The organism is Streptomyces sp. NPDC048461, from assembly GCF_055587105.1.
This window is the reverse complement of the sequence record NZ_JBVJGW010000012.1, coordinates 54,338-265,742: the sequence shown is the minus strand read 5'-3', so window position 1 is coordinate 265,742 and position 211,405 is coordinate 54,338. Positions and strand designations below refer to the sequence as shown.

The 211,405-nt window shown below is 72.5% G+C and carries 224 protein-coding genes, 6 tRNA genes and 2 pseudogenes (1 of these 232 only partly in view); 98 read left to right on the top strand and 134 right to left on the bottom strand.

Annotation, left to right across the window (positions count from 1 at the left end):
- Positions 1–151: 151 nt before the first annotated feature.
- Together ACZ6S8_RS22585 and ACZ6S8_RS22580 are read right to left on the bottom strand one after the other, a co-directional pair.
- Positions 152–1,324 carry a glycosyltransferase gene (locus ACZ6S8_RS22585; RefSeq protein ID WP_469458375.1) on the bottom strand — a complete coding sequence of 391 codons (1,173 nt, stop codon included), beginning with the start codon at positions 1,322–1,324 and terminating at the stop codon, positions 152–154.
- Entirely contained in the window at positions 1,321–4,197 is a 2,877-nt protein-coding gene (locus tag ACZ6S8_RS22580; RefSeq protein ID WP_469458373.1) for a bifunctional glycosyltransferase/CDP-glycerol:glycerophosphate glycerophosphotransferase, read from the bottom strand. Before ACZ6S8_RS22580 ends, ACZ6S8_RS22585 begins: the two co-directional genes overlap by 4 nt.
- A 171-nt stretch (positions 4,198–4,368) precedes the next feature.
- Here ACZ6S8_RS22580 and ACZ6S8_RS22575 point away from each other — a divergent pair, with 171 nt between their 5' ends.
- The 7 genes from ACZ6S8_RS22575 (at position 4,369) to ACZ6S8_RS22545 (ending at position 10,815) form a co-directional block, all read left to right on the top strand.
- Complete coding sequence (locus tag ACZ6S8_RS22575; RefSeq protein ID WP_469458371.1) at positions 4,369–5,394, top strand: glycosyltransferase family 2 protein; 1,026 nt, start codon at positions 4,369–4,371, stop codon at positions 5,392–5,394.
- A complete protein-coding gene (locus ACZ6S8_RS22570) occupies positions 5,391–5,897 on the top strand; it encodes a GtrA family protein (protein ID WP_469458369.1) in 507 nt (168 codons plus the stop codon). Before ACZ6S8_RS22575 ends, ACZ6S8_RS22570 begins: the two co-directional genes overlap by 4 nt.
- Before the next feature lie 75 nt (positions 5,898–5,972).
- Complete coding sequence (proB, locus tag ACZ6S8_RS22565; protein ID WP_469458367.1) at positions 5,973–7,100, top strand: glutamate 5-kinase; 1,128 nt, start codon at positions 5,973–5,975, stop codon at positions 7,098–7,100.
- An 88-nt stretch (positions 7,101–7,188) separates the two neighbouring features.
- Positions 7,189–7,602, top strand: a complete 414-nt coding sequence (locus ACZ6S8_RS22560; protein ID WP_469458365.1) for a hypothetical protein — start codon at positions 7,189–7,191, stop codon at positions 7,600–7,602.
- Between the two features lie 86 nt (positions 7,603–7,688).
- The gene (locus ACZ6S8_RS22555) at positions 7,689–8,972 is read left to right on the top strand and encodes a glutamate-5-semialdehyde dehydrogenase (RefSeq protein WP_469458363.1); all 1,284 of its coding nucleotides are present in this window, start codon (positions 7,689–7,691) and stop codon (positions 8,970–8,972) included.
- 76 nt (positions 8,973–9,048) lie between these two features.
- Complete coding sequence (locus tag ACZ6S8_RS22550) at positions 9,049–9,597, top strand: SCO2584 family spore wall biosynthesis protein (protein WP_469458360.1); 549 nt, start codon at positions 9,049–9,051, stop codon at positions 9,595–9,597.
- 69 nt (positions 9,598–9,666) lie between these two features.
- Entirely contained in the window at positions 9,667–10,815 is a 1,149-nt protein-coding gene (locus tag ACZ6S8_RS22545) for an SCO2583 family membrane protein (protein WP_469458358.1), read from the top strand.
- Here ACZ6S8_RS22545 and ACZ6S8_RS22540 read toward each other — a convergent pair.
- Positions 10,799–11,890: a M48 family metallopeptidase gene (locus ACZ6S8_RS22540; RefSeq protein WP_469458356.1), complete on the bottom strand. Its 1,092-nt coding sequence runs from the start codon at positions 11,888–11,890 to the stop codon at positions 10,799–10,801. The two genes, ACZ6S8_RS22545 and ACZ6S8_RS22540, sit on opposite strands and share 17 nt — an antisense overlap.
- A gap of 141 nt (positions 11,891–12,031) precedes the next feature.
- Here ACZ6S8_RS22540 and ACZ6S8_RS22535 point away from each other — a divergent pair, with 141 nt between their 5' ends.
- The 14 genes and pseudogenes from ACZ6S8_RS22535 to ACZ6S8_RS22470 all read left to right on the top strand — a co-directional run bounded on the left by ACZ6S8_RS22535 (position 12,032) and on the right by ACZ6S8_RS22470 (position 26,511).
- The gene (locus ACZ6S8_RS22535; protein ID WP_469458354.1) at positions 12,032–12,196 is read left to right on the top strand and encodes a hypothetical protein; all 165 of its coding nucleotides are present in this window, start codon (positions 12,032–12,034) and stop codon (positions 12,194–12,196) included.
- Between the two features lie 84 nt (positions 12,197–12,280).
- Positions 12,281–12,898, top strand: a complete 618-nt coding sequence (nadD, locus tag ACZ6S8_RS22530) for a nicotinate-nucleotide adenylyltransferase (protein ID WP_469458353.1) — start codon at positions 12,281–12,283, stop codon at positions 12,896–12,898.
- A gap of 24 nt (positions 12,899–12,922) precedes the next feature.
- Positions 12,923–14,722: a LytR C-terminal domain-containing protein gene (locus ACZ6S8_RS22525; RefSeq protein WP_469458351.1), complete on the top strand. Its 1,800-nt coding sequence runs from the start codon at positions 12,923–12,925 to the stop codon at positions 14,720–14,722.
- 120 nt (positions 14,723–14,842) lie between these two features.
- On the top strand, positions 14,843–15,289 hold the full coding sequence (gene rsfS, locus ACZ6S8_RS22520; protein ID WP_267718558.1) for a ribosome silencing factor: 447 nt from the start codon (positions 14,843–14,845) through the stop codon (positions 15,287–15,289).
- Positions 15,286–15,942, top strand: coding sequence for a histidine phosphatase family protein (locus tag ACZ6S8_RS22515; protein WP_469458394.1), 657 nt, complete (start codon positions 15,286–15,288; stop codon positions 15,940–15,942). The genes rsfS and ACZ6S8_RS22515 overlap by 4 nt, the downstream gene beginning before the upstream one ends.
- Before the next feature lie 124 nt (positions 15,943–16,066).
- Positions 16,067–16,139 (top strand) — tRNA-Ala (locus tag ACZ6S8_RS22510).
- Positions 16,140–16,284: 145 nt separating this feature from the next.
- Positions 16,285–16,518 carry a hypothetical protein gene (locus ACZ6S8_RS22505; protein WP_267718557.1) on the top strand — a complete coding sequence of 78 codons (234 nt, stop codon included), beginning with the start codon at positions 16,285–16,287 and terminating at the stop codon, positions 16,516–16,518.
- 131 nt (positions 16,519–16,649) lie between these two features.
- Positions 16,650–16,722, top strand: a tRNA-Ala gene (locus ACZ6S8_RS22500).
- Positions 16,723–17,042: 320 nt separating this feature from the next.
- On the top strand, positions 17,043–19,916 hold the full coding sequence (leuS, locus tag ACZ6S8_RS22495) for a leucine--tRNA ligase (protein ID WP_469458348.1): 2,874 nt from the start codon (positions 17,043–17,045) through the stop codon (positions 19,914–19,916).
- A 143-nt stretch (positions 19,917–20,059) separates the two neighbouring features.
- Positions 20,060–20,824 (top strand): hypothetical protein, encoded by a 765-nt coding sequence (locus tag ACZ6S8_RS22490; protein WP_469458346.1) that lies wholly within the window; start codon positions 20,060–20,062, stop codon positions 20,822–20,824.
- A gap of 199 nt (positions 20,825–21,023) precedes the next feature.
- On the top strand, positions 21,024–21,869 hold the full coding sequence (locus ACZ6S8_RS22485; RefSeq protein ID WP_469458344.1) for a DegV family protein: 846 nt from the start codon (positions 21,024–21,026) through the stop codon (positions 21,867–21,869).
- 589 nt (positions 21,870–22,458) lie between these two features.
- Positions 22,459–23,127, top strand: a complete 669-nt coding sequence (locus tag ACZ6S8_RS22480; protein ID WP_469458342.1) for a ComEA family DNA-binding protein — start codon at positions 22,459–22,461, stop codon at positions 23,125–23,127.
- Positions 23,124–25,493: pseudogene (locus tag ACZ6S8_RS22475) on the top strand (ComEC/Rec2 family competence protein); the annotation flags it as partial. The gene ACZ6S8_RS22480 and the pseudogene ACZ6S8_RS22475, both read left to right, overlap by 4 nt.
- 136 nt (positions 25,494–25,629) lie before the next feature.
- Complete coding sequence (locus ACZ6S8_RS22470; protein ID WP_469458341.1) at positions 25,630–26,511, top strand: YceI family protein; 882 nt, start codon at positions 25,630–25,632, stop codon at positions 26,509–26,511.
- A gap of 5 nt (positions 26,512–26,516) precedes the next feature.
- On the opposite strand, the gene ACZ6S8_RS22465 is transcribed toward ACZ6S8_RS22470, so the two are convergent.
- Positions 26,517–26,759, bottom strand: coding sequence for a hypothetical protein (locus ACZ6S8_RS22465; protein ID WP_469458339.1), 243 nt, complete (start codon positions 26,757–26,759; stop codon positions 26,517–26,519).
- A gap of 61 nt (positions 26,760–26,820) precedes the next feature.
- On the opposite strand from ACZ6S8_RS22465, the gene holA reads away from it, so the two are divergent.
- Positions 26,821–27,813, top strand: a complete 993-nt coding sequence (gene holA, locus ACZ6S8_RS22460; RefSeq protein WP_469458337.1) for a DNA polymerase III subunit delta — start codon at positions 26,821–26,823, stop codon at positions 27,811–27,813.
- 327 nt (positions 27,814–28,140) lie between these two features.
- On the opposite strand, the gene rpsT is transcribed toward holA, so the two are convergent.
- Positions 28,141–28,407 carry a 30S ribosomal protein S20 gene (gene rpsT, locus ACZ6S8_RS22455; RefSeq protein WP_383915266.1) on the bottom strand — a complete coding sequence of 89 codons (267 nt, stop codon included), beginning with the start codon at positions 28,405–28,407 and terminating at the stop codon, positions 28,141–28,143.
- Positions 28,408–28,663: 256 nt separating this feature from the next.
- Between rpsT and lepA the strand changes: the two genes are divergently transcribed.
- From lepA to hemW, 3 genes are all read left to right on the top strand, one after another.
- Complete coding sequence (lepA, locus tag ACZ6S8_RS22450) at positions 28,664–30,529, top strand: translation elongation factor 4 (RefSeq protein WP_386523933.1); 1,866 nt, start codon at positions 28,664–28,666, stop codon at positions 30,527–30,529.
- Between the two features lie 225 nt (positions 30,530–30,754).
- Positions 30,755–32,647 (top strand): AMP-dependent synthetase/ligase, encoded by a 1,893-nt coding sequence (locus tag ACZ6S8_RS22445; RefSeq protein WP_469458335.1) that lies wholly within the window; start codon positions 30,755–30,757, stop codon positions 32,645–32,647.
- A 122-nt stretch (positions 32,648–32,769) separates the two neighbouring features.
- Positions 32,770–34,002, top strand: coding sequence for a radical SAM family heme chaperone HemW (gene hemW, locus ACZ6S8_RS22440; RefSeq protein ID WP_469458333.1), 1,233 nt, complete (start codon positions 32,770–32,772; stop codon positions 34,000–34,002).
- Positions 34,003–34,088: 86 nt separating this feature from the next.
- On the opposite strand, the gene ACZ6S8_RS22435 is transcribed toward hemW, so the two are convergent.
- Positions 34,089–34,889, bottom strand: coding sequence for a DUF3097 domain-containing protein (locus tag ACZ6S8_RS22435; RefSeq protein WP_469458331.1), 801 nt, complete (start codon positions 34,887–34,889; stop codon positions 34,089–34,091).
- Positions 34,890–34,917: 28 nt separating this feature from the next.
- Entirely contained in the window at positions 34,918–35,643 is a 726-nt protein-coding gene (locus ACZ6S8_RS22430) for an MBL fold metallo-hydrolase (protein WP_469458329.1), read from the bottom strand.
- A 159-nt stretch (positions 35,644–35,802) separates the two neighbouring features.
- On the opposite strand from ACZ6S8_RS22430, the gene hrcA reads away from it, so the two are divergent.
- From hrcA to ACZ6S8_RS22400, 6 genes are all read left to right on the top strand, one after another.
- On the top strand, positions 35,803–36,819 hold the full coding sequence (gene hrcA / locus ACZ6S8_RS22425; RefSeq protein WP_469458327.1) for a heat-inducible transcriptional repressor HrcA: 1,017 nt from the start codon (positions 35,803–35,805) through the stop codon (positions 36,817–36,819).
- Entirely contained in the window at positions 36,820–37,959 is a 1,140-nt protein-coding gene (gene dnaJ, locus ACZ6S8_RS22420; protein ID WP_386523949.1) for a molecular chaperone DnaJ, read from the top strand.
- Positions 37,960–38,105: 146 nt separating this feature from the next.
- On the top strand, positions 38,106–39,197 hold the full coding sequence (locus ACZ6S8_RS22415) for a nitronate monooxygenase (RefSeq protein ID WP_469458325.1): 1,092 nt from the start codon (positions 38,106–38,108) through the stop codon (positions 39,195–39,197).
- Positions 39,194–39,937 (top strand): 16S rRNA (uracil(1498)-N(3))-methyltransferase, encoded by a 744-nt coding sequence (locus ACZ6S8_RS22410; protein WP_469458323.1) that lies wholly within the window; start codon positions 39,194–39,196, stop codon positions 39,935–39,937. Before ACZ6S8_RS22415 ends, ACZ6S8_RS22410 begins: the two co-directional genes overlap by 4 nt.
- 120 nt (positions 39,938–40,057) lie before the next feature.
- The gene (locus ACZ6S8_RS22405) at positions 40,058–40,417 is read left to right on the top strand and encodes a histidine triad nucleotide-binding protein (protein ID WP_469458321.1); all 360 of its coding nucleotides are present in this window, start codon (positions 40,058–40,060) and stop codon (positions 40,415–40,417) included.
- 3 nt (positions 40,418–40,420) lie between these two features.
- A complete protein-coding gene (locus tag ACZ6S8_RS22400; RefSeq protein WP_469458319.1) occupies positions 40,421–41,329 on the top strand; it encodes a ribonuclease Z in 909 nt (302 codons plus the stop codon).
- A gap of 239 nt (positions 41,330–41,568) precedes the next feature.
- Here ACZ6S8_RS22400 and ACZ6S8_RS22395 read toward each other — a convergent pair whose 3' ends face one another.
- The gene (locus ACZ6S8_RS22395) at positions 41,569–42,927 is read right to left on the bottom strand and encodes an MFS transporter (protein WP_469458317.1); all 1,359 of its coding nucleotides are present in this window, start codon (positions 42,925–42,927) and stop codon (positions 41,569–41,571) included.
- A gap of 224 nt (positions 42,928–43,151) precedes the next feature.
- On the opposite strand from ACZ6S8_RS22395, the gene ACZ6S8_RS22390 reads away from it, so the two are divergent.
- From ACZ6S8_RS22390 to ACZ6S8_RS22365, 6 genes are all read left to right on the top strand, one after another.
- Positions 43,152–44,249, top strand: a complete 1,098-nt coding sequence (locus ACZ6S8_RS22390) for a carbohydrate kinase family protein (RefSeq protein ID WP_469458316.1) — start codon at positions 43,152–43,154, stop codon at positions 44,247–44,249.
- A 245-nt stretch (positions 44,250–44,494) separates the two neighbouring features.
- The gene (locus tag ACZ6S8_RS22385; protein ID WP_469458314.1) at positions 44,495–45,532 is read left to right on the top strand and encodes a PhoH family protein; all 1,038 of its coding nucleotides are present in this window, start codon (positions 44,495–44,497) and stop codon (positions 45,530–45,532) included.
- Between the two features lie 13 nt (positions 45,533–45,545).
- Entirely contained in the window at positions 45,546–46,043 is a 498-nt protein-coding gene (ybeY, locus tag ACZ6S8_RS22380; protein WP_267718535.1) for an rRNA maturation RNase YbeY, read from the top strand.
- Positions 46,040–47,344, top strand: coding sequence for a hemolysin family protein (locus ACZ6S8_RS22375; protein WP_267718534.1), 1,305 nt, complete (start codon positions 46,040–46,042; stop codon positions 47,342–47,344). Before ybeY ends, ACZ6S8_RS22375 begins: the two co-directional genes overlap by 4 nt.
- Positions 47,341–47,703, top strand: coding sequence for an MmcQ/YjbR family DNA-binding protein (locus ACZ6S8_RS22370; protein ID WP_469458312.1), 363 nt, complete (start codon positions 47,341–47,343; stop codon positions 47,701–47,703). The genes ACZ6S8_RS22375 and ACZ6S8_RS22370 overlap by 4 nt, the downstream gene beginning before the upstream one ends.
- A gap of 82 nt (positions 47,704–47,785) precedes the next feature.
- Positions 47,786–48,139, top strand: a complete 354-nt coding sequence (locus tag ACZ6S8_RS22365; protein ID WP_383915282.1) for a cytidine deaminase — start codon at positions 47,786–47,788, stop codon at positions 48,137–48,139.
- Positions 48,140–48,191: 52 nt separating this feature from the next.
- On the opposite strand, the gene ACZ6S8_RS22360 is transcribed toward ACZ6S8_RS22365, so the two are convergent.
- Positions 48,192–49,502 carry an MFS transporter gene (locus ACZ6S8_RS22360; RefSeq protein WP_469458310.1) on the bottom strand — a complete coding sequence of 437 codons (1,311 nt, stop codon included), beginning with the start codon at positions 49,500–49,502 and terminating at the stop codon, positions 48,192–48,194.
- A 71-nt stretch (positions 49,503–49,573) separates the two neighbouring features.
- On the opposite strand from ACZ6S8_RS22360, the gene ACZ6S8_RS22355 reads away from it, so the two are divergent.
- The 3 genes from ACZ6S8_RS22355 (at position 49,574) to era (ending at position 54,134) form a co-directional block, all read left to right on the top strand.
- Positions 49,574–50,716 carry a GlxA family transcriptional regulator gene (locus tag ACZ6S8_RS22355; RefSeq protein ID WP_469458308.1) on the top strand — a complete coding sequence of 381 codons (1,143 nt, stop codon included), beginning with the start codon at positions 49,574–49,576 and terminating at the stop codon, positions 50,714–50,716.
- Between the two features lie 152 nt (positions 50,717–50,868).
- Entirely contained in the window at positions 50,869–52,164 is a 1,296-nt protein-coding gene (locus ACZ6S8_RS22350; RefSeq protein ID WP_469458306.1) for a WxL domain-containing protein, read from the top strand.
- Positions 52,165–53,183: 1,019 nt separating this feature from the next.
- Positions 53,184–54,134 (top strand): GTPase Era, encoded by a 951-nt coding sequence (gene era, locus ACZ6S8_RS22345; protein WP_469458392.1) that lies wholly within the window; start codon positions 53,184–53,186, stop codon positions 54,132–54,134.
- A 129-nt stretch (positions 54,135–54,263) separates the two neighbouring features.
- On the opposite strand, the gene ACZ6S8_RS22340 is transcribed toward era, so the two are convergent.
- The 4 genes from ACZ6S8_RS22340 to ACZ6S8_RS22325 form a co-directional block, all read right to left on the bottom strand.
- Complete coding sequence (locus ACZ6S8_RS22340; RefSeq protein ID WP_469458304.1) at positions 54,264–54,980, bottom strand: SAM-dependent methyltransferase; 717 nt, start codon at positions 54,978–54,980, stop codon at positions 54,264–54,266.
- A gap of 91 nt (positions 54,981–55,071) precedes the next feature.
- Entirely contained in the window at positions 55,072–55,896 is an 825-nt protein-coding gene (locus ACZ6S8_RS22335) for a GNAT family N-acetyltransferase (protein ID WP_469458302.1), read from the bottom strand.
- Between the two features lie 27 nt (positions 55,897–55,923).
- Positions 55,924–56,202, bottom strand: coding sequence for a protealysin inhibitor emfourin (locus ACZ6S8_RS22330; protein WP_469458300.1), 279 nt, complete (start codon positions 56,200–56,202; stop codon positions 55,924–55,926).
- Between the two features lie 9 nt (positions 56,203–56,211).
- On the bottom strand, positions 56,212–57,282 hold the full coding sequence (locus ACZ6S8_RS22325) for a M4 family metallopeptidase (protein ID WP_469458298.1): 1,071 nt from the start codon (positions 57,280–57,282) through the stop codon (positions 56,212–56,214).
- A gap of 367 nt (positions 57,283–57,649) precedes the next feature.
- On the opposite strand from ACZ6S8_RS22325, the gene leuA reads away from it, so the two are divergent.
- The 6 genes from leuA to ACZ6S8_RS22295 all read left to right on the top strand — a co-directional run bounded on the left by leuA (position 57,650) and on the right by ACZ6S8_RS22295 (position 64,813).
- Positions 57,650–59,413: a 2-isopropylmalate synthase gene (leuA, locus tag ACZ6S8_RS22320; protein WP_469458296.1), complete on the top strand. Its 1,764-nt coding sequence runs from the start codon at positions 57,650–57,652 to the stop codon at positions 59,411–59,413.
- 225 nt (positions 59,414–59,638) lie between these two features.
- Positions 59,639–60,334 carry a TerB family tellurite resistance protein gene (locus tag ACZ6S8_RS22315; RefSeq protein ID WP_469458294.1) on the top strand — a complete coding sequence of 232 codons (696 nt, stop codon included), beginning with the start codon at positions 59,639–59,641 and terminating at the stop codon, positions 60,332–60,334.
- Between the two features lie 647 nt (positions 60,335–60,981).
- Positions 60,982–62,547: a nucleobase:cation symporter-2 family protein gene (locus ACZ6S8_RS22310; RefSeq protein ID WP_469458292.1), complete on the top strand. Its 1,566-nt coding sequence runs from the start codon at positions 60,982–60,984 to the stop codon at positions 62,545–62,547.
- Positions 62,548–62,676: 129 nt separating this feature from the next.
- Complete coding sequence (gene recO / locus ACZ6S8_RS22305) at positions 62,677–63,423, top strand: DNA repair protein RecO (protein ID WP_469458290.1); 747 nt, start codon at positions 62,677–62,679, stop codon at positions 63,421–63,423.
- 11 nt (positions 63,424–63,434) lie between these two features.
- Positions 63,435–64,256, top strand: coding sequence for an isoprenyl transferase (locus ACZ6S8_RS22300; protein ID WP_469458288.1), 822 nt, complete (start codon positions 63,435–63,437; stop codon positions 64,254–64,256).
- 32 nt (positions 64,257–64,288) lie between these two features.
- Positions 64,289–64,813 (top strand): YcxB family protein, encoded by a 525-nt coding sequence (locus tag ACZ6S8_RS22295; protein WP_469458286.1) that lies wholly within the window; start codon positions 64,289–64,291, stop codon positions 64,811–64,813.
- Positions 64,814–64,830: 17 nt separating this feature from the next.
- Here ACZ6S8_RS22295 and ACZ6S8_RS22290 read toward each other — a convergent pair whose 3' ends face one another.
- From ACZ6S8_RS22290 to ACZ6S8_RS22275, 4 genes are all read right to left on the bottom strand, one after another.
- Positions 64,831–65,259 carry a Fur family transcriptional regulator gene (locus tag ACZ6S8_RS22290; RefSeq protein ID WP_078626133.1) on the bottom strand — a complete coding sequence of 143 codons (429 nt, stop codon included), beginning with the start codon at positions 65,257–65,259 and terminating at the stop codon, positions 64,831–64,833.
- Between the two features lie 65 nt (positions 65,260–65,324).
- Positions 65,325–66,188 (bottom strand): metal ABC transporter permease, encoded by an 864-nt coding sequence (locus tag ACZ6S8_RS22285; RefSeq protein ID WP_469458284.1) that lies wholly within the window; start codon positions 66,186–66,188, stop codon positions 65,325–65,327.
- A complete protein-coding gene (locus tag ACZ6S8_RS22280; RefSeq protein WP_469458390.1) occupies positions 66,188–66,979 on the bottom strand; it encodes a metal ABC transporter ATP-binding protein in 792 nt (263 codons plus the stop codon). Before ACZ6S8_RS22280 ends, ACZ6S8_RS22285 begins: the two co-directional genes overlap by 1 nt.
- A 29-nt stretch (positions 66,980–67,008) precedes the next feature.
- Entirely contained in the window at positions 67,009–67,992 is a 984-nt protein-coding gene (locus ACZ6S8_RS22275) for a metal ABC transporter substrate-binding protein (protein WP_469458282.1), read from the bottom strand.
- Between the two features lie 155 nt (positions 67,993–68,147).
- Here ACZ6S8_RS22275 and ACZ6S8_RS22270 point away from each other — a divergent pair, with 155 nt between their 5' ends.
- Positions 68,148–69,524: a glycine--tRNA ligase gene (locus ACZ6S8_RS22270; RefSeq protein ID WP_469458280.1), complete on the top strand. Its 1,377-nt coding sequence runs from the start codon at positions 68,148–68,150 to the stop codon at positions 69,522–69,524.
- Here ACZ6S8_RS22270 and ACZ6S8_RS22265 read toward each other — a convergent pair.
- From ACZ6S8_RS22265 to ACZ6S8_RS22250, 4 genes are all read right to left on the bottom strand, one after another.
- Complete coding sequence (locus ACZ6S8_RS22265; protein WP_469458278.1) at positions 69,521–69,733, bottom strand: hypothetical protein; 213 nt, start codon at positions 69,731–69,733, stop codon at positions 69,521–69,523. The genes ACZ6S8_RS22270 and ACZ6S8_RS22265 overlap by 4 nt on opposite strands.
- 115 nt (positions 69,734–69,848) lie before the next feature.
- Positions 69,849–70,442, bottom strand: coding sequence for a TetR/AcrR family transcriptional regulator (locus ACZ6S8_RS22260; RefSeq protein WP_469458276.1), 594 nt, complete (start codon positions 70,440–70,442; stop codon positions 69,849–69,851).
- Positions 70,443–70,463: 21 nt separating this feature from the next.
- On the bottom strand, positions 70,464–71,519 hold the full coding sequence (locus ACZ6S8_RS22255) for an aldo/keto reductase (RefSeq protein WP_469458274.1): 1,056 nt from the start codon (positions 71,517–71,519) through the stop codon (positions 70,464–70,466).
- A 63-nt stretch (positions 71,520–71,582) separates the two neighbouring features.
- Positions 71,583–71,939 carry a DoxX family protein gene (locus ACZ6S8_RS22250; protein WP_469458272.1) on the bottom strand — a complete coding sequence of 119 codons (357 nt, stop codon included), beginning with the start codon at positions 71,937–71,939 and terminating at the stop codon, positions 71,583–71,585.
- 79 nt (positions 71,940–72,018) lie between these two features.
- Between ACZ6S8_RS22250 and ACZ6S8_RS22245 the strand changes: the two genes are divergently transcribed.
- Positions 72,019–72,474, top strand: coding sequence for a MarR family winged helix-turn-helix transcriptional regulator (locus tag ACZ6S8_RS22245; RefSeq protein WP_469458270.1), 456 nt, complete (start codon positions 72,019–72,021; stop codon positions 72,472–72,474).
- Between the two features lie 96 nt (positions 72,475–72,570).
- Here the strand turns inward: ACZ6S8_RS22245 and ACZ6S8_RS22240 are convergent, their stop codons facing one another.
- Positions 72,571–74,007, bottom strand: a complete 1,437-nt coding sequence (locus tag ACZ6S8_RS22240; RefSeq protein WP_469458268.1) for an MFS transporter — start codon at positions 74,005–74,007, stop codon at positions 72,571–72,573.
- A 34-nt stretch (positions 74,008–74,041) separates the two neighbouring features.
- Between ACZ6S8_RS22240 and dusB the strand changes: the two genes are divergently transcribed.
- The 3 genes from dusB to ACZ6S8_RS22225 all read left to right on the top strand — a co-directional run bounded on the left by dusB (position 74,042) and on the right by ACZ6S8_RS22225 (position 79,683).
- A complete protein-coding gene (gene dusB, locus ACZ6S8_RS22235) occupies positions 74,042–75,202 on the top strand; it encodes a tRNA dihydrouridine synthase DusB (protein WP_469458388.1) in 1,161 nt (386 codons plus the stop codon).
- Positions 75,203–75,577: 375 nt separating this feature from the next.
- Positions 75,578–78,286: a pyruvate, phosphate dikinase gene (ppdK, locus tag ACZ6S8_RS22230; protein WP_469458266.1), complete on the top strand. Its 2,709-nt coding sequence runs from the start codon at positions 75,578–75,580 to the stop codon at positions 78,284–78,286.
- Between the two features lie 386 nt (positions 78,287–78,672).
- Positions 78,673–79,683 carry an ArsR/SmtB family transcription factor gene (locus tag ACZ6S8_RS22225; protein ID WP_469458265.1) on the top strand — a complete coding sequence of 337 codons (1,011 nt, stop codon included), beginning with the start codon at positions 78,673–78,675 and terminating at the stop codon, positions 79,681–79,683.
- Positions 79,684–79,774: 91 nt separating this feature from the next.
- On the opposite strand, the gene ACZ6S8_RS22220 is transcribed toward ACZ6S8_RS22225, so the two are convergent.
- Positions 79,775–80,935, bottom strand: coding sequence for an alkaline phosphatase PhoX (locus tag ACZ6S8_RS22220; protein WP_469458263.1), 1,161 nt, complete (start codon positions 80,933–80,935; stop codon positions 79,775–79,777).
- Positions 80,936–81,375: 440 nt separating this feature from the next.
- On the opposite strand from ACZ6S8_RS22220, the gene ACZ6S8_RS22215 reads away from it, so the two are divergent.
- Positions 81,376–81,855 (top strand): group III truncated hemoglobin, encoded by a 480-nt coding sequence (locus ACZ6S8_RS22215; RefSeq protein ID WP_469458261.1) that lies wholly within the window; start codon positions 81,376–81,378, stop codon positions 81,853–81,855.
- A gap of 240 nt (positions 81,856–82,095) precedes the next feature.
- Positions 82,096–82,503 carry a VOC family protein gene (locus ACZ6S8_RS22210; protein ID WP_469458260.1) on the top strand — a complete coding sequence of 136 codons (408 nt, stop codon included), beginning with the start codon at positions 82,096–82,098 and terminating at the stop codon, positions 82,501–82,503.
- 9 nt (positions 82,504–82,512) lie between these two features.
- On the opposite strand, the gene nirD is transcribed toward ACZ6S8_RS22210, so the two are convergent.
- From nirD to ACZ6S8_RS22195, 3 genes are read right to left on the bottom strand one after another with little or no spacing between them, the layout of a single operon-like run.
- Positions 82,513–82,845 (bottom strand): nitrite reductase small subunit NirD, encoded by a 333-nt coding sequence (nirD, locus tag ACZ6S8_RS22205; protein ID WP_383915308.1) that lies wholly within the window; start codon positions 82,843–82,845, stop codon positions 82,513–82,515.
- Positions 82,842–85,373, bottom strand: coding sequence for a nitrite reductase large subunit NirB (nirB, locus tag ACZ6S8_RS22200; RefSeq protein WP_469458257.1), 2,532 nt, complete (start codon positions 85,371–85,373; stop codon positions 82,842–82,844). The genes nirD and nirB overlap by 4 nt, the downstream gene beginning before the upstream one ends.
- Position 85,374: 1 nt before the next feature.
- The gene (locus ACZ6S8_RS22195) at positions 85,375–86,748 is read right to left on the bottom strand and encodes an NAD(P)/FAD-dependent oxidoreductase (protein ID WP_469458255.1); all 1,374 of its coding nucleotides are present in this window, start codon (positions 86,746–86,748) and stop codon (positions 85,375–85,377) included.
- 157 nt (positions 86,749–86,905) lie between these two features.
- Here ACZ6S8_RS22195 and ACZ6S8_RS22190 point away from each other — a divergent pair, with 157 nt between their 5' ends.
- From ACZ6S8_RS22190 to ACZ6S8_RS22180, 3 genes are all read left to right on the top strand, one after another.
- Entirely contained in the window at positions 86,906–88,201 is a 1,296-nt protein-coding gene (locus ACZ6S8_RS22190) for a ferredoxin reductase family protein (protein ID WP_469458253.1), read from the top strand.
- A gap of 65 nt (positions 88,202–88,266) precedes the next feature.
- A complete protein-coding gene (locus ACZ6S8_RS22185; protein WP_469458251.1) occupies positions 88,267–88,626 on the top strand; it encodes a hypothetical protein in 360 nt (119 codons plus the stop codon).
- 36 nt (positions 88,627–88,662) lie between these two features.
- Entirely contained in the window at positions 88,663–89,439 is a 777-nt protein-coding gene (locus ACZ6S8_RS22180; protein ID WP_469458249.1) for a sulfite exporter TauE/SafE family protein, read from the top strand.
- Between the two features lie 34 nt (positions 89,440–89,473).
- Here ACZ6S8_RS22180 and ACZ6S8_RS22175 read toward each other — a convergent pair whose 3' ends face one another.
- The 4 genes from ACZ6S8_RS22175 to ACZ6S8_RS22160 all read right to left on the bottom strand — a co-directional run bounded on the left by ACZ6S8_RS22175 (position 89,474) and on the right by ACZ6S8_RS22160 (position 93,206).
- Positions 89,474–90,229: a class F sortase gene (locus ACZ6S8_RS22175; RefSeq protein ID WP_469458246.1), complete on the bottom strand. Its 756-nt coding sequence runs from the start codon at positions 90,227–90,229 to the stop codon at positions 89,474–89,476.
- Positions 90,230–90,359: 130 nt separating this feature from the next.
- Positions 90,360–90,902 carry a hypothetical protein gene (locus tag ACZ6S8_RS22170; RefSeq protein WP_469458244.1) on the bottom strand — a complete coding sequence of 181 codons (543 nt, stop codon included), beginning with the start codon at positions 90,900–90,902 and terminating at the stop codon, positions 90,360–90,362.
- A gap of 286 nt (positions 90,903–91,188) precedes the next feature.
- A complete protein-coding gene (locus ACZ6S8_RS22165) occupies positions 91,189–92,508 on the bottom strand; it encodes an ATP-binding protein (RefSeq protein WP_469458242.1) in 1,320 nt (439 codons plus the stop codon).
- Positions 92,505–93,206, bottom strand: a complete 702-nt coding sequence (locus ACZ6S8_RS22160) for a hypothetical protein (protein ID WP_469458240.1) — start codon at positions 93,204–93,206, stop codon at positions 92,505–92,507. The genes ACZ6S8_RS22165 and ACZ6S8_RS22160 overlap by 4 nt, the downstream gene beginning before the upstream one ends.
- Positions 93,207–93,375: 169 nt before the next feature.
- Here ACZ6S8_RS22160 and ACZ6S8_RS22155 point away from each other — a divergent pair, with 169 nt between their 5' ends.
- Complete coding sequence (locus tag ACZ6S8_RS22155; RefSeq protein ID WP_469458239.1) at positions 93,376–93,819, top strand: gamma-glutamylcyclotransferase family protein; 444 nt, start codon at positions 93,376–93,378, stop codon at positions 93,817–93,819.
- Between the two features lie 106 nt (positions 93,820–93,925).
- Here ACZ6S8_RS22155 and dnaG read toward each other — a convergent pair whose 3' ends face one another.
- The 4 genes from dnaG to ACZ6S8_RS22135 form a co-directional block, all read right to left on the bottom strand.
- A complete protein-coding gene (gene dnaG, locus ACZ6S8_RS22150; protein ID WP_469458237.1) occupies positions 93,926–95,839 on the bottom strand; it encodes a DNA primase in 1,914 nt (637 codons plus the stop codon).
- A gap of 34 nt (positions 95,840–95,873) precedes the next feature.
- Positions 95,874–97,148, bottom strand: a complete 1,275-nt coding sequence (locus ACZ6S8_RS22145) for an NAD(P)/FAD-dependent oxidoreductase (RefSeq protein WP_469458235.1) — start codon at positions 97,146–97,148, stop codon at positions 95,874–95,876.
- A 93-nt stretch (positions 97,149–97,241) separates the two neighbouring features.
- Complete coding sequence (locus ACZ6S8_RS22140; protein ID WP_469458233.1) at positions 97,242–98,570, bottom strand: deoxyguanosinetriphosphate triphosphohydrolase; 1,329 nt, start codon at positions 98,568–98,570, stop codon at positions 97,242–97,244.
- 77 nt (positions 98,571–98,647) lie between these two features.
- Positions 98,648–99,451, bottom strand: a complete 804-nt coding sequence (locus ACZ6S8_RS22135) for a sirohydrochlorin chelatase (protein ID WP_469458231.1) — start codon at positions 99,449–99,451, stop codon at positions 98,648–98,650.
- A gap of 313 nt (positions 99,452–99,764) precedes the next feature.
- Here ACZ6S8_RS22135 and ACZ6S8_RS22130 point away from each other — a divergent pair, with 313 nt between their 5' ends.
- From ACZ6S8_RS22130 to ACZ6S8_RS22110, 5 genes are all read left to right on the top strand, one after another.
- Positions 99,765–100,523 carry a SanA/YdcF family protein gene (locus tag ACZ6S8_RS22130; RefSeq protein WP_469458229.1) on the top strand — a complete coding sequence of 253 codons (759 nt, stop codon included), beginning with the start codon at positions 99,765–99,767 and terminating at the stop codon, positions 100,521–100,523.
- Between the two features lie 65 nt (positions 100,524–100,588).
- Positions 100,589–101,359 carry a glucose 1-dehydrogenase gene (locus ACZ6S8_RS22125; protein ID WP_469458227.1) on the top strand — a complete coding sequence of 257 codons (771 nt, stop codon included), beginning with the start codon at positions 100,589–100,591 and terminating at the stop codon, positions 101,357–101,359.
- 134 nt (positions 101,360–101,493) lie between these two features.
- Positions 101,494–101,856 (top strand): hypothetical protein, encoded by a 363-nt coding sequence (locus ACZ6S8_RS22120; protein ID WP_469458226.1) that lies wholly within the window; start codon positions 101,494–101,496, stop codon positions 101,854–101,856.
- A 46-nt stretch (positions 101,857–101,902) separates the two neighbouring features.
- A complete protein-coding gene (locus tag ACZ6S8_RS22115) occupies positions 101,903–103,981 on the top strand; it encodes a molybdopterin oxidoreductase family protein (protein ID WP_469458224.1) in 2,079 nt (692 codons plus the stop codon).
- 278 nt (positions 103,982–104,259) lie between these two features.
- Positions 104,260–105,459, top strand: a complete 1,200-nt coding sequence (locus ACZ6S8_RS22110; protein WP_469458222.1) for an RNA polymerase sigma factor — start codon at positions 104,260–104,262, stop codon at positions 105,457–105,459.
- A 140-nt stretch (positions 105,460–105,599) separates the two neighbouring features.
- Here ACZ6S8_RS22110 and ACZ6S8_RS22105 read toward each other — a convergent pair whose 3' ends face one another.
- The 4 genes from ACZ6S8_RS22105 to ACZ6S8_RS22090 form a co-directional block, all read right to left on the bottom strand.
- On the bottom strand, positions 105,600–107,522 hold the full coding sequence (locus tag ACZ6S8_RS22105) for an ABC transporter ATP-binding protein (protein ID WP_469458220.1): 1,923 nt from the start codon (positions 107,520–107,522) through the stop codon (positions 105,600–105,602).
- Positions 107,519–109,252, bottom strand: a complete 1,734-nt coding sequence (locus tag ACZ6S8_RS22100; RefSeq protein ID WP_469458218.1) for an ABC transporter ATP-binding protein — start codon at positions 109,250–109,252, stop codon at positions 107,519–107,521. The genes ACZ6S8_RS22105 and ACZ6S8_RS22100 overlap by 4 nt, the downstream gene beginning before the upstream one ends.
- A gap of 180 nt (positions 109,253–109,432) precedes the next feature.
- Positions 109,433–110,884 (bottom strand): FGGY family carbohydrate kinase, encoded by a 1,452-nt coding sequence (locus ACZ6S8_RS22095; protein ID WP_469458216.1) that lies wholly within the window; start codon positions 110,882–110,884, stop codon positions 109,433–109,435.
- Between the two features lie 99 nt (positions 110,885–110,983).
- Positions 110,984–111,286, bottom strand: coding sequence for a YtxH domain-containing protein (locus ACZ6S8_RS22090; protein ID WP_469458214.1), 303 nt, complete (start codon positions 111,284–111,286; stop codon positions 110,984–110,986).
- Between the two features lie 145 nt (positions 111,287–111,431).
- Between ACZ6S8_RS22090 and ACZ6S8_RS22085 the strand changes: the two genes are divergently transcribed.
- From ACZ6S8_RS22085 to ACZ6S8_RS22075, 3 genes are all read left to right on the top strand, one after another.
- Positions 111,432–111,504 (top strand) — tRNA-Asn (locus tag ACZ6S8_RS22085).
- Positions 111,505–111,509: 5 nt separating this feature from the next.
- Positions 111,510–111,582 (top strand) — tRNA-Asn (locus tag ACZ6S8_RS22080).
- A 184-nt stretch (positions 111,583–111,766) separates the two neighbouring features.
- Positions 111,767–111,840 (top strand) — tRNA-Ile (locus ACZ6S8_RS22075).
- An 83-nt stretch (positions 111,841–111,923) separates the two neighbouring features.
- On the opposite strand, the gene ACZ6S8_RS22070 is transcribed toward ACZ6S8_RS22075, so the two are convergent.
- Together ACZ6S8_RS22070 and ACZ6S8_RS22065 are read right to left on the bottom strand one after the other, a co-directional pair.
- The gene (locus ACZ6S8_RS22070) at positions 111,924–113,540 is read right to left on the bottom strand and encodes an MFS transporter (protein WP_469458212.1); all 1,617 of its coding nucleotides are present in this window, start codon (positions 113,538–113,540) and stop codon (positions 111,924–111,926) included.
- 216 nt (positions 113,541–113,756) lie between these two features.
- Complete coding sequence (locus ACZ6S8_RS22065) at positions 113,757–114,956, bottom strand: carboxylate-amine ligase (protein ID WP_469458210.1); 1,200 nt, start codon at positions 114,954–114,956, stop codon at positions 113,757–113,759.
- 214 nt (positions 114,957–115,170) lie between these two features.
- Here ACZ6S8_RS22065 and ACZ6S8_RS22060 point away from each other — a divergent pair, with 214 nt between their 5' ends.
- On the top strand, positions 115,171–116,433 hold the full coding sequence (locus ACZ6S8_RS22060; protein ID WP_469458208.1) for an MFS transporter: 1,263 nt from the start codon (positions 115,171–115,173) through the stop codon (positions 116,431–116,433).
- 24 nt (positions 116,434–116,457) lie between these two features.
- Here the strand turns inward: ACZ6S8_RS22060 and ACZ6S8_RS22055 are convergent, their stop codons facing one another.
- The gene (locus ACZ6S8_RS22055; RefSeq protein ID WP_469458206.1) at positions 116,458–116,823 is read right to left on the bottom strand and encodes a cupin domain-containing protein; all 366 of its coding nucleotides are present in this window, start codon (positions 116,821–116,823) and stop codon (positions 116,458–116,460) included.
- A 48-nt stretch (positions 116,824–116,871) separates the two neighbouring features.
- On the opposite strand from ACZ6S8_RS22055, the gene ACZ6S8_RS22050 reads away from it, so the two are divergent.
- Complete coding sequence (locus tag ACZ6S8_RS22050; protein ID WP_469458203.1) at positions 116,872–117,747, top strand: helix-turn-helix transcriptional regulator; 876 nt, start codon at positions 116,872–116,874, stop codon at positions 117,745–117,747.
- A 118-nt stretch (positions 117,748–117,865) separates the two neighbouring features.
- A complete protein-coding gene (locus ACZ6S8_RS22045; RefSeq protein ID WP_469458201.1) occupies positions 117,866–118,933 on the top strand; it encodes an esterase-like activity of phytase family protein in 1,068 nt (355 codons plus the stop codon).
- Between the two features lie 57 nt (positions 118,934–118,990).
- Here the strand turns inward: ACZ6S8_RS22045 and ACZ6S8_RS22040 are convergent, their stop codons facing one another.
- The 3 genes from ACZ6S8_RS22040 to ACZ6S8_RS22030 all read right to left on the bottom strand — a co-directional run bounded on the left by ACZ6S8_RS22040 (position 118,991) and on the right by ACZ6S8_RS22030 (position 123,042).
- Positions 118,991–120,349: a carboxyl transferase domain-containing protein gene (locus ACZ6S8_RS22040; RefSeq protein ID WP_469458199.1), complete on the bottom strand. Its 1,359-nt coding sequence runs from the start codon at positions 120,347–120,349 to the stop codon at positions 118,991–118,993.
- A gap of 87 nt (positions 120,350–120,436) precedes the next feature.
- Positions 120,437–122,008 (bottom strand): sensor histidine kinase, encoded by a 1,572-nt coding sequence (locus ACZ6S8_RS22035; RefSeq protein ID WP_469458198.1) that lies wholly within the window; start codon positions 122,006–122,008, stop codon positions 120,437–120,439.
- A complete protein-coding gene (locus tag ACZ6S8_RS22030) occupies positions 122,005–123,042 on the bottom strand; it encodes a rod shape-determining protein (protein WP_351272023.1) in 1,038 nt (345 codons plus the stop codon). Before ACZ6S8_RS22030 ends, ACZ6S8_RS22035 begins: the two co-directional genes overlap by 4 nt.
- Before the next feature lie 211 nt (positions 123,043–123,253).
- Between ACZ6S8_RS22030 and ACZ6S8_RS22025 the strand changes: the two genes are divergently transcribed.
- On the top strand, positions 123,254–123,967 hold the full coding sequence (locus ACZ6S8_RS22025) for an esterase/lipase family protein (protein WP_469458386.1): 714 nt from the start codon (positions 123,254–123,256) through the stop codon (positions 123,965–123,967).
- Between the two features lie 7 nt (positions 123,968–123,974).
- On the opposite strand, the gene ACZ6S8_RS22020 is transcribed toward ACZ6S8_RS22025, so the two are convergent.
- A complete protein-coding gene (locus ACZ6S8_RS22020) occupies positions 123,975–124,562 on the bottom strand; it encodes an RNA-binding protein (protein ID WP_469458195.1) in 588 nt (195 codons plus the stop codon).
- Between the two features lie 78 nt (positions 124,563–124,640).
- Here ACZ6S8_RS22020 and ACZ6S8_RS22015 point away from each other — a divergent pair, with 78 nt between their 5' ends.
- The gene (locus ACZ6S8_RS22015; RefSeq protein WP_469458193.1) at positions 124,641–125,441 is read left to right on the top strand and encodes an SCO2400 family protein; all 801 of its coding nucleotides are present in this window, start codon (positions 124,641–124,643) and stop codon (positions 125,439–125,441) included.
- On the opposite strand, the gene ACZ6S8_RS22010 is transcribed toward ACZ6S8_RS22015, so the two are convergent.
- Entirely contained in the window at positions 125,438–125,860 is a 423-nt protein-coding gene (locus ACZ6S8_RS22010) for a MarR family winged helix-turn-helix transcriptional regulator (protein ID WP_351272035.1), read from the bottom strand. The two genes, ACZ6S8_RS22015 and ACZ6S8_RS22010, sit on opposite strands and share 4 nt — an antisense overlap.
- 94 nt (positions 125,861–125,954) lie before the next feature.
- On the opposite strand from ACZ6S8_RS22010, the gene ACZ6S8_RS22005 reads away from it, so the two are divergent.
- The 3 genes from ACZ6S8_RS22005 to ACZ6S8_RS21995 all read left to right on the top strand — a co-directional run bounded on the left by ACZ6S8_RS22005 (position 125,955) and on the right by ACZ6S8_RS21995 (position 128,391).
- A complete protein-coding gene (locus tag ACZ6S8_RS22005; RefSeq protein WP_469458191.1) occupies positions 125,955–126,977 on the top strand; it encodes an NADP-dependent oxidoreductase in 1,023 nt (340 codons plus the stop codon).
- A 65-nt stretch (positions 126,978–127,042) separates the two neighbouring features.
- Complete coding sequence (locus ACZ6S8_RS22000; protein WP_272257570.1) at positions 127,043–127,465, top strand: organic hydroperoxide resistance protein; 423 nt, start codon at positions 127,043–127,045, stop codon at positions 127,463–127,465.
- Positions 127,466–127,563: 98 nt separating this feature from the next.
- Positions 127,564–128,391 (top strand): EI24 domain-containing protein, encoded by an 828-nt coding sequence (locus ACZ6S8_RS21995; protein WP_469458188.1) that lies wholly within the window; start codon positions 127,564–127,566, stop codon positions 128,389–128,391.
- Here ACZ6S8_RS21995 and ACZ6S8_RS21990 read toward each other — a convergent pair.
- A complete protein-coding gene (locus ACZ6S8_RS21990; RefSeq protein WP_469458186.1) occupies positions 128,388–129,293 on the bottom strand; it encodes an imine reductase family protein in 906 nt (301 codons plus the stop codon). The genes ACZ6S8_RS21995 and ACZ6S8_RS21990 overlap by 4 nt on opposite strands.
- Before the next feature lie 96 nt (positions 129,294–129,389).
- On the opposite strand from ACZ6S8_RS21990, the gene ACZ6S8_RS21985 reads away from it, so the two are divergent.
- Positions 129,390–129,725, top strand: a complete 336-nt coding sequence (locus ACZ6S8_RS21985; RefSeq protein ID WP_469458184.1) for a winged helix-turn-helix transcriptional regulator — start codon at positions 129,390–129,392, stop codon at positions 129,723–129,725.
- A 90-nt stretch (positions 129,726–129,815) separates the two neighbouring features.
- On the opposite strand, the gene ACZ6S8_RS21980 is transcribed toward ACZ6S8_RS21985, so the two are convergent.
- Positions 129,816–130,406: a TetR/AcrR family transcriptional regulator gene (locus tag ACZ6S8_RS21980; protein ID WP_469458384.1), complete on the bottom strand. Its 591-nt coding sequence runs from the start codon at positions 130,404–130,406 to the stop codon at positions 129,816–129,818.
- Between the two features lie 104 nt (positions 130,407–130,510).
- Here ACZ6S8_RS21980 and ACZ6S8_RS21975 point away from each other — a divergent pair, with 104 nt between their 5' ends.
- Positions 130,511–133,054: a glycoside hydrolase family 3 protein gene (locus ACZ6S8_RS21975; RefSeq protein WP_469458182.1), complete on the top strand. Its 2,544-nt coding sequence runs from the start codon at positions 130,511–130,513 to the stop codon at positions 133,052–133,054.
- 108 nt (positions 133,055–133,162) lie between these two features.
- Here the strand turns inward: ACZ6S8_RS21975 and ACZ6S8_RS21970 are convergent, their stop codons facing one another.
- Entirely contained in the window at positions 133,163–134,059 is an 897-nt protein-coding gene (locus tag ACZ6S8_RS21970) for an SGNH/GDSL hydrolase family protein (RefSeq protein ID WP_469458180.1), read from the bottom strand.
- Between the two features lie 250 nt (positions 134,060–134,309).
- Here ACZ6S8_RS21970 and ACZ6S8_RS21965 point away from each other — a divergent pair, with 250 nt between their 5' ends.
- Entirely contained in the window at positions 134,310–134,804 is a 495-nt protein-coding gene (locus ACZ6S8_RS21965) for a DUF3145 domain-containing protein (protein WP_469458178.1), read from the top strand.
- A gap of 71 nt (positions 134,805–134,875) precedes the next feature.
- On the opposite strand, the gene ACZ6S8_RS21960 is transcribed toward ACZ6S8_RS21965, so the two are convergent.
- From ACZ6S8_RS21960 to ACZ6S8_RS21940, 5 genes are all read right to left on the bottom strand, one after another.
- A complete protein-coding gene (locus ACZ6S8_RS21960) occupies positions 134,876–136,165 on the bottom strand; it encodes a beta-ketoacyl-[acyl-carrier-protein] synthase family protein (protein WP_469458176.1) in 1,290 nt (429 codons plus the stop codon).
- A gap of 79 nt (positions 136,166–136,244) precedes the next feature.
- Positions 136,245–136,493, bottom strand: a complete 249-nt coding sequence (locus tag ACZ6S8_RS21955; RefSeq protein ID WP_030009997.1) for an acyl carrier protein — start codon at positions 136,491–136,493, stop codon at positions 136,245–136,247.
- Between the two features lie 55 nt (positions 136,494–136,548).
- A complete protein-coding gene (locus ACZ6S8_RS21950; RefSeq protein WP_383915360.1) occupies positions 136,549–137,553 on the bottom strand; it encodes a ketoacyl-ACP synthase III in 1,005 nt (334 codons plus the stop codon).
- Between the two features lie 19 nt (positions 137,554–137,572).
- The gene (locus tag ACZ6S8_RS21945) at positions 137,573–138,490 is read right to left on the bottom strand and encodes an ACP S-malonyltransferase (RefSeq protein WP_469458174.1); all 918 of its coding nucleotides are present in this window, start codon (positions 138,488–138,490) and stop codon (positions 137,573–137,575) included.
- An 89-nt stretch (positions 138,491–138,579) separates the two neighbouring features.
- Positions 138,580–139,746 (bottom strand): PucR family transcriptional regulator, encoded by a 1,167-nt coding sequence (locus ACZ6S8_RS21940; protein ID WP_469458171.1) that lies wholly within the window; start codon positions 139,744–139,746, stop codon positions 138,580–138,582.
- A 132-nt stretch (positions 139,747–139,878) separates the two neighbouring features.
- Here ACZ6S8_RS21940 and ACZ6S8_RS21935 point away from each other — a divergent pair, with 132 nt between their 5' ends.
- Positions 139,879–140,532: a pirin family protein gene (locus ACZ6S8_RS21935; protein ID WP_469458169.1), complete on the top strand. Its 654-nt coding sequence runs from the start codon at positions 139,879–139,881 to the stop codon at positions 140,530–140,532.
- 34 nt (positions 140,533–140,566) lie between these two features.
- Here ACZ6S8_RS21935 and ACZ6S8_RS21930 read toward each other — a convergent pair whose 3' ends face one another.
- A complete protein-coding gene (locus ACZ6S8_RS21930) occupies positions 140,567–141,391 on the bottom strand; it encodes a serine hydrolase domain-containing protein (protein ID WP_469458383.1) in 825 nt (274 codons plus the stop codon).
- A 78-nt stretch (positions 141,392–141,469) separates the two neighbouring features.
- On the opposite strand from ACZ6S8_RS21930, the gene ACZ6S8_RS21925 reads away from it, so the two are divergent.
- The gene (locus tag ACZ6S8_RS21925) at positions 141,470–141,928 is read left to right on the top strand and encodes a MerR family transcriptional regulator (RefSeq protein WP_469458167.1); all 459 of its coding nucleotides are present in this window, start codon (positions 141,470–141,472) and stop codon (positions 141,926–141,928) included.
- Positions 141,925–142,947 (top strand): aldo/keto reductase, encoded by a 1,023-nt coding sequence (locus tag ACZ6S8_RS21920; RefSeq protein ID WP_469458165.1) that lies wholly within the window; start codon positions 141,925–141,927, stop codon positions 142,945–142,947. Before ACZ6S8_RS21925 ends, ACZ6S8_RS21920 begins: the two co-directional genes overlap by 4 nt.
- An 80-nt stretch (positions 142,948–143,027) precedes the next feature.
- Here the strand turns inward: ACZ6S8_RS21920 and ACZ6S8_RS21915 are convergent, their stop codons facing one another.
- The 3 genes from ACZ6S8_RS21915 to ACZ6S8_RS21905 all read right to left on the bottom strand — a co-directional run bounded on the left by ACZ6S8_RS21915 (position 143,028) and on the right by ACZ6S8_RS21905 (position 145,960).
- Positions 143,028–143,879 carry a DUF4429 domain-containing protein gene (locus ACZ6S8_RS21915; protein ID WP_469458163.1) on the bottom strand — a complete coding sequence of 284 codons (852 nt, stop codon included), beginning with the start codon at positions 143,877–143,879 and terminating at the stop codon, positions 143,028–143,030.
- A gap of 66 nt (positions 143,880–143,945) precedes the next feature.
- A complete protein-coding gene (locus tag ACZ6S8_RS21910) occupies positions 143,946–145,175 on the bottom strand; it encodes an alpha/beta hydrolase (protein ID WP_469458381.1) in 1,230 nt (409 codons plus the stop codon).
- Positions 145,176–145,282: 107 nt separating this feature from the next.
- On the bottom strand, positions 145,283–145,960 hold the full coding sequence (locus tag ACZ6S8_RS21905) for a TetR/AcrR family transcriptional regulator (RefSeq protein ID WP_469458161.1): 678 nt from the start codon (positions 145,958–145,960) through the stop codon (positions 145,283–145,285).
- 139 nt (positions 145,961–146,099) lie between these two features.
- On the opposite strand from ACZ6S8_RS21905, the gene ACZ6S8_RS21900 reads away from it, so the two are divergent.
- Together ACZ6S8_RS21900 and ACZ6S8_RS21895 are read left to right on the top strand one after the other, a co-directional pair.
- Complete coding sequence (locus tag ACZ6S8_RS21900; protein WP_469458159.1) at positions 146,100–147,707, top strand: MFS transporter; 1,608 nt, start codon at positions 146,100–146,102, stop codon at positions 147,705–147,707.
- A 198-nt stretch (positions 147,708–147,905) separates the two neighbouring features.
- Positions 147,906–148,370, top strand: a complete 465-nt coding sequence (locus tag ACZ6S8_RS21895) for a peptidase inhibitor family I36 protein (RefSeq protein ID WP_469458157.1) — start codon at positions 147,906–147,908, stop codon at positions 148,368–148,370.
- Here the strand turns inward: ACZ6S8_RS21895 and ACZ6S8_RS21890 are convergent.
- Positions 148,351–149,205: a potassium channel family protein gene (locus tag ACZ6S8_RS21890; RefSeq protein WP_469458156.1), complete on the bottom strand. Its 855-nt coding sequence runs from the start codon at positions 149,203–149,205 to the stop codon at positions 148,351–148,353. The two genes, ACZ6S8_RS21895 and ACZ6S8_RS21890, sit on opposite strands and share 20 nt — an antisense overlap.
- A 96-nt stretch (positions 149,206–149,301) precedes the next feature.
- Complete coding sequence (gene aceE / locus ACZ6S8_RS21885; RefSeq protein WP_469458154.1) at positions 149,302–152,034, bottom strand: pyruvate dehydrogenase (acetyl-transferring), homodimeric type; 2,733 nt, start codon at positions 152,032–152,034, stop codon at positions 149,302–149,304.
- Positions 152,035–152,493: 459 nt separating this feature from the next.
- On the opposite strand from aceE, the gene ACZ6S8_RS21880 reads away from it, so the two are divergent.
- From ACZ6S8_RS21880 to ACZ6S8_RS21855, 6 genes are all read left to right on the top strand, one after another.
- Positions 152,494–152,922, top strand: coding sequence for a DUF3052 domain-containing protein (locus ACZ6S8_RS21880; protein WP_469458153.1), 429 nt, complete (start codon positions 152,494–152,496; stop codon positions 152,920–152,922).
- A 159-nt stretch (positions 152,923–153,081) separates the two neighbouring features.
- On the top strand, positions 153,082–153,540 hold the full coding sequence (locus ACZ6S8_RS21875) for a peroxiredoxin (protein ID WP_383915417.1): 459 nt from the start codon (positions 153,082–153,084) through the stop codon (positions 153,538–153,540).
- Between the two features lie 127 nt (positions 153,541–153,667).
- Positions 153,668–154,243: a TerD family protein gene (locus tag ACZ6S8_RS21870; protein ID WP_267718442.1), complete on the top strand. Its 576-nt coding sequence runs from the start codon at positions 153,668–153,670 to the stop codon at positions 154,241–154,243.
- A 199-nt stretch (positions 154,244–154,442) separates the two neighbouring features.
- A complete protein-coding gene (locus ACZ6S8_RS21865; RefSeq protein ID WP_469458151.1) occupies positions 154,443–155,018 on the top strand; it encodes a TerD family protein in 576 nt (191 codons plus the stop codon).
- A 25-nt stretch (positions 155,019–155,043) separates the two neighbouring features.
- Complete coding sequence (locus tag ACZ6S8_RS21860; protein ID WP_469458149.1) at positions 155,044–156,168, top strand: DUF475 domain-containing protein; 1,125 nt, start codon at positions 155,044–155,046, stop codon at positions 156,166–156,168.
- 136 nt (positions 156,169–156,304) lie between these two features.
- Entirely contained in the window at positions 156,305–157,045 is a 741-nt protein-coding gene (locus ACZ6S8_RS21855) for a TerD family protein (protein WP_383915374.1), read from the top strand.
- Between the two features lie 141 nt (positions 157,046–157,186).
- On the opposite strand, the gene ACZ6S8_RS21850 is transcribed toward ACZ6S8_RS21855, so the two are convergent.
- Complete coding sequence (locus ACZ6S8_RS21850; RefSeq protein WP_469458147.1) at positions 157,187–157,939, bottom strand: TerD family protein; 753 nt, start codon at positions 157,937–157,939, stop codon at positions 157,187–157,189.
- A 195-nt stretch (positions 157,940–158,134) separates the two neighbouring features.
- Between ACZ6S8_RS21850 and ACZ6S8_RS21845 the strand changes: the two genes are divergently transcribed.
- The 4 genes from ACZ6S8_RS21845 to ACZ6S8_RS21830 are packed head-to-tail and all read left to right on the top strand — an operon-like array spanning position 158,135 to position 163,360.
- Positions 158,135–159,331 (top strand): HpcH/HpaI aldolase/citrate lyase family protein, encoded by a 1,197-nt coding sequence (locus ACZ6S8_RS21845; protein WP_469458145.1) that lies wholly within the window; start codon positions 158,135–158,137, stop codon positions 159,329–159,331.
- Positions 159,332–159,339: 8 nt separating this feature from the next.
- The gene (locus ACZ6S8_RS21840; protein ID WP_469458143.1) at positions 159,340–161,877 is read left to right on the top strand and encodes a phosphoribosyltransferase; all 2,538 of its coding nucleotides are present in this window, start codon (positions 159,340–159,342) and stop codon (positions 161,875–161,877) included.
- On the top strand, positions 161,874–162,704 hold the full coding sequence (locus ACZ6S8_RS21835) for an HAD family hydrolase (protein WP_469458141.1): 831 nt from the start codon (positions 161,874–161,876) through the stop codon (positions 162,702–162,704). Before ACZ6S8_RS21840 ends, ACZ6S8_RS21835 begins: the two co-directional genes overlap by 4 nt.
- Positions 162,701–163,360: an O-methyltransferase gene (locus tag ACZ6S8_RS21830; RefSeq protein ID WP_469458138.1), complete on the top strand. Its 660-nt coding sequence runs from the start codon at positions 162,701–162,703 to the stop codon at positions 163,358–163,360. Before ACZ6S8_RS21835 ends, ACZ6S8_RS21830 begins: the two co-directional genes overlap by 4 nt.
- Positions 163,361–163,468: 108 nt before the next feature.
- Here the strand turns inward: ACZ6S8_RS21830 and ACZ6S8_RS21825 are convergent, their stop codons facing one another.
- From ACZ6S8_RS21825 to ACZ6S8_RS21815, 3 genes are all read right to left on the bottom strand, one after another.
- On the bottom strand, positions 163,469–163,693 hold the full coding sequence (locus ACZ6S8_RS21825) for an FmdB family zinc ribbon protein (protein ID WP_469458136.1): 225 nt from the start codon (positions 163,691–163,693) through the stop codon (positions 163,469–163,471).
- A 9-nt stretch (positions 163,694–163,702) separates the two neighbouring features.
- A complete protein-coding gene (locus ACZ6S8_RS21820; RefSeq protein ID WP_469458134.1) occupies positions 163,703–164,308 on the bottom strand; it encodes a DUF4383 domain-containing protein in 606 nt (201 codons plus the stop codon).
- A gap of 171 nt (positions 164,309–164,479) precedes the next feature.
- Positions 164,480–165,808, bottom strand: a complete 1,329-nt coding sequence (locus tag ACZ6S8_RS21815) for a hypothetical protein (protein WP_469458132.1) — start codon at positions 165,806–165,808, stop codon at positions 164,480–164,482.
- A 21-nt stretch (positions 165,809–165,829) separates the two neighbouring features.
- On the opposite strand from ACZ6S8_RS21815, the gene ACZ6S8_RS21810 reads away from it, so the two are divergent.
- Positions 165,830–165,904: transfer RNA gene (locus tag ACZ6S8_RS21810), tRNA-Val, on the top strand.
- A 261-nt stretch (positions 165,905–166,165) separates the two neighbouring features.
- Here ACZ6S8_RS21810 and ACZ6S8_RS21805 read toward each other — a convergent pair.
- Together ACZ6S8_RS21805 and ACZ6S8_RS21800 are read right to left on the bottom strand one after the other, a co-directional pair.
- Positions 166,166–167,047, bottom strand: coding sequence for a nuclease-related domain-containing protein (locus ACZ6S8_RS21805; protein ID WP_469458130.1), 882 nt, complete (start codon positions 167,045–167,047; stop codon positions 166,166–166,168).
- A gap of 124 nt (positions 167,048–167,171) precedes the next feature.
- Complete coding sequence (locus ACZ6S8_RS21800) at positions 167,172–167,246, bottom strand: 50S ribosomal protein bL37 (RefSeq protein WP_100661309.1); 75 nt, start codon at positions 167,244–167,246, stop codon at positions 167,172–167,174.
- Between the two features lie 148 nt (positions 167,247–167,394).
- On the opposite strand from ACZ6S8_RS21800, the gene ACZ6S8_RS21795 reads away from it, so the two are divergent.
- Positions 167,395–168,045: a TRADD-N-associated membrane domain-containing protein gene (locus ACZ6S8_RS21795; protein ID WP_469458128.1), complete on the top strand. Its 651-nt coding sequence runs from the start codon at positions 167,395–167,397 to the stop codon at positions 168,043–168,045.
- Between the two features lie 15 nt (positions 168,046–168,060).
- Positions 168,061–168,288, top strand: a complete 228-nt coding sequence (locus ACZ6S8_RS21790; protein WP_469458126.1) for a DUF2277 domain-containing protein — start codon at positions 168,061–168,063, stop codon at positions 168,286–168,288.
- A 100-nt stretch (positions 168,289–168,388) separates the two neighbouring features.
- Here the strand turns inward: ACZ6S8_RS21790 and ACZ6S8_RS21785 are convergent, their stop codons facing one another.
- The 4 genes and pseudogenes from ACZ6S8_RS21785 to ACZ6S8_RS21770 form a co-directional block, all read right to left on the bottom strand.
- Positions 168,389–168,943 carry a hypothetical protein gene (locus ACZ6S8_RS21785; RefSeq protein WP_469458123.1) on the bottom strand — a complete coding sequence of 185 codons (555 nt, stop codon included), beginning with the start codon at positions 168,941–168,943 and terminating at the stop codon, positions 168,389–168,391.
- 186 nt (positions 168,944–169,129) lie between these two features.
- Positions 169,130–169,768 (bottom strand): DedA family protein, encoded by a 639-nt coding sequence (locus ACZ6S8_RS21780; RefSeq protein WP_383915387.1) that lies wholly within the window; start codon positions 169,766–169,768, stop codon positions 169,130–169,132.
- Positions 169,769–170,098: 330 nt separating this feature from the next.
- Positions 170,099–170,467, bottom strand: a pseudogene (locus ACZ6S8_RS21775) (alkaline phosphatase D family protein); the annotation flags it as partial.
- A gap of 30 nt (positions 170,468–170,497) precedes the next feature.
- Complete coding sequence (locus tag ACZ6S8_RS21770) at positions 170,498–170,704, bottom strand: hypothetical protein (protein ID WP_469458121.1); 207 nt, start codon at positions 170,702–170,704, stop codon at positions 170,498–170,500.
- A gap of 164 nt (positions 170,705–170,868) precedes the next feature.
- On the opposite strand from ACZ6S8_RS21770, the gene ACZ6S8_RS21765 reads away from it, so the two are divergent.
- A complete protein-coding gene (locus ACZ6S8_RS21765) occupies positions 170,869–171,105 on the top strand; it encodes a helix-turn-helix transcriptional regulator (protein ID WP_469458119.1) in 237 nt (78 codons plus the stop codon).
- 299 nt (positions 171,106–171,404) lie between these two features.
- On the opposite strand, the gene ACZ6S8_RS21760 is transcribed toward ACZ6S8_RS21765, so the two are convergent.
- Entirely contained in the window at positions 171,405–171,659 is a 255-nt protein-coding gene (locus ACZ6S8_RS21760) for a hypothetical protein (protein ID WP_469458117.1), read from the bottom strand.
- Between the two features lie 104 nt (positions 171,660–171,763).
- Between ACZ6S8_RS21760 and ACZ6S8_RS21755 the strand changes: the two genes are divergently transcribed.
- On the top strand, positions 171,764–172,807 hold the full coding sequence (locus ACZ6S8_RS21755; protein ID WP_469458115.1) for a helix-turn-helix domain-containing protein: 1,044 nt from the start codon (positions 171,764–171,766) through the stop codon (positions 172,805–172,807).
- On the opposite strand, the gene ACZ6S8_RS21750 is transcribed toward ACZ6S8_RS21755, so the two are convergent.
- Positions 172,794–173,042, bottom strand: a complete 249-nt coding sequence (locus ACZ6S8_RS21750; protein WP_469458113.1) for a hypothetical protein — start codon at positions 173,040–173,042, stop codon at positions 172,794–172,796. The two genes, ACZ6S8_RS21755 and ACZ6S8_RS21750, sit on opposite strands and share 14 nt — an antisense overlap.
- Before the next feature lie 165 nt (positions 173,043–173,207).
- On the opposite strand from ACZ6S8_RS21750, the gene ACZ6S8_RS21745 reads away from it, so the two are divergent.
- Positions 173,208–173,825: a hypothetical protein gene (locus tag ACZ6S8_RS21745; RefSeq protein ID WP_469458111.1), complete on the top strand. Its 618-nt coding sequence runs from the start codon at positions 173,208–173,210 to the stop codon at positions 173,823–173,825.
- 1 nt (position 173,826) lies between these two features.
- Here the strand turns inward: ACZ6S8_RS21745 and ACZ6S8_RS21740 are convergent, their stop codons facing one another.
- The 45 genes from ACZ6S8_RS21740 to ACZ6S8_RS21520 form a co-directional block, all read right to left on the bottom strand.
- On the bottom strand, positions 173,827–175,677 hold the full coding sequence (locus tag ACZ6S8_RS21740) for an SGNH/GDSL hydrolase family protein (RefSeq protein WP_469458109.1): 1,851 nt from the start codon (positions 175,675–175,677) through the stop codon (positions 173,827–173,829).
- 1 nt (position 175,678) lies between these two features.
- Entirely contained in the window at positions 175,679–175,999 is a 321-nt protein-coding gene (locus ACZ6S8_RS21735) for a hypothetical protein (protein WP_469458107.1), read from the bottom strand.
- A 10-nt stretch (positions 176,000–176,009) separates the two neighbouring features.
- Positions 176,010–176,342: a putative phage holin gene (locus ACZ6S8_RS21730; RefSeq protein WP_469458104.1), complete on the bottom strand. Its 333-nt coding sequence runs from the start codon at positions 176,340–176,342 to the stop codon at positions 176,010–176,012.
- Entirely contained in the window at positions 176,339–176,551 is a 213-nt protein-coding gene (locus ACZ6S8_RS21725) for a DUF7620 family protein (protein WP_469458102.1), read from the bottom strand. The genes ACZ6S8_RS21730 and ACZ6S8_RS21725 overlap by 4 nt, the downstream gene beginning before the upstream one ends.
- A complete protein-coding gene (locus ACZ6S8_RS21720) occupies positions 176,514–176,819 on the bottom strand; it encodes a hypothetical protein (RefSeq protein ID WP_469458100.1) in 306 nt (101 codons plus the stop codon). Before ACZ6S8_RS21720 ends, ACZ6S8_RS21725 begins: the two co-directional genes overlap by 38 nt.
- A 29-nt stretch (positions 176,820–176,848) precedes the next feature.
- Positions 176,849–177,232: a hypothetical protein gene (locus tag ACZ6S8_RS21715; protein WP_469458098.1), complete on the bottom strand. Its 384-nt coding sequence runs from the start codon at positions 177,230–177,232 to the stop codon at positions 176,849–176,851.
- Between the two features lie 13 nt (positions 177,233–177,245).
- Positions 177,246–177,464: a hypothetical protein gene (locus ACZ6S8_RS21710; RefSeq protein WP_469458097.1), complete on the bottom strand. Its 219-nt coding sequence runs from the start codon at positions 177,462–177,464 to the stop codon at positions 177,246–177,248.
- A gap of 2 nt (positions 177,465–177,466) precedes the next feature.
- The gene (locus ACZ6S8_RS21705) at positions 177,467–178,210 is read right to left on the bottom strand and encodes a hypothetical protein (protein WP_469458095.1); all 744 of its coding nucleotides are present in this window, start codon (positions 178,208–178,210) and stop codon (positions 177,467–177,469) included.
- Positions 178,207–178,440, bottom strand: coding sequence for a hypothetical protein (locus tag ACZ6S8_RS21700; protein ID WP_469458093.1), 234 nt, complete (start codon positions 178,438–178,440; stop codon positions 178,207–178,209). The genes ACZ6S8_RS21705 and ACZ6S8_RS21700 overlap by 4 nt, the downstream gene beginning before the upstream one ends.
- A 56-nt stretch (positions 178,441–178,496) precedes the next feature.
- Positions 178,497–179,153 (bottom strand): hypothetical protein, encoded by a 657-nt coding sequence (locus ACZ6S8_RS21695; protein WP_469458091.1) that lies wholly within the window; start codon positions 179,151–179,153, stop codon positions 178,497–178,499.
- Positions 179,154–179,162: 9 nt separating this feature from the next.
- A complete protein-coding gene (locus tag ACZ6S8_RS21690) occupies positions 179,163–179,765 on the bottom strand; it encodes a hypothetical protein (RefSeq protein WP_469458090.1) in 603 nt (200 codons plus the stop codon).
- Positions 179,762–180,853 carry a DUF5047 domain-containing protein gene (locus tag ACZ6S8_RS21685; protein WP_469458089.1) on the bottom strand — a complete coding sequence of 364 codons (1,092 nt, stop codon included), beginning with the start codon at positions 180,851–180,853 and terminating at the stop codon, positions 179,762–179,764. Before ACZ6S8_RS21685 ends, ACZ6S8_RS21690 begins: the two co-directional genes overlap by 4 nt.
- A 12-nt stretch (positions 180,854–180,865) precedes the next feature.
- Positions 180,866–183,073 carry a hypothetical protein gene (locus tag ACZ6S8_RS21680; RefSeq protein ID WP_469458087.1) on the bottom strand — a complete coding sequence of 736 codons (2,208 nt, stop codon included), beginning with the start codon at positions 183,071–183,073 and terminating at the stop codon, positions 180,866–180,868.
- A 33-nt stretch (positions 183,074–183,106) separates the two neighbouring features.
- Entirely contained in the window at positions 183,107–186,538 is a 3,432-nt protein-coding gene (locus tag ACZ6S8_RS21675) for a phage tail tape measure protein (RefSeq protein WP_469458085.1), read from the bottom strand.
- A 39-nt stretch (positions 186,539–186,577) separates the two neighbouring features.
- Complete coding sequence (locus tag ACZ6S8_RS21670) at positions 186,578–186,838, bottom strand: hypothetical protein (RefSeq protein ID WP_469458084.1); 261 nt, start codon at positions 186,836–186,838, stop codon at positions 186,578–186,580.
- A 131-nt stretch (positions 186,839–186,969) separates the two neighbouring features.
- Positions 186,970–187,320 carry a hypothetical protein gene (locus ACZ6S8_RS21665; protein WP_469458083.1) on the bottom strand — a complete coding sequence of 117 codons (351 nt, stop codon included), beginning with the start codon at positions 187,318–187,320 and terminating at the stop codon, positions 186,970–186,972.
- A gap of 107 nt (positions 187,321–187,427) precedes the next feature.
- Entirely contained in the window at positions 187,428–187,979 is a 552-nt protein-coding gene (locus tag ACZ6S8_RS21660; protein WP_469458082.1) for a phage tail tube protein, read from the bottom strand.
- Entirely contained in the window at positions 187,979–188,236 is a 258-nt protein-coding gene (locus tag ACZ6S8_RS21655; protein ID WP_469458080.1) for a hypothetical protein, read from the bottom strand. Before ACZ6S8_RS21655 ends, ACZ6S8_RS21660 begins: the two co-directional genes overlap by 1 nt.
- Positions 188,233–188,466: a hypothetical protein gene (locus tag ACZ6S8_RS21650; RefSeq protein ID WP_469458079.1), complete on the bottom strand. Its 234-nt coding sequence runs from the start codon at positions 188,464–188,466 to the stop codon at positions 188,233–188,235. The genes ACZ6S8_RS21655 and ACZ6S8_RS21650 overlap by 4 nt, the downstream gene beginning before the upstream one ends.
- Positions 188,463–188,759 carry a hypothetical protein gene (locus ACZ6S8_RS21645; protein WP_469458078.1) on the bottom strand — a complete coding sequence of 99 codons (297 nt, stop codon included), beginning with the start codon at positions 188,757–188,759 and terminating at the stop codon, positions 188,463–188,465. Before ACZ6S8_RS21645 ends, ACZ6S8_RS21650 begins: the two co-directional genes overlap by 4 nt.
- A 101-nt stretch (positions 188,760–188,860) precedes the next feature.
- Positions 188,861–189,127 (bottom strand): hypothetical protein, encoded by a 267-nt coding sequence (locus tag ACZ6S8_RS21640; protein WP_469458077.1) that lies wholly within the window; start codon positions 189,125–189,127, stop codon positions 188,861–188,863.
- Between the two features lie 5 nt (positions 189,128–189,132).
- Positions 189,133–189,492 (bottom strand): head-tail adaptor protein, encoded by a 360-nt coding sequence (locus ACZ6S8_RS21635; RefSeq protein WP_469458075.1) that lies wholly within the window; start codon positions 189,490–189,492, stop codon positions 189,133–189,135.
- Positions 189,483–189,899 carry a hypothetical protein gene (locus ACZ6S8_RS21630; RefSeq protein ID WP_469458073.1) on the bottom strand — a complete coding sequence of 139 codons (417 nt, stop codon included), beginning with the start codon at positions 189,897–189,899 and terminating at the stop codon, positions 189,483–189,485. Before ACZ6S8_RS21630 ends, ACZ6S8_RS21635 begins: the two co-directional genes overlap by 10 nt.
- 3 nt (positions 189,900–189,902) lie before the next feature.
- The gene (locus ACZ6S8_RS21625; protein WP_469458072.1) at positions 189,903–190,211 is read right to left on the bottom strand and encodes a hypothetical protein; all 309 of its coding nucleotides are present in this window, start codon (positions 190,209–190,211) and stop codon (positions 189,903–189,905) included.
- Positions 190,208–191,254 (bottom strand): major capsid protein, encoded by a 1,047-nt coding sequence (locus ACZ6S8_RS21620; protein ID WP_469458070.1) that lies wholly within the window; start codon positions 191,252–191,254, stop codon positions 190,208–190,210. The genes ACZ6S8_RS21625 and ACZ6S8_RS21620 overlap by 4 nt, the downstream gene beginning before the upstream one ends.
- Positions 191,255–191,269: 15 nt before the next feature.
- Positions 191,270–191,665, bottom strand: a complete 396-nt coding sequence (locus ACZ6S8_RS21615; protein WP_469458069.1) for a head decoration protein — start codon at positions 191,663–191,665, stop codon at positions 191,270–191,272.
- Between the two features lie 22 nt (positions 191,666–191,687).
- The gene (locus ACZ6S8_RS21610; RefSeq protein ID WP_469458067.1) at positions 191,688–192,434 is read right to left on the bottom strand and encodes a hypothetical protein; all 747 of its coding nucleotides are present in this window, start codon (positions 192,432–192,434) and stop codon (positions 191,688–191,690) included.
- A 57-nt stretch (positions 192,435–192,491) separates the two neighbouring features.
- Positions 192,492–193,298 (bottom strand): hypothetical protein, encoded by an 807-nt coding sequence (locus ACZ6S8_RS21605; protein WP_469458066.1) that lies wholly within the window; start codon positions 193,296–193,298, stop codon positions 192,492–192,494.
- Positions 193,291–194,733 carry a phage portal protein gene (locus tag ACZ6S8_RS21600; protein WP_469458064.1) on the bottom strand — a complete coding sequence of 481 codons (1,443 nt, stop codon included), beginning with the start codon at positions 194,731–194,733 and terminating at the stop codon, positions 193,291–193,293. Before ACZ6S8_RS21600 ends, ACZ6S8_RS21605 begins: the two co-directional genes overlap by 8 nt.
- 25 nt (positions 194,734–194,758) lie before the next feature.
- The gene (locus ACZ6S8_RS21595; protein WP_469458063.1) at positions 194,759–196,411 is read right to left on the bottom strand and encodes a terminase; all 1,653 of its coding nucleotides are present in this window, start codon (positions 196,409–196,411) and stop codon (positions 194,759–194,761) included.
- A gap of 14 nt (positions 196,412–196,425) precedes the next feature.
- Entirely contained in the window at positions 196,426–196,914 is a 489-nt protein-coding gene (locus tag ACZ6S8_RS21590) for a phage terminase small subunit (RefSeq protein ID WP_469458061.1), read from the bottom strand.
- Positions 196,914–197,234: a hypothetical protein gene (locus ACZ6S8_RS21585; protein ID WP_469458060.1), complete on the bottom strand. Its 321-nt coding sequence runs from the start codon at positions 197,232–197,234 to the stop codon at positions 196,914–196,916. The genes ACZ6S8_RS21590 and ACZ6S8_RS21585 overlap by 1 nt, the downstream gene beginning before the upstream one ends.
- Positions 197,234–197,470 carry a hypothetical protein gene (locus ACZ6S8_RS21580; RefSeq protein WP_469458058.1) on the bottom strand — a complete coding sequence of 79 codons (237 nt, stop codon included), beginning with the start codon at positions 197,468–197,470 and terminating at the stop codon, positions 197,234–197,236. The genes ACZ6S8_RS21585 and ACZ6S8_RS21580 overlap by 1 nt, the downstream gene beginning before the upstream one ends.
- Positions 197,471–197,580: 110 nt before the next feature.
- Positions 197,581–198,162 carry a DNA primase gene (locus tag ACZ6S8_RS21575; RefSeq protein ID WP_469458057.1) on the bottom strand — a complete coding sequence of 194 codons (582 nt, stop codon included), beginning with the start codon at positions 198,160–198,162 and terminating at the stop codon, positions 197,581–197,583.
- Between the two features lie 272 nt (positions 198,163–198,434).
- Entirely contained in the window at positions 198,435–198,758 is a 324-nt protein-coding gene (locus tag ACZ6S8_RS21570) for an HNH endonuclease (RefSeq protein WP_469458055.1), read from the bottom strand.
- Positions 198,755–199,015: a hypothetical protein gene (locus ACZ6S8_RS21565; RefSeq protein WP_469458053.1), complete on the bottom strand. Its 261-nt coding sequence runs from the start codon at positions 199,013–199,015 to the stop codon at positions 198,755–198,757. Before ACZ6S8_RS21565 ends, ACZ6S8_RS21570 begins: the two co-directional genes overlap by 4 nt.
- Positions 199,016–199,039: 24 nt before the next feature.
- A complete protein-coding gene (locus ACZ6S8_RS21560) occupies positions 199,040–199,282 on the bottom strand; it encodes a hypothetical protein (RefSeq protein WP_469458051.1) in 243 nt (80 codons plus the stop codon).
- A 335-nt stretch (positions 199,283–199,617) separates the two neighbouring features.
- Positions 199,618–199,836, bottom strand: a complete 219-nt coding sequence (locus tag ACZ6S8_RS21555) for a hypothetical protein (protein ID WP_469458049.1) — start codon at positions 199,834–199,836, stop codon at positions 199,618–199,620.
- Positions 199,837–200,030: 194 nt separating this feature from the next.
- The gene (locus ACZ6S8_RS21550) at positions 200,031–200,189 is read right to left on the bottom strand and encodes a hypothetical protein (protein ID WP_469458048.1); all 159 of its coding nucleotides are present in this window, start codon (positions 200,187–200,189) and stop codon (positions 200,031–200,033) included.
- A 12-nt stretch (positions 200,190–200,201) separates the two neighbouring features.
- Positions 200,202–200,969 carry a hypothetical protein gene (locus tag ACZ6S8_RS21545; RefSeq protein ID WP_469458047.1) on the bottom strand — a complete coding sequence of 256 codons (768 nt, stop codon included), beginning with the start codon at positions 200,967–200,969 and terminating at the stop codon, positions 200,202–200,204.
- Complete coding sequence (locus tag ACZ6S8_RS21540) at positions 200,966–201,547, bottom strand: hypothetical protein (RefSeq protein ID WP_469458045.1); 582 nt, start codon at positions 201,545–201,547, stop codon at positions 200,966–200,968. Before ACZ6S8_RS21540 ends, ACZ6S8_RS21545 begins: the two co-directional genes overlap by 4 nt.
- Positions 201,544–202,110 (bottom strand): hypothetical protein, encoded by a 567-nt coding sequence (locus ACZ6S8_RS21535; RefSeq protein WP_469458043.1) that lies wholly within the window; start codon positions 202,108–202,110, stop codon positions 201,544–201,546. Before ACZ6S8_RS21535 ends, ACZ6S8_RS21540 begins: the two co-directional genes overlap by 4 nt.
- Positions 202,110–203,084 (bottom strand): hypothetical protein, encoded by a 975-nt coding sequence (locus ACZ6S8_RS21530; protein ID WP_469458041.1) that lies wholly within the window; start codon positions 203,082–203,084, stop codon positions 202,110–202,112. Before ACZ6S8_RS21530 ends, ACZ6S8_RS21535 begins: the two co-directional genes overlap by 1 nt.
- A 149-nt stretch (positions 203,085–203,233) precedes the next feature.
- Entirely contained in the window at positions 203,234–203,425 is a 192-nt protein-coding gene (locus ACZ6S8_RS21525) for a hypothetical protein (protein WP_469458040.1), read from the bottom strand.
- Positions 203,425–203,748 carry a hypothetical protein gene (locus tag ACZ6S8_RS21520; protein ID WP_469458038.1) on the bottom strand — a complete coding sequence of 108 codons (324 nt, stop codon included), beginning with the start codon at positions 203,746–203,748 and terminating at the stop codon, positions 203,425–203,427. The genes ACZ6S8_RS21525 and ACZ6S8_RS21520 overlap by 1 nt, the downstream gene beginning before the upstream one ends.
- 231 nt (positions 203,749–203,979) lie before the next feature.
- Here ACZ6S8_RS21520 and ACZ6S8_RS21515 point away from each other — a divergent pair, with 231 nt between their 5' ends.
- Positions 203,980–204,249, top strand: coding sequence for a hypothetical protein (locus tag ACZ6S8_RS21515; RefSeq protein ID WP_469458036.1), 270 nt, complete (start codon positions 203,980–203,982; stop codon positions 204,247–204,249).
- Between the two features lie 52 nt (positions 204,250–204,301).
- Here ACZ6S8_RS21515 and ACZ6S8_RS21510 read toward each other — a convergent pair whose 3' ends face one another.
- From ACZ6S8_RS21510 to ACZ6S8_RS21430, 17 genes are all read right to left on the bottom strand, one after another.
- Entirely contained in the window at positions 204,302–205,141 is an 840-nt protein-coding gene (locus tag ACZ6S8_RS21510) for a hypothetical protein (protein ID WP_469458034.1), read from the bottom strand.
- A gap of 203 nt (positions 205,142–205,344) precedes the next feature.
- On the bottom strand, positions 205,345–205,755 hold the full coding sequence (locus ACZ6S8_RS21505; RefSeq protein ID WP_469458032.1) for a hypothetical protein: 411 nt from the start codon (positions 205,753–205,755) through the stop codon (positions 205,345–205,347).
- On the bottom strand, positions 205,752–205,949 hold the full coding sequence (locus ACZ6S8_RS21500) for a hypothetical protein (RefSeq protein WP_469458031.1): 198 nt from the start codon (positions 205,947–205,949) through the stop codon (positions 205,752–205,754). The genes ACZ6S8_RS21505 and ACZ6S8_RS21500 overlap by 4 nt, the downstream gene beginning before the upstream one ends.
- Complete coding sequence (locus ACZ6S8_RS21495) at positions 205,946–206,374, bottom strand: hypothetical protein (RefSeq protein ID WP_469458030.1); 429 nt, start codon at positions 206,372–206,374, stop codon at positions 205,946–205,948. The genes ACZ6S8_RS21500 and ACZ6S8_RS21495 overlap by 4 nt, the downstream gene beginning before the upstream one ends.
- Before the next feature lie 2 nt (positions 206,375–206,376).
- Positions 206,377–206,748: a hypothetical protein gene (locus ACZ6S8_RS21490; protein WP_469458028.1), complete on the bottom strand. Its 372-nt coding sequence runs from the start codon at positions 206,746–206,748 to the stop codon at positions 206,377–206,379.
- On the bottom strand, positions 206,745–206,990 hold the full coding sequence (locus ACZ6S8_RS21485; RefSeq protein WP_469458026.1) for a hypothetical protein: 246 nt from the start codon (positions 206,988–206,990) through the stop codon (positions 206,745–206,747). The genes ACZ6S8_RS21490 and ACZ6S8_RS21485 overlap by 4 nt, the downstream gene beginning before the upstream one ends.
- On the bottom strand, positions 206,987–207,367 hold the full coding sequence (locus tag ACZ6S8_RS21480) for an SLOG family protein (RefSeq protein ID WP_469458024.1): 381 nt from the start codon (positions 207,365–207,367) through the stop codon (positions 206,987–206,989). Before ACZ6S8_RS21480 ends, ACZ6S8_RS21485 begins: the two co-directional genes overlap by 4 nt.
- Entirely contained in the window at positions 207,364–207,678 is a 315-nt protein-coding gene (locus ACZ6S8_RS21475) for a hypothetical protein (protein ID WP_469458022.1), read from the bottom strand. The genes ACZ6S8_RS21480 and ACZ6S8_RS21475 overlap by 4 nt, the downstream gene beginning before the upstream one ends.
- 77 nt (positions 207,679–207,755) lie before the next feature.
- Complete coding sequence (locus ACZ6S8_RS21470) at positions 207,756–208,169, bottom strand: hypothetical protein (protein WP_469458020.1); 414 nt, start codon at positions 208,167–208,169, stop codon at positions 207,756–207,758.
- Positions 208,170–208,198: 29 nt separating this feature from the next.
- Positions 208,199–208,477, bottom strand: coding sequence for a hypothetical protein (locus ACZ6S8_RS21465; RefSeq protein WP_469458018.1), 279 nt, complete (start codon positions 208,475–208,477; stop codon positions 208,199–208,201).
- Between the two features lie 36 nt (positions 208,478–208,513).
- Positions 208,514–208,720 (bottom strand): hypothetical protein, encoded by a 207-nt coding sequence (locus ACZ6S8_RS21460; RefSeq protein ID WP_469458016.1) that lies wholly within the window; start codon positions 208,718–208,720, stop codon positions 208,514–208,516.
- Positions 208,720–209,025: a response regulator transcription factor gene (locus ACZ6S8_RS21455; protein WP_469458014.1), complete on the bottom strand. Its 306-nt coding sequence runs from the start codon at positions 209,023–209,025 to the stop codon at positions 208,720–208,722. The genes ACZ6S8_RS21460 and ACZ6S8_RS21455 overlap by 1 nt, the downstream gene beginning before the upstream one ends.
- Positions 209,026–209,070: 45 nt before the next feature.
- Positions 209,071–209,520 (bottom strand): DUF4326 domain-containing protein, encoded by a 450-nt coding sequence (locus ACZ6S8_RS21450; RefSeq protein ID WP_469458012.1) that lies wholly within the window; start codon positions 209,518–209,520, stop codon positions 209,071–209,073.
- Positions 209,521–209,531: 11 nt separating this feature from the next.
- Positions 209,532–210,065 (bottom strand): WhiB family transcriptional regulator, encoded by a 534-nt coding sequence (locus ACZ6S8_RS21445; protein WP_469458010.1) that lies wholly within the window; start codon positions 210,063–210,065, stop codon positions 209,532–209,534.
- Entirely contained in the window at positions 210,062–210,499 is a 438-nt protein-coding gene (locus tag ACZ6S8_RS21440) for a hypothetical protein (protein ID WP_469458008.1), read from the bottom strand. Before ACZ6S8_RS21440 ends, ACZ6S8_RS21445 begins: the two co-directional genes overlap by 4 nt.
- A complete protein-coding gene (locus ACZ6S8_RS21435) occupies positions 210,496–210,822 on the bottom strand; it encodes a hypothetical protein (RefSeq protein WP_469458006.1) in 327 nt (108 codons plus the stop codon). The genes ACZ6S8_RS21440 and ACZ6S8_RS21435 overlap by 4 nt, the downstream gene beginning before the upstream one ends.
- A 420-nt stretch (positions 210,823–211,242) precedes the next feature.
- Positions 211,243–211,405, bottom strand: partial view of a bifunctional DNA primase/polymerase gene (locus ACZ6S8_RS21430; protein ID WP_469458004.1) — the 3' end only. 2,582 nt of this gene lie beyond the right edge of the window; 163 of the gene's 2,745 nt are visible here — the last part of the coding sequence; its start codon lies off the right edge, out of view — the gene reads right to left on this strand; its stop codon occupies positions 211,243–211,245.

Genomic DNA, 211,405 nt, shown 5'->3' with positions numbered 1-211,405 from the left:
CCCGCCGCCCGCTAGTGCTCCCCCCGCGGGGGGGCGGGGGGGCCCCCCCCCCGCCCCCCCCCCCCCCCGGCCGGGCCGCCCCCCCCCCCCCGGGGGGGGGGGGGGGCGGGCGGCTCCGTCGTGTCCGGGGCGGGTCGGCGCTCCGGCGAGGTCAGCGCTCCAGGAAGGAGAACAGTTCTTCCCACCGGTCGGTGATCCCGGCGCTGGAGTAGCGCTGCACCGAGCGGAAGGCCGACTCGCCGAGCCGGTCGCACAGTTCGCGGTCCGCCATCAGGGCGTGCAGGTGGCCGGCCAGCTCCATGGTGTTGCCCAGCCGGGCCAGCAGGCCGTCCTCGCCGTGCGTGACGATCTCCCGTACGCCCGGCGCGCAGTCGAAGGCCGCGGCCGGGACGCCCGCCGCCATCGCCTCCAGCAGGGTGATCGGGAAGCCCTCGGCCCGCGAGGCCTGCGCGAAGACCGAGGCCCCGCGCAGCGCGCCCAGCACGTCGTCCGTACTGCCCATCCACTCCACGGAGTCGTCCAGCCCCAGTGAGGAGCAGTGCGCCCGCAGCGTCGGCTCCTCGATGCCCGCGCCGTAGATCCGCAGGACCCAGTCGGGGTGGTGCGGGGCGGCGTCCGCCCACGCGTCGAGCAGCAGGTCGACGCCCTTCTCGAACGCGAGGCGGCCGACGCTGGCGACGACCTTCTCCGTGCGCGGAGCGGGCTGCTCCGGCATGAAGGGCAGCGGGTTCGGCATGCTGCCGACGTTCTCCATGCCCGCCCGGATCCACAGGTCCGCGTCCTCGGCGGTCAGCACCAGCAGCCGGTCCGCCTCGCGGTAGTGGCGGCGGACGCGGTCGCCGCGGCTGGACTTCTGGCTGGCCTCGAACGACTCGTGGCTCATGCCGATGACGCTGAGCCCCTTGGTGTCGGCGAGCGCCACCCACTCCATCGCCCAGACCTGGGTGACGATGACCACGGCGCCCGGTGCGGCCGCCCGGAACAGTTCGCTCAGCTGCTCCGCCTTGGCCCGCATCAGGGAGCGCCGGGCCGACTGGCGGCGCCGTTCGGGTGCGTTCAGCCGGCCCTTGAGCCCCTGCAGCCGGCGCGCGGGCGGAGGCTGGGACGCGTACAGGGTCGTCGTCGCGTACGGCAGGTCCGCGGGGAACTTCTGCCGGATCTCCTCGGCGACCGGGGCGATGCCGACGATGTGCACCCGGTGGCCGCGGTCGGTGAACAGCCGGGCCATCTGGTGCGACCAGGTGGTCACGCCGCCGAGCTCGTCGACGTTGTTGGAGACGAGGAAGATGTCACGGCCGCCCGGGGTGGCGGTCTGCTGGCTCACTTGCCGCTCCTGGTGAAGAACTTCTCGACGATCTGGCGCGCGGCGTCCCCGCGGTCGTACTCGCCGAACTCGGTGAGGAAGCGCTGGCGGGCCTCGGCGTACTTGGCGTCCGCCTCCTCGAAGGCGGAGAGCGCCTGCAGCAGCTCGTCCGCCGTGGCCACCACCGGGCCCGGGGCCTTCTCCTTCAGGTCGAAGTACGTGCCGCGGATGTCGGTGGCGTACTTCTCGTAGTCGTACGCGAAGAACAGCATCGGCCGGTCCAGGACCGCGTAGTCGAACATCACGGACGAGTAGTCGGTGATGAGACCGTCGGCGAGGGCCAGCAGCGGGGTGATGTCGTGGTGCCGCGACACGTCGACGACCCGGCCCGCGACGGACGGCGGGAGGGAGACGCTGTTGAGGTAGTGGGTCCGCACCAGCAGGGTGAAACGGTCCCCGAGCCGGTCCGCGAACTCCTCCACGTCGAAGGGGAACTCGAAGCCCTCGACCGCGCCGTCCGCGTTCGCCCGGAACGTCGGCGCGTACAGCAGCACCTTCTTCTCCGGGTCGATGCCCAGCTCCGCCGCGAGCGGGCCGCGCACCCGCTCGCCGCTCTGCGCCTCGGACCGGTGCGCCTCGACGAGGGCGTCGTTGCGCGGGTACCCGGTGCGCAGCAGCACCTCGTCGCGCAGCCGGAAGCCCTTGGCGAGGGTGCGGGTGTCGTGCTCCGAGCGGATCAGGAAGTGGTCGAAGCGGTCGACGGCCGCCTGGAACCGGTCCTGGCCGGCCCGTCCCTGCGCCTTGGTGCGGGGCTCGTGGAAGCCCATCCGCTTGAGCGCGGAACCGTGCCAGGTCTGGATGTAGGTGGTGCCCGGGCGCTTGGCGAGGGCCAGCGGGAAGCCCTGGTTGTCCACCCAGAACTCGGCCTGGGCCAGCGCCCGCAGGTAGGGCCAGCTCCAGCGCCGGACCAGAGTGGCCTCCTTGGGGAAGCCGGTGGGCTTGCCCGCGTACGACCAGATCGCCTCGAAGGGGACGCCCTGGCGGACCATCTCCTCGTAGATCGCCTTGGGGCTGTCGCTGTACTGCTTGCCCATGTGGCTCTCGAAGACGACCGTGCCCTTCTTGACGGGCAGCTTCGAGAAGACCTCGTGGTAGAGCTTCACCTTCTGCTCGCCCGAGCCCATGTTCCGGCGGGTCCGCAGGGCCTTGCGCAGGCCCCGCTTGACCACTCCGGCGGCCTTGCCGTGTATGGCGTTGTTGATCAGCGTCTGGGTGCGGACGGCCGCGGCGCCCTCGGCGGTCAGGACGTAGGAGAGGTTGCCCTTCTTGGTGACCTCCGGCTCGAAGCGGTCGGAGACCAGCCGGGTCAGCCGCGGGCGCACGCGCAGCCGGGACGCCGACTCCAGGTCGACCCCGCCGACCGACACGCGGGTCGTGATGCGGTCGCGCCCGGCGTTCAGCCGGAGCCGGACGTCCCACACGGCGTCGATGATGCCGAGCGGGCGGACGGTGCCGCCGATGTCGGCGCTGCCGCTCCACTCGATCGTGTCACCGGCGTGGCGCACGGTTGCCACCGGGAAACTGAACGAGCGGACGCCGATCTGCCGGCGGGCCCGGAATTCGAGCGAGGCGGTCAGCTCCGTGTCGGGCCGGATGCGGCCCAGCGGGTTCACGACGGCGCCGGACAGCGTGACGGTGCCGCGGCCGTCGTCCGCGTAGGAGGTGAGGCGGTTGCCCAGCTGGAGCGAGGAGAGCGGGGTGGTGTGGAAGCCGTCCCCGGTGACGTCCAGTATCCGCCGGGCCTCGGTGTCGGCCGGGTCGTCGATGTGCTGCGCGCACCAGTAGATGCGGCCGTCGCGCTCGGCGAGGGGGGAGGAGAGCCGGCCCTTGTTCGTCATGGCGTCGGCGGCCGGGAGCAGGTTGTCCCAGTCCTCCTTGCCGAGCAGGTAGGCGCAGATCGCCTGGAGGTGCGTGACGTTGTCGTACGCGGCCGGGTCGATCCCGGCGAGGTAGCCGTTGGCCAGGCGGGCGAACTCCTGGCGGTACGCGTCGCCCAGCAGGGGCAGGTCGCGCAGGTGCAGCACCAGGTCGTGCTTGAGGAACTTGGCGTCCTTCGCGGACTTGATGTCGGTGTGGCCCTTGGAGGCCAGCAGCTCGTCCACCCGGCGGTGGATCTCCATCCGGTGGACGAAGTTCGCGATCTCGTGGCGCCGGTTGCTGATCGACTTGGCGGAGGCCTTCTCGATCACGTTCCAGAAGTAGACGTGGTTCGGGATCAGCGTGATGCGACGGGCCGCCACGTACGCCTGCGCCGAGAACAGCAGGTCCTCGTAGTGGATGCCGACCGGGAACTGCAGGCCCTGCTCCAGCAGGAACGAGCGCCGGTAGCACTTGTTCGTGGAGAGGGTGTCGTAGACCAGCAGGTCGGGGAACTCGGTGATCGACTCCAGCGTGCGCGTGCGCGAGTAGATCCACGGGTACCACTCGGTGGTCTTGCCCCACCGGTTTTCGAGGTGCACGCGCACGCACATGCCCGAGACCAGGTCGGAGCCGGTCCGCTCGGCGGCGTCGAGCATGTTCCGGCAGGCGTTGCGCTCCAGCACGTCGTCGCTGTCCAGGAACATGACGTAGGTGCCGGTGGCCTGCGCGATGCCGTGGTTGCGCGGGGCGCCGCAGCCCCCACTGTTCTCCGGAAGTTGGAACGCGCGCACTTTCCCCGGGTGCGCGGCTTCCAGTTCCTGGGCGACGGTGAAGGACCTGTCCTTGCTGCAGTCGTCGACGATCACGACCTCGACCCCGTGCAGGGTCTGGTCCAAAACCGACTGGACTGCTGTCGACAGACGCTCTGCGTCGTTGTAGACGATGACGACCACGGAGACGTCGGGCACGTGCACCTCGATCCCTTCGATTCGTTTCGCTCAGCTGATTCCGCTTATCCAGTCAAAGCTACCGCGTACCGCACTCGACTCAGGCAGGCCGACCCTCGGCATGCGGGTTCTGGGGAAGAGGTGAGTGGCAGGTCCGGTCGTCGGCAATCACCCGTTCGGACCCAGCAGGATGTGTTCATGACCAAGCTGTCCGTAGTTGTCCCTTGCTTCAACGAAGAAGCCGTCATCGACAGCTTCGACGTGGAGATCCGCAGGGTCCTGGACGCCCTCCCCGTCGACTACGAGGTCTGCTACGTCGACGACGGAAGCTGCGACGGCACGCTGCGCAAACTGCGGAAGATCGCGGCCGAGCACGGCGAGCGGACCCGCTTCGTCTCGTTCAGCCGCAACTTCGGCAAGGAGGCCGGCATGCTCGCCGGTCTGCGCGTTTCCACCGGCGACGCCGTCGTGATCATGGACGCCGACCTCCAGCACCCGCCGGAGCTCATCGCCACGATGCTGGAGCACCACCGGCAGGGGCACGACCAGATCATCGCCCGCCGTTCGCGCGAGGGGGACAAGAAGGTCCGCTCCGTACTCAGCCGGCTGTACTACCGCGGGGTCAACCGCTGGGTGGACGTGGAACTGGCCGACGGGGTCGGCGACTTCCGCATGCTCTCGCGTCCGGCGGTGGACGCGCTGCTGTCGCTGCCGGAGTACAACCGCTTCTCCAAGGGCCTGTTCTCCTGGATCGGCTTCGACACGGTCCACTTCGACTACCGCAACGCGCAGCGCGAGGCCGGCGAGACGAAGTGGAAGTTCGGCGCCCTGCTGAACTACGGCATGGACGGCCTGATCTCCTTCAACAACCGGCCGCTGCGGGCGGCCATCTGGCTCGGCGTGTCGCTGATGGCCCTGACCGGGCTCTACGCGCTGTGGATCACGGTCGCGGCGATGACCAACGGCGTCGAGTCACCCGGGTACGTCACCCTCGTGGCGATCATCGTGGGGCTCGGCGGCGTCCACATGATCATGCTCGGTCTGATCGGCGAGTACATCGGCCGCATCTACTATGAGACCAAGCGGCGGCCGCACTTCCTGGTGAAGGAAGCCCACGGCTCCGACCCCGTCCCGCGCGTGGCGCTGACCGCGGAACCGGGGAGGTCCGGCCCGGTCGCCGAGGCGACGGCCGTCGAGCACAGCGCGGAGCGCAGCACCACATGAGCAGAAGGCAACAGCTCGGCCAGCTCCTGCGCTTCGGCCTCGTGGGAGCCGTCAACACCGGCACCTTCTACCTGCTGTACCTGCTCCTGCACCCCTGGATGCCGTACTTCGCCGCCTACACCCTCGCCTTCCTGCTCTCGATGGTCGGCTCGTTCTTCATGAACACCTACTTCACCTACCGCACCCGCCCCACCTGGAAGAAGTTCCTCCTCTTCCCCCTGACGAACGTCACCAACTACGTCGTCCAGTCGGTGGGGCTGTACGCCCTGGTGACCTGGGCCGGCCTCGACACGCGGATCGCCCCGCTGGTCGCGGCGGTCGTGGCCATCCCCTTCACCTACCTGCTCTCCCGCAGGATCCTCGTCCCGGGCGCCGCCCGGGAGGGGGAGGCGGAACCGGAACCCGTGCGGGCGGACGGGGGCGGTCCGGGCGGGCACGCCGGTCAGGGCGGGCGCACCGGCCCGGGCGGGCAGGCCGGTCCGGGTGGTTCGTCCAGGGTCTGAAACCCCCGCGCAGCCCCTCCCGGCCACCCCGTAGATTGAGGTCACAGGCATTCGGCAAGGGGCAAGGGGACAGACGTGTCAGCGGCTAGGCAAGGTGTCGTGGACGCCCGCAGGATCGTGGTCAAGGTCGGCTCCTCCTCCCTGACCACGGCGGCGGGCGGCCTCGACGCCGACCGGGTGGACGCCCTGGTGGACGTCCTGGCCAAGGCGCGCGGCGGCGGCGAGAAGGAGATCGTCCTCGTCTCCAGCGGAGCCATCGCCGCCGGCCTCTCCCCGCTCGGCCTGCGCCGCCGCCCCAAGGACCTGGCCCGGCAGCAGGCCGCCGCCAGCGTCGGGCAGGGCCTGCTCGTCGCCCGCTACACCGCCTCCTTCGCCCGCTACGGCATCCGCGTCGGACAGGTCCTGCTCACCACCGACGACACCAGCCGGCGGGCGCACTACCGCAACGCCTACCGGACCCTGGACCAGCTGCTCGCCATGGGTGCGCTGCCCGTCGTCAACGAGAACGACACGGTCGCCACGGACGAGATCCGCTTCGGCGACAACGACCGCCTGGCCGCCCTCGTCGCCCACCTCGTACGGGCCGACCTCCTGGTGCTGCTGTCCGACGTGGACGGCCTCTACGACGGCGACCCCTCCCTGCCCGGCACCACCCGCATCGAGGAGGTCCGCGGCCCTGCGGACATCGCCCACGTCTCCATCGGCAGCGCGGGCAAGGCCGGCGTCGGCACCGGCGGCATGGTCACCAAGGTCGAGGCGGCCCGGATCGCGGCGGCCGCCGGCATCCCCGTGGTGCTGACCTCCGCCAGCCAGGCCGCCGACGCCCTGGCCGGGCGCGCCACCGGCACCCACTTCCACGCGACGGGCCGCCGCTCCGGCGACCGGCTGCTCTGGCTCCAGCACGCCTCCACCCCCCAGGGGCACCTCGTCCTGGACGAGGGCGCGGTCCGCGCCGTCACCGAGCGGGGGAGTTCCCTGCTGCCCGCGGGCATCGCCGCCGTCGAGGGGGACTTCATCGCGGGGGACCCGGTGGAGCTGCGCGACACCTCGGGCCGGGCGGTCGCGCGCGGCCTGGTCAACTTCGATTCCAAAGAGCTTCCGCAGCTCCTCGGCCGCTCCACCCGCGAGCTCGCTCGGGAACTCGGACCCGCGTACGAGCGGGAGGTCGTCCACCGCGACGATCTCGTCCTGCTGCAGGGCTGAGGTTCGGCAAAACCGCCGCGCGGGGGCCCGGGGACTGGTCAACTGTGAGGGGCGGGTGGACACGCGTAGCGGAGACAGGAGGCGGCTGGTGAGACGAGCGCTGACCAGCGTCGGTCCGGGGGACGGTGAGGGCCGCGGGCACGAGCAGGAGCCGGACCACGACTCCCGTCTGTGGCACGTCACCCTGAGCGTCTCCGGCAAGCCGGCGCCGCTGTCCGAGGTCCGGCGCGGACTGGAACAGCTGGCCCACGACCACCCCTTCCTGCTGACGAGCCGCTACGCCGACGACCACGCCGAGATCCGCTACTGGGAAGAGGCCCGCGACCTCCACGACGCGGCGGCCGTCGCCCTGCGGCTGTGGGGCGAGCACCGCTCGTCGGCGCAGCTGCCGCCCTGGGAGATCGTCGGGCTGGAGGTCATCGACCGCGCCACCTACCACCAGCGGGTGGCGGAGGGGTACGGACCGCCCCCGGCCCACCCGGTGGGCGTACACCCGTACTGAGAGCCCCGCGGGGTCCTGGGCCGAGCCGGTGTCTCGGGGGGTGGAACCCCTCCGGTCGCGGGGCGGCCGGGGACTACCCTGGCCGCATGACCTCGCTCGACGACGCCACCGCCACCTCGCCCGTCCTCGCCACGGCGCGTGCCGCCCGCACGGCCGCCGCCGTCCTCGCCCCACTCCCGCGGTCCGCCAAGGACGCGGCCCTGCTGGCGGTCGCGGACGCGCTGGAGGCCCGTACGGCCGAGATCGTCGAGGCGAACGCCGTCGACACCGCCAAGGCGCGGGCCGCCGGCACCAGCGAGACCGTCATCGACCGCCTCACCCTCACCCCGGAGCGCGTCGCCGCCATCGCCTCCGACGTGCGGGACGTCGCCGCCCTCCCCGACCCCGTCGGCGAGGTCGTCCGCGGCAACACGCTGCCCAACGGCATCGACCTCCGCCAGGTCCGCGTGCCGCTCGGCGTCGTCGGCATCATCTACGAGGCCCGCCCCAACGTCACCGTCGACGCGGCCGCCCTCTGCCTCAAGTCCGGCAACGCGGTCCTCCTGCGCGGCAGCTCCTCCGCCTACGCCTCCAACTCCGCCCTCGTCGCCGTCCTCCGCGACGCCGTCGCGGGCGCCGGACTGCCCGCCGACGCCGTCCAGCTGGTCCCGGGGGAGTCCCGCGACTCCGTCCGCGAGCTGATGCGCGCCCGCGGCCTCGTCGACGTGCTCATCCCGCGCGGCGGAGCCTCCCTCATCAAGACGGTGGTCGAGGAGTCGACGGTGCCGGTCATCGAGACCGGCACCGGCAACTGCCACGTCTACGTCGACGCCCAGGCCGACCTGGACATGGCCGTGGACATCCTCGTCAACTCCAAGGCGCAGCGGCCCTCCGTCTGCAACTCCGCGGAGACCCTCCTGGTCCACCGCGACATCGCCGACGCCTTCCTGCCGCGCGCCCTCGACGCCCTCGCCGACGCCGGAGTGACCGTGCACGGTGACGACCGCGTCCTGGCGGCCGCCCGGGACAGCAAGGTCACCGCCCTGCCCGCGACCGACGAGGACTGGGCCGCCGAGTACCTGTCCTACGACATCGCGGCCGGCGTCGTGGACTCCCTGGACGACGCGGTCGCCCACATCCGCCGCTGGACCTCCGGCCACACCGAGGCGATCGTCACCACCTCCCAGGCCGCCGCCCGCCGCTTCACCCAGCTGGTCGACTCGACCACGGTCGCCGTGAACGCCTCCACCCGGTTCACGGACGGTGGCCAGTTCGGCTTCGGCGCCGAGATCGGAATCTCCACCCAGAAGCTGCACGCCCGGGGCCCCATGGGCCTTCCGGAGCTCACCTCCACCAAGTACATCGTCACCGGCGACGGTCACGTTCGGTAGTCGAACCTCGCACACCGGGTGGCGGGATTCGCCGTACACCCTGCCCAAAGGTGCCCCCCAGGTCTACGCTGGTCCTGTGCCGGACGACGTGGGGGGCAAGCCGTTCCCGGACGACGGGGAGCCCGACGACGACCGCGGAGGCGCGGATCACGACTTCGCCTCCGTGGTGTTCGACGAGGCCTTCGTCCGGAACGCCGAGATCCATGAACCGAGTGCCGCCGAGCGCCAGCGGGCGGCCGACCGGGCGCGCGCCGAGGCCGAAGCGGCCCGGGCCGCCGTCGCGGGCGGATGGACGGCCGACGACGACACCTACGGGTACGCCCACCCCGACGGGTACGAAGACCAGGGCTGGGAGCACGACCACGACCGCCAGGGCCACTACGACGGCCCGTACGGGGCCTTCGGCGGCAGCCTGCGCCCCTACCGCGGACGTTCGCCGTGGCTGCGCCCCGTCGCCTGGGTCCTCGCCTTCGTGCTGGGGCTCGGCATGGTCGCGCTCGCCTTCAGCGCCGTCTACCGCAGCGCCTCGGGCCAGGCGGACCCCGCTCCGGCCCCCGCCAGTACGCCATTGGGGGAAGTCAGCGGGGCCGGCGCGTTTATGGACCCCGTCGGCCGCCAACCCTGAAGGTACGACCCCACTCGCATTTCGCCGGAGCTGGGGGCTTCTCTGAAGCGGGGACAGCGGGGAGAAGCGATGGCCGTTCCAGGAGATCCACCCAACGGCGCCCCCGACGGCACCGGCGGCGACGACGACGAGTTCCGGGCGGACGAGTACCGGTCCGTGGTGTTCGACGAGGACTTCGTACGGGCTGCCCGGATCCAGGAGTACTCCGCGCAGGAGCGCATGGGCGAGCACGCCCGCGCCGTGCGCAGCCGCTCCATCTGGTCCGGCGGAGGCGGTACGGGCTCCGCCGGCGGAACTCCCGGCCGGGGCGCCCGGCAGGGCCGGCTGCTCGTGCTCTTCATCGCCCTGGCCTTCGCCACCGCGGTCTACATGGGGCTGCGCAACCCGTACGTCCCCCCGCCCGACGGGGTGGCCGAGCCCCTCACCAGCACCGTCGTACCGCTGGCGCCCGGCACGCCCGTACCCGGCGGGCAGCCCGCCGACCTGTTCGCGCAGAGTCCCGCGGCGGACTACCGCATCGGAGCGGTCGGGATCACCATGCCCGCCGTGCGCCGCACCCCGCACTTCACCGACGGCCAGGTGGCGATCGCCCTGTCCATCGCCAAGGACTACCTGGTGCAGTCCTCCCTGGACCCCGACGTCCTGGCCGGCACCGCCTCCCGCCCGGTCCGGGTGCTCGTCGACCCCGACCAGCTGGCGCAGTTCGACCGGAGCATGGCCTCGCCCTCCGGCGACGGCCGGCACGCGGCGACGGGCTGGCTGGTCCGCTTCGACCCGGGAACCGCGGTCGTCGCGGACCCCCGGGTCCGGGTCAGCGGCACCCTCGCCTTCGAGGAGGTGGCCCCCGAGGTGCTGGAGGTGACCACCGACCACACCTTCGTCTACGCCGTCCGCCCGGCCACCGGGCCTCCGGCCGCCGCCGACGGCGCCTCGCTCTTCACGGTGCGGCGCGAGCTGCGGCTGCGCTTCGACCGGGACGACCTGGGCGCACGCCGCGCGGAACTGGCCTCGGCCTACGTCATGGCCGGACCGCAGGACTGCTCCGCCGACCCGGCGGCGGGCTTCCGCCCGCTGCCGGCCGGAGCCGCCCCGACCACGGTGGGCCCGGCCGCGAGCGACCCGTACGCCAGCGGCCGACCGCGGCGCGCGGCCGGGCTGTGCGGCGTACTGGCGGCGCCCGCGACCCCGGGGGCCGCGCCCGTCAGCCCTGGTCCGTAGCCCCGCCCTTGCCCTCGGAGCCGCCGGTCGCACCGGAACCCGCACCCGCACCGGCTCCGGTGAACCGGTCGCGCAGCTTCCCGCCCAGGTCGGCCGTACCGCCGGCGATGTCGCCGACCAGCTTCATCAGCGGGTCCTTGCTGGTGCGCACCGCGTCGGCGTAGTGCGTGGCCGACTGCCGGAACGAGTCGCTCACCGAGGCGTCCTTGTCCTCGTCCCGCCGCGGGTAGTGGCCGTCCATGATCCGCTGGTAGTCGCGGCTCTCCGCCCACTTCTTCAGCTCGGCCGCGCGCACCGTGGTGAACGGGTGCGTCCGGGGCAGCACGTTGAGGATCTTCAGCACGGAGTCGCGCAGATCGCCGCTCGACTCGTACTCCTCGGCCTGGGCGAGGAAGGCGTCCACGTTCATCTCGTGGAGGTGGTTGCCTCCCGCGATCTTCATCAGCCCGCGCATCGAGGCCCGCAGATCCTGGCCCACCAGGAGTCCGGCCCGGTCCGCGGAGAGCTCCGACTTGCGGAACCACTCCCGCAGGGCCGTCACGAGCGCCATGATCGCCACGTTGCCCAGGGGGATCCAGGCCACCTTCAGCGCCAGACCCGTCAGGAACAGCAGGATCGTGCGGTACACCGCGTGCCCGGAGAGGGCGTGGCCCACCTCGTGGCCCACCACCGCCCGCATCTCCTCCTCGTCGAGCAGCTCGACGAGGCCCGTCGTCACCACGATGATCGGCTCGTCGAGGCCGATGCACATGGCGTTCGGCTTCGGGTCCTGCTGCACGTACATCTGGGGGACCTTCTCCAGGTCCAGGATGTAACAGGCGTCGCGGAGCATCGTGTGGAGGTGGGGGAACTGCGCATCGCTCACCCGGACCGACTCCGACAGGAACAGCAGCCGCAGGCTGCGCTCCGGGAGGAGGCCGCTCAGGGCCTTGAACACCGTGTCGAAGCCGGTCAGCTTCCGCAGCGCCACCAGCGCCGAACGGTCCGCGGGGTGCTCGTACGCCCGCGAGGAAATACCGGGGAACCTCCTGCGGTCCCGCGCCGGTGCCTTCTCGAAACCCGTCTTCTCCGTCATTGCGCCCTCCCCTGGATCGGCCTGCCTGGCCGTGCGTCCATCCTCTCCAACGCCTGAGTCGGCGTGAGCGTGCCCCAGGCCCCCGCATACGATGTGAGCGAAGTCTCCGCCCGCTCCCCCGACTCGATAGGTACCTGCCTGATGAGCCTCTCCTCCACCACCCACAACCTGGTCGTCCTCGCCTCGGAGGGGGCCGAGCACGGCGGCAACCACAGCAGCCTGAACCCGTACCTGACCGGTGGCGCCGCGCTCGGCATCCTGCTCCTGATGCTCTGGATCACCACCCGCCTGAACCGCGACCGCTAGACCGCGGACGGTTTCGCACCGGTGTCCCGTACGGGCTCGCAAGCGGGTCCGGGCCGCTCCACCGGGCCAGTAGGCTCTGCGCTCATGGGAGAGCAGGAAATGCCTACCGGCCCGGTCAAGCGCCGGCTCGGCGTCATGGGCGGGACATTCGACCCGATCCACCACGGACACCTGGTGGCGGCCAGCGAAGTGGCCGCGCTGTTCCACCTCGACGAGGTGGTGTTCGTACCGACCGGTGAGCCGTGGCAGAAGTCGCAGGGCGCCGTGTCCGCCGCCGAGGACCGCTACCTGATGACGGTCATCGCCACGGCCTCGAACCCCCAGTTCTCGGTGAGCCGCATCGACATCGACCGCGGCGGGCCGACGTACACGATCGACACCCTGCGGGACCTGAAGGCGGTGAACGACGACGCCGACCTGTTCTTCATCACTGGTGCCGACGCGCTCGCACAGATCCTGACCTGGCGGAACGCCGACGAGCTCTTCTCCCTCGCGCATTTCATCGGGGTCACCCGGCCGGGCCACGTGCTCACCGACGACGGCCTGCCCGAGGGCGGCGTCTCCCTGGTGGAGGTGCCCGCGCTGGCCATCTCGTCCACCGACTGCCGGGCGCGGGTCGCCAAGGCGGACCCGGTCTGGTATCTGGTGCCGGACGGTGTCGTGCGTTACATCGACAAGCGTGAGCTGTACCGGGGAGCCTGAGCTTCCGGAGAGAGGGGCCCCGCGGTGAACGACCGACAGGACGCGTACGACCCGTACGCAGCCCAGGAGCAGCAGCTCATCGGCTACGACCCGTACGGGCGGCCGGTGTACGGCCCGGTGCCCGCGCAGCCCGACCGGCCCGCTCCCCCCGCGCCCCCGTACGAACAGCAGCAGTACGAGCAGCGGCAGTACGAGCAGCAGTACGACCAGCAGCACTACGACCAGCAGCAGTACGGGCAGCCGTACGACGACCGGTCCTACGGCTACGACCAGCAGGGTCACGGCCGGCAGCAGGACTACGGCCGCCAGGAGCCGCAGCAGCAGTCGCAGCAGCAGGACTACTACGCCCCGCAGCCGCCCGCCCAGGAGTACGCGCAGCAGGAGTACCCCCAGGCACCCGCCTACGGGTACGACACGCAGCAGACCCAGCAGTGGATCCCGCAGCAGGCCGCCCCCCAGGCACCCCCGGAGCCGGCGCCCCGCCCCGCGCCCGCCCCCGAGCCGCCCGCGGCCCAGGTCCCCGAGCCCCGCCGCGCCGACGCGGACGCGGACGCAGCCCCCGACTACCGGACCGAGCAGTTCTCCTTCATCGAAGAGCCGGACGAGGACTCCGAGGACGTCATCGACTGGCTCAAGTTCACCGAGAGCCGGACCGAGCGCCGCGAGGAGATCCGCCGCCGCGGCCGCAACCGGGTGGTGGCGCTGATCGTCGTCCTCGCCCTGTTCGTCGTCGCGGGCCTCGGCTACCTCTGGTACCAGGGCAAGCTGCCGTTCCTCGACGGCCCGGGCAAGGACAAGGCCGCCGCGACCGCGGGCGCCGGCGCGCAGAAGCGGGACATGATCGTCGTCCACCTGCACAACACGAAGAAGGGCGGCACCTCCTCGGCGCTGCTCGTCGACAACGTCACCGCCAAGCAGGGGGCCACGGTCCTGCTGCCGAACGCCCTCGGCGTGCCCGCGGCCGACGGCACCGCCACCACCCTCGGCAAATCGGTCGAGGACGGCGGCCTCGGCACCCGCGAGTCCCTGGACTCGGTGCTCGGCACGAGCATCGGCGGCACCTGGCGGCTGGACACCCCCTTCCTGGAGAACCTGGTCGAGCTCGTCGGCGGCATCGAGGCCGACACCGACGCCGCGGTCCCGGCCGACGACGCCGCGAAGACCCCCGCCGTCGGGCAGGGCGAGAAGCAGAGCCTGAGCGGCCCGATGGCCGTCGCGTACGCCACGTACCGCGCCCAGGGCGAGCCGGAGGCCAAGCAGCAGGAACGCATGGGCCGGGTGCTCCAGGGAGTCCTGCGCAAGGTGCCGGGCGACCCGAAGGCGGCGGCGGTGACGGTCGAGAGCATCGGCCAGATCCTCGACCCGGCACTGGACGCGCAGACCCTCGGCGCCCTGCTGTCCCGGCTGGGAGAGCACGCCAAGACGGGCGCGTACCGCACGGACGTCCTCGCGGTGAAGCCGGACGGCACCCTCACGGACGAGACGAACAAGAAGGTCGTCAAGGAGGTCCTCGGCGGCTCGGCCTCGGCCGCGCAGCCCGGCGCCACCCCCCGGGTGGGCCTGAAGGACGCCACCGGCGACGACAGGACGCAGGCGGCGGCGAGGGCCGCGCTGCTCAACGGCGGTTACGCCTTCGTGGACGGCGGCAAGGCCGACAAGTCGGCGGCCGCGTCGCAGATCACGTACCAGGACGACGCCCAGCGGGACCGGGCCGTCGAGGTCGCCAAGACGCTAGGCCTGCCCGAGGCGGTCGTGAAGAAGGCCGAGAACGCGGTGAACGCGGACGTCGTGGTGATCCTCGGAAAGGACTACAAACCGTCCTGACCGGGGCCCCGAACGGGTTCGGAGACGGGGTCGCGCCCGCGCGGGACGTTCCGCGCGGGCGGTGTCGGCGGTACATGAGACCCTTGTAAGGATCTGCCCGCCAACCCGAAAGCATGGCCAGTGACCGCCACGGACCGCTCCATCGAGCTCATCACCGCCGCCGCCCAGGCCGCGGCCGACCGGCTCGCGCACGACATCATCGCGTACGACGTCAGCGACGTGCTGTCGATCACCGATGCCTTCCTGCTCGCATCGGCGCCCAACGACCGCCAGGTCAAGTCGATCGTCGACGAGATCGAGGAGCGCCTCCTCAAGGAGCTCGGCGCCAAGCCGGTCCGCCGTGAGGGCGACCGCGACGCCCGCTGGATCCTGCTCGACTACGTCGACATCGTCGTCCACGTCCAGCACAGCGAGGAGCGCGTCTTCTACGCGCTGGAGCGCCTGTGGAAGGACTGCCCCGAGATCGAGCTTCCCGAGGACGCCAAGCTCACGCTCGGCAAGGCCGAGGAGCACGCCAAGCTGCGCGAGGCGGCGGGCGACGACGAACTGGACGGTGATCTGTTCTGAGCGGGACCACCTCGGGCAGGACCACCCGGAAGATCGTCCTCTGGCGGCACGGCCAGACCGCGTGGAACCTGGAGCGACGCTTCCAGGGCTCCACGGACATCGAGCTGACCGATGCGGGTGTGGCGCAGGCGCGCCGCGCCGCCCGGCTCCTCGCCTCGCTGAAGCCGGACGCCATCGTGGCCTCCGACCTCAGCCGGGCCTCGGCCACGGCTGCCGAACTGGCGGCCGTCACCGGCCTGACGGTCGAGCACACCCCGGCGCTGCGCGAGACGTACGCGGGGGAGTGGCAGGGCCTCACGCACGACGAGATCATCGAGAAGTACGGCGAGCAGTACGCGGCGTGGAAGCGCGGCGAACCCGTCCGCAGGGGCGGTGGCGAACTGGAGACCGAGGTCGCCGACCGCGCCGCGCCCGTGGTGCTGGAGCAGGCCGGCCGGCTGCCGGAGGGCGGCACGCTCGTCGTCGTCAGCCACGGCGGCACGATCCGTACGACCATCGGCCGTCTGCTGGGCCTGGACTCGTACTACTGGGAGGGCCTCGGCGGGCTCTCCAACTGCTGCTGGTCCGTCCTCGGCGAGGGCGCGCGCGGCTGGCGCCTGATGGAGCACAACGCCGGAACGCTGCCCGAACCGGTGCTCGGCGACGACGACTGAGCAGCTCCCCGCGGCCCTCCTGCCGGGGCAGCCACCCGGATTTCACTTTCCGGCTGGTCGCAGGCTAGAGTTCTTCTTGTTCGCAGCGCGGAACACCGGAGACGGGGGGAGCGCGGCGGAGAGCGGGGCTATAGCTCAGTTGGTAGAGCGCCTGCATGGCATGCAGGAGGTCTGGAGTTCAATTCTCCATAGCTCCACAAAATCAGAATCCCGTCCCCAACTGGGGGCGGGATTCTTGCTTTTGCCCCCTTTGTGCTTGCTGGCCGGGCCTGTACCGGCATGGCAGAATCGGAGCGCCGGAGGGGGACACGACGGCCCGACGCGGGAGGGAGTCGCTGACGGATGGGTGCACACCGGCGGCGGTGCGACTGGTGCAACAACGGCACGCCGATCGTGCGGGACATGGACCCGGTCAACTCCGACTACCAGTACTGGTGCGAGGAATGCGCGCGGGCGCTGATCATAAAAGGCGATCCGATCGAGACGTACCGTGAGCTGGAAGGGGAGCCGATCTACGGCCGGCTGCTCGACGAGCACTGCACGCTCAAGCGGTTCTACCAGTTCGCCCGCGCGTGACGAAAGCAGGTCGAAGCGGACATGGCCCGTGGTCGGTGGAAACCGATTTTTGGACCAGGGCCATGACCGTGTAATGTTTGAGACGTCGCCGAGGGGAACCGGCAAGGGACACCGAGCGACGAGCAGTACGAGGGGCTATAGCTCAGTTGGTAGAGCGCCTGCATGGCATGCAGGAGGTCTGGAGTTCAATTCTCCATAGCTCCACAGTGAAGAAGCGGGCCGCCCGGATCGGGTGGCCCGCTTCTCGTTGTCCCGCTCCGGCTTCCGCTTCCGCTCCTGGTTCCGATCCTGCGTCCGGCTCCGTCTCCGTCTCCGCTTCCACGACGCGGACGGTCCGAGCGGGCGCCGGGGGCGCTGCGGTACCCTGGCGCCATGCGTGCCGTACGCCTTCTGCTTACCGAGCCGCGCTGATCAGTGCCGACCCTCCAGTGGTCGGCATCGGCGCGGCGTCCCCTCCTGTGCGAGGGGTTTTTTCGTTTGGGCAGGCAGAGACGGCAGAGACGATCGATGGAGCTTCAGAAATCATGAGCGAGACGAACACCCCGGCCCCCGAGGCGGCCGAGGCGCACCGCTACACGGCTGCCATGGCCGCCGACATCGAGGCACGCTGGCAGGACGCCTGGGACGAGCAGGGCACCTACGAGGCGCCGAACCCGACCGGTGACCTGGCCGGGGACCCCGCGGTCGTCGCCAAGCCCAAGAAGTTCATCATGGACATGTTCCCGTACCCGTCCGGTGCGGGGCTGCACGTCGGCCACCCGCTCGGGTACATCGCCACCGACGTCTTCGCCCGCCACCAGCGGATGACCGGCCACAACGTCCTGCACACCCTGGGCTTCGACGCCTTCGGCCTGCCGGCCGAGCAGTACGCCGTCCAGACCGGAACCCACCCGCGGGTGTCGACCGAGGCGAACATCGAGAACATGAAGGTCCAGCTGCGCCGGCTGGGCCTGGGCCACGACAAGCGCCGCTCGTTCGCGACGATCGACCCGGACTACTACAAGTGGACCCAGTGGATCTTCCTGCAGATCTACAACTCCTGGTACGACGCGGACGCCGGCACGGCCCGGCCGATCGCCGAGCTGGTCGCCGCCTTCGAGGACGGCTCCCGTGAGGTTCCGGGCGGCCGTGCGTGGGCGGAGCTGACCGCCGGCGAGCGGGCCGACGTACTGAACGGCTTCCGGCTGGCCTACGCCTCGGACGCGCCCGTGAACTGGTGCCCGGGGCTGGGCACCGTACTGGCCAACGAGGAGGTCACCGCGGACGGCCGTTCCGAGCGCGGCAACTTCCCGGTCTTCAAGGCCAAGCTGAGCCAGTGGAACATGCGCATCACCGCGTACGCCGACCGGCTGCTGGACGACCTGGACGCGCTGGACTGGCCCGAGGCCATCAAGCTGCAGCAGCGCAACTGGATCGGCCGCAGCGAGGGCGCGCGCGTGGACTTCGCCGTCGACGGCGCCGGCGCGATCACCGTCTTCACCACCCGCCAGGACACGCTGTTCGGCGCCACCTACATGGTGCTGGCGCCCGAGCACGAGCTGATCTCCACCATCGTCCCGGCCGCCTGGCCCGAGGGCACGCACCCCGTGTGGACCGGCGGCCACGCCACGCCGGCCGAGGCCGTGAACGCGTACCGCAAGCAGGCCGCGTCGAAGTCGGACGTCGAGCGGCAGGCGGACGCGAAGGAGAAGACGGGCGTCTTCACCGGTGCGTACGCCACCAACCCGGTCAGCGGCGATCAGGTCCCGGTCTTCATCGCCGACTACGTGCTGATGGGCTACGGCACGGGCGCGATCATGGCCGTCCCGGCGCACGACAGCCGCGACTTCGCCTTCGCGCGCGCCTTCGAGCTGCCGATGCGCTGCGTCGTGCAGCCGTCCGACGGCCGCGGCACCGACCCGGCCGAGTGGGACGACGCGTTCGCCTCGTACGACGCGAAGCTGGTCAACTCCGCGGGCTCCGGCCTGTCGCTGGACGGGCTGGGCGTGGTCGAGGCGAAGGCCCTGATCACCGACTGGCTGGCCGAGCGCGGCATCGGCGAGGGCACCGTCAACTTCCGCCTGCGCGACTGGCTGTTCAGCCGCCAGCGGTACTGGGGCGAGCCCTTCCCGATCGTCTACGACGAGGACGGCGTCGCGCACCCGCTGCCCGAGTCGATGCTGCCGCTGGAGCTGCCGGAGGTCGAGGACTACTCGCCGCGCACCTTCGAGCCGGACGACGCGCTGTCGCAGCCCGAGACCCCGCTGTCGCGCAAGGCCGACTGGGTCGAGGTCGAGCTGGACCTGGGCCGCGGCGAGGGCATCCGGCGCTACCGGCGCGAGACCAACACCATGCCGAACTGGGCCGGCTCCTGCTGGTACGAGCTGCGCTACCTGGACCCGCACAACGCGTCGGCGCTGGTGGACCCGGAGATCGAGCAGTACTGGATGGGCCCGCGCGAGGGACAGCCGCACGGCGGCGTCGACCTGTACGTGGGCGGCGCCGAGCACGCGGTGCTGCACCTGCTGTACGCGCGCTTCTGGTCGAAGGTGCTGTTCGACCTGGGTCACGTCTCCTCGGTGGAGCCGTTCCACAAGCTGTACAACCAGGGCATGATCCAGGCGTTCGTCTACCGCGACGAGCGCGGCTTCCCGGTCTCGGCCACCGACGTCGAGGAGCGGGACGGCAGGTTCTACTTCGAGGGCGAGCCCGTCAAGCGCGAGCTGGGCAAGATGGGCAAGTCCCTGAAGAACGCCGTCACGCCGGACGAGATCTGCGAGGAGTACGGCGCGGACACCCTGCGCCTGTACGAGATGGCGATGGGCCCGCTGGACGTCTCGCGTCCGTGGGACACCCGCGCCGTCGTCGGCCAGTACCGCCTGCTGCAGCGCCTGTGGCGCAACATCGTGGACGAGGAGACGGGCGCGGTGACGGTCGTCGACGCCGAGCCCGCCGAGGACACCCTGCGCGTGCTGCACAAGGCGATCGACGGGGCCGGCGCCGACCTGGCCGCGCTGCGCTTCAACACCGCCATCGCCAAGATCACCGAGCTGAACAACGCGCTGACGAAGGCGGGCCGCCCGCTGGAGCGCACGGTCGCCGAGCAGCTGGTGCTGCTGGTCGCCCCGCTGGCCCCGCACATCGCGGAGGAGCTGTGGCACCGGCTGGGCCACAGTGACTCGGTGGTCCACCAGGACTTCCCGGTCGCGGACCCGGCGTACGTCGTCGACGAGACCGTGACCTGCGTGGTGCAGGTCAAGGGCAAGGTCAAGGCGCGTCTGGAGGTCCCGCCGGCGATCTCGGACGCGGACCTGGAGCAGCTGGCCGTCACCGACGCCGGTGTGGTCGCGGCGCTGGGCGGTGCGGAGATCCGCAAGGTGATCGTGCGCGCGCCGAAGCTGGTGAACATCGTCATCTGACACGGCGGGCCGTGCGGCGCGTTCGCGGTCCAGCGGTCTAGGGGTATTCCCGTACGGGCAGGTTGGGGGTTCGATTGGAACCCCTGGCCTGCCCGTGGCGTTTACCTTTGGAGGAGACGGACTAGGCAGGGGAGAGGAACCTCATGGAGGCCGCGTTGATCATTTTCTTCGCGCTGCTGGTGCTTTTCGCCTTCCTGGGCCTGGGCGCGTACGCGACGGTCAAGGTGGTGGGGGCCGCCAAGCGCGGTGTGGACCGCACGATCACGCAGGCGCGGCGGACGGTCGAGGACACGACGCTGCGGGCGAAGAGCCTCGGGCAGGTCGGGGTGAGCGGTTCGCTGGCGCAGCTGCGCCTCGACCTGAGGACGTCGATGCGGACCACGCAGCAGGCGCTGTACCAGGGCGTCCAGACGGACGCCTCGCTGCGGGAGTCGATCGGCCTGTTCGAGCGGCTCAGCGCGCACGGCTACGAGCTGGACGACGAGCTGAAGCGGCTGGAGCAGGAGCCGGACCGCAAGCGGATCGCCGATCTCCTGCCCGACCTGCGGGAACGCACGTCCAAGGTCACACAGGCGGCGGATTCGCTGCGGTGGGCGGCGCGTGACCGGGCCCGCCGGTTCGCCGAGGACGACCTGAGCGTGCTGTCGGCCCAGATCGAGATGGAGTCGGGGGCGCTGCGCGACTGGTCGCCCGAGTCGGTGGACGAGCTCGCTGCGGCGGCAGCGGCGTGGGACGCGACGCAGGGACCGGCTGCTCAGGCGCCGGCTGCTCAGGCTCAGGCTCCGGCTGCGGGCGGCCGGGGTACGGCGGGCCGGGGTAAGGGAGCCGATCGGGCCGCCCTGAACGAGGCGCCGCCGGCGGCGCCCTACCCGTGGCAGAAGACGCGGCGGCCGGAGAGCACGACCTGAGGGATGCCCGGGTGCCCGTCGGCGGATGCCTGTCGGCGGGTGCCCGGGACGTGGGTCGGGGGCGGTCGGTCCCCGGGCGGTCCGGGGTCCATGCCGGGGTCGCGCCGGGGGGCGTGCGGCGTCGCGCCGGGGGTCGGTGAGGACACCGAGTGGGGTCCCAGGCTGCCGTGCGACCCCTACGGGCGGTAACCTCCGGCTCATGTCCCGCCATGTCGCCATCATCACCGATTCCACGGCCTACCTGCCCCAACCGGCCATGGCGCGGCACGGAATCACCTCCGTTCCGCTGACCGTGGTGCTCGGCGACGAGGCGCTGGAGGAGGGCACCGAGATCTCGGCGCGCAGCCTCGCCCTGGCCCTCCAGAAGCGCCGCTCCGTCACCACCTCGCGCCCCGGCCCCGAGGAGTTCGTCCGGGCCTACCGGGCCGCCGCGGACGCCGGTGCGACCGGCATCGTGAGCCTGCACCTGTCCTCCGAGTTCTCCGGCACCTACGACTCCGCGGTGGTCGCCTCCAGGACCGCCCCCGTGCCCGTCCGCGTCGTGGACACCGGCATGGTCGCGATGGCCCTCGGATTCTGCGCCCTGGCCGCCGCCGAGGTCGCCGAGGCGGACGGCTCGCTGGACGAGGCGGTGGCCGCCGCGGAGAAGCGGGCGGCGGACATGTCCGCGTACTTCTACGTCGACACCCTCGACTACCTCCGGCGCGGCGGCCGGATCGGGGCCGCGCAGGCCCTCCTCGGCTCGGCCCTGGCGGTGAAGCCGCTGCTGACGCTGGACGGGGGGCGGATCGAGATGCTGGAGAAGGTGCGTACGGCCTCGAAGGCGATCGCCCGGCTGGAGGAGCTGGCCGTCGAGCGCGCCGGTTCGGCCAGCGTGGACGTGGCGGTGCACCACCTGGCGGCGCCGGAGCGGGCGGAGAAGCTCGCGCAGCGGCTGCGCGAGCGGATCCCCGGCCTGGTGGAGCTGCACGTCAGCGAGGTGGGTGCGGTGATCGGCGCGCACACCGGACCGGGGCTGCTGGCGGCCGTCGTCTCGCCGCGCTGAGCGGTCCGCCGAGGAGCGGCGGTCGGGGGCGATCACCGGAACGGGTGACGCGGTTGTCCACAACGGGCCTGTCATCCACCGGAATTGAGGGTTCCGAACGGGGTTCGGGATCGGCTCGTACGGTCGTGTCATGACTCTGCGAACGCGCATGCGTACTCCGAATCCGCCCCGTGCCATCAGCGGCCCGGGCCGTTCCCGCTCCCGCGACGGCCGCGCACGGCTCCGCGGCGCCGGGCCGCGCCAGGCGCCCGCCGAGCCGGGTGCGGTGCGGCGGCGGGCCGAAGCCCTGCTCGGCGGCAGCAGCCCGCCCGAGGGGCCCTCCGGGGGCCTGCCGGGGGAGTCCTCGGGGGAGGCGTCCGGGGCGCCCCCGAGCGCGGCTGGGGGCCTGCCCGAGGTGCTTCCGGGCGCCCGCACCGGGGAGTCGCCGGGAGCGCGGAGGGGCGCGCCGTCCGCGGCACCCGCGGGGGCGCCTGGGGGGGTGCCGCCGGAGGGGGAGGCGCCGCGGTCGCCGGAAGGGGCGGCGGCGGGGGAGGCGGAGGGGCTTTCGGCCGGGGAGGCGCGCAGGCTGGCCGTGCGGGAGCGGTTACCGGTGTGGCTCCAGGTCCGCTGCGGGGTGGAGCCGCGCACGGTGGGGGCCGTCGCGGTCGTGCTCGTCGTCGCGGTCGGATGCGCCGCGCAGCAGTTCTGGTCGGCCCGGCCGCAGCCGGTGACGGCCCCCGCGGTGATCACCCCGGCTCCGGCTCCCGTGCCGGTTGCGGCGGCCGCGGCGGCGCCGGCGGCCGGGTCCGCCGGGGGGCCGGCCCCACCGGGCGGCGGGCGGATCGTGGTCGACGTCGGCGGCAAGGTGCGGGAGCCGGGGGTGCGGCGGCTGCCCGCCGGTTCGCGGGTGGAGGACGCGCTGGCCGCTGCCGGGGGAGTGCGGCCGGGCACGGACACCACCGGGCTCAACCGGGCCCGGGTACTGATCGACGGCGAGCAGGTGCTGGTCGGCGTACCGGCGCCGACCCCGGCACTGCCGCAGCCGCACCCGCTGTCGCCGGCGGGCGGGGGCGCCGGTCCGGGCGGCGGCCCGCTCAGCCTCGGCACGGCCACGGTCGAGCAGCTGGACGGGCTGCCCGGGGTCGGACCGGTGCTGGCGCAGCACATCGTCGACTTCCGCACGGCCCGCGGCGGCTTCCGCTCGGTGGAGGAGCTCCGCCAGGTGAACGGCATCGGCGAGCGGCGCTTCGCCGACCTGCGCCGCCTGGTGCGGCCGTGAACCGCCCCGAGGCTCCTGGTCCGGCGGATCTGCGCCTGGTCCCCCCGGCCCTGGCCGCCTGGGTGGCCGCCGCCCTCGCCCTGGGCGCGCCCGGCGCGTGGACGGCCGCCGGGGTCGGGCTGGGCGGCGCCGGTGCCGGGCTGCTGGTGCTGGCCGGCCGCCGGCGTCCGGGGGCGCGGTGGCGGATCGCCGCCGCCGCGGGCGCCGCCCTGCTGTGCGCGGCGGCCGGGGCCGGGGTAGCGGGGCTGGAGCGGGCCGGGGCGCGGGCCGGGCCGGTGGCGGGGCTGGCCCGGGAGAACGCCCGGGTCCTCGCCGAGCTCACCGTCGGCTCCGACCCCCGGGTGCCGCGCGGGGGGAACGGGCCGCCGGTGGTCGTCCTGGACGCGGTGGTGACCCGCGTGACCGGGCCCGACGGGGCGCGCACCCGGGTCGAGACCCCGGTGCGCGTGCTCGCCGGGCACCCGGGGTGGGCCCGGCTGCTGCCCTCCACGCGGGTGGAGGTGGTCGCCCGCCTCGCCCCGGCCCGGGACGGGGAGCGGGCGGTGGCGCTGCTGCGGCCGGGCGGGGACACCCCGCCCGAGGTGACCGGCGGCCCGAGCGCCGCCCAGCGGGTGGCGGGGCGGCTGCGGGCCGGGCTGCGCGAGGCCACCGAAGGGCTCGCGCCGGACGCGAGGGCGCTGCTGCCGGGCCTGGTGGTCGGCGACACCTCCCGGGTGCCGCCCGACCTGGACGAGGCCTTCCGGGCCACCGACCTGCTGCACCTCCTGGCCGTGTCGGGGTCCAACCTGACCGTGGTGCTGTTCCTGCTCATCGGGCCGCCCGCCCGTGCGCAGCGGGCCGAGCGGCGCGGGCTGGCTCCCCTCCTCGGGCTCTCGCTGCGGGCGACGGCCCTGTGCGGCGGCGCCCTGACCCTGGCGTTCGTCGTGGTCTGCCGGCCGGAGCCGAGCGTGCTGCGGGCCGCGGCCTGCGGAGCGGTCACGCTGGCCGCCCTCGCCACCGGGCGGCGGCGCTCCCTGATCCCGGCCCTGGCCGCCGCCGTGCTGCTGCTCGTGCTGTACGAGCCGTGGCTGGCCCGAAGCCCCGGCTTCCTCCTCTCCGTCCTGGCCACCGGGGCCCTGCTGACCCTCGCCCCGCGGTGGAGCGGGGCCCTGAGGAGGCGCGGGATGCGGCCCCGGCTCGCCGAGGCGGTGGGGGCCGCGGCCGCCGCCCAGGCGGTGTGCGCCCCCGTGGTCGCGGTGCTCGCGGCCCGGGTCAGCCTGGTGGCGGTGCCGTGCAACCTGCTGGCCGAGCTCGCGGCGGGCCCGGCGACCGTGCTCGGCTTCGCCGCGCTCGCCGCGGCCCCGCTGTCGATGTCCGCCGCGGAGGTGCTCGCCCGGTGCGCCGGCGTGCCGGCGGGGTGGATCGCCGCCGTGGCCCGGGGCGGGGCCCGGCTGCCGGGGGCCGAGCTGCCCTGGCCGGGCGGGCTCGGCGGGGGCCTGCTGCTGGCCGCCGCGACGCTTGCCTTCGTGGCCCTCTGCGCCCGGTTCGGCCGGCGGCGGTGGGTCTGCGCCGCCCTGGCCGTGCTGCTGCTCCTCGCCGTCCTGCGGCCGCCCCAGCTGGTCCGTACGCTCGCGCACTGGCCCCCGCCCGGCTGGAGGCACGTCCAGTGCGCCGTGGGCCAGGGGGACGCGGCCGTCCTCGCCCTCGGCCCCGGCACGGCCATGGTCGTCGACGCCGGCCCGGAGCCCGGCCCGGTGGACGCGTGCCTGCGGACCCTGGGCGTGCGCCGGGTGCCGCTGCTCGTGCTGACGCACTTTCACGCGGACCACGTGGGAGGCCTGCACGGGGTGTTGCGGGGGCGGTCGGTGGGTGTGATTCAGGCCACCACTTTGGAAGAGCCGCCGGGACAGGCCCGGTTCGTCCGCCGTGCCGCGGCCGCCGCCGGAGTGCCCGTCGTACCGGCGGCGGCGGGGGAGCGGCGCCGGGCCGGACCGCTGGAGTGGGAGGTGCTCTGGCCGCCCGCCGGAACTCCGCCCGACGGACCCAACGACGCGAGCATCGCCCTGCTCGTACGCGGTGCGGGGCTCACCCTGCTCCTGCTGGGAGACCTCGAACCACCAGCTCAGCAAGCCCTCTTGAGCCACCATCCGGAACTGGGACCGGTGGACGTCCTCAAGGTCGCCCACCACGGCTCGGCGCACCAGGACCGCGAACTGCTCGCCCGGGTCCGGCCGCGGTTCGCGATCGTCCCGGTCGGTGCGGGGAACCGCTACGGGCACCCCGCACCAGGTACGCTCACGCACCTGCGGGCGATGGGGACGACCGTGCTGCGCACCGATACCGACGGCTCGATCGCCGTGGTCGGGGCCGGACCGGGGATACGGGCGTTTCCGGCCAGCCGGCGTCGCAGCCGACGCGGGCATACCGGGCGCGACCCTGCTGTTTGCCCCGAACCCGACAGCATGATCGAATTCGTTTTCGCCAGAGCGGCACAAGTCCACACAGCACGGGGGTGCACAGACCATGTTCGGGCGACGACGGGGGATGGAGACGGCCGGAAGTTCCAGCCCGCACACATCCGCCACACTGACGCTCCCGCCGACGGCGCGTCTGCTCAGCTGCCGGGTCCTCGACACGGTCCACCAGCCGGTCCGGCTGGCCGCGTTCGAGGTGACCGACCCGATCGGCCGCCGGATCGTCAGCGGGGAGACCGACCCGTACGGCGGGTTCACGGCGGCCGTGCCGGAAGGGGAGTACCGGCTCTCGGTGACCGCCGAGGGGTACGCGCCGTTCCACGGGGCGACGATCGTGGGGGATCCGGCGCAGCCCGGCACCGCGGAGATCATCCTCGACGCGGTGGAGCCGCCGCTGCTGCCGCAGCCCGGCCACTGGGAACTCGACCCGACGCATTCGTCGATCGGCTTCTCGGCCCGCCACATCGGGTTCGCGCGCATCCGCGGCCGGTTCAACACCTTCGCCGGCGCGGTGCGGATCGCGGAGCGCATGGAGGACTCCTCCATGCACGTGATCATCGACGCGGCCAGCATCGACACGGGACTGCGGATGCGGGACGACCACCTGCGGTCCGCCGACTTCCTGGACGCGGTGCGCCACCCCACGGTGGAGTTCTACAGCGAGCGGTTCATCCACCGCAGCGGCAGCCACTGGGCCGTCGCGGGCGCCCTGACCCTGCACGGGGTCAGCCGCTCCGTGACCCTGGACACCCGGTACCTGGGCCTGGGCACGGGCCTGGAGGGCGAGCCCAGGGCGGCCTGCCGGGCCACGGCAGAGCTGCACCGCGAGGACTTCACCCTGAACTGGCAGTCGGTGCTGGCCCACGGGATCGCGGCCATCGGGTCGAGCGTCGACGTGACGCTGGACGTCCAGATCGTCCACAAGGCCTGACGGGGTCAGGGGGCTTCGAGCCAGCCCTCGTAGGCGTCGGCGAGCGCGTCGAGCGAGGCGGGGTCGAGCGTTCCCCGCGGGTCCTCGACGACCACCAGCCACTGGGCGTCCTCGGCGTCGTCCTCGCCGGCCAGGGCATCGCGGACCAGCTGCGGCTCCTCCGGGAGACCGAAGCGGTCCGCGGCCTCCCTCGCCACCTCCTCGGCGGCGTCGCGGTCGGGCAGGACGAGTACATGTCGCACGTTCACGCGACCATTCTGGGGCACGCGGCGCGGGAGGCTGTCAGCGCGGCGTGGGATGCTGGAGCCGATGGCCACCAGGAAGAACTCCACCGACGATCCGCTCGCCCCGCTCACCCTCGCGGTGGGGCAGGAGGACCTGCTGCTCGACCGCGCCGTACGGGAGGTCGTGACGGCCGCCCGCGCCGCCGACGCCGACACGGACGTGCGCGACCTCGCCCCGGAACAGCTCCAGCCCGGCACGCTGGCCGAGCTGACGAGCCCGTCGCTCTTCTCCGAGCGCAAGGTCCTGATCGTGCGCAACGCGCAGGACCTGTCGGCGGACACGGTCAAGGAGGTCAAGGCGTACCTCGCCGCGCCCTTCGAGGAGATCACCGTCGTGCTCCTCCACGCGGGCGGCGTGAAGGGCAAGGGGCTGCTCGACGCGGCCCGGAAGGCGGGGGCCCGCGAGGTCGCCTGCCCGAAGATGACCAAGGCGGCGGACCGACTGGCCTTCGTACGGGGCGAGTTCCGCACGCTGGGCAGGTCCGCGACGCCCGAGGCGTGCCAGACCCTGGTGGACGCGATCGGCAGCGACCTGCGGGAGCTGGCGAGTGCGGCGGCGCAGTTGTGCGCGGACGTCGAGGGCACCATCGACGAGGCCGTGGTCGGCCGGTACTACACGGGCCGGGCCGAGGCCTCCAGCTTCACGGTGGCCGACCGGGCCGTCGAGGGGCGCGCGGCGGAGGCGCTCGAAGCGCTGCGCTGGTCCCTTTCCACCGGGGTGGCCCCGGTGTTGATCACCAGTGCCCTGGCCCAGGCGGTACGGGCGATCGGCAAGCTGGCCTCCGCCCCGCGCGGTGCCCGCCCGGGCGACCTCGCCCGGGACCTGGGCATGCCGCCGTGGAAGATCGACCGGGTCCGCCAGCAGATGCGGGGCTGGTCGGCGGACGGCGTCGCCGACGCGCTGCGCGCGGTGGCCGCCGCCGACGCGGGCGTCAAGGGCGGCGGCGACGACCCCGAATACGCGTTGGAGAAGGCCGTGGTGGCCGTAGCCCACGCCGCCCGCCCGCCCCGCCGCTAACCGTCCCCGCCGCACGCCGCCCCCGCTGCCGGTGCGGCCCCGCGCGGGCTCCGCGCCGCGTCCCGCGCCCCTCACGGGCGGCGGGGCGCGGGGCGGAGCCGATGCGATCTTCCGGATCCGGACGCAAAGAAGCCCCCCAGTGGGGACCAGGGGGCTTCCACGCTGGTCAGCGTGGCGTACTAGCCAGCGTGCCGTGTCTAGAAAGAAGTCACGAGGTGTGCCGCACTTGCCGCGACTCGCGTGAGCAAGCCGCGTGCGGCGCGGTGTGCCGGTCTGGAGCGGAAGAGAGGGCCCGCTGAGTCCCTACCGGCGATTCACATCGAGAGCTCAGCCCTGCAGGGCGGCAACCTTGGTGGCCAGCGCCGACTTCTTGTTGGCGGCGGCGTTCTTGTGGATGACGCCCTTCGAGACAGCCTTGTCGAGCGCACGCGCGGCAGCGCGAGAAGCCACGGTGGCCTTCTCGGCGTCACCGGCGACGACGGCCTCGCGGGCCTTGCGGATCGCGGTCTTGAGCGAAGACTTGACGGCCTTGTTGCGCAGGCGCGCCTTCTCGTTCGTCTTGTTCCGCTTGATCTGGGACTTGATGTTCGCCACGAAAGAGCCTTTTCAGGTTCAGAGTTTTGTTCTTCGGATTGTGTCCCGCAGCTGAGAGGGCATACGAGACACAGCCACCCAGGCTACCAGGCACTCTGCGGGTGGCCCAAACCGAGCGCACTGCCCCGTCCATGGGACCATGGGAGTCTGCGCACAGGTCCGAGATCCCGCCGCCGAGAGCGACGGGAGCCGGATCCGCGCTCCGACCGACGCTCCGCAAACGCTTCCGACTGCGACCCGAGAATCAGGACACTGCGTGCCCGCGATCCCCAGCCACGTGCCCGAGCCGAGCCGTACCGACCCGGCGCTGATCCGCAACTTCTGCATCATCGCGCACATCGACCACGGCAAGTCGACCCTTGCCGACCGGATGCTCCAGCTCACCGGTGTGGTCGACCAGCGGCAGATGCGCGCCCAGTACCTCGACCGCATGGACATCGAGCGTGAGCGCGGCATCACGATCAAGTCCCAGGCGGTCCGGCTGCCCTGGGCGCCGAACACGGGCGAGGACGTGGGCAGGACCCACGTCCTCAACATGATCGACACCCCCGGGCACGTCGACTTCACCTACGAGGTCTCGCGCTCCCTCGCCGCGTGCGAGGGCACCGTCCTCCTCGTGGACGCGGCCCAGGGCATCGAGGCCCAGACCCTCGCCAACCTGTACCTGGCGATGGAGAAGGACCTCGCGATCGTCCCGGTCCTGAACAAGATCGACCTGCCGGCCGCCCAGCCGGAGAAGTTCGCCGAGGAGCTGGCGAACCTGGTCGGCTGCCAGCCGGAGGACGTGCTGCGCGTCTCGGCGAAGACCGGTCTCGGCGTGGACGTGCTGCTCGACAAGATCGTCGCCACGGTCCCGGCCCCGGTCGGTCCCAAGGACGCCCCGGCCCGCGCGATGATCTTCGACTCGGTCTACGACTCGTACCGCGGTGTCGTGACCTACGTCCGTGTCGTCGACGGCCAGCTCAACAAGCGCGAGCGCATCCGGATGATGTCGACCGGCGCCACCCACGAGCTGCTGGAGATCGGCGTCTCGTCCCCGGAGATGACCCCGGCCGACGGCATCGGCGTCGGCGAGGTGGGCTACATCATCACCGGCGTGAAGGACGTCCGTCAGTCCAAGGTCGGTGACACCATCACCAGCCTGCACAACGGCGCGACCGAAGCCCTCGGCGGCTACAAGGACCCGCGTCCGATGGTCTTCTCCGGTCTGTACCCGCTCGACGGCTCGGACTACCCGGACCTGCGCGAGGCCCTGGACAAGCTGCAGCTCAACGACGCCGCGCTGGTCTACGAGCCCGAGACCTCGGCGGCGCTGGGCTTCGGCTTCCGCGTCGGCTTCCTCGGCCTGCTCCACCTCGACGTGGTGCGCGAGCGCCTGGAGCGCGAGTTCGGGCTCGACCTGATCGCCACCGCGCCGAACGTGGTCTACCGGGTCGTCATGGAAGACGGCAAGGAAGTCTCCGTCACCAACCCGAGCGAGTTCCCCGAGGGCAAGATCTCGGACGTGTTCGAGCCGGTCGTCCGTGCCACCCTGCTCGCGCCCTCCGAGTTCATCGGCGCGATCATGGAGCTCTGTCAGCAGCGCCGCGGCACCCTCCTCGGGATGGACTACCTCTCCGAGGACCGCGTCGAGATCCGCTACACGCTCCCGCTCGCGGAGATCGTCTTCGACTTCTTCGACCAGCTGAAGTCCAAGACGCGCGGTTACGCCTCCCTGGACTACGAGCCCACCGGCGAGCAGTCCGGCAGCCTCGTCAAGGTCGACATCCTGCTGCACGGCGACAAGGTCGACGCCTTCTCCGCCGTCTGCCACAAGGACGCCGCCTACGCCTACGGCGTGCGCCTGGTCGCCAAGCTGCGCGAGCTCATCCCGCGCCAGGCCTTCGAGATCCCGATCCAGGCGGCCGTCGGCTCCCGCGTCATCGCCCGCGAGACCATCCGCGCCATCCGCAAGGACGTCCTCGCCAAGTGCTACGGCGGTGACATCTCCCGTAAGCGGAAGCTGCTGGAGAAGCAGAAGGAAGGCAAGAAGCGGATGAAGATGGTCGGCTCCGTGGAGGTCCCGCAGGAGGCCTTCATCGCCGTCCTCTCCAGCGACGAATCCGGCGGCAAGAAGAAGTAGCGACCGGAACGGAACGAGGCCCTCACGCTCAGGCGCGGGGGCCTCTTTCGTTATGAACCGGCCGCTTGCGGGCTCTTACGCACCGGCCTGACGGCCTCTAGTCTGATCACTGCTCGACGGTTACTCGCCAGTCACTAACCGGCACGTCCCAAACCCGCCAGTCCCAAGCGCCCCCCAAGCGCCCCACGACCACGCACTGCCGCGTGGACCGGTCCGGAGGATGTCGTGAGCGACACACAGACCATGATCGAGAACCGCCCGCCCACCGTGGCGGCCCTCTTCCTTGAGCGCGTCGCCGCCACCCCGGACGCGGAGGCGTACCGGTTCCCGGTCCCCGCGGCCGGCGGCCAGGGCGCTCCCGACGAGTGGAAGTCGCTCAGCTGGGGCCAGGCGGCCGAGCGGGTCTTCTCCATCGCCGCCGGCCTGATCACCCTGGGCCTCGAAGCGGAGGACCGGGTCGCCCTCGCCTCCAACACCCGGGTCGAGTGGATCCTCGCCGACCTCGGGGTCATGTGCGCGGGCGCGGCGACCACCACCGTCTACCCGAGCACCAACGCGGAGGAGTCGGCGTACATCCTCGCCGACTCCGCCAGCCGGGTGCTGATCGCCGAGGACGGCGCGCAGCTGGCCAAGGCCCGCCTGCACCGCGAGGACCTGCCCGGGCTGGCGCACGTCATCGTGCTGGAGGCCGCCGACGCGGTCCCCGCCGACGGGGACCCGGACGGCTGGGTGCTCTCCCTCGCCGACCTGGAGAAGCGCGGCGCGGCGCACCTCGCCGAGAACCCGGGCGCGGTGAAGGAGCGGATCTCGGCGATCACCGCCGACCAGCTCGCCACCCTCATCTACACGTCCGGCACCACCGGCCGCCCCAAGGGCGTACGGCTGCCGCACGACAACTGGTCGTACATGGCCAAGGCGACCGTGGCCACCGGCCTGATCACCAAGGACGACGTCCAGTACCTGTGGCTGCCGCTGGCCCACGTCTTCGGCAAGGTCCTGACCTCCGGCCAGATCGAGGTCGGTCACGTCACCGCCGTCGACGGCCGCATCGACAAGATCATCGAGAACCTGCCGATCGTGCAGCCGACCTACATGGCGGCCGTCCCGCGCATCTTCGAGAAGGTCTACAACGGCGTGGCCGCCAAGGCGCGCGCCGGTGGCGGCGCCAAGTACAAGATCTTCCAGTGGGCGGTCGGCGTCGCACGCGAGTACGCGAAGGTCACGCAGGACAACTTCCGGCGCACGGGCAACGCCACCGCCCCCTTCGGCCTCACCACCAAGCACAAGATCGCCGACGCGCTCGTCTACTCCAAACTCCGCGAGGCCTTCGGCGGCAAGCTGCGCGCCGCCGTCTCCGGGTCCGCGGCCCTGGCGCCCGACATCGGCTACTTCTTCGCCGGCGCCGGCATCCACATCCTGGAGGGCTACGGCCTCACGGAGTCCAGCGCCGCCTCCTTCGTCAACCCGGGCGAGGCCTACCGCACCGGCACCGTCGGCAAGCCGCTCCCCGGCACCGAGGTCCGCATCGCCGACGACGGCGAGATCCTGCTGCGCGGCCCCGGCATCATGGAGGGCTACCACGGGCTCCCGGAGAAGACCGCCGAGGTGCTGGAGGCGGACGGCTGGCTGCACACCGGGGACATCGGCGAGCTGTCGGCCGACGGCTACCTGCGGATCACCGACCGCAAGAAGGACCTGATCAAGACCTCGGGCGGCAAGTACGTCGCCCCGGCCGAGGTCGAGGGCCAGTTCAAGGCGATCTGCCCGTACGTGTCGAGCATCGTGGTGCACGGCGCGGACCGGAACTTCTGCTCGGCGCTGATCGCGCTCGACGGACCCGCCATCCTGGGCTGGGCCGCCGAGAACGGCCTGGAGGGCAAGACGTACGCGCAGGTCGTGGCCGCCCCGGAGACGACGCGGCTGATCGAGACGTACGTGCAGACCCTCAACGAGGGCCTGCAGCGCTGGCAGACGGTCAAGAAGTTCCGGCTGCTGCCCCGGGACCTGGACGTGGAGCACGGCGACCTCACGCCGAGCCTGAAGCTGAAGCGGCCCGTGGTCGAGCGTGAGTTCAAGCACCTGATCGAGGAGATGTACGAGGGCTCCCGCGAGGCGTAGCTGCTCCGCGGGACCGGCGGGGCGGGGCGGCGACCCGCTCCGCCGAGCCCGCGGGTCCCGCCGTCCCGCCGTTCCCGGGCCGAGCGGCGGGTGCGGGACGGCGGGTGCGGGACAATGGGGGCATGCCTTCCGCACTGCCCGACGGTGAACCCATGCCCGAAGACGGCTCGCTGCCGTCGCACGCCCTGGCGGGCGCCGGCGAGCGGCCGCTCGGCTTCTACCTGCACGTCCCGTACTGCGCCACGCGCTGCGGCTACTGCGACTTCAACACCTACACGGCCACCGAGCTGCGGGGCACCGGCGGCGTGCTCGCCTCCCGGGAGAACTACGCCGACACCCTGATCGACGAGGTCCGCCTCGCCCGAAAGGTGCTCGGCGACGACCCCCGCGCCGTCCGCACCGTCTTCGTCGGCGGCGGTACGCCCACGCTGCTCCCGGCCCGGGACCTCGTACGGATGCTCGCGGCGATCCGGGACGAGTTCGGCCTGGCCGAGGACGCCGAGGTCACCACCGAGGCCAATCCGGACTCCGTGGACCCGGAGTACCTGGCCGAGCTGCGCGCCGGCGGCTTCAACCGGGTCTCCTTCGGCATGCAGAGCGCCCGGCAGCACGTCCTGAAGGTCCTCGACCGCACCCACACCCCCGGGCGGCCCGAGGCCTGCGTCGCGGAGGCGCGCGCGGCGGGCTTCGAGCACGTCAACCTCGACCTGATCTACGGCACGCCGGGGGAGTCGGACGAGGACTGGCGGGCCACCCTGGCCGCAGCGCTCGGCGCCGGACCGGACCACATCAGCGCGTACGCCCTCATCGTCGAGGAGGGGACGCAGCTCGCCCGCCGCATCCGCCGCGGCGAGGTCCCCATGACGGACGACGACGTGCACGCCGACCGCTACCTGATCGCCGACGAGGTCATGCGGCAGGCCGGGTTCCACTGGTACGAGGTGTCGAACTGGGCCACCACCGAGGCCGGCCGCTGCCTGCACAACGAGCTGTACTGGCGCGGCGCCGACTGGTGGGGCGCGGGCCCCGGCGCGCACTCGCACGTCGGCGGCGTCCGCTGGTGGAACGTGAAGCACCCCGGCGCCTACGCCGCCGCGCTGGCCGGAGGCAGGTCCCCGGGCGCCGGGCGCGAGCTGCTGTCGCCGGAGGACCGCCGGGTCGAGCGGATCCTGCTGGAGCTGCGGCTGCTCGACGGCTGCCCGCTGACGCTGCTGGCCCCTGCGGGCCTCGCGGCGGCCGGGAAGGCCCTCGCGGACGGACTCCTGGAGCCCGGCCCGTACGCGGCCGGGAGGGCCGTGCTGACCCTGCGGGGGCGGCTGCTGGCCGACGCGGTGGTCCGGGACCTGGTGGACTGAGGCCCGTCGGCCCGTCGGCCCGTCGGCCCGTCGGCCCGTCGGCCCGTCGGCGGGTCGCGCGAACCGGCGGCGCCGGCCGACCGGCCTCAGGGCGCCGTGACGAAGTCGATGAGCTCCTCGACGCGGCCCAGCAGGGTCGGCTCCAGGTCCTTGTACGAGGTCACCCGGGACAGGATGTGCTGCCAGGCGGCCCCCGTGTTCTCCGGCCAGCCCAGGGCCCGGCAGACGCCCGTCTTCCAGTCCTGCCCGCGCGGCACCACCGGCCACGCGGGGATGCCCAGCGCGGACGGCTTCACCGCCTGCCAGACGTCCACGTACGGGTGGCCCGCGATCAGCACGTCGGGGGAGGTCACCGCGGCCGCGATGCGGGACTCCTTCGACCCCGGCACCAGGTGGTCCACGAGAACGCCGAGCCGGGCGTCCGGCCCCGGACCGAACTCGGCCACGACGGCCTGGAGATCGTCGATCCCCTCCAGGTACTCCACCACCACGCCCTCGATCCGCAGGTCGTCGCCCCAGACCCGCTCCACCAGCTCCGCGTCGTGCCGGCCCTCGACGTAGATCCGGCCGGCCCGCGCCACGCGCGCCCGGGCCCCCGGAACGGCGATCGACCCCGAGGCCGTGCGGGACGGCGCCACCGGGCCCCGGGCCGGGCGGACCAGGGTGACCACCGCGCCGTCCAGCAGGAACGCGGCGGGCTCCATCGGGAACACCCGCCGCTTGCCGAACCGGTCCTCCAGGGTCACCGTGCCCGCCTCGCAGCCCACCACCGCGCCGCAGAAGTCCGTACCGGCGGCCTCGACCACCAGGTCGGGCTCCGCCGCCACCTCGGGCACGGCCTTGGGGCGCTTCCACTGCGGGGTCAGGTCGGGGGAGTACTCGCGCATCCGGCCGACACTAGGAGAGGCGCGGCGATCACGCCTCCGACACGCCGAAACGCGCGGCCAGTGTGGCGCGTTGCGCACGGACGAAGGCCGCGTCGACCACCGCTCCGTGACCCGGCACGTACAGGGCGTCGTCGCCGCCCAGGGCCAGCAGCCGGTCCAGGGCGTCCGGCCAGCGGGCCGGCAGCGCGTCGTCGCCCGCCTGCGGCTCGCCGGACTCCTCGACCAGGTCCCCGCAGAAGACCGCCTCCCGCTCGCCGGGGACGAACACCGCCAGGTCGTGCCCCGTGTGCCCCGGCCCCACGTTGGCCAGCAGCACCCGCACCCCGCCCAGCTCCAGCGTCCACTCGCCCGACACCGGGTGCCGGGGCAGCACCAGCAGCTCGACGGCCTCCGCCGCCTCCGGAGCGGCCAGCCCGTGCCGCACCGCGGACCGCCGCAGCGACTCCCGCCCGGCGTCCAGGAGGGAGTCCAGCCCGACGGCCGCGTACACCTCGGCCCCGGAGAAGGCGGCCGCGCCCAGCACGTGATCGAAATGCCCGTGCGTGAATGCGATATGGGTCACGCGGTGACCGGTCAGCCGCTCGGCCTCGGCACGGATCTCCGCGCCCTCGCGCAGGGACGAACCGGGGTCCACCAGGAGCACGGAATCGTCCCCCACCACCAGTCCCACGGTGCAGTCCCACACCGGAAGGCGCCGCCGTCCGGCCCGTCCGGTCAGCCGTTCCCAGCCCGCCTCTTCCCATCGCACGTCCATGCGGCGACGCTACCCTGACGGGCCGCCCTTGCCAGGGTCTCACCACCCGGCCGTACACTGAGCGGGGGATCTCTGGCACTCGAACGGCCGGAGTGCCAACGGAGAACCAACGGGACGCCGGTGGAACACGGCGACGGACCACAGCTGGAGGTGTGCGCGATGCTCAGTGAACGCAGGCTCGAAGTGCTGCGCGCCATCGTCCAGGACTACGTCGGGACCGAGGAGCCGGTCGGCTCCAAGGCGCTGACCGAGCGGCACCGGCTCGGCGTCTCGCCGGCCACCGTGCGCAACGACATGGCCGTGCTGGAGGACGAGGGCTACATCGCCCAGCCGCACACCAGCGCCGGCCGCATCCCCACCGACAAGGGCTACCGCCTCTTCGTCGACAAGCTGGCGGGGGTCAAACCCCTGTCGTCGCCCGAGCGGCGGGCCATCCAGAACTTCCTCGACGGCGCGGTGGACCTCGACGACGTCGTCGGCCGTACGGTGCGGCTGCTCGCGCAGCTCACCCGGCAGGTCGCCGTCGTCCAGTACCCCTCGCTGACGCGCTCCACCGTGCGCCACGTCGAGCTGCTGTCGCTGGCCCCGGCCCGGCTGATGCTCGTACTGATCACGGACACCGGGCGCGTCGAGCAGCGGCTCATCGACTGCCAGGCCCCCTTCGGGGAGGCCTCGCTCGCGGACCTGAGGGCCCGGCTCAACAGCCGGGTCGTCGGCCGCCGCTTCACCGATGTGCCCCCGCTCGTCCAGGACCTCCCCGAGTCCTTCGAGGCCGACGACCGTGCCACGGTGTCCACCGTGCTCGCGACGCTCCTCGAAACCCTGGTCGAGGAAGCCGAGGAACGGCTGATGATCGGCGGTACCGCCAATCTCACCCGCTTCGGACACGATTTTCCCCTGACGATCAGGCCGGTGCTCGAAGCGCTGGAGGAGCAGGTCGTGCTCCTCAAGCTGCTGGGCGAGGCCAGTGAGTCGGGAATGGCCGTACGGATCGGGCACGAGAACGCCTACGAGGGACTGAACTCCACGTCGGTCGTCTCGGTCGGTTACGGTTCGGGCGGCGAAGCAGTCGCCAAACTCGGCGTGGTCGGACCGACCCGCATGGACTACCCCGGAACGATGGGAGCGGTACGCGCAGTGGCACGTTACGTCGGACAGATCCTGGCGGAGTCGTAAGTGGCCACGGACTACTACGCCGTTCTCGGCGTGCGCCGCGACGCTTCCCAGGACGAGATCAAGAAGGCATTCCGGCGGCTTGCGCGCGAGCTGCACCCGGATGTGAACCCCGATCCCAAGACGCAAGAGCGTTTCAAGGAGATCAACGCGGCGTACGAGGTGCTCTCGGACCCGCAGAAGAAGCAGGTCTTCGACCTCGGCGGCGACCCGCTGTCCTCCTCGGGCGGTGGCGGCGGCGCGGGCGGATTCGGAGCGGGCGGCTTCGGCAACTTCTCCGACATCATGGACGCCTTCTTCGGCCAGGCCTCGCAGCGCGGACCGCGCTCGCGGACCCGCCGCGGCCAGGACGCCATGATCCGCCTGGACCTGGAACTGGACGAGGCGGCCTTCGGGACCACCAAGGACATCCAGGTCGACACGGCCGTGGTGTGCACGACCTGCTCCGGCGAGGGCGCCGCCCCCGGCACCTCGGCGCAGACGTGTGACATGTGCCGCGGCCGCGGTGAGGTCTCGCAGGTCACCCGGTCCTTCCTGGGCCAGGTCATGACCTCGCGCCCCTGCCCGCAGTGCCAGGGCTTCGGCACCGTCGTCCCGACCCCGTGCCCCGAGTGCGCGGGCGACGGCCGGGTCCGGTCCCGCCGCAGCCTCACGGTCAAGATCCCGGCGGGCGTCGAGAACGGCACCCGGATCCAGCTGTCGGGCGAGGGCGAGGTCGGCCCCGGCGGCGGCCCCGCCGGCGACCTGTACGTGGAGATCCACGAACTGCCGCACCAGACCTTCCAGCGCCGCGGGGACGACCTGCACTGCACGGTCACCATCCCGATGACGGCCGCCTCCCTGGGCACCAAGTGCCCGCTGGAGACGCTGGACGGCCTGGAGGAGATCGACATCCGGCCCGGAACCCAGTCCGGACAGGCGATCCCGCTGCACGGGCGCGGCGTCACGCACCTGCGCGGCGGCGGACGCGGTGACCTCATCGTGCACGTCGAGGTCACCACCCCGAACAAGCTGGACGCCCAGCAGGAGGAGCTGCTGCGCCAGCTCGCGAAGCTGCGCGGCGAGGAGCGGCCCACGGGCCAGTTCGCGCCGGGCCAGCAGGGCCTGTTCAGCCGCCTGAAGGACGCCTTCAACGGCCGCTGAGCGGCCCGCGGACACGCGTACGAGCCCGGCCGGGGGACACCCCCGGCCGGGCTCGCCGCATCGGGCCCGGCGGGGGCCGGATGCGGACCATGCCAGGCGAATGCCGTGATTCGGTGCGATGAGCGGGACATGGCACGATGCAGTCCATGTCCAGCGCACCGAACGGTCTCTCTCCGTACCCGATCGTGCAGGCTCCGATGGCGGGCGGCGCCTCGTGCCCGCCGCTCGCCGCAGCCGTGTGCGAGGCGGGCGGACTGGGCTTCCTGGCCGGCGGGTACAAGACCGCCGACGGCATGTACCAGGAGATCAAGCAGGTGCGCGCCCTCACCCGGCGCCCGTTCGGCGTCAACCTCTTCCTGCCGCAGACCGGCCACGTGGACCCGGCCGCCGTCGAGGCGTACCGCGGACAGCTGGCCGGCGAGGCGAACTGGTACGGCATCTCCCTCGCCGCCGACGACATCATGGGCACCTCCGACGACGGCTACGACGCCAAGCTCGCGATCCTCCTGGAGGATCCGGTGCCCGTCGTCTCCTTCACCTTCGGCCTCCCCTCCGGAGCGGCGCTCACCGCGCTGCGCCAGGCCGGTACGTACACCGTCGTCACCGTGACCTCCGTCGAGGAGGCCCGCGGCGCACAGGAGGTCGGCGCCGACGCGGTGTGCGTACAGGGCGTGGAGGCCGGCGGCCACCAGGGCATCCACCGGGACGACCCGCAGGCCGACGGCACCGCGGCCGTCGGACTGCTCGCGCTGGTGGCGCAGGTACGGGAAGCGGTGGCCCTGCCGATCATCGCGTCGGGCGGTCTGATGCGGGGCTCCCAGGTCGCGGCGCTGCTCGCGGCGGGCGCCGAGGCGGCGCAGCTCGGAACGGCCTTCCTCGCGTGCCCCGAGTCGGGGGCGCACCCGCTGCACAAGAAGGCGCTGACGGACCCGCTCTTCGTACGGACCGAACTCACCCGCGCCTTCTCCGGGCGGCCGGCGCGGGGGCTGGTCAACCGCTTCATGCGCGAGCACGGGCCGTACGCCCCGGCCGCGTACCCGCAGGTCCACCACCTGACGTCGGGGCTGCGCAAGGCGGCCGCCGCGGCCGGCGATCCGCAGGGCATGGCGCTGTGGGCCGGGCAGGGGCACCGGCTGGCGCGCACGCTGCCCGCAGGGGAGCTGGTGGAGGTGCTGGCGGCCGAACTCGCCGAGGCACAGAGCACGTTGAAGGCAATGCAGATGAGGAGTGCGTCATGACCGCCCCGGTGTTCGTGGTCGAAGAGGTGCCCGCGGGAGCGGAGTTCGTCCTGGACGGTCCGGAGGGCCGGCACGCGGTGTCCGTGAAGCGGCTGAACCCGGGCGAGGCGGTGGTCCTCGCGGACGGCCGCGGCCGCTGGGCGGAGGGCGTGGTCAAGGCCGCGGAGGGCAAGGACCGGCTCGTCGTGTCGGTCTCCGGGGTCTTCGAGGAGGCCGAGCCCGCCGTACGGATCACCGTGGTCCAGGCGCTCCCCAAGGGGGACCGGGGCGAGCTGGCCGTCGAGACGATGACCGAGACCGGCGTCGACGCGATCGTGCCGTGGCAGGCCTCGCGCTGCGTCACCCAGTGGCGCGGCGACCGCGGCTCCAAGTCCCTGGCCAAGTGGCGGGCCACGGCCCGGGAGGCGGGCAAGCAGTCCCGCCGGGTCCGCTTCCCGGAGGTGGCGGAGGCCCTGTCCACCAAGCAGGTCGCGGCGCTGCTGGCCGGCGCCGACCTGGCGATGGTCCTCCACGAGGACCGCGACACCCCCTCGGAGGCCCTGGCCTCGGCGGCCCTGCCGGCGGCGGGCTCCGTCGTGCTGGTGGTCGGCCCGGAGGGCGGGGTCTCGCCGGACGAGCTCGCGGCGTTCGCGGCCGCCGGCGCCCACCCGCACCGGCTGGGCCGCTCGGTCCTGCGCACGTCCACGGCGGGCACCGCCGCGACGGCGGTCCTGCTGGCGCGGACGGGACGCTGGTCCTGACCCGGCCGGCGTGACCCGGGCTGACCCCGGCCGGGCTGACCCGGGCCGGCCTGACCCGGCGTGACCGGGGCCGGGCTGGATACGATGCCCGGACCGATCACCGTCACGGGAGGCACACCAATGGCCGGGGAACCGCAGGCCGACTGCCTGTTCTGCAAGATCGTCACCGGGGACGTCCCGGCGACCGTCGTCCGGGAGACCGAGACGACCCTCGCCTTCCGGGACATCACCCCGAAGGCACCGACGCACGTGCTCGTCATCCCCAAGGTCCACTACCCCGACGCGGCGTCCCTCGCCGCCGCCGAGCCGGGCGTCGCCGCCGACGTGCTGCGCGAGGCCGGACAGGTGGCCGCGGACGAGAAGGTCGACGGCCAGGGCTACCGGATCGTCTTCAACACCGGCGCGGGCGCCGGCCAGACCGTCTTCCACGCGCACGCGCACGTCCTCGGCGGGCGCGGCCTCGAGTGGCCCCCCGGATAGACCGTGTCCGTCAGAGAGTTCGTGGTCCTGGGCACCGCCAGTCAGGTGCCCACCCGCCACCGCAACCACAACGGCTACCTGCTGCGCTGGGACGGCGAGGGCATCCTCTTCGACCCGGGCGAGGGCACCCAGCGCCAGATGCTCCGCGCCGGGGTCGCCGCGCACGACATCAACCGGATCTGCGTCACGCACTTCCACGGCGACCACAGCCTCGGGCTGGCCGGCGTCATCCAGCGCATCAACCTGGACCGGGTGCCGCACCCCGTCACCGCGCACTACCCGGCCTCGGGGCAGAAGTTCTTCGACCGGCTGCGGTACGCGACGGCGTACCGGGAGACGGTGGCGCTGCGCGAGGAACCGGTGGCCCGGGACGGGGTCCTGGCGCGGGAGGCCTCGTACACGCTGGAGGCGCGGCTGCTCTCGCACCCCGTGGAGTCCTTCGGGTACCGGCTGACCGAGCCGGACGGCCGGCGGATGGTGCCGGAGCTGCTGGCGCGGCACGGGATCAAGGGGCCGGACGTGGGCCGGCTCCAGCGCGACGGGAGCCTCGGCGGCGTCACCCTGGACGAGGTCAGCGAGGCCCGGCCCGGGCAGCGGTTCGCCTTCGTCATGGACACCCGGCTGTGCGACGGGGTGACGGAGCTCGCCGAGGGCTGCGACATGCTGGTGATCGAATCCACCTTCCTCGACGAGGACGGTCAACTGGCCGCCGACCACGGGCACCTGACCGCAGGTCAGGCCGGTGCGGTGGCGCGCGGTGCGGGCGTCCGGCACCTGGTGCTGACGCACTTCTCGCAGCGGTACCCGGACCCGTCGGAGTTCGAACGGCAGGCCCGGGCCGCGGGGTTCGAGGGGGAGCTGACCGTGGCGGCGGACCTGGTCCGCGTGCCGGTCCCGAGGCGGGCGCCCTGAGTCCGCTGCGGCGCCCGCACCCCCGCGGGTGCCGCAGCGGGGGGCACGGCCACCGCGGCGGGGGCCCGCCCGCCTAGGCCGTCTCTTTCGGATCTTGCCGGGCCCGCGACGCCTGGTACCGCGCCTGGCCGCACTGCCGAGGCGACCACGTACGGCCCAGTACGCGAACGCCCCGACAGCACGCCCAGACACGGCACCAGACGCCGCGGGCTCGGCCGACAAGATCCGAAAGAGACGGCCTAGACGCGGGCGTCCGTGCGCTCGCGGGCATCCGCGCGCTCGCGCGAGCGGCGCGGTACGGGCGCGCGCAGCAGCACGCGGCGGGGGAGGCGGCGGAGCCGGATCTCCGCGACCTCCAGTTCCGCGGCGCCCACCCGCGGCACCGCACCCGACGGAGCGCCCGCCCCGGCCGCCAGGACCGCCGCCGGCGCCCCGCCGCGGCGGCGGACCGAACCGGCGGTCAGCGGGCGGCCGCCCGCGTGCAGGGCCACGGCGGTCATCGGCCCGGCCGCGGCCAGCAACAGCCCGCCCAGCACCAGCCCCATGGCGGGGAACCCCGCGCCCTCGGCCAGCAGGCTTCCGGCGACGGGCCCGCAGGCCACGCCGAGCGAGGACGCGGAGCCGGCCAGGACCGCCCAGCGGCCGCGCGGGTCCAGGGCCGCCGCGAGGCCGATGGCGTACGAGAGGACGACCGGGTAGAGCGCGTTCCACAGGATCTCCCCGGCGGCGAACGAGCCGAGGCCGCGGGCCGAGGAGGAGAGCGCCACGCAGCAGGCGATCAGGGCGGTGCCCGCGCCGATCGGGACCGCGCGCCCCAGGCGGGCGCCGAGGGCGGAGGCCGCCGTGACCCCGAGCAGCCCCGCGCCCAGCGCCGCGGCGAAGACCACGCCGAGGGTGACCTCCGACAGCCCCGCCTGCTGGGTGCCGATCCGGCCGCTGACCCCCCACAGGGCGTTCTGGGCGAGCGACCACAGCATCAGCGCGCCCGCCAGCACCGCCCCGGCCCGCGGATAGGGCAGCCGGCCCGGGCGGGCTCCGGGAACGGCGGCGGACGACGGGCCGCCGAGGTGGCGGGTGGCCGGCCAGACCGCCGCCGCGACGAGGGCGATCGCGGCGAACGGCAGCCCGTGGCCGCCGCCGAGGTGCGGCAGGGTCAGGTACAGCGCGCCCGCGGTCGCCGACACCGACAGCAGCCCGAGGGCGGAGGCGCGGTGCGGGTCGCGCTGCCCGGCGATCCCGGACGCGGCCACCGCGGTGGCGGTGCCGGACCCGAAGCCGCCGACCACGGCGCCCGCGACGACCAGCGGGAGCAGGGGGGTCGCGGCCGCCGTGCCGTAGCCGGCGACGGCGAGCAGCAGCCCGAGCCGGGCGGCCGGACGGGGGCCGTGGCGGCCGATGCGGGAGGCGAGGACGAACCCGGCGGCGGCCGAGCCGAGCAGCAGGGCCGAGCCGATCAGGCCGGCCTGAGCGGGGCTCAGCGGCAGGTGGGCGTCGAGCCGGCCGACGACGGTCGGCAGGAGGTACGGGGCGAGGTATCCGGCCGTGAAGAGGGCCACGAGGGGCCGGGCGGCGGAGGGCGCGGAGGCGCGCTGAAGCACGGGTGTTCCAGGAGGTGCGTGGGAGGTGCCGCAGAGTGAGCGGGGCCCCTGTCTATCAAGGGGCCGGAGTTGAGGAGAAGAGCGTTCCCGTGGTGATCTGCGCCACACTGGGTTTTGCTGCCGTCCAGCGCGGGCAGGGCTGGCAGCTTTCCACTGCAAGCCCGTGTGCAGAAACGACCCTTCCAGAGCAACGACGACCCTTCCAGAACAACGGGGAGTACACCGTGACCAGTCGGGACAGCTTCGACAGCCTCTCAGCCGCCGTGGATCCGCTCGGTCCGGTGCGCGACCCCGAGGAACCCGGCTGCGACGTCTTCCTGACCGGAACCGTCTTCCTCGACATCATCTTCACCGGCCTCGACTCGGCGCCGGTCCGCGGCACGGAGTCCTGGGCGCGCGGCATGGGCTCCAGCCCCGGCGGCGTCGCCAACATGGCGACCGCGCTGGCCCGGCTCGGCCTGCGCACCTCGCTGGCCGCGGCGTTCGGCGACGACCACTACGGCGAATACTGCTGGGACGCGCTCGAACAGGGCGAGGCCATCGACCTGTCGATGTCGCGGACCGTCCCCGGCTGGCACAGCCCGGTCACGGTCTCGATGGCCTACGAGGGCGAGCGCACGATGGTCTCGCACGGCCACGAGGCCCCGCCGCCGGCCGGTCCCGGCCCCTTCCCGCAGTGTCCGCCGAGGGCCCGCGCGGCCGTGGCCTCGCTGGGGCCCGGCCGCGGCGAGGAGTGGATCGGTGAGGCCGCGCGGCGCGGCTCGCGGGTCTTCGCGGACGTGGGCTGGGACGAGAGCGGCCGCTGGGACCTGGGAGCGCTGGCCGACCTGGAGCACTGCGAGGCCTTCCTGCCGAACGCGGGCGAGGCGATGCGGTACACCCGGACCGACTGCCCGCGGGCGGCGGCGCGGGCGCTCGCCGAGAAGGTCCCGATCGCGGTGGTGACGATGGGCGCGGAGGGCTCGTACGCGGTGGACGGGCGCACCGGGGAGACCGCCCAGGTCCCGGGGATCGCCGTCGAGGCGCTGGACCCGACCGGGGCGGGGGACGTGTACGTGGCGGGCTTCGTCACCGGGACCCTCGCGGGCTGGCCGCTGGCGGACCGGCTGGCCTTCGCGGGCCTGACGGCGGCGCTGTCGGTCCAGGAGTTCGGCGGCTCCCTGTCGGCCCCCGGCTGGCCGGAGGTCGCCCACTGGTGGCACGCCGCGCCGCAGGAGCTGCGCGGCCGGTACGCGTTCCTGGACGAGCTGATGCCGCCGGGAACGACCCCGGCGGCTCGGCGCCGCGCGGTGCCGACGATCGGCTTCCGCCACTCGGCGTAGGCCCTCCCCGGCGCGGCCCGGGCGCAGCCGCGCACCGGCGGGGCGCGCCCCCGAGCTCCGGCCTCCCGTACCCCGGCCCGGGCGCGGCCCCTGCGGCCGGGCCGGGCGGCGTGCGCGTCCCCGCGTCCGTGCCGGGCGTAAAACCCCTCGGGGAAGGCGCACCGGCGACGTACGCTTGGTATTCCCAGGTCGTCGATCGGCGCGGCCCCCCAGCGGGAGGTATGTGCAGGCCACAGTGCCGGCCCATGACTCAGACACCGACATCCCAGACCCCGGCGGCCGGACAGGCGCGCGCCCACTTCACCGTTCCCGCCACGCACCCGATGGTGACGGTGCTCGGTTCGGGCGACGCCTTGCTGCGCGTGATCGAGAAGGCCTTCCCGAAGGCCGACATCCATGTACGGGGAAATCAGGTCAGCGCGATCGGTGACGCGGCGGAAGTCGCCCTGATCCAGCGCCTGTTCGACGAGATGATGCTGGTGCTCCGCACCGGGCAGCCGATGACGGAGGACGCAGTGGAACGCTCGATCGGCATGCTCAAGGCGAGCACCAACGGCAAGGGCTCCGAGGAGACGCCCGCCGAGGTGCTCACGCAGAACATCCTCTCCAGCCGCGGCCGCACCATCCGCCCCAAGACCCTCAACCAGAAGCGGTACGTCGACGCGATCGACAAGAACACGATCGTCTTCGGCATCGGCCCCGCCGGTACCGGAAAGACCTACCTCGCGATGGCCAAGGCCGTGCAGGCGCTGCAGTCCAAGCAGGTCAGCCGGATCATCCTGACCCGGCCCGCCGTCGAGGCGGGGGAGCGGCTCGGCTTCCTGCCGGGCACCCTCTTCGACAAGATCGACCCGTACCTGCGCCCGCTCTACGACGCCCTGCACGACATGATCGACCCGGACTCGATCCCGCGCCTGATGGCCGCGGGCACGATCGAGGTGGCGCCCCTGGCGTACATGAGGGGTCGCACCCTGAACGAGGCGTTCGTCGTCCTCGACGAGGCGCAGAACACCACCACCGAGCAGATGAAGATGTTCCTGACCCGCCTCGGTTTCGACTCGAAGATCGTCGTCACCGGCGACGTGACGCAGGTCGACCTCCCCGGCGGCGCCAAGAGCGGGCTCCGGCAGGTGCAGGACATCCTGGAGGGCGTGCCCGACATCCACTTCTCGAGGCTCACCTCCGAGGATGTCGTCCGGCACAAGCTGGTCGGCCGTATCGTCGACGCGTACGAGAAGTACGACGAGACCCGGCCGGCCCCGGACGGCCATCAGCGGAAGTAGAACCCAGCGCACCATGTCGATCGACGTCAACAACGAGTCCGGAACCGAGGTCGACGAGCGGGCGATCCTCGACATCGCCCGCTACGCACTCACCCGGATGCGGATCCACCCGCTCTCCGAGCTCTCCGTCATCGTGATCGACGAGGGGGCGATGGAGCAGCTCCACATCCAGTGGATGGACCTGCCCGGACCCACCGACGTCATGTCCTTCCCGATGGACGAGCTCCGTCCGCCGACGAAGGACGACGAGGAGCCCCCGCAGGGCCTCCTCGGTGACATCGTGCTCTGCCCCGAGGTCGCCAAGAAGCAGGGCGAGGACGCCCCGACGCAGCACTCCATGGACGAGGAGCTCCAGCTCCTGACCGTCCACGGAGTGCTGCACCTGCTCGGCTACGACCACGAGGAGCCGGACGAGAAGGTCGAGATGTTCGGCCTGCAGGCGGCCATCGTCGACGGCTGGCGCGGTGAGCGCGGCATGACCGGTCCGTCCCCGGCCCCGACCGTCTCGTGAACGCCGCCCAGCTGATCACCGGCGCCGTCCTCCTGGTGGTCGTCGCCTGGTTCGCCGCGTGCGCCGAGTCCGGGATCGCCCGGATCTCCAGCTTCCGCGCCGACCAGGCCGTGCGCGAGGGCCGGCGCGGCAGCGCGAAGCTCGCCCAGGTCTCCGCCGACCCCACCCGCTACGTCAACGTGGCGCTGCTGGTCCGCGTCACCTGCGAGATGGCGGCGGGCGTGCTCGTCACGTACGTCTGCCTCGACGAGTTCGGCGAGAACTGGACCGCGCTGCTCGTGGCCATAGCCGTGATGGTGCTGGTCTCCTACGTCGCCGTCGGCGTGTCCCCCCGTACGATCGGCCGCCAGCACCCGCTGAACACCGCGACGGCGGCGGCGTACGTGCTCGTGCCGCTCGCCCGGATCATGGGTCCGATCCCGCAGCTGCTCATCCTCATCGGCAACGCGCTCACGCCCGGAAAGGGCTTCCGCAAGGGGCCGTTCGCCTCCGAGGCGGAGCTGCGCGCGATGGTGGACCTGGCGGAGAAGGAATCGCTGATCGAGGACGACGAGCGCCGGATGGTGCACCAGGTCTTCGAGCTCGGCGACACCCTGGTGCGCGAGGTGATGGTGCCGCGCACCGACCTGATCTGCATCGAGCGGTACAAGACGATCCGTCAGGCGACGACGCTCGCGCTGCGGTCGGGCTTCTCGCGCATTCCGGTCACCGGGGAGAACGAGGACGACATCGTCGGGATCGTCTACCTGAAGGACCTCGTCCGCAAGACGCACGTCAGCCGGGAGGCGGAGTCCGACCTCGTCTCGACGGTGATGCGGCCGGCCCTGTTCGTGCCCGACACCAAGAACGCGGGCGACCTGCTCCGCGAGATGCAGTCGGTGCGCAACCACGTGGCCGTCGTCATCGACGAGTACGGCGGCACCGCCGGGATCGTCACCATCGAGGACATCCTGGAGGAGATCGTCGGCGAGATCACCGACGAGTACGACCGGGAGATCCCGCCGGTCGAGGACCTGGGCGAGGACAGCTACCGGGTCACGGCGCGTCTGGACATCACCGACCTCGGCGAGCTGTTCAAGGTCGAGGCCTTCGACGACGAGGACGTGGAGACCGTCGGCGGGCTGCTCGCCAAGGCGCTCGGACGGGTGCCGATCGCGGGTGCCTCGGCGCTGGTGGAGCTTCCGGACGGGCGTCCGCTGCGTCTGACGGCCGAGTCCCCGGCCGGCCGCCGGAACAAGATCGTGACGGTACTGGTCGAACCGGTCGCCCCGGCGGCGGCCGAGGGCGAGGAGGGCGAATGACCCCGGAACAGCTGCGTGCCTGCTGCCTCGGTTTCAACGCGGCGGTGGAGGAGTTCCCCTTCACCCCGGAGACCTCGGTGTTCAAGGTGCTGGGCAAGGTGTTCGCGCTTTCCGCGCTGGACGGGGAACCGCTGAAGGTCAACCTCAAGTGCGAGCCCGAGCTGGCGGTGCGGCTGCGCGAGGAGCACGGGGCGATCGTGCCCGGCTACCACATGAACAAGCGGCACTGGAACACCGTGACGGTGGGCGGGCCGGACGGGCTGCCGGACGCCCTGGTGCGGGAGCTGATCGAGGACTCGTACGACCTCGTGGTCGCGGGCCTGCCGAAGGCGGAGCGGCTGCGGCTCGACCGCCCCTGACCGGTCGCGGGACGGGGCCGCGGCGGGGCCGGGCGCGGCCCCGCCCGGGCGCCCGGTCCGCGGGCTCCCTATGCTTCCGCCCATGACCGACAGCACCGGGATCGACCCCGAGGACAGCAAGATCATCACGCTGGCGCGCAGCGCCCGGGCCCGCAACGGCGTGCCCGAGGGGGCCGCGGTGCGTGACGAGACGGGCCGCACCTACGTCGCCGGGACGGTGGAGCTCGACTCCCTGAAGCTCAGCGCCCTGCAGACCGCCGTCGCGATGGCCGTGGCCAGCGGGGCGCAGTCCCTGGAGGCGGCCGCGGTCGTCAGCGCGGCCGAGGCGCCCGCCGAGGCCGACCGCGCGGCCGTCCGCGACCTGGGCGGACCGGACACCCCGGTCCTGCTGGCCGGCCCGGACGGCACCCTGAAGTCCACCACCCCGGCCGGCTGACCGCGGGCGCCGTCCCGCCCGGCCGGCTCCGATCCGATCCGGGGTCAGGGGGTCAGGCCGACGCGGGCAGCGGGGGCGCGGGCCGTGCGGGGGACCGGCGGATCACCATCGCCATCAGCGCGGCCATCGCGCACAGCGCCCCCGAGGCGTACCAGACGACGTCGTACGAGCCGAAGGCGTCCCGCGCCAGGCCGCCGAGGAAGGCCACCACGGCCGCTCCCACCTGGTGCGAGGCCAGCACCCACCCGAAGACGATCGCGCTGTCGTCGCCGTAGTGCTCCCGGCACAGCGCGATGGTCGGCGGGACGGTCGCGACCCAGTCGAGGCCGTAGAACACGATGAAGAAGACCAGCGGCGGCTGGACCGACGGCGCCAGCAGCAGCGGCAGGAACAGCAGCGACACCCCGCGCAGGGCGTAGTAGACGGCCAGCAGGCGCCGGGCCTCGAAGCGGTCCGTGAACCAGCCCGAGGCGATCGTGCCGACGACGTCGAACACGCCGATCACCGCCAGCAGCCCCGCCGCGGCCGTGACCGGCATGCCGTCGTCGTGCGCGGCCGGTACGAAGTGGGTCCGCACCAGGCCGTTCGTCGAGGCTCCGCAGATGGCGAACGTGCCGGCCAGCAGCCAGAACGGACCGGTGCGCGCGGCCTTGAACAGCACCGTCACGGCCCGGCGCGCGGCCCCCGGGACGGGGGCGGGCTTGGCGGTGTACGTGCCTCCGTACGGGGCGAGGCCCACGTCCGCCGGGTGGTCGCGCAGCAGCAGCCAGACGAACGGGACGACGGCCGTCGCCGCCAGTGACACGGTCACGGCCGCCGGGCGCCAGCCGTGGTGCTCCACCAGCCAGGCCAGCAGCGGGAGGAAGATCAGCTGGCCGGAGGCGCCGGCGGCGGTCAGGACGCCGGTGACCAGCCCGCGCCGGGCCGTGAACCAGCGGTTCGTCACCGTCGCGGCGAAGGCGAGCGCCATCGAGCCGCTGCCCAGCCCCACCAGGACCCCCCAGAACAGCACCAGCTGCCAGGACGCGGTCATCCACACGGTGGCGAGCGAGCCGCCGGATATGACGAGCAGGGCCACCGCCACGACCCGGCGGATGCCGAAGCGGTCCATGAGCGCGGCGGCGAAGGGCGCGGTGAGTCCGTACAGCGCGAGGTTCACCGAGACCGCGAAGGCGATCGTGCCGCGGGACCAGTCGAACTCCGTGTGCAGCGGCTCGATGAGCAGCCCGGGCAGGGAGGCGAAGCCGGCGGCGCCGATGATCGTCACGAAGGCGACGGCCGCGACGAACCACGCGCGGTGGACCCGTCCGGCCGGGCGCGGGGCGGGCGGGGTGGCCGTGGAGGCGGGCGCTGTCTGAGTCACGCGGACAGCATCCGGCCTGCGGGGATCCGGCCGACAGTGGCCTGACTGTCATGCTTCGCTACGATCGGGCCATGGAGCCGAAGGCGAAGCCGCAGCCGTCACCGTTGCCGTCGTCCGCTGCGCCGTCCGCGCCCGCGCCCGCGCCCACGTCCGCGCCCCCGCCCCCGACGCCCTCGTCCTCGGGGCGCGGCGGGCCGGAGCGTGCGGAGCCGCGGAGCGCCGACGCGCACCGGGTCGTGGTGCTCGCCCTCGCCGGGCTGCTGCCCTTCGAACTCGGCATCCCGCACCGCATCTTCGGACGCGCCAAGGACGCCGCCGGGCGGCCGCTCTACGAGATCCTCACCTGCGGGCTCGCCCCCGGGCCGGTGCGCACCGACGCCGATTTCGCCGTCCACGTCGAGCACGGCCCCGAACTGCTGGCCACGGCCGACACGGTGGTGGTCCCCGCCTCGTACGAGCTGGGGCCGGTCTACGACCACGGCCGGCTGAGCGGGGAGCTCGCCGCCGCCCTCGCGCACATCCGCCCCGGCACCCGGCTCGTCTCGATCTGCACCGGCGGCTACGTGCTGGCCGCCGCCGGGTACCTCGACGGCCGGCCGGCCACCACCCACTGGGCCTCCGCCGAGCACTTCCAGCGGCTCTTCCCGGCCGTGCGGGTGGACCCCGGAGTGCTCTACACCGACGACGGGGACGTGCTGACCTCGGCCGGGGTCGCGGCCGGGATCGACCTGTGCGTGCACATCGTGCGCCGCGACCACGGGGCGGCCGTCGCGAACGAGGTGGCCCGGCGGACCGTCGTGCCGCCCCACCGGGAGGGCGGCCAGGCGCAGTTCATCGAACGCCCGGTGCCCGAGCCGCAGCTCGCCAGCACCACGGCGGCGCGCGCGTGGGTGCTGGACCGGCTGCACGAGCCGCTGCGCCTGACCGACCTGGCCCGCCAGGAGGCCATGTCGGTACGGACCTTCACGCGCCGCTTCCGCGAGGAGTCGGGGATCAGCCCCGGGCAGTGGATCACCGGACAGCGGGTGGAGCGGGCGCGGCGGCTGCTGGAGCGGACGGACCTGCCGGTGGAGCAGGTGGCGCGGGAGACGGGGTTCGGGACGGCCCAGTCGCTGCGCAAACACGTGCAGGCGGCGCTCGGGGTGAGCCCGACGGCGTACCGGCGCACCTTCCGCGAAGGCGGCGCGGCCGGGGCCGCCGTACGGGCATCCTGACATCTCCTGATGGGCCATCAGACGGTGCCGGGTCCGCGCATTGACTTCTGCCGCGGCCCGCTCGTGAATGGCCCCCTGTCGGCGGGACGGAACCCAGGGGGCGGGCAGTGCGAACAGGGGCGCGGAACCGGAGATGGTCGGCGGCCGTCGGCATGGCGGTGCTCGCGGCGGCGACCGGGGGAGCGCTGGGCCCGCCCGCGGCCGCCGAGGGGGAGCCCCCCGCCGGCCGGGTGCCGGGCCGGGTGGACTTCCCGACGCACTGCCCGGCGCCCCAGGAGGCCGGACTCCCGCCCGCCGAGGGGCCCACCACGGCGCTGATCACCGTCGACGACCCGGCACCGAGGGTCGGGGACACCGTCACCGTGACCTACCAGGTGACCCGGACCCCCGCCGTGAACCCGGTGGGTGCTCCGCTCCCGGCGGACGTGGTGACCCCGACCGGACGGATCCTGCTGGCCGGCGCGCAGAGCGGTGAGGTCACCGTCGTCGGCGCCGAGCGCAACGACCCCGTCGGGGCGGGCGAGCCGCTCCCGCCCGTCGCCATGACGGGCACCTTCACGGTCACCGCCCCCGGTGAGATCACCCTCGCCCCGGGCGGCTACACCCTGCACACCAGCCACCTCATGGACCTCGACACCGTGTGCACGACCACCGGGGCGCCCGTCTCCGCGCGCCTCACCTCGACCGCGCTGCCCACGGCCAACCTGCGCAGCGTCTTCCTCGGCGCCGCCCACGGCAGGCCGGGCGCCGCCGTCGAGGTCACCGCCGCGGGCTTCCCCCCGGGCACGTCCGTGACGCTGGCCGGCCGCGCCGGGGCCGCCGAGACCGCCGACCGGGTCACCGCCACCGCCGACGGGGCGGGCGTGGCCCTGGCCCGGCTGCCCGTCACCGACCGGGCCACCACCGGGGTCGTCGCGTACGAGGGGCCGGCCTGGTCGGCGGGCCTGGGGTCGGGTCCGGCCGCGTACGCCGTCATCGACGCGGCCCCGCCGGCCCCGGGCACCCGGAAGGTCACGGCCACCGTCGAGCCGGGGGCGCTCGGCATGACGCAGGCGGGCGAGGACATCGAGCTGGGCGCGGTCCCGTACGGCGACGGCGGCGCCGCCCCCGGCCGGATCGGGACGGTGACCGTCAAGGACGCCCGAGGCGGCCCGGCCGGCTGGTCCCTGACCGGCAAGGTCACCGACTTCACGGGTCCGGGCGGCGTCCGCATCCCGGGCGCCGCCCTCTCCTGGACCCCCTCCTGCACCGCCGCGGCCGGCAGCCCCAGCCCCTGTACGCCGGGCAGCGCGGGCCCCGTCGGCACCGACGGGGCGGTGCTCGCCTCGACCCCCGACGGGGCCGTGGTGGGCGGCGACTTCACCGTCGACGCCGCGGTCACGCTCCACGTGCCCCGCTACACCCCGCCGGGCGCGTACACGGCGGTCCTGACCCTCACCCTGTCGTGAACCCCGTCGTGGGCCCCGTCGTGGACCCTCCGGTGAACCCGGCCGTGGCCGCCCGGCCGTCACCGCCGCCCCGTCCGCGGCCGGTGGGCCCGTGGTCGCGGCGCGGCGCCGCCGTGCGTGCCCTGTTGCTCGGCGCCCTCGCCCCGGCCGCCGTCCTGCTGGGCACCGCGGGGGCGGCCGGGGCCGCCGACAACGGGCAGTGGTCCGTGCTGCCCGCCGCCACCGCCGTCGGCCAGCGCCCGTACTTCTACCTCGCCGCCGCACCCGGCGCCTCCGCCGCGGACACCGTCACCATCGCCAACCGCACCGACCGCCCCCGCACCTTCCGCCTCTACGCCGCCGACGCCTACAACACCGCCCGGGACGGCGGGTTCGCCCTGCGCGGCCCCGACGAGCCGCGCCGGGCCACCGCCGCCTGGGCCAGGCTGGACCGGGAGCGGGTCACCGTGCCCGCCCGCGGGGCCGTGAGCGTCGGCTTCACCGTGACCGTCCCGGACCGCGCCGAACCGGGGGACCACCCGGGCGCCGTCGTGGCCCTGGAGGAGCGGCCCGGAGCCGTCACCGACCGGGGGATCGGCGTCCGGCAGGCCGTCGCCGCGCGCCTGTACCTGCGGGTGACCGGGCCGACCGCCCCCGCCCTCGCCGTCCGGGGCGTCTCCGTCAGCCGGGGCGGTTCCGGCGCGGAGGTCGCGTACACGCTCCGCAACACCGGCAACGTCACCCTGCGCCCGCGGGCCGCCCTGACCGCCACCGGCGCCCTCGGCCGCACCCTCGTGGCCCGCGGGCTCACCGGGGTGCCGGCCGAGCTGCTGCCGGGTCAGGAGGTCCGGCTCCGCACCCGCTGGGAGGACCCTCCCGGCGCGGAATGGGCCGAGGTGACCGTACGGGCCGTGGCCGACGGAACCACAGCTCAGGGCCGTGCCGGCCATGCCGCGCACCCCCTCCTGGCCCCCCTGCTGGCGGGCGGGAGCGTCCTCGGGGCCGTGGCCTGGTCGGCGCTGGGAGCGGCATCGGGGAGAATGGCCCGTATGAGCGATCGTTCCCCCGAGTCCACCAGCCCGCACCGTGCGGGCTTCGCCTGCTTCGTCGGACGCCCCAACGCGGGCAAGTCGACCCTCACCAACGCACTCGTGGGCACCAAGGTCGCGATCACCTCCAACCGGCCGCAGACCACCCGCCACACCGTCCGCGGGATCGTGCACCGCCCCGACGCGCAGCTCGTCCTCGTCGACACCCCGGGGCTGCACAAGCCGCGCACCCTGCTCGGCGAGCGCCTCAACGACGTCGTCCGCGCCACCTGGTCCGAGGTCGACGTGATCGGCTTCTGCCTGCCGGCCGACCAGAAGCTGGGCCCCGGCGACAAGTTCATCGCGAAGGAGCTCGCGGGGATCAAGAAGACCCCCAAGATCGCCATCGTGACCAAGACCGACCTGGTCGAGTCCAAGCAGCTCGCCGAGCAGCTCCTCGCGATCCACCAGCTCGGCGCCGAGCTCGGCTTCGAGTGGGCCGAGATCGTGCCCGTCTCGGCGGTCGGCGACACCCAGGTCCAGCTGCTGGCCGACCTGATCGCGCCGCTGCTGCCCGTGAGCCCGCCGCTGTACCCGGAGGGCGACCTCACCGACGAGCCCGAGATGGTGATGGTGGCCGAGCTGATCCGCGAGGCCGCGCTGGAGGGCGTGCGCGACGAGCTCCCGCACTCCATCGCCGTGGTCGTCGAGGAGATGATCCCGCGCGAGAACCGCCCCGCCGACCGGCCGCTGCTCGACATCCACGCGAACGTCTACATCGAGCGGCCGAGCCAGAAGGGCATCATCATCGGCCCGAAGGGCGCCCGCCTGAAGGAGGTCGGGATGAAGTCGCGCAAGCACATCGAGGCGCTGCTCGGCACCCCGGTCTTCCTCGACCTGCACGTGAAGGTCGCCAAGGACTGGCAGCGCGACCCCAAGCAGCTCCGCAAGCTCGGCTTCTGACGGATCCCGTCTGACCGACCCCGGCTGACCGACCCCGACAGCCCCTGCCCGGCCGGGCAGGGGCTGTCGGGGTCGTCGGGGCTGCGGGGGAGGGCGGGCGGGGGAGGGCCGGAGGCGCCCCGGCCGGCGTCAGCGCAGCCGGCGGACCTTGACCGCGTTGTCCGTGCGGGTCCCGGGCGTGCCGTCGGGCTGGACCTGGATCCGCTCGTGGTCCTCGGCCACCAGCACCTCCCAGTCCCCCTCGGGCAGCTCCAGCTGCTCCACGACCTCGCCGGGCGTCGGGAAGTGCACCTCCGGGTGCGGGTTCTCCTGCCAGGGGGCCCAGCCGCCGTGGCCGACGATCAGCAGGGTCCCGCCGGGGGCCACCGCGGCGGCCGCGGTGCGCAGGATCCGCTCGCGCGGGAACTCCCCGTACGTGTGCAGGAAGCACGCCGACACCAGGTCGAACTCCCCGGCCGGGAACGACTCGGCCAGGTCGTGCCGCTGCCACTCCACGAGGTCGCCGACCCCCGCCTCGGCGGCGTGCCCGGCCGCGCGCTCCAGCGCCACTCCGGAGATGTCCGTACCGGTGACCCGCCAGCCGCGCCGGGCCAGCCAGATGGCGTCGCCGCCCTCGCCGGAGCCGAGGTCCAGGGCCCGGCCGGGGGGAAGCTGTGACGTCTCCCGGACCAAGGCGGCGTTGGGCTCGCCGCTCCAGATCCGGTCGCTCTCGCCGTACCGGCCGTCCCAGTACCGCTCGCCGCCCTCGTCGACCGGCTCGTGCGGGTGCTCCTGGTGCGGGTGCGGCGCCTGCTGCTCGTGCTCGTGCTCTGCGTGCGGCTGCGGGTGCGGGGGCTGTACGGACACGGGATCACTCCTCGACCGGTGACGGTGCGGACACCACCGATGCTCCGCCCGTCCCGACCGCCCGGGCAAACCTCGTTGCCGTTCCGGCAAACTACGCGTCCTGCGGCTCCGCGATCAGGGCCGTCGCCACCCGGCGGAAGCCGATGCGGCCGTAGATGCGGGCCACGTCCTCGTCGCCCGCCGAGAGGAAGACCGTACGGGCGCCCCGCTCGCGGGCCGCCGCGACGAGCGCCGACGTGACGCCGAGGGCCAGGCCCTGCCGGCGCGCCGACGGCAGCGTGCCCACGCCGACCACCTCGGCCACGTCGCCCACCGGGTTGTACAGGCCGGAGCACAGCACCACGCCGTCCCGTACGGCCGCGGCCATCGCCGAGCGGCCCGACGCGATCCTGTCCGCGACGCGCGCCCGGCCGGCCTCGGCGTCCGGCCCGGCCAGCGCCGCGGCCAGTTCGGCGGGTCCGGCCCCGCCCACCGCCGTGCCCGGCGCCGCGAAGGCCAGGGACGGGACGGCCACGGCCGCCGCCAGCAGCGGGTCGTCCGCGCCCAGCAGCCGTACCTCCGGGTGCGCGGGGGGCCGTACCGCGTCCGGGTCCAGCACCATCAGCGGGTGGGCGTGGACGTGCAGCCCCGCCCCCTCCACGGCCGCGCGGAGCGAGGGGGTGGTCTCGGCCACCCACTCGAAGGCCTCGGGGACCCCGAGCTCGCGCTGGCGCTCCGCGACCCGCCGTACGTCGTCGGCGGTCGCCGCGGGACCACCGGGCGCGGGCCGCGCGTAGTACGGCCAGCCCGCGCCCTCCTGCACGAAGAGGGTCAGCGGTCCGAAGTCCTCGGCCCGGGCCCCGCCTTCGCGGGGCACCGTGTCGTAGTACCGCTCCAGCTCGGACAGCGTCGTCTCGTCGGTCACTCGCTCGCTCATCCGGTCATCCAAGCAAAGCGGTCCGGCTCAGGCACCTTCTTTCAGGACCCGCGAGACCAGCGCCCGCTGCGCGTCCGAGAGGTGCGGGTCGCGGAACGACACCGTCCGCCCGTCCACGGTGACCGTGTACGAGAATCCGTCCCGGACGCCGCCCGACGGGTCCGCCGGATCGCAGGGCGGGCCGGTCCGCAGCGCCCGCAGGGCCAGGTCCCGCCACTCGTCCTCGTCCGGCCGTCCGGAGGTGTCCACCTCGCCCCGTCGCTCGATGCCCGCGAAGCCGCCCGTCCGCACCACTGAGATCCGCATGTCCGCCTCCTACCCCAGCCCGACCGCGGACCACGCCTTCTGGAGCGCCTGGTGCTCCGCGCCGCCCTCCCCGTACCGGGCCACGGCCGCCGCCGCGGTCACCCGGGCGAAGTCCCGGAAGTCGGCGTCCGTGGCGAGCTCCCCGCCGGTCAGGGCGTCGTACCAGATCTGTCCGGCCCGCTCCCAGGCCTTGCCGCCCAGCTCGCTCGCCACGATGTAGAAGGCGTGGTTCGGGATGCCGGAGTTGATGTGGACCCCGCCGTTGTCGCGGACGGTGTCGACGTAGTCGTCCATCGTGGCCGGCTGCGGGTCCTTGCCGAGCTCGTCGTCCTCGTACGCCGTCCCGGGCGCCTTCATAGACCGCAGGGCCTGGCCCCGGTCGACGGCGGGCCCCAGCAGGCCGGCCCCGATCAGCCAGTCCGCGCGGTCGGCCGTCTGGTCGAGCGAGTACTGCTTGATGAGGGAGCCGAAGACGTCCGACACGGATTCGTTGAGGGCGCCCGACTGGCCGTGGTACTCCAGGTTCGCCGTGTACTGGGTGACTCCGTGCGCGAGCTCGTGGCCGATGACGTCCACCGACACGGTGAAGTCGAGGAAGAGCTCGCCGTCGCCGTCGCCGAAGACCATCTGCTGCCCGTCCCAGAAGGCGTTGTTGTACTCCTCGCCGTAGTGGACGGTCGCGTCGAGCGGGAGCCCGGCGTCGTCGATCGAGCGGCGCCCGAAGGCGGTCAGGAACAGCTCGTACGTCGCCCCGAGCCCGGCGTACGCGCGGTTGACGGTGACGTCCCCGCTGACGGGCCCGCCCTCCTCGCGGACCTTGCGCCCGGGCAGCCGGGTCCGGTGCTGGGCGTCGTACACGGTCCGGTCGGGCCGGTCGGGGGCCGGCGCGGCCGGGGCGGGGGCCGTGACGCCCCGGACCGTGGTGACCCGGCGGCGGGTGCGCAGGAGGGAGTCGCGTTCGAGGGTGGCCTGCGCGAGATCGGCGAAGCGGGGATTGCGGGAGCGGGCGATGCGGTCGAGCAGGTGCGGCGGCACGACCGTGCAGAAGACGGGGTGGCGGCGGGTGGGAGAGGCGTCCATGCTCGGCAATGTGGCAGCGGGTCACGTTGCTGTCACTACCTGCAACCATGATTCATTCGCACGTCTGAACGCGGGCGCACCGGATTGACGGACCCCACGGACTTGAGCGGCACCTTAAGCGGCGTAGCTCACATTCAGTACAAATCGGACTGGTGGGTCTTGCATACTGAAACAGGACCCCCGCGCACCGCGCGGCTCGGCTAGGCTCGGCCCATCATGCGTTTCGGGCTGCTTCTCCTTAGCTGCCGCGGCGAGGGTCTGTAGTCGTAGGCCGGCCCCCTCCCCGCGGAGTTTGGTGTTGCGGTTTTGCGACCGCCCGTCGGCCGTCCCAGCGAACTACACGCGGACACGCGAGGAGCCCAACGCCATGAGCCAGCAGCCTTTTGTCGGTCGCCCCACGCCCATCACGAACGCGACCCACACCCAGCGGCCCTCCGGGATGCCGATCCACAAGTACGGCTTCTACGAGCAGGTCGAGATCCCGGACCGCACCTGGCCGAACGCCCGCGTCACCCGGGCTCCCCGCTGGCTGTCGACCGACCTGCGCGACGGCAACCAGTCGCTGATCGACCCGATGACCCCGGCCCGCAAGCGCGAGATGTTCGACCTGCTGGTGCGCATGGGCTACAAGGAGATCGAGGTCGGTTTCCCCTCCTCCGGCGAGACGGACTTCGCCTTCGTGCGCTCCATCATCGAAGAGGGCGCGATCCCGGACGACGTCACCATCTCCGTACTGACCCAGGCCCGCGAGGACCTGATCGAGCGGACCGTGGAGTCCCTGGTCGGCGCCCACCGCGCCACCGTGCACCTGTACAACGCGACCGCCCCGACCTTCCGCCGGGTCGTCTTCCGCGGCTCCAAGGAGCAGATCAAGCAGATCGCCGTCGACGGCACCCGCCTGGTCATGGAGTACGCCGAGAAGCTGCTGGGCCCGGAGACGACCTTCGGCTACCAGTACAGCCCGGAGATCTTCACCGACACCGAACTGGACTTCGCCCTGGAGGTCTGCGAGGCCGTCTGCGACGTCTGGCAGCCGGGCGAGGGCCGCGAGATCATCCTGAACCTGCCCGCCACCGTCGAGCGCTCGACGCCGTCCACGCACGCCGACCGCTTCGAGTGGATGGCCCGCAACCTGACCCGCCGCGAGCACATCTGCATCTCCGTGCACCCGCACAACGACCGGGGCACCGCCGTCGCCGCCGCCGAGCTGGCGCTGATGGCCGGCGCCGACCGCATCGAGGGCTGCCTGTTCGGACAGGGCGAGCGCACCGGCAACGTCGACCTGATCACCCTGGGCATGAACCTGTTCTCCCAGGGCATCGACCCGCAGATCGACTTCTCGCAGATCGACGAGATCCGCCGCACCAGCGAGTACTGCAACCAGATGGAGGTCCACCCGCGCCACCCCTACGCGGGCGACCTGGTCTACACCGCCTTCTCCGGCTCCCACCAGGACGCCATCAAGAAGGGCTTCGACGCCATGGAGGCCGACGCGGCCGCCGCCGGCAAGACCGTGGACGACCTGGAGTGGGCGGTCCCGTACCTGCCCATCGACCCGAAGGACGTCGGCCGTTCCTACGAGGCCGTCATCCGGGTCAACTCGCAGTCCGGCAAGGGCGGCATCGCCTACGTCCTGAAGAACGACCACAAGCTGGACCTGCCGCGCCGCATGCAGATCGAGTTCTCCCGGATCATCCAGGCCAAGACCGACTCCGAGGGCGGCGAGGTCACGCCGAAGGCGATCTGGTCCGTCTTCCAGGACGAGTACCTGCCCAACCCCGAGAACCCGTGGGGTCGCATCCAGCTGCGTTCCGGCCAGACCACCACCGACAAGGACGGCACGGACACCCTGACCGTCGAGGCGGTCGTGGACGGCGTGGACACCGTGCTGCACGGCACCGGCAACGGTCCGATCTCGGCCTTCTTCGACGCGCTGGCCGGCATCGGGATCGACGCCCGCCTGCTGGACTACACCGAGCACACCATGAGCGAGGGCGCCTCCGCCGTGGCCGCCTCGTACATCGAGTGCGCGATCGACGGCCGCGTCCTGTGGGGCATCGGCACCGACGCCAACACCACCCGCGCCTCCCTGAAGGCGGTCATCTCCGCCGTCAACCGCGCGGGCCGCTGACACTCCCGCCGCGCGACCCCGCCGCCTCCCTCCGGGGAGGGGCGGGGTTCCGCCGTTCCCGGGGCCCGGTACGGCCCGGAAAACGGGGGCGTGCGCGGGGGCGCAGACCGGCCAAGTCCCCGTCCCGCGGCAAGGTTGTCCTGTCACACGACTGACGCATCCTCACCGATGTGGCTAACATCACGCCCACCCGGCGATGTTGCCGGAAGGTTACGGAGGTGCGACGTGCTGCCAGTTCGGGGTGGGGACGGCCGGAAGCTGAGGGTCTGGGGCACCCGTACCACCTGGAGCACCGTGGGCGACGGGGAGTTCTTCTGCCCCGCCTGCGGTGGCGACCGGAATTACCGCCGGCGCACCGGGCGCCGCCGCTTCACCGTGCTCGGGGTGCCGCTGCTGCCCCGCGGGCTCGCCGGGCCCGTCGTGGAGTGCCACGCCTGCCGTGAGCGCTTCGACACCGACGTCCTGGACCACCTGACCACCACCCGCTTCACGGCGCTGCTGCGCGACGCGGTGCACACCGTGGCGCTGGCCGTGCTGGCCGCGGGCGGTACGGCCTCCCGCAGCGCGCTGGAAGCCGCCGTGTGCGCCGTACGGGCCGCGGGGTTCCAGGACTGCGGGGAGGAGCAGCTGGAGTCCCTCGTGGACGCGCTGTGCAGCGACGAGGGCCGGCTCGGGCTGTACGACGTGCCCGAGTGCTGCGGGGCCGCGCTGTCGATAGAGCTCCACGAGGCCCTGGAGCCGCTGGCTCCGCACCTCGCCGCCCCCGGCCGCGAATCGATCCTGCTGCAGGGCGCGCGGATCGCGCTCGCGGACGGCCCGTACATCCCGGCCGAGCGCGAGGTGCTCGCCACGGTGGGCGCGGCGCTGCGGATCGACGCGGACGAGGTCGCCCGGCTGCTGTCGGCGGTACGGGCCCCCTGACGGCCCGCCGACGGCCACTGCGGAAGCGCCCGCGCAGGCGCCCCTGCCCCGCCCCGGGCCGGGGCGCCCGCGCGCGCCCGTGGTCGTATGCGGCCGCCCGGGCCTGATCCTTTCGGTTCCCGTCGCGTGCGGGGCGCCCATACCGGCCCGGAACGGGCCCTCCCGACGTAACGATCCGGCCTCGCGGCACCGGAGCGGCGCGGCGACGGCCCGTACGAGCCCGTGGAGCGGGTCGCTCCGGGGTGCCCGGGGGCGGCCGGAGCACGGCCCGCCGGTTTGCCGGCCGGAACGCGGTGGACGCGCGTAGCGGCATGGGGTGGCGCGCAGCCCTTCGCAGGAGCGCAGCACGCGGCACCTACGCCCGCGCATCCGCCTTTACCCCCTGCGCCCGCTGCCTGGCCATGGGCGGAACCTCTGAATCGGGCGCCCCGAACAGTCAACAGTTTGTAGCAGTCGACGATATCTGTGAGGACCCCCACAGGCGTTCAATTCCGGTCACACGACGAGACGCCGCCGGTAACACCGCGGGGCTTCGATGCACGTGAACTCCTGACCACCCTGACGGACCAACGGGTTAGCGACCCACTCCGGCCAGGGCTCACCAGAACTCCTCTCACTTACCTCACCTCTTGAAGGGCAAGGCAGAGATGGCACGTGTCGCCGCCCGGCTTTCCGCCAACGGACAGCAGAGCACGCACCCGGTCGACGAGGTGCTCCCCCTCCCCAAGCTCGCGCTGTACGGCTTCCAGCACGTACTCGCGTTCTACGCCGGCGCGGTGATCGTCCCGATCATCGTCGGCAACGCGCTGAAGCTGAGCCCCGAGCAGCTCGTCTACCTGATCAACGCGGACCTGTTCACCTGCGGCATCGCCTCGATCATCCAGGCCTGGGGCATAGGCCGGATCGGCGCGCGGCTGCCCCTCATCCAGGGCGTCACCTTCACCGCCGTCTCGCCGATGATCGCCATCGGTCTCGGTGCGGGAGGCGGCACCGCCGCGCTGCTGGTCATCTACGGCGCCGTGATCACCGCGGGCATCGCGACCTTCGCCTTCGCCTGGCTGCCGGCCAAGGCGTTCCGGTCGGTCATGCGGCTCTTCCCGCCGGTCGTCACCGGCACGGTGATCACCGTCCTGGGCATCGTCCTGATCCCGGTCGGCCTGAACGACGCCGCCGGCGGCGTCGGCAGCCCCGACTTCGGCGACCCGAAGCACTTCGCCTACGCGGGCGGCACGATGCTCTTCATCCTCGTCCTGATGAAGATCGGCAAGCCGTTCCTCTCCAGCATCTCCATCCTCCTCGGCCTGGTCGGCGGCACCGCCGTCGCGTTCCTCCTCGGCGACGCGAAGTTCGGCGACGTCGGCGACTCCGGCTGGATCGGCGTCACCACCCCCTTCCACTTCGGCATGCCGAAGTTCGAGTGGTTCCCGATCGTCCTGATGCTCATCGTCATGCTGATCACCATGGTCGAGACGACCGGTGACACCTACGCCGTCGGCGAGATCGTCGAGAAGGACATCGACAGCGAGACCGTGGCCCGCGCCCTGCGCGCCGACGGCGCCGCGACCGCCCTCGGCGGCGTCCTCAACTCCTTCCCGTACGTGGCCTTCGCCGAGAACGTCGGCCTGGTGCGGATGACGAAGGTCAAGAGCCGGTTCGTGGTCGTCGCCGCCGGCGTCTTCATGATCGTGCTCGGTCTGCTCCCCAAGGCCGCCGCGATCGTCGCCGCCGTGCCGCACGGGGTCCTGGGCGGGGCCGCGACGGTCATGTTCGGCATGGTCGCGCTGGCCGGCATCCAGACCCTGGGCAAGGTGGACCTCAAGGAGGAGAAGAACGCGCTGATCGTCGGCGTCTCCCTCGCCTTCGCCCTGCTCCCCGCGACCGTCCCGGTGTTCTTCACCCAGCACATGGACGCGGACCTGTCCTCGCTGCTGAACAGCGGCGTCACCCTCGGCGCCACCGCCGCCATCGTCCTCAACCTGGTCTTCAACGGCCTGGCCGCGGACGGCGCGCCGTCCGTCCCCCGCATCGAGCTGCCCGCCCAGGTGGCGGCCCCTGCGGAGACGGGCCCTGCGGAGACCGGCCCGGCCGAGACCGGTCCGGCGGACGACGGTGCCGGGACGGCGGACGGCGGGGCAGCGAAGCCCGCTGCCGGGTCCGGGAAGGCCGACGGCACGGCCGTCGCGGCGGGGGACGCCGCAACCCCCGCTCCCTGATCCCCCCACGGGAGTCCCCCACGGGCGCCCGCCCCCGCCCGGACCCCGGTCCGAGGCGGGGGCCGGCGTCGTCCGGCCCCGTCCGTGCGCGCGTTCCCGTACGGCCGGACCGCAGGGGACAATGGGCGCATGAGTCTGTTCCGCGACGACGGCATCGTGCTGCGCACCCAGAAGCTGGGTGAGGCGGACCGCATCATCACGCTGCTGACCCGGGGCCACGGCCGGGTGCGGGCCGTCGCCCGCGGGGTCCGGCGCACCAAATCCAAGTTCGGCTCCCGGCTGGAACCTTTCTCCCACGCCGACGTGCAGTTCTTCGCCCGCGGCGGCGAGCTGATCGGCCGCAGCCTGCCGCTCTGCACCCAGACCGAGATCATCGCCCCGTACGGCAACGGCATCGTCACCGACTACGCCCGCTACACCGCCGGCACCGCGATGCTGGAGACCGCCGAGCGGTTCACGGAGAACGAGGGCGAGCCCTCCGTCCAGCAGTACCTGCTCCTCGTCGGCGCGCTGCGCACCCTCTCGCGCGGCGAACACGAGCCGCACCTGATCCTCGACGCCTTCCTGCTGCGCTCCCTCGCCGTCAACGGCTACGCGCCCAGCTTCCAGGACTGCGCCAAGTGCGGCATCCACGGCCCCAACCGCCACTTCTCCGTCGCCGCGGGCGGAGTGATATGCGGGGACTGCCGGGTGCCCGGCAGCGTCGTACCCTCGTCGGAGGCCATCGCCCTGCTCAGCGCACTGCTGACGGGTGACTGGAACCATGCCGACGCGTGCGAGCCGCGTCACGTGCGGGAGGGCAGCGGGCTGGTCTCCGCCTATTTGCACTGGCATCTGGAGCGCGGGCTACGCTCCCTTCGTTACGTCGAGAAATAGGAGCTGGGCACATGGCACGACGCGGGATTCTGGGACGCTCTCGCCGCGAGTACAAGGTTCCCGAGCTGCACCCGTCCGGTGCGCGGCCGCCGAAGATCCCCGGCGAGCTGGTCCCGAACCACGTCGCGGTCGTCATGGACGGCAACGGCCGCTGGGCCAAGGAGCGCGGTCTGCCGCGCACCGAGGGGCACAAGGTGGGCGAGGGCGTCGTGCTCGACGTGCTCAAGGGCTGCCTGGAGATGGGCGTCAAGAACCTCTCCCTGTACGCCTTCTCGACGGAGAACTGGAAGCGCTCGCCCGACGAGGTCCGCTTCCTCATGAACTTCAACCGCGACGTCATCCGCCGCCGCCGCGACGAGATGAACGAGCTGGGCATCCGCATCCGCTGGGTGGGGCGCATGCCGAAGATGTGGAAGTCGGTCGTCCAAGAGCTCCAGGTGGCCCAGGAGCAGACCGTCGACAACGACGCGATGACCCTGTACTTCTGCGTCAACTACGGCGGCCGCGCGGAGATCGCGGACGCGGCGCAGGCGATCGCCCGCGACGTGGCGGCGGGCCGGCTCGACCCGTCGAAGGTGAACGAGAAGACCTTCGCGAAGTACATGTACTACCCGGACATGCCGGACGTGGACCTGTTCCTGCGGCCCAGCGGCGAGCAGCGCACCTCCAACTACCTGCTCTGGCAGAGCGCGTACGCGGAGATGGTCTTCCAGGACGTGCTGTGGCCCGACTTCGACCGCCGCAACCTCTGGGCCGCGTGCCTGGAGTACGCCCAGCGCGACCGCCGCTTCGGCGGCGCGGTCCCGAACCAGGCGGAGGGCTCCTCGGGCTGAAGCGCCCGCTGGGCCGTCTAGGCTCCACCGTCATGGACACGACTGGCTGGGCGGTGGAGCTGTACTACGGCCCGGCCCGCCGCGACGTGCGGGAGGTGCTGCGCTGGCGCGCGGTCCGGGCGCCGGCGGGGCGGCGGCAGGCCCTGCTCTGGCTGGTACTGGTTCCGCTGGTTCCGGCCGCACTGATCGTGGTGCAGCACGGACGGGGGACGAGCCCGGCCGGTCTGGCCTTCGCGGCCGGGGCGGGGTCGGCGCTGGGCGCCCTCTGTCTCGGTCTGGACCTGTACCGGCTCGCCCGCCGGATGTACCGCTGGGCGGCGGAGCACCCGGAGTACCGCTGCGTGGTCACCGAACGGGGCCTGTCCAACCACCGGCCCGACGGCACGGTGGTCGCGTACGAGTGGGACAGGTACCGGGGGTGGACGGAGACCCGGAACCTGTTCGTCTTCGTCTTCGCCGGCGGAACCCTGGGCTGGCTCCCGAAGCGGGCCACCGCGGTCCCCGAGGACATCGACCGGATCCGGGCGGTCCTGGACCGGAACCTGCGCCGGCTCTAGCCGGCCGACGGGCGCCGCTAGCCTGCGGCGGCGCAGTCCGCGCAGGTGCCGAAGATCTCCACCGTGTGGGCCACGTTCACGTAGCCGTGCTCGGCGGCGATCGACTCCGCCCACTTCTCCACGGCCGGACCCTCCACCTCGACCGCCTTGCCGCACTTGCGGCAGACCAGGTGGTGGTGGTGATCGCCGGTGGAGCAGCGGCGGTAGACCGACTCGCCGTCGCTGGTGCGCAGGACGTCGACCTCGCCGGCGTCCGCGAGCGACTGGAGGGTGCGGTACACGGTGGTCAGGCCCACGGAGTCGCCACGGTGCTTGAGCATGTCGTGGAGTTCCTGGGCGCTGCGGAACTCGTCCACCTCGTCCAGCGCCGCCGCCACGGCGGCCCGCTGCCGGGTGGATCGTCCTCGTACTGGCGCGGTATTCATCTCGCCAGGCGCAGTCGCCACCGGTTCCTCCTCGTATGGGCCTCGGGCGTTCGGCTCGGGCCCATTGTGCCAGGCGGTCGGCCCTCCTAGACCTTCACGTCGTCCCGGGTGCAGACCTCCTCGGCCGCGCGGGCGGCCTTCGCCCGGCGCCTGGCCAGCGGCGTCGACAGGGCGGTCATCGCCATGAAGACGCCGATGGCGAGCAGCACGATGGCCGCGCCCGAGGGGGCCTCGACGTAGTACGTGGTGACCGTGCCGGTCAGGGAGACGACCAGGCCGATCGCCATGGCCAGCGACAGCGTCGCGGTGAACCCGCGGGTGACCCGCTGGGCGGCCGCCACGGGGATCACCATCATGGCGCTGACCAGCAGCAGGCCGACGATGCGCATGGCGACGGTCACGGTGACCGCGGCGGTCACGATGATCAGCAGGTTCAGGAGGCGCACCGGCAGGCCGGTGACCCGGGCGAACTCCTCGTCCTGGCAGACGGCGAACAGCTGCCGGCGCAGGCCGATGGTGACGGCGAGGACGAACGCGGAGAGGACCGCCACGGCGATCACGTCCTCGGACGCGACCGTGGTGATCGAACCGAACATCGCGCTGAGCAGCTTGGCCGTGGAGCCCCCGCCCACGCTGATGATCATGACGCCGCCGGCCAGGCCGCCGTAGAACAGCATGGCGAGCGCCACGTCGCCGCTGGTCTTGCCGCGGGAGCGGATCAGCTCCATGCCGATGGCGCCGACGACGGCCACCAGGGTCGCCATCCAGACCGGGCTGGTGTTGAGGACGAAACCGAGCGCGACGCCGGTCATGGCCACGTGGCCGAGGCCGTCGCCCATGACGGCCTGGCGGCGCTGGACGAGGTACGTGCCGATCGCGGGCGCGGTGACGCCGACCAGTGCGGCCGCGATCAGCGCCCGCACCATGAAGGGGTAGTCGAGGAGTTCCATCAGCTCAGGAGTCCCGTCCGGAGGGGCTCGGCGTCGTGCGCCGCGTGGGGGTGTACGTGGTCGTGGCCGGGCAGGGCGTGCTGGCCCACGGCCTCCGGGGGCGGGCCGTCGTGGACGACGCAGCCGTCGCGCAGCACGACGGCCCGGTCGATCAGCGGCTCCAGCGGGCCCAGCTCGTGCAGGACGAGCAGGACGGTCACGCCGGCGTCGACCTGGGTGCGCAGGGCGTTCGCGAGGACCGCCTGGTTGTCGAGGTCCACGCCCGCCATCGGCTCGTCCATGATCAGGAGTTCGGGCTCGACGGCGAGGGCCCGGGCGATGAGCACGCGCTGATGCTGGCCGCCGGAGAGGGCGTTGACCGAGGCGTCGGCGTACGCGTCCATGTCGACGAGGGACAGGGCGCGGCTCACGGCGTCCTTGTCGGCCCGGCGCAGCAGGCCGAAGCGGGAGCGGGCGAGGCGTCCGGCGGAGACGACCTCCCGGACGGTGGCGGGGACGCCGCCGGCGGCGGTGGTGCGCTGCGGGACGTACCCGATCCGCGACCACGAGCGGAAGCGCTTGAAGTCCGTACCGAAGAGGGACAGCTCCCCGTCGGTCAGCGGGACCTGGCCGACCACGGCGCGGACGGCCGTGGACTTGCCGGAGCCGTTGGCGCCGAGGAGGGCGACGACCTCGCCGCGGTGGACGGTGAGGTCGACGCCGCGCAGCACGGGGCGCGAGCCGAGCGAGGCCGTGGCCCCGCGCAGGGATATGACGGGCTGGTCCGCTGCCTGCCCCGGCGTGGACTGCATGGCTCGCGCCTCCGTTGCTGCTGCTGTCATCACTTGGCTCCGAGCGCCGTCTGGAGGTTCTTCAGGTTCGACCGCATGACCTCGAAGTAGTCAGCGCCCTGGGAGCCGTCGGTGATTCCCTCGAGCGGGTCGAGCACGTCGGTCTTCAGGCCGGTGTCCTTCGCGAGGGTCCTGGCCGTCTTGTCGCTGGCCAGGGTCTCGAAGAACACCGTGCTCACGTTGTCCTTCGCCGCCACGGCCTGGAGGTCCTTCATGCGGGCCGGGCTGGGCTCGGACTCGGGGTCGACGCCGGAGATGCCCTCCTGGTCGAGGCCGTAGCGCTCGGCGAGGTAGCCGAAGGCGGAGTGGGTGGTGATGAAGGTCCGGGAGGCCGTGTTCTTCAGGCCGTCCTTGAACTCCGTGTCCAGCGTGTTCAGTTCGGCGACCAGCGCCTCGGTGTTCTTCTTGTAGTCCGCCGCGTGGCCGGGGTCGGCCTTCTCCAGGGCCGCGCCGACGCCCTTGGCGATCTCCGCGTACTTGGCGGGGTCGAGCCAGACGTGCGGGTCCTCGCCGGCCTCGCCGTGACCGTGGTCGTGGCCCTCGGCCCCGCCCTCGCCTTCGGCGGCGTGGCCGTGGTCGTCGTGGCCGGAGGCGCCGTGGGCCTCCAGCGTGGTGAGGGTCGCGGCGTCGACGACGTTCTTCACGCCGGACTGCTCGACGGCCTTGTCGACGGCGGGCTGCAGGCTCTTGAGGTAGAGGACCACGTCGGCCTCGCCGAGCTGCGCGGTCTGCTTGGGGGTGATCTCCAGGTCGTGCGGCTCGACACCCGGCTTCGTCAGGGTGGAGACCTTCACGTGGTCCTTGCCGATCTTCTCGGCGAGGAACTGCATCGGGTAGAACGACGCCGTCACGTCGAGCTTGCCGTCGGCGCCGTTGCCGGCGGCGCTGGCTCCGGAGCAGGCGGTGAGGGCCGTGGCGCCGAGGGCGACGGCTCCGGCGAGGGCGGCTGCGGGTATGAGGCGTCGTACGTTCATGACATCCATTTTCATCAAAAATGGAAACCGTTGTCAACAAGCCGGGTGGGAGTGCTGCCCCGGGGCCGTGGAGGGGGATCCGATTTGAAGGGGAGGGTGCGGGCGCCGGTAACCTAAAGGCTTCGCCGTTCGTCCTCGTTAATGAAGAGAGCACCGTGGCCGCCGACAAGATCGACACCATCGTCAGCCTGAGCAAGCGCCGTGGCTTCGTTTTCCCTTGCAGTGAGATCTACGGCGGCTCCAAGGCCGCCTGGGATTACGGCCCGCTGGGTGTCGAGCTCAAGGAGAACATCAAGCGCCAGTGGTGGAAGGCGATGGTCACCGGGCGTGAGGACATCGTCGGCCTCGACTCGTCCGTGATCCTGGCCCCGGAGGTCTGGGTGGCCTCCGGTCACGTCGCGACCTTCTCGGACCCGCTGACCGAGTGCACCGCCTGTCACAAGCGCCACCGCGCGGACCACCTTGAAGAGGCGTACGAGGCCAAGCACGGCCGCCCGCCGGCCAACGGCCTCGCCGACGTCAACTGCCCCCACTGCGGCGTGAAGGGTCAGTTCACCGAGCCCAAGCAGTTCTCCGGCATGCTGGAGACGCACCTCGGCCCGACCCAGGACTCCAAGGCGTACCTGCGCCCCGAGACCGCCCAGGGCATCTTCACCAACTTCGCCCAGGTGCAGACCACTTCGCGCAAGAAGCCGCCCTTCGGCATCGCGCAGATGGGCAAGTCCTTCCGGAACGAGATCACTCCGGGCAACTTCATCTTCCGCACGCGCGAGTTCGAGCAGATGGAGATGGAGTTCTTCGTCAAGCCGGGCGAGGACGAGCAGTGGCAGGAGTACTGGATGGCCGAGCGCTGGAACTGGTACCGCGGCCTCGGCATCCGCGAGGAGAACATCCGCTGGTTCGAGCACCCGAAGGAGAAGCTCTCCCACTACTCGAAGCGCACCGCCGACATCGAGTACCGCTTCAACTTCGGTGGCAACGAGTTCTCCGAGCTGGAGGGCGTGGCCAACCGCACCGACTACGACCTCAAGGCCCACTCCGCCGCCTCCGGTCAGGACCTCGTGTACTTCGACCAGGAGACGAAGGAGAAGTACACGCCGTACGTCATCGAGCCGGCGGCCGGTGTCAACCGCGCCATGCTCGCCTTCATGCTCGACGCGTACATCGAGGACGAGGCCCCCAACGCCAAGGGCGCCATGGAGAAGCGCACCGTGATGCGCCTCGACCCGCGCCTGGCCCCGGTCAAGGTCGCCGTCCTGCCGCTGTCGCGCAACGCGGACCTGTCGCCGAAGGCCAAGGGCCTCGCCGCCGACCTGCGCAAGTTCTGGAACATCGAGTTCGACGACGCGGGCGCCATCGGCCGCCGCTACCGCCGCCAGGACGAGATCGGCACGCCGTTCTGCGTCACCGTCGACTTCGACACCCTGGACGACAACGCGGTGACCGTGCGCGAGCGCGACACGATGAAGCAGGAGCGCGTCTCCCTGGACCAGATCCAGAGCTACCTCGGCAGCCGCCTGCTCGGCTGCTAGGTCCGCAGGGCACGAAAGCCGGTGGCCCGGTGCGCGACGCGCACCGGGCCACCGGTCTGTCGTACGGGGAGCGGGCCGGATCGGACCGCCGCGACGCCGTCGGCTCCCGGTGCCCCGGCCGCCCGGGCGGCCTCGGCCGCGCGACGCTCGCCGTCGGCCCGGGCGCGCTTGCCGTAGCGGGCGGTCCAGACGCCGAGGGCGGCCGGCACCCCGTAGACCATGAACGGGCGCGGGCGGCCAGGGTGGCCGGGCAGAGCTGTCCGAACAGCCCCGTGACGGCCGAGTCCTTGATCGGCTGGGCCCGGGCCGAGCGCGGGCGCCCGGTCAGGCGCGCAGGCCCCGGATGACCAGGGAGGTGACCGCTTCAAACTCCGGGATGATCGTCGGCGAGAGCCAGTCGGCCGCGTACTGCGGGTCGTGGAAGCGGCCGGTGGCGTCGAAGACCGCGCGGGCGGCGCCCGGGACGTCGTCGGCGGCGAGCGAACCGGCCGCGACCCCCTCGGCGATGATCCGGGCCAGCTGGGCGACCAGCTCCGTCAGGTGCTCGTCCACCACGCCGCTGTTCTCGGCGAGCAGCACGGTGTAGGTGGCGAACAGCTCGGGGTCGTCGCCCGCCTTGTGGCGCTTGGCCGCGAAGAGGGCTTCGAGCCACGACTCCAGCTTGGAGGGGGCGCTCTCGCCGGGGGTCGCGGCGATCTCCTCCAGCAGCACCGCGCTCTTGGTGAGCCAGCGCTCGGTGACGGCCTCGCGCAGCGCCGCCTTCGACGGGAAGTGCCGGTACACGCTGCCGTGGCTGACGCCCAGGGCGCGGGCCACGTCGACCACGGTCGCCTTGGTGGGTCCGAAGCGCCGCAGCACCTCCTCGGTGGTCGCGAGGATGCGCTCGGGGGTCAGGGGCTCGGCAGCAGCGGGGGGCATGGGGACGACCGTACCGTCAGCTCAGTGCTCGCTGTCGAGGTGGGCCATCTGCGCCGCCGGGTACCGCTCGCCGGACGCCGAGCCCGGGGGAACGGCCTCCTCGATCGCGACCAGGTCGGCGGCGCTGAGGGTGACGTCCATGGCACCCAGTGCCTCGGTGAGCCGGTCGCGGCGCCGGGCACCCACCAGCGGGACGATGTCACTGCCGCGCGAGAGGACCCAGGCGATGGCCGTCTGGGCGACGCTGACCCCCTTCTCGTCCGCCACCTTGCGCAGGGCGTCGACCAGATCGAGATTCCGGTCGAGGTTGTCGCCCTGGAACCGGGGGCTCATGCCGCGGAAGTCCCCGGGCGTCAGCTCCCGGTCCCGGGAGAAGTGGCCGCTGATCAGCCCGCGGGACAGCACCCCGTACGCCGTGACGCCGATGCCGAGCTCGCGCGCGGTCGGCAGGATCTCCTCCTCGATGCCGCGGGAGATCAGCGAGTACTCGATCTGGAGGTCCGCGATCGGAGCCACCGCGGCGGCCCGGCGCAGGGTGTCCGCGCCGACCTCGGAGAGGCCGATGTGCCGCACGTGTCCGGCCTGGACCGCCTCGGCGATGGCCCCGACGGTCTCCTCGATCGGGACGTCCGGGTCCACGCGGGCGATCCGGTAGATGTCGATGTGGTCCCGCCCCAGCCGCTGGAGCGAGTAGGCCAGGAAGTTGCGGACGGCGTCGGGCCGGCCGTCGTACCCGGCGAAGCCGCCCTCGACCGTGCGCAGCGCGCCGAACTTGACGCTGGTCAGCGCCTTTTCGCGGGCCGCCGCGGGCGCGGTGCGCAGGGCTTCGCCGATCAGCAGTTCGTTGTGCCCCATGCCGTAGAAGTCGCCCGTGTCGAGGAGGGTGACGCCGGCGTCGAGGGCCGCGTGGATCGTCGCGAGGGACTCGGCGCGGTCGGCGTCGCCGTACAGGGCGGACATGCCCATGCAGCCGAGACCGAGCGGGAAGACGGCCGGCCCGGTGGTGCCGAGCCGGCGGTGGGCGGTGGACGGGTGAGCGGTGGATGCGGGAGCGGAGGCGTTCTCGTTCGTGGTCATGAGACGAGAATGGCATGACGAGTGACAGATTTCAATATCTGTCACTCGTCAGGGCTAGGCCGTCTAGGCCAGGACGCGCAGGACCAGCGCGGCCGCCGCGACGAGGGTCAGGATCGCCGCGGGTGCGAGCTCGTAGTCCTTGACGCGCAGGTGGGCTATGACCGCGCCGACGAAGTAGAGGGTCACGCCGATGGCGGCGGCCATGCCGAGCGGCGCGAACCAGAGCCCCGCGACCAGTCCGACCGCACCCGCCGCCTTCAGGGCGGCGAGGCGCGGCAGCCACGCCTCCGGAACCCCGACTTTGCGCATGCTGGTCATGACCTGCTCGTTGCGGCTGAGCGTGAAGGTCGCGGAGGCCGCCAGGACCAGGGCGAGCAGGATGCCGACGACGGCGTAGGCGATGAACATGAAGAACCCCAATGGTCGATGCTGTCAGATCATTGAATAGCATCAACGATCGCCAGAACACAACCATTCCATGATTGCTACGATATGGACCATGACGGCAGTTCAGGACGGATCGCACCCCCCGCAGCGGCTGGGCCTGCTGCTGGCCTGGCACGGATCGGTGACTCAGACCCGCATGAAGCAGGCGTTCGGCACGGCCGGACTCAGCCCGCGGCACGCCATGACGCTGATGAACCTCGAAGGCGGCCCCATCAGCCAGCGCGCGCTGGCGGAGCGGCTGGAGGTGGACCCGAGCGTGCTCGTCGGCATCCTGAACGATCTGGAGGGCGACGGCCTGGCCGAACGCCGCCGCGACACGGCCGACCGCCGGCGCCACAACGTGGCCCTCACCTCCGCGGGGTCCGCCGTCCTGGACACGACGAACGCGGCCCTCGACGAGGTCGAGCAGGGGCTCTTCGGGGACCTCTCCGCGGCGGACCGGACGACGCTGCGCGCCCTGCTGGGCCGGATCGACACGCGCGCGGAGGACTTCACCTGCCAGGAGTGAGCCCGGGGGAGCGGCGTGCCCTGCGGCGGCAACAGCCCGCCGACGACCGCCCGCCGCCCCGGCCGCCCGCCGGCCCCGCGCCACCGCGCGGGACGGTCAGGCGTCCGCCGGCGCCGGCGCGGCCGCGGGGTCGAGCGTCCGCGCGGTGCGCGCCGCCGTCGCGCGGGCCCAGGGGCCGCTCGTGGCCGCCCCCACCACCAGCACGATCAGGCCGCAGCCCGTGATGATCCACCAGGCCGGCCCGGTCGCCTCGGCGAAGTCCGCACCGTGTCCCATCCCCGACGCCAGCACCGAGCCGACCACCGCGACGCCCAGGGTGCCGCCGGTCTGCCGGCTGGTGGACGCGATGGCCGCCGCGACCCCCGCCTGGGAGCGCGGCATCCCGGACACCGCCGTGTTGGTGACCGGGGCGTTGACCATGCCGAAGCCCAGCCCGAAGAGCATGTACCCGGCGAAGAGCAGCGGGGTGGACGTCTCCGCCTCGAAGACCGCGAAGAGCAGGCCGCTCGCCGACATCGTCACGCCCGCGACCAGCAGCGGCAGCCGCGGACCGCGGGTCGCGACCAGCCGCCCCGAGAGCGGGGCGAACAGGAAGGTCAGCGCGGCCATGGGGAGCATGTACAGCCCGGCCTCCAGCGCGCCGAGCCCCCGTACGTCCTGCAGGTAGAGCGTGTTCAGGAACAGGAAGCCGGACAGACCGGCGAACGCGCTGACCGCGATCACGGTCGCGCCGCTGAACGGGGCGCTCCGGAAGAACCGCAGGTCGACCAGCGGCTCCTCCCGCCGGGGCTCGTACACCAGCAGCCCCACGAGCGAGGCGACGGCGACCACGGCGCAGCCCACGATCAGCGGCGAGGTCCAGCCGACGGCGGGCGCCTCGATGATCCCGTACGTGACGCTGCCCAGCAGCGCCATGACCAGCACCTGGCCCACCGGGTCCGGCCGCCGCGGCCGGGCGGCACGGGACTCGGGGATGTGGCGCAGGGTCAGTACGAGGGCGGCCAGGCCGATCGGCAGGTTGAGCCAGAAGATGGAGCGCCAGCCCACGGTGTCCACCATCAGGCCGCCGATCAGCGGCCCGGCGGCCATGGAGAGGCCCGCGACCGCGCCCCACACGCCGATGGCCCGGGCCCGGGCGGCGGGCTCGGTGAAGGTGTTGGTGATGATCGACATCGCCACCGGGTTGAGCATCGCACCACCGACCGCCTGGACCATCCGGAAGACGATGAGCCAGTCGAGGCTGGGGGCGAGCGAGCACAGCAGGGAGCCCAGGGTGAAGAACACCAGCCCGGTGACGAACACCTTGCGGCGCCCGATCCGGTCGGCCGTGGACCCCGCGAGCATCAGCAGCGAGGCCAGGACCAGGGTGTAGGAGTCGATGCTCCACTGCAGCCCCGCGACCGAGGCGTCCAGCTCGCGGCGCATGGAGGGCAGCGCGACGTTCAGGACGGTGTTGTCGAGGCTGACGATCAGCAGGCTCATGCAGCAGATCGCGAGGACGAGCGTGCGCTGCCGGGGACTCGACTCGATCATGCGGCCGATGGTACGTCCGCCCCACCGCCCCGGCATGCGGGACAATGGGCGGATGACCACGCTTCCCCCGCCCCTCGCGATCGGCCCGCACACCGTGCAGCCCCCGGTGGTGCTCGCACCCATGGCCGGTATCACCAATGCCCCGTTCCGTACCCTCTGCCGGGAGTTCTCGGGCGGCAAGGGGCTGTTCGTGAGCGAGATGATCACGACCCGCGCCCTGGTCGAGCGCAACGAGAAGACCATGCAGCTGATCCACTTCGACGAGACCGAGAAGCCCCGCTCGATCCAGCTCTACGGGGTGGACCCGGCGACGGTCGGCAAGGCGGTCCGGATGATCGTCGAGGAGGACCGCGCCGACCACATCGACCTCAACTTCGGCTGCCCGGTCCCGAAGGTCACCCGCAAGGGCGGCGGCTCGGCCCTCCCGTACAAGCGCCACCTGCTGCGCGCGATCCTGCGCGAGGCCGTCGCGGGCGCCGGCGACCTGCCGGTGACCATGAAGATGCGCAAGGGCATCAACGACGAGCACCTCACCTACCTCGACGCCGGCCGCATCGCCGTCGAGGAGGGGGTCACCGCCATAGCCCTGCACGGGCGCACCACCGCCCAGCACTACGGCGGCACCGCCGACTGGGACGCCATCGCGCGGCTCAAGGAGCACGTCCCGGAGATCCCGGTGCTCGGCAACGGCGACATCTGGTGCGCCGAGGACGCGTTGCGCATGGTGCGCGAGACCGGCTGCGACGGCGTCGTCGTCGGGCGCGGCTGCCTGGGCCGTCCGTGGCTGTTCAACGACCTGGTGGCGGCCTTCGAGGGGCGCCCCGAGGACTTCCACAAGCCGGTGCTGCGGGAGGTCGCGGCGACCATGCACCGCCATGCCGAACTGCTGGGGGAGTGGATCGGCGACGAGGCGCGCGGGGTGATCGACTTCCGTAAGCACGTGGCCTGGTACTTGAAGGGCTTCGCGGTCGGCTCCGAGATGCGGCAGAAGCTGGCCGTGACCTCTTCCCTGGCCGAGCTGGACGCTCATCTGAGCGAGCTGGATCTGGACCAGCCGTGGCCCGAGAGCGCGGACGGCCCGCGCGGCCGGACGTCCGGAAACAACCGGGTTGTCCTGCCGGAAGGCTGGTTGAACGATCCGTACGACTGCGCGGGCGTGAGCGAGGAAGCCGAACTGGACACGTCCGGAGGCTGACGCGGCCTGGCAAAACGTGCCGTCGCTGGCGTGACATACGCCACGCATGGGTGGGGTTGCGCTCACATGAGCAGGGAAGTCGCGGATAAGACTTCCAAAGGGTGGCACTGGGTGCCACCCTTTGTGCGTTCAATACTTGAACGCAAATGGATCGATGATCGCTCATCCGAGCAGAACCAAGCCTCTCTGAGCTCTTCACTCTTCGGAAAGTGAACGATCTTCGGAGGTTCTTGCTACCGATGAGTTACTTTCGATCTCCTGGCGCACGGGTGGTTACGGCCGCATGACCGCCAAGTGGACGTACCCATAAGCCTTCGATCTGGGTATGTTCCTGGCCGTCAGGGCAGCCACCGAGTCCTCGAGGAGTCGAGACCCGTGTCGGAAAACAAAGATCAGAAGCTCGTCTACGACTTCACCGAGGGCAACCGCGACCTCAAGGACCTTCTCGGCGGCAAGGGGGCCAACCTCGCCGAGATGACCAACCTCGGCCTCCCGGTCCCTCCCGGCTTCACCATCACCACCGAGGCGTGCAAGGTCTACCTCGACAGCGGTACGGCTCCGGCCGCGCTGCGCGACGAGGTCAGCGCCCACCTGGAAGCCCTCGAGGCGAAGATGGGCAAGAAGCTCGGCCAGTCGGACGACCCGCTGCTGGTCTCCGTGCGCTCCGGCGCCAAGTTCTCGATGCCCGGCATGATGGACACCGTCCTCAACATCGGCCTCTCCGACGAGTCCGTCACCGGTCTCGCCGCGCAGTCCGGTGACGAGCGCTTCGCGTGGGACTCCTACCGCCGCCTCATCCAGATGTTCGGCAAGACCGTCCTGGACGTCGACGGCGAGCTCTTCGAGGAGGCCCTCGAAGAGGCCAAGGCCGCCAAGAAGGTCACCGTCGACACCGACCTCGACGCCGCCGACCTGAAGAAGCTGGTCAAGCACTTCAAGAAGATCGTGGCGAAGGAGGCCGGCCGCGAGTTCCCGCAGGACGCCCGCGACCAGATGGACCTCGCCGTCGAAGCGGTCTTCAACTCGTGGAACACCGACCGCGCCAAGCTCTACCGCCGCCAGGAGCGCATCCCCGGCGACCTGGGCACCGCCGTCAACATCTGTTCCATGGTCTTCGGCAACCTCGGCCCGGACTCCGGCACGGGCGTCGCGTTCACCCGCGACCCCGCCAGCGGCCACCAGGGCGTCTACGGCGACTACCTCCAGAACGCCCAGGGCGAGGACGTGGTGGCGGGCATCCGCAACACCGTCCCCCTCGCGGACCTGGAGGGCATCGACAAGGCCTCCTACGACCAGCTCATGACGATCATGGAGACGCTGGAGACCCACTACAAGGATCTCTGCGACATCGAGTTCACCATCGAGCGCGGCCAGCTGTGGATGCTCCAGACCCGCGTCGGCAAGCGCACCGCGGGCGCCGCCTTCCGCATCGCCACGCAGCTCGTCGACCAGGGCCTGATCGACGAGGCCGAGGCCCTCCAGCGCGTCAACGGCGCCCAGCTCGCCCAGCTGATGTTCCCGCGCTTCGACGCCGACGCCACGACCCAGCTCCTGGGCCGCGGCATCGCCGCCTCCCCGGGCGCGGCGGTCGGCAAGGCGGTCTTCGACTCCTACACGGCCGTCAAGTGGTCCCGCTCCGGCGAGAAGGTCATCCTGATCCGCCGCGAGACCAACCCCGACGACCTCGACGGCATGATCGCCTCCGAGGGCATCCTGACCTCGCGCGGCGGCAAGACCTCGCACGCCGCCGTCGTCGCCCGCGGCATGGGCAAGACCTGCGTCTGCGGCGCCGAGGAACTCGACGTCGACACCAAGCGCCGCCGCATGACGGTCGGCGGAACGGTCATCGAAGAGGGCGACGTCGTCTCCATCGACGGCTCCACCGGCAAGGTGTACCTCGGAGAGGTACCCGTCGTACCCTCCCCGGTCGTCGAGTACTTCGAGGGCCGCATGCACGCCGGCGCCGACGACGCCGACGAACTGGTCGCCGCCGTGCACCGGATCATGGCCTACGCGGACCGCGTCCGCCGGCTGCGCGTGCGCGCCAACGCCGACAACGCCGAGGACGCGCTGCGCGCCCGCCGCTTCGGCGCCCAGGGCATCGGCCTGTGCCGCACCGAGCACATGTTCCTCGGCGAGCGCCGCGAGATGGTCGAGCGCCTGATCCTCGCGGACACCGACGAGGAGCGCGAGGGCGCGCTGGCCGCCCTGCTGCCGCTGCAGAAGAAGGACTTCGTCGAGCTGTTCGAGGCGATGGACGGCCTGCCGGTCACCGTCCGCCTCCTCGACCCGCCGCTGCACGAGTTCCTGCCCGACATCACCGAGCTGTCGGTGCGCGTCGCCCTCGCCGAGTCCCGCAAGGACGCCAACGAGAACGACCTGCGCCTGCTCCAGGCCGTGCACAAGCTGCACGAGCAGAACCCGATGCTGGGCCTGCGCGGCGTCCGCCTCGGCCTGGTCATCCCCGGTCTGTTCGCCATGCAGGTGCGGGCGATCGCCGAGGCCGCCGCCGAGCGCAAGAACGCCAAGGGCGACCCGCGCGCCGAGATCATGGTCCCGCTCGTGGGCACCGTCCAGGAGCTGGAGATCGTCCGCGACGAGGCCGACCAGGTCATCGCCGAGGTCGAGGCCGCCACCGGCACCAGCCTCAAGCTCACCATCGGCACGATGATCGAGCTGCCCCGCGCCGCCCTGACGGCCGGGCAGATCGCCGAGGCCGCGCAGTTCTTCTCCTTCGGCACGAACGACCTGACGCAGACGGTGTGGGGCTTCTCCCGCGACGACGTCGAGGCCTCGTTCTTCACCGCGTACCTGGAGAAGGGGATCTTCGGGGTCTCGCCCTTCGAGACCATCGACCGGGACGGCGTCGGCGCGCTGGTCCGCAGCGCGGTCCAGGCCGGCCGGGCCACCCGCCCGGACCTCAAGCTCGGCATCTGCGGCGAGCACGGCGGTGACCCCGAGTCCGTCCACTTCTTCCACGAGGTGGGCCTCGACTACGTCTCCTGCTCGCCCTTCCGGATTCCGGTGGCGCGCCTGGAGGCCGGTCGTGCGGCCGCCGAATCGAAGGGCAGCGACAGCCGCTGACCCCCCGCCCCGTGAAGGGGCCCCACGGACCGCGCCCGCCCCCGGGATCCCTGACACCCGGAGGCGGGCGCGTCTATTTTTTTGTGTTCAACAAATCTTTACGCCAGCAGGCGGTGGACGGATCCCCACCCGTCCACCGCCGCTGTCATTCTGCCGGGCACGTCGGCGCTTCCCGGTGCGACCGACCGCCAGGCCCCGCAAAGCCCCCCACGGCCTTCACGGAGCGTTTCGGTCGCATCGGAGTGTGCCCGGCGGAGTACAGGATTTCGGTTGTCACGCCTCCGCCGAAAGGGGTTTCAACTGTGGCCGAAAGGGCGTGGTGACCACGTGTGACGGCATGCATACTCATGGGGCGGGGGGATTGCGGTTGCACAGGTGGGGGTTCGGTGCTGCGTATCCATTTCACTGGAGTGGACCTGGCACGCGTACGGATGGCAGGTCGTCCCGATGCGTTGTGGGAAACGATTCTGAGCTTTCACCGCTTAAGGGACCGGCGCGATGCCCGGCTCTTCGGTGAATGGCGTACGGAAACCCGGAGCAGGTTGAATAGTGAAACACGCATGCTCGGTATGCTTATACCGAGCAGAGGTTATTTTCCCGATTTCCTGACCCCTGTGGAGGGGCAGTACGGGTGGGACGTGGGCCTCGACGCGCTGCGCGGCATACGCCCCGAGCGGATGCGGCGCGAGCTGCTGCTCCTGGGCGCGGGAACGGCCCCCGGTTCGCCGGTGGCGCCGCGGCTGCGCGAGTTCATGGACGGCGGCGCCAAGCACCTGCCCAGGCTGCTGGGCGAGCTGCGCGGCTACCACCGCGCGGCCGTGGAGCCGTACTGGACGCACATCCAGGCCCAGATCGAGGCCGAACGGGCCGCGCGCGGCCGGGCCCTGCTCGACGGGGGTGCGGACGAGCTGCTGGCCTCGCTGCCGCCGATGCTGCGCTGGCGTGCGCCGGTCCTGGAGTGCGACTACCCGGTGGACCGCGACGTGCGGCTGCGGGGGCGCGGGCTGCTGCTCCAGCCGTCGTTCTTCTGCCGGCGCACCGCGGTGACCCTGCACGACCCGGAGCAGCCGCCGGTCCTGGTCTATCCGGCCGCGGCGCAGCTGGCCTCGGCGCCGGCGGGGGGAGAGTCCGCCCGGCCGGTGGAGGAGCGGCGCCAGCGCACCCTGGGAAAGCTGGTCGGGCACACCCGCTCGGTGGTGCTGCGCGCCATAGGGGACGGGGCCACGACCAGCGAGCTGGCCCGCCGGGCCGGGGTCTCCCTGGCCTCCGCGAGCCAGCACGCCTGTGTGATGCGCGAGGCGGGCCTGGTCACCACCCTGCGGCACGGGAACGCGGTGCTGCACACCGTGACCCCGCTGGGCGCGGCCCTGCTGAAGGGCGGCGCGGTGGCCTCGTGAGCGCACCCGGCGCCCGGCATCCGACGCCCGGCATCCGACACCCGGCTCCGGCTCGTGTCCGGGTGCCGGGGCCGGGTGCGGGAGCCGGGGATCAGGTGCGGAAGGGGCCGGTGACCTCGTACGTGATGCCGCCCGACGAGCTGCCGCTCGTCCCGCGCTGGCTGCTGAAGTAGAGCCGGGCGCCGTCGGGGGAGAAGGCCGGGCCGGTGATCTCCGAGGAGGACTGTCCCGTGATCCGCAGGAACGGGGCGACCACGTCGTCGGGCGTGATCACGCAGATCTCCATGTTGCCGCCGTCCTCGGCCACGTACAGGTCCCCGTACGAGGACCCCGTGACGTTGTCCACGCCCGTCAGCGGGGCCGCGCCGCCGGGGACCAGGGAGTCGTCGTAGGCCAGCTCATAGGTGCCGGCGGCGAGGTTCAGCTGCCAGACCCGGTTGTCGCCCTTGGTGGTGAACCACACGGTGTCGTTGGCGTAGTGGCAGCCCTCGCCTCCGCTGAACTTCTTCGCGCCCGAGACCTGGCTGCGGGTGGCGGTCGGGGAGCCGTCGCGGTCCGGGACGTTGGCCCAGGTGAACGAGCCCGAGGTGGCCGTGGACGCCTTCAGGACCTGGAGCGTGCCGGCGGAGAGGTTGCCCCAGGTGGTCGGGACGAAGCGGTAGAAGCAGCCGTCCGTCTCGTCCTCCGTCAGGTAGATCACCTTGCGGACCGGGTCGGCCGAGGCCGCCTCGTGCTTGAACTGGCCCATCGCCGGGCGCTGGACGGCCGCGTTCACCCCGTACGGGTCGGTCTCGTACACGTAGCCGCGGGTGACCTCCTCACAGGACAGCCAGGTGTTCCAGGGCGTCTTGCCGCCCGCGCAGTTCTGCCGGGTGTTCGACAGGATCCGGTAGGCGCCGGTGATCGCGCCCGCCGCGCCGAACTTCACCGCGCTGGCGCCGCCGCTCGGGTTGACCTCCGAGTTCGACACGTAGATCCAGCCCGTGCCGTCCGCGAAGCAGGCGCCGCCGTCGGGCGCACTGTGCCACTTGTACGAGGTGGAGCCGACGTTCTGGCCGGACCGGGCGATCACCCGGCTGCTGAAGCCCGCGGGCAGCTGGAGGCCGTTCGCGTCGGCCGCGCCGAGCGCCCCGTACGGGCCGGCCCCCGGCTGGGCGGGCGCGGCGTACGCCGCGCCGTGCATCAGGGTGCCGCCGAAGGCGGCGGCAGACGAGCCTATGACTGCGCCGCGCAGAAAGGTACGACGTTCCACGGTCACTCCTGTGGGAGGAAGGCCCCGCGTCCGGTCGGACGCGGGGTCGCACGCGTCGAGGAACCTAGGAGAGCTGAGTTGACGTGACGTCAATTCCTCATGACGCGCGGGCGACCGGCTCGGGGTCAATGGCCGTGCAGCATTCACCTGAAGTGATTCGGGGGTGCGGAGGGCCTTTTCCGGAAGGTTTTCCGCTTCTCCCCGGCGGCGGTCGTTTACCGGACGGCGGATGATTCGGTGTGCGTACGCCCAGTCGCCCCGCACCCGCCCGCCTCCGCGGCCGGGCCGGCCGAGGGGCCGGTTCCGGCCGAATCCGGCGCCCCGGGTTTCGTCCGGGCCGCCCTGCGCACCGGCCGGCGGGGGCCTCCTGCGGGACCGGGGGACCTCCCGCGGGACCTTCTCCCCTGGGCGGGGGCCGGACGGACCGGGAGGCTGGAGGAATGGACCACCACGCCGCCGCCGACATCGCGGGCCGCGCCGACCTCGACGTCGTGCTGCGCCGCTTCTACACGGCCGCCTTCGCCGACCGCCGCATCGGCGCCTTCTTCACCGAGATCGCGGGCACGGACCTGGAGGTCCACCTGCCCCACATCACGGACTTCTGGGAGCGGTCCCTCTTCCGGAGCGCCGACTACCGGCGCAACGCCTTCGCCCCGCACGCCGCGCTGCACACGGCGCGGGAGATGACCGCCGCGGACTTCGGGCGCTGGGTGCAGCTGTGGAACGCGACGATCGACGGCCTGTACGGCGGACCCAACGCGGAGCGGGCCAAGGCGCAGGGCGAGCGCATCGCGCTGACCCTGCACAAGCGGCTGACCGGCGCCGGTTCGGGCGCCGCGGCCCTGACGCGCGCCGGGGACGGCCGGGGTTTCGTCCCGCTGGCCGCACTGGAGCTGCGCGCGGCCGGCCGGCCCGCCTGAGCGGACCGTCCCGCCGGCCTGAGGCACCGCCTGAGCCTCCGTCCCGCCCGAGCCCCGTCCCGCCCCTGCGCCGTACGGCCGGTGGCGCCGCGGGTGGCGCCGCCCTGACCTGCGGTTTCGATCCCCGCCGGGAAATTCCGGGGGTTCTTCCCGGCGAGCGATGAGTTTTCCGGCACCCCGCGGTCTACCTCTCGAAAGCGCCGCACCGTGCGCGCGCCACCCGAGGGAAGAGGGACCGAGATGTCCGCCACCATGATCTTCGTCAACCTGCCGGTCAAGGACCTGGAGGCCAGCAAGGCCTTCTGGGGCGAGCTCGGCTACGGCTTCAACGCCCAGTTCAGCGACGAGAACTGCGCCTCCATGGTGATCAGCGACACGATCGTGGCCATGCTCCTGACCGAGGCCCGCTACAAGGACTTCACCCACAAGGAGATCGCGGACGCCACCAAGACCTCCGAGGTCCTGCTCTGTCTCAGCTCCGAGAGCCGCGCCGCGGTCGACACGCTCGTCGACGCGGCCGTCGCCGCCGGGGGCACCGAGTCCCGCCCGGCCCAGGACCTCGGGTTCATGTACGGCCGCGCCTTCGACGACCTCGACGGCCACACCTGGGAGATCATGTGGATGGACCCGGCGGCGGTCCAGGGCTGAGCACCGACCTCACGAGGTGGCGGCGGTCCGCACCCGGTAGGTCCGGACCGCGACCTCCTCGTCGTCCAGGCAGCGCCCCGACTCCAGGTCGAAGCGCTGCTTGAGCAGCGGCGAGGCCACGAACGGCCGCCCGGCCGCGCAGCCCAGCAGCCCCCGCGAGAGCACGTGCGCCCCGGTGAAGGGGTCCTGGTTGCCGATGGCGTACGGGCGCCCCGCACGGTCGACGAACACCGCGGCCTGGCTCCCGTCGGGCAGCAGGGCGGCGACTCCGCGGCCGGGGACGAGCGCCGACAGCTCGCACACCGTCAGCCACCCCTCCTCCACCTCCAGTTCGACGGTCATCGGGTGCCTCCCAGCGGCAGAAGGGTGAGGACGGCCAGGTCGGGCTTGACCTGGTCCCGTTCGGGCACGAACTTCACGGTCGGGTCGGGGGCCCCGGGCGCGTTGACGAAGGACACGAACCGGCGCATCCGCTCCGGGTCGGACAGGGTCTCGGCCCACTCGTCGCGGTAGTGCGCGACGTGGTCGGCCATCAGGGACTCCAGTTCCGCGCACAGCCCGAGCGAGTCGTGCACGACCACGTCGCGCAGGTGCTCCAGGCCGCCCTCCATCCGCTCCAGCCAGGTGGAGGTCCGCTCCAGCCGGTCGGCCGTGCGGATGTAGAACATCAGGAACCGGTCGACGAGGCGGATCAGCTCGGCGTCCGACAGGTCCTGGGCCAGCAGGTCGGCGTGGCGCGGGGTGGCCCCGCCGTTGCCGCCGACGTAGAGGTTCCAGCCGCTCGCCGTCGCGATCACCCCGAAGTCCTTGCTCTGCGCCTCCGCGCACTCGCGGGCGCAGCCGGAGACCGCCGACTTCAGCTTGTGCGGCGCCCGCAGGCCCCGGTAGCGCAGCTCCAGGCCGATGGCCATGCGCACGCTGTCCTGGACCCCGTAGCGGCACCAGGTCTGCCCCACGCAGGACTTCACCGTCCGCAGGGCCTTCCCGTACGCGTGCCCGGACTCGAAGCCCGCGTCGACCAGGCGGGCCCAGATCCGCGGGAGCTGGTCGACGCTCGCGCCGAACAGGTCGATCCGCTGCCCTCCGGTGATCTTCGTGTAGAGGCCGAAGTCGCGCGCCACCTCGCCGATCACGATCAGCTTGTCCGGGGTGATCTCGCCGCCGGGGATGCGCGGGACGACCGAATAGGAGCCGTTGCGCTGGATGTTGGCGAGGAAGTGGTCGTTCGTGTCCTGGAGCGCCGCCTGCTCGCCGTCGAGGACGTAGCCGCTCGCCCCGAGCGTCGGGGCGAGCGAGGCGATGATGGAGCCGACGGTGGGCTTGCACACCTCGCAGCCGTCGCCGCCGCGGGCCTCCGGGCGGCCGTGGCCGTCCAGCAGCTGCCCGTACGAGGTCAGGCGCCGGGTGCGGACGATCTCGTACAGCTCGGTGCGGGTGTACGGGAAGCAGCCGCACAGGCCCGGGTCGGCGGCGGGCGGCAGCAGCTGCCCGATCACCTTGAGGCAGCTGCCGCAGCCGGTGCCCGCCTTGGTGCACTTCTTGACCTCGGGCAGGCTGGAGCAGGCGGCGATGGCCTGCTTGGTGACGTTGTGGCAGGAGCAGATCACCGCGTGGTCGGGGAGCGCGGACGGGCCGAGGGCGACCGGCGCGCCGAGGCCGGCCGGCAGGACCAGCTGCTCGGGAGAGACGGGCGGCACGCTGCCGGTGAGGGGGCGCAGCAGTCCGTACGAGTCGGCGTCGCCGACCAGGACACCACCGAGCAGCACCCCGTCGGGGGAGACGACCAGCTTCTTGTAGACCCCGGAGCGGGAGTCGGACCAGACCACGTCGAGGCTGTCCGGGGTGGCGCCGTGGGCGTCGCCGAAGGAGGCCACGTCGACGCCGAGGAGCTTCAGCTTGGTGGAGAGGTCGGCGCCGGTGAAGCGCCGCTCGCGGCCCAGCAGGTCGTCGGCGGCGGTCTCGGCCATCTCGTAGCCGGGGGCGACCAGGCCGTACACGCGGCCGTCGACGGCGAGGGCGCACTCGCCGATGGCGTAGACGCGCGGGTCGGAGGTGCGGCAGCGGGCGTCGACGGCGACGCCGCCGCGCTCGCCCACGTCCAGCCCGGCGGCGCGGGCCAGCTGGTCGCGGGGGCGGACGCCCGCGGAGAAGACGACGAGCTCGGTGTCCACGCGGGAGCCGTCGGAGAGCAGCATCCCGCTGACGCTGCCGTCCGCGCCGGTCAGCACCTCCTGGGTGCCGACCCCGGTGTGGACGGTGAGGCCCATGGACTCGATGGTGCGCAGCAGGGCCGCGCCGCCGCCGCCGTCGACCTGTACGGGCATCAGGCGCGGGGCGAACTCGACGATCCGGGCGGTGAGCCCGAGGCCCTGCAGGGCGCCGGCCGCCTCCAGTCCGAGGAGGCCGCCGCCGACGACCGCGCCGTGGGTGCGGGTCTTGGCGTACTCCTCGATGGCGAGGAGGTCCTCGACGGTGCGGTAGACGAAGCAGCCGGGCGCGTCCTTGCCGGGCACCGGCGGCACGAAGGGGTAGCTCCCGGTCGCCAGGACCAGGACGTCGTACGGGAAGACGCGGCCGGAGCGGGAGGTGACGGTGCGGGCGTCCCGGTCGACGGACTCGGCGGGGTCGTCGAGGTGCAGGGTGATGCCGTGCTCCTCCATGAAGCCGGAGGGCGTCACGGACAGGTCCTCGGGGGTGCTGCCGGAGAAGTAGGAGGTGAGGTGCACCCGGTCGTAGGCCGGCCGGGGTTCCTCGCAGAGCACGGTGATCCGGTGGGTCGCGGTGGCGCCCCGCTCGGCGAGGGCTTCGAGGTAGCGCTGGCCGACCATGCCGTGCCCGATGAGCACGAGGGTGGGCAGGGGCTCGGTCATGTCAGTGGCCTCCGTCGTCGGTGAGCAGGCGGAACAGGTCGGCGGGGTCGTGCAGGGGCTCGCCGCCCTCCCAGCCGCGGGCGAGCGCGCCCACGCTGGAGAGCTCGCCGAGCAGGACCCCGCCGACGAGGCGGTCGCCGCGGACGACGACCTGCCGGTACGTGCGGCGGGTGGCGTCCGCGAGGCGGACCACGTCGTCGCCGGGGAGCGGGGTGGTCTCGCCGAAGGCGGCGAGGTCGAGCGTGCGCGGGCCGGCTCCGCCGAGGGTGAGCCGGGTGAGGGCCCGGGTGCCCGTGTACGGGGCCGCCGCGCCGGGGCGGTCGCCGGGTGCGGCGGGGTCCGGGGCGGCGGGTGCGGCGGTGTCTTCCGCGCCGGCGGGCGTGGGGCCGGGGGCGGCGGTGACCCCGGCCGCGGTGTCCGGGTCCCGGTGCCGGCCCGGGCCGGTGAGGATCGCGGCCAGCGCGTCCGCCTGCTCCAGGGCGGCGCCCGCCAGGCCGTACACCCGGCCGGCGTGCTCGGCGCAGTCGCCGACGGCGTGGATGCGGGGGTCGCTGGTGCACAGCCGGTCGTCGACGACGACGCCCGTGCGGACGTCCAGCCCCGCGGCCACCGCCAGACCGGTACGGGGGCGCACTCCGCAGGCCAGCACGACGAGGTCGGCGTCCAGTCGGTACCCGTCGGCGAGTTCCGCCCCGGTGACCCGGCGGGACCCCCGCCCGGGCGGGCCGGCCGTGCTCAGACCGCGCACCCGGCACTCCGTGTGGATCTCCACGCCCAGCGCGGTCAGGTGGGCGTGGAGCAGCGCCGAGGCGGCCGCGTCCAGCTGGCGCTCCATCAGCCGCTCGGCCTGCTGGGCCAAGACCACCTGGGCGCCCCGCTCGGCCAGCGCGCGGGCCGCCGAGACGCCCAGCAGGCCGCCGCCGATGACCACCGCGCGCACGCCCGGTCCCACGGCCGCCGACAGGGCGAGGCAGTCGTCCATCGTGCGGAACGGGTGCACCCCGTCGGGCAGTTCCCGCCCGTCCGGCACGAACAGCCCCCGCAGCGGCGGCAGCACCGGGTTCGACCCCGTGGCCAGGACCAGGGTGTCGTACCGCTCCACGCTGCCGTCGTCGCAGTGCACCGCCCGCTCGGCGCGGTCGATCCGCACCGCCCGGACGCCCCGCCGCAGGGCCGGACCGGGGGCCGGCAGGGCCGTCACCTCCGGCGCGTACCGGCCCGCGAGGACCTCGGCGAGCAGCACCCGGTTGTACGGGACGTGCGTCTCCTCTCCCAGCACGGTCACCGCCGTGCCCGGGCCGCCCATCCGCTGTGCCAGCCGCAGGCCCGCGAGGCCGCCGCCGATCACCACCACACGCTGCTGCTCCGAGGTCATGCCACGAGCGTGCGGGGAGGCTGTTTCCCCGCCGCATCGTCGTTGTTACCCGGACGGAACGCCCACCTCAGCGCAGGGGTTAAGGGTCGGTGAGGCCTCCCTCAAGGGCGCCTTAAGGATCATCCGCGTGCCCGTCCGGGCGCTTAGCGTGACCCGTATGCGAGATGCGGTGGTGCGGGTCAGGAGCGGGATGCTGGGCGGGGCGGGGGCCGTGACGGTGCTCTGGGCCGCGCAGGTGCGCCCCTCGGCCCGGCCCGACGCGCTGTTCGCCACGGCCGCCCACCTGACCGGCCTGCTCGCCGGGTACGGGGTGCTCGTGCTGCTTTTCCTCATGGCCCGGGTCCCGGCCGTCGAGCACGGCGTCGGCGCCGACCGGCTCGCCCGCTGGCACGCCGCGGGCGGCCGGTACGTGCTGCTCCTCTGCTTCGGGCACGGGCTCTTCGCCCTGCTCGGCTACGCCGTGCACGAGGGGGTCGACGTGGTGTCCGCCGTCCGGGACCTGCTCGGCTACCCCGCGCTCGCCGCCGCCGCGGCCGGGACCGTCCTCCTGGCCGCGGTCGGCGCGACCTCCGCCCGGGCGGTGCGCCGCCGGGTGTCGCACGAGGCCTGGCGCGGCGTGCACCTGCTGGTCTACCTCGCCGCCGCCCTGGCCTTCGGCCACCAGCTCGCCGGGCCCGACGTCGCCCCGGTCGCCTGGTTCTGGGCCCTCGCGCACACCGCCGTCGCCGTCCTGCTGGTCTGGTACCGCGCCGTGGTCCCCGTACGGCAGGCCCTGCGGCACGTGCTGCGGGTCGCCGAGGTACGGGTCGAGGGGCCCGGCGTCGTCTCCGTCACCGTGGTCGGGGAGCACCTGGCCGAACTGCGCGCCGAGCCGGGGCAGTTCCTGCGCTGGCGGTTCCTCCGGCGCAGGCTGTGGCACACCACGCTGCCGTTCTCGCTGTCCGCGCCGGTCCGCGACGACACCCTCCGCATCACCGTCAAGGGGCTCGGCGGCCACTCCCGCCGCATCCGCAGGCTGCGGCCCGGGACGCGGGTCCTCGCCACCGGCCCGTTCGGGGCCCTCACCGCCGCCCGGCGGACCCGGACCAAGGTGCTGCTGATCGCGGGCGGGGTCGGCATCACCCCGATCCGGGCCCTGTTCGAGACGCTGCCCGGCGGCCCGGGGGAGATCACCCTGCTCTACCGGGCCGGGGCCGAGGAGCACCTGGTCCTGCGCACCGAGCTGGAGGCCATCGCCGCCGAGCGGCAGGCCGGGCTGCACTACCTGCTGGGACCGTCCGGCGCCGCCTACGATCCGCTCGCCCCGCAGGCGCTGGCCGCACTGGTGCCGGACCTCGCCGAGCACGACGTGTACCTGTGCGGACCGCCCGGGATGGCCGGGGCGGCGCAGGCCGCGCTGCTGCGGGCCGGGGTGCCGGCCGGCCACATCCACTCCGAGTGCTTCGCCTTCTGAACGCTGCCGCGCGCCCTGCGCCGCCCTCCGTTCCTCCGCCCCGCCGCCCGAGAGGTCGCCGCGCCATGCGCCACCCGCTGCACATCGCCCTGTCCGTGCCCGGACCCCTGTCCGTGCCCGGACCCCTGTCCGTGCCCGGACCCCTGTCCGTACCTCTGTCCGTCCCGCTGTCCGGGCCCCTGTCCGGGCCCCTGGCGGTCCCCGCCCCGGCCGGTCCGGCCGCGGCCCGGCACCGCAAGCCCCCGGCCTGGCGCTCGGTCGCGGCCGCCGTGCCGCCCGCCCGGCGCCTCGCGGCCGGGCTGGGGCTGGCCAGCGTGCTGGCCGCGACCGTGCTGACGGCGACCGTGGACCCCGCCGCGCCGGTGGCCCCGGACCGGGTTCCGGCCGGGCGAAGCTCAACGTTTGCGCAAGTTTCCGAGGATTGATGGTCCCTGCACCCAACCGCTCCATAAGGTCGGGGCGTGCCTGACATATCAACGACGATGATCATCGTGCTGTGCGTGGCCGCCGCGGCGGCCGGCTGGATCGACGCGGTGGTCGGCGGCGGCGGCCTGCTCCTGCTGCCCGCCCTGCTCCTCGGCCTGCCGCAGGCCCACCCCGCCACCGTGCTCGGCACCAACAAGGCGGTGGCCATCGTCGGCACCGCCGGCGCGGCGGTGACGTACGTGCGCAAGGCGCCGGTGAACGTGAAGGTCGCCGTACGGATCGGCCTCGCCGCGCTCGCCGGCTCGATGGGCGGCGCCGCGCTGGCGGGCGGCATCGACAAGGACGCCATGCGCCCGCTGATCATGGCGGTCCTCGTGGTCGTCGCCGCCGTGGTGATCTTCAAGCCCGGCTTCGGCGCCGCCCCGTCCGCCTCGCCCGTCTCCCGGCAGCGGGTCCTGCTGGCCATCGCACTGGCCGGTCTCGGCATCGGCTTCTACGACGGCCTCATCGGACCCGGTACGGGGACCTTCCTGGTGCTGGCCCTCACCGCGCTGCTCCACCTCGACCTGGTGTCCGCCTCCGCGACCGCCAAGATCGTCAACGTGTGCACCAACGCCGGGGCGCTCGCGATGTTCGCGTACCAGGGCCGGGTGCTGTGGCAGCTGGCCGCCCTGATGGCCCTGTTCAACCTGGCCGGCGGCATGATCGGCGCGAGCATGGCGCTCAAGAAGGGCAGCGCCTTCGTCCGCGGCGTACTGCTCACGGTGGTGGGGGCGCTGGTCATCCGCCTCGGCTTCGAGCAGTGGGGCTGAGCGCGGGCTGTCGCGGCCGCCGGGCCGACCTGGCCTAGTAGGTCCCCGTGAGGTGCGCGAAGACGACCACGTTGCCCCGGTAGCCCGTGCGCGGGGAGAAGCCGCCGCCGCAGGTGATCACCCGGAGCTCGGCGCGCGACGAGGGGCCGTACACGAGGGAGTCGGGGAAGGCCTTGGCGTCGTACACCCCGACCGCGTGGACGGTGAACACCGCCGTACGGCCGTCCGCGCGCGGGATCTCGATGGCGGCCCCGCGGCGCAGCGCGCCCAGGTGGTAGAAGACCCCGGGGCCGACCGCGTCGTCCACGTGGCCGGCGATCACCGCGGTGCCGGTGGCGCCCGGAGTGGTGCCCTCGCGGTACCACCCGGCGAGGTCCCGCCGGTCGGGCGGGGGCACTTCGAGGCTGCCGCCCGGCTGCAGGCCGAGCCCGGTCAGCGGCGCGTCCACCCGGATGGACGGGATGCGGATCCGGTCGGGCGGGGAGCCGGGGAGCGGGGCGATGCCGGGCCCCGACGCGCTCGCGGCGCTCAGCGCCTCGGCGGGGGAGGGCAGCGGCGGGCCCACGGGCTCGCGGGAGCCGCTCGTGACGAGCCAGATGCCGACGCAGGCCGCGAGGGCGACGAGTCCCCCGTGGCGGGCGGCGGGGGTACGGCGGCTCCGGGCGATGCCGCGGCCCGCCGGAGCGGGTCCGGAGGTGTGCGTACGGGCGCCGCCGGCCGCGGGCCAGGGCTGACGGTTCTGCGGCGGGCCGCCCGGGGAGCTTCGGGAGCTCCGGACATCGCCACCCATGCGTACCCCCTCGGCTTCCGGTTCGGGGTGACTGGCCGTCGCCCGGCCCCGCGAACGGGGGGGACCTCGCGGGGCGGGCGACGGGGGACGGTACCGGTCGGACCGCGGCCGAAGCCGCGGTGGGCGTCCGTCAGCTCCGCGTGCCGCTCGCCCGGCGACGCAGGAGCCAGATACCGCCGACGGCGGACGCGGCCAGTACGGCCGTTCCCGCCGCGATCGTGGCGGGGTCGGCGGTGGTGGTCGTGCCACCGCCCACCCCGGTGTGGACGGGGCCTTGCGGCCCGCGTTCGGTGACGACCAGGTCGCCGGTGGCGAACTTGCCGTTCGCGCAGGTGGCGCCGATGCCGTAGGTGCCGGGCCGGGTGCCGCGGGCGATCTGGAACTGCCCCACGACCACCTCCTTGTGGGTGCCCGGGACCAGCTTGAACCGGCCGCCTCCGACCGTGCTGGCGTCACCCTCCGCATGGCTGCGGGGGCCGCACGCGGTGGTGTTCACGGTGACGGTGGCGCCGGCGGCCGCGGACTTGGGCCACACCTCCAGCGCGGCGAAGTCACCGGGGGCGAAGCTCGCCATGCCGAGGTCCGCGGCCGCGACCGCGCCGGCGACCGGGCCGGTGAACGCGGCTGCGGTCAGCGCGGTGGCGGTCAGCGCGTGGGCGGTACGTCGGCGCATGGGATTCTCCTGGAGACACGGGGTCGTGTTCCCGAGGTAACCCGGCCCGCTCCCACCCCGCCTGCTGATGTCCCGTCAGGTGGGGCCGCAATCGGCCCCTGTACGGGACGTTTCCGCAGCTCAGTGGCGTCGCTGCGGCCATCGGAGACCCCCGCGCCGTCCGGGTGACCCGACCGCCCCGGGCCCGGCCCCTCCCCGAGGGCCCGCAGTTCACGGAGGCCCGGCTCCCCCTGAGGGCCCGCCCGCCCGACCCCGAAAGGCCCGCCCCGCCCCGAAGGCCCGCCCCTCACTCGGCCCCGGCCGCCCGTCCCGTCTCCGGGCCGTCGCCCGGTGGGAGCACCACCGTCGCCGCGGCGCCTCCCTGCTCCGCGTTCGCCAGGGTGACCCGCGCCCCGATGACCTGGGCCTGGCCCAGCGCGATGGTCAGGCCCAGCCCCGTGCCGGCCCCGCGCTCGGGTGCGCCGGTCAGGAACCGCTGCGGCCCCTCGCGCAGCAGCTTCTCCGGGAAGCCGGGGCCCCGGTCCCGTACCGTCACCGTCGTCCCCGACACGGTGACGGTCACCGGACCGCTGCCGTGCCGCCGCGCGTTGACCAGCAGGTTGGCCAGGATGCGCTCCAGCCGCCGGACGTCGGTGCGGACGCACGCCTGCTCCGGCCCGCCCTGCGCACCGACGATCTCCGCGGCGACCCCCGAGCGCCGGGTGATCGACTCCACCAGCGGCCCCAGCGGGTGCACGTCCAGCTGCGGCTCCTCGCGGTTCGCGTCCAGCCGCGCGACCTCCAACAGGTCCTCGGTCAGCGTGCGCAGCGCCGCCACCCGGTCCCGCACCAGCTCCGTCGGGCGCCCCGGAGGCAGGAGTTCCGCCGCCGTGTGCAGCCCCGTCAACGGCGTGCGCAGCTCGTGCGCCACGTCCGCGGTGAACCGCTGCTCCGCCTCCAGCCGCTGCTGCAGGCTGGCCGCCATCGTGTCCACCGCCGAGGCCAGCTCGGCGACCTCGTCCCGGGTCCCCGGCACTCCCGAGGGCCCGATCCGCGCGTCCAGCTCGCCCGCGCTGATCCGCCGGGCCGTCTCCGCCGCCGTCCGCAGCTCCCGGCTCAGCCTGCTGGCCAGCACCGCCCCGCCGACGGCCGCGAGCGCCACGACCAGGACCCCGTACGCGACCAACTGCCGGTCCAGATCGAGCAGCTCGGCCTGCTCCGCCACCAGCGACTGCCGTACGGACAGCACGTGGTCGCCCCCGACGGGCCGGGCCGCCCACACCGCCGGGTGCGGCCCGGACAGGTCGAGCCAGGTGTTCCGCTCTCCCGCCAGAGCCGCCCTGCGCAGCGGCTCCGCCAGCGTCGGGCAGTCGATCCGGGCGTCGGCCTCGCCGACCTTGTCGAACTCCAGGCGGCCCGTCAGCTCGTACACCTGCCGTACGCGGATCAGCTGCGCGGTGGCGCTCTTGCGGGCCGCGTCGGCCACCTGCCGGTGGCGCGCGTCGTGGATGAGGACGCCGATCGCGACCGCGACGAGCGAGCAGCCGACGGCCAGCAGCACGGCGATCTTCCAGCGCAGGCCGAGGGCCCGCAGCAGGTGCCGGTAGCGGATCAGTGCCGGTCTCACCGCGACGGCCCCCCGTGGCCCGGGGAGCAGCCCGCCGTGGGCGCCGGGGTGGCTTCGGGGTCGCAGGAGGGCCCCGGCTTGCGGAAGCGGCGCTCGTCGTTGACCACCGTCATCCGCTCGCCGTCCCAGTGGTAGCGCACGGCCTGCTCGGAGCCGTCGTCCGCGGCGATGTGCACCAGCAGGTCGGTGCCGACGGCGTCCGCCGTCAGCTGCCGGCCGATCGTGAACAGGACGGACACGATCCGGCCGCGGGACACCGCGTAGACGCTCAGCGCCGACCGGTTGGACTCCGTGTCGGCGGCGACGATCAGGTTCTGCTGCCCGTCGCCGGTCAGGTCGCGGTAGACGGCCGGCCGGAACCCGGCCCGCCCCGGCCCCCGTATCCCGCCCTTGCCGAGGAACGGCCTCATCCGCGGGTCGGCCCGTACGACGGCCATCGGATCCACCCCGCCCAGCCCGTCCGGCCCCACCGCCGGACCGTTCCGCAGCGGCACCGGCGGTCCCTCCCGCCGGCCCACCGCGGTGCCCGGAGCCTCGGCCCACGCGGGCCACAGCGGCTCGGGCCGCGGCTGGACCGACACGGGCGGCGCGGCGCCGCCCGCGCCGAGGCCGCCGGGCGCGCAGCACCCGCCCGCGGCGAGCGCGCAGGCGCAGGCACACAGGAGGGCGGAGACGAGGCGGCGGGGCGAGTGCGTCATGGAGGCCGGACCGGAGGCTGGGAGGAGGGGGGAGGCCGACGGTAGACGCCCCGGGTCACGGCCGCCGGGAGGTTGTGTAACGGCCGTGCGTACGGTGGGGGCGCGCAGGGGAAGTCGGGACCTTCGGCCAGGCCTGCGGACCAGTCGCCCTACCCGAGGGAGTGCCCGCGTGACATCGGCCGTTCGGCCCGGGGAACCGCCCGCCCCGCTGCCGTTCTTCGTCTACGGAACCCTGCGCCCGGGGGAGGTCAACCACGACCTGTTCCTGCGCGGCCGCACGGCCTGCGAGGAGCCCGCCCGGCTGCCCGACGCGGCGCTCTACGACGGCCCCGGGTACCCGTACGCCGTCCACCGCCCCGGCTCGGCCGTCGTCGGGGAACTGATCACCCCCGCCCCCGGCGCGTACCCCGGCCTGCTCGCCGCCCTGGACCGGCTGGAGGAGTACGGGGGTCCGGGCCGCCCGGGCAACCTCTACGACCGGATCGCCCGCGAGGTGCTGCGCCCCGGCGGGACGCCGGTCCGGGCCTGGGTCTACCTGGCGTCCCCGCTCGTCGCCCGCGACCTGAGCGCCTCGGGGGCCGAGATACCGGGCGGCGACTGGTTCCGCCGCTAGGCCGTCTCTTTCGGATCTTGTCGGCCGAGCCCGCGGTGCCAGGCGTCGCGGGCCCGGCAAGATCCGAAAGAGACGGCCTAGGAAGCGTCCTTTCCGCGTACGGGGGCTACAGGCCCTCGGCGCCGCGGTTGCGCAGCCGGCGTCCGTACTGCTGGAGGACCCACAGCTCCTCCTGGACCGCGGCCAGTTGCTCCGGCGGGGCCTGCGGGCCGAGCCGGGACATCGTGCCCTGGATCTCGTGCACCCGGCGGTCGACGGCGCGCAGGCGCACCTGCACCAGCTGGACCCCCGCGTAGATCTCGTCGACCGTCTTCGCGTGGATCGCCTCGACCGCGAGCTCCGTGACGAGGGCGCGGACGGTGTCGTTCGGGGCGGCCTCGCGGACCTTGGCCAGGTAGTCCTCGGTGCCGAGCGAGGCGCCGCCCGCGTCGAGGATGGCTTGGCGCACGGCCGCGTACGGCGGGGCGGTGAACTCGTCCATCCCGTACGCGTCGAAGGCCGGAGAGACCAGGGCGGGGCGCTGGAGGGCCAGCTTCAGCAGCTCGCGCTCGGTGCGGTGGGCGGGGCTGCGCAGGTTCAGCGCGGGGCCGCCGGCCGGCCGCTCGGCGGGCGCGGGGGCCGCGTCGTAGGACGGGCGTCCGCCGCCGCCGCGGCCTTGCTGCTGCTGCGGCTGGTTCCCGCGGTCGCGGGCCCAGCGGGCCAGTTGGGCGACCCGCTTGACGACGAACGCCTCGTCGCGGATGCCCAGCATGCCCGCCAGCTGGACCGCCGACTCGTGCTGGATCGCGATGTTCTTGATGTGGGCGACGACCGGGGCCGCCTCGTCGAGGGCGGCCGCCCGGCCCGCCGGGTTCTCCAGGTTGTGCCGCGACACGATGTGCCGCAGCGCGAACTCGAAGAGCGGAGTGCGGGTCTCGACCAGGGAGGACACCGCGGCGTCGCCCTGCGCCAGGCGCAGGTCGCAGGGGTCCATGCCGCCCGGGGTGATCGCGATGGAGGTCTCGGCGGCGAACTTCTGGTCGTCCTCGAAGGCCCGCAGGGCGGCCTTCTGGCCGGCCGCGTCGCCGTCGAAGGTGAAGATCACCTCGGCGGTGGCGTTGTCCATCAGCAGCCGGCGCAGGATCTTGATGTGGTCCCCGCCGAAGGCGGTGCCGCAGGTGGCGATCGCGGTGGTGACCCCGGCCATGTGGCAGGCCATGACGTCGGTGTAGCCCTCGACGACGACGGCCCGCGAGGTCTTCGCGATCTCCTTCTTCGCCAGGTCGATGCCGTACAGCACCTGGGACTTCTTGTAGATCGCCGTCTCGGGCGTGTTCAGGTACTTGGGCCCGTTGTCGTCCTCGCGGAGCTTGCGCGCGCCGAAGCCGACGACCTCGCCCGTGATGTCCCGGATGGGCCACATCAGCCGGCCGCGGAAGCGGTCGATCGGCTTGCCGCTGCGGCTGTCCTGGGCGAGCCCGGAGGTGATCAGCTCCTTGTCGCTGAAGCCCTTGCCGCGCAGGAAGCGGGTCAGGTGGTCCCAGCCGGCCGGGCTGTAGCCCACGCTGAAGTGGGCGGCAGCGGCCTGGTCGAAGCCGCGCTCCGCGAGGAACTTGCGGCCGATCTCCGCCTCGGCGGAGTCCAGCTGGTCCACGTAGAACTGGGCGGCGGCCTTGTGGGCCTCGACCAGGCGGATGCGCTCGCCGCGGCCGCTGGTGCCGGCGGTGTAGCCGCCCTCCTCGTACCGCAGGGTGATGCCGGCCTGGCCGGCCAGGCGCTCGACCGCCTCCGAGAAGGAGAGGTGGTCGATCTTCATGATGAAGTCGAGGGTGTCCCCGCCCGCCTGGCAGCCGAAGCAGTGGTACAGCCCCTTACTGGGGCTGACCTGGAAGGACGGGGATTTCTCGTCGTGGAAGGGGCAGAGGCCCTTGAGGTTGCCGCCGCCCGCGTTGCGCAGCTGGAGGTATTCGGAGACCACGGCGTCGATCGGGACCGCGTCCCGTACCGCCTTCACGTCGTCGTCGTTGATCCGTCCTGCCACCCGTGAAGTCTACGGCCGGGCGGAGGCAAACCTGTCAGGCCCCCTCCGGCGTGACCAGGGACGAGAGCGGAACCGACGGGTCCGCGAGCTTGTCGCGGTCCACCGGGGCCTTGGACCTGATCAGGGCCTGGATCTGTTCGGTGACGTCCCACACATTGACGTTCATCCCGGCCAGCACCCGCCCGTCCGAGAGCCAGAAGGCGATGAACTCCCGCTTGCCGACGTCCCCGCGGATCAGCACCTGGTCGTAGCCCCCGACCGGCGCGTACCCCGAGTACTCCAGACCCACGTCGTACTGGTCGGAGAAGAAGTACGGCACCCGGTCGTAGCTGACCTCCTGCCCCAGCATCGCCCGCGCCGCGGCCGGTCCGCCGTTGAGCGCGTTGGCCCAGTGCTCGACGCGCAGCCGCGTCCCCAGCACCGGGTGATGGGCGGCGGCCACGTCCCCCGCCGCGAAGACGTCCGGGTCGGAGGTGCGCAGGGAGGCGTCCACGGCGATCCCGCCGCCGTGCGCCCGGTCCACGAGCGCGAGCCCGGAGGTCTCGGCGAGGGCCGTGCGCGGCGCCGCCCCGATCGCCGAGAGGACCGCGTGCGCCGGGTGCTCCTCGCCGTCGTCGGTGCGGGCGGCCAGCACCATGCCGTCGTGGCCGACGATCTCCGTCAGCCGGGCCCCGAAGTGGAAGCGCACGCCGTGCCCGGCGTGCAGGTCCGCGAAGAGCCGGCCGACCTCCGGTCCGAGCACCGAGTGCAGCGGGGTGGCCTCGGCCTCGACCACGGTGACCTCGGCCCCGTACCCGCGCGCCGCGGCGGCGACCTCCAGGCCGATCCAGCCGGCGCCGGCGATCAGCAGGTGGCCGTTGTCCCGGCCGAGGGCGGCCAGGACGCCCCGCAGCCGCTCGGCGTGGGCCAGACGGCGCAGGTGGTGCACGCCCACCAGGTCCGTGCCGGGGAGGTCGAGGCGGCGCGGCTCCGAGCCCGTGGCCAGCAGCAGCTTGTCGTAGTGCAGCAGGGTGCCGTCGCCCAGGCGCACCGACTTGTTCTCGCGGTCCAGGTGCACCGCGGGCTGGCCGAGGTGCAGCTCGACGTCGGCGCTCGCGTACCAGGACGGCTCGTGCACGAAGACGCTGTCGCGCTCCTCCTTGCCCACCAGGAACCCCTTGGACAGCGGGGGACGTTCGTACGGGCGGTCGTGCTCGTCGCCGATCAGGATCACCCGGCCGGTGAACCCCTCGGCCCGCAGCGTCTCGGCTGCCTTGGCCCCGGCCAGCCCCCCGCCGACGATGATGAACGTCTGGTGTGCGTCGACCACCTGATGCCTCCTCATTACCTGTTCGTCACGTGCGGCCACATGCGAGCGTCCCGCACTGAGCGTGCCGCGTGAAGGGGGAGTGGCCCGATAGGCTCACCCTTCGGCGCGTCGCGCGCGTCCGGTGAGACGGGCGTGCAGGGAGCGGGCCGCCGCGTCCGTGAGGCACGCGATCTGGTCGACGACCGCGCGTTTCCTCGCCCGGTCGTCCGGGGCCGCGTCGAAGATGGCCCGGAACTGCGGGTCGAGTCCGTCGGGGGCGCGCCGGCTCAGCGCCTCGGCGAGTTCGGCCAGGACGACGCGCTGATCGGCCCGGATCCGCTCCTGCTCGTCGCGCTGCATCACGTACAGGTCGGCGACCGCCTTGAGGACCGCGCACTCGTTGCGCGCCTCGCGCGGGACCACCAGCCCGGCCGCGTACCGGGTGAGGCGTCCCGGGCCGTACGCCTCGCGGGTGGCCGCCTCGGCGGCCTGGCAGAACCGGCCGATGAGCTGGCTCGTGGCGTCCTTCAGCCGGGCCTGGGCCACGGCCGAGCCGTCGTACCCGTGCGGCCACCACTCCTGCTCCATCAGCCGGTCCAGGGCCTCGCGCAGCTCCTCGGGCCCGGTGTCGGCCGGGACGTACCGGCCGATGGCCACCCGCCAGATCGCGGCCCGCTCGGGCTCGGCGTGCAGCAGGTTCGGGTCGAGGTGGCCGGCGTGCAGGCCGTCCTCGAAGTCGTGCACCGAGTAGGCGACGTCGTCCGCCCAGTCCATCACCTGCGCCTCGAAGCACTTGCGGTCGGCGGGCGCGCCGAGGCGCAGCCACTCGAAGACCGGCAGGTCGTCCTCGTACGCGCCGAACTTCACCGAGCCGGGGTCGGTGGGGTGGTCGCCGCGGGCCCACGGGTACTTGGTGGCGGCGTCCAGGCAGGCCCGGGTGAGGTTGAGGCCGACGCTGACGAGCTCGCCGTCCGCGTCGGGCACGAACCGCTTGGGCTCCAGGCGGGTCAGCAGGCGCAGGGACTGGGCGTTGCCCTCGAAGCCGCCGCAGTCCTTGGCGAACTCGTTGAGCGCCTCCTCGCCGTTGTGGCCGAAGGGCGGGTGGCCCATGTCGTGGGAGAGGCAGGCGGCTTCGACGAGGTCGGGGTCGCAGCCCAGTGCCGCGCCGAGCTCCCGGCCGACCTGGGCGCACTCCAGCGAGTGCGTCAGGCGGGTGCGGGGGCTCGCGTCCCAGTCGTACGAGCGGGTGCCGGGGGTGACGACCTGCGTCTTCCCGGCGAGCCGGCGCAGCGCGGCGGAGTGCAGCACGCGGGCGCGGTCGCGCTGGAAGGCGGTCCGGCCGGGCCGCTTGTCGGGCTCGGTGGCCCAGCGCTCGGTGGCGGCGGGGTCGTAGGGCTCGCGGGGGTCGGTCGGGTCTGTGGGAGCATGCGCGGTGCCTTCCATGGTCAGACGTTAACCGGAGAGCCGACAATCCGAGCAATACGACCGGACGCGGTCCCCGCGCGGACCGCGCCGGATCCTTACGCGGAGGCCAGCTGGAGGCGGGTCCCCCGCCGGGCGAGGGCCTCGTCGTAGCGCTGGAGGACGAGCCGGGCCAGGGCCGGGTGGGCGCCGAGCGGGGCGGCGGCCGGGCCGGGAGCGGCGGCGGCGCTGCGGGTCGCGAAATGGCCGGGGGCGGTGAAGTACGAGGCGATCGCGGGCCGGTGGTGGCCGCGGGCGGCGAGGGCGCGCACCGCCTCGGGGACGGTGGGGGAGGCGGCGGAGGCGTAGGCCGCGACGACGGCGACCCCGCCGAGGCGCTCGGAGAGCAGGGCGGCGGACGCGCGGGTGTCGGCGGCCGCGTCGGGGTCGCGCGATCCGGCGGCGGCCAGCACGACGGCCGTGCCGGGGGTCCAGCCGGCTTCCCGGAGCCGGTCGCGGAGGGCCTCGACGAGCAGCGGGTGCGGGCCGAGGGGGGCGGCGACGCGGACCCGGAGGCGGGCGGCGCGGTCGGCGGCCGCGGGGAGGTCCCGTTTGACGTGGTACCCGCGTCCGAGGAGCAGCGGGACGAGCACCGCCCCGCCGGGGGCGCCGGCGGCCTCGCCGGCCTCGCCGGCGGCGTGGTCGGAGAGCGCGTCCAGGGTGTCGGCGAGCAGCGGGGCGTTCAGCTCCAGGTGCCCGAGCCGTACGTCGAGGCGCGGGCGGAGCTCGCGGACCCGGTCGAGGAGGGCTTCGACGGCGCGCGGGGCGCGCGGGTCGCGGCTGCCGTGGGCCACGGCGACGAGGGCGGGGCGCCGGGCGGACCGCCCGTACGGCTCGTGCTGCTGGTGCTGTTCGTGCTGCATGGGTGGGCTCCGGGGTGACGGGCGCGCGGCGGGCACAGCCCGCTGAGCTGCGTGCCGAGTTGGGCGGTGATCCGGGTGAGCAGCTCGGCGGCGCTGCCGAAGGGGAGGGGCGGGGTGTCGGGAGGGTGCACCGGCTCCGTCATGAACCGATCCTGCGCGCCGGAGGTTGCCGGTGCGTTGCGCCGGGGTGTCGGCTCTTTTCCGGCTGCTCACTCGCTCATTCGTACGGGTGAAAGGTGGAGGTCGTGGAACTGGGCGCCGGGGCGGTTCGTCAATCCGTGCGAACGGCGTTGAGTGCAAGGGGGGAACGGTCATGGGAATGCCGGGCTGGGTGCGGGTGCGGGTGCGGGCGGTGGCGGGACGGTCGGCGGGGGCGGTGCGGGCGCTGGCGGGACGGCTGGCCGCGGTGCGGCTGCCGCGCGGGGTCGGGGCGCGCCGCCGGGCGGTCCAGACCGTGATGGCGGGGTGCGTGCTGGCCCTGCTGCCCTCGGCGTGGACGCACGCGACGGCGGCCGACCGGCTGCGGAGCACGGCGGACGCTCCGGCCGCAGAGGTGGCGGTGGTCTTCGGGGCGGGCCTGTGGAACGGGCAGCCCACCCCCTACCTGGCCAACCGGCTGGACGCGGCCGCCGAGCTGTACCGGGCGGGCCGGGTCAAGGTCGTCCTGATCACGGGGGACAACAGCCGCACCGAGTACGACGAGCCCGGCGCGATGCGCACGTACCTGACCGGGAAGGGGGTGCCGGGCGACCGGATCGTGAGCGATTTCGCCGGCTTCGACACCTGGGACTCGTGCGTCCGGGCCAAGGAGATATTCGGGGTCGAGCGGGCCGTGCTGATCAGCCAGGGCTTCCACATACGCAGGGCCGTGGCCCTGTGCGAGGCCGCGGGCGTGGATTCCTATGGGGTGGGGGTCGACGACGAGCACGACTCCACCTGGTACTACGGCGGCACCCGCGAGGTCTTCGCGGCGGGCAAGGCGGCCCTGGACGCGGCCTTCAAGCCGGAGCCGCGCTTCCTCGGGCCGAAGGAGCCGGGGGTGTCGCGGGCCCTGGCCGCTCTGGCAGACTGACGCGCGTCGGGCTATGCCGATTAGGCATATGCCGGTTCGTCTGTTCGAGCATCAGGGGTGGAACCGTGGCTGTTGTGGATCTGAGCGGCAAGGTCGTCGTCGTCACCGGCGGAGCCCGCGGCCTGGGCGCCGCGATCGCACGGGACGTCGTGGACGGCGGGGGCCGGGTGCTGATCACCGACGTGCTGGAGCCGGAGGGCGCGGAGACCGCCGCGAAGCTCGGAGACGCGGCCCGGTTCGTCCGCCACGACGTCACCAGCGAGGCCGACTGGCAGGCGGCGCTCGACCGCGCGGTGGCCGAGTTCGGCCGCATCGACGGGCTCGTGAACAACGCCGGGATATCCACCGGCCAGTTCCTGGAGCACGAGAGCGTCGAGCACTTCCGCCGGGTCGTCGAGGTCAACCTGGTCGGCGTGTTCATCGGCATCAAGGCCGCGATTCCGCTCCTGCGGGCCGGGGGCGGCGGGTCCATCGTCAACATCTCCTCCGCCGCCGGGCTGACCGGCCTCGCGCTCACCGCCGGGTACGGGGCCTCCAAGTGGGCCGTGCGCGGGCTGTCGAAGATCGGCGCGGTCGAGCTCGCCGAGGCGCGGATCCGCGTGAACTCCGTCCACCCCGGCATGACCCTGACCCCGATGACCGCACCGGTCGGCATCCAGGCCGGCGAGGGCAACTACCCCGGAGCCCCGATGGGCCGCGTCGGCGTCCCCGAGGAGGTCGCGGCGGCGGTCGCGTTCCTGCTCTCGGACGCCGCCGGGTACATGACGGGCGCCGAACTCGCCGTGGACGGCGGCTGGACGGCGGGCCTGACCGTGAAGTACCTGACGGGCCAGTAGCCGGCGCGGCCGACGCCGCTCCCCGGCGCCCCAAGCGCCCGCCCGGCGCCGCCCCACGCGCCAGTCCGGTTCCCCGGGGACCCCCGGGCGGAAATCCGCGTGCCCCGGCCGGGGCACGGCGCTACCGTCCGACCGTGAACGATCATGACGCACCCCTGGTCCGGGAGGTCCTTCCCGGACTGGCCGCCGAACTCGTGCGGCTCCTGGAGGAAGAGGGGGAGCACGACCTCGCCATATGCGCCCACGACCTGCGCCTGGTCCGGGACTGCGGCTGCGGGGACGACTTCTGCCAGAGCTTCCATACCGAAACCCGCGAGCCGGGCGTGCCCTTCGGCCCGGGCCACCGCACCGTGTGCCTCTTCCCGGGCTCCGGGTACCTGAACCTCGACGTCGTCCACGGCCGGATCCTGTACGTCGAGGTCCTCGACCGGCCCCCGGTGCGCCGGGCCTCACCGCGCCCGGCGGACCGCGCTGAGGCGGCCGTACGGGAGGTGTAACCGGGGGCGGGGGTCCGTGTAACACCGCCGACGCAGGGTGGAGGGCATGCACCCCCCGGAATCGTCCGTCACCGCCACGCACTGCCCGTACTGCGCCCTCCAGTGCGGGATGAACCTCCGTCCCGAGCCCGGCGGCGCGGGCGTGGCGGTCGAGGAGCGGGCGGACTTCCCGGTCAACCGGGGAGCGCTGTGCGGCAAGGGCCGCACCGCCCCCGCCGTGCTGTCCTCCCGGGTGCGCCTGACCGAGCCGCTCGTCCGCACCCACGCCGGGCGGCTGGAACCGGCCACCTGGGAGGAGGCCCTCGGCACCGTCGCCGAGGGTCTGGCCCGCACCCGCCGGACCCACGGCCGCGACGCGGTCGGGGTGTTCGGCGGGGGCGGGCTCACCAACGAGAAGGCGTACGCGCTCGGCAAGTTCGCGCGCGTCGCCCTGCGCACCTCGCAGATCGACTACAACGGCCGCTTCTGCATGTCCTCCGCGGCCGCCGCCCACCAGCGGGCCTTCGGCCTCGACCGCGGCCTGCCCTTCCCGCTGGAGGACGTGCCGCGCACCGGCTGCGTGATCCTCGTCGGCTCCAACCTGGCCGAGACCATGCCCCCGGCGCTCCGCTACCTCACCGAACTCAAGGAGAACGGCGGCACCCTGATCGTCGTCGACCCCCGCCGCACGCGCACCGCCGAGCAGGCCGACCTCCACCTGGCGCCCCGCCCGGGGACCGACCTCGCGCTGGCGCTGGGCCTGCTGCACCTGGTCGTCGCGGAGGGCCGTACGGACGAGGCGTTCATCGCCGCCCGCACCACCGGCTGGGAGGAGGCCCGCGCCGCCGTGATGGCGCACTGGCCCGAGCACGTCGAACGCGTCACGGGCGTCCCCGTCCCGAAGCTCCGCGAGGCGGCGGCCATGTTCTGCGCGCCCCCCTCCGCCATGGTCCTCACGGCCCGGGGCCCGGAACAGCAGTCCAAGGGCACCGACACGGTCGGGGCCTGGATCAACCTGTGCCTGGCCACCGGCCGGGCCGGCCGCCCGCTGTCCGGATACGGCTGCCTCACCGGCCAGGGCAACGGCCAGGGCGGCCGCGAGCACGGCCAGAAGGCCGACCAGCTCCCCGGCTACCGCAAGCTCACCGATCCGGCGGCGCGCGCCCACGTCGCGGGTGTCTGGGGCGTCGACCCCGACAGCCTCCCCGGCCCCGGCCGCAGCGCCTACGAACTCCTCGACGCCCTCGGCACCGACGTGAAGGCCCTGCTCCTCATGGGCTCCAACCCCGTGGTCTCCGCCCCCCGCGCCGCCCACGTCGAGGACCGCATCCGCTCCCTGGACTTCCTCGCCGTCGCCGACGTGGTCCTCTCCGAGACGGCCGCCCTCGCCGACGTGGTCCTCCCGGTCACCCAGTGGGCGGAGGAGACCGGCACCACCACCAGCCTGGAGGGCCGCGTCCTGCTCCGCCGCCGCGCCCTGACCCCGCCGCCCGGGGTCCGCACCGATCTGGAGGTCCTGCACGGCCTGGCCTCCCGGCTCGGCGTCGAGAAGGGCTTCCCCACCGCCCCCGAGGAGGTCTTCGACGAACTGCGCCGCGCCTCGGCGGGCGGCCCCGCCGACTACTCGGGCATCAGCTACGCCCGGATCGAGGCCGAGCAGGGGGTCTTCTGGCCCTGCCCCGAAGGCGCCCCCGGCACGCCGCGCCTCTTCCTCGACGCCTTCGCCACGGACGACGGCCGGGCCCGCTTCGTCCCCGTCTCCCACCGCGACGCCGCCGAGGTCCCCGACGCCCGGTACCCGCTCTTCCTCACCACCGGCCGGGTGGTCTCCCAGTACCAGTCCGGTGCCCAGACCCGCCGGGTCGACGAGCTCAACGCCGCCGCCCCCGGCCCCTTCGTCGAGCTGCACCCCCGCCTCGCGGCCCGCCTCGGCGTCGCCGAGGGCACACCGCTGGCGGTGACCTCGCGCCGCGGCCGCGCGGTGGCCCCGGCGCGCATCACCGACACCATCCGTGCGGACACCGTCTTCATGCCGTTCCACTGGCCCGGGGAGGGCCGCGCCAACACCCTCACCAACCCGGCCCTGGACCCCGTCTCCCGGATGCCCGAGTTCAAGGTCTGCGCCGTCCGCGTCGAACCGGCCTGACCGTCCGGCCGCACGACCGGCCGGCATCGGCTGCGACAGCAACCGGCCCCGCGCCGGGACGATGTGCGCGACCTTCAACTCCCTTGCTCCGGACCAGGTTTCAAGGCGGGCCGGCGCCGCCGGGTCGGCGCATCGCACCGTCACGTCGGTTTCGTACACCGATACGGAAACGATCTTCTCGGACATGAGTCCGATCCGCATCGGGGTTGTCGCCGGGGGGTAACCATCGGTCACGTACCGGACCCAGAAAGTGCTCGCACGCCCCTCGTGGCGGTGATGTGCCGTACGCCACACTGAGGTGCGGTGCCCCCGTCCTCGGAGCCCTGGAGGCCGCCCCCGTGCAGACCCAGCCCTTGACCGTGAACGTGAGCGAGTCCTCGGAGGCCGACGAGGCCGAGGCGGAGGCCGACGCCGTGGACGGAGCAGCGGACGAGGCCCTGGACGGAGCGCCGGACGAGGCCGCCGAGGAGCCCGACGTACCGGAGCTGCACGTACCGGAGCTGCACGAGCCGGTACCGGCCCCGCGCCGGCGCACCGGCAGCGGCAGCGAGGCCAACAGCGCGGCCGGCCCCTCCGCCGATCTGTTCCGGCAGTACCTGCGCGAGATAGGCAGGATCCCGCTCCTCACCGCCGCCGAGGAGGTCGACCTCGCCCGGCGCGTGGAAGCCGGGCTGTTCGCCGAGGAGAAGCTGGGCAGCACCCCGGACCTCGACTCCCGGCTCGCCCTCGACCTCGACAAGCTCGTCGTCATGGGCCGGATGGCCAAGCGCCGCCTCATCGAGTCGAACCTGCGGCTCGTCGTCTCCGTCGCGAAGCGGTACGTGGGCCGCGGGCTCACGATGCTCGACCTCGTGCAGGAGGGGAACCTCGGACTGATCCGGGCCGTCGAGAAGTTCGACTACGCCCGCGGCTACAAGTTCTCCACCTACGCCACCTGGTGGATCCGCCAGGCGATGTCCCGGGCCCTCGCCGACCAGGCCCGCACCATCCGCGTACCGGTCCACGTCGTGGAGCTGATCAACCGGGTCGTCCGCGTCCAGCGCCGCATGCTCCAGGAACGCGGGTACGAGCCCACCGCCGAAGAGGTCGCCGCCCACCTGGAACTGACCCCCGAGCGGGTCATGGAGGTGCTGCGCCTCGCCCAGGAGCCGATCTCCCTGCACTCCCCGGTGGGGGAGGAGGACGACGTCGCCCTCGGCGACCTGATCGAGGACGGCGACGCGGCCTCTCCCGTGGAGTCCGCCGCGTTCTTCCTGCTGCGCGAGCACCTCGAAGCCGTGCTCTCCACCCTCGGCGAGCGCGAGCGCAAGGTCGTCCAGCTGCGGTACGGGCTCGCCGACGGCCGCCCCCGCACGCTGGAGGAGATCGGGCGGATCTTCGGCGTGACGCGCGAGCGGATCCGCCAGATCGAGTCGAAGACCCTCAACAAGCTCCGCGACCACGCCTTCGCCGACCAGCTCCGCGGCTACCTGGACTGATCCGCGACCGGCCGCCCCCCCGCCGCAGTGGGCGGGCGGGCCGGCCGGTCGCGTGGACGGGCGGCCGCGACGGGGCGGCCTCCGCCAGTCGACCTCGGCCAGTCGACCTCGGCCAGTCGACCCCCGCCAGTCGACCTCCGCTAGTCGACCTCGGCGACCGCCTGCGCGAACTGCGCCGCGTACAGCCGCGCGTAGGCCCCGTCCGACGCCAGCAGCTCCTCGTGCGTGCCCTGTTCCACGATCGAGCCGCTCTCCATCACCAGGATCACGTCCGCGTCGCGGATCGTGGACAGCCGGTGCGCGATCACGAAGGACGTACGGCCGTGCGCGAGGCGGGACATCGCCTTCTGGATCAGCACCTCGGTCCGGGTGTCCACCGAGCTCGTCGCCTCGTCCAGCACCAGGATCACCGGGTCGGACAGGAACGCCCGGGCGATGGTGATCAGCTGCTTCTCGCCGGCGCTGACCCCCGCCCCCTCGTCGTCCAGCTGGGTGTCGTAGCCCTCCGGCAGGGTGCGGATGAAGCGGTCCGCGTGGGCCGCCTTCGCCGCCTCCTCGATCTCGCTCCGGGTGACCTCGCGCGAGGCGCCGTACGCGATGTTGTCCGCGATGGTCCCGCCGAACAGCCAGGTGTCCTGGAGCACCATGCCGATGCCACCGCGCAGTTCCTCGCGGGTCATCTTCGCTATGTCCACGCCGTCGAGCGCGATCTCGCCGCCCGTGACCTCGTAGAACCGCATCAGCAGATTGACCAGCGTGGTCTTGCCGGCGCCCGTCGGGCCGACGATCGCGACCGTGTGACCCGGCTCGACCGTCAGCGAGAGGTTCTCGATCAGCGGCTTGTCCGGCTCGTAGCGGAAGGCCACCTTGTCGAGCGTGACCTGCCCGCGCAGCCGCTCCGGCCGCTCCGGCACCACCGCGTCGGCCTCCTGCTCCTGCGCGTCGAGCAGCTCGTACACCCGCTCCGCCGAAGCGACGCCCGACTGCACCAGGTTCGCCATCGAGGCGACCTGCGTCAGCGGCATCGAGAACTGGCGCGAGTACTGGATGAAGGCCTGCACGTCGCCGATCGACAGGGTGCCCGAGGCCACCCGCAGACCGCCGACGACCGCGATCAGCACGTAGTTGATGTTCGAGATGAAGAACATCACCGGCTGCATGATCCCGCTGACCAGCTGCGCCTTGAACGTGGCCCGGTACAGCTCCTCGTTCTGCTCGGCGAACAGCGCCGCCGACTCCTTCTGCCGGCCGAAGACCTTGACCAGCGTGTGGCCCGAGTACATCTCCTCGACGTGGGCGTTGAGCGTGCCCGTGGTCTTCCACTGCGCCACGAACTGCGGCTGCGACTTCTTGCCGATCTTCGCCGCGACGAAGATCGAGACCGGCACGGTCCCCAGCGCGACCAGCGCCAGCAGCGGCGAGATCCAGAACATCATCGCGAGCACGCCCACGATGGTCAGCAGCGAGTTGAGCAGCTGCCCCATCGTCTGCTGGAGCGTCTGACCTATGTTGTCGATGTCGTTGGTGGCGCGGCTGAGCACCTCGCCGCGCTTCTGCTGGTCGAAGTACGACAGCGGCAGCCGCGACAGCTTCGCCTGGAGCTCCTCGCGCAGCCGGTACACGGTGCCGTTCATGACGTGGTTCGACAGCCGCGTCGCGACCAGCATCAGCAGGCCGGCCAGGGTGAACACCACCAGCGCCCAGATCGCCACGACGCCGACCGCACCGAAGTCGATGCCCTCGCCGGGGGTGAAGGCGGTGCCGGACAGCATGTCGGCCATGCCGCCCTGCCCGTCGGCCCGCATCCGCTCCAGGGCCTGTTCCTTGGTGATCCCGGACGGCATCTGCCGCCCCACGATTCCCGCGAACACCAGGTCGGTGGCGTCGCCGAGGATCTTCGGCCCGACGACCGCACAGCCGACGCTGCCGACGACCGCGCCGACCATGCCCCACAGCTTGGCCCGGTCCTGCGCGAGCTGGCCCAGCAGGCGCTTGCCCGAGCCCTTGAAGTCCATGGACCGCTGGGCCGGCCCCATCATCATCCGTCCTCCGGGCCCGCTCATGCGGCCTCCGCCTCCGTCAGCTGGGAGAGCACGATCTCCCGGTAGGTCTCGTTGCCGGCCATCAGTTCGTGGTGCCGCCCCTCGCCCACCACCTGGCCCTCGTCCAGGACGACGATCCGGTCGGCGTCGCGGATCGTGGAGACCCGCTGGGCGACGATGACCACGGTCGCGTCCTGCGTCTCCCGGGCGAGCGCCGCGCGCAGGGCCGCGTCCGTGGCGTAGTCGAGCGCCGAGAACGAGTCGTCGAACAGGTAGATCTCCGGCCGCTGCACCAGGGTGCGGGCGATGGCCAGACGCTGGCGCTGGCCGCCGGAGACGTTGGTTCCGCCCTGGGCGACCGGAGCCTCCAGGCCGCCCTCCAGCTCCGACACGAAGTCCTTGGCCTGCGCGACCTCCAGGGCCCGCCACAGCTCCTCGTCGGTTGCGTCGGGGCGCCCGTACCGAAGGTTGGAGGCCACCGTTCCGGAGAACAGGTACGGCCTCTGCGGGACCATGCCGACCGTCCTGGCCAGCAGGTCCGGATCGAGCCGCCGTACGTCCTCCCCGTCGACGAGCACCTCGCCGCCTGTCGCGTCGAACAGCCGGGGGACCAGCCCCAGCAGCGTGGACTTTCCGCTGCCGGTGGAGCCGATCACCGCGGTGATCTCGCCGGGCCGCGCCACCAGGTCCACCCCTCGCAGCACGGGCACCTCGGCGCCCGGGTAGCGGAAGTCGGCGCCGCGCAGTTCGAGCTGCCCGTGCCGGGCGAGCTCGCGCACCGGGTCGACGGGCGGGACGACGCTGGACTCGGTGTCCAGGACCTCCTGGATGCGCTCGGCGCAGACTTCGGCGCGGGGCACCATCATGAACATGAAGGTGGCCATCATCACGGACATGACGATCTGCATCAGGTAGGCGAGGAACGCCGTCAGCTGGCCGATCTCCATGCCGCCGCTGTCGACGCGCATCGCGCCGAACCAGATGACCGCGACGCTGGAGATGTTCACGACCACGATGACCGTGGGGAACATCAGCGCCAGCAGCTTGCCGGCGGCCAGCGAGACGCCGGTCAGGTCGGCGTTGGCCTCCCGGAAGCGCTCCTTCTCGTAGTCGTCGCGGACGAAGGCGCGGATCACGCGGTTGCCGGTGATCTGCTCGCGCAGCACCCGGTTCACCGTGTCCAGGCGCTCCTGCATCTGCCGGAACAGCGGCCGCGTGCGGAAGACGATCGCGCCGACCGACAGACCGAGCACGGGGACCACGGCGAGCAGGACCCCGGAGAGCTTCACGTCGAGGGAGAGCGCCATGGCGATGCCGCCGACGCACATGATCGGCGCCGAGACCATCAGCGTGAAGGTCATCAGCACCAGCATCTGGACCTGCTGGACGTCATTGGTCGTACGGGTGATCAGGGACGGGGCGCCGAACTGGCCGAGTTCCCGCGCGGAGAAGCTCTGCACCCGGTCGAAGATCGCGGCGCGGACGTCGCGGCCGAAGGCGGCCGCGGTACGGGCGCCGTAGTAGACGGCGCCGACGTTGCAGACGAGCTGGACGAGGGAGACGGCCAGCATCAGGGCGCCGAAGCGCAGGATGTAGCCGGTGTCCCCGTTGACGACACCGTTGTCGATGATGTCCGCGTTCAGGGTCGGCAGGTAGAGGCTCGCGCTGGTCTGCAGCAGCTGGAGCAGGACCAGCAGAGCGATGGGTTTCCGGTACGGACCCAGATGGGTCCGCAGAAGTCGTATGAGCACGCGCAGGCTCCGGTCGGCAAGATCGAGGGGGGTTCACCCCATCTTGGGCCAACCGGCGGCCCGATCCCCACCGGATTTCGCAAAGCCCGGTCAAAAGGAGTAGGCGGCCCCGCGCCCGTGGCCCGGGCCCGTCCCGCGGCAGCAGGCGGGCTCGGGGACTCCGGTTCCGTACGGTGCGCCCTACGCGAACGCGCCCGGGTGGATCTGCTCCCGCGTCGCGGTGTACTGCTGCCGCACGGCCCGCCACGCCGGGAGCTCCTCGTCCGGTTCGAAGACCTCCGCGGCCGGGGACGGCCAGACCGGCGGGGTGTGCGGGGCCAGCGTGCCCTGCGCCGCGCCGAGCGCCCAGGCCGCCTGGCGGGCCGCGCCCAGCGCCGCGTAGTCGGCCGGCGCGGGGACCACGACCTGCGTCCCGAACAGGCCCGGCGCGAAGGCCTGCACGGCGGGCAGCTCGGCCGCCGCGCCGAGCAGGAACACCCGGCGGATCTCGACACCGCGCGAGCGCAGCACGTCGAGGGCGTCCACGAGCCCGCACAGCATGCCCTCGAAGGAGGCCCTGGCCAGGTGCTCCGGCTTCATCGAGTCCCGGCGGAGCCCGGACAGGGTTCCGGCGGTGTGCGGCAGGTTCGGCGTCCGCTCACCCTCCAGGTACGGCAGGAGCACGAGCCCGTGCGCGCCCGGCGTCGACTTCATCGCCAGCGCGGAGAGCCCCTCCAGGTCGGTGCCGAGCAGCTCCGCCGTGCCGCGCAGGGCCCGTACGGCATTGGAGGTGTTCACCACCGGCAGGTGCAGGCCGCTGGCGTCGGCCAGGGAGGTGATCAGACCGCCCGGCTCCGACAGCGCCTCGCGGTGCACGGCCATCACCGAGCCGGAGGCGCCGAGGGAGACCACGGCGTCGCCGGGGGCGAGGCCGAGCCCCAGCGCGGCGGCCATCGTCTCGCCGGTGCCCGCGGAGATCAGCAGCCCCTCGGGCGTGGTCCCGGCGGCATCGGACGGGCCGAGCACCTCGGGCAGCAGCGCCTGGTGCCCGAGCGCCAGATCGACGAGGTCGGGGCGCCACGAACCGGTGGCCGCCGACCAGTACCCGGTCCCGGAGGCGCCGCCCCGGTCGGTGGTCCGCCGGACCGGCCGGCCCAGCAGCTGCCAGACCAGCCAGTCGTGCGGGGACATCAGCACGGCCACCCGGCGGGCGGCGTCGGGATCGGTACGGGCCAGCCAGGCCAGCTTGGCTATCGGCTGCGCGGCGTGCGGGACCGCGCCCACCGCCTCGGACCAGGCCTGGCGGCCGCCGAGCGAGTCGATGAGGTCGGCCGCGGCGACCTGGCCGCGCTTGTCGTTGCCGACCAGGGCGGAGCGTACGAGACCGCCCTGCGCGTCCAGCGGCAGCAGACCGTGCTGCTGTGCGGAGACCCCTATGGCCTGCACGCCTTCGAGGAGCCCGCCGCCGGCGGCCTCGCCGAGCGAGAGCAGCCAGGCCTGCGGATCGGTCTCGTGGGGGTTCGCGCCGTCGGGTTCGCCCGTGGGCTGTGGATGGGGTGCGTACCCCTGGCGCAGTACGGCGCCCGTATCGGCATCGCAGACGACGATACGAGTGAAGGTGGAAGAGCTGTCCAGCCCGGCGACTATCCCCATGCGGAGGATTCTGCCGCACGCGCGGCCGGACTCCACCGCCGCGGGGACCCCGGAGGGCCCGCGGGAACCTCCGGGGTCCCCGCGGGTCCCGCGGCGGGATCAGGTGTTGCTGGTGCCCCAGTCGTCCTCGGCGCCGCCGCCGACCCGGTCGCGCAGTCCGCGCACCCGCTCGGACAGGCCCTGCGGCACGGCGTCGCCGACCTTCTGGCTCACCGCGGTGAAGGCCTTCCCGGCGAACTCGCGGCCGTTGTGCCCGGCGGTCTCGGCGGCGTTGCGCACCACCGGGTGCTGCGCCACTTCCCTCGCGGACTTCTTCAGCTGCTCGTACCGCTCGCGCCCGGCCCTCGTCCCGAGCACGTAACCCAGGGCCAGTCCGACCACGAACGTGACCTTGTACCGCATGCCTGCCACCCTTCGTCGTGGGGAGCCCGGCCCGCTGGCGATACCGATTGGCGGAGCACCCCCCTGCTTGCGCTAATCTATGTCTCGCAACGGACGGTCGCCCCCCGGCAAGGCCGGAGGTGGGCTGTTCGATGCACCGCAGCAATCCCCTGTAGCTCAATTGGCAGAGCAGCCGACTGTTAATCGGCAGGTTACTGGTTCGAGTCCAGTCGGGGGAGCGCGGTCCCCTGTAGCTCAATTGGCAGAGCATTCGGCTGTTAACCGGAGGGTTACTGGTTCGAGTCCAGTCGGGGGAGCATGGAAGAAGAGGGCCCCGGGTGGGGTCCTCTTCTTTTTTGCCCTCTTCTGGAACCGGGCAGCCCTCAGCGCGGTCTCTCTGAGCAGGCGAAGCCGATCATGCGAGGCATCCGAGGCAGGAGATCGTATGAGCGGCTATGCTGCGGCAGACGGCGCGCACATGTGTACGCGCCACGCCGTGAAGGGGCGGTAGCTCAGCCGGTTAGAGCAGCGGACTCATAATCCGTCGGCCGTGGGTTCGAGTCCCACCCGCCCCACAGCAAGCCGCAGGTGCAGAAACGATCGCGCCTGCGGCTTTGGCGTGTCCGGGGTCTGTCGTGCCATCAGGCGGGCCGGAGGGCTACGGCTCGTCCGAGCGGGGCTGCGTCGTCGGGATCCGCTGGGTGAAGAACAGGGCGAGGAGCGCGGCGAGGGCCAGGATGCCGAGGGCCGCGCGCAGGCCGTCGAGCCGCGCGTCGGCGTTGGCGTCCAGTGCCGCCCGGGACACCTCCGGGCTCGTGCCGGCCTCGGCGAGGGCGGTGTCGAGCTGGGCGTCGGACAGGAAGGGCGCGCCGCTCTGGAGCTGGACGCCCGTCTGGCTCTTGACGCTCTCCGGGACCGCCGGATTCGCCTCGACGTTGGTCAGGAAGGAAGAGGTGAGCACGGCGATCATCATCGATCCGGCGAGCGCAGTGCCGATCGAAGCGCCGAGGTTGGTCACGGCGTTCTGGACGCCGCCGACCTCCGCGCTCTGGGCCTGCGGCACCGCGGACACGGTGACCGACCCGAGCTGGGACGCCAGCGCGCCCATGCCCAGCCCGATCAGCAGGAGCGGGACGGTGACGGCCTCCGCGCCGGCGTCCGCGTCGAGCGCGGCCATCAGGACCACCGCGCCCGCGAGCAGCGCGAGGATTCCGAGCCGCACCACCCGCCGCGGCGAGACGTCCGGGAGGAACCGCGGGATCAGGGTCGCGGCCGCCAGCAGGCTCACCGAGAGGGGCAGGAGGCGGGCACCGGTCTCCAGGGCCGACAGGCCCAGGGCGACGGACAGGTAGAGCGGGACGACGAAGAACACGCCCATCTGGACGAGGTACTGGAAGAAGAACATCGTCAGGCCGCCGGTGAGCTGCTTGTTCCGCAGCATGCCGGGGTCGACGAGGGGGTCCCCGCCCCGTACGACGACCCTGGCCTCCCAGCGGAGGAAGAGCCAGATCAGCAGCAGGCCCGTCAGCATCAGCCACGTCGTCAGGGAGACCCCGATCCACGAGGGCGCGCCGGGCTTGGGCTGGAAGAAGCCCCATTCGCCGGACCGGAGCACGCCGTAGACGAAGGCCCCGAGCCCGGCGGAGGAGAGGACGGCGCCCGTGTAGTCGATGCCCCGGCGCTCACCGGGCGGGGCGTCCGCGATGCGACGCGCGAGCAGGAGGATGCCCAGCACCACCACGACCTCGCCGGCGAAGACCCACCGCCACGAGAAGTACGTCGTGGCGACACCGCCGACGAGGGGCCCGACCGCGATCGCCACGGCCCCCGCCGCCACGACGAGTCCGTAGGCGGCGGGTCGGCGTTCGACGGAGAAGTTGCCGGCGACGAGCGCCACGATGGCGGGCAGGATGAGGGCCGCTCCCAGTCCCTCCAGGAACGCCCAGCCCAGCAGCAGCACGGGCAGGTTCGGCGCGAACGCCGTGGTGAGGGAGCCGACTCCGTAGACGCAGCAGCCGATCACGAAGGCACGCTTGCGGCCGATCAGTGCCCCGACCTTGCCGCCGGGAATCATGAACATGGCCATCACGAGGGTGTACGCGGTGATCGCTCCCTGGACGCCCGTCACGGTCGTGCCCACGTCCTCGGCCACCGTGGCGATGGAGACGTTCATGACGGAGCTGTCGAGCGCCATCAGGAACTGACCGGACGCGAGCGTCAGCAGGACGGTGCGCGCCTTCGCCGCACCTTCGGTGGTGCCTACCCGGGAAGCCATTCGGGCATGGTCCCAGCGGCCCGGGGGCGGGAGGGGCTGACGCGCCCGGCGGTCAACCGGACGGCGGCGGCCCGCCGCACGCGACGCGGGGGCCGCGCGCGCACGGAGCACCCCGGCAGGGCCGGGCGGGACCGGGCGGGTGCGGACGGGTCGTGCGCCCGGGCCGCCCGACCGCCCCCGCCCCGCGCCGCCCCGCCCGCGCCGCCGGGGGTGCGGCTAGAAGTTCTCCGTCTCGTCGGCCAGGTGCCGCAGTACGTCCGTCAGGTCCTGGCGGCGGGCGAAGGCCGCGCGCTGGCGGTGGGCGCCGGAGCCGTCGCGCAGCAGGCCCGCCAGGGTCTTCGCCGCGTGGTCCAGATCGCCCACGGCCGCCAGTTCCGGGGCGACCAGGTCCAGCAGGGCCTCCGCGAGGTCGGCCGCGGGGAGCTCCGCGCCCGAGAAGGGGTCGAGGCCGAAGCCCTCCAGCCCGTCGTGGGCCGCCCGCCAGCGCGCCAGGCGCAGTACGTCGTCCCGCAGCGCCGGCTCGGGGCGCCGCTCCGCGATCTCCCGCAGGGCCGTGGCCACCAGGGCCCGGGCCAGCTCGGCCTGGAGGACGGCCGTGTCGATGTCCGGGGACATGTCCGGCGCCCGGATCTCCAGCGTCGGCCAGTGCCCCGACGGGCGGAGGTCCCAGTAGACCATCTTGGTGTCGAGGGCCGCTCCGGAGTCGAGCAGGGTCTGCACCGAGCGCCGGAAGTGCGCGGCGGAGGTGTAGTGCGGGGGCAGCCCCGCCGAGGGCCAGCCCGCCCAGGCCATCGCCCGCCAGCTCGCGTGGCCGGTGTCGCGGCCGTCCCAGTACGGCGAGTTGGCGGCCAGTGCGATCAGCGTGGGCAGCCACGGCCGGACCCGGTTAGAGACGGCCACGGCCGTGTCCACGTCGAGCGTGCCGATGTGGATGTGACGGCCGCAGCTGACCAGGGTCTCGGTGAGCGAGCCGAAGCGGCGGTGCTGCTCGCGCTGGCGCGGGGTGTCGTCGGTCAGGTGCAGCGGCCCCTCCACGGCCACGACCGGCGAGGGCGAGGCCAGCAGCCGGCAGCCGTGGGCGCGGGCCGCCCGCGCGAGGGTGCGGCGCAGGGCGGCGATCTCCTTGCGCAGCGCGGCCGCCGAGTGCGCGATCGGAGTGGACAGCTCCACCTGGTAGCGGGTGCCCTCGGGGTGCAGCTCGCCCGGCAGCCCGGCGGCCGTGGCGAGGACGAGGGGGGCGGCGGGGACCACCCGGAAGGTGCGGGCGTCGACGAGCAGGAACTCCTCCTCGACTCCGAGGGTGAGGGGGACGACGGGGGGAACGGCGGGACGCCCCGAGTGGTGCGGGACGCCGGTACGCGGGACACCGGTACGCGGGGTGCTGTCGCTCGTGGTGCTGTTGCCAGGTTCGATCACTACGCCTCCCTGGACATACGAGTCTTTTCATCATGAGCCGAACACGAGGCGGGGAGCGCGCGCCGATTCGGTCAAATGTGCGGTGATAGTGGCGAGTTAGCGGCAAGCACCCGGTCGCCCCGGGACCCCGGAGCCGGATGGGGCGACTGTGGCCGCTGTGTGAAGCGGGGGAAATGCCCTGGGGGGTGCGGCCGGGAGGTGGTTACCATCCGCTGTGACCCGTACGACCGAACCCCCGCGCACCCGGCCCCGGATATTCGCCGACCTCACTCCGCTGCGCACCTCCGCGCACTACCGGCGGCTCTGGACCGGCAGCATGATCTCCTGGGTCGGACAGGCGATGACCGCGCTCGCGATCTCGCTCCAGGTCTACGACATCACCGGCTCCAGCTTCTCCGTCGGGCTGGTCGGCCTCTTCTCGCTCGTCCCGCTCGTCGCCTTCGGCCTGTACGGCGGCGCGATCGCCGACACCCTCGACCGCCGCAAGCTCGGCCTCTACGCCTCCCTCGGCGCCGCCGCGCTGTCCCTCGCGCTGGCCGGGGCGGCCCTGCTCGACTACCACCGGGTGTGGTTCCTGTACGCCGTCGTCGCCCTCCAGTCGGTGTGCGGCGCGCTCAGCGGACCGGCGCGCTCGGCGATGATCCCCCGGCTGCTGCCGGCCGAGCAGCTGCCCGCCGCCAACGCCCTGAACTCCGTCACCATGACCACCGGGACCATGGCCGGTCCGATGCTCGGCGGCCTGATCGTCGGCTGGTGGGGCTTCCAGGCCGCCTACCTCATCGACGCCGTGACCTTCTGCGCCGCCCTGTACGCGCAGTGGCGGCTGCCGTCGATGAAGCCCGACCGCGCCGAGGGCGTGCGGGGGCGGGCCTCCGTCCTGGACGGCCTGCGCTTCCTCGGGACCCGGCCCAACATCCGTATGACCTTCTTCTCCGACCTGGCCGCGATGGTGCTCGCCCAGCCGAAGGCGCTGTTCCCGGCCATCGCCGTGCTGTGGTTCGGCGGCGACGCCAAGACGGTGGGCCTGATGGTGGCCGCACCCGCCCTGGGGGCGATGCTCGGCGGGGTGCTCTCCGGCTGGCAGGGCCGCATCCGCCGGCACGGGCTGGCGATCCTGCTCGCCGTCGCCTCGTGGGGGCTGGCCATCGCGGCCTTCGGGCTCACCCGGAACCTGTGGCTCGGGCTGTTCTTCCTCGCCCTGGCGGGGTGGGCCGACACCATCTCCATGGTGTTCCGCTCGACGATGATGCAGGCCGCGGCCCCGGACGAGATGCGGGGCCGCCTCCAGGGCGTGTTCATCGTGGTCGTCGCGGGCGGACCCCGGCTCGGGGACTTCGTCGCCGGCTCCGTCGCCGACCTGACCTCGCCGGCCGTGGCGATCACGGGCGGCGGACTCGCGTGCGTCCTGGTGCTGGGCCTGCTCGCCCTGCGCTGGCGGGGCTTCGCCCGCTACGACGCGAAGTCGCCGCAGGCGTAGCCCGCGGCCGGCCGGCCCCGGCAGTCAGGCGTCCACCGGGTCCTTGGTGCGGTCGCCGCCCGCCGTGCCGGTGTTCACCGTGCCGGACGGCTCGAACAGCAGGATGTGCGCCTCCCCGGAGGCCTCCGGGCAGTGCTCCACCCCGCGCGGGACCACGTACAGCTGCCCCGGGCGCAGCACCACGTCCCCGTCGCGCAGACGGATCGTCAGGGTGCCGCCGACCACGAGGAACAGCTCGTCCGTGTCCTCGTGGGCGTGCCACACGAACGCGCCGCCGACCTTGGCGACCTTCACCTCGTAGTCGTTGACGCGGGCGATCCGGCGCGGCGCCCACCGCTCGTCGAAGGCCGCCAGCTTCCCCGCGATGTCCACCGCTGCGTGTGTCGTCATGCGCCCAGGCTGCCGGGCGGGCCGCGGGGCGTCTTGTACGTTCCTGACATGGCCGTCATACGCCCGACCAGCACCGTCTCCGCCTGGAAGCCGCCGGTCCCGGGTGTCGCGGAGGTCTTCCACGCCCGGTTCACCGACCACGCCTACCCGGCCCACGTGCACGACACCTGGGCGCTGATGATCCTGGACGGCGGGCGCGTCGACTTCGCGCTGGACCGGGAGCGGCACGGCCTCGGGGTCTCGGACGCGGTGGTCCTGCTGCCGCCGGGAGTGGCCCACGACGGGCGGACCGTCACCGAGGCGGGCTTCCGCAAGCGCGTGCTCTACCTCGACACCTCCGTCCTGCCGGAACACCTCACGGGGGCCGCCGTCGACGCCCCGCTGCTGTTCGACGGGGCGTTGCGGCGCCGGGTGCACGCGCTGCACCGGGCGCTGGGGAGCGGAGGGCTGCCGTCCGGCGCGGTCGACGTGCTGGAGGCCGGGTCGCGGCTGGCCTTCGTACGGGAGCACCTGCATCGGCGGCTGTCCGGGCGCGCGGAGCGCACTGCGGCGGAACGCGAAGCGGCGGGGCGCGCGGCGCCGGGTGCGGGGACCGCCGTACGGCTGCGCGAGCTGCTGGACGCCCGGGTGGTCGAGGGGATCACGCTGGAGGAGGCGTCGGCGGAGCTCGGGCACCCGCATCCCACGCAGCTGATCCGCAGCTTCCGGGCGGCCTACGGGCTGCCGCCGCACGCCTACCTCACGGGCCGGCGGGTCGCGATGGCGCGGCGGCTGCTGCTGGCGGGCGTCCGGCCGGCCGAGGCGGCGACGGCGGCTGGCTTCTACGACCAGGCCCACCTGACCCGCCACTTCGGGCGGCACGTGGGGACGAGCCCGGCGCGCTTCGCCCGGTCCGGGCCGCCGCGGGGTCCGGGGCCGGTGTGAAGGGGAGTTGGCGGGTTCGTTGCCATCGTGTTGCCGGGGCTTCCCCTCTGTTCCGATGCGTCATATGACTATTCGGCAGTACGCCAACTGAATCAGCCGAACCGGGAGGAAGGCCTCCATGCGCCTTCGTACGCTCGTCACCACCGCGGTCGCCACCGCCGCGCTCGCCGGGCTGTCGGCCCCGCCCGCCCTCGCGGCCCCCCGGCCGGGCCGGGCCTGCTCGCCGTACCTGTCCGTCGCGGGCTACTCCGACGCGCTCGACAAGACCACCGTGGACGGCCGGCTGGTCGGCGGCATCTCGGGTCTGGCGCTGGACCGGGACGGGACGGTCGCCGGAGTCTCCGACCGCTCGGTCCTGTTCACCCTGAAGACCGGCCGCGGCGACACCCCGACCGCGAGGGCCACCGCGCAGCTGCCGCTGACCGACGGCGCCGGCAAGCCGGTCGACTCCGAGGGGATCGTCGTCGACCGGGACGGGACGTACCTGATCACGGACGAGTTCGCGCCCGCGATCCGGCGCTACAGCCGCACCGGCCGGGTGCTCGGCACGCTGCCGGTCCCGGACGCCTTCCGGCTCCCGCCGCAGGGCCGGGCCACCACGAACCAGACCTTCGAGTCGCTGACCCTGCTGCCCGGCGGGAACACGCTGGTCGCGGGCGTCGAGGGACCGCTGGCCGGTGACGGCAAGGACGCGCGGGGGAGGACCCTGCAACGCGTCCAGACCTGGGAACGGGGCCGGGACGGGCAGTTCGTCCTCGGCCGGCAGTACGCCTACGCCGTCGACCCGGGGCACAACCTCGTCGAGCTCGCGCCCACCCGGGACGGCCGGCTGATCGTGCTGGAGCGCGGGTTCACCCAGCAGTTCGCGATCACCGTGCGGCTGTACGTCGCCGATCCGCTCGGCGCCACGGACACCACGGAGGTGGAGTCGCTGGCCGAGGGGCCCCGGCTGCGCACGGCGCGCAAGACGCTGCTGGGGGACTTCGACGACTGCCCCACGCTGGGCGCCCCGTCCAAGCTGCCGCAGAACCACCCGCTGGTGGACAACGTCGAGGGCATGGTCGTCACCGACCACGACGGGTCCGGACGGCTGCGCCTGCTGCTCGTCAGCGACGACAACGAGCTGGCCCAGCAGGTCACGCGGCTCTACCGGGTGGACGTACGGCTCCCGTCGCGCCGCCGCTGACGGTCCGGCCGGCCCTGGTCCCGCGCGCCGGCGCCCGACCGGGCCCAGCGCAGCCCCTCAGCCGGTCCGGAGCGGGACCACGCCCCGTGCCACGCCCAGGGCCACCAGGTCCTGGGGGCGGATGCGGAGCTGGTCGGCGGTGGCCGGGGCGGCCTCCGGGGGCCGCTTGAGGATGGCCGCCGCCAGCTCCGGGGCGATCACCGAGAAGTAGCTGTCGGGGGTCACCCACGTGTTGCCCGGCGCGGCCAGCGCGAGGGCGCCGCCCGAGCCGCCCTCGCCGATCAGCAGGGTGGTGACGGGCACCGCCGCCGAGGCCAGCGCCGCGAAGGCGTCCGCGATGGCGGGCCCGGCGCCCGCGCGTTCGGCGGCGGCGTCGTTGGCCGCGCCCGGGGTGTCCACCAGGGTGAGCACGGGGATGCCGAGCCGGTCCGCGAGCCGGACGACGCGGGCCGCCGTGCGGTAGCCGGCCGGGCGGGTGGCGGTGCCGCACTGGGCGGCGTACGCCACCGCGCGGCCCTCCCGCAGCCCGAACCCGCACAGCATCCCGGGGTCGGTACCGCCGGCCCGGTCCCCGGAGAGGGGCAGGCGCAGCGCGAAGTACGCGTCCAGGTACGCCCCGGCGCGCGGCCGGTCCGGGTGGCGGGCCTGGAGGACGGCGTCCCAGCCGGTCTCCGGCGGTGTCCCGTCGTGTACGCCGCCCAGCGCGGCCGGCGGCTCGACGGGCCCGTCGGGGCGGGGCGCGGTCAGCACGCGGAGCCAGCCGGCGAGGGTCCCGGGCAGCTCGGCCGGGGGCACCACGGCGTCCACGTGCCCGGCGGCGTACTGCCCCTCGGCCGTGTAGGCCGCCGGGTCCGCGTCCGCCGGGCGGACCCGGGAGCCCGCGAAGCCGACCTGCGCCCCGGGGAGCGCGAGGACCACGTCGGCCCCGGCCCCGAGGGTGGCCCAGCCGCCGCCGGTGGTGGGATCGCGCAGGACGGCCAGCTGGGGGAGTCCGGCGGCGCGCGTCAGGACGCACTGGCGGGCCACGCGCTGGAGCTGGGTCAGCGCGAGCATGCCCTCCTGCATGCGGGAGCCGCCGGTCGCGATCAGGGAGACCAGGGGCAGGCGGTGCGCGCGGGCGTGGGCGTAGGCCGCTTCGAGCCGGTCGCCGGTGCGCCCGCCGAGGGAGCCGCCGAGGAAGCCGAACTCGAAGGAGATCACGGTGGCTTCGACGCCCCCGAAACGGGCGGCGCCCGTGACGACGGACTCCTCCTCGCCGGTCCGCCGCGCGGCGCGGGCGCGGGAGTCGTCGTACCCGGTCCAGGCAAGCGGCCCGTCGGGCGCCGACTGGCCCGGGGGCGGCGGGAGTTCGGCGAAGCTGCCGGCGTCGGCGAGGGAGGCGATGGCCGCGCGGGCCGAGAGGCGGGTCGTCGTCACGGGGCCACCCTAGGGGGTGCCGTCAACCGCGCTCCGGCCGTGCCACCGACCTGCCCGGACGGCCGGACGGTCGGCCGGACGGCAGCTCTACAGCGGTGACTCCCAGGTCACCGCCGTGCCGCGGGACGCGGACTCCGTGCGGCCGTCGTCCGACACCGTCAGGCGGACCCGGGACGCGGTCGCGTCCACCTCCACCTCGATGGCGGAGACCTCGCTGCGCCGGTGCGCCGCGGCCAGGGCGCCCCGCAGGGCGGAGAGCAGGTCGCTCGCCACCGGCTCCGGCAGCAGGGCGTCCAGCGGCCCCGCGAAGTGCACCGACGGCTGGAAGCCCAGCAGCACCGCCGCGCCGCCCGTCTCGCGCAGGACCCGGCCCCGGAAGGTCGTCGGGGCGTCGGACGGCGGCTGCTGGAGGGCGAAGATGGCGGTGCGGACCTCCTGGATGGTGGAGTCGAGCTCGTCGACGGCGCGGGCCAGCTCGTCGCCGACGGTGTCCCCGGACGCCGCGTTCGAGGACCTCCGCCGGGTGCTCTCCAGCATCATCTCCGTCGCGAACAGCCGCTGGACCACCAGGTCGTGCAGGTCCCGGGCGATCCGGTCGCGGTCCTCGTAGACCGCGAGCTGCTCCCGGTCGTGCTGGGCGTCCGCCAGTACGAGGGCCAGCGCCGCCTGCGAGGCGAACTGCGAGGCCAGCAGCCGGTCCACGGCGTCGTACGCGGGCCCGCCGCGATCCCGGGGCAGGGCCAGCGTGCCGATCAGCTGCCCGCCGCTCTGCAGGGGCAGCATCATGCTGGGGCCGAAGCGCTCCCGGACGTGCGTGGTCATCCGTGGGTCCGTCGCCGAGTCCTCTATGAAGACGGCCTCACCGCCGAGCAGTTGCTCCAGGACCGGGGAGCCGGGCGCGATGGCCGTTCCCACCAGGTCCCCGGGTTCGCCCCGGGTCGAGGCGGCGACGATCTCCATGCCGCCCTCGGGGGTGGGCTGGAGGACGACGCCGGCCGCCGCGTCCGCCAGCAGCCGGGCCCGTTCGGCCACGCACATCAGCGCGTCCGCGGCGGGGCGGCCGGCCAGCAGGGTCGTGGTCACCGCGGCCGCGCCCTCGATCCAGCGCTCCCGGCGGCGCACGGTCTCGTACAGCCGGGCGTTGCCGATCGCTATGCCCGCCTGCGAGGCGAGGACGCGCAGCAGGGCGAGGTCCTCGTCGGTGAAGGAGCCCCCGCCGTGCTTCTCGGTCAGGTAGAGGTTGCCGAAGACCTCGGTGTGCACCCGGATCGGAACGCCCAGGAAGCTGCGCATGGGCGGATGGCCGGGCGGGAACCCGGCCGACCGGGGGTCCTGCGCGAGGTCGTCGAGCACCAGCGGGCGCGGGTCGCTGATCAGGGTTCCGAGCAGGCCCGAGCGGCCGTCCGGGAGGTGGGGCACGGCGGCCCGCTCCGCGTCGGTCATCCCGCAGGTGAACAGCGAGGTCAGCCGGACGCGCTCGGGGTCGATGACCCCGAGCGCCCCGTACCGGGCCCCGCACAGCCCGGTCGCCGAGTCGACGATGTGCTGGAGGGTGGAGTGCAGCTCCAGTTCGGAGCCGACGCTGAGCACCGCCTCCAGCAGGACGGGCAGGGTGGGCGGCTCCTGGTACCGGTCGGTCTCCCGTCCCGCGTTCGTCATCCGGCCAGCGGGTTGAGAACCATGGGTGCGATCTTCCCTTCGAGCATCGCGCCGAGACCGAGCACGGCGCACACGTCCGGCCGTTCCGCGATGGCGACGGGCATGCCGGTGGCGTCGCGCAGCATCTGGTCCAGGCCCGGCAGCAGGGCGCTGCCACCCACCATCATGATCCCCCGGTCCGTCAGGTCCGCGACCAGGTCCGGGGGGCAGTCCCGCAGGACCTTGCCGATGCCGTCGAGGACGGCGGTCAGCGGGGTGAAGATCGCGTCGCGCACGGCGGCGGTGTCGACCTGGACCGAGCGGGCCAGACCGGTGGCCACGTCGCGGCCGTGGATCAGGGTGGAGGCCGGTCCCTCGGCGGTGATGCCGTTGCCGTGCAGCGCCAGCTGGAGCGGCCGGACCGCCTGGCTGGGCAGCATCAGCTCGTGCGCGTGGCGCAGGTGCTGGACGATCGCGTGGTCGATGGCCTCGCCGCCGACCGGGATGCGCTCGGCGGTGACGATCGAGCCGAGGGAGAGGACGGCCACCTGGGTGGCCGCCGCCCCGCACACCATGATCATCGTCGCGGTCGGCTGCTCCACGGGCAGGCCGCAGCCGACGGCCGCCGCGATCAGGGTGTCGACCAGCTCGACGCGGCGGGCGCCGAGCCCGACCAGGGTCTCCACGGTCGCCCGCTGGGCCAGCGGGTCCGCGTCGTGCGGGGTGCAGGCCGCGGCGCGCAGCCGGGGCTTGCGGCGCAGGGCGCGCCGCAGCTTCTCGCCGAGGAGGTGACGCAGCATCCGCTGGGCCATCTCGATGTCGACGACGGTGCCGCCGGAGACGGGGCGCACCACCCGGATGTAGTCGGGCGTGCGGCCGGTCATCCGCTCGGCGAAGGTTCCCACGGCGATGAGCGCGCCGGTGCGCGTGTTCACCGCGGCGACGCTGGGCTCGTCGACGACGAGCCCAGCGCCCTTGACGTACACGCGGGTCCTGGCCGCGCCCAGGTCGACGGCGACGTGGCAGCGGCGCAACTGCTCAAGACTGACGGTCACGGCAGATCCTCCCGAGAGCGCTGACGCAAGAAGACCGGCGAACCGCCGGTCGCTTTTCACATCATCCCGGGCATATGGGTCTGACCGCCTGTTGGGATGCTCCGGCCGGGGGTGCCGGGTGCCTGCACGGGGGTGGATTTCTGTACCGACAGACAGCACCATGCGCGCACCGCACGCACTACTCGTGCGTAACAAGGTAAAGGGGGACCCCATGCTGACGGCCCGCCAGAGACTGCTGGCACTTCTGACGCTCTGCCTGGCGCTGCTGGCGCCCTTCCCGGCCCATGCCGCCGACCGGGGGGCCGGAGGCGCGGCCGGACGGGCGGCGGCGCCGCGCAATCCGGTGGTCTTCGTCCACGGTTACAACGCCGACCCCGGCGTGTGGGGATCCCTGCGCGAGGACCTGCGAGCCGCCGGGTACGCCGACTCGGAGCTGTTCTCGTGGGGTTACGACACGCACCGGTCCGTCAACGAGGTCCTCTCAAGCCGGCTCGGCGCGTACGTCGACGAGGTCCGCCGCCAGACCGGCGCCGCCCGCGTCGACGTCGTCGCGCACTCCTTCGGCTCGCTGGTGAGCCGCTGGTACGTGAAGTTCGGGGGCGGCGCCGCCACCGTCGACCACTGGGTGTCGCTGGCCGGCCCCAACCGCGGCACCTCCACCGCCTGGGCCTGCGCCCTGTGGGACCAGGCCTGCCGGGACATGACGCCGGGTTCGTACGTGGTGAAGAACCTGAACGCGGGGGACGAGACCCCGGGCGCGGTGAAGTACGCGACGTTCTGGTCCCCGTGCGACGAGATCGTCAACCCGGACGACAGCGTCCCGCTCACCGGAGCCGCCAACACGCAGGTGGGCTGCATCGAGCACAACGACCTGCTGGGCGACGACGCCACCTCGGCGGGCGTACGGGCCTTCCTCGCCTCCTAGACCCCACCTAGCCGGGCGCGCCCCCGAACCCGACCCGCTGGAGCAGGCCGTACGTGAACTCCGCCACGCAGGGCCGCCCCCCGGCGGCGAACGCGAGGCGCCAGCGGGTCGGCGCGGTGCCCTCCATCGGCCGCACCGGCGCGAAGGCGCGCGCCACCTCGTCCACCGTCGCCGACCAGGGCAGCAGGTCGTCCGCCGACTCCAGTACGGGACCGGCCGCGCCGGGGGCCCGGACCAGCCACTCGTTCCACACGGCCCCGTCCGGCGCGGCCAGCACCTCGAACCGCAGGTCGGGCCAGAGTGGCACCGGCCACAGCAGGGCCTCGCACTCCAGATCGCCGATCTTCCGGCGCTCGGCGGACTCCGCCGGGCCCAGCACCGAGCGGTACCGGGCCAGGGCTCCGCGGGAGCGCGGCGAGCGGACCATGGCCTGCCAGCGCTTGTTGGCCTCGCGCTGGTCCGCGAGCGAGGCGCCCAGCCGGTGCCGGGCCCGGTCGGCGAGGTCGGGCTGGAAGTCGGCCATCCGGCGCAGCAGCACGAGCTGGAAGGCTTCCGGCCCGAAGGGCCCCGGGCGTCCGGGCGGGGTCGCTGTCATGGAAGCCACGATTCCACACAGGATCCTTACGTTCCCGCGTTACGGATGTGGCCGGTGACCGCATAGCCTGCGGGCGCCATGAACTACTGCCACGCCTGCCGGAGGCACCTCAACGGCGCACTGGCGTGCGCCGGGTGCGGAACCCCGGCCGAATACCTCGTCCCCGCCGCCCCCGTCCCGCCGGGCGCCCCGGGTGCCGCCGCCCCGTTCGCCCCCGTCCCGGCCGCGGGCCCGGTGCCCGGCCCGGTCCGGGGCCCCGGCGCGCCGCACGGGCCCGCCGACGCGGACGCGGACTCCCTCGTCGTCCTGTCGGCGCCGAACGAGCGCCGCCCCGGTGCCCGGCGCCGCTCCGCCCACCGCAGGCGCCGCCGGACCGTGCTGAACGTCGGGCTCGGCCTGCTGCTCGCGACCGGCGGCGCGCTCGCGGTGGTCCGGCTGGCGACCGACGGGGAGCGCAGCGACCGCGCCTCCACCGTGGTGCTGACCGACGACTCGGCGCCCGGCGTGCCCGTGCCCGCCCCGAGCGCGCCGTCCGCCGCGGCCCCCTCGGCCGGGGCGCCGGGCCGGGCCACCGCCTCGGCGAAGGCCGCCGGCGGGGCGACGAAGACGGCCGGTCCCGCGGCGTCCTCCGCGAGCGCGACGAAGCCGGGTCCGGCGTCGTCGGCGCCCGCGCCCGCGACGGGGGAGCCGTCGTCCGGGACTCCCGACGCGGGGGTCACCGTAAAGCCGGGAACGTCGGCGAAGCCGTCGCCCAGCACCTCCGGAAGCGGGAAGCCGCCGAAGCCCTCGGCGTCGGCCAAGCCCACCCCCTCACCCTCGAAGACCCCGAAGCCGACGCCACCGCCGTGCTACTTCTGGGATCCCTGCTGGTGGGATTAGCCCAGCATCCGCTTGAGCAGGTCCCGCAGGGCCGTCCGTTCCTGCGCCGACAGCCCCGCCAGGGGCTCGCGCGCGAAGTCGAGGGACTCGCGCAGGCGGTCGGCCGTCTGCAGGCCCTCCTCGGTGGGGGCGGCCAGCTTGACCCGGCGGTCCGCCGGGTCCGGGCGGCGCTCGACCAGGCCGCGGGTCTCCAGCCGGTCGACGATGCCGGTCACGTTCGAGGGCTCGCACCGCAGCTTCTGCGCGATCCGGCGCATCGGCAGCGGCTCCAGGGCCAGCAGGTTCAGGACCCGGGCCTGGGCGCCCGTGAGCTGGTGGCTGGCGGCCACGTGCTCGTACTCCATGTGGTAGCGGGCCACGACGTCGCCGATGAGTTCGACGACCTCGAGGGTCACTGGGTCTGCGCGACGACTGGGCATGGAACCAGCGTACCCATTTACTTGACAACATGAAATATCCAGGCGCATGGTTGTTTCACGTTGTGAAGCATTTCTTCGGCATTCAGGAGTCCCCATGACCGAGATCCCCGCCGTCAGCCGTGAGTGGCACCTCGTCCGTCGCCCGCAGGGCTGGCCCGTCGCCGAGGACTTCGCCCTGCGCGAGGTCCCGGTGTCCGCCGAGCCCGCACCGGGCCGGATCCTCGTGCGCAACCTCCACATGTCGGTGGACCCGTACATGCGCGGCCGGATGAACGACGTGAAGTCCTACGTACCGCCCTTCCAGCTCGACGAGCCGATGCAGGGCGGGGCCGTCGGCGAGGTCGTCGCCTCCGCCGCCGAGGGCTTCGCCGTCGGCGACCACGTCCTGCACCACCTGGGCTGGCGCGAGTACGCCGACCTCGACGCGAAGCACGCCACCAAGGTCGACGCCGCCCTCGCCCCGCTCTCCGCCTACCTCGGCGTGCTCGGCATGCCGGGCCTCACCGCGTACGCGGGCCTCTTCGAGGTCGCCTCCTTCAAGGAGGGCGACGCCGTCTTCGTCTCCGGCGCGGCGGGTGCGGTCGGCGGCCTCGTGGGCCAGTTCGCGAAGATCAAGGGCGCCTCCCGGGTGATCGGCTCCGCCGGCTCGGACGAGAAGGTGACCCTCCTCACGGAGAAGTACGGCTTCGACGCCGCCTTCAACTACAAGAACGGCCCGGTCGCCCAGCAGCTGCGCGCCGCCGCCCCCGAGGGCATCGACGTCTACTTCGACAACGTCGGCGGCGACCACCTCGAAGCCGCGATCTCCTCCCTCAAGGTGCACGGCCGCGCCACCCTGTGCGGTGCGATCGCCGGCTACAACGACACCGAGGCCGCCCCCGGCCCGCGCAACCTGATGCAGGTCATCGGCAAGCGGCTGCGGCTCCAGGGCATCCTCGTCGGGGACCACGCCGGACTCCAGCAGCAGTTCGTGCAGGACGTCGCCGGCTGGCTGGCCTCGGGCGAGCTGCGCTACGACGAGACGGTCGTCGAGGGCGTCGAGAACGCCACCTCCGCCTTCCTCGGCATGCTGCGCGGAGAGAACACCGGAAAGATGATCGTTTCTTTCACCGGTTAGGCTCACTCCACACCGTCGCGGCCCGTGGGCGCGAGTCGCGACGATCACCAGGAGGATTTCCCTACATGTCCATCCAGCAGTCCGATGTCGCGTACACCGCTGTCGCCACCGCCGAGAACGGCCGTGACGGCCGCGTCGCCACCAACGACGGGCAGCTCGACGTCGTCGTGAACCCGCCGAAGGAGCTCGGCGGCAGCGGCGCCGGCACCAACCCGGAGCAGCTGTTCGCCGCCGGCTACAGCGCCTGCTTCCAGGGCGCCCTGGGCGTCGTCGCGAAGAACGAGAACGCCGACATCTCCGGTTCCACCGTCACCGCCGAGGTCGGCATCGGCAAGAACGACGACGGCTTCGGCCTGATCGTCAAGATCTCCGCCGTGATCCCGAACGTGGACGCCGCCACCGCCAAGGACCTCATCGAGAAGGCCCACCAGGTCTGCCCGTACTCCAAGGCCACCCGCGGCAACATCACCGTCGAGCTCGCCGTCTGATCCAGCGGCTCCCGCTGATCGCACGCCGGAACCGGCACCCGCACGTCCGAAGGCCGCACCCCCGTTCGGGGGTGCGGCCTTCGCCGTAAACTGACCCCATGCGTGATCTTGCGGGGGGTTTCCGGTATCTGCTGGCCGGCCAGCGATGGGTGTTCGGGCACGGCAGGTGGCTCGGTTTCGGGCTGCTGCCCGGGCTGGTGTCGCTCGTCCTCTACACGGCGGCCCTGATCGGGCTCTCGTACGGCGCCGACGACCTGTCGGTGTGGGCGACGCCGTTCGCCGACGACTGGACCTCGCCCTGGTCCGGGCTCTTCCGCGGCTTCCTGACCGGTCTGGTCTTCGGCCTGGGCCTCTTCCTCGCGGTCATCACGTTCACCGCCGTGACCCTGCTGATCGGCCAGCCGTTCTACGAGGCCCTCTCGGAGCAGGTCGACCGCAGCGAGGGCGGTGACGTCCCCGAGTCCGGGCTCCCGCTCTGGCGGGAGCTGTGGATCTCGGCCCGGGACAGCGTCAAGGTCCTCGGCCGCGTCCTGCTCTACGGCGTCCTGCTCTTCGCCCTGGGCTTCGTCCCGGTGATCGGCCAGACGGTGGTCCCGTTCCTCGGGTTCTGCGTCTCCGGCTACTTCCTGACCCAGGAGCTCACCGCCGTCGCGCTCCAGCGCCGCAAGGTGGACCTGGCGGAGCGGCTCGTCATGCTGCGCGCGCGCCGGATGATGGTGCTCGGCTTCGGCCTGCCGCTGGTGCTGTCCTTCCTGGTGCCACTGGTCGCGGTGTTCCTGATGCCGGGCGCGGTGGCCGGGGCCACGCTGATGGCGCGCGACCTGATGGGCGACTCCGGCGCGGACGCACCGGGGGAGGGGGCGGCCGGGGAACCGGCGGCGCCCGCCGCCCCGGCCACCGGCTTCGGACCGCCGCCGGTCTATTAGGACGTGCCGAGCCCGGAGCGCAGCAGGGTGATGGCGCCGACGGTGTCCTCCACGCCATGGGCCGCCGGGTCGGCGTCCAGCCGGCGCCGCATCAGCTCCAGGTACGGGGCGATCAGCTCCGCGCTGACGCCCTGCTCCACGGCGGTGCGCAGCAGGGTGCCGCTGGCCGCGACCTGCATGGCCAGGTTGGACACCACCCCCGTGGTGAGGTCCCGCGAGGTGAGCCGCTCGCCGGCGTTGCCGACGAAGAAGCCCATCGCGCCCAGCCATTCGGACAGCAGCGGCGCCAGGTCGTTCGGGGCGACGTCCTCGCCCTCGATCAGCGCGTAGGCGTGCGAGATCCCGGCGAACATCCCGTACATCGCGCTCAGCAGCGCCACGTCGTGCAGGGCGGCGTGCCCGGGGTCCTCCCCGACGAAGCGGGCGCCGGCCGGGACCTCCAGCGCCGCCCGGTGGGTGTCGAAGAGGGTGCGGGAGCCGCTGTAGAAGACGTAGCCCCCGGCTTCGGGGACGCCGATCATCGTCGGCGTGGCCATGATCCCGCCGTCCACGAACCGGGCCCCGCGCTCCGCCGCCCAGGCGGCCCGGGCGCGGCCCTCGGCGGGCGTGCCGGTGGTGAGGTTGACCAGGTCGCGGCCGGTGAGGTCCACGTCCTTCATGACGTCGTCGATGCTGGCGTCGTCCAGCAGGCAGAGCACGACCAGGTCGCTCGCGGCGACCGCCCCGGCGGGGTCGGCGGCGACGGTCGCGCCTTCGGCGGCGAGGGCCGCGGCCTTGGCGGCGGTGCGGTTCCAGACGGTGAGGGGGTGCCCGGCGGCGAGCCAGGTGCGGGCGAGGGCGGTGCCCATGTCGCCGAGGCCGAGCAGGGTGAGCGGACGCTTCGTCGTGTGGTTGTCGGTCATGGCGTTTAGCCTGGTGGCATGCCGTGAGACGCTCAAGTACGCACTTCGGGGTGGGTGGTTACCCCGAGGTGAGCGAGCAGGTGGGAGGGGTGCGCGATGGCGGTGACGCGAAGGCCCGGCGCGGATCACTGCGGGATCGCCGCGGCGATGTCCGTGATCGACGGCAAGTGGAAGGTCTCGCTCCTGTGGGAGCTGGAGCAGCGGCCGCGCCGTTTCGGCGAACTGCGCCGGCTGGTACCGGGGGTGTCGGAGAAGGTGCTCGCCGCCCAGCTGCGCGAGCTGGAGACCGACGGCATCGTCCACCGCGAGGTGTACGACGAGGTCCCGCCGCGCGTGGAGTACTCCCTGACCCCGCTCGGCCAGGACCTGAACACGGCCCTGGAGGCGCTGGGGCAGTGGGGCGCCAAGCACCTCCTGCCCGACTCGGCGTAGCGGCCCGGTCCCACCCGGCGCAACGCCGGGACGCCGGAGCCGCGCGCGGGCCGGTCGGGCGGGCCGGTCGGGCGGACCGGGCCTGCCGGGTCAGTCGGGGCGGCCGCCGGGCTCCGGACCCCGCAGCAGGGTCAGGAACGAGCGGAACGCGGCGGGCATGTCCACCGACTCCGGCGCCAGCAGCCACTGGTACTGCAGGCCGTCCATCACCGCCGCCAGAAGCGGCGCGGCCTGATCCGGGGTCAGGCCCGAGGGGAGCCGGTCGCCGAACTCGGCGCGCAGCACCGCGGCCATCTCGGAGCGGACCTGCGCGTACCGGTCGGTGAAGAACTCCCGCGCCGGGTGCCCGTCGGTCACGCTCTCGCCCAGCAGCGCCGAGAAGGTCTGCACGATGCCCGGGCGCATGGCGTTGTACTCCACCAGCGACGCCAGCAGGTCCAGGCGCCAGGTCTCGGCCGAGGCGCGCGAGCCGCCGCCCGTGTCCCACCGGTCGCGCTCCTCCAGGACCGCGACCAGCAGGGCCTCCTTGGTCGGGAAGTAGTGCAGCAGCCCCTGCTGGGTCAGGCCCACGCGCTCGGCCACCGCGGCCAGGGACGCGCCCCGGTAGCCGCGCTCCGCGATCACCTCGACGGCCGCGCGGACGATCTCCCCGCGCCGTTCCTCGCTCCTCGTCCGCGCCATCGCCCGGTCCCTCTCCTCGTTCACAGCCGCCAGCAGGACGGTACGTCATGCGAACATCACGAATGCATCACGAACCCTACCGCTCACCAGGCAACGGGTCCACGATGGGGCGACCGCACCGCACCCACCGCACTCGACGAGGAGGCACGGCCGTGACCGATGCCGATCAGACCCGCGCAGAGCAGACCCGCGACGACCAGGCCCGTGAAGACGCCGTGGAGGCGGCGCTCGACAAGCTGGACCTCGACACCAAGACCCGGCTCCTGGCCGGCCAGGACATGTGGTCCCTGCCCGCCGTTCCCGGGATCGGGCTGAAGTCCCTGGTCATGTCCGACGGCCCCATCGGGGTGCGCGGCGTGCGCTGGACCGCCGACGACCCCTCCGTCGCCCTGCCGTCCCCGACGGCGCTCGCCGCCGCCTGGGACCCCGCGCTCGCCCGTCGCGCCGGACGGCTCCTCGCCCAGGAGGCGCGCCGCAAGGGCGTGCACGTCCTCCTCGCGCCCACCGTCAACCTGCACCGCTCCCCGCTCGGCGGCCGGCACTTCGAGTGCTACTCCGAGGACCCGTACCTGACCGGGGCGGTCGGCAGCGGCTACGTCAACGGGGTCCAGGACGGCGGCGTCGGCACCACCGTCAAGCACTTCGTCGGCAACGACGCGGAGACCGAGCGGTTCACCGTCGACTGCGTCATCGCCCCGCGTCCGCTGCGCGAGCTGTACCTGGCCCCGTTCGAGGCCATCGTCCGCAACGCCCACCCCTGGGGCGTCATGACCTCCTACAACCGGGTCAACGGCACCTCGATGACCGAGAACCGGTACCTGGTGAACGAGGTCCTGCGCGCCGAGTGGGGCTTCGACGGCTACAACGTCTCCGACTGGATGGCCGCCCGCTCCACCACCGGTGACATCGAGGGCGGCCTCGACGTGGCCATGCCCGGCCCGGCCACCGTCTACGGCCCCGCCCTCGCCGAGGCCGTGCGCGCCGGGGAGGTCCCCGAGTCCGCCGTCGACGCGGCCGTCCGCAACGTCCTGCGCCTCGCCGCTCGCGTCGGCCTCCTGGAGGGCGCCCCCGCCGCCGTCGCCGAGCCGCCGTCCGGCATCGACGGCCCGGCCCTGGCCCGGGAGCTCGCCACCCGCGGCTTCGTCCTCGTGCGCAACGAGGACGCCGCCCTCCCGCTCGACGCCTCCGCCGGACGCACCGTGGCCCTGATCGGCGCCGCCGCCCGCGACGCCCGCGTCCTCGGCGGCGGCTCCGCCACCGTCTTCCCCGAGCGGATCGTCTCCCCGCTGGACGGCCTCACGGCCGCGCTCCCGGACGGCGCCCTGACCTTCGCCGTCGGCGCCGACCCCTCCGAGGAACTCGCCCCCGCCGACCAGGGCTTCGGTCTGCGCGCCGTCTGCCGCGACGCCTCCGGCGCCGTCATCGGCGAGGGCACCCTGCCGTCCGGCCAGGTCCAGTGGATCGGTGACGACCTGCCGGCGGGCGCCGCGTACGACACCATGGCGAGCATCGAGGTCACCGGTACGTTCCTCCCGCGCGAGAGCGGCGAGCACGCGTTCGGCACCCGCGGTCTCGGTGCCTTCACCCTCGCCGTCGGCGGCGAGACCCTGTGGACCGGCGTCCAGGAGATGGGTGACGAGGCCGACCCCTTCGAGGCGTTCTTCGGCGCCCCGAGCGAGCGCGCCCGGATCGCCCTCACGGAGGGGGAGCGCGTCGAGGTGTCGCTGACCTACCAGGTCCCCGACATGACCGCGCTGCCGCTCAAGGCGATCATGTTCTCGCTGCTCCACCTCGGCCCGCAGCGCGACGCCGACGTGCTCATCGCCGAGGCCGTGGCGGCCGCGCGCGCCGCCGACACCGCCGTCGTGGTCGTCGCCACCACCGAGCGCGTGGAGTCCGAGGGCTTCGACCGCCGCGACCTGTCGCTCCCCGGCCGGCAGGACGACCTGGTCCGCGCCGTCGCCGCCGTCAACCCGAACACCGTGGTCGTCGTCAACGCCGGCTCCCCGGTGGAACTCCCGTGGCGCGAGGACGTGGCCGCGGTCCTGCTGACCTGGTTCCCGGGCCAGGAGGGCGGGGCCGCGCTGGCCGACGTGCTCCTCGGCGCCGCGGAGCCCGGCGGCCGCCTGCCCACCACCTGGCCCGCCCGGTTCGCCGACGCGCCCGTCACCGAGGTGCTGCCCGCCGACGGCCGCCTCGACTACCGCGAGGGGCTCTTCGTCGGCTACCGGGCCTACGAGAAGGAGGGCATCGCCCCCGCCTACCCCTTCGGGCACGGCCTCGGCTACACGGACTGGGCGTACGAATCGCTGGAGGCCACCGCCGACACGGTCCGGGTCCGCGTCACCAACACCGGCACCCGGCCCGGCCGCGAGGTCGTCCAGATCTACCTGGCGCCCCGGAGCGGCGCGGACGGCGGCGGCCCGAGCGCGGCCGTGGAGCGGCCGGCGAGCTGGCTGGCCGCCTTCGCGGGCGTCGAGGCGGGCCCCGGCGAGAGCGTCGAGGTCGAGATCGCCCTGCCCGCCCGGGCCTTCGAGATCTGGGACGAGGCCGCCCGCGGCTGGCAGCGCATCGGCGGCGCCTACGAGGTCCGCGCGAGCCACGCCCACGGCGACACCCGGCTGACGGCCGCGCTCGACCTCGCGTGACGCGCCGGCCCGACACACCGGCAGGACACGACTAGTCCGGATTGGCCGGAAAACACCCAAGAACCGGACCGGGAGCGGGCCCTGACACCCGCTCCCGGTCCTCCCGCGTCACCGCGGCGGATCGGCCGCCGTGACCTGGCGGTGCGCCAGTTCCGCGAGCCGCGCCTGTCCGTCGCGCCCCGGGTGGAACCAGTCCCATCGACTCAACTGCTGGGCGTCGAAGGGGTACTGGAACACCGCCCCGCCGTCGTAGCGGCACAGCGGATCCGTCGCGCAGACCTCGCGCAGCACCTCGTTGTACTCGACCACCCGCGCCCGCACCTGCTCGCGCCGGGCGGTCGCCCCCGAGGCCGCCGACAGCGGGTCGGCGAGCATCGACTGACAGATCCCCAGCTTCCAGATCTGACGGACCATCGGGAGGTCCCTGCCCTGCTCCCACAGCCGCTGGAGGTCCGGCACGCTGGAGACGTACACCTGGGAGGAGGGCGAAGCGGCCCGCAGCCCGGCGAGCGCCTGCTCGAAACCGGACCGGAAGTCCGCCGCCGAGGTCATCGAGGAAACCGTCGGACGGCAGGCGTCGTTGGACCCCACCATCACCGTGACCAGGTCGGGCTTGTGTGCGGCGGCCTCGGCGAGCTGTCCCGGCAGGTCCGCCATCCGGGAGCCCGTCACCGCGTGGTTCCAGCTGCGGGAGGGCGCCTGCGCCTCCCCGAGCAGCCGGGTGGCCAGCGAGCGGACCGCGGGGTCGTTCCCGGTGGCCCAGGACACCTCCGGGCAGTCGGCCAGGACCGAACAGGCGTCGAAACCGCGCGTGATGGAGTCGCCCACGGCCGCGATCGAGGCGGGCGCCGTGTTCCAGCGGGGCGCGGACTGCGCCCCGCGCTCGCCGCCGTCCCCCGACCCGCCCGGGCCGCACCCGGTCACGGCCCCGCCCAGCAGGACCACCATCGCTCCCGCGCCCGCGAGGGTCCGGCGCGCGCGGCGGCGCGGAGCGGTGGTGCGCATGGGTGGGTCCCTCCTCGTCGCCCCCTGGTCGCCCCGGGACGTCCTGCTGAGTGAATGCTCTGTGATGAGCGGCCTTGGAGCGACCGTACGTCACACCGCGACCCCTGACGCACGGTAGCTTTTTCCCGTGGCGTTTCGGCCGCAGGTTCCGTAGCGCAATGTCAAAAAAATTCCGTTACATTACATCACGTCACATACTGTCCGTTTTCTGGAGTTTTATTCCCGACCTCGTCCCACACTGGAGGTCCCGGTGACGACACGTGGAGTTCTGTACGTGCATTCCGCGCCGCGCGCGCTCTGCCCGCACGTGGAATGGGCTGTTGCGGGTGTGCTCGGGGTGCGGGTGAACCTCGACTGGATCAGGCAGCCCGCCTCCCCCGGCACGTGGAGAGCCGAGTTCTCCTGGCGGGCCGAAGCCGGCACCGCATCGAAACTCGCCTCCGCCCTGCGCGGCTGGCACCTGCTGCGCTTCGAGGTGACCGCGGAACCCTGTCCGACTGCCGAGGGCGAGCGCTACAGCTCCACCCCGGAACTCGGCATCTTCCACGCCGTCACCGGCATGCACGGGGACATCCTGATCCCCGAGGACCGGCTGCGCGCCGCCGTCGCCCGGTCCGCCCACGGCGAGACCGACCTGGAGGCCGAGATCGCCAAGCTGCTCGGCAAGCCCTGGGACGACGAGTTGGAGCCCTTCCGGTACGCGGGCGAGGGCGCCCCGGTCCGCTGGCTCCACCAGGTCGTCTAGGCCGTCTCGCCGGTGCCGACACGCACGAGGCCCGCCCGGGATCCCGGGCGGGCCTCGTCTGTTCGGCCGTACTAGACGGAGCGGAACGCCAGGGTGACGTTGTGCCCGCCGAAGCCGAAGGAGTTGTTGATCGCGGAGATCGGGCCGTCGGTCGGCAGCTTGCGCGGCTCGCCGCGCACGATGTCCGCGTCGATGTCGTCGTCCAGATCGTCGATGTTGATCGTCGGCGGGGCCAGCCGGTTGTACAGCGCCAGCACGGTCGCGACGGTCTCGATGCCGCCCGCACCGCCCAGCAGGTGGCCGGTCATCGACTTGGTGGCGGAGATCGCGATGTGGTCGAGGTCGTCGCCCAGCACCTTGCGCAGCGCCTTCAGCTCGGCCGTGTCACCCTGCGGGGTGGACGTGGCGTGCGCGTTCAGGTGGACCAGCTCGGCCGGGTCCAGGCCCGTGTTGTCGAGCAGGTTCTGCACCGCGGCCGCGACACCGCGGCCGGTCGGCTCCGGCTGAGCGATGTGGTGGCTGTCCGCGGACAGCCCCTGGCCCAGCACCTCGCAGTAGACCCGGGCGCCGCGCGCGGCGGCGTGCTCGGCGGACTCCAGGATCACGACGCCCGCGCCCTCACCGAGGACGAAGCCGTCACGGCCCTTGTCGTACGGGCGGGAGGCCTGCTCGGGGTGCTCGTTGTTCTTGGACATCGCCATCATGTTGGCGAACGCGGCGATCGGCAGCGGGTGGATCGCCGCCTCGGTACCGCCGGCGACGACCACGTCGGCACGGCCGGTACGGATCATCTCGACGGCGTACCCGATGGCCTCGGCGCCGGAGGCGCAGGCGCTGACCGGGGTGTGCACGCCCGCGCGGGCGTTGACCTCCAGGCCCACGTTGGCCGACGGGCCGTTCGGCATGAGCATGGGAACGGTGTGCGGGGAAACCCGGCGCACGCCCTTCTCCTTGAGGACGTCGTACTGGTCGAGCAGGGTCGTGACACCGCCGATGCCGGACGCGATCACGGTACCCAGGCGCTCGGGCACGACGGTCGGCCCGGGGGCGTCGCCGTCCGCGGCCTCGGCGCCCGCCGGAGCGGTGTAGCCGGCGTCGGCCCACGCCTCACGGGCCGCGATGACGGCGAACTGCGCCGAGCGGTCCAGCTTGCGGGCCAGCGGCCGGGGCAGGACCTCGCTCGGGTCCACGGCGGCACGGGCGGCGATGCGGACCGGGAGTTCGGCGAAGCGCTCGCCCTCCAGGGGCTTTACGCCGGAGCGGCCGGCGAGCAGGCCTTCCCAGGTCGAAGCGCTGTCGCCACCCAGCGGAGTGGTTGCGCCGATACCGGTGACGACCACGGTGCGATTGGTCGGGCTCACAGGAATTCTTTCTCCACGTCTCAGGGGGTGCTGAATTGTCACGGCGCCACCGCCAGGTGGCGACAAACGCTCGTCAGGCTCAGGCCTGGTGCTTCAGGATGTAGTCGGCGGCGTCGCCGACCGTCTTGAGGTTCTTGACGTCCTCGTCCGGGATCTTCACGTCGAAGCGCTCTTCGGCGGCGACGACGACCTCGACCATGGACAGGGAGTCGACGTCGAGGTCGTCGGTGAACGACTTCTCGATGGCGACGTCCTCGGTGGGGATGCCGGCGATCTCGTTGACGATCTCCGCGAGGCCTTCGACGATTTCTTCCTGGGTGGCGGCCATGTGGCGCTCCTTCTTTCAGTAACTGGGTGTCAGGACCGGAATGCGCATCCCGGTCCTAGGGGAGGGTAACGACCGTCGCGGCGTAGACGAGTCCCGCCCCGAAGCCGATGACGAGCGCGGTGTCGCCGCTCTTCGCCGCTCCGGTCGCCAGGAGCCGCTCCATAGCGAGCGGGATCGAGGCGGCCGAGGTGTTGCCGGTGGTCTCCACGTCACGGGCGACCGTGACGTGCTCCGGCAGCTTCAGAGTCTTCACCATCGAGTCGATGATCCGCATGTTTGCCTGGTGCGGGATGAAGACGTCCAGGTCGTCCGCGGCGATTCCGGCGGCGTCGAGCGCCTGCTGGGCCACCTTGGCCATCTCGAAGACGGCCCAGCGGAAGACCGCCTGGCCCTCCTGCGTGATGGCCGGAAACTTCTCGCCGCCGTCCTTGCCGAGGTACTCGTCCCACGGCACGGTCTGCTTGATGGTGTCGGACTTGTCGCCCTCCGAACCCCACACCGTGGGGCCGATGGCCGGCTCGTCCGAGGGGCCGACGACCACGGCGCCGGCGCCGTCGCCGAACAGGAAGGCCGTCGCGCGGTCCTCCAGGTCGGTCAGGTCCGAGAGCCGCTCCACGCCGATGACGAGGACGTACTGCGCCGACCCCTCCACCACCAGGCCCTTGGCCAGCGTCAGGCCGTAGCCGAAACCGGCGCAGCCCGCGGAGATGTCGAACGCGGCGGGCTTGCCCGCGCCGATCCGGTGGGCGATCTCGGTCGCGATCGCCGGGGTCTGCTTGAAGTGCGAGACCGTCGAGACGATCACCGCCCCGATCTGGTCGGGGGAGACACCGGCGTCCGCCAGGGCCTTGCCCGAGGCCTCCACCGACATCGCGGCGACGGTCTCCTGGGGCGAGGCCCAGTGCCGCGTCGCGATGCCGGAGCGGGAGCGGATCCACTCGTCGGACGAGTCGATCGTCTCCAGGATGACCTCGTTGGGCACCACGCGGGTCGGGCGGTAGCCGCCGACCCCGAGGATGCGGGCGTACGGGGAGCCCTTGGCCGGCTTGATCTTGGACATGCTGTGTGGGCTCCTTCTCTCAGACCGACTGCTCGGCGACGAGCGCCGCGGCCTTGTCGAGATCGTCCGGGGTCTTCAGAGCCACGCTCGGCACACCCTTGAGCGCGCGCTTGGCCAGACCCGTCAGCGTGCCGCCGGGGCACAGCTCGACGATCCCGGTGACGCCCAGCTCGGCGAACGTCTCCATGCACAGGTCCCAGCGGACCGGGTTGGCGACCTGACCGACCAGGCGGGCGACGACGTCGGCGCCCTTGGTGACGACGAGGCCGTCCTTGTTCGACACGTACGCCAGCGCCGGGTCCGCCGGGGAGAGGGCCTCGGAGGCCTTCGCCAGCGTGGCGACCGCGGGCGCCATGTGGTGCGTGTGGAAGGCGCCCGCGACCTTGAGGGCGACGACCTTCATGGAGCCTTCGGGCTTCTCCGCCACCAGGGCGGCGATCTGCTCCGTGGTGCCGGCGGCCACGATCTGGCCCGCACCGTTGATGTTCGCCGGGGTCAGACCCAGCTTCTCCAGATGGGCGACGACCACGTCCTGGTCGCCGCCGAGGACCGCGGCCATGCCGGTCTCGGTGACGGCGGAGGCCTCGGCCATCGCCAGTCCGCGCGTGCGGACCAGCTGCAGCGCGTCCGTCTCGGACAGCACGCCCGCGTACGCGGCGGCGGTGATCTCGCCGACGCTGTGGCCCGCGACGGCACCGAAGGCCGTACGGGAGCCGAGTGCCTCGGCGGACAGCAGACCCGCGGCGACGAGCAGCGGCTGGGCCACGGCCGTGTCGCGGATCTCGTCGGCGTCGGCGTTCGTGCCGTAGTGGGCAAGGTCGAGCCCGATGGCGTCCGACCAGGCGGCGACGCGGTCAGCGGCGCCGGGCAGGTCGAGCCAGGGAGTCAGGAAGCCGGGCGTCTGAGCGCCTTGGCCGGGAGCGACGAGTACGAGCACCCTCACACTCTCTCTTGTTGGAGGCCCCCGCCGCCCGTGGGGACAGGGACGAAGAACCGTCGGGGTAATTGTTGATGTCCGACAAAAGTCTAGGACTGAAGATCGCCGTGGGCCAGACGTCCGAGGATGAGGGCGATCCGCAAAGTGAACGCGGAACGGACATCAGAGGGTGACCAGCCGGTGACATCGGTCACACGTCGGAGCCGGTAGCGCACCGTGTTGGGGTGCACGAACAGCATCCGGGCCGCCCCTTCCAGGCTGCTCGCCTGCTCCAGGTAGACGCTCAGCGTCTCCAGCAGCGCCGACCCCGCCTCCTCCAGCGGTCTGTAGATCTCCTCCACCAACTGCTCGCGCGCAGCGGGATCGGAGGCGATCGCCCGCTCTGGAAGGAGATCGTCCGCCAGGACCGGGCGCGGGGCGTCCTGCCACGCCGTGCAGGCCTTCAGACCGGCCGCCGCGGCCTGCGCGGACTTCGTCGCGTTGAGCAGGTCGGGGACCACCGGACCGGCCACCACCGGACCGGCCGCGAACGGACCGATCAGGGACTTGGCCACCTGCATCGGGTTGTCGCTGCCGCCCGCGATGACGACCAGCCGGTCGCCGAGGACGCCCGTGAGGACCTGCAGCTTGTGGTGGCGGGCCGCGCGCCGGATCGCCTCGACGGTCAGCTCGCTGTCGCCCTCCGGAGCAGTGCCGAGCACCACGCACACGTGCTCGGGCGAGTTCCAGCCCAGCGCCGCCGCCCGCGACAGCGCGCCCTCGTCGGCCTCCCCGGACAGCACCGCGTTGACCACGAGGGACTCCAGCCGGGCGTCCCAGGCCCCGCGCGCCTCGGCGGCCTGCGCGTACACCTGGGCCGTCGCGAAGGCGATCTCCCGGGCGTACACCAGCAGGGCCTCGCGCAGGATCGACTCGTCGCCCGGGGCCGCCACCTCCTCGATCGCGGTCTCCATGACCTCGATCGTGGTGCGGACCATCTCGACGGTCTGGCGCAGCGTGATCGCCCGCGTCAGTTCGCGGGGAGCCGTCCCGAACACGTCGGTGGAGATCGCCTGCGGGGTCTCCGGGTGCCGGAACCACTCGGTGAACGCGGCGATGCCGGCCTGTGCGACCAGGCCGATCCACGACCGGTTCTCCGGGGGCATCGCCCGGTACCACGGCAGGGTCTCGTCCATCCGCGCGATCGCGTTGGCCGCGAGCCGGCCGGAGGACTTCTCCAGCCGGCGCAGGGTCGCGACGTGGGGATGGGCGGGCACGGGATGCGCGGAATGGGTCGCGGGGGAATGCTCACGTTCGGGTTGAGGCACGTGACAAGACTGCCTTATCGGCGGGGCCGAGCGGAGTCCGGTCCCGCGCCGCCCCCGTGCCCGGGGGTTACGGTGGCCTCCATGATTGATGTACGCCGCGCCGCAGACCGGTACGAGGGCGGGGACGTGCCCGCCGGGATCACCACCCGGCACGCCTTCTCCTTCGGGTCCTTCTACGACCCGGACAACCTGCGCTTCGGCCCCGTCCTGGCCTGCAACGAGGAGACCCTCGCGCCGGGCGCCGGCTTCGACGAGCACCCGCACAGCCACACCGAGATCGTGACCTGGGTGGTCGAGGGCGAGCTCACCCACCAGGACGGCACCGGCGAGAAGGGCCTGGTCGGGCCCGGGGACGTACAGCGGCTCAGCGCCGGATCCGGCGTCCGGCACGCGGAGCGCAACGACGGCGGGGGGCGGCTGCGCTTCGTTCAGCTCTGGCTCGCCCCGCTCGCCGCGGGCGGGGCCCCCTCCTACGACGTGCTCCGGGGCCTCGCCGACGGGACCCCGTACGCGGTGCCCGCGGCCGGCGCCGTCCTGCACGTCCGGCGGCCCGGCGCGGGCGAGCGGGTCGCCGTACCGGCGGCGGAGCGGGTCTACCTGCACGTGGTGCGCGGAGACCTGCGGCTGGACGGCGAGGAGCTGGGCCCCGGGGACTCGGTGCGGATCACCGCGGAGAAGGGCCTGGAGGTCACCGCCGGGTCACCGGGGGAGCTGCTGATCCTGGAGCTGCCGTAAGCGGGCGGGACCGGCGGGGCCCGACGGGGACCGGCTATGCGCGGGCCGCGGCGAGTTCGGCGAGGACCGCGTCGGTGAAGGGGGTCCAGGCCGACACGGCCCACGGCCCGAAGGCGCGGTCGGTCAGCGCCACGCACGCGGCGCCCGCGTCCGGGTCCACCCACAGGAAGGTGCCGGACTGGCCGAAGTGCCCGAAGGTCCGGGGCGAGGAGGCGGTGCCCGTCCAGTGCGGGGACTTCCCGTCGCGGATCTCCAGGCCGAGGCCCCAGTCGTTGGGGGACTGGTGCCCGTAGCCGGGCAGGACGCCCTTGAGGCCGGGGTGGACCACGGAGGTGGCCGCGGCGACCGTGCGGACGTCCAGCAGCCGGGGGGCCTGCAGCTCCGCCGCGAAGCGGACCAGGTCGGCGACGGTGGACACGCCGTCCTTGGCGGGCGAGCCCTCCAGGGTGCTCGACGCCATGCCCAGCGGCTCGAAGACCGCCTCGTGCAGGTACTGCGCGAAGGGGATGCCGGTGGCCTTCGCGATGTGGTCGCCGAGCTCCTCGAAGCCCGCGTTCGAGTACAGCCTGCGCTGTCCGGGCGGAGCCGTCGCGCGGTGCTCGTCGAAGGCCAGGCCGCTGGTGTGCGCGAGCAGGTGACGGACCGTCGACCCCTCGGGCCCGGCCGGCTCGTCCAGCTCCAGCGCCCCCTCCTCGTACGCCACCAGCGCGGCGTACGCGGTGAGCGGCTTGGTCACCGAGGCCAGGGGGAAGCGGTGGTCGAGGGGGCCGTGCGACCCGGCCGTGCTCCCGTCGGCCCGCACGACGGCCGCCGCGGCGGTCGTCACCGGCCAGCTCTCGATGATCCGCAGGCTTTCCATGCCGTTCCCGGCCTCCACGCTCTCCATGCGGCCGAGCCTACTTGCTTGGAGTGCACTCCAAGGTTTTAGCGTGGAGGCATGAGCCAGAGCCTGACGCAGACGCGGTACACGATCAGCGAGGTCGAGGCGCGGACCGGTCTGACCCAGCACACGCTGCGCTGGTACGAGCGGATCGGCCTGATGCCGCACGTGGACCGCTCCCACTCGGGCCAGCGGCGCTTCAGCGACAAGGACCTCGACTGGCTGGCCTTCGTGGGCAAGCTGCGCGCCACCGGCATGTCGGTCGCGGACATGGTCCGCTACGCCGGGCTGGTCCGCGAGGGCGGGCACACGGTCGACGAACGGCGCGAGCTGCTGGAGCGGACGCGGCGCGAGGTACGGACCCGCATCACGGAGCTGACGGACGCGCTCGCGGTACTGGACTACAAGATCGACCTGTACGCGGCGAAGCCGGCCCCGCACCACGCGGCTCCGGTGGACTCCGCCTCGACGCACGCGACGCCGGTGGAGGCGGTCGCGGGGAAGGTACGGCCATGACGGAGCACGGCACCACCATCGACCGGGTCGCACTCGGCAAGGGGGGCCCGGAGGTCGGGGTGCAGGGCCTCGGCTGCATGGGCATGAGCGAGTTCTACGGCGACACCGACGAGGCGGCGGCCCGGGCGACCCTGGAGGCGGCGCTGGACGCCGGCGTCACCCTCCTCGACACCGCGGACGTGTACGGCCGCGGGCGCAACGAGGAGTTCCTCGCGCCGTTCGTGGCCGCGCACCGGGACGGGATCACCCTGGCCACCAAGTTCGCCATAGAGCGCACCGACGACCCGCACTTCCGGGGCATCCGCAACGACCGGGCGTACGTCCGCCGGGCCGTCGAGGACAGCCTGCGCCGGCTCGGGGTGGACGTCATCGACCTGTACTACATGCACCGCCGCGACCCGGCCGTGCCGCTCGCCGAGTCGGTGGGTGCCATGGCGGAACTGGTCCGCGAGGGCAAGGTGCGCCACCTCGGGCTCAGCGAGGTCACCGGCGCGGAGCTGCGCGAGGCGTACGCCGTGCACCCGATCGCGGCGCTCCAGTCCGAGTGGTCGCTGTTCAGCCGGGACGTGGAGCGCAGCGCGGTGGGCGCCGCGGCCGAGCTGGGCGTGGCCTTCGTCCCGTACTCCCCGCTCGGGCGCGGCTTCCTCACCGGAGCCTTCGCCGACGCGGGCACGGACCTGCCGGCGGGCGACTTCCGCGTCCACCAGCCCCGGTTCACCGGCGACAACGCGAAGGCCAACGCGGAACTGCTGGCCCCGGTGCGGGAGATCGCCCGGGCGCACGGCGCCACCCCGGCGCAGATCGCCCTGGCCTGGGTGCAGCAGCGGGCGGCCGTGCACGGGCTGACCGTGGTGCCGATCCCGGGCACCCGCAAGCCGGAACGGCTCGCGGAGAACGCGGCGGCGACGCGGATCACCCTGACGGAGGCGGAGCTGGCGCTGCTGGAGCCGATCGCCGGCCGGGTCGCGGGGGACCGCTACCCGGACATGAGCTCCACCTCGGCGGCCCGCGAGGACTGAGCGTCCGGCCCGCGGCGCGCCCACCGGGGCTCGGCGGGCCCTACCGGAGCTCGGCGGGCCCTACCTGGACTCGGGGCGCCCTACCGGGACTCGGCCGCGAACCGCTCCCGCAGCGCCGTGTACTCGGCGTCCGTCAGCAGGCCCGCGCCGTACAGCTCGCCGAGGTGGCGCAGCCGGTCGTCGTCGCCGCCGGAGCGGGCCCGGGGCACCGAGGCGACCGGGGTGCGGCCGGGCAGGGCGGCGAGGACGGCCGCGGCGAACGGCAGCGACTCGTGCACCGCCCCGCAGCCCACGCCGAAGACGGCCGCGGCCAGGTCGTGGTCCGGGCGGGGGTCGCCGACGGCGTCCCGCAGGAGCAGCCGCAGGTGGCCGCCCGAGCCGCTCGGGGCGACCCACTCGACCCCGGCGAGGGCGGCCAGCGGGTACCGCTGGTCGCCCGCCTTCCACTTGGTGCCGGTGGCGCCCGTACGGGACCACTGGAAGGTCACCGCCGAACCGTCGAAGCCGACCCGCGCGTCGTACGCCTTCAGCTGGACCGGGGGCTGCGCCGCGCCGACCAGGAACTCCCCGGAGGGCTCGGCGGCTTCGGGGCCCAGACGGGCGCGCAGGGCGTCGGCGAAAGCCTCGGCACGGGATGCCCGGTCGGCGGGCAGCACCAGCCGGTAGGGGTCGCAGGACTCCCGCAACTGCCCGTCGGCGGCCTCCATCAGCGGATCGGCGCCCGGCCGGGGGAGGGCGCGCAGAACCACCGTGTTCCGCTTCCCCGCGGTCACGGTCAGCCCGGACACCGCTTCGAGGGGGACCCGGCGCGAGCCGAGGGCCTGCCAGAGCCTCGGCGCCCTGATTCCCCGTGCGAAGCGGATGAGCACCGAGTCCGATTCGAACTCCCAGACGGCATGGTTTCCGGCCAGTACGTCACCCATGCGGGCCATCGTAGAGGGAGGTGCCCCCGCGCGTCCCCCTCGGTGCGGGGTCCGTTTGCCGGGCCTCTACGCGCGTCAGTCCTGCACGTCCCCGGAAATTCCGCTCCGGCAGGCATCGTCCCCGGTCGCGCAGACAACGGAACCGAACGCGCCGGTTCCGATCTTCGCGAAGTTCTCCACGGAGCCCGTCCCTGGCGCGAAATAGCCGGTGTGGGTCCTGGCTCCGGCCGAGGACAGCAGCCGCGCGCCGAACTCCGGGGACACCGGGTCGGCCCCGTGGCCCAGCCCGCCGAACTCCAGGTGCGGCACGTCCGCGATCCAGTCGTCCTCGTCGCGGGTCGCCCACACCCGGGCCGAGGTGTGCAGCCCCTCGACGTTCTCCGCGCGCATCCCGGGGCTCCCCAGCACCACCACGTCGGTGACCCGGCGCGGCAGCGCCCGGGCGGCGACCCCGCACACCACCGACCCGTAGCTGTGGCAGAACAGGGCCACGCTCGCCCTCCCGGGCAGGGCGGCGGCCAGCGCGTTGAGCCGGACGGCGCCGTCCACGGCCATCCGGCCGGTGGCGGCGTCCATGCCGACCCCGGTCGGCGCGGTGTAGCCGGCCCAGGCGATGACCGCGGTGCGGCTGCCGGGCGCGGCGGCGCGCTGGGTCTCGTACAGGGACTCGGCCATGCCGACGGGGGCGGTGAACCGGCGCTGGGTGCGCTCGAAGGTGATCAGGTCGGTGTCGACGCCCGGGACGACCACCGAGACCCGGCGGGCCCGGTCCAGGTCGCCGAAGACCTCCGCGACGCGGCCGCCACCGGTGGGGTCGAACGAGAGGATCTGCCGCCCGGACCCGGAGAGCGAGGCGAGCCGGTGCGCGCGGCGGGTGGCCGCGGCCCGGTCGGCCGGGGTGAGCGCCACGTCGCGGCTGCGCGCGGTCTCGACCTGCTCCGCCTGGGCGAGGCCGTGGAGGTTGGCCTGGTAGCGGACGGCGGTGGGCACCCCGCCGAGGTTGCCGACCACGAGGGGGTAGCCCTCGGCCAGCCGGGTCCGCTGGGAGCGGTCCAGGCCCGCGAAGAAGCGGGCGACCGTCCGGGCGGGCGCGTCGGCGGCCGGTACGGGGCGCCCGTCGATCCGGGCCTGCGCCCAGGCGGCGAGGGCCGCGGCCCGCAGCGGGGTGCCGCCCTCGGGGCGGTGGACCGCGGTCCAGCCCGTGGTCGCCAGCATGACGAAGACGACCGCCAGCGCGAGCAGGATGCGCAGGGCGGCGGGGCGCGGGTCTGCGCCTGGGGCGGTGGGGAGGGCGGGGCCGGGCAGTTTCACTGCGACCAGCGTAGGAGAATCCCCGCGGATACGGCGTGCGGGGTGACGGGATTCACGGCCGTCCGGGGCATGGATGCGGGCGGCCGGGGCAAGTGATGTCGTCAGGCCCGCGTGCCGGGCGGCGCGGTCCGCCAGTCGGCGGCCAGGGCCGGGCCGATCTGGTCGAGGTAGGCCTCGGTCATCCGCCGGATGGCGGCCACGCTGGCGTCCTCGCCCTGGCCCCACAGCCGCCCGGTCACCCGCATCACACCGGAGAACGCGGCGACGGCGACCCGGGGCCGCGGGTCGGCGTCCACGTCGAGGCCCTCGCGCTCGGCGATCAGCCGGGAGATCCGCTCCTCCAGCTCGGTGGAGCGGCGCAGGTGCACGGCCAGCAGGGCCGGGGTGGACTCGATCAGCCGGTAGCTGCGCATGTAGAGCTCGACGGGGACCACGTCGGACAGGGCCTCCTCCACCGTGTCCCAGGCGGCGAGCACGGCGGCCCGCATCGCCCGCAGGGGCCCCTCGGCGGCCGGACGGGCGCGGAGCTCGGCGACGAAGTGCGACTCGACGAGGTCCTGCACCGCGAAGACGGCCTCCTCCTTGTTGGCGAAGTACCGGAAGAAGGTGCGCTGGGAGACGTCCACCACTTCGGCGATCTCGTCGACGGTCGTCCGCTCGTACCCCTGGGAGATGAAGAGCAGGAGGGCGGCGCGCAGCAGCGCGTCCCGGGTGCGCCGCTTCTTGCGTTCGCGCAGCCCGGCCGCCGGGGCGGCCGGCGCCGGCCGCTCGTCGGTCATCACCGAGGGTTCCCCTCCGCAGCTGGTCCGGCGTCGATCTGACGCTGAGTGAGCGGTCAGGGTACCTGTGACCGACGCGACAGTTACCGTCCGGTTAAGCCGTTTGTGAAGTGTCAGCCGCTGTCACTAGCCTGCTCGCATGACTAGTCAGATCACCGTCGACGACCAGGTGCCCGCCAAGGAACCAGGATCGGCGCCGGCCCCCACCGGGCTGCGCGGCCACCCCTGGCTGACCCTCTTCGCCGTCGCGATCGGCGTCATGATGGTCACCCTGGACGGCACGATCGTCGCCGTCGCCAACCCCGCGATCCAGAAGGACCTCGGCGCGTCGCTCGCCGAGGTGCAGTGGATCACCAACGGCTACCTCCTCGCCCTCGCGGTCTCCCTGATCACCGCGGGCAAGCTCGGCGACCGCTTCGGCCACCGCCAGACGTTCCTCATCGGCATCGCGGGCTTCGCGGTCTCCTCCGCCGCGATCGGGCTGTCCACCGGCGTCGAGCTGGTCATCGGCTTCCGCGTCGCCCAGGGCCTCTTCGGCGCCCTGCTGATGCCCGCCGCGCTCGGACTGCTGCGCGCCACCTTCCCCGCCGAGAAGCTGAACATGGCCATCGGCATCTGGGGCATGGTCATCGGCGCCTCGACCGCTGCCGGGCCCATCGTCGGCGGCCTGCTCGTCGAGCACGTCAGCTGGCAGTCCGTCTTCTTCATCAACGTGCCCGTCGGCATCGTCGCCCTGCTCTTCGGCCTGTTCATCCTGGTCGACCACCGGGCCGCGAAGGCTCCGCGCTCCTTCGACGTCCTCGGCATCCTGCTGCTGTCGGGCGCGATGTTCTCCCTCATCTGGGCCCTGATCAAGGCCGCCGAGTGGGGCTGGGGCGACTACAAGACCCTGCTCTTCCTCGGTGCCGCGGTGCTCGGCTTCGTCCTCTTCACACTGTGGGAGGGCCGGGTCTCCGAACCGCTCATCCCGCTGGGCATGTTCCGCTCGCTGCCGCTGTCCGCGGGCACCGTGCTGATGGTGCTGATGGCGTTCGCCTTCATGGGCGGCCTGTTCTTCGTCACCTTCTACCTGCAGAACGTGCACGGCATGAGCCCGGTCGACAGCGGTCTGCACCTGCTCCCGCTCACCGGCATGATGATCATCGGTTCGCCGCTGGCCGGCATCGCCATCACCAAGGTCGGCCCGCGCATCCCGCTCGTCGCCGGCATGGTCGCCACCGCGGCCGCCTGCTTCGGGATGGCGCAGCTCACCCCGGGCACCGGCACCGCGGTCATGTCCCTCTGGTTCGCCCTCCTCGGCCTCGGCCTCGCGCCCGTCATGGTCGGCGCCACCGAGGTCATCGTCGGCAACGCCCCGCTGGAGCTGTCCGGCGTCGCCGGAGGCCTCCAGCAGGCCGCCATGCAGGTAGGCGGCAGCCTCGGCACCGCCGTCCTCGGAGCGGTCATGGCCAGCACCGTCGGCAACTCGTTCGGGGACAACTGGCGGGCCGCGGAACTGCCCCCGCTCAGCCCCGAGCAGATGGAACTCGCCGAGCGCGGCATCCAGGTCGGCATCGCGCCCATACCGCCCGGCGCTCCCGAGGCCGTCGCGCAGGCGATCACCAAGGTCGCGCACGACACGTTCGTGGACGGCATGGGCACGGCCTTCACCGTGGCCGGGGTCGTCGCGGTCCTCGCCGCCGTCGTCGCCTGCTTCACCAAGCGCGGCGAGAACGCCGTCGAGGGGGCGGGCGCGGCCCACGTCTGACGGCCCGCACCCGGCGCCCCGCAGGCGTCAACCCCGTACGCGCGACAGCCCCGCCGGAGGTACCCGGCGGGGCTGTCGCCTATCAGGGTGGACCCGGCCCCGGCCTCTTCCGTCCGCACGTCACCGCAGGTCAGCGTGGTGCCAACGGCGCTCCGGAACGGTCCGGGGCGCACCGCGTCCACAAGGAGTTGACCCGTCATGCGTACGTGTAACAGCCCGCGCGGCACCACCGTCCTGGCCGCCACGGTCCTCGCCGTCACCGCGTTCCTCCCGAGCACCGCGCCCGCCGCCCACGCCGCCACCTCGCACGCGGCCACCGCGCAGGCCGGCGCCCAGGCCCCCGCCGCGCCGGGGCGCCCCGCCGCCGGGCGGGCGCCCGCCGCGGCGAACTGCGCGGCCGGCCAGCTGTGCCTCTGGGCGAAACCGGACTTCACCGGCACCCGGCAGGTCCACGAGCTCAGCACCCTCGACATCAACAGCTGCACGGCCCTGCCCGCCGGCAAGAGCGCCCAGGCCCTCGCCAACCGGACGGGCCGCCCGGTGACCACGTACCAGTCGGCCGAGTGCGCGGAGACCGGGGAGTTCCAGACCTATCCGGGCGACGGGGTCTGGCTGCCCCAATCGCCCTACCAGGTGAGGGCCTTCAAGGTGTGGGAGCACTAGACCGCACGGCCGCGGCCGTGGCGGCGCCGGCCGCCGCGGCCGGGACCCGGGCCGCGGCGCCCGGGTCCGGAGCCGGTCCGCCGGCCGCCGTACCCGGGGCCGGTGCAGGAACCGGTCCGCCCAGCCGGGCCACCTCCGCGCGCAGCGCCCGTACCTCCGCGGCCAGTTCGGCGATCGCGGCCGTCTGCTCCCGCTCCGCCCGGTCGTCGCGCTCGAAACGGGAGATGAACCAGGCCGCGATATTGGCGGTGACCACACCCAGCAGGGCGATGCCCGACAGCATCAGCCCCACCGCCAGCAGCCGGCCCAGGCCGGTCGTGGGGGAGTGGTCGCCGTATCCGACCGTCGTCATCGTGGTGACCGACCACCACAGGGCGTCGCCCAGGTTCTTGATGTTGCCACCCGGAGCGTCCCGCTCCACGCTCAGCACCGCCAGCGAACCGAACATCAGCAGCCCGACCACCGCACCCGCCACGTACGTGGTCAGCCGGATCTGCGGAGCCATCCGGGCCCGGCGCCCCACCAGCAGCAGCGTGGACACCAGCCGCAGCAGCCGCAGCGGCTGGATCATCGGCAGCAGGACCGCCGCCAGGTCCATCCAGTGCGTCCGGACGAAGGCCTTCCGTGCGGGTGACAGGCCCAGCCGCACGAGGTAGTCGCAGGCGAAGGCCGCCCACACCACCCACTCGGTGACCAGGCACGCCCGGTGCACCACCGGCGGCGCGTCCGGTGCCACGATCGGCACGGCGTACGCGAGGGCGAAGCCCGTGGCGAGGACGAGCAGCGGGGTCTGGCTCCGCCGCTCCCACGCCACCTGGCGGGAGAGTTCCTTCATGCGGAGCATCGTAAGGAACGCATAAAGCCGGGACGGCCCCCGGGGGAGTCCCCGGGGGCCGTCCTCAGCAGTTCCGCGTCGACGCGGAGGCCGACCTCAGGCGTCGCCGCCCGCCGCGCCCGGCTCGGCGGCCGCCACGTCCAGGAGCTGGTAGCGGTCGACGGCCTGCTTCAGCACCGAGCGGTCGATCTTCCCGTCCCGGGCGAGCTCGGTCAGCGTCGCCAGGACCACCGACTGGGCGTCGATGTGGAAGAAGCGCCGGGCCGCGCCGCGCGTGTCCGCGAAGCCGAAGCCGTCCGCGCCGAGCGAGGTGTACGTACCGGGCACCCACCGCGAGATCTGGTCCGGGACCGCCCGCATCCAGTCCGAGACCGCCACGAACGGCCCCTCGGCGCCGGACAGCTTGCGCGTCACGTACGGCACGCGCTGCTCCTCCTCCGGGTGGAGCAGGTTGTGCTCCTCCACCGCGACGGCCTCGCGCCGCAGCTCGTTCCAGGAGGTGGCCGACCAGACGTCCGCCCGGACGCCCCAGTCCTGCGCCAGCAGCCGCTGCGCCTCCAGCGCCCACGGCACCGCCACGCCCGAGGCCATGAGCTGCGCCCCGATCGTGCCCTCGGTGCCCTGCGACACCCGGTGGATGCCCTGGAGGATGCCGTCCACATCGACGCCGTCCGGCTCCGCCGGGTGCTGGATCGGCTCGTTGTAGACGGTCAGGTAGTAGAAGACGTCCTCGGCTTCGGGGCCGTACATCCGCCGCAGGCCGTCCTTGACGATGTGCGCGATCTCGTAGCCGTAGGCCGGGTCGTAGGCCACGCAGCCCGGGTTCGTCGACGCCAGCAGCTGGGAGTGGCCGTCGGCGTGCTGGAGGCCCTCACCCGTGAGGGTGGTCCGGCCGGCGGTGGCGCCGAGGACGAACCCGCGCGCGAGCTGGTCGGCCATCTGCCAGAACTGGTCACCGGTGCGCTGGAAACCGAACATCGAGTAGAAGACGTAGACCGGGATCAGCGGTTCGCCGTGCGTCGCGTACGCCGAGCCCGCGGCGATCAGCGAGGCCGTGCAGCCCGCCTCCGAGATGCCGTCGTGCAGCATCTGGCCGGTCGGGGACTCCTTGTACGCGAGCAGCAGGTCGCGGTCGACCGCCTCGTACTGCTGGCCCAGCGGGTTGTAGATCTTGGCGCTCGGGAAGAACGCGTCCATGCCGAAGGTGCGGTACTCGTCGGGCGCGATCAGCACGAAGCGCTTGCCGATCTCCTTGTCCCGCATCAGGTCCTTCAGGATGCGGACGAACGCCATCGTCGTGGCGATCGACTGCTGGCCCGAGCCCTTCTTCGCGGCGGCGTACGTCTTCTCGTCCGGCAGCTGCAGCGGCTTCGCACGCACCACGCGGGTCGGCACGTAGCCGCCCAGCGCGCTGCGCCGGTCGTGCATGTACTGGATCTCCGGGGAGTTGCGGCCCGGGTGGTAGTACGGCGGGGCGCCGGCGTCCAGCTGCGCGTCCGTGATCGGGATGTGCAGGCGGTCGCGGAAGCGCTTGAGGTCGTCGACCGTCAGCTTCTTCATCTGGTGCGTCGCGTTGCGGCCCTCGAAGTTCGGGCCGAGCGTCCAGCCCTTGACCGTCTGCGCCAGGATGACCGTCGGCTGGCCCTTGTGCGCCTTGGCCGCCGCGTACGCCGCGTAGACCTTCTTGTGGTCGTGGCCGCCGCGGCCCAGGTGCTGGATCTGGTAGTCGGACATGTTCTCGACCATCGCGCGCAGCCGCTGGTCGCCGCCGAAGAAGTGCTCGCGGATGTACGCGCCCGACTCGGTGGCGTACGTCTGGAACTGGCCGTCGGGCGTGGTGTTCATCTTGTTGACCAGGATGCCGTCGCGGTCCTGGGCCAGCAGCGGGTCCCAGGAGCGGTCCCAGATCAGCTTGATGACGTTCCAGCCGGCGCCGCGGAACTGCGACTCCAGCTCCTGCATGATCTTGCCGTTGCCGCGCACCGGGCCGTCGAGGCGCTGCAGGTTGCAGTTGACGACGAAGGTCAGGTTGTCGAGGTTCTCGCGGGCCGCGATCGACAGCTGGCCGAGCGACTCCGGCTCGTCCATCTCGCCGTCGCCCAGGTACGCCCATACGTGGGACTTGGAGGTGTCCGCGATGCCGCGCGCCTCCATGTACCGGTTCATCCGGGCCTGGTAGATCGCACCGAGCGGGCCGAGGCCCATCGAGACGGTCGGGAACTCCCAGAAGTCCGGCATCAGCCGCGGGTGCGGGTAGCTGGACAGGCCGTACGGGGCCTTCGACTTCTCCTGGCGGAACGCGTCGAGCTGCTGCTCGGAGAGCCGGTCCAGGAGGTAGGCGCGGGCGTAGATGCCCGGGGAGGCGTGGCCCTGGAAGAAGATCTGGTCGCCGCCGTCACCCTCGTCCTTGCCCCGGAAGAAGTGGTTGAAGCCCACGTCGTAGAGGGAGGCGGAGGAGGCGAAGGTGGCGATGTGGCCGCCGACGCCGATTCCGGGGCGCTGGGCGCGCGAGACCATGACGGCCGCGTTCCACCGGGTGGCGTTGAGGACCTTGCGCTCGATCTCCTCGTTGCCCGGGAAGAACGGCTCGTCCTTGGTGGCGATCGTGTTGACGTAGTCCGTGGAGCGCATCTCGGGCACGGCCACGCGCTTCTCGCGGGCCCGCTCGATCAGCCGCAGCATCAGGTAGCGGGCGCGCTCGCGGCCCCGCTCGTCGACGGCGGCGTCGAGGGAGTCGAGCCACTCCTGGGTTTCTTCCGGATCGAAGTCCGGTACCTGGCTCGGAAGGCCGCCAATGATGATCGGGTTGCGATCGGATGCGGAAGCCACGCTGTTCCTTCACTGTCGGGGTGGTCGTGCCGGAGTCGTGCTGGAGTCGTACCTGGGGGCGCCGCCTCCCATGGTCTTACGCTCGGCCGGGAACGTCATCTTTACCCCCGGGTAATCCCCGGAGCCGGCGGGGTTTTCGAGCCGGGAGACCGGTGACGATCCGGCCGAAACGTCACCTTACGCCCATGCCGGACGATGATTTCGCAAGGCCGTTCGTCCCTCAAACAGGTAGGAAAGTCCTCACACGATGCCGAATGAGCTGGAATGGTGTGGGATGAATCACCGGAGGTGCGCGCGGGCAGGCTGAAAGTTGCGGCGAGACGGCCGCAATCGTCACCGTTTCGACGGTCTCGGCGGCCGGGTACTTGCGCGATCCGCCGCGTCCGTGTGGACTACGCCCAATGCTGCGCGTACGCGCGCCGCCGAAGACATTCACCGAACATGAGCAGGAGGCACCCCGTGAGCGCGACCGCGGACCACGCGGAGAGCCCGGTCACCCGACTTGGCTTCCAGTCCGACCAGGTGGTCCAGGAGATCGGCTACGACGACGATGTCGATCAGGATTTCCGTGAGGCCATCCAGGACCAGATCGGCAGCGACCTCGTCGACGAGGACTACGACGACGAGGTCGACGCCGTGGTCCTCTGGTTCCGGGAAGAGGACGGCGACCTGACCGACGCACTCGTCGACGCCATCGAGCTGGTCGACGAGAGTGCCGTCGTCCTGCTGCTGACTCCGAAGACCGGCCGTGCCGGCTTCGTGGAGGCCAGCGACATCAGCGAGGCCGTCGAGACCGCCGGCCTCTCCCAGGCCAAGCCCGTCAGCGTGGGCAAGGACTGGACCGCCACCAAGCTGGTGACGCCCAAGGCCGCAGCCAAGAAGCGCTGAGCCGCGCCTCGCAGTCGAAGCGGACACGCACGCCCCGCCGATCCGGGTTGACCCCGGCCGGCGGGGCGTGCGCGTTCACGGCCGCCGGGCCCCCAGGGCCTAGGCTGGCACCACCCGAACGGCCCAACGCGGCGAAGCAGGAACGAAGGGATGCGAAAGATGGCGATCGAGGTCGGCGACAAGGCCCCGGACTTCGAGCTCAAGGACAACCACGGCGCCACCGTGCGGCTCTCGGACTTCCGGGGGGAGAAGGCCGTCGTGCTGCTCTTCTACCCGTTCGCCTTCACCGGCGTCTGCACCGGCGAGCTGTGCGAGCTGCGCGACCAGCTGCCGCGCTTCCAGAACGACGACGTGCAGCTCCTGGCGGTCTCCAACGACTCCGTGCCGACCCTGCGGGTCTTCGGCGAGCAGGAGGGCCTGGAGTACCCGCTGCTGTCGGACTTCTGGCCGCACGGCGAGACCTCCCGCGCGTACGGCGTCTTCGACGAGGAGAAGGGCTGCGCGGTCCGCGGCACCTTCATCATCGACAAGGACGGCGTGGTGCGGTGGACTGTCGTCAACGGGCTGCCCGACGCGCGTGACCTGAACGAGTACGTCACCGCGCTCGACAGCCTCTGAGAGTCTCCGGGCAGCATCAGCACTAAAACCGCGTACAGGCGGGAACCCGTCACTAGGATCGAAACGTTGATCCGGTAGCAAACGCACGACGGGGGCACCGCCCCACACAGAAACCAATGGAGGACCCGTGGGAGTCAGCCTCAGCAAGGGCGGCAACGTCTCGCTGACCAAGGCCGCGCCTAACCTGACGGCGGTCATCGTCGGTCTGGGCTGGGACGCTCGTACCACCACCGGCGGCGACTTCGACCTCGACGCCAGCGCGATCCTGACCAACGACCAGGGCAAGGTCGCCAACGACTCGAACTTCGTGTTCTTCAACAACCTGAAGAGCCCCGACGGTTCCGTCGAGCACACCGGTGACAACACCACCGGTGAGGGCGAAGGCGACGACGAGGCCATCAAGGTCAACCTCGCCGGCGTCCCGGCCGACGTCGCCAAGATCGTCTTCCCGGTCTCGATCTACGAGGCCGAGAGCCGCCAGCAGAGCTTCGGCCAGGTCCGCAACGCCTACATCCGCGTCGTGAACCAGTCGGACAACACCGAGCTCGCCCGCTACGACCTCTCCGAGGACGCGTCGACCGAGACCGCCATGGTCTTCGGCGAGCTCTACCGCAACGGCGCCGAATGGAAGTTCCGTGCCATCGGCCAGGGCTACGCCTCGGGCCTGCGCGGCATCGCGCAGGACTTCGGCGTCAACGTCTGAGCCCAGAGCTGTTCACCCGTCCGGCGCCGTGCACTGTGTGTACGGCGCCGGACGGGCTTTGGCCGCCTGTGGCGGGCCGGTGCACGGCACCGCCGACCGCGGCCCACCCGTAACGCAGCCACACCCGCATCACCCGTAACGCCGCCACACCCCTATCGCCGCCACACCCGCCACATCGTCGTCCGGGGAGGACCACAACATGGGCGTCACACTCGCCAAGGGGGGCAATGTCTCCCTCTCCAAGGCCGCACCGAACCTGACCCGGGTTCTGATCGGCCTCGGATGGGACGCGCGCTCGACCACCGGAGCGGACTTCGACCTCGACGCCAGCGCGCTGCTCTGCAACAGCGGCCGCGTGCTCGGGGACGACTACTTCGTCTTCTACAACAACCTGACGAGCCCCGACGGCTCCGTCGAACACACGGGGGACAACCTCACCGGCGAGGGCGACGGTGACGACGAGTCGATCATCATCGACCTGTCCAAGGTGCCGGCCCAGGTCGACAAGATCGTCTTCCCGGTCTCCATCCACGACGCCGAGGCCAGGCGGCAGAGCTTCGGCCAGATCAGCAACGCCTTCATCCGCGTGGTGAACCAGGCGGACGGCCAGGAGCTGGCCCGCTACGACCTCTCCGAGGACGCCTCCAGCGAGACCGCGATGATCTTCGGCGAGGTCTACCGCTACGGCGGCGAGTGGAAGTTCCGGGCCGTGGGGCAGGGGTACGCGTCGGGGCTCCGGGGCATCGCTCTAGACTTCGGGGTCAACGTTTCGTAAAGCCGTACAAGACGATGGGGTGCCAGTGGTTCTCAAAACCTTCGGCTGGTCGTTCGCAATCACTGCGCTCGGTCTGGTCGCAGCGGTTCTCTACGGGGGGTGGGAGGCTTTCGGGATCGTCGCGATCCTCTGCATCCTCGAGATCTCGCTGTCTTTCGACAACGCGGTGGTCAACGCCGGGATCCTGAAGAAGATGAATGCCTTCTGGCAGAAGATCTTCCTCACCATCGGCATCCTCATCGCCGTGTTCGGCATGCGGCTGGTCTTCCCCGTGGTGATCGTTGCGATCAGCGCCAAGATCGGGCCCATCGAGGCCGTCGATCTGGCCATGAACGACAAGGACATGTACCAACAGCTCGTCACCGACGCGCACCCGTCCATCGCCGCCTTCGGCGGCATGTTCCTCCTGATGATCTTCCTCGACTTCATCTTCGAGGACCGTGACATCAAGTGGCTCGCATGGCTGGAGCGTCCGCTCGCCAAGCTCGGCAAGGTCGACATGCTCTCGGCGTGCATCGCCCTGATCGTCCTGGCCGTGACCGCGATGACCTTCGGCGCCAACGCCCACCAGCACGGTGGCGCGCACGTGGACAAGGCGCAGACCGTCCTCATCTCCGGCATCCTCGGCCTGATCACCTACATGGTGGTCGGCGGCCTCTCCGGCTACTTCGAGAACAAGCTGGAGGAAGAGGAGGAGGCCGAGCACGAGGCGGAGGAAGAGGCCAAGAAGGCCGGCAAGCCCGTCACGGGCGTCGCCATGGCCGGCAAGGCCGCGTTCTTCATGTTCCTCTACCTCGAAGTCCTCGACGCCTCGTTCTCCTTCGACGGGGTCATCGGCGCCTTCGCCATCACCAACGACATCGTGCTCATGGCCCTCGGCCTCGGCGTCGGTGCCATGTACGTCCGGTCGCTGACGGTCTACCTGGTCCGCCAGGGCACCCTCGACGACTACGTCTACCTGGAGCACGGCGCGCACTACGCCATCGGCGCGCTCGCCGTCATCCTGCTCGTCACCATCCAGCACGAGATCAACGAGATCATCACCGGTCTCGTCGGCGTCGTGCTGATCGGCTGGTCCTTCTGGTCCTCGGTGCGCCGCAACAAGCGCTTGGCGAGCCTGGAGAAGGAGGGGGTCGCCGTAGAGGCATGACCCCGGCGTTAATGCGGAACGCTCCATGGCGGGGCGGCCCAGGGGGTCCCTCCCGGACGGAAGTCCAGGGGAGGGGCCGCGGACCCGGCGGGCCGCCCCGCTTCTCGTAGGCATCCAGGGGACCAGGGGGTAGGGGATGGGCTTCTTCGACGGCATCTTGGGCAGTCGGGCCGTGCAGTTCCAGTCGGGCAGCGCCTCGTCGAACGCGATCGAGTTGACCAAGCGGCAGCCGACGGTGTCGCTCAGCAAACAGGGGGCGGTCCACGGCAACCTGCGCGTCAACCTGTCCTGGCGCATGCGCACCTCGGACATAGGCGGCCGGTCCGGCCAGAGCGGCCAGCTGTTCCGCCACCCGTTCAAGCTCTTCAAGCCCGACATGGTGCAGGCGCACACGCAGGGCATGGTCAACGTCGACCTCGACATGGGCTGCCTGTACGAGCTGACCGACGGCACCCGGGGCGCCGTCCAGCCGCTCGGCAACCTGCTCGGGGACCTCAACGACCCGCCGTTCGTCAAGCTCAGCGGCGACGACCGGTTCGGTTCGGGGTCGGGGGAGACCCTCTACATCAACCTCGACCACGCCGACGACATCAAGCGGCTGCTGGTCTTCGTCTACATCTACGACCAGACCCCGGCCTTCGACCGGACGCACGCCATGGTGACCCTCTTCCCGGTCACCGGGCCGCGGATCGAGATCCCGCTGGACGAGCGGCAGCCGCAGGCGCGCTCCTGCGCCGTCGTCTCCCTGGAGAAGGTCAAGGGGGAGCTGGTCGTGCGGCGCGAGGTGAAGTTCGTGTACGGGTTCCAGGCCGAGCTGGACCGGCTGTACGGCTGGGGGCTCCAGTGGGGGCGGGGCTACAAGAGCACCAAGGCCTGACGCGCCGGGCCGGGCGCGCAGCGCCGGGCGCGCAAGGACCGGGCACGGCAGGGACGGGCACGCGAGTGCCGGGGGGGGGGGGGGGGGGGGGGCCCCCCCCCCCCCCCCCCGGGGAACCCGGTCCGGCCCAGCCCGGCCCGGTCAGCGCCGGATGAACTGGGGGCCCTGCACCGGCATCCGGAAGGACGGGTCCCCGCCCGGGCCCGGCACCGGGGACACCGGCTGGGGGTACCCGTACGCGGGCGGGACGGCCGGCGGGGCCTGCGTGGGCGGCGCCATCGCGGCCGTCTGCTCGGAGGTGGGGCCGGCCGTCGGGCTCCCTGCGGGCTCGGAGGCGCCCTCCGCGGCGTTCTCGTCGACCGAGATGCCGTGGTCGGTCGCCAGGCCCACCAGCCCGTCGGAGTAGCCCTCGCCCAGCGCGCGGAACTTCCACCCGTCGCCGCGGCGGTACAGCTCCCCGCAGATCACGGCCGTCTCGGCGCCGGTCTCGGGCCGTACGTCGAAATAGGCCAGTGGCTCGGAGACGCCGGACGCCGTGGCGTCGTAGAGCAGGATGCGCAGGTCGCGGACGCGCTCGAAGGGGACGTCCTCGGCGGAGGCCACCACCAGGACGCGGTCCACGGCCGGGGTGACCGCCCGCAGGTCGGCCTGGACGGCGTCGGTGACCGCCTCGCCGATCTGCTTCTTCCCCAGCCGCCAGACGGCGCCGGAGGGGTGCCGCGGCTGGTTGTAGAAGACGAAGTCCTCGTCCGAACGCACCCGGCCGTCCGAGCCCACGAGCAGGGCGGACGCGTCCACGTCCGGCACGTCGGGGCCACCCGTCCAGCGCAGCACCGCCCGGACCGCCGTGGCGGCCACCGGGATGTTGGAGCCCTTCTGCATCGCGTGCGTCATGCCCGTCATCCTGCCCTCCCGGGGGCGACGGGGACAATGCGGCCCCCCGTGGGACCTTGCCCTCGAACGGGAGACCTGGGCATGGTGCAAGAGGGTTACCTGAACTTCATGTGCTTGAGGAACTCTTGACTCAGGTTCGTACGTACTATTACCGGCCACGCCAGTTGGGCCGCCGAGGCAGTACGGGGGAAGCACATGCGTCACTTTGGGCACATATCGCCTACTGTCCGTAAGGACCTCTTCCACCAGGAACCGGCGGAGTTCACCGGCGCCTCACCCGCCCGCATCCTCGCCGCGGCACTGGGAGCCACGCTCTACAGCCCCGCCACGCGCCCCCAGCTCGCCGCGGACGTCCGCAAGCAGGCCGGCCGGGGAGTCGTCTCCATGGTGCTCTGCCTGGAGGATTCCATCAGCGACGGCGATGTCGCCGGGGCCGAGGAGAACCTCGTCCGCCAGTTCGCGGAGCTCGACCGGACCCACGCCGCCGAGGACGCGGACGACCCGGACGCCCGCGAGCTCCCGCTGCTGTTCGTCCGCGTCCGCACCCCCGAGCAGATACCCGACCTCGCGCGCCGCCTCGGCGGCTCCGTGCGGAGACTGGCCGGATTCGTACTCCCCAAGTTCGACGAGAGCCGCGGAATCGCCTTCCTGGAGGCCGTCGCCCAGGCGGAGGCCGAGAGCGGGCTGCCCCGCCTGTACGCGATGCCCGTCCTGGAGACCCCGGAGCTGCTCCACCTCGAAACCCGGGTCGAAGCCCTCGCCGGCATCTCCCGGACGGTCAACGAGCACCGCGAGCGGGTCCTGGCCCTGCGGCTCGGCGTCACCGACTTCTGTTCCGCGTACGGGCTGCGGCGCACCCCCGACATGACCGCCTACGACGTCCAGATCGTCGCGGGCGTCATCGCGGACGTCGTCAACGTCCTCAGCCGCGCCGACGGCACCGGGTTCACCGTGACCGGTCCGGTCTGGGAGTACTTCCGCAGCCAGCAGCGACTCTTCAAGCCCCAGCTGCGCCGCAGCCCCTTCCTGGAGGAAGGTGTGGAGGAACTGCGCACCGCCCTGATCGAGCACGACCTGGACGGACTGCTGCGCGAGATCGAGCTCGACCGGGCCAACGGACTGCTGGGCAAGACCTGCATCCACCCCGCCCACGTCACGCCCGTACACGCGCTGTCGGTGGTCTCCCACGAGGAGTTCAGCGACGCCCAGGACATCCTGCGCCCCGAGCGCGGCGGCGGCGGAGTGATGCGTTCGGTCTACACGAACAAAATGAACGAGGTGAAGCCCCACCGGGCCTGGGCCGAGCGCACGATGCTGCGCGCCGAGGTCTTCGGTGTGGCGAAGGAGGAGGTCGGCTTCGTCGACCTCCTCACGGCCGGGCTCCAGGTGTGAGCCCGTCCTTGACGACGAGGAAGGGCAAGACGATCGACGAGGTCGACGAGGTCTGGTCGGGAACCTGGGTCGCCCAGCGGCTCGGCGTGAGCCTGCGGGAGGCTCCGGGCGCCGGCGCACCGCGGCTGGACGAACTGCTGGGCCTGGCGCTGCGGCGCAATCCCAAGCGGGCGCACCTGCTGGTCTCGCAGGTGCTCGGCAAGCACGTCCCGCAGTCACCGCGGACGGTGTACGCCGCCGGGTACGGGCTCGGCGAGCGCGTCCGCGCGCTGCTCGGCGAGGAGGCGGCCTCCGCCGTGGTCCTCGGCTACGCCGAAACCGCCACCGGCCTCGGCCACTGCGTCGCCGACGGCCTGGGCCCCGCCCCCTACCTGCACTCCACCCGCCGGCCCGTGCCCGGAGTGGAGCCCGCCGGCGGGTTCGAGGAGGCCCACTCGCACGCCACCTCGCACCTGCTGCTGCCCGAGGACCCCGAGCTGCTCGCGGGCAGCGGGCCGCTGGTCCTGGTCGACGACGAGTTCTCCACCGGCAACACGGTCCTGAACACCATCCGCGACCTGCACGCCCGCCACCCCCGTCGGCACTACGTCGTCGTCGCCCTCGTCGACATGCGTTCCCCGGCGGACCGCGACCGCCTCACCGCCTTCGCCGCCGAGCTCGGCGCCCGCGTGGACCTGATCGCCCTGGCCTCCGGCACGGTGTCGCTGCCCGAGGGGGTCCTGGCCCGGGGCCAGGCCCTGGTCGAGGAGTACGAGGAGCACTCCGCTTCCGCGGAGCAGGCCGCCTCCCGTCAGGACGCAGCCTCCGGCCAGGACGCAGCCTCCGGCCAGCACGCCGCCTTCGCGGAGCAGCCCGCGGGCGCCCGCGGGCCGGCCTGGGAGCAGGTCGCGCTGGACTGGCCGGCCGGCGTCCCGGACGGCGGCCGCCACGGCTTCACCCCCGCGCACCGCACCCGGCTGGAGGCCGCCCTCCCCGCCCTCGCCGGACAGCTCGCGGCCGCCCTCGGCACGGAGCCCGGGCGGGTCCTCGTCCTCGGCAACGAGGAGCTGATGTACGCGCCGCTGCGCCTCGCGAAGGCCCTGGAGGACGCGGGGGCGGCCCGCGAGGTCCGCTTCTCGACGACCACCCGCTCACCCGTGCTCGCCGTCGACGACCCCGGCTACGCCATCCGCACCCGCCTCGTCTTCCCCGCCCACGACGCCCCGGCCGACGGCCCGGGCGACCGGTACGCCTACAACGTGCGCAGCACCGCCGGCACCGGTTTCGACGCCGTCGTCGCCGTCGTCGACTCCGCCGGGGACACCCCCGCCCTGCGGTCGGGGCTCCTGGCGGCCCTCGCCCCGCACACCGGCCGGGTCCTGCTGGCCGTCCTGCCCTCGTACGTACCCGACCGGCAGGAGCCGATCATGTCCGAGCCCCTGCGCGGCCCCGCGTTCTCCTCCTACGCCCCCGAGGACGTCGGCTGGCTGCTCCAGGACTTCTCCGACGTCGAGCTGGAGGCGCCGACCGAGGAGCGCGAGGAGGCCATCCAGGCGGGCGGCGCCCACTACGCCGAGTCCCTGCCCGTCGAGTACCAGCCGTCGCCGCAGTACCAGCAGCTCTACCAGAGCGCCCTCGACGACTCCGCCGCCCGCATCGCCCGCGCCGTCGGCACGGTCACCGAGACCGTCCTCGCCGAGCGCTCCCCGTCCCCGGTCCTGGTCTCCCTGGCCCGCGCCGGCACCCCCGTCGGCGTGCTGATGCGCCGCTGGGCCCAGGTCCGGCACGGCCTGGACCTGCCGCACTACGCCGTCTCCATCGTCCGCGGCCGCGGCATCGACGCCAACGCGCTGCGCTGGATCGCCGCCCACCACGACCCGGCCGACGTCGTCTTCGTCGACGGCTGGACGGGCAAGGGCGCCATCACCCGCGAGCTGCGCGAGGCCCTGGCGGAGTTCGAGGGCTTCAATCCCGAGATCGTCGTCCTCGCCGACCCCGGCTCCTGCGTGGAGACGTACGGCACCCGCGAGGACTTCCTGATCCCCTCCGCCTGTCTCAATTCCACCGTTTCCGGTCTCATCTCGCGTACGGTTCTCAGGTCCGACCTGGTGGGCCCCGCCGATTTCCACGGCGGGAAGTTCTACCGGGAGCTCGCCGGAGCCGACGTCTCCGTCGACTTCGTCGACACCGTCGCCGCCCGTTTCGACGAGGTGGCCGACGCCGTCGACGAGGAGGTCAAGGAACTCCTCGCCGCCGACCGGACCCCCACCTGGGAGGGCTGGGCGGCGGTCGAGCGGATCAGCGAGGAGTACGGCATCCACGACGTGAACCTGGTCAAGCCGGGCGTCGGCGAGACCACCCGGGTCCTGCTGCGCCGGGTGCCGTGGAAGATCCTCGCCCAGCGCGGCGCCGGACCCGACCTGGACCACGTACGGCTGCTCGCCGAGCAGCGCGGCGTACCGGTGGAAGAGGTCGACGGCCTGCCCTACACCTGCGTCGGACTCATCCACCCCCGTTTCACGCGCGGCGCCACGGGCGCCGACGGGAAGGCAGTGTCCTCGAAGTGACCCTCCTGATAGCCAGTGACCTCGACCGCACGCTCATCTACTCGGCGGCCGCCCTCGGTCTGACCATGCCCGACCCGGTGGCCCCCCGGCTGCTGTGCGTGGAGGTCCACGAGAGCAAGCCGCTGTCCTACATGACGGAGACGGCGGCGGGTCTGCTGACGGAGCTGACGGTCGACCCGTCGGTGGTCTTCGTGCCGACGACCACCCGCACCCGCAAGCAGTACCAGCGCATCCGCTTCCCCGGCCGCCCGGCCCAGTACGCGATCTGCGCCAACGGCGGCCAGCTGCTGGTCGACGGGGTACCGGACCGCGACTGGCGGCGACAGGTCGCGGCCCGGCTGGCCGCGGAGTGCGCCCCGCTCGACGAGGTCCACGCGCACCTGCAGGCCACGGCCGACCCGGCGTGGCTGCGCAAGACGCGGGTGGCCGAGGAGCTGTTCGCGTACCTCGTCGTCGAGCGCGCGCTGGTCCCCGACGAGTGGCTGAAGTCCCTGGCGGAGTGGTCGGCCGCCCGCGGCTGGACCGTGTCGCTCCAGGGCCGCAAGATCTACGCCGTGCCCCGCCCGCTGACCAAGAGCGCGGCGATGCACGAGGTGGCCCGCCGTACGGGCGCCACCACCACGCTCGCCGCCGGGGACTCGCTCCTGGACGCCGACCTGCTGCTCGCGGCCGACCGGGGCTGGCGCCCGGGCCACGGGGAGCTGGCCGACGCGGGCTGGGAGGCACCGTCCGTGACGGCCCTGGCCGAGGCCGGCGTGCTCGCGGGCGAGGCGATCGTACGGGCGTTCACCCGCGAAGCCGGGCGGGTCGGCAGACTGGGTGCATGACCAAGGGAAACAGCACCAAGATCACTGACGATCTCTACCGGTACGTGCTCGCGCACAACCCCCCGCTGGACGCCGTCCAGCGGGGGCTCGTGGCCACGACGTACGAGAAGTTCCCCGACGTCGCCGGCATGCAGTCGGCGGAGGAACAGGGGCCGCTGCTCGCCTTCCTGGTCCGGCTGACGGGCGCCCGGCACATCGTCGAGATCGGCACCTTCACCGGCTTCTCGGCGCTGTCGATGGCCCAGGCGCTGCCCGCCGACGGCCGCATCATCGCCTGCGACGTGTCGGAGGAGTGGACGCGGTACGGCCGGGAGGCCTGGGAGGCGGCCGGGGTCGCCGACCGCATCGACCTGCGGATCGCCCCGGCGCTCGACACCCTGCGGGCCATGCCGACGGGCGAGCACATCGACCTGGCGTACGTGGACGCGGACAAGCAGAGCCAGATCGCGTACTGGGAGGAGCTCGTGCCGCGGCTGCGTCCGGGCGGCCTGATCGTCACGGACAACACGCTCTACCACGGCACGGTCCTCGACGAGGGAACCACCGGCGCGGCGGCCGGCGTCCGCGCCTACAACGACCACGTCGCGGCGGACCCGCGCATGGACTCCGTGCTGCTGGCGATCTCGGACGGCCTGACGCTGTCGCGCAAGCGGTAGCGGCCCGGAGCAGGCGCGCGGGGGAGGTGGCCGTCCCGGACCGGGACGGCCACCTCCACGGGACACGCAGGTGAGGCGGTACGCCGATCCGCGCGCGGCTCCGGGGGCTCAGCCGCAGCCGCCGCCCCCGCAGCAGCCGCCACCGCCGCCGCCTCCCGCACTCATGGCCGGAGCGCCGGCGCTGCTGGAACCGCCCACGGCGACGGCCGAGAGCAGCTTGACGGTGTCGGAGTGCCCGGCGGGGCAGTCGGCGGGCGCGGACGACTCGGCCATGGGCCGGCTGACCTCGAAGGTGTCTTCGCAGGTCCGGCAGCGGAACTCGTAACGGGGCATGCGCACAGGCTAAGCCTCGGGACCCCGTACGGGTATCCCCGGCCGGTGCGACACCGCGGACACCGCCGCTGCGGATCCCCGGCCCGCGCGCGCCCGCTGCTCCCGGGCGGCCTCCTCGGGGTGACGGGCCTGCCAGTACGGATTGTCGTGCGGCAGGGCGCTGCCCACCCGCCCGTACATCCCGAACCACATCAGCATCACGCCGACGACGAAGCTGAACAGGACGTTCGGGATCCGGAACGCCAGGAAGTTCAACCCGGTGTCGAGCAGCGCGAGGTTGATGAACCCGCTCGCGATGAACAGCAGCCCCAGCACGATGTTCAGCGTCGAGGCGAAGTTCCCGCCCACGTACATCCCGTACAGCAGCAGCAGCCCGACGAGGATGGACAGGACGCTCAACGCCCCGTTCGTGTTCAGCGTGAGGACCGTGTCCCCGCCGGTGTCGAAGAACCCGATCCGGTCGATCAGCCCCAGGACCCCGAACACCACGAGCAGGAGGCCGGTCAGCCCGGCCCCCACCCGGTACACCTTGCTCAGCTTGTGGTCGACCGGCAGCTGCTCGTCGAGCCGGGCACCGATCGGCTTGCGCATGCGCGCCGCGGCGTGGGTAGCCATACCGCCCTCCTCTGCCTCGGGCGTACGTCCCTCCCAGCATCCGCCGCCGGGAGGCAGCGGACAACCTCGGAGGAATCGCGGGGCAGGGGCGGGGTGGCACGGGCGGGGCGGGACTGGGCGATGCGCGGAGGTGGGCCGTCGGCCCGTCGGCCCGTCGGCCCGTCGGGCGGGCTAGCCGTGCCCGAGGCCCTCCCGTATCTCGGAAACCACCCGGTTCACCGAGGAGCGCACCGCCTCCATCTCCTGGAGGAACGCCCAGTAGTCCGGGTGCCGTTCCTCCAGCCCCGCCACCGCCCGCTCCACCCGTGCCACCGACTCGTCGAGCGGCCGCGCGTGCCGGGGATCGGGCACGCTCCGGCCCGCCATCGCCAGCCGCTGCGCGTCCCGGATCGCGAACCGGGTCCGGTCCACCTCCGCCCGCGGATCGCGCGCCACCGCCTCCAGCAGCGTCAGCCGGTCCTGCGCCGCCGACACCGCCTCGTCCACCGCGTCGAGCGACGCCCGGACCGCCTCGATCGAGGCCCCCACGTCCGTCCAGCGCTGCTCGTCGCGCGCCCGCCCGGCGTCCGCCAGCCGGTCCTCCGCCTGCGCCACGTCCCGTACCGCTTGGTCCGGCACCTGCTGGAGGTCCTGCCAGCACGCCGCGCTGAACCGGCGGCGCAACTCGCTGAGCACCGGGTCCACCCGGTCCGCCCGGTTGCGGAGCGCCTGCGCCCGCGTCCGCAGGCTCACCAGCCGCCGGTCGATCTCCGCGGCCCGCTCCGGCAACCGGGCCGCCTCCGCGCGCACGCCCTCCGCGTCCCGGAGGATCCGGTCGGCGCGCTGCACCGTCTCCTGCACCCCGTGGAGCGCGGCCCCCTGGTTCAGCATCGTCAGCTCGGGCCCCAGCGCCGCGAGCCGCGCCGCCAGATCGTCCGCCCGCATGCCCTTGGCCCGTACGGCGTCCAGCGCGTCACTCGCCGCGAGCAGCGCCGCCTTGGCCCGCTCCCGGGCCGGGGCCACCCGCGCCAGCTGCGTCTCCGCCTTGTCCAGCAGCGGCCGCAGCCCCTGCTCGTACCGGTCGAGCTCCGCCTTGACCCTTTCGAGCTCCTCGCGGGCCCGGGTCAGGTCCCGGGTCGCCTGCGCGGCGGCGGAGGCCTCCAGCTCGGGCCGGTCCAGGTCGTGCGCGTCGACCGCCTCGATGTACAGGTGGCTGACCTCGTCGATCCGCCGCCCGAGCGCGGCGAACCCCTCGCCGGCCTGCCGCGCGGCGGGCGAACCGTCCGCAGCGGCGATCGTCTCCACCGAGATCCGCAGGTCCCGCTGCGCGGTGTCCAGCTCGTAGAAGGCCGCGGCGGCGGCATCCTTCGCCGCCTGCGCATCCGCCCGCCGACTCTCGTCCCGCCCACCGAACCAACGCCGGGATGCCGTCGTCACAATCCCTCTCCCGTACCGCGTCCGCCTTGCCCCGGTCCATTCTCCCCCACCGGAACGGGTTTGCGTGGGGGGTGTGCCCGCCATGTAGGCTGTCCACTCGTTCCAGGGTGCGTAGCTCAGGGGTAGAGCGCCGCTCTTACAAAGCGGATGTCGGCGGTTCGAAACCGTCCGCGCCCACCAGCGAAAAGGCCCCCAACCGATCATGGTTGGGGGCCTTCTGCATGTCTGACCGATGCCGACGGCACCGGGACGGACCGGTGGTGATCCGCTGCGCGGGCGCCTGCCCGTGGGAGGCGCCGGGCGCGCTGTCTGTGCGGGCCGGCTCCTTCGCGTTCCGCCTCTCACTGTCCACCCGGTCTAGGGGGCGCGGGCCGAAACGGAGGGGAATGGTCCGCACCCCGGCTGCCCCTGGTGAACTCCCGGGTGGGCGGGGTTTATGGGTCAGGGGGTGAGCCAGGTTCGGCGGTGGCGGGCTGCCGCGTAGACGTGGTCGATCTGTTCCGGAGTGAGGCGGCCGGTGAGCGGGCCGAGGGCCGCGACGTCGCGCTCCCCGTATATGCGGACCCGGGGCGGGGCCGTCGCCGTCGCGGGGAGGTTGCGTACGCCCACGAACACGAGGACCGGCTCCACCTCCACCGGGAAGGGGCAGTGCCGTTCCAGGACGCCGCGGGCGTGCCTGGCCTCGGCGCGGCTCCGGGCCGGGTACGGGTGCGGGGGGCCGTGGTCGACCTTGACCGTGTCGTCGCCGATCCACACCGACTTCCCCCGGAGGTACTTGGTGTTGACCGTGAAGACCCCTCCCGGGCCGATGAGCAGGTGGTCGATGTCGCCGCCGCGGGTCAGGGGGATCGAGTGCAGGACCTTCCATCCCCGGGCCGTCAGTCGGTCGAGTTCGGCGCCCGCGATGCGTTCGCCGGCCAGCCCCTTGAACCAGGGGTCCCACTCGCTCTCCCGCCCCAACACCCGGTCCAGGGCCCGTCGTACGCGGCTCGGCCCCTTCGAGCGGAGCATCTCCCGGATCCCGGAGCCCGGCCGGTTGAGCGCCAGGTCGTCGGGCGGCCTCAAGGGTGGGAGCTTCCTCGCCGGTTTCGGGCGTACGGGCTTGGCCTCCGGCGCAGGTTCGGGTCGGGCGTCCGTGGGGCCGGGCAGGTTCGCGAGCTGTTGCCTGAGGAGGGCCAGTGCCTCCTGGCGGTGCTCCTCGACGAGTACGGTCACCTTGCCGCTGCGGCAGTCGGCCCAGGCGACGGCGGCTCCGCCGGGCAGGTTCACGTACAGCCGGTCGTGACCGGACTTCCGCCAACGAGAGACCCTCAGCCCGCCCACGCCGCCCCCTGACATGTCGTCCCGAGACCATGGGAGCAGCAGGATCGCGCCGCCACAAGACGACGTCCGCCCGGCGCGAAGGCCCCCTTCGGGTGTGCGTGGGGGCCTTCGTGTCAGGGGGTGGTCAGGCGTTGGGGCGCTTGCCGTGGTTGGCCTTCTTCTTCTTGCGGGCGCGCCGCTTGTTGCCTCGCTTGGCCATGATGCGCATCTCCCTCACCTCGGGATCCTTCACGACCCCGCCAGTTTAGATTCCACCCGTCACACCCGCATCAGCGCCGCCGGAAGCCCACCGGGCATCACCCGGCACGGGCCTTGGCCGCGCGGCCCGCGCGTGGGATCGTCGGGAGATGGGCGACTGGCTCGCGTGGGGCGGGGTGGCCGTGGCGGTGGTCGCGGCCGGGGTGGTGCTGGTGCTGCTGGAACGGGCCGCGGGGGCCTCCTTCGAGCGGAGACGGACCGAGGAACGGGACCGGCTGCTCGCGCAGCTCACCGCTCCCGACGCCGAGACGCCCGCCATCGGACCGGACCACCCCAAATTCCGTGACGTGGGCGGCCTGCCGCGCCCCTCGGCGCAACTGGGCGACCGGCGGGACGACTTCACGCCCCTCCTCGTCGAGTACTACGCGTACGGGCTGACCCAGGCCCGCAGCAGCTTCGCCACCAGCCAGAGCTTCGCCGCGGCCGGAGCGGCGGTCCTGCTGTTCGGGGTGGGGCTGGCGGTGTGGAAGGCCGAGAGCGGCGGCGAGCTCTACCTGGGGATCGTCACCAGTTCCGTGGGCCTGGTCACCACGCTCGCCGGACAGCTCTTCCACCGCCGGGCCGACCTCGCGCTCAAGCACATGACCGAACAGACGACCGCACTGCGCGACGACCGGCGGGCGGCCGAGTCGACCCAGCAGGCCATCGGCCTCCTCGACGAGGTCGCCGACCCGGAACTGCGCGCCCGGCTCCAGGCCGGCCTGATCCTGAAACTTTCCGGGGCCGAGCTGCCGCGGTAGCGGGATAGTGGAGGCATGTGCCGTTCCATTAAGACCCTGCGCCCGCCCGCCATCCCCGAGAAGGCCACCGAGGAGGAGATCCGCGCCGCAGCGCTCCAGTACGTACGCAAGGTGTCCGGGTTCCGCGCGCCGGCCGCGCACAACCGTGAGGTGTTCGACGCGGCCGTGGACGCGGTCGCCGAGGCCACGCAGGAACTGCTGGACGGGGTGCACGTACGGGGGCAGACCGCCGCCGCCGTGTGACCGCTCGCGGGACCGTGTGATCGTGCCACCGCGCATCGCTGCCGGCGTGACCGTGCGCCCCGGGGCGGTTGCGCTCCCGGGGCGCACGGGACGACGGCCGTCAGACCGCGGAGGCTCGGCGGCGGATCACCCATACACCGGCGCCGAGTGCGCCCACGGCCAGGGCGCCGCCCACGGCGATCTGCGCCGGGCTCATCGAGCCGATGCTCCCGCCCTCGCCACCGCGCGCGGCGCCCGTGGTGACGTAGAGGTTGGCGGTGACGCGCTGGCCGCCGGCCCCGCCGCACTCGAAGGTGACCCGGTGGGTGCCCGCGCCGGCGTCGCGGTGGACGGTGGCGCTGCCGAACAGGTTCGTGGCCTCCAGATTGCCCGGGGTCAGCTGCACCTCGCCGAAGGCGGTGGACGTGGCCCGGCCGGTCTTGGTACCGCAGCCTTCGACGTTGAGCCCGACCCGGGCGCCCGCGACGACCGTGCTCGGGGAGACGCTGGCGGAGGGAGCGGCGTAGGCGAGGGTGGCGGGCGTCGCGGCGGCCACGGCGAGCGTCACGGCTGCGAGCGCCAGCAGACGGCGCGGGGTGGAAGGGGCGGAGCAGCCGGCGTGCCCGGAGTGCGGGGCGGGCTCGGACTGCGGCGTGGCGTGCGGCGTGGCGGGCATGGAGAGAACTCCTCGGCTCCTCGAAACGGCGCGGCCAGGGCACGGGTGTGACGCGGATTCGGTTGCGCACCGTGCTCTGCACGCTAGGAGCCGGGCCCCGGGGCGGCGATCGGGGCCGGGTGAACGGGTGAGCCGTTGCTCCGCGCGGGGGAACCGGTTCACCCGAACGAGCCGTGCGGGGTTCCGCTACGCCGCAGGGGCCGCCGCGGTCCTCGCCGGATACGGGCGGCGCACGAGGTACGCGGCGAGGGCGCCGCCGGCGAACAGGGCGACGAGGGAGACGGCGGTACCGAGCCACTGGGTACCGAGCCACTGCGTGCCGAAGTAGCCGAGCGACACGCTGTAACCGGCCCAGGCCATGCCCGCCAGGACCGACCAGGGCAGGAACTCCATCACCTTGCGGTGCGTCTTCCCCGCGCCCAGCGACACCACCGACCGGCCCGCCGGAGCGAAGCGGGCGATCACCACCAGGGCGCCGCCGCCCCGGGCCAGTGCCGTGCCCAGGCGCTCGTGCGCCCGGGTCAGCCGCCGGGACCGGGCGATGGCCCGGTCCAGCCGGGCCCCGCCACGCCGGGCCAGCCGGAACGCCGCCATGTCGCCCAGCACCGACGAGGTCGTGGCGATCACGAGCAGGGCCAGGATGTCGGGCACCTGAGCGGTCACCGGTACCGGACCCGCCGCACCGGCTGCCGCGGCCGCCGCCGCGGCGGTGATCACCAGCACCCCGCTCGGGAGGACCGGCAGGAAGACGTCGAGCACGACGGACACCGCCACCACGGCGTAGATCCATGGGCTCGCGGTCAGCGACCCCAGAGTCTCAAACAAGGCGGGACTCCCCAGTCCGGTTGACGTGCAGCGGCATGAAGCGCCGCGACGTCGCGGGGGAGCGGCAGGAGCGGCTTGACAGCCCCACAGGGTACGCCGGGCGCCCACCGCACGGACGCCCGGGGCCGCCCCACGGCTCCCGGCCGTGCGACGCGCGGTCCCACGGCACCGTGCGGGACGACTCCCGGTCCCTCGGCTCCCGGTCCCTCAGCACCCGGCCGCGAGGCACCCGGCCGCGCGGGTGCCGCGGGCCGCATCGCCCTCCCGTACCCCGCCCGCCGCGGCAGCGACCCGCGCCGGCCACCGCACCGTCCCCCCGGCCCGCCATGTCTACGCCGTCTCCGCCCCGGTCAGCTCCCGGTCCAGCACCGTCACCAGCCGGGCACCCTTGCGGCCCCTGTGCGCCTGGTCCAGCCGCAGCCGCGCCGTCCTCCCGGACAACGCCAGCGTCATCAGCTGATTGCCGAACCACGGACCGCCCGTACGCCGCCAGGCCACCGGCGGCCGGCCCGTCCTGCCGTGCCGGGAGAAACCGCGCCCCAGCCACCGGCCCAGCCGCGACCAGCCCAGCCGGAACCCCAGCTTCACCGCCGTGTGGATGGAGTTGTGCACCGGCGAACACGTGAGCTGGAACAGCCGCGCCGTGCTGGGTATGCGGGGCTCGGCCACATACGCGTGGTGCACGTCGCCCGACAATATTCGGCAGCACATAGGTTATGCGCGCTCCCCTTACTCGGTGGTCTCGTCGATGATCAGCACCGCGTCATCAAGGCGCGCGCGGAGGTTCTCCACCAGCGTGATGAGATCGGCCTCGCGCAGCGTAGCGAGGTCGGTGACCCGGGCAACCGCGAGGGATCTCCTTACCCGCTCGACCCGGCCCCGCTGAGGCGGAGACAGGCGCGCGCGACGAGCGGAGGAGTCCGGCAATTCGTGCACTGTGCATCACCCTGGGTTGTCGTTCGGTGCGCTCTGTCAGGAGCATGGTTGGTTCGAGCCACTGACGCAATGGTTTTCGGTCGGATGGTTGGTATGCCCACGGGATTCGTAGATTTACCTGACCAGGTAAGGACAATCCGTGAAGATCGTTCCAAGGTCGACGGGTGCCTACCGATCCACCACCCGACTGGGTTCTCGCCCGCCGCCGGGCGATCGGAGTGCGCGTACGCCGGGCCCGCAAACGGGCGCGGCTCACCCAAGAAGTCCTGGGCGAGCTCGCAGGAGTAGACAACAAGACGATCCTTCGGATCGAGTACGGAACCTCAGACCCGACTCTCACCGTCCTCCTCCGAATTGCCCACTCAACGGGCGTTCAGCTTGCGGACCTAGTCAGGGAGTAGGGCCCGCCCCGGGCGCTCCGGAAGGGGAGATGCGCGGGGCGCCCAAGGCGGGGGGGCTTCATGGGCCGCCCATGATCGCGGCGAAGGCCAGCGACGTGGCGACAAGGAACACCGACGCGATGATGATGAGCTGCTTTTTCAGCTCACTCACTGCTCCACCGGCTCTTCCGGCCGACGCACATCGCAGTCATACCGATGGAGGATCGCACCGCCCTCAGGGCCCCCGATAGGGAGTGCCTCAGCGCCACAGCCCTGACACCAGCGAGGCACATCCGGCCACCGCCCGGTCGTGTACGTCGTCATGCCGAACCGCCGGGCGCCGGCGGGGGCGGGCAGGACCACACCTCGTACACGACGACCCGAGCGCCATGCGTGGTGTAAATCGACCCGCGCGGGATCGCGCCGACCGGCAGCGAATTCCCGCAGGCAGTGCACGCGCGCCCCGCGGCCTGCTCCCGGGAAAGGTCCTTCACGCTCGGCAGCGGTACGTCCTGGCAGTGGACGGCGAGGGCGACGGGGATGCCCGCCGCCGGGCCTTGGGGTTCGGCGCTCATGCCGGTGTGCTCCCTAGCATCGTCAGCGGGTGGTGCAACCACACTCCCCGGCGACGCCAGCAGAACCGATACACAGTGTGTATGGGCCGTCGTATCGTGCAGACATGACGGGTCGGGAAGTCTGGACATCGCCGCGACTACGGGCGGCCTGGGTGCGGCAGGACTGGGCGGAAATCTTCCGCGAGTACCGAGCAGCAGCCGGGCTCAGCCAGAGCGGCCTCGAGAGGGTCATAGGACTGCCTCAACCTCACATTTCCGCGATCGAGTCCGGCCGCCGCCGCGTCACCTCGGCGGACCTCATCGGTCGCCTCACCGAAGGACTCGCCGTGCCCCCCGAACTGACCGGCCTGCCCGTTTCCCGCCAGGAGGACTGGGGCCCGCCCCCCGAACTGAGGGAACGCATCGCCCACGGGCACGCCACCGGCCGAACCGACCTGCGCACCGCCGCATGGATCGGGCAGGTACTCGCCAAGCACCGGCGCGCCGAAGACGAGGTCGGCGGCCGCGACCTATGGCCGGCCGTCCGAGCGCAACTCGACTCCGTCACCCGCCTGATCCCCGGCACGACCGGCGCGGCGTCCGACCAGCTGATGCTCCTCGCCGCAGAGCACGCGCACTGGCTGTCCTGGGTAGCCCACAGCCAGGGCCGTACCGGGGTGGCCCTGGCATGGCTGGACGTCGCCCTCGGCTGGGCCGTCGACGGCGGCCAGCAGGACATGGTGGCCTGGGTCCACCGGGTCCGGTCGTACTACGCGCTGCAGCACGGCGACCCGCGGCGAGCGGAACGCACAGCGCAGGCCGGCCGGACCGGCAACCCGTCCCCCGCAGCAGCCTCAGCGACCGCGCACCAGGAGGCGATGGCGGCAGCCGCACTCGGCGACCGTGACCGGGCACGCCGCCTGTCCGACGAGGCGGTACGGCTGGCCGCGCAGGTACCCGACGAGGAGGATCGGCCGGGCTGGCTGTACTGGCTCGACCCGGTCCGCGCCCAGCTGGAAGCCGCGTCCGCAGCAGCCGCGTGCCAGCACTGGCAGGACGCAGCCGACGGTTTCCGGTCCGGGCTGCCGCAGCTGGCCGGGTACCCGAGGGACTACGCCTACTACCGCGGGCGCCTGGAGGATGCGGAGCGTCGTCTCACACCTTCTTGAGACTGACCTTGAGGACGACGACGTGTGAGCCAGCCGGAAGGGTGGCCGCGAGTGCGTCCTGAATGTCGGGCACGTGCGGCCCGTAGGTGAGAAGGTGCCCGGACGCCATGATGTCCACCGGCTCCGGGTCCGCCAGCTCCAGCGTGTCCGTACGGTGCTCCAAGTCTCCCGACTCGTAGTCATCGGGGCCGACGCCGGGCGGGATGATCGCGTAGTAGATCTCGTAGAGGGCCATGGCCCGGGATCGTAGTCGGCGGCCGGACGCACGAAAGCGCCCCCTCCCGGCACGAAGCCAGGAGGGGGCGTCACGTTGTGCAGCAGGGTCTCAGTTTAGCAACTGGCCGGTGGCCTTCTGGGAGTCCGGCTACGGTTCCACCCCTCACCATTCGGAGGAACCGTCATGCGCGTCCGTATCACCACCGTCCTCGCCGTCGCGGCAATCGCCCTCACCGCGTGCTCGAACAGCAACCCGAAGAGCGCGGACAAGCCGGCCGACGCTGTGCCGCCCGCGGCAAGTCAGCCTGCCGCCTCAAGCCCGGCCGCGGCTCCGGCCACGCTCCAGCTGGGCCAGCCCACGGAAACCGTCGGCGCCGGCGGAGCTGGACGCCTGGAGATCACCCCCGCCACCGTCGTCTACATCCCGGCGTCAGTCGGCAGCAAGCCAGCGAAGGACACGTTCGCGTTCATCACGTACAAGGCGCGCGCCACGACCGCAGTGGCCGCGGACCAGGCCGCGCCGATCGACGGGGGCGGCTGGACCTGGGTCGCCCCGGACGGGCTCGCCATCGAGCAAGGCAACGGCGAGGCATCCAACGTCGTCTCCGACTCCTTCAACGCGGGCCGGACCGTACAGCCTGGCACGCACCTCCTCGACTCCGCCGTGTTCGACCTGACCACAGCGCAGACCGGGGGAACGCTCATCTACACCGACGGTGAGGGCACCGCGCACCGGTGGACGATCCCGAAGACCGACTCAGGCCCGGACGTCGCGCAGGTGAAGAAGGAGCTGGCGCCGTAGCTCACGCGGGCATCAGTTCGCGGATGGCGGCGGTGATCCGGCGGCCGAGGAGGGCGTGACCGACGTCGGTGGGGTGGATGCCGTCCGTACCGATGGCCGTGTCCGCGTTGCCGACGCCGGTCGTGGCGCCGACCTTGCCGGTGCCGGTGATGAAGGCGCCGTGTGTGGCCACCAGGGTCCCGGCCGCGTTGTAGATCGCGCCGGTGAGAGGCGAGACGAAAGGGAAGCCGGCCGCCGCCGCGGCGAGGCGGAGCGTGTTGTCCGTGTTCTGGATCGAGGCGCCGGGGCTGCCGGTGGGAGCCCAGCAGCCAAGTATGTACACGTCGCAGGCCGGGAGCCCGGCCTTGATGGCCGCGTACAGGGCGGCCGCGGCCGTGCTGATCGCGCCCTGGGATCCGGCGTTGTCGTTGTAGCCCGCCCATACGATCAGCCGCTGCGGTGCACGGGCGACGACGTCCGCGGCCAGGCGGTCCCCGAGCGTGGCGTAGACGGGGCTGGTGCCTGCGGAGATGTAGCCAGTGCCGCCCAATGCTTGGTTCCACACGTCGTTGGAGCCGAGTGCGAGGGCCACCCGGGAGACCCAGGTGCCGCTTCCGCCGCCGGTGTTCATGGTGCTGCCGCCGGGGATGCTGTCGCCGAACACGATCAGGCGGTCGGTGCGGGTGCCCGATGACCACAGGCATGCGGTCGGGGGGACGTACACCCCGCCGAACGGCGTGTTGTGCCAGTCGATGCGGATCGTTCTGGGCTCGGCGCTGCCGAACCCGATCGTCATTAGGTGGGTGTTGCCCGGCGTGGTCCCGCCGAGGGACTGCATCGTCTCGGTCACTCGACGGCCGTTGATCCACAGCCGGTAGGCGCCGCCTGACTGCCAGTTGAACCGGACTTGCAGGGTCGGTGCGTCGCACCCGAACTCCAGGGACCAGCCGGACTGGCTGCTCGCGAGGGTCCCGCGCGAGTTCGGGTATCGGGACGTAGGCAGGACGTACGTGGAGTCCGGCGTCCCCACGCCGATCTGAAAGTTGGAGGCGCCGAGGTAGGTGAAAGGTCCGGTGAACTCGCCGCCGCCCAAGGCCACCCCGGCCGGCCGGTGGATGACGTACCCGACGGACGGTGTCGAGCCCTGCGCCACGCCGATGGTGGGCGCCGCCCCCGAGTAAAGGCTCTCGACGGCGGACATGTCGGGGAGGTCCCGGCGCCGCCACGCGGTCGCGACCGGCCCCGGCGGCCCGGCCGCCCCTGCGGCGCCTGCCGTGCCGGTATCGCCTTTCGCCCCCTGGATCCCCTGCGGCCCGGGGTCGCCCGTGTCGCCCTTGACCCCTTGCAGGCCCTGGGGGCCCTGGTCTCCCGTGTCGCCCTTCGCCCCCGAAGCTCCCGCGGCCCCGGCGGCGCCAGCCGCTCCGGTGTCTCCCTTCGGCCCCGCCGCCCCGGTATCGCCTTTCGCTCCAGGCGCCCCGGGAGCTCCCGGGGGCCCGGCCGGGCCGACGATCGGCGTGTACTCGACCGCGCCCGGATCGGCCGCGACGAGCTTCGAGATGCTGATCGGCTGCCCGTCGCCCGCGGGCAGCGCGAACACGCGCTCGCGGGCCTGCAGGTGGCCCTTCAGGCGCTCCTCGTAGTGCCAGTACCTGCCCTCCGCGGGCTCCACCCCGGGCGCGTCGGTCCGGCCGAGGGCCTGCGACCAGCTGCCCGTGTCGTCAAGGACGAACGTGCCGCCGCCCGGGTAGATGACCTCGCCGTTCGCGTCGGTCCACACCTCGGGAATCGGCGTGAGGATGACCCTGCCCTCGGCCGGCTCGCCGGTGGCCGGGTTGGTGTACGTCTGGTGCACGACCCGCGTCGGCAGCGCCATGTCACCCTCCCAGCTTGATGATCGGCGGGTCCTTCTTCTTCCGTTTCACCCAGCGCATCACCGTGGCCGCGGTCGCCGGATCCAGCTTCGCGACCGCGGCGACCGCGGCCTGGTCCTCGGCGTCCGGGATCAGCCCGGCCTCGACGATCGCCGCGCCCAGCGCCACCTTCAGTGCTGCCTGCTCGGCCGGCCCGGACTCCCCTGCGGGCGGCTGGGGTTCCGCGGGCGGATCCGGGGTCGGCGGTACGGGCTGCTCTTCTAGGACGCCCATCGCGACCAGCACGGCCGCATCGGCGAGCCGGAGGTTGATGTGGGGTTGCATTCGTCGCGGCTCATCCATCTTGATCCTCCGCCCGGGCCGCGCGCTGGGCCTGGATCACCAGCACCGTGCGCTGGATCATCAGCGCCGCGATGGACAGCAGCAGCGCCGTCCTGATGCCTCGCAGGACGGCCGCTGTGCACCCGGTCGGCCAGAGGGTGATCAGGACGGTGTACAGGCACAGGCCACCGACGGCGCCCGCGAACCCGACAAGGTTGCGGCCTATGCCGCTGCGCCACCACGGAGCCTTCCAGCTGTAGACCGCGGCGAAAACGGCGCAGGTGAGGACGGCGACCGCGGACGCCGACACGTTGATCCACTGGTCCAGGCCCAGCACGGGCATCATGCGCCTCCTCTCATAGCCTCGGCGATGCGCTCGGCGAAGTGGTTCTGCCTACGCGCTGTCCTCAGCACGCGTACCGCGTCCTCGACCTCCGGCCTGCGGGCCTCGGCGAGGACGCGGGCGCGCTGCGCCCGGGCCAGCGCGCCCCCGGCATCGCGCTGGCCCTCCGAGGGCTTACCCCTGCCGATCAGACGCTTCAGCCAGGTCAGCACCCGCGTCCACCTCCCGCGGTCGGGGCAACGCCGTCAGTACATGGCCGGCGGTCCGGGACAGCTCCAACAGCTCCGTAACCTGCTCGCGCTCGGCCTGCCTGGCCGCCTCGGACTCCGTGTGCGCGGCCCGCCAGGTGTCCCGCTCCTCCTTCATGTCGAGGAGGGTGGAACGGGGCACCAGGCGGCCGAAGAGGATGAGCAGGACGACCATGACGAGCAGTCCGGACACACCGAGGTCTGCCGGGGTGAAGCCGAAGATGCCGTCCAAGACGCCCCCTTGAGTGGGATCGGGCAACGTCAGCGCCCCAGGCGCTGATCAGTGACCCCCGGGGGGAGCGGCCCGGCAGGGTCTTTCGGCGGGGCCGGGGAGACCTGGGCGCGGGTGAGGAGGGTCAGCGTGGCCAGGACGACGCCGTTGATGGCGCCGGTGGTGGCCTGGCTGACGTCGTAGCCGAACGTGCCGACCAGCACGGCGCCGGAGGTGACGACCGCGGTGAACGCCTGCGGGGCGATCGGGCGGGTCTTCACGGCGGCGATGGCGCCCAGGACTGCGGTGGTCCCGCCGACGATTGCCCCGGCCTGCACGTCGGTGAGGCCAGTGACGCCGAGGGTGACGACCAGGCCGAGGACGGCACTGAGCGTGTTGAGGACGACGACAGGCTCTCTGCCGTAGATGCGCATGTAGAGCTCCTGACTAGGCGTGGAGGGCGCGGTGGAGGGCGGCGAGCTCGTCAGCCTCGGCCTGATCGGCTGCGCGCCACTTCGGCGAGCCCAGGGCCTCGTACTCCTTGGCGGTGAGCTTGCGGACGTAGCCAGTCCCCAGCCACGACCCGTAAATGGCGGAGTCCGGGCCCTTGATGACGATGAAGCCGGGAGGCATTTCGATGGTGGGGAGAGGGGTGGGGGTGCTCATGATCAGAGTCCTATCGCTCGAAGGGCGCCCGGCCGACGGCGTCGGGGGGCAGGCTTGGGGGGCAGCGTGGGAGGCCGCACCGGCGGTGGGGTCTTCGGCGGGCCGTTGCGGGCGAGGTCCAGAACGCGGGCGAAGTCGATGTCGCCGGGGTCGCCGTGGTCGTTCTCGGGGACGTGCTGGTGGCCCAGCCAGCCGTAGTAGTCGCCCCACTCGTCGAAGGACAGGCGGACGCCGTTGCCCTTGCCGTAGGAGCCGCCGACCTGTCCCTTCTTGTATGCCTTCCACGACACCGTCGAGGAGAGGCGGACGCCGTGTTGCTCGTGCGCCCAGCGGACGAACAGGGCGAGCTCGGCGAGGAGCCAGTCCGGGGCGTCGGGCCAGAAGATGTAGTCAGTTCCGGCTCGCTTGCCGTCCCAGGTGACCGCGCGCCGTTCGTCGCAGGTCCCGACGAGTTCGACCTGCACGGCGTTCGCGGTGTTCGTCTCGACGCCGCCGGCGAGGTTCATGAGGGCGCGGCTGGAGGTGTCGAAGTCGTAGTGCTGGTACCAGCGCAGCTTCCGGTTGGGGATGTCGGGGAGCGCGGTGAGGTTGGGGGCGTCCCGGCCGCCGCGGTAGTCGGGGACGGTGCGGCCCTCCGTGGTGTGGAGGACGCCGACGTTCGACTCCATCGGGGTCCCGGGGAACGCCCTCTGGTGCCAGAACGCCAGGGAAGCGGGCGGGTACTTCTGGGGTCCGGTCTTGGTCATGAGGCACGCTCCGGCCAGTGCCAGGAGCCGCCTGCGTGCTCGCCCTCGACGTGCAGGACCGCGCGGTCGAAGTGCATGCCGGTGGGGCTGAAGACGGCCAGGGCGACGGTGTCGCCGGAGTCCGGCATTTCCGTGATGATCGCGGCCCGGCACTGCGAGCGGTACTCACCTCCCGGACTCCCGTAGCTGACGTAGTGCACGATCCGTCCAACGGACGGCTGCTTGGACATGAGTGGCCTCCGGGCATGCAAAGGCCCCAGCCAGACGGCCGGGGCAGTAGGTGAGGTCAGGCGTGCAGGAACGTCGCTTCCAGCGATGCGGCGACCGAGGCGCTGATGGCGGTAGCGAGGTTTCCGCCGGACTGCTGGGTGGCGATCAGGCGGATCTGCTGCCCCGCGGTGAGCGTCGCCATCACGGACCGCTCCTGCGTGGCGCCGACGGCCACGCCCTGGGCGCCAGCCTGCGAACCGACGATCATCACGTTGTTCGCGGTGAGCCAGCAGGACCGCCACCCGGTCGCGTTGCTGTCCCAGGACACCATCCCCACCAGCCTGTACTTCCCCGTGTACGGGACCGTCCAGTACTTGCCGACCGCGTTGAACGAGCCAGTGTCGTCAACGACCGTCGTATCCAGGTTGATCGTCACCGCGACGTTGTGATTCAGGATCTGCGTGGCCGCCGCGTAGGCGAACAGGCTCGGGTTCTGGATGATCCACTGCGTGCCGTCGTAGTAGGTGAGGAGCTTCTCCGCGGTCAGCCAGGCCACCATGCCCGCGACCGGACTGGTCAGCGTCGCGGCCCGGGCGGCCGCCGAGGCGAACCGCATCACGGTGCGCGGGGTCAGCCCGGCAACCCCAGCCAGGGCCGCCGCGAGAGCTTCCGCGTTGGGCGCGTCGGCGAGGGTCGCCAGTTGGATGCCCTGGCCGTATGGATCGGTGGCCACGAGGCCTCCTCAGAGTGAGTACGAAAGACTGTCGAGGGACACCCAGGCGCTCGCTGCCGGCGGGTTGAGCCGCGGACCGTTGATGATCGTCCCGTCGGGCTGCGCGCGGAGCGCGATGATCCCGTAGGACGTGTTTGCAATGAAGTCCCGGTCCACGGGCGGGGTGAGGAAAGCAGGCAGGCCGGTGATCATGGCTAGGGGTGGCGCACCCGAGCTCATCCGGACCTTTCCCCGGAGCTCGACCATTCCGTCAGCCCGCCGCCGACCCGCCGCAGGCGGGTCAGTGTGACCGAGGCTCCACCCCGAGCCCGGTGTCAAGGTCGTCCACTCGTCCGTCGTCGCCGAGCTGAGCAACCGGCCCGCCGCCAGCCAGCTGCCAATACCCGAGACGGTCAGGACCACGATGTCGCCTGCGACCGGGGCCGGATACGACTCCATCCGGCGGGCGACGATCCCATCCGCGGTAGTGATCGTGCCAGCCGCGGACACGCTGTCGACGACGCCCAGGCGCCAGTCCGCGCCCCGAATGTCGGAAGACTGGTCGGCGGCCTGCCGGACCTGCCCGTACAGGGCCTGTGCGAGGTCGGCAGTGACCTGCCGCTGCGCCGTCACGTGTCCTCCTTCGCGGCGATCGTGCGAATGGTGAAGTCGCCGCCCACGTCCAGCGGCACCGTGAAGGAGCTGACCTGATGGAGCTCCGCGGTGTCGTCCTCGTACACGACTCGCAGGACATCCCCCGGAGCCAGGGCGGGATTCGGCAGAGCGGACAGGTCAGCCGATGCGTTCGCGGCGCGGGCGGCCCGCAGCCGCAGGGTTGCCGCGGCGACGCACTGGACTTCGGTGACCAGCATCGGAGAGGACACCACATTGGGGTCCGGGCGGTGGCCGAACGGCCCGTCCCAGAACGTGGGACTGCCCGGATCGGAGTCGACGACCAGGGCCGCCACCGGGGCTGTGCCCGCCTCGGTGTTCTCGCCGCGGGCCATGACCCCGTTGTGGACGCCGGCGCTGCTCATGCCTCGGTCGGCCTTGATGTAGGCGCCGCCCTCTCCGGTCCGGACCGTCCACACCGGGTCCGCGACCAGGACGTCGGGCAGCTCCTCGAGGACGAAAATCCCGTCGGGGTCGGCATACACTTCGGCGCCGACAACCTGGGCGATCTCGGTGATCGCCGCCCACGGGTCCCCGCCGGTGTCCCAGGTCCGGGCGCCGATCGCCGTGTCGACGACGGACGTCGAGATGAGCGTCGCCGTGGGGATGGACCGCTGAATGAGCGCGGTGATCGCACTGACCGCGGTGCCCATGGCCCGGTAGGGCTCGGTGAACCGGTCGTCGCTGACCAGCGCTTCCAGGCTCTTGCCGGTGATGGTCGCGGGTCCCTCGTCGACGTCCCCGCTGACCTCGTCCACACGGAACAGGCCGACGGGGACAACCTCCTGGGCGCCGTCCTGGTACTGGATGCCGACGGTGATCCGCAGCCGCGCCCCATACACCGAAATCTTGTCGGCCTCGGTGCGCGGGATGAGCGCAGGATCGTCGAGAGTGACGGTGCAGGTGCGACGCGCGGCCGCTTTGCGGTCCACGGACACGCTGCCGCCGGTGATCTCCAGCGTCTCCACCGAGCCGTTCGTGCGGTACAGCACCACCTGAACGACGGACCGGTGGGACTCTGCGATCGCCTGGAGGAACCGTGCGGACACCGGATACACCGCTCACCCCCCGATCGGCCGGTTGAACAGGAGGTCTTCCCACGTGGCGTACCGCGCGAGGACGTCGCCCCACGTGGCGTGCTCGGAGAGGATGTCCTGCCAGGTGCGGCCGGCCGAGCCCTCAACGCCGACGGCGACGGGCATGTCCCGCTGCCGGGCCGGGAGCTGCCAGGACCGCCACGGCTCGGTTGCATCCGCGCTGATGCGTCCCTCCCCGGCCGCAGCGACGCTGACGTACATGTCGTCGACGCCGTACCCGGGCGCGGCCTGCCACAGCAGGACCGATCCGGAGTCGAGAATGCGGTGCAGGTCGGCGCGTTCCGTGTCGGTCTGCGTGTAGACCGCGATGGTCCCCTCAAGGCCCCCGCGCACGTCCGAGCGTTCGACACCGTTGCGGCGGCCCCGCACCCGGTACTCGGCCTGCTGGATCGGCCGGGACCAGTCCGGAGCCTCCATCATCCGCAGCTTCAGGTTGCGCTGCGGCCTGCCCGGGTCCTTCAGCCACACAAAGTCGGGGTCGTCTCCAACCGCAATCTGCACGGTGTCGGACGTCCGCGTCTCCGGCACATCTCCCAGCGTGGCGACGATCTCCACGTAGTACGACACGTTCACGCCGAGCGGCGCCTCGTAGTCTTCGATGACGAGCTGGTCAGCGGTCAGGACCCGGTTGGAGATCAGCCCGTCCGGGCCGCGGACCAGCGTCCGGGTTCCGTCGGGCAGGACTCGCCAGACGCTGATCAGGTAGCCGATCACCATCTCCCGGAGGGTGAGCACGATTGCCGCGTTGGTGTTGTCGGGCACCGCTTGGATCAGGGGCAGCGACTCCCAGATCGCAATCTGGTCCAGGCGCATGACCGAGGAGACAGCCGTCGCGGTCAGTGTCAGCTCCACGGCGGCCTGCGTGGCGCCCGCGGGTGCGGTGAAGGAGTTGGTGAGCTGCCACCAGCCCGGGGTCGGGGCGGCGGCAGCCGATCCGGCTGTAACTCCCAGGTCGGCATTCAGAGCTGAGTACCAGCGGATCGCCCGGGTCAGCGTCCAGCCGCCTGCGGTGACCTGCTCGTTAATCTGCAGCCGAAAGGTCTTGCCGGCGGCCACACCAGCGGGGAACTTCGCGGAGCGGATGACGCTGGTCGTCGCCGTGGCCGAGGTGACCGTGAGGGCGTATGCGCCGTCCATGGCGTATGCGCCCCATGGGCTGGACCGGGCGAGCGTTGCCACGCCGGAGGCCGCCGTCCAGGTGGCGGCGTCCCGCTCGAACGACGCGTCAGCGTAGGGCAGGATGCTTCCCTCGCGGATGACCGGTGCGATCGCGATGACGGCGCCGTCGATGCGCATGATCTGCGCGGCCGTGGCGGTGGTGATGCCGACGGCGAGCGTCGCGTAGGCGGTCGTCGCGGGGGCGACCGCGGACACGCGCTGCTGGTAGTAGCCGGTGCCCGGGGCCGCAAGGTTGGAGCGGGTCGCGGTGAGGAGGACGTCCGCCGCGGTGTAGAACCGCAGCTCTACCCACACCGTGGACCCGGACGTCGGCGGGCTTAGGTAGGCGTACCCGATGTACTCGGTGCCCGCGCTGGACACCGGCTTCTCCGTGATCTTGGCCGAAGCGTTCCCGTTCGCTGTGACCGTCAGCCCAAGGACGTGGCCGCCTGCGCTGTAGTTGTCTACCGGCCATGACACCATCGGCGCCTGCCGCGACAGTACGCAGTTCGTCTCGGCGACCCACCGCAGGGCAGAGCTCTCGATCGTCTCCGCGTTGGAGGTGAGGAGGTTGCCCACGGTGCGGATCGGCAAGCCCAGGTAGACGTTCTCGAAGTGGTTGATGACGCCGCCGCCCGCGGGAGTCGCGGACACCACGACCTGCACTTGCGTGGCCGTGGCCGGCGCCACCCCGGCCACAGAAATCCGGTGCCACGTCGCGGACGCCGTCACCGTGGACAACGACCACGTGATGCTGATCTCCGCGTTCGCCGCGGTCAGCCAGCGCAGGCCGATGCGCTCGGGCACGGTGGCACCCGAGGCATCCGCGAACGTCTGGTACTCCTTCCCGGCGATGACCGGGTAGGAGGCTGCGGTCCGGGCCTGCATCTCCCCGGCGGCGGTCGAGGACAGGCGCAGTGTCCCGTCGCCCGACCGGCCGCCGGTGCCCTTGCTGATCGAGCAGTTGAGCTTGCTGAGCCAGCCCGAGGTGTTCGGGTCAACCGTCTCGGTCACCAGGCTGAGCATGTTCCCGGGGATCGCCACCGTCTACCGCCCCCGTCCCGCCTGCACGGCGCTCATCAGCTGCTTCTGACCGGCCACGACACGGCCGTCCGCGACGTCCTCGACATAGGCCTCGAACTCCCGGCCGTCCGCGACGACCAGCCGCAGCCGCTGCCCGGACAGTCCGGCGCCCGCCGCCGCGAGCGAGGACACGGCCTGCCACTGCGGTGCCGTCAGCACCGCCTCCGGCCGGCCGGTGCCGTTGATCGTGGGGGTCACTCCTGGCTGGAGCCAGCCCCCTGAGTCGTAGCCGCCCGGCCGGTTGTAGGCCGCGGCCAGCGACCCGTACCGCGCGAGCGCGTACCGCATCGAGGCGTAGATGTTCGCCAGCGGGTCCCACACGCCACGGCCGCGGAGCGGGCCCGCGTACGCATTGAACGTGGGGTCGATGGTCTGCATCAGGCCCTTCGACGGGATGCCCGCCATGGCGTTGGAGTCCCACAGGTTGATCGCGTTGGGGTTGCCCCCGGACTCCTGGTTCATCCGGCGCAGCGTCGTCTGCAGGAGGCTGGCCGGCTGCCCGACCATCTGGAGCGCCTGCAGGACGACGGGCGCCCAGCGCTGCACGCCGGATCCACCAATGTCCCCGCCGCCGGAGCCGCCGAAGGAAGTCATCGCGCTGACGATCTTGTCCTTCAGGCTGGACAGCATCTTCGTCGGCAGGCTCGCGATCAACTTGCCGTACCCGGAACCGGTGATGCTCGCAATGTGGTCGCGGATGAAGCCGGTGGCGGCGTTCCAGGCCTTCCCCGGGTTGGCGATCAGGTCGGTCATGTCGCCGAAGAAGTCTCCGATCGATCCGGCGGCGCCCTTGGCCCAGCCGACCAGCCCGCCGTCGGCGAACCGCTGCACCTGCCCGCCCGCGGCGAACCCTGGGAGGTTGCCGGTGCGGTTGATGTAGTCGAGGGTCCCGAACCCGATCTTCCGGGCCGAGTCCCTTTTGACGATGAATTCATCGGCCATAACCAGCGCGGGAATTGAATCCCGGCCGGGGATTCCGCCGCGGGTGCGGCCGCCGTCTTCGAAGGTTACGGGGCCGAGCTTGCCCGCTCCGGTGAAGTCGGCAACGGTATTCCAGACCTTCCGGATTCCGTTGTTGTACACCGTGTCGATGATGAATTGCACGGGCTTGCGGGTGGTCTCCTTCAGCCCGTCCCAGATACGTCCGATGGCGCTCACGCCAGTGTCGAAGGAGTCGCGGACGTAGCCGACGCCGCGTGACACGTTGTCGAACGCTGGTTTGATGAACGCGGTCCACACGAAGCGGATCGCCGCGCCGATGTTGTCCCATGCGGGCTTGATCCCGTTGGTGTACAGCCACATGGCCGCGTCACCGAGCGCACGCCCACCAGCGACGATGTTCGCGAACGCGGGCTTGATCGCGTTGTTCCACAGCCACGTCGCGAGCGTGCCAATCGCGGTGAGCGCGGGGCTGATCGCGTTGGTCCACAGCCACATGGCGGCGGCGCCGACTGCCCGTACGCCGATCATCAGGTTGTCGAACGCGGGCTTCACCTGCGTGGCCCAGAGCCACGTCGCCCCGGCAGCGATCCAATCGAATACGGGCTTGATCGCCGCATCCCAGAGCCAGGAAAAGACCCAGCCCAGGAATTTCAGCGCGAGATAGACCGGCGTGATGAGAACGGTCAGGATGATCGTCGCAAGAATTCGGGCGCCCGTAGCGATTCCCGAGAACACCGGAGACAGTACGTTCTGCCAGAGCCAGACGGCAACCTCTCCGACCACGCGCAGCCCCGCCATGAGGGCAGCGAACCCGGGCTTCAGGTAGTCGTTCCACAGGATGTTCCACCCGGCCTGAATGCCTGCCCACGTGGCCTGGACGATGCCCCGGAAGGTGTCGCTCTTGTTGTAGGCGACGACCAGCAGAGTGACCAGCGCCGCAATACCGGTGATGATCAGCCCGATCGGGTTAGCGGTCAGCACGGCGTTCAGGACGCCCTGGACGATTGCGTACCCGCGCGTCACGGCAGCCGCGGCCAGAATCACGCCCCGGTAGATCGAGAACACGGCCGTCACCGCACCGGTCGCGATCGCCGAGGCATTCAGCGTGATCGTCAGCCCGGCCACTGCCACGCCGAGAGGCAGCAGCCACGCCCCGTACTCACGGACCCAGCCCACGCCGGCCATGAATGCCGCGCCAACCTGCACCAGGGCGGGCAGGATGTACGTGACGAACACGGATCCCATATCCCGCAGGACCGGCAGCACGTACGAGTTCAGGAACCCGCCGAACTGCACAACCGCAGGGAGAACCCGGGCCGTGATGAAGTCGGTCAGGCCCTGCAGGACTTGCCGCTTGAACACCTCAAAGCTCTGGCCTGCGCCGCCGTGCAGCGCCTCACCCATCCGGTCCGCAGCGCCCGCCGCCTTGTCCAGGCCTGCCTCAGCCGCGGCACCAGCCGGGTTCAGCGCGAAAAGCGCGTCGCCCATGACCTTGCCCGGGTCCCCGAAGAGAGCCCCTGCGGCGTTCAGCTTGACCTGCTCGTCGGACGTACGGCGCAGCGCGTCCGTGGTGAGCTGCAGCGCCTGCTCCGCCTGGCTCCCGCCCTGGCCGATCAGCTTCGCCATCGTCGCGGAGCTCAGCCCGATGGACTTGAACGCCTCGTCGACCGGCTTACCGCCTGCCAGCGCGATCTCGCCGAACTGTCCGAGCGCGTCCGCAACCTGGTCCGAGTCCCGTGCTCCGGCGGCCAGCGCCTGCGAGATCAGCCCGATCGACTTCGCACCGTCGAGGCCGACCCGCCGGAATTGCGTGCTGTACTCGTTCAGGGTGTCCAGGAAGTCGCCGGCCTTGTCCGCCCCGGACTGGAAACCGACCGTGATCAGGTCGAACGCCGTCTTGGAGTCCTTTGCCAGGCCGGTACGGATCAGCTGACCGGCCGCGCGGGCCGCGTCGCCGACGTCCGTACCGAACGCCTCCGCCAGGTTCAGGGTGCTCTTCGTGAGCGCGTCCACGTCCGCGCGAGGCGCCCCGACGGCGAGGATCCCGTTCTGAGTCAGCGTCCTGAGCGCGTCGTTGACCTGCTCGAACGACTCGCCGTACCCCTTGGCGTAGATGTCCCCCGCAGCCTTGCCGAGCTGTGCCGACTCCTTGGGGCCAAGGCCCAGCTGCGCGGCGAGCTTGGCCTTGCTCGCGGACTGCTCCAGCGCCTGGCTGAACGCCGCGGTGAACAGGACCGCGCCCGTCGCGGCGATTGCTGCGACGCCCGCTTTGAGGCCACTGCCGAGAGTGGCGAGCATGTTCCGGCTGCTCGCCTGCCCAGCCTCCTGCCCGAGGTCGGCGCCAACCTGGACGGTCGGCCGTCCGATCTGCCGCTGCAACTCGGCAGCGAAACCGCGCGCGGACGGCACGATGGAGACGTAGCCGACAGCTACTTCGGTCGCGGCAGAAGGCATGACGGGCACCGCCCTTCCGGATGGTTGGGCGGCGCGCGTCTACGCGGCGCGGGCTCTCATGCGTTCACGGTGGTCGAGCAGATCGTTCGCGGTGATCTGCTTCCGCTCTGGTTTCCGCCGGCCGGGACGGTCGTACGGCTCCGGTGGCGGGGACTGCTCATGCCGCTTCAGACCGGAGTTGGCGCGCTGCCAGTTCGCGGCGTGCAATGCCTCGATCGCGTCGGCCTGCAGGTGCTCGGCCAGCCCCCACAGTCCGTCCTGGTCGCCGAGGGCGATCCTGGTCCGGGCCGTGCCGGGCATCTGCCGGATGAGGACGGCGAGCTCGCGCCAGGTGAGTCGTGCTCGGCCGCTGGCGTCCTGCGCAAACAGGTCTGAGAGGCGAACGCCGTAGTGCTGGCGTAGGTCGGCCTCGACGGCCTCGCCGTGCTCCCTCAGGAGTCCGACGAGGCCTCCGATTCCCCCGACTGCATGCCGCAGTGCTGGTGGTAGGCATCAAAGAGCTTGTCGACCTTGTACTGGGGAAGGCCGACCTTCTTGAACTCCTCCCACTCCTCTGCGCCGAGCGCCTCACGGAACGCGGAGACCATGGCCGCGGCGTCGCCGAGTTTGGCGGCTGCCATCAGCGGCATGATGTCGAGGGCCTGGAGGTGGGCGAACGTCCAGCGGCGGCGGTTGTGCTGGAACACGAACGGGGTCAGCTCAACTTCGGACTGGACGGCGTCGAGGTTGAAGTCGAACGGCTTGTCGTCCGGCCGGCGAGCGGCAGTCTTCTTCGTCGTCATGGGCGCGGGTCTCCTTCACGTGCTCGCGCGGGTCGGCAGGGTGTGGCGGCGGACGGTCCGGACCCGCGCAGATCGGACCGCCCGCCGGTCGGTGGGCCTCGCCCGGGTTACGGGACGATGGCCTGCGGGTCGTCGGTGATGTCGATGTACAGGACGTCCGTGCTGGACGGGTAGACCGTGATGGTCAGCTCGTACGCGGTCAGCTCGGAGTCCGAGAGGGTGACCTCGCCGACCTCGGTGACCTCCCCCTTGGGGATCAGGCGGCGCTTGGTGATGATGCCGTCCTTCAGCTCCAGCAGGAACGCCCTCGGGTCTGTCTTGGGGATCTTGATGGTGCGGGTGGTGATCCCGGTCGCGGTGATCGCGGTCGAGTTCGGGTTGACGAGCCCGAATACGACGAGGTTGTCCTCGAGACACGTGACCTTGATGGTCCGCTTGTGCTTGCTCTTGGTGGTGCGGACGAGCTTGCCGCCCCACGCGTAGTGGTCGCTGGAGTCCTGGTCGCGGCTCTCGGATGCCCCGTCCTCGGACAGCAGCCCGGCCGCCTTCCACGCGGCGGCCAGCGCCGTGGCGACGTCGGTCGGGGCGGTGCTGCCCACGGGCGCCACGTAGAAGTCGGCGCCTTCCCAGAGCCTCGGGTTGTCGGTGTTGCCGGCCATCAGTTCTCACCTCCGGTCCTGCTGCGGGCGCCCTGCTTCGGCGGCTGGGCGGGGATGACTGGCTCGGGCATGCCGGAGGTGTTCGTCGCCGGGGCGGCGTCCGGGGTGAGTGTGTCGCCGTCCTCGTAGTCGGCGCGGCGGACCACGCCGTCTTTGAGGAGCTGGCGGGCCTCGTCGTCGGGGAGATCAGCGGTCTCGTCCGGGGCTCGTACGGTGCCATCCGCAGTGGTCTGCGGGTAGGCGAAGGTCACCCTCATTGCTTCTCCAGTTCAGGTTCGGGTTCCGGGTCGAGCTGGTTGACCAGGTCGAGCCGCTCGGCGAGGACGGTGAATCGGACGGTGGGCACAGCGTCCGGGGTGATCGCCCCGATCTCGATCTCGTCGTCCGCGATGAGGTAGGCGAACTCCACGTCGTCGATGTACACGTGGGCGTTGGGCCCGTGCCGCTCGACGCGGATGGTCTTCGCCAGACGGGGGGTGTCGCTCACAAGGCGTCTCCTCGCAGGGTCACGTCGAAGGTGAAGGCGTACCGGGCTTGACCGGACGCAGCATCGGGCAGCCACTGCGGGCCGCCGACAGCCGGGCGGGCCAGGACCGTTCCGCCGTAGGGGCCGCGTGCTGCGCCCAGCAGGGCCCGGCACAGCTGCATCAGGTCGTGGGCGCCCGCCTCGTCAGCGCCCCAGCAGTGCACGTCCAGCCGCGGCCGGTCGGTGACCGGCGAGTGGAGCGGGCCGCCGATCCGCTCGACCCGCACGAAGCGAGCCGGGCGGGGCGACGGCACACGGGATCCGACCGGCGCCGTGTCCCCGCGGGCCACAAGCCTGGCGCGGAGGTATCCGGTGACCACAGCCACCGCGTCCGGCATGAGGACCGGCGGGGCGCTCACCCCGAGCCCGCTTCCAGGCCGCGCAGCAGGGCCCGCCGGGAGTCCTCCGGGGCGGACGTGGCGTAGTCCCCGATGACCGCGCCGCGGACACGCTGGCCCGCGTCGCTGAGGTCGGTACGGAACTGCCCGTGGTCCGGCCCGGCCGCGGCCTCCGCGGCTCCCTCGACGTCCTGCACCTTGCGGGCGATCAGCTCGCGGGTGCCGGCCGACTTCAGGAACCCGGCGATCGCGGACCGGTTCGGAATGATGCGGGTCTCGGGCATCGCCATCACCCCTCTACGGTCTTGAGCCTGATCTCGTAGTGGTGGAGCTCGGACGGCTCCCAGGCCGGGCCGGGCGGCCCGATCACCTCGAAGAGGGCGCCGTTCCAGTGCACGCGGTCCCGGCCGTGCACCGTCAGATCAGCCCCGTCGGTGGCGTACGGGTTGCAGATCAGCAGCCACTCGCCGATCTGCGCGTCCCGCTGGTCGGTGTCTTCCGCGCCGGTGTTCTGCTGCATCCACGCCCGGACCTCCACCCGCGTGGACGCAGCCCAGTCGGGGGTCTGGTTGCCGTACCGGTCGGCGACCGTGCCCGGCTGCTCGACCTCGACGAGGTGCGGAAGCAGCTCCTCACCGATCACAGCCATCGCCCTTTCGGCCAGCAGCCGTACGGGTCATCCCGCCAGCCCGGGAGCCCTTGGTCGACCATGCCGACCGTGAACGCGCCGTCGGCGTCCGGGTCGGTGCTGTCGGGGGGCTGGAGCTGGCCGATCTCCTCGTCGGTGACGTACAGGCCACCGTTCTCCCCGAGGGTCTCCGAGTACTGGCCGATGGTGCGCTGCCGGTACCCGCCGCCGTTGGCGATGACGCGGCGGGTGACGGCCACCGCGATCGCCCGCGTGGTCCCCGTGTCGGGGGTGTAGCCGGCGGGGATGTGGCGGCGCATCAGCGCGGACGCGTCGTCGAGGTACGCCTCGACCTGCTCCCGCTTCCGGTCGGACAGGACCACGTCGGCACGGGCCTCGTAGTCCTCCACCGTCGCGAACGCCGCCACCGCCTACTCCTCCCGCTCCCGCTCGATCACGCCGCGGTCTTCGAGGTCGGCGATGATCTGCTCCCGGGTCCGGTCCTCGTCGACGCCGAGCCCGTTCGCGCCGGCGTAGGCCGCCCACGCGTCCCGGCCGGAGCCGCGTCCGGATCGCGGCGGTGCGCCCTGCCCGCCGTCGTCTTCGGGCAGCTCCCGGTCCTCAGCGTTCTTCTCCCACGCGTGCTCGCCGATGCGGGCCGCGACCTTGGCCGGGACCTTGTCGTCCGGGCCGTACACCTCGCCGTCGATGTGGACGTATGCGATCAGCCGTCGGCTCATGCCAGCACCTGCGCCTTGAACGTGAGGTTCGGCTCGCGCAGGACCGGGATGCCGATGGCCGCGGCGTGCGTCCACAGGCGGACCGGGTCCTTGGTCTTCCACATGCCGGCCACGACGCCGGGCTGGTCGCCGCCCTGGAGCGCGTAGTCCTCCTCCAGGGACTCGGCAGTCGTCCCGAGGAGGGTCGCGCCGAGGTCGGTGGGCTGCCCCGCGGTGGTGGAACCCGGCTCCGGGAGCAGCGCGATCGCGTTGGCCGGGGTGATGCGGGTCGCGACGCCGTCGACCTTGACGCGTGCGTCGTACAGCTCGATCTCCGGGAGGCCCAGCGAGCGGAGCACTCCGGACACCTGGTCGTTGGTGGCCATGGGTGCGGTGCCGGCGGGGGCCAGCGGGTACACCTGCCGGATGACTTGCTCGCACTGCGTCATGTGCTGCAGCACGGCCTTCGGCATGAGGATCACGCCCGGGGTCTCCCCGTTGGTGTCCTCGTAGGTCTGCGTCCACGCCTGCAGGTCAGTCAGCGGGGTGGCCGTCGCGTGGACCGACCACAGGACTGCCGCCGTCACTGAGTGGGTGCCGGTCCGTCCGAAGTCGACGGTCTGCTTCAGTTCCGTGATCGGCACGCTCGCGTTGACGAGCGCGGCGCCGCGGGCGACCTCGAACCGGGCGCCGATGTTGCGGGCCAGGCGGGCCGCGTCGCGGGCGATGAACGGCAGCGCCTGCTCGCGGTCGAGCTGTCGCAGCCGCAGCCGGTCGTACTCGTTGAGCGGGATCTTCTCGCTGATCGGGGGCAGCTCGCCCATGACCTTCGACAGGCCCTCGCGGCGGCCGATCTTCGACTCGGTGTCCCAGGCCCGGTACGACGCGGCCTCGGCGAGGCCACCGCCGCCCTTGAGGAACTCGAAGGTGATGTCGTCGACCTGCACGTTCGGCAGCCATCGCGACAGGGTGAACCGGTTGACCTGCTGGTCGGCGAGTGCCGCCCGGATCAGGCCGGTCAGCTGTGCGGGCTCGATGAATTCGGTGTCCAGTACCCAGCTCATCTAGATCAACTCCTTTCAGACGAACCGGATGGAACCGGCGACTTCGGCCTTACCTGCGGCGTCCACGCCGTGGCCGGTGGGCAGGCGGGACTCGCGGACCTTGCCGTGGGTGAGCATCGCGGCGGCCGGGTCCAGGGTGTTGACCGTCGGGGCCGGGACAGCGGCGAACAGGAAGCCGACCATCGTCTGGCGTCCGTCGCTCGCCCCGTTGTCGTACGGGCCGTACTTGCCGCCGGTCGTGATCTGCCCGAGGGCGATGCCGGACTTGAAGAAGCCGTCCGGGTAGTGGGTGCCGGCCGTGAACAGGCTGGTGTCGAGCACCACCGTCTCGGTCGCCTGCGTGCCGTGTTCGGATCCGAGCCACGACTGGTCGTCGCCCGAAAAGTTCTGGGTCTTGATGGTGAGTTCCATGGTGTGATCCCCTCCGAGATCGTCAGGTCTTGGTACCGCCGAGCAGCTGCTTGTACAGCTCGGCGCCGTCGGCGACGGTCGAGCCGCCGCCCTTTCCACCGTCCGTACGCCGGCGGGTGCCCTGGAAGCCCCCGCCCGCGGGCCGACGGCGGCGGCGCGTGTCGCGCTCGTCCTGCTCGTCGTCCTCGTCCTTGTCGGACCTCTTCGGGGCCAGCCGGTCCACGAGTTCGCCGATGGCGTCCTCGTCGACGTCGCCGTCCTCGTTGACGTACTTCTTCAGGTTCACGTCGTCCGCGACGTCCTTGGCGTTGTCCATCCGCCCGGACGCCGCCGCAAGGAACGCGGCGCGGGCGACGCGGACACCGGACTTCACGCGCTCTTCGGCGCGGGCCGCGGCGACGGCCTCGTCGACCTTCTTGTCGAGGTCACTCATGCCATCGCGCTTGATCCGCGCCAGCTCTTTCGCCGCTTCCGCGTTCGCGCGGGCCCTCGCCTCGTGCTTCTTGGACAGGGCCTTGTGCTTCTCCGCCTCGGCCTTGTAGTCCGTCTTGTCGTCGCCCTGGCCGTCGTCGCCACCGTCGTCCTTGTCGGAGTCGCCAGCGCCGTCGTCGTCCTGGTCGCCGCCGTCGTCGCCGTCGCCGTCAGGGGCGCCGCCGAGGACCGGCCAGATCGGGTACAGCTCGCCCTGGGTCTCGCCGGGGCGGGCCTTGCGCCAGCCGAGAGCGGTCTGCCCGGTACGGGCGTGGCGGGGCAGCGTGCGCAGGGGCATGGTGATGTCTCCCGTGTCGGGGTGGTGTTCGGGTGCGCGCCGTGTCGGCGCCGCACGTCACGCGGCCGGAATGTCGTCGGGGCCGGTGAAGTTCTGGCGGCGGACGGCCAGCAGGGGGCCGATCTCGCCGTGCTCGCGGGTGATAATGATCTGCCGGTAGTCGGGGGCGCGGCCGCCGCGGTCGGACTCGCCGATGTCCCGGGCGATCGCGTCGTGGGCATCCTTGAGCAGGCCCTCGTCGATAACCTGCCCGGGGTCCCGGTCGCCCACGAGCGGCACCGGCTTGCAGTGGCAGCCGGGATGGATCGGCATCAGGTTCTCCACCCGGTACCGCTGCGTCGACGCGATCACACACAGGGCACAGGTGCCGTTGGTCTTCTTGAGCTGCCGGCGGAAGAACCTGACCCCGCCCCGCTTCAACGACTGCTGCGCGGCGTGTGTGCGGGCCATCTGCAGGTCGGTCTCGGTGATGGACAGCAGCCGAGTCCGTCCCTGCCCGCGGGCATCTACGAAGTCCTTCCCGGCCGACAGGGCCGTCCACGTCTGCACGAACGGCCGCCGGTAGACCTCCTCCGGCGGAGTACCGCGCAGCGCCTCGGCGAGCTGTACGCCGGCCGGGGCCGCGGCCTGCCCGGTCATGTCGGCGATCAGCGCGGTCAGGTAGGCGTCGGTGACGGCGCCCATCTGCTGCTGCGTCGCCAGGACGACCGGGACCACGCGGGCGATGAACTCGGCGGCCGCCGCGTCGCGGTAACTGCCGAGCCCGTCGAACGCGGCCAGAACGAAGGTCAGCAGCCGGTCCCGCAGGCCGCCGGTGAGCAGGTCGTAGCGCTCGGCGAGCGCGGCCTGCAGCGCCTCACCCATCGAGCGCCCCGCCCGGCCCGGCACCCTCGTCGGGCAGGTTGCCCGCGGTCGGCGCCGCTCCCGGTGCTGGGAGCAGCGCGGCGGCGAGCAGGGCCTGCGACGCGGCCCCCGCGGTGATGCGCCGGACCCGTGACGGGGTCTCGCCCATCTCCTCGGCGATGACGTCCAGCGGGTAGCCGATGGACTTCAGCTTGGTTGCGGCGTCGGCCTTGATGGCGAGGCTGACGTGCGCTGGGTTCGCCCAGCGGACTTCCGCCTCGGTGTAGTCCTCGGGGACGCCGGCCTGGGCTGCGGCGAGGCTCATGACGTCCTCGAAGGCTTCGCCGAAGCTGGCAATGTGCTCGCGGATTTTTGCCACGTGCAGGATGTCCAGCGCGTTGATGGTGTCCGCGCTGATGTTGACTAGGTCACCGGCGTAGTAGTAAGCGGGGGTCTGCGACAGGATCAGCATGTCCCTGACGTCGCTGGCGTGTTCCTTGAGGAAGCCCGACAGCTCGGTCGCCTCGAGCTGCCCGAACTGCGCCTCCGGGTTTTCCGACACCCAGATGTTGCCCGGGCCCGGAACGAACGGCTGCTCGACCGTGACCAGGCCGGTGGCCGCGTCGACCTTCTTGGCGAACTTGTGGCCCTTGATCCACGGCTGCCGGAAGCCCGAGTAGCGGGACGCGGACATGCGGTTCAGGACGCCCAGGTTCAGACGGTCTTGGAGATCCATCACCACAGCGAATTCGGGGACGGGGTCCTCGCCCAGGTCCGGGGTCCGGGCGAACTCGATCAGCTGGAGCATCCCCAGGTCGTGCGGCTCGCCGTTGTCGCTGGCGCCGATGTACTGCCACGAGTCCGGCCCCCACGGCAACCGGGTGCCGCACCGCTCCTTCGTCCGGTACGGGAACCGAGTGTCGTCGTACAGCACCCACGCGTACCCGTACCCGTCGATCTCGTTGCGGATGGCCTTCAGGCCCACGTACGGCTCGCCGGTCTCCGGGTCGTACTCGACGATGCACTCGCGCGGATGCTCCGGCGTGATCAGCGGCGAGGGCCGGCCGTTGTCCTCCACCTTCGTGGGGTGCGGGCCGACCATCATGTAGCCCGTGGACTGCGACATCGCGGACCGGAACACAAGCTTCTGCCGCGAGTCCATCCGGTTCGCCTGCCACCAGCGGGACGCCTGGTCGTCCGGCTCCCCGTCCGGGCCGGTCACCCCGAGAGCGCAGAGCCGGTGCACGGACGCGTTAGAGATGAGCTGGCAGACGTTCGTACGCGCCTTCCGCTGGAAGTCGATGAACGCCGCCTGCACGTTGGCCGGCAGCTGCGGCAGCGGCGGCTCGCCGCTGTAGTACCGCCACCACTCGTCCAGCTGTCCCTGCCGCTTGCGCAGCTTGCGGCCGAGCCGCAGCAGCCACCAGTCCGGGGTGTCCGGGGTCTCGTCGAGCACGCCGTGCCCCCTTTCCCGGAGCTCGTCAGAACGTGAAGCCGCCCATGGCCTCTTCCTCAACCGCGACACCGGCCGCGACCGCGTCGAGGCGGCACTGCCAGGCGAGGACGGCCGCGATGATCGCGTCGATCTTGTTTGCGGAGTCCGGGTGCTCCTTCATGATCTGGATCCCGGACCGGGTCTTGCGGCGCCGCGCGTTCAGCGCATGCCGTGTCAGGACCGAGGACCCGTCGTAGGTCAACTCGCCCTCGACGACCGCGGTGTGGAACTTCTCCAGCGCCCGCACGATCAGCGTGCTGCGGCCGCCGGTCATCCACCATTCGACCGGGTGGTTCCGGGTGGCCTGGACCTTGAGCCGCGGCCCGAACGCGGCCTCCCAGTCAGCGACGTGGGACTCCCACTTCGCGGGGTCCGCGTAGAAGCCGACGACGTCGTACTTCTCGAACGTCTCGGTGACCTCCGCGAGGACCTCGACCACGGGGACCTGCCAGTCCTTCGCCTTCAGCGGTGCCTCCCACACCCGGATCGTGAAGACGTGCCCGTCGGAGAGGCGGCACCCGATCAGCGCGGTCGCGTCCGTGACGCCGCGAGTCCGCTTCCGCGACCCGTCGAAACCCAGCGTGATCCGGTCCCCGGGCTCGACCTCCTTGCCGAGGTCGGACACGGCCCGCATCTCCGGCTCGGACAGCCAGCTGTCCGACGCGTGGGTGATCTGGTTGAGGTAGTCGGCGCGCAGGTCCTGCACGTCGTTGCTGGTGTCGTAGAAGTCGGCGGTGAGCCGCTCGATCGGCGACCACCCGGGCGCGCACGGGGGGTCGTGCAGCACGCAGCCGTCGGGGTGGTTGGAGCTGTCGCCGTACGCGTACCGCAGGCCCGCGATGAGGGACTCCTCGTCGTCTAGGTCGGTGTCCCCGGGCGCCTCGCGGTGGTCCACCAGGATGCCCGTGCCGCGGGAGCGGCCGTCGAGGATGGCCTGGTAGTCCGCGGCGGACTGCTCGGCCACCGAGCCCTCGCCGGGGGTGAACGCGTTCGGCGTCTCGATGAGGCTGCCGCCGAGTTTGCCCGCGTTGAACCGCATCGTCTTCGCGAGCCGGACGCCGCCGTTGCCGACCTTCCACTCTTCCGTCTGGTCCATGATCGCGAAGCAGGCCGGGTTGCCCTTGGTGCTTGCGGCGCTGGACGTGATCGGTTCAATCTTCCCGCGCGGCAGGTACACCACCGTGTCGAGCGCCTCAACGCCGTAGTCCTCGGCCAGACTCCCGCCGCGCGCCATCTCCAGCAGCGGCAGCCACGAGTTCTCCGTCTGCTGCTCCGACACCGCAGCCAACTGGATCAGCGGCGTCCGCAGCGACGACCACGGCCGGCCCACCGGCTCCCCGTACGCGTCGTACCCGTCCGCGACCACGTCCGCGCAAGCCTCGGTCAACGCGATCGCGGACAGGAACGGGCTCTTGCCCCAACCTCGGGAGCGAGACAGGACCCCGCGCCGGATCAGCCGCTTCCCCGTCACCGGGTGCAGCTCGTAGTACCGGCACAGAAACTCGGCCTGTTCCATCGTCGGGATGAACGGGGCGTACTCGTCCAGGCCCGGCTGTGCCAGGTGGCCGATCATCCAGTCGAGCGCGTACCAGCCCAGCGTCGGCAGCTCGCCCTCGTACTCAGGCCCCCGCCACGGCACGACGGCTCCCTGAGCTACTCACCGGCGGCCGGGCTGGCCTTCCCGCCCGGCATCATCCGCAGCTGCCCGTACTGCTCTCGCGCCGAGGTACCGCCCGAGCGACCCCGGCCGCCGTCGGCCCCGTCCGCGTCGGCGAACACCATCCGCAGACGGGCCCGGTCCGCGGGGGTCGCACCGAACGCTGCCACACGCAGCCGCAGCTCACCCGCGACCGAGAGGTCGCCGCCCCACAGCCGAGCGTGGATCAGCGCGGTGTCGAGCAAGTACTCCCAGTCCGTGGTGCCCAGGTGATCAGCCTGGGGGCTGTCGATCCAGGTCTGCCACCACTCCCGGGTTCTCTCCGGCCACGTGAACTCAACGAGGTCGCCGTCCTTCTCGACCCGGAAGTCGGGCAGGTCGGGCGCCTCCGCATGCTCCCAGCGCAGCACGGTCTGCGGCACCGCATCCTTGTTGCGGCGCGACCGCCGGTCGTTCGGCTTCGGCGCCGGTCCGGTTCCGCCCATCAGCCCAACACCTCCGTAGCCCGGTCTCGAGCCTCAGCGACCTGCTCGTTGAACTTGCTCAGGTCGGCCTCGACTCGAAGCCTCACCGGGTACCCGTCCGGCCCGATCGACACCTCGTTCGCCGGGATCTCGATCGTGTCGGGGGTGACGATCACACCCCGCGCCCCGATCCGGTCAGCCAAGGACTGCCAGTAGTCCACCGGAGCCTCGCCCATGCCCTGGGCAACGCGTTGCGGCATGCACTCGTCGACGACAAGAACGAACGGCGCCCGCTCGTCGTCGGCGCCCTCGGGCAGTTCCAGAATCTGAAGGCGTGCCATCAGTGAACCGCCTCAGCGTCGACGTCCTGTACGTCCGGGGCCCGGTCGGCCGCGTCATACGTGGCTTCGAACACGTCTGGCTTGCACGGATAAAACTCTCCCTGCACACCCCGGATGATCCAGTCGCCGTACTCGAACGACACCCACGTGTTGTGCAGCCGGTCATACACGCGGAACACGCGGTTGACGTCGTCGAGCGCGACCAGGTTGTCCGCGAAAGCGCGAAGATCGGCCATACACATGTCCTCGGTCCACTGAACCGCTGAGACCAAGATGGGCCGCTTCCGAAATGCCGGCATAGCTGTACCTCCCGTGTCGGGTGCGCGGCAGCGACCCGTGTCGGGCGCTACAGCAGTGCGTCAATCACGTGTTGCAGGTCCCCGAGACGCTGCGGCGTGTCGCCGTACGTCCGCCCCGTGACCGCGATGAACCGGCCGTCCCCGTACAGCTCGACCGAGCCGGGGCCGACCGTGATGCGCCTGCCGTGCGACAGGTCGCCATACCCCCAGATGTGCAGCCCGCGCCCGGAGCGAGAGACTTCCACCCAGGTGCCGGCCGCCGCGTCCACGATCTGCTGCGCCCAGCCCGCGAGTTCACCGTCCGCGGTGAGGCAGTGGTCGAGGTCGAGGCAGACGATGCCGTCGCCGTTCAGGACGAAGCCAAGGCCGACGCCGACGGAGCTCGCGGCTGCGTCGCCATGCCGGGACCATGTGGACGGGTCCGTGCTCGACGCAACGGCACGGCCCACGGTCAGCGGGACCTTGCGTGCGGTGTGCCGCACCCAGCGGGGACGGGTGGTCAGCTCGGCCGGGACTGTCCGGCGCGCCCTGCAGGCGGCGGTGCGGCAGCGTCCCGAGCAGTACTGCGCATGAGCTCGCGCGGTGAGCGGCATCGGGCCGGAGCAGTGGACGCAGGGGCGGTTGACCATGCCCTCCATCATACCCCCGCTGTAACGGTTATGGGGCTCTGACCAGGCAATACGCTCCGTAATCCCCTTGCGTGAAGAGCCAGGAAGCCCCCAGAACGGCCGACCCACCCAGGGGTCGAATCACCCCAGGCCACCCGCGATCGCCTGCCACACGCACGTCCACACTGCACCAAGGGGCCAGGATCCCCAGACCCGTACACAACGCGAGCCGCAGCACCTCCCGGGCTCCCGGAGGGGGCGGGGGTGGGAGTCACCCCCCAGGTCACGGAGAGTCACACATTTCCATGATCGGGTTTGACCATCCCGGGATGACGCTCAGGCGGCCGGCGGATCGTCTCGCGCCAGCGGGCCGCGTTGCCTTCCCTGCTGCTCTTGATCGCGTGGTGGTGCTCGCAGAGGGCTTGGAGGTTCGAGGGCCGATGGTCGTTGCCCGGCTTGATGTGGTCGACCTGGTTGGCGTGGTGTCCGCAGACTGGTCCGTCCTCGTCCCATCGGCAGCGGTAGCTGTCGCGCTGGAGGACGAAGGGCCGCAGCTCGCTGTACCAGTTGGGCGGTAGCTCATCGCGGCGTGTGCTATCTGTCCATCCGCTGCTCACGACTGCTGGTCCTGGTCGTCGTCGGGGTCGGGGCAGGTGTCGGGCTCGGGGTCTGCGCGCTCGGTGGTGCTGTCGAGGCTGACGCCTTGGAGGTCGTGGGTGAAGCCGAAGGGTGAGGGTGGGGGTGGGGTGGGGTCTTGTGGGGTGGGGGGTAGTGCGGCGAGGAGGTGGAGGGCGGTCGCTTCGAGCTGGGTGAGGGGGGTGCCTTCGGCTTGGATGTCGATGTGGCGGGCGCCGTCGGAGATGCGGATGCGCATGGCGCCTCCTGCCGGATTCGGTTCCTACAGGTGCCGCGCGGCGATGATGTCGGGGTCTTGGTCGACGATGACCCGTGCCTTGTGACGGATGTCGCCAGGGAGGGCATCGAACGCCGACTGGTAGCCGTGGCGGTCGACGCGTCCCTTGATGTCGTCGGGCATGGCTGCGCGTACAGAGGGGGGCATGGCGTCGAGCAGGTCTCGCATGGTGATGGCCGCGATCAGTAGTTCGGCGGCAGCGTCGACCAGTGGGTCGCGATCGGTCATGGGCTCATGGTGTCACGGCGGTTGCCGCCCGGGGCCCTCAGCCCGGGCGGCTTTCCCTGTGTCCACCCGCCCCGGGTGGTCTGGGTACGCGAAAGGCCCCCGCCTGTTGGTGGGGGCCTTGCATCTGTTTGTGTCCGGGCACGCCGGAGATGGGCCAAGCATGGACGATCAGCGCGGCTTTGGCAACCGCCACGGGAGAGCCCCGCCGGGCGGGGGTGCGCGCGGCGGGGCTCTGGTGGCGTCACGCCCTCCGATGGGAGACGCCTGTGCGGGGTGGCACGTGGTCACGCTACGCCCGGTGTGGCCGGTATGGCACCCCTCGTGCGTGGCTGGATTTACGTGCGATCGGCCGGGCTTGGGTCCGGGGTGTGTGTGCTGCTCGTGTCGACTTCTACGTTGATCTTCTGGAGCTTGCCGCTGAAGGTGACGCCTGCTCCTACAACTTCGGCGCCGGTGGCACCAGACCGCATGGCGGCTTGTACGAACGCGGCGAGCTGGTCGAGGGTGAGGCCCTGCTTCTTCGGGGCGGCGTGCTCGATCTTCTGGGTGGCCATGCGGTTCATCATCGCTGCTGCGGTGCGGGCGGGGGCGGGGTCTGCGGCTTCTGGGCGGCCTGCTGTGACTGCTCGTTGCGACGACGAAGCTGGTCGAGGCTGATGGTCTGCTGCATGATGGCGGTTCCTGTCTCTCGTGAGGTGACGGGGTCCGGGGCGGCCGGTCAGCTGCCAGGCGGCGGCCGCCCCGGGGTTCAGCAGTCCTGGTTGTCGTCGGTCTCGGTGACGCTGAGACCCGGGTGGTACTTCCGGACGCGGGCAATGCGCTCTGCGGCGAAGTCCGCCGCGTTGGTGGCGAACTCGTCGAGGAAGGTGCCGTCGGCGTCCTCGACGCGGTAGCGGATGAAGTTCATGGGGCTGCCCTTTCAGACGGTGTACGCGCGCTGCTCGGCGAGGTCGGTCACGGTGACCTGGGCCCCTCCTGCGGAGCGGGTGACTCGGATGTTGTTGTTGTTGTTGTCGTCCTGACCTGCGCCAACAACGACCCCTGCCCCTTCCGGAGAGGGGGAGGAGAGGGGCGGGATGTCCGCCTCCTTCACGCCGGTGCTGGTGCCGCGGCCCTGCATGCGGACGTCGGAGATGGGGATGCCGGCCTCGGCGATGACCCGCCGGACGGTGCCGGCCGGGGCCTTCAACCGCTCCTCGATCGCGGCCAGGTGGACGTGGGGCGTGCCCAGCTTCCGGGCGGCCGCGAGGACGTCGTCGAGCCTCGGTCCGGGCGGGTGGTCCTTGGCCAGCGACACGGGGTCCGGCTCGGCCGTGGGCTCCGGCTCCTCGGCTGCGGCCGGTGTCGGGCGGGGCTTCCAGTCCGGGTGTCCGGCCCGCCACGCGGCGATGATCCACAGGGCGAGCGCGGGCCACAGCAGCCACGCCGAGGCCTCGATCCGGCGGGCGGCGGCGGCCGCGACCGAGACGCCGACCTTGCGGAGGATCCAGGCCGCGGCGAGGAGCACGCACAGCCGCACGGCCCAGGCGAGGCCGGTTGCGTCGGACAGCCACGCCATGGTGCGCTGCCAGGTGCTGCGGATCCAGGCGGTGATCCGGCGGGTGAGGTGGCCGGTGAGGCGCTTCGAGCCGAGGGTGAGGCGGGCGGCCGCGGCGTGGGCCCAGGCGCGGGACGTCGGGGCGGTCACAGGAACGCCCCCGTGACGATCGAGCCGAGGAGCTGGGCGCCGATCTCGTTGACGGTGGGGATGACGAGGGTGCCGAGGTAGGCGAACACCCCGGTTCCGATCGTGAGGAGGCAGCCGACCCATACGCCGCGCTTGAACTTCCGGCGAGCTTCGGCGGAAACCTTCTTACGCAAGGCCCACAGGGTGAGGGTCAGGGCGGTGACGATGAGGGCGCCCTCCCAGGTGAGGGTGGGCGCGGACGCGGTCGCGACTGTGCCTGCGCTCTGCCCGGTAAAGAAGCTCATGACGAAGCCGCCAGCGGTGTTACCACCCCAACGGAGCATGCCGCCGATGATGCCGAGGGCTCCGGCCGGGCAGCCGACCATGATGACGCCGTAGGCGATCCCGAACCAGGTGGGAATCAGGGCCTTGATGTCCTTGCCGGTGGCGCCTCCCCCGGCTGCTGCTGCTGCGCCGCCACTGCCCTTCCACCAGGTGTAGTGGTCAACGGCGAGGAGGCTGAGGCCGACGGCGAGGCCGGCGCCGGTAAGGGCCGTGGTGCTGAACTGGCCGAAGGCTGCTGCGGCGAGGGTGTTCACGGGCGGACTCCGGTGAGGACGTAGACGAGGGTGGTCGCGGGGAGGGTGGTGGCGGTGGCGATCAGTACGGCGTAGAGGAGGATCCGGGCGCGGATCGCGCGGAGCTTCGGCGCCCACAGCTCGGGCAGCGCGTGCTCGGCTTCGACGCGGCGGCCATTGTCGAGGAGGGCGAGGACGGCCAGCGGGATCGCGGCGAGCGTCCAGGCCCCGGCGAGGCCCTGGCTGTCGCGGACTTCAGCGAGGATCCAGGCGAGCGGGGCGGAAACGGGGCCGGCGCAGAGGAGACAGCCGGCGTTGTAGCCCCAGCGGATCCGCCGCCACCATGCGGGTGGTTCGGGTTCGGGGGCGGCCCACGACAGGGTGACGTGGACGTCGATCGGCCCGGGCGGTGGCGGGGGCGGCGTGTACGGCGGGGCTGGCGGGCGGGGTGCGGGCGGTGGGGGCTGGTGCCGCCACCAGTCGTCGGGGAGTGCCGCGCGCGGCGGGCCCGGGGGGTCCGGTGGCGGAGGAGGGAGCGGGGCGCCGGGCGGGATGATCCGGCCGGAGAGCGGGGCGCCGGTCATCAGTTGTAGCCCTCCCCGCCCTTGCCGACGTCGGCCGCGGTCTTGTTGCGGGACAGGACGGTGCGAACGTAGGGCGCATCAACCTGCAGCCCCGTGATGCGCCGCACCCGCTCCACCACGTCGGCGGGCCTCGCCTTGGGGCCGAGCGCGGTCGCCGCGTCGAGGATCGCCTGACTCTTGTTGAGGGGCGATACCGGCCTGACCAGCGGCGCATCATGACGCGCGTCAGGCGTATCGTCGCGCTCCACGGTGATGCGGGCGGGCGTATCGCCGAGGACCAGGGCGACCTGGACCGCGGTGACGTGGACGCCGTACGAGGTGAGTTCGGCCGCGAGGTCGGCCGGTGAGGTGTTCGGTTTCGCGGAGTGCGCCAGGCGGATGGCGTCAGCCGGGTCCATGCCGGCGAAGTGGCTACGGAGGACCGCTGATGCGCTGTGACGCGCGGTCTGATGCGGGGGTGATGCGGGTGATGCGCTGCTGGTCACGTGGTGGATGGCCCGCTTCTTGGTGGCCGACCATGCGTCTTCGGTCGCGAGGAGCCAGCCCCACATGCCGTACCGCGGGAGGGTGACGGGCGTGTCTCCTGCTGCGGCGCGGTGCCGGGCGCGGACGCCGGACCAGGCGAGGCCGGTGATCAGGAGGAGGGCGATGGTGGGGGTGGCGAAGAGGAGGAGGGCGCCGATGCCGCCCTCGATGTGCTGGGCGTGGATGCGGTTGAGGTAGACGGAGACGCCTGCCATGCCGAGGGTGGCGAGGTGCGGGCCGAGGGCGGAGCGTCGTTCCTGGACGGCTTGCCCGGCGAGGTAGAGGGCGGCGATCGCGGTGCCGTCGTAGACGGCGGCGGTGAGGATGGCGAGGCCGCGGGGGACGCCGTAGATGTTGTGGGCGACGACGTAGAGGGACCAGCCGGTGATGCCGGCGGCGGCTCCGCCGATGAGGGCGAGGCTGGCCCACCAGATGATGCGGGTGCGCACGGGGGTGCTCCAGGGCGTGGTGGGCCGGTCCCCCGCGGGTGGGCAGCGGAAGACCGGCCGGTCGGGGTGCGGTCAGGCGAAGTGGCGGCCGACGATGTAAGCCAGCAGGACCAGCGGCCAGACCATGGCGAGGATGTAGAGGGCGCGCATCAGGGCCTCCCCTCGGGCTGCTCGGTGTTGGCGGCCGCGGTCTCGAACGCGACGCGGGCGTACTCCCGGTAGTGGCCGAGGCTGGGGCGGGACGGGTGCTCGGGGTCGGCGGCGATGACGGCGGCCTTGCGGGCGAGGCCCTCGGCGCGGTGCTGCTCCTCGAAGGCGTACGCGGGTGCAATGTCCGGCATCAGACCGTCCCCCCGCCGAGGAGGTCCATGCGGATCCGGGCGGCGTACTCGCCTCGGGTCTGGCCGGGGTACGGCTCGGGCATTGCGTCCCAGAGGAGCTGGAACAGGCGGTCGGCTTGCGCGTCCCAGTCGTAGATCTGGACGGCCCATCCGCGGGCGATGGCGCGGAGGTTCTCGACGGTGACCTCGCTGGCGGGGTCGCGGTCGCCGCACTTGGTGCTGAGGTGGGTGGCGGCGTGTGCGAGTCCGGCGCGTACCGGGTTGTCGGCAGTGGCGCGGCGGAGGCCTTCTTCGGCCTGGCTGCGGTAGGTACGGTGTCCCATGGCTGTCCATTCCTGTTCACGCAGGTGGATGGCTGGCCCCGGCCATGTGGCGTTCACGCGCCGGCCGGGGTCTTGTCGTTGAGCACGGACCCGGAGCGGGCCCGCATCACCAAGCTAGACCCTAGGGTCTAGTGAATGCAAGACCCTAGGGTCTAGCATGGTGCGCAGCCGCACTCCCGAAGGCAGGAAGGGACGCGGATGGCGGATCAACCCGAGGAGGTGCGGAGGCTGGTGGAAGCCATCGAAGCGCTGGAGGCCATCGAGGACGACGCTGCGGCAGCGCGAGCGGCCACGCAGGTTCTCGACGACTGGCCGGACTATCACGCCCAGCTCCGGGAGCTCCGCCAGCGCCGGGTCCTCGCGCTCCGCGCGCAGGGCAAGACGTGGGCGCAGATCGCCGACGAGGCGCTTGGCGGCGTGCACCCGACGCGGGCGCAGCAGATCGCGCAGGGCAAGCGGGGAACCAAGCGGCCTGAGGCGAAGAAGCCGGCCGCCGAATAGCGGCGTGCCTGAGCCCCCGGTCCTGGCGGATCGGGGGCTCTGTGCTGCCGTCCTACGCTGCGGCGGTGGCGCGGACGACGATGCCGTCCGAGGTCCAGGTGCGGCCGCAGCTGTGGCAGGCCGCGCTCGGGTCGAGGCCGGCGCCCGCGGTCATGATGAGGCTGCCGGTCTTGCAGGCCGGGCACGGCCGGTCGAGCGTCTGCCGCTGTTCGAGGAGGCCGAGCGCGATCCGGATTCGGTCGGCGGTGCCTCCGGCGATCAGTGCGATTCGTTCGTGCTGGGCGAGGGTGAGCGGCCGGAACGGGCCGTCTTCCTCGGTGACGCGCGCGTACAGCCAGCCTGCGGCGTACTCGACGGTGCGGAGTCCGACATACCGCCAGCGCCGGGGGTCGGCCTGCTCGCGGTCGGCCTGCTCGTTGCGCCGGTCGCGGTCGGCGGGGGTCCAGCCGCGAGCCTCCCAGTCCGCGGGGGCGTGGCTGATCGCAGGCCGGGTGATCTGCGGGGCGATCTCGTCGGCGAGGCCCACGAGGAACCGTTCGACGATGCGGGCGGTGTCCATGACGCGGAGGCTGAGGGGGGCGCGGGTTTCGCCGAGCTGGTGCGGGTCGCGGTCTTCGCGCACGGGGTGGGTGCAGCCGTCGCCGACGTGGTCGCAGGCGGTGCATTCGTACCAGACGCCGCCGGCGGGGTGTTCGGTGCGGCGCAGGCGCTGCTCGTGGGTGCCGCGGAGCGCAGCGACTTCTGCGGCGTCGGCTGCGTCGAGGTGCCGGAGGAGGTCGGCCTTGCCTGAGGGCGGCCAGGTGGTGGGGGTGTGCTGGTCGAGTGCGGCGTCGAGATAGGGCCAGAGGATGCTGATGGTGGCGAGGTGGAGGGCGGCGGGGCTGGTGGTCATCGTGTGCTCCGTGGGTGCGGGCGGGTACGGTGATCGCACCGGGGGCGCGTCCGGCCTGGGGAGGTCTTTGGGCGCGCCCCTCGCGCATGCTCAGGCCGGGAAGTCGGTGACGACGCGGAACAGGTGCATGACGGTGCTGATCGCCACGCCGAGGGATAGGACCACGGCGGTCCGGAGGCGCATGGTGATCGTTCTGGGCTGGTTCACGGGGCGGTCTCCTCAATGGCGTCGAGTACGCGGACGGCGTCCTTGTAGCGCAGCTCCTCGGCAGCCGCCCGAGTGCGGGCGAGCGCGGCGCGGGCGACGTCGCGGTCCCGCTCGATCTGCCCGAGGGATCCGACGGCCTGCTCGGCCCTCACGGCCCGCAGCCACAGCTCGCGCAGGGCGTCCGGCGTGAGTCCGTCGAGACGGGGCTGCTGCTCGCTGTCCGCGTCGTCGTCGGTCTGCGGCCAGCGCGGGCGGATGCCGGTGGCGGAGTGGATGAAGCGGACGGCTTCGACGGCGAGGGCTTCGAAGACGGTGAAGCTGATGCCCTCGGGCGGGTCGTCGGGGTGCTTGCGGGCCTCGCCGGCCAGGACGTAGGCGAGTTGCTGGGTGAAGTCGTCGGGGATCACGGTCGGGGCTCCTGGGAGTCGTTGGGCGGGCAGCTGGGGCAGTCCGCGCCAGCGCCGTCGCGGTGGGTGGGGTGGCCGTCGTTGTCGAGGAGCAGGGCGGCGGCCCGGTCGTGGATGGCCTGCCTGACGGCGGCGGCTCCGAAGGTGAGGGCGATGATCGTGCAGGCGACGGCGACGATGGCGACGGTACTCACGTGCTGGCCTCCTTCGGTTCGGGGCCGGGGCAGATGAACGGGTAGTCAGGGTTGGTGCCGGAACAGGCGGGGCAGTCCTCCGCGTTCGCGCGGTCGCCGATGTGGACGGCGGGCGAGGCGGGCTCCTTCGGTGGGTCGAGGGCTTCGCGGAGTAGCCGGAGGGTCCAGCTGGCGCCGACGGAGAACCGGTCGGCCCGGTCCTCGTCGCGGTCGACGGTGGGTAGTGCGGCGATGCGGTCGAGCTCGGTGCGGACCCGTTCGATGGCGGCCTCGGCCGTCTCGGCGCGTTCGTACAGGGCTACGAGCTCGCGGTCGCTGAGCTGGTCGAGGAGCTTCCGGCCGGGCGGCGTCTGCTCGCGGGCGGCGTTGTAGTGCTCGGCCCAGGCGTGCGGGCCGACGGACGTCTCGGGCTGCTGCTCGGTCACGTCTAGCTCCCGGTGTTGAGCGCGCGGGCGACAGTGAGGGCGGCGGTCCAGGCCTTGGAGGTTCCGCCCTCGGGGTGGAGCGCGTACTCGGTGCCCTCGACGGCGGCCACTTCGGCGGCGGTCTCGCTGAGCCAGTCGGCGAGGGCGAGTCCGGTGGCGGGGCCGAGGAGGGCGAGGTAGCGGTTCACTGCTTCGAGCCGGGCGGCGTAGGTCTCGATGAGCACGCTGGGCTGCTCCTGGTCGTCAACGACGACGGGGGACTTGCTGCCGAGGGTGTGGCCGGTGGCCCAGGTGAGGCGGTCCTCGTGGATGGCGCCGGCTGCTCGGTCGAGGAGGAGCCGTGAGGCGGTGAGGAGTTCGTCGGCGGGGGTCATCGTCGGTGCCTTCCGTTGTGGTGGTCTGTACGGGCCCAGGCGGGCGTCTGCCGGGCTGTGCGGGCGGGGTTGGGGTCGAGGTGCTGCGTGCCCCAGGACGCGGCGTGACGGCGCGCCTGGAGGGCTTCGGCGCGTACGGCGGCCTGGCGGTCACGGCGCCGCCGCCCGTAGGCGTGGAGGGCGCACACGGCTACGGCGCCTACGACCCAGGCGACACCGCCGGCCCACCACCAGCCGCTCACGGCTCCTCCCACAGCTGCACCGGGATGCCCGCGCGGCGGGCCAGGGCGACGGTGTGAGAGGCGCCCCGGCTGTGGTTCCGGACGAACGCGAGGACCACGTCGGCGCCGGCCGCGACCATGTCGGCGTTACGGCGCGGCCCGGCCGCCTTGCCGTGCGCGTCCCAGTCCGCGGGGTGCCGTTCCTCGGTGAGGCCGAGCATGCGGTGCTGGCGGATCCACCAGGAGGCGATGGCGTCCGGGCCGGAGGGGCAGGCGCCGTGGACGATGACCGCGGGCACGTGCTGGAAGAGGGCGGTCGCGAGGACGTTGCGGACTTGGTCGGCGTTCTGCCAGTCGCGGGATCCGGTGACGAGGATGCGGTACGGGCGGTCGGTCACAGGGACATCCCTCCCGGGCCGGGCCCGCGGAGGACGATGGCGCGGACCGTCTCGATGATCGGGGCGGGGTCGATGTGCAGCGTGTACTCGCGCGGCTCGGGCGCGGGCTTGCCGCCGGCCTGGCGGGCCATGTCGCGGAGCCCGGCGACGACCTCCTCGACCCGGTCCAGCGGGACGTGCAGCCGGGCCTCGAACGCAGTCAGGTACAGCTCGACAACGGGCGTGCCGTCCTCGCGCTCGTAAGGCTCGATGGCGAGCACGTCGCCGTCGGGGTCGGTGAACTCGAAGCGGGATGCGGGCGGCTGGGTCATGGTGCGGGCCTCCGGGGTGGTGTGGTCTGGTGGGGTGGCCGCCCCGTGGCGGTGCGGGGCGACCGGACGGGCGGGGGTCAGCCCATCGCCCTGCGGAGTTCACGGGCCGCGGCCTCACCGATGCCGGTGACAAGGGCGTCGCGGGCCTCCTCGCCGAGCTCGGCCGCGAACGCGAAGTGGATTCGGACGATCGGCTTCTCGCCGGCCGCGAAGGAGATCCGGTGCTCGTCGGGGTTCAGGCCGTCGGCGCCGAGGTCGACGGCCCAGGCGGACAGGTCGGCGGCCTTGGTGATCAGGTCGTGAACCGCGTGCTGCGCCTTGCCGTAGGTGTCCTCGCTGAAGTCGCCCCACGCCACGCCACCGCCGGGGGTGATCTCCTGGCCTTCCATCTGCTCGCCGACGCCGATGAAGTCGGGGGCCCAGACGGCGGTGGCGTGCTGGCGGGCGGCCTCGGCGCGGAGGTCGGTGTCGGTGTACGGCTGCTCGGTCATGGTCTGCTCCTGGTGGTCGCGGGCGGGGGTCAGGCGGTGGCGGGCGGGTCGATGCCGAGGGCGTGGAGGACGGCGGCGAGCACGGTCCCTGGGTCGGCTCCGTCCTCGGCGGCGGTGCCTTCGATGGCGTGCCAGGCGGCGTCATGCTCCGGCTCGGTGAGGCGGCGGCGGCCCGTACTGCCGGGCAGCCCGGCGAGGACGTCCGAGGTGCTGGTCCACGGGTGGTGGTGGCTGCTCTCGGGGACACCGCAGTGTCCGCAGAGCGCGTCGTCGTCGGACCGGTCGGCAAGCACGGGCTGGTCGGTCATGGCGTTCATCTCCTGGGGTGTCGGGCGGCTGGTGCCTCAGGCGGCGGGGCGGTCGGCGAGGCCGAGGATGAGAGCGCTGGTGCACGGCCAGCGGACGGGCCGGGTCCAGCGACTGGGCCGGTACGCCTCGTCGTAGTGGGTGACCGTGGTGTGGCAGCGGGCGCAGATCCGGTTGAGGGCGCGGCCGTCGGTGATGCCGGTGACGGGCTCGTGGCCGAACGTCTCGCCCTGCAGGCCGGCCATCAGGCTGCGTCCCGGGCGGCCCACCGGACGGCCGCGGCCGACGCGGGCGCCGGCGGCAGCGAGAACGGGCGCAGCTCCCGGGTCTGGATCAGTCCGTAGGCGAGGCAGAGGGCGATGGCGTGGCACCGGTTCCGGGCCCGCAGGATCTTGAACGCGCGGGCGACGTGCGTCTTGACGCTGTTCGGGCTGAGGTGGAGGAGCTCGGCGATCTCGTCGTTGGTCCGGCCGTCCGCGGCGAGCCGCATGATCTGGAGCAGGCGGGGCGACAGCTTCGGAACGGTGCGGAGGCGGGCGGGCTGAGTCATCGGGAGGGCCTTCCTGGGCGTGAGGGCGGGAGGGGACCGGTGCGGTCAGGCGGGGGTGTTGGCGATCTCCAGCAGCACGTCGGCGTGGCAGAGCTGGTTGAGGGCGCAGCGGCACGCGAGGTTCCGGCCGGCGAGTTTGGCGCGGACCAGGTCGACGGTCACCCGGGGCAGGCCGTAGCCGCGGTAGAGGTACAGCTCCGGGGCTGGCTGGGTGAGAGCCTGGCGGTAGAGGTCGACGCATTCGCGGCGGGTCATGTAGCGGATGCGGTGGCCGGTGACGTGGCCGTCCGCGTGCATGTAGGCGTGGTGCATGCCGTCGGCGCTGATGCGGGTCTCGTATTCCCACGGGCTGCCGTCGAGGGCGGGGACGCGGGCGAGGGCGTTGCGGGTGCGCCACCGGTACGGGGTCTGCCAGTCGCTGCCGCGGCCGACGTAGATGGTGTTCTCGGGCAGGCGCCAGCCGCGTACGGCAGGGCGGTGAATGCGGATCGGCATGGGGTTCTCCTTCAGGCCGCGTTGCGGACGGCGTCGGTGCGGGTGCTGGTGCCGCGTCGTCGGATGCGGGGCTTCTGGCTGGCCGGGTCGGACTGGCGTTCCCGGTAGGCCGCGGTCGCGCAGGCCCGGCACGCGGGCTCGCCGAGACGCATGTGGATCCGGGACCCGGTGCGGGTGCCGCCCTTCGCGTGCTCCTCGGCGAGGCGGGCCCGCCGGTCGGCCGTGGTCTGCTCGGCTCGCCACGCCTCGCACTCGGTGCACTGCTCGCCCTTGGCCCGGTGGCGTAGGTAGGCGCTGAGGGTGCGGCAGGCCGGCATGCCGTCGCGGTACTTGCGGCGCTCGGTCTCGGTGAGGCCGCCCCAAATTCCGTGGGAGGGCTGCGATTCCAGCGCGTAGTCGCGGCACGGCTGGAGCAGCGGGCAGGCGGTGCAGGCCTGGATCGCGCGCTTCTTGTCCCGGGCGCCCTTGGAGAACCACAGCTCCGGGTTGGCGTGGCAGGGCCGGGGCCGGGGGTCGGCGGTCCATGCGGTGGGGTTGGTGGTCATGAGGCGGTCCTCCACTGGAACGCGGCGAACGTGATCTCGTCGACGGCCTGGATGTGGAGGCTGAGCCGGCCGCCCTTGACGATGGGTCCGATGCGCATGTCCGGTCCGATGACGCGGGTGTGGTCGTCGTCTTCGAGGACGCCCGCGTCGACGAGCCCGTCGACCGCGGCCTTGAACGAGGGGTAGAAGTTCGCGGGGTCGACGCGGCGGCGGCTGCTGGGGTGGAGGACGCCGAGGATGTAGGCGCGCTGCAGGACCGGCCCGGCTCCGGCCGCGGCGAGCGCTGCTCGCATGGTGGGGTCCTCGGAGCAGGCTGCCATCGCGGCGCCGCGGATGGCGCGGGTGAGGTTGCCGCGGACGCGGTGGTGTACGCGGTCGTTCGCGTTGAGCAGGGCCAGCCCGGGCGGCAGGTGGATGGCGTAGTGGTCGGTCACAGCAGGGCCTCCTGTACGGGGAGAGGGGGGCAGCGGTGGTCGCGGATCACGGGGTGGGTGTGGTGGGGCACGGTGAGGGGGTCGCGCCAGACGATGCGGCGGACGCCCAGCGCGGAGGTCAGCAGCCGCCAGGTGAGCCGGCCCTCGACGCGGGCCTGGATCTCGGTGGCGAGGTCGATGGGCTCGGGGTCCGCGGTCACGTGGAGGGCGGCGGTGCGGCCGGCCCACGCGGTGAGGATCGGGGCCCGGCAGCGCGGGCACTGCTTCTCGATCGCGTGGTCCGCGGCGGCTGCGATCTTTGCGGCGATGCCCGGGTTCGTCATCGCGGGCCGCCGGTGACGATGCGTAGAGCACGAGCGGGGTGCGGGGACTTGCGGGTACTAGTTCCGGTCGATCCGGCGCTATACGTGAAAACGTCTTCTGCGTTCTCTCTATACGTAAAGGTCGAGAAATAGTCCCCGCTAGTACCCGCAAGTACCCGCAGTGCGTCTGTGATCAGGGCGTTCTCAAGATCGAAGCTGCGGGGACTAGAGCTGAACGACACATCATCCAGTCCCGCAACCCGCTGCGTAGTCCCCGCACTACCCGCGGCAGACCCCGCGACTGCACGCTCCGACACGGCATCTCCGTGCTGCTCGGCGGAGCCAGTCCCGCTAGTACCCGCATTTGCGGGTACTGCGGGGACTACGAAATCCCAGTACCCGCAGCCCGATTGTCGACGGAGAGTAACGAAGCTGGTCACGTCAGGCCCCCTCAGCGGGTGCGCCGACGCTGCCGTTCGAGTCCTGCTCAACGTGGTAGAACCACGTCTTCTTGTGGCTGTCGTAGTTGCCGCGCAGGACCAGCTCGCCGAAGTACCGGCCGCGCCGGCTGGCCAGCATCATGCCGAGCCCGCGGGGGGTGGGC

What these genes read in the sequence shown, in the direction of transcription:
- ACZ6S8_RS22095 (WP_469458216.1), bottom strand. Translation starts at nt 110,884, where the DNA reads ATGGGGATAGTCGCCGGGCTGGACAGCTCTTCCACCTTCACTCGTATC.
- ACZ6S8_RS21815 (WP_469458132.1), bottom strand. Translation starts at nt 165,808, where the DNA reads ATGGCGGGCACACCCCCCACGCAAACCCGTTCCGGTGGGGGAGAATGG.
- ACZ6S8_RS22215 (WP_469458261.1), top strand. Translation starts at nt 81,376, where the DNA reads ATGGACCACCACGCCGCCGCCGACATCGCGGGCCGCGCCGACCTCGAC.
- ACZ6S8_RS22385 (WP_469458314.1), top strand. Translation starts at nt 44,495, where the DNA reads ATGACTCAGACACCGACATCCCAGACCCCGGCGGCCGGACAGGCGCGC.
- ACZ6S8_RS21760 (WP_469458117.1), bottom strand. Translation starts at nt 171,659, where the DNA reads ATGAGCGCCGAACCCCAAGGCCCGGCGGCGGGCATCCCCGTCGCCCTC.
- ACZ6S8_RS21585 (WP_469458060.1), bottom strand. Translation starts at nt 197,234, where the DNA reads ATGGCACGCCTTCAGATTCTGGAACTGCCCGAGGGCGCCGACGACGAG.
- ACZ6S8_RS21925 (WP_469458167.1), top strand. Translation starts at nt 141,470, where the DNA reads ATGAGCCAGAGCCTGACGCAGACGCGGTACACGATCAGCGAGGTCGAG.
- ACZ6S8_RS22350 (WP_469458306.1), top strand. Translation starts at nt 50,869, where the DNA reads ATGGCGGTGCTCGCGGCGGCGACCGGGGGAGCGCTGGGCCCGCCCGCG.
- ACZ6S8_RS22410 (WP_469458323.1), top strand. Translation starts at nt 39,194, where the DNA reads ATGACCGCCCCGGTGTTCGTGGTCGAAGAGGTGCCCGCGGGAGCGGAG.
- ACZ6S8_RS21550 (WP_469458048.1), bottom strand. Translation starts at nt 200,189, where the DNA reads ATGAACTTCATCCGCTACCGCGTCGAGGACGCCGACGGCACCTTCCTC.
- ACZ6S8_RS21715 (WP_469458098.1), bottom strand. Translation starts at nt 177,232, where the DNA reads ATGCGCATCTACGGCAGAGAGCCTGTCGTCGTCCTCAACACGCTCAGT.
- ACZ6S8_RS22240 (WP_469458268.1), bottom strand. Translation starts at nt 74,007, where the DNA reads ATGATCGAGTCGAGTCCCCGGCAGCGCACGCTCGTCCTCGCGATCTGC.
- ACZ6S8_RS22130 (WP_469458229.1), top strand. Translation starts at nt 99,765, where the DNA reads ATGGGAATGCCGGGCTGGGTGCGGGTGCGGGTGCGGGCGGTGGCGGGA.
- ACZ6S8_RS21565 (WP_469458053.1), bottom strand. Translation starts at nt 199,015, where the DNA reads ATGCGCATCCGCATCTCCGACGGCGCCCGCCACATCGACATCCAAGCC.
- ACZ6S8_RS21755 (WP_469458115.1), top strand. Translation starts at nt 171,764, where the DNA reads ATGACGGGTCGGGAAGTCTGGACATCGCCGCGACTACGGGCGGCCTGG.
- ACZ6S8_RS21980 (WP_469458384.1), bottom strand. Translation starts at nt 130,406, where the DNA reads ATGGCGCGGACGAGGAGCGAGGAACGGCGCGGGGAGATCGTCCGCGCG.
- ACZ6S8_RS22140 (WP_469458233.1), bottom strand. Translation starts at nt 98,570, where the DNA reads ATGGAAGGCACCGCGCATGCTCCCACAGACCCGACCGACCCCCGCGAG.
- ACZ6S8_RS21785 (WP_469458123.1), bottom strand. Translation starts at nt 168,943, where the DNA reads ATGCCCGCCACGCCGCACGCCACGCCGCAGTCCGAGCCCGCCCCGCAC.
- ACZ6S8_RS21705 (WP_469458095.1), bottom strand. Translation starts at nt 178,210, where the DNA reads ATGACCAAGACCGGACCCCAGAAGTACCCGCCCGCTTCCCTGGCGTTC.
- holA (WP_469458337.1), top strand. Translation starts at nt 26,821, where the DNA reads ATGGCCACCAGGAAGAACTCCACCGACGATCCGCTCGCCCCGCTCACC.
- ACZ6S8_RS22185 (WP_469458251.1), top strand. Translation starts at nt 88,267, where the DNA reads ATGCGCCACCCGCTGCACATCGCCCTGTCCGTGCCCGGACCCCTGTCC.
- ACZ6S8_RS21560 (WP_469458051.1), bottom strand. Translation starts at nt 199,282, where the DNA reads ATGACCGATCGCGACCCACTGGTCGACGCTGCCGCCGAACTACTGATC.
- ACZ6S8_RS22045 (WP_469458201.1), top strand. Translation starts at nt 117,866, where the DNA reads ATGCGCCTTCGTACGCTCGTCACCACCGCGGTCGCCACCGCCGCGCTC.
- ACZ6S8_RS22010 (WP_351272035.1), bottom strand. Translation starts at nt 125,860, where the DNA reads ATGCCCAGTCGTCGCGCAGACCCAGTGACCCTCGAGGTCGTCGAACTC.
- ACZ6S8_RS21615 (WP_469458069.1), bottom strand. Translation starts at nt 191,665, where the DNA reads ATGGAACTCACCATCAAGACCCAGAACTTTTCGGGCGACGACCAGTCG.
- ACZ6S8_RS22170 (WP_469458244.1), bottom strand. Translation starts at nt 90,902, where the DNA reads ATGCGCCGACGTACCGCCCACGCGCTGACCGCCACCGCGCTGACCGCA.
- ACZ6S8_RS22365 (WP_383915282.1), top strand. Translation starts at nt 47,786, where the DNA reads ATGACCGACAGCACCGGGATCGACCCCGAGGACAGCAAGATCATCACG.
- ACZ6S8_RS22275 (WP_469458282.1), bottom strand. Translation starts at nt 67,992, where the DNA reads ATGAACGTACGACGCCTCATACCCGCAGCCGCCCTCGCCGGAGCCGTC.
- ACZ6S8_RS22210 (WP_469458260.1), top strand. Translation starts at nt 82,096, where the DNA reads ATGTCCGCCACCATGATCTTCGTCAACCTGCCGGTCAAGGACCTGGAG.
- ACZ6S8_RS22325 (WP_469458298.1), bottom strand. Translation starts at nt 57,282, where the DNA reads ATGGACGCCTCTCCCACCCGCCGCCACCCCGTCTTCTGCACGGTCGTG.
- ACZ6S8_RS22555 (WP_469458363.1), top strand. Translation starts at nt 7,689, where the DNA reads ATGACCTCGCTCGACGACGCCACCGCCACCTCGCCCGTCCTCGCCACG.
- ACZ6S8_RS22195 (WP_469458255.1), bottom strand. Translation starts at nt 86,748, where the DNA reads ATGACCTCGGAGCAGCAGCGTGTGGTGGTGATCGGCGGCGGCCTCGCG.
- ACZ6S8_RS22300 (WP_469458288.1), top strand. Translation starts at nt 63,435, where the DNA reads ATGGCACGACGCGGGATTCTGGGACGCTCTCGCCGCGAGTACAAGGTT.
- ACZ6S8_RS21520 (WP_469458038.1), bottom strand. Translation starts at nt 203,748, where the DNA reads ATGGGACACCGTACCTACCGCAGCCAGGCCGAAGAAGGCCTCCGCCGC.
- ACZ6S8_RS21740 (WP_469458109.1), bottom strand. Translation starts at nt 175,677, where the DNA reads ATGGCGCTGCCGACGCGGGTCGTGCACCAGACGTACACCAACCCGGCC.
- ACZ6S8_RS22575 (WP_469458371.1), top strand. Translation starts at nt 4,369, where the DNA reads ATGACCAAGCTGTCCGTAGTTGTCCCTTGCTTCAACGAAGAAGCCGTC.
- ACZ6S8_RS22370 (WP_469458312.1), top strand. Translation starts at nt 47,341, where the DNA reads ATGACCCCGGAACAGCTGCGTGCCTGCTGCCTCGGTTTCAACGCGGCG.
- ACZ6S8_RS21790 (WP_469458126.1), top strand. Translation starts at nt 168,061, where the DNA reads ATGTGCCGTTCCATTAAGACCCTGCGCCCGCCCGCCATCCCCGAGAAG.
- ACZ6S8_RS21935 (WP_469458169.1), top strand. Translation starts at nt 139,879, where the DNA reads ATGATTGATGTACGCCGCGCCGCAGACCGGTACGAGGGCGGGGACGTG.
- ACZ6S8_RS22035 (WP_469458198.1), bottom strand. Translation starts at nt 122,008, where the DNA reads ATGACGAACGCGGGACGGGAGACCGACCGGTACCAGGAGCCGCCCACC.
- ACZ6S8_RS22015 (WP_469458193.1), top strand. Translation starts at nt 124,641, where the DNA reads ATGAACTACTGCCACGCCTGCCGGAGGCACCTCAACGGCGCACTGGCG.
- ACZ6S8_RS22540 (WP_469458356.1), bottom strand. Translation starts at nt 11,890, where the DNA reads ATGACGGAGAAGACGGGTTTCGAGAAGGCACCGGCGCGGGACCGCAGG.
- ACZ6S8_RS21665 (WP_469458083.1), bottom strand. Translation starts at nt 187,320, where the DNA reads ATGACGACGAAGAAGACTGCCGCTCGCCGGCCGGACGACAAGCCGTTC.
- ACZ6S8_RS21970 (WP_469458180.1), bottom strand. Translation starts at nt 134,059, where the DNA reads ATGCGCACCACCGCTCCGCGCCGCCGCGCGCGCCGGACCCTCGCGGGC.
- ACZ6S8_RS21735 (WP_469458107.1), bottom strand. Translation starts at nt 175,999, where the DNA reads ATGCAACCCCACATCAACCTCCGGCTCGCCGATGCGGCCGTGCTGGTC.
- dusB (WP_469458388.1), top strand. Translation starts at nt 74,042, where the DNA reads ATGCGGGACAATGGGCGGATGACCACGCTTCCCCCGCCCCTCGCGATC.
- ACZ6S8_RS21745 (WP_469458111.1), top strand. Translation starts at nt 173,208, where the DNA reads ATGCGCGTCCGTATCACCACCGTCCTCGCCGTCGCGGCAATCGCCCTC.
- ACZ6S8_RS21845 (WP_469458145.1), top strand. Translation starts at nt 158,135, where the DNA reads ATGCGTCACTTTGGGCACATATCGCCTACTGTCCGTAAGGACCTCTTC.
- ACZ6S8_RS22135 (WP_469458231.1), bottom strand. Translation starts at nt 99,451, where the DNA reads ATGCAGCACGAACAGCACCAGCAGCACGAGCCGTACGGGCGGTCCGCC.
- ACZ6S8_RS21905 (WP_469458161.1), bottom strand. Translation starts at nt 145,960, where the DNA reads ATGACCGACGAGCGGCCGGCGCCGGCCGCCCCGGCGGCCGGGCTGCGC.
- ACZ6S8_RS21635 (WP_469458075.1), bottom strand. Translation starts at nt 189,492, where the DNA reads ATGGCTGTGATCGGTGAGGAGCTGCTTCCGCACCTCGTCGAGGTCGAG.
- ACZ6S8_RS22310 (WP_469458292.1), top strand. Translation starts at nt 60,982, where the DNA reads ATGGCACGTGTCGCCGCCCGGCTTTCCGCCAACGGACAGCAGAGCACG.
- ACZ6S8_RS22405 (WP_469458321.1), top strand. Translation starts at nt 40,058, where the DNA reads ATGGCCGGGGAACCGCAGGCCGACTGCCTGTTCTGCAAGATCGTCACC.
- ACZ6S8_RS21460 (WP_469458016.1), bottom strand. Translation starts at nt 208,720, where the DNA reads ATGGCCGGCCTGCAGGGCGAGACGTTCGGCCACGAGCCCGTCACCGGC.
- ACZ6S8_RS21490 (WP_469458028.1), bottom strand. Translation starts at nt 206,748, where the DNA reads ATGACCCCCGCCGACGAACTCCTCACCGCCTCACGGCTCCTCCTCGAC.
- ACZ6S8_RS21830 (WP_469458138.1), top strand. Translation starts at nt 162,701, where the DNA reads ATGACCAAGGGAAACAGCACCAAGATCACTGACGATCTCTACCGGTAC.
- ACZ6S8_RS22260 (WP_469458276.1), bottom strand. Translation starts at nt 70,442, where the DNA reads ATGCCCCCCGCTGCTGCCGAGCCCCTGACCCCCGAGCGCATCCTCGCG.
- ACZ6S8_RS21610 (WP_469458067.1), bottom strand. Translation starts at nt 192,434, where the DNA reads ATGCCCCTGCGCACGCTGCCCCGCCACGCCCGTACCGGGCAGACCGCT.
- ACZ6S8_RS21605 (WP_469458066.1), bottom strand. Translation starts at nt 193,298, where the DNA reads ATGGGTGAGGCGCTGCAGGCCGCGCTCGCCGAGCGCTACGACCTGCTC.
- ACZ6S8_RS22115 (WP_469458224.1), top strand. Translation starts at nt 101,903, where the DNA reads ATGCACCCCCCGGAATCGTCCGTCACCGCCACGCACTGCCCGTACTGC.
- ACZ6S8_RS22535 (WP_469458354.1), top strand. Translation starts at nt 12,032, where the DNA reads ATGAGCCTCTCCTCCACCACCCACAACCTGGTCGTCCTCGCCTCGGAG.
- ACZ6S8_RS21575 (WP_469458057.1), bottom strand. Translation starts at nt 198,162, where the DNA reads ATGGTCAACCGCCCCTGCGTCCACTGCTCCGGCCCGATGCCGCTCACC.
- ACZ6S8_RS22485 (WP_469458344.1), top strand. Translation starts at nt 21,024, where the DNA reads ATGTCCCGCCATGTCGCCATCATCACCGATTCCACGGCCTACCTGCCC.
- ACZ6S8_RS21900 (WP_469458159.1), top strand. Translation starts at nt 146,100, where the DNA reads ATGACTAGTCAGATCACCGTCGACGACCAGGTGCCCGCCAAGGAACCA.
- nirB (WP_469458257.1), bottom strand. Translation starts at nt 85,373, where the DNA reads ATGACCGAGCCCCTGCCCACCCTCGTGCTCATCGGGCACGGCATGGTC.
- ACZ6S8_RS21535 (WP_469458043.1), bottom strand. Translation starts at nt 202,110, where the DNA reads ATGACCGGCGCCCCGCTCTCCGGCCGGATCATCCCGCCCGGCGCCCCG.
- ACZ6S8_RS21670 (WP_469458084.1), bottom strand. Translation starts at nt 186,838, where the DNA reads ATGCCCGGCACGGCCCGGACCAGGATCGCCCTCGGCGACCAGGACGGA.
- ACZ6S8_RS22545 (WP_469458358.1), top strand. Translation starts at nt 9,667, where the DNA reads ATGGCCGTTCCAGGAGATCCACCCAACGGCGCCCCCGACGGCACCGGC.
- ACZ6S8_RS21950 (WP_383915360.1), bottom strand. Translation starts at nt 137,553, where the DNA reads ATGTCCAAGATCAAGCCGGCCAAGGGCTCCCCGTACGCCCGCATCCTC.
- ACZ6S8_RS22335 (WP_469458302.1), bottom strand. Translation starts at nt 55,896, where the DNA reads ATGAGCGAGCGAGTGACCGACGAGACGACGCTGTCCGAGCTGGAGCGG.
- ACZ6S8_RS22105 (WP_469458220.1), bottom strand. Translation starts at nt 107,522, where the DNA reads ATGAGCGGGCCCGGAGGACGGATGATGATGGGGCCGGCCCAGCGGTCC.
- ACZ6S8_RS22255 (WP_469458274.1), bottom strand. Translation starts at nt 71,519, where the DNA reads ATGACCACGAACGAGAACGCCTCCGCTCCCGCATCCACCGCTCACCCG.
- ACZ6S8_RS21470 (WP_469458020.1), bottom strand. Translation starts at nt 208,169, where the DNA reads ATGACCGAGCAGCCGTACACCGACACCGACCTCCGCGCCGAGGCCGCC.
- nirD (WP_383915308.1), bottom strand. Translation starts at nt 82,845, where the DNA reads ATGACCGTCGAACTGGAGGTGGAGGAGGGGTGGCTGACGGTGTGCGAG.
- ACZ6S8_RS21625 (WP_469458072.1), bottom strand. Translation starts at nt 190,211, where the DNA reads ATGAGCCGACGGCTGATCGCATACGTCCACATCGACGGCGAGGTGTAC.
- ACZ6S8_RS21465 (WP_469458018.1), bottom strand. Translation starts at nt 208,477, where the DNA reads ATGACCGACCAGCCCGTGCTTGCCGACCGGTCCGACGACGACGCGCTC.
- ACZ6S8_RS21865 (WP_469458151.1), top strand. Translation starts at nt 154,443, where the DNA reads ATGGGCGTCACACTCGCCAAGGGGGGCAATGTCTCCCTCTCCAAGGCC.
- ACZ6S8_RS21975 (WP_469458182.1), top strand. Translation starts at nt 130,511, where the DNA reads ATGGGGCGACCGCACCGCACCCACCGCACTCGACGAGGAGGCACGGCC.
- ACZ6S8_RS22005 (WP_469458191.1), top strand. Translation starts at nt 125,955, where the DNA reads ATGACCGAGATCCCCGCCGTCAGCCGTGAGTGGCACCTCGTCCGTCGC.
- ACZ6S8_RS22190 (WP_469458253.1), top strand. Translation starts at nt 86,906, where the DNA reads ATGCGAGATGCGGTGGTGCGGGTCAGGAGCGGGATGCTGGGCGGGGCG.
- ACZ6S8_RS21700 (WP_469458093.1), bottom strand. Translation starts at nt 178,440, where the DNA reads ATGTCCAAGCAGCCGTCCGTTGGACGGATCGTGCACTACGTCAGCTAC.
- ACZ6S8_RS21660 (WP_469458082.1), bottom strand. Translation starts at nt 187,979, where the DNA reads ATGGCCGGCAACACCGACAACCCGAGGCTCTGGGAAGGCGCCGACTTC.
- ACZ6S8_RS21475 (WP_469458022.1), bottom strand. Translation starts at nt 207,678, where the DNA reads ATGACCCAGCCGCCCGCATCCCGCTTCGAGTTCACCGACCCCGACGGC.
- ACZ6S8_RS22490 (WP_469458346.1), top strand. Translation starts at nt 20,060, where the DNA reads ATGGAGGCCGCGTTGATCATTTTCTTCGCGCTGCTGGTGCTTTTCGCC.
- ACZ6S8_RS22280 (WP_469458390.1), bottom strand. Translation starts at nt 66,979, where the DNA reads ATGCAGTCCACGCCGGGGCAGGCAGCGGACCAGCCCGTCATATCCCTG.
- ACZ6S8_RS21890 (WP_469458156.1), bottom strand. Translation starts at nt 149,205, where the DNA reads ATGAAGGAACTCTCCCGCCAGGTGGCGTGGGAGCGGCGGAGCCAGACC.
- leuA (WP_469458296.1), top strand. Translation starts at nt 57,650, where the DNA reads ATGAGCCAGCAGCCTTTTGTCGGTCGCCCCACGCCCATCACGAACGCG.
- ACZ6S8_RS21675 (WP_469458085.1), bottom strand. Translation starts at nt 186,538, where the DNA reads ATGCCTTCTGCCGCGACCGAAGTAGCTGTCGGCTACGTCTCCATCGTG.
- ACZ6S8_RS21985 (WP_469458184.1), top strand. Translation starts at nt 129,390, where the DNA reads ATGGCGGTGACGCGAAGGCCCGGCGCGGATCACTGCGGGATCGCCGCG.
- ACZ6S8_RS22025 (WP_469458386.1), top strand. Translation starts at nt 123,254, where the DNA reads ATGCTGACGGCCCGCCAGAGACTGCTGGCACTTCTGACGCTCTGCCTG.
- ACZ6S8_RS21590 (WP_469458061.1), bottom strand. Translation starts at nt 196,914, where the DNA reads ATGGGCGGAACCGGACCGGCGCCGAAGCCGAACGACCGGCGGTCGCGC.
- ACZ6S8_RS22070 (WP_469458212.1), bottom strand. Translation starts at nt 113,540, where the DNA reads ATGGCTTCCCGGGTAGGCACCACCGAAGGTGCGGCGAAGGCGCGCACC.
- ACZ6S8_RS22175 (WP_469458246.1), bottom strand. Translation starts at nt 90,229, where the DNA reads ATGGGTGGCGATGTCCGGAGCTCCCGAAGCTCCCCGGGCGGCCCGCCG.
- ACZ6S8_RS22330 (WP_469458300.1), bottom strand. Translation starts at nt 56,202, where the DNA reads ATGCGGATCTCAGTGGTGCGGACGGGCGGCTTCGCGGGCATCGAGCGA.
- ACZ6S8_RS21795 (WP_469458128.1), top strand. Translation starts at nt 167,395, where the DNA reads ATGGGCGACTGGCTCGCGTGGGGCGGGGTGGCCGTGGCGGTGGTCGCG.
- ACZ6S8_RS21875 (WP_383915417.1), top strand. Translation starts at nt 153,082, where the DNA reads ATGGCGATCGAGGTCGGCGACAAGGCCCCGGACTTCGAGCTCAAGGAC.
- ACZ6S8_RS21930 (WP_469458383.1), bottom strand. Translation starts at nt 141,391, where the DNA reads ATGGAAAGCCTGCGGATCATCGAGAGCTGGCCGGTGACGACCGCCGCG.
- hrcA (WP_469458327.1), top strand. Translation starts at nt 35,803, where the DNA reads ATGCTCAGTGAACGCAGGCTCGAAGTGCTGCGCGCCATCGTCCAGGAC.
- ybeY (WP_267718535.1), top strand. Translation starts at nt 45,546, where the DNA reads ATGTCGATCGACGTCAACAACGAGTCCGGAACCGAGGTCGACGAGCGG.
- ACZ6S8_RS22470 (WP_469458341.1), top strand. Translation starts at nt 25,630, where the DNA reads ATGTTCGGGCGACGACGGGGGATGGAGACGGCCGGAAGTTCCAGCCCG.
- ACZ6S8_RS21455 (WP_469458014.1), bottom strand. Translation starts at nt 209,025, where the DNA reads ATGACTCAGCCCGCCCGCCTCCGCACCGTTCCGAAGCTGTCGCCCCGC.
- ACZ6S8_RS22245 (WP_469458270.1), top strand. Translation starts at nt 72,019, where the DNA reads ATGACGGCAGTTCAGGACGGATCGCACCCCCCGCAGCGGCTGGGCCTG.
- ACZ6S8_RS21820 (WP_469458134.1), bottom strand. Translation starts at nt 164,308, where the DNA reads ATGGCTACCCACGCCGCGGCGCGCATGCGCAAGCCGATCGGTGCCCGG.
- recO (WP_469458290.1), top strand. Translation starts at nt 62,677, where the DNA reads ATGAGTCTGTTCCGCGACGACGGCATCGTGCTGCGCACCCAGAAGCTG.
- ACZ6S8_RS22355 (WP_469458308.1), top strand. Translation starts at nt 49,574, where the DNA reads ATGGAGCCGAAGGCGAAGCCGCAGCCGTCACCGTTGCCGTCGTCCGCT.
- ACZ6S8_RS22090 (WP_469458214.1), bottom strand. Translation starts at nt 111,286, where the DNA reads ATGCGGTACAAGGTCACGTTCGTGGTCGGACTGGCCCTGGGTTACGTG.
- ACZ6S8_RS21580 (WP_469458058.1), bottom strand. Translation starts at nt 197,470, where the DNA reads ATGGCCGATCTTCGCGCTTTCGCGGACAACCTGGTCGCGCTCGACGAC.
- ACZ6S8_RS22160 (WP_469458240.1), bottom strand. Translation starts at nt 93,206, where the DNA reads ATGACGCACTCGCCCCGCCGCCTCGTCTCCGCCCTCCTGTGTGCCTGC.
- ACZ6S8_RS21750 (WP_469458113.1), bottom strand. Translation starts at nt 173,042, where the DNA reads ATGGCCCTCTACGAGATCTACTACGCGATCATCCCGCCCGGCGTCGGC.
- ACZ6S8_RS22430 (WP_469458329.1), bottom strand. Translation starts at nt 35,643, where the DNA reads ATGGACGTGCGATGGGAAGAGGCGGGCTGGGAACGGCTGACCGGACGG.
- ACZ6S8_RS21525 (WP_469458040.1), bottom strand. Translation starts at nt 203,425, where the DNA reads ATGCCGGACATTGCACCCGCGTACGCCTTCGAGGAGCAGCACCGCGCC.
- ACZ6S8_RS22415 (WP_469458325.1), top strand. Translation starts at nt 38,106, where the DNA reads ATGTCCAGCGCACCGAACGGTCTCTCTCCGTACCCGATCGTGCAGGCT.
- ACZ6S8_RS21655 (WP_469458080.1), bottom strand. Translation starts at nt 188,236, where the DNA reads ATGAGGGTGACCTTCGCCTACCCGCAGACCACTGCGGATGGCACCGTA.
- ACZ6S8_RS21450 (WP_469458012.1), bottom strand. Translation starts at nt 209,520, where the DNA reads ATGCCGATCCGCATTCACCGCCCTGCCGTACGCGGCTGGCGCCTGCCC.
- ACZ6S8_RS21555 (WP_469458049.1), bottom strand. Translation starts at nt 199,836, where the DNA reads ATGGCCACCCAGAAGATCGAGCACGCCGCCCCGAAGAAGCAGGGCCTC.
- era (WP_469458392.1), top strand. Translation starts at nt 53,184, where the DNA reads ATGGCCCGTATGAGCGATCGTTCCCCCGAGTCCACCAGCCCGCACCGT.
- leuS (WP_469458348.1), top strand. Translation starts at nt 17,043, where the DNA reads ATGAGCGAGACGAACACCCCGGCCCCCGAGGCGGCCGAGGCGCACCGC.
- ACZ6S8_RS22020 (WP_469458195.1), bottom strand. Translation starts at nt 124,562, where the DNA reads ATGACAGCGACCCCGCCCGGACGCCCGGGGCCCTTCGGGCCGGAAGCC.
- ACZ6S8_RS21955 (WP_030009997.1), bottom strand. Translation starts at nt 136,493, where the DNA reads ATGGCCGCCACCCAGGAAGAAATCGTCGAAGGCCTCGCGGAGATCGTC.
- ACZ6S8_RS21620 (WP_469458070.1), bottom strand. Translation starts at nt 191,254, where the DNA reads ATGAGCTGGGTACTGGACACCGAATTCATCGAGCCCGCACAGCTGACC.
- ACZ6S8_RS22285 (WP_469458284.1), bottom strand. Translation starts at nt 66,188, where the DNA reads ATGGAACTCCTCGACTACCCCTTCATGGTGCGGGCGCTGATCGCGGCC.
- ACZ6S8_RS21710 (WP_469458097.1), bottom strand. Translation starts at nt 177,464, where the DNA reads ATGAGCACCCCCACCCCTCTCCCCACCATCGAAATGCCTCCCGGCTTC.
- ACZ6S8_RS21855 (WP_383915374.1), top strand. Translation starts at nt 156,305, where the DNA reads ATGGGCTTCTTCGACGGCATCTTGGGCAGTCGGGCCGTGCAGTTCCAG.
- ACZ6S8_RS22570 (WP_469458369.1), top strand. Translation starts at nt 5,391, where the DNA reads ATGAGCAGAAGGCAACAGCTCGGCCAGCTCCTGCGCTTCGGCCTCGTG.
- ACZ6S8_RS22055 (WP_469458206.1), bottom strand. Translation starts at nt 116,823, where the DNA reads ATGACGACACACGCAGCGGTGGACATCGCGGGGAAGCTGGCGGCCTTC.
- ACZ6S8_RS21640 (WP_469458077.1), bottom strand. Translation starts at nt 189,127, where the DNA reads ATGCCCGAGACCCGCATCATTCCGAACCGGTCCGCGATCGCCGGGTTC.
- ACZ6S8_RS21435 (WP_469458006.1), bottom strand. Translation starts at nt 210,822, where the DNA reads ATGACGAACCCGGGCATCGCCGCAAAGATCGCAGCCGCCGCGGACCAC.
- hemW (WP_469458333.1), top strand. Translation starts at nt 32,770, where the DNA reads ATGCCTTCCGCACTGCCCGACGGTGAACCCATGCCCGAAGACGGCTCG.
- ACZ6S8_RS22050 (WP_469458203.1), top strand. Translation starts at nt 116,872, where the DNA reads ATGGCCGTCATACGCCCGACCAGCACCGTCTCCGCCTGGAAGCCGCCG.
- ACZ6S8_RS22505 (WP_267718557.1), top strand. Translation starts at nt 16,285, where the DNA reads ATGGGTGCACACCGGCGGCGGTGCGACTGGTGCAACAACGGCACGCCG.
- ACZ6S8_RS22435 (WP_469458331.1), bottom strand. Translation starts at nt 34,889, where the DNA reads ATGCGCGAGTACTCCCCCGACCTGACCCCGCAGTGGAAGCGCCCCAAG.
- ACZ6S8_RS21995 (WP_469458188.1), top strand. Translation starts at nt 127,564, where the DNA reads ATGCGTGATCTTGCGGGGGGTTTCCGGTATCTGCTGGCCGGCCAGCGA.
- ACZ6S8_RS21510 (WP_469458034.1), bottom strand. Translation starts at nt 205,141, where the DNA reads ATGACCACCAGCCCCGCCGCCCTCCACCTCGCCACCATCAGCATCCTC.
- ACZ6S8_RS21920 (WP_469458165.1), top strand. Translation starts at nt 141,925, where the DNA reads ATGACGGAGCACGGCACCACCATCGACCGGGTCGCACTCGGCAAGGGG.
- ACZ6S8_RS21990 (WP_469458186.1), bottom strand. Translation starts at nt 129,293, where the DNA reads ATGACCGACAACCACACGACGAAGCGTCCGCTCACCCTGCTCGGCCTC.
- ACZ6S8_RS21825 (WP_469458136.1), bottom strand. Translation starts at nt 163,693, where the DNA reads ATGCCCCGTTACGAGTTCCGCTGCCGGACCTGCGAAGACACCTTCGAG.
- ACZ6S8_RS21895 (WP_469458157.1), top strand. Translation starts at nt 147,906, where the DNA reads ATGCGTACGTGTAACAGCCCGCGCGGCACCACCGTCCTGGCCGCCACG.
- ACZ6S8_RS21850 (WP_469458147.1), bottom strand. Translation starts at nt 157,939, where the DNA reads ATGACGCACGCGATGCAGAAGGGCTCCAACATCCCGGTGGCCGCCACG.
- ACZ6S8_RS21445 (WP_469458010.1), bottom strand. Translation starts at nt 210,065, where the DNA reads ATGACCACCAACCCCACCGCATGGACCGCCGACCCCCGGCCCCGGCCC.
- ACZ6S8_RS22295 (WP_469458286.1), top strand. Translation starts at nt 64,289, where the DNA reads ATGGACACGACTGGCTGGGCGGTGGAGCTGTACTACGGCCCGGCCCGC.
- ACZ6S8_RS22000 (WP_272257570.1), top strand. Translation starts at nt 127,043, where the DNA reads ATGTCCATCCAGCAGTCCGATGTCGCGTACACCGCTGTCGCCACCGCC.
- ACZ6S8_RS21915 (WP_469458163.1), bottom strand. Translation starts at nt 143,879, where the DNA reads ATGGCCCGCATGGGTGACGTACTGGCCGGAAACCATGCCGTCTGGGAG.
- nadD (WP_469458353.1), top strand. Translation starts at nt 12,281, where the DNA reads ATGGGAGAGCAGGAAATGCCTACCGGCCCGGTCAAGCGCCGGCTCGGC.
- ACZ6S8_RS21730 (WP_469458104.1), bottom strand. Translation starts at nt 176,342, where the DNA reads ATGATGCCCGTGCTGGGCCTGGACCAGTGGATCAACGTGTCGGCGTCC.